The organism is Cupriavidus taiwanensis (assembly GCF_900249755.1).
In the GTDB taxonomy this organism is placed as follows: domain Bacteria; phylum Pseudomonadota; class Gammaproteobacteria; order Burkholderiales; family Burkholderiaceae; genus Cupriavidus; species Cupriavidus taiwanensis_D.
Map to the genome: position 1 here is coordinate 2,019,274 of NZ_LT976853.1, position 224,709 is coordinate 2,243,982.

Consider the following 224,709-nt stretch of genomic DNA (forward strand, 5'->3'; position numbering starts at 1 on the left):
CCAAAAAATAAGGCGCCTCGACGGCGCCTTATTTATTCGATCGCGAATCTCTTCCCAATCATTCCCACTCGATTATCTATAAGCATAAAAACTCGTTTAACAGCAACAACTTACGAATAGACGGCCTATTGATGCCATGAAAAGTGCCATACCCAGATCAAGAGGATGAACTCTGCCTGCGCTGGTGCCGGGCAATGGCCTCTTCCAGAGTCTCCCCGGGCTGCCATCCGTACAGGTCGCGGACGCTCTTCGTTCTGGCATGGCCGGGGGGTTTGAACTCGTAGCCGGCAGCGGCCATCTCGGCGGCCATGTCCTCGGTGATGAAGAACGGTTCGTTTTCTTCGTGCAGTTTCATGCTGACACCATAGCGACGTTCTAAAAACCAGAAGTCTATCCACCCCCCTCCCAGCCGATCAGTCAAGAACTTCCGGCCGGCTCCAGCAAGCTGGGACGCGCCACGATAGCCTTGAACAGATTGCCGGACCGATCATCGATGAGTTCGATCTGCGGCCATGCCCTCAGTGAGCGCAGCAGGCCGCTACCCAATCCGCGATAAGGCAGGAGCTTGGCGGCAAAGGACGCCAGGATGGGGTTGCGCATATTGGAGTTGCCGGCCTTGATGTTCTCGATAGTCAGGTTGTTGGGCAGGTGGCCAGGGCTGATGATCTCGACACGATCCGCGAAGACCAGTACGCGGATCGGCGCGCTGACGAAGTAGTCGCGGTGAATGAGGGCGTTGGCGACCAGTTCTTCCCAGACGATGCGGGGAATCTCAGGCTGCCCCTGGGAGTTGAAGCCCTGCTCGCCCTGCGCGGCGCGGGTGTTAGCGACGATAAAGCCCAGCGTCTGCTGGAACACGTCGGCCAGCTTGCCGACGATGTCGCGGCTGTCGATGTAGCGTTCGTCCTCAATCTGGGTGCCGACAAAGGCGACGGCCTTGACGACGAAGGCGGGTAGCGCGTAGTGCGGTGATTTGGCGAACAGCAGACCGCCCGCCACGTTGAGCTGCCCCTGGTTCATCAGGTTCATGTTGGTCAGCAACTGCGGCAGCGGCTGGTTATGCTGGGCGAGCGGCTCACCGAATTGCTGCTCGAAGAAGGTTTCGAAATAGGGCATGTCCACATCGCCCGCGCTCAAGCCCGCTACGGGCGTTTCGTCGGCGTGCACCAAACCCGCCTGCTGGAACAGGCGCTGCAATTCCTCGCGCGAGGTGGCGCGGCGCTTGTCCGAGCCGTTCTTCACCCAAATCGCGCCGTTCTTGTCCATGTAGGGCTTGTTGACGCCCTCAGCGATAGAGAGCACCAGCACCGTGCCTGCCGGGTGAGGCACGTTTTCCGTGAGCGGGTTCACGGCGGGACGCACGACCTGCGAGGCCACGTTGGCGATGAGCATGTTGAGACGAGCAACGTCGGCGCCGGATAGACCGCGCACCGAACCGTCGTCGTTCACCCCAATGAAGATGCGACCACCAGCGGTGTTGCTGAAGGCAACGATCTCTGCTGCCAAGGCGTCGGCATTGTTGATGTCCGTCTTGAACTGCTGCCGACTGTCCTCGCCCCGGCTGAGCAGGTCGATCAGCTCTGTGGTTTCCATAGGTTGTAGACCTCTTTGCGACGGTTGAAGGCTTCCTGGCCTCCTTCCATGATGTTGATGATGGCGTCCTGCACCGGGCGGGCGTCGATGCTGCCGCTTCGCGTGGCGACCTTCTCGTCCTGGTATTGGCAGGCGTGCACCTGTTCCGCGTCACCCAGCACCGGGAAGTTGGCGTTGTGGGTGGCGAAGATGAATTGGGCGTGAGGCTTCATTTCCCGTAGCAGCTTGATCACATCGTCGTAAATGGTCTGGTTGTCCAGATCGTCTTCCGGTTGGTCGATGATGATCACGTCGTTCTGGCGTTGACTGAGCACGTACAGCAACAGCGCCGAAGCGCGCTGCCCGAGAGAGTGGTGCTTCAACTCTTTGCCGCGATAGCGGATGACGAAGCGGTTGGGCACCTGCCAGGTGACGAAATCGGTCAGGTTCTGCATGAAGGTCTTTTCGAAGACCTCGGGGGTGCTGCCGGCCTTCGCCAAGGCTCCCGGCAGGGCACGCAGGAGGCCGCCGAAATCGGCATAGTCCTCCATCACTGCGCGCAGCGTGGTTTCGCGAATGTTGCTGCCCTTGAAGAGCTGCTGCATGAAGCTGATGGCGGCTTCCTTGTCGCCCTTGAAGTCCGCTTCGATCTGCAGGGCGGTGTGGCCAGCGTTCACGCGGTCCAGCTCTACCTTGATGGTGTTGAACTCGCGCAGCCATAGTTCATTGAGTTTGTCGATCTCGGCAAACAGCGCGTCGCGGATGCTGGTCTGCTGTGATTCCTGCTTGGCCAGCGCCTCCAGCATTTGCTCCGCCTTGGTTTTGCGCTGCTGCTGGGCCAGGAAGTCGTCCGGCTGGATGGCAGTCATGCCGGTTTGCTTGAGCTCCTGAGCCAGTTGGCGCTCGACTTGTGCGAACTCCTCCTGAAGGCTCCTGCTTGCGCCTTCAAATTCGCCCTGTTTGGTCTTGAGGCGAGCTGCAATGACGTTCGCTTCTCGCTCGATCTGCTTGAGCTGATCGACCTTGGCAACGAGGCTGGAGAACTCAGCGTAGTAGGCCGTGAAGAAATCCGGGTTCTGCTTGGAAACGTAGCTCGTTGCGTTCCGCAGCTCGTCCTCATGCTCGGCAATCAGACTTCCTAGAGCGAGGATGAAGCTGTCTGCCCGCTCCATCATGCGCGCGAGCGCTGTGGCGTCCTGCTGGAAGCCAAGTCGCTTTTGGAGCTTATCGGCGACACCGTGCTCCGCGAACTTGGTCAGACGGAAGTTGGCATCATTTAGTTGGGTCTCGAAGTCGCGCTTGAGTTCGGCCGTGTTGCTGAGCTTGAGCCAGCGCTGAGCAGCGTCACGCACGCGCTGGCGTTGAACCTCTATTTCGTCACGCAGCACACGCAGCTTCTCGCCAACCAGCTTTTCCACCAGATCGGTCTCGAAGCCTTCGCCGGTGCTGGAAAGGTCCTTCTGGCCGAAGTAGATCGGACGGCGCAGTACGGTCTCCCGGATCGACACGCCGGGTTGCAACTTGCCGCCCAGATAGACATTCGGGGCTTCGCGGAAGATGCGGGAGATGGTGAATTCCTGTCCGTACACGTCACATGCTGTCAGCGTCACCTTGCCGCCGCTGCCAAGGGTATGGCGGATCAACTCATCCTTGTACTTGGTGTCCTGCGCCTTCTCGCCGCGTGGAATGTCGAGGGCGTAGCGTACTGCCTCCAGGATGGATGATTTGCCGCTGCCCCGGATGCCGATCAACGTGTTGAGTTCGGAAGAGAAATGCAGCACTTGCCCATCGAGGATGCCGCCGTCGAAGCGGATGCTGCGGATGTGCGACGCTTGATGTTTGGGCGGCTCCATGGCTACCCGCCCAGCGGGATCGCTCAAGGCAAACTTGACCGCCTCGAAGGACAGTTCGCCCAGCTTCAGGTAGCTGGCTTTGCCTCGACCGATTTCATCGACACTCTTAGGGTCGCTGCCTTCCAGTTCGGCGGGGTACCAGCTCTGTAGCCAGCTTTGAATCTTGGTGCGGCAGGGTTTGTCTTTGCCTGCGCCGTCGTGCGTGCGTACCTTCTGAAAAGCCAGCGTTCTGCGTCGGAAGAACTCGTTTTGCCCCAACTCAGTAAGCCGGCCGCCATCCAGCTCCGCCCACAGGCCACTCGGGGCTTCGACATGGGCGAAGACAAGGAAGAAGTCCCGGTGATAGCCTTCCAGCTTCTTGATGGTCTCCAGAAGCGACCATGAAGTGCGCCCGTTCTCCTGCTCGTACTGCGCGGGCGTTTTACCTTCGAATGCGCTGGTCAGAAAGGGGTTGATGTAATTGTGTTCATCGATCCATTCGTCGGAGAACACAACAAGCGTGTGGATGCCATTAGCCCCGTCATTGACCGACAACTCAACGCCTGGCAGCAGCGCAATACCCTTCTTCTGGGCCGTCTTGCGCAGTGCTTTGAATTCTTCGAAGTCGAACTTGTTGTGGTTGGTGATGACGCCCAATCGGATGTCCGCTTTCTCCAACGCATCCACATAGTTGCTGTTGTAGAAGTTGTCATCGCCCGTGAACTTGAATTCTCGGTCCGCTCGGGTATGCAGATGAAAGTCAGCACGGACCCACTGCGCCCCTTCTGCAAAGACCATGGATCGAGCCTCTGACTGCTTCGGTCGCAGACTTTCCATCATGGTTCATCCTTATAGTTAGTCCGCGCGTAGCCCACCAGTCGAGCGGTCTGCGGGTCATAGATAAACTCGGTGATCGATCCATCTCGAATGCGCTGAACCGCCTCGTCGATCACATGAAGTGGCACTAGGAACCATTCCTCAGGCTGCACAGGATGACCGAAGCGGTCGTTGATCGTGATGTTCAACCGCGCGGGCGCGAACAGTCTGTGGAACAGGTTCTCCATCCGGGTGCGGTTGACGCCCGCGAGCTTGTAGGTCGCTACCACTTCGACCTTCGCCAGCAGGTAGGTGGAGTCGTGTTCGGCGTTGGCAATGCGCGTCTCCACCCTGCCCCCGGTCACGCCCATCTTGTGGATGATGTCGCGGTGCTGCGCGACATAGGGATGATCGGAGAGGGAGCGCAGGACGTAGATCGTGCCGCTTTCGACATCATCGGCCTCAAGCTCGCCGCCGAAGGAGAGTTGTCCGCTCTCGGGCGAGGCCAGCCGCCGCGCGGCGGGGTCGTTGTAGAAAGCGCGCTGGAGCGAGCGCAACAGCAGATTGCTTTCGGTGCCGTTGGAGAAGATGAGGCGCAGGCGGCGGTCCACTTCCCCGGCGGTGGTTTTCAGCGGTTCGCCGACCTCTGCGACGTAGAGCGTGATTCCATCGAGAACGAAAAAGTCCCCGGCCTCAATCGCGCGGCGGCCCGCCTCTATGGGCTGGGACTGGCGCAAGCCGGTCTTGACTTCCGTCGCTACGCGCTCGAACAGTGGCTTGAACGCCTCGAAGTCTTCGCAAGGCTTGCGATCCGCGATCTCCTCGGCCGCGCGCTTGTCGGCGCTGGTGCGGACATGGCGTAGGACCGTGATGTCGTCTGCGTCGGCTACGCCCGCCAGCTCGGCGGCCAGGTCGTCGATGTCGATGGCTTCATCTGCCGAAGCGGCAACGGTAGGCGCCCCGGCGAGCAAGCTCTGACAGTCCAGCGGCTCCAGCAGGGCGCGGCAGTCCGGGAGCGCACGCAAGCGGTCCAGGCGCACGGCGTAGAGGCGCTCGAATATGTAGCGACCCTCACCATGCTGCGGCGCACGCCCGTGCTTCTCGGTGAAGCGTTGGATTTCCTCGAAGCCCGCGATGACGCGCTCCTCACTGGCCGGCCGTCCGGCCTTCGCCTCGGGCGGTGCGAACTCGGCAAGCTCCGCAGCGAGTTCGTCAAGATCGGAGTTACTCATAGCGCCCCTCCGCCTTGAATCGCATAAAGGCGGCCGCGCCTTCGGCCATGCGTCGCTCCCAGGCATCCTGGGAATCGAGTGCAGGAATGCGTCCGCGCTCCTTCTTGAACTGAACGGCGCGAACAGCCATCTCCTTCGCCTCGTCCGGCGTCAGACTCGTGCGCTTCGCCGAGATGGCCGCCGCAACCTGCTTCAAGCTGTCCTCGCTCATGGTCTTCGCAAGGATGGCGTAGGCTTCGCCAAAAGGGTTGATGCGGTCGATCAGGTCGATGTCCAACTCGCGCACGTCCATCGCAAAGCGGCGCACGCCGTCGATCAGGGCGGTGTTGGGTGTTCCATCGCTCTCACCTTCGGTCACCAGCCGCTTGGCCTGCTGCGTGAGGTTGAGGGCAGCAATGGCGTGCTGACGCACGGCCTCCTGATCTTCGGCGTCAAGCTCGGGATATTTGTCCTTGATGATCTTGCCCATGCGAACCTGCGTCAGTTCCTCGGGCACCAGCTCCTCATCGAACAGGCCGCGCTCGATGGTGGGCTTGTCCTGCACAAAGGCCGCAATGACTTCGTTCAGGTCTTCCTGACAGATTCGCGCCGCCTCCTTGCTCTTGGGCTCGGCGAGGCCCTTGATCTCGATCTGGTAAGCCCCTGTCTGCTCATTGACACCGACATTGCAACGGTCCGCGTCGTAGCCACCCTCGCCGTAGTTAAATCCCGGCGTCGGGCCGCTGTCGGGGTTCTTGGGCTTGAACTCGAAGCGCGGAGCTAGAACCTGCTCCATCAGCAGGCTTGCCGCGATGGCCTTCAACGTATCGTTGACGGCCTCGGTGACAGCTTCCTCCGCCGCATCCGGCTCGGCGATCAGGTTGGTGAACCTCGCGCGGGTCTTGCCGGGGGCGTCGCGGGTAGCTCGGCCGATGATCTGCACGATCTCGGTCAGGCTAGCGCGGTAGCCCACGGTGAGCGCATGTTCGCACCAAATCCAGTCGAAGCCTTCCTTCGCCATGCCCAGCGCGATGATGATGTCCACATGGTCGCGGTTGTTCTTCTGCGCCGGGTCTTTGAGCGCGGCGGACACGCGGTCGCGCTTGGCGGCATCGTCATCGACGAGATCGGCGATGCGCAGCACGCGGCCATCGGGGCGCTTGACACGTTGGAAGCCGGTCGCAGGGTCGATGCCCTGCCATTCACCCAGCGCCTCGATGATGTGCTCCACTTCCCGCATCTTGTCCTTCGTGCTCTCGCGCGAATTGACATTCGGGATGTGAATGATGGTCTTCTCGGCGGGATCGAGGACGTTGAGGATGTCATCGACGTAAGGCCCGCTGTAGAAGAAGTAGCCGATGTCGAGTTGCTTGAGGTACTCGTAGCCGTTGAGCTGCTCGTAGTAGGTGTAGGTGACAGTATCGAACTTCGACTCATCCTGCGGCGCGAGCACGGCCTCGGCGTCGCCACGGAAGTAGGAGCCTGTCATGGCGACGATGTGCGTCTTGCCCCGCGCGAAGAACTGCCCCAGGTGCAAGCCGAGCTTGTTGTCCGGATTGGCCGAAACGTGGTGGAACTCATCGACCGCGATCAGTCGGTCGTCGAAAGCCTCCACGCCGTAGGCATCGACCGCGAAGCGGAAGGTCGCATGGGTGCAGACCAGCACCTTGTCGTCGCCTTCGAGGAATGCGCCCAGCGACTTGACCTTGCCGCCGTTGTCGTTGCCCGGCGCGTTACACAGGTTCCACTTGGGTTCGACGTGCCAGTCGGTCCAGAAGCCGTACTTCGACAGCGACTCGTCGTTGAAGCTGGCACCGATGGACTTCTCCGGCACGACGATGATGGCCTGCTTCAAGCCTTGGTTCTTCAGCTTGTCGAGTGCCACGAACATCAGCGCACGGCTCTTGCCCGATGCGGGCGGCGACTTGATGAGCAGGTATTGCTCGCCCCGCTTCTCGTAGGCCCGCTCCTGCATGGGCCGCATCCCAAGCGCATTGGCCTTGGTCGACGCACCGTTGCGGGCGTAGGTGACGGAAACGGACGGTACGGACTTGATCTTGTCGCTCATGCGTTGGCTCCCGCTTTGCGCTTCTTGCCCTTGGCTGGTGCAGCCGAAGCGGTCATCTTGGTATAGAGGTCAAACAGCTTTTCCAACCGCTCGGTGTCGTTCTTGAAGCGCCGACCGATGTAGACGCGCTCCAGCACTTCGTCGTTGCGATCATGGGCGGCGCGCAGGTCGGCGGGCATGTTTTCGGGGTCGTACAGGTCCGCGATGGTCGCGGGAAAGTGATGCTCCCGCGCCAGCAGGATGTCCTCCGCGCAGCGAGTGAGATCGGCCTTGTTTTTCTCGGTCAGCGTCGGCACCGGAAACGTGTTCCAGCCGAGGGTGTTGGAGTAGCGGTAGCGCGTTTCCAGCTTGCCGCAGACGGTGGCGATCCATACAAGATGCAGGCGCGAGGCAATGAGCGCCATGTTCCATAGAGGCGCGTCGTACAGGCCATACGCAGCATTGGAAATAATGCCACCTGTTGGGAGCAGCCCAACTGGAAGATACGGCCGAGACTCGCTCGAATGGATCGGAACGATGATTGACTGGTTGCCCGGTTTGCCCTGAATCTGCCGGAATCTGTGCGGGTACTGCGCAGCAGGGCGCGTTTCCTTCGCCTTGCTACTTTCCCGAAACTCCCTCACCTGTTCAAAGCGGAGAGCAAGGCTCGGGACGGAACTGGCCTCGCTTTCGTCAGCATCAGTGACCCAAATGCAAACCCGCGGCGAACCCTTGATGAACTCATCCGAACCAAAGTAGGGCCGCAGGAATTTTTTAGCAGTCGGCGACTCACGGGTGATCTGCCGCGCCTCATCGGGCGACAAGATCAGATTTCCGCCGTCTGTGGGCTTGTTGCCCCAGTACATGTCGGGGCGACCCGTTGGCGCTCTACTTGCGGCATCAACGTAAAGATTTGGTCCGGGCACTATGTATGCGTTGATGTTCGGAACGAATTTCTCGATGACCTCTTCACCATCCGAGGCTTCGAAGAGTCGTGCCCCCCTACCTGTATCGGTGGTCAGACCAATGATCAGGACGGTGACGCCAGCATTGTGCGCAGCCAGGTTGCGCCATTTAAACGATGAGTAGGCAAAGAAGATGCGTGACGAAGCGTCCAGGAGCAGCGGCCAGAACATGTGGACGAGCTGCCCTTGGCAGATTGAGTTCGTCGCAACGAAGGCCGCTTTGGCCGTCTGATGTTGCATGAACTCATGCGCTTTCCAAAACCAGCCCATTACGTAGTCGAACGACTTCCAGTATTGACTATGGCCTTCGAAGAGCCACTTGAGGTCGGCTTTCTGCTCCGGAGTTTGGGAACTCAGACCGGCGTAAGGCGGGTTCCCGCAAATATACGTCTCGCCGCCTTCGTTCTCGAAGTCGATCTCAGCCTGATCAAGCGGTGTTTGCAGAAGATCGTCATAAACTAGCTTCACCCCTGAGCCGCCGACATCCATTAAGCTCAACCAGTCAAGCCGCAACGCATTGCCGCAGGTGATCCAATTCTCGCTGCGCAAGGGCAGAAACTCGGCCAAGGCCAGCTTCTGCCCACGATAGAGCACGTCGCACTGGTACTCAGCGATAACCAGCGCAAGGCGTGCAATCTCTGCCGGGAAGTCACGCACCTCGATTCCGCGAAAATTCGTGAGCGGGATAACCGAACACAAGTCAGGTTCGCCTCGTCGCCTGTTGATCTCGGCCTCGATGGCGCGCATCTCCTTATAGGCGATGACAAGGAAGTTGCCCGAACCGCAGGCCGGATCGAAGACCCTGATCCTTGCCATGCGCTTGCGCAGGTTCAGCAACATGCGAGGGTTATCGCCTGCCTCTTCAAGCTTGGCCCGCAGGTCGTCGAGGAACAGCGGATTCAGCACCTTCAGGATGTTGGGGACACTGGTGTAATGCATCCCCAGCTCGCCGCGCTCCTCGTCCTCGGCGACAGCCTGGATCATCGAACCGAAGATGTCCGGGTTGATCTTGGTCCAATCCAACCCGCCGACGTGCAGCAGGTAGGACCGGGCGATCTTGCTGAATCGCGGCACTTCGTCGCCACCAGAGAACAACTGCCCGTTGACGTATGGGAAGTCTTCGGCCCATCGGGGAATCTTGGCGGCGGCCCGGTCCTCGCGCTTGGTGTTCATGGTGCGGAACAGCGTGGCGAGAACTTCGTGCGTGTTCGATGAGTCCCTGGCGCTCATCTGCGCGACGGTTTCAGTGAAGCGGCCCTTGCCGACAAAGATGTCGGTGTCCTCAGCAAAGAAGCAGAAGATCAGCCGCGCCATGAGGTTGTTCATGTCGTGGCGACGCTCCGCCGTGCCCCATTCGGGGTTGTCCTTCAGCAGTTCGACGTAGAGTCGGTTCAGGCGGCTGGTGGCCCGGATATCGAAGGCGTTTTCGCTGATCTGGCGGACAGTGCTGATGCCCGCCAGCGGCAGAAAGAAGCCGAAGTGGTCCGGGAAGTCCTTGAAGGCGCAGGCAACGGTCTCGCCGCTGGTCAGGTCTTCGGCCTCGAAGTCCACCCCGTCCGTGGCGAGGATGAACTTCGCCTTGGCCTTGGCCGTCGCCGGGCTGGCCTTGAGAGCGGCCAGCGTCTGCGTCACCCCCCCGGCGTCGCAGGTCAGAATGTGGATGTTGCTGGTCTGGAGAACACCGCTGAGGTCGGACTTGTTCGACGCCCCGGCGCGCAGGCGCTTGATGGTCGTCGCTTTGTTGCCGAACGCCTCAAGGAAGGCATAGGGGAACTCCGCACGGTCGAACGGCTGCTCCGCGAGGTCGGTGATGGCTTGTTCGATTTCTACGGCATTCATGGGCGTGCAGCCCCCTCTCGGGGCGAGGCCGCCTGGTTGCTATCGTTTTTCGGGGCGCTCATGTCTTGTCCTGCGTTTTCTCGGCTATCTGCGCGGCAATCCAGCGATCCAACTCGCTGCGACGAAACCGCCAGGTGCCGCCCAGCTTGAATCCCGGTATCTCCCCCTGCTGGGCCAGCCGGTAAACGGTCTTCTTCCCTGCCTTGAGGTAGACCGCCACTTCATCCAGCGTGAGAATTTCGCTATCAGGTTGGTTCATGTCAGGCGGCTCGCTTGGTGTCGCGCGGCGAAGTCTTCCAAAGTTTGGCCAAGTTTACCATCTGATCCACCCAAGTGAACCCCGAATCTCATGTGCGCGAAGCCATGGATTCGGCCGGCGCCATGCGTTGCGGCGGGCTCGCGGCACCGGCTGGATGGCAAGGCCATGTGCTTTAGCCACCAGGTCGTAGATGGTTTACGCCAAGAAGGTGGTCGGCGTGTCTTCTTCCGGGGAAAACACGCAACGTAGTACCCTTTGGCCTTCACAGCCGCGCTCTCTGTGGCCTCATCTGGATGAGACGGGCTAGGCAAATCAGCGTGAGGTGTGCGATGGGCAGGAAGGAAACCGAAGAAGCAATTGCAGACAGCCGCGCCGGCCGTATCTCGGGGCGGTTCGCCACAGTCGCCGAGCTGCTGGCCGACCTGAACGCTGACGACACCCCGAACATTCAGCAGGGCAGCGCCAACGTCTATGCCGACCTGGGCTATCCCGACGCCGGCGAAATGCTGGTCAAGACCCGACTCGTCACCAAGATCGGCGAGGCCATCAAGGCGCAACAGTTGTCGACCGAGCAAGCGGCTACGCTTCTCGGATTGACGCCGGCCGCGCTGCACGAGCTGCTGACCGGCCGCTTTCGCTCGCAATCGGTCAATGACCTGGAGCGCCTGGCATCCATGCTTGATGAGGCCAGCCGATGACATGCTCGAAGAACCTGGAAAACTGGCTGCATGAGAAGGTCGGCCCGGCCTATGACGCCTTGAAGGCCGACCCGGCCCGCGCCGTCACGCCTGGCCAGGTGCGCTACACCCTGGCCGAGCTGCTGGCCGAGGCCGAAGCCGCCGGCGTGTATCCACTGCCGCCGGAACAACGCGAATGGGTAGATGCGCCGGCCGTTGGCCGTGAGCTGACGCCTTTCGACCCGGCCGAGACGCTGACCTCGGCCGAGGCGATCAGGACCTTCCTGGCCGAAGCCAAGGCCACAGCCGACCCGGCCTATATCGAACACGCACAGGCCGTCGCAGCGCGGGCGAAGGCCATGCACGGCATCGAGTAGGAGAGCTGGCCAGCATCGCCATTCCTGGCGGTGCTGCAGCTCGACGTGCGCCGTTCTGGTGCGCTGGATCTCATCGCTAGAAACGACGATGCGAGATCCACGCCAAGGAGAAGGCCAGAGCGGCCGTCATCGTCCGATCTGGCGATGCTCGAGCACGCCAGCGCACATCGTCACCCTTGACGATGCAGGCCCGGGAAGGGGTCTCCTCGTTTTCAGTGCAATAAGTGACGGTACGCAAAGCTAGCACTGGCGCGGGGGTGGTCTGGGTAGACCGTTGATTTCATTGACTTTCCTGTTCGCTTTGTAAACGGGTATGGTGGCCTCCCACTTTTGAGGTTCACGATGCAGGGTTGGCACACTGAACTTGACCCCATCCCACGGACAGGTATTCGCTTGGTTCTCAAGCGATCGGTGATGCCGACGCAGGGTTGTCCACGGCGGCGGGCGGCGTTTGCGACGAACTGACCGCCGCGGTGGGCAACCCATGTTTGTCGCCGGCTTGTGCGTGCTCATGGCTGCGTTCGAACTCGTTGGGTGAGCGGTATCCGAGCGAGGAGTGGAGCCGCCGCGGGTTGTACCAGCCCTCGATCCAGGTGAACAGCGCCGTGCGGGCCTGGGCCTTGCTCGGCCAGCTGCGCCGCGCGATCAACTCGCACTCCAGCGTGGCGAAGAAGCTCTCGGCCATGGCGTTGTCGTAGGCGTCGCCCACCGTGCCCATGGACGGGCGTACGCCCATCTCGCGACAGCGCTGCCCGAAGGCCAGGCTGGTGTACTGGCTGCCTTGGTCGGAGTGGTGGATCACCGATTCGGGCTTGCGCGTGTGCAGCGCCATGTTCAGCGCCGAGACCACCAGCGTGGCCGTCATCTGCTCACCCATGGCCCAGCCGACCACCTTGCGGCTGAATGCATCGAGCACGACGGCCAGATACACGAAGCCGGCCCACGTTGGCACGTAGGTCATGTCGGCCACCCACAGCTCGTTGGGGCCGCGCGCGTAGAAGCGCCGGTTGACCAGATCGGGCGCGGGGCGTGCTCGCACGTTGCGCTCGGTGGTGACCGTGAAGCTGCGCCGCCGGCTCACGCCACGCATGGCGTGCGTACGCATCAGCCGCGCCACGCGCTTGCGGCTGACCTGCTCGCCTTGCTGCTGCAGTGCTGCACGCACCCGCGGCATGCCGTACGTTGCGTCTGAATCGGCATGGACCTGCCGGATGCGCTCGATGAGCACCGCGTTGTCCATCGTGCGCCGGCTCGGCAACCTCTTGAGCCAGTCGTAGTAGCCGCTGCTGGAGATGCCCAGCACGCGACACATGGTTTGCACGCCCGCACCTTTGGCGTCGGCCTGGTTCGCGCTCACGAGTTCGTAGACGGCGTGCACGTCTTCTCGCTTCTGGCGGCGAACCAGGCCGTAGCCTTTGCCAGGATTTCTCGCTCCGTCTCCAGCTGGCGTACCCGACGGCGCAGCCGGCTCAGCTCCTCGCGCTCCACACTGCTCAGGCCCTCCTTGCCGGCCAACGGCTTGCCGGCGTCGATCGCCTCCTGTGCGATCCAGTTGCGCACCGCCTGCGCCGAACAACCGAATTCATGGGACAGCTCCTGCGGCGTGCGGCCCACTCGGGCCAATTCGATGATCTGTTGACGAAACTCCGCCGGATATGGCGGTCTACTCTTAGGCACTTCGGACTCCTTCTCTTGCTACGGTAAGGTGTCCGTGAAAAGGGGTCAACTTCACACAACGTTTTTGGGGATGCGTGGGCTCCCCCGCGATATCAGCGACTTCGAGATGAAGGCATTTTTCACCTTCGATGGTGCCGAGCGCGACGCAATCAATGCACGCCGAGGTGATTCCCACAAGCTTGGTCTGGCGCTCCATATTGGTTTCCTGCGCATGAGTGGGCGTTTGCTCGGTGCCTTTCGGGTAATTCCAGTAGCCTTGTGGCGCCACCTTGGCAACGAGCTTGGCATTGCAGCACCAGAAGTCGCCTCGCTGAGAGCCATGTATGAACGCGGGCGCACGCTATTCGATCACCAACAAGTAGCCTGCACGGTCCTTGGATTCCAGTGGATGAGCGAGCACCAGCGCCGCTCACTGGTACGTGAACTGCGCGACGAAGTGGCGCGCTGCGCCGACCGCGATCAGCTACTCGTGCGGGCGCGTCAATGGCTGTACAAGAACAAGCTGGTGATCGTGCACGAGCGGGCAATTCGGACACTGATTGCGGCGGCACTTGCCCAGCTTGAAGTTGAAACAGGCACCGCCATCGCCGCCAGCGTTGATCCAGCAACACTTGATCGCTGGCGAGCCTCAGTTTCAGAGCTGCGCCCAGATGGACAAACCCAGCAGAGTTGGCTATGGGCTGCACCGGCGAAACACTCAACCCGCCAAATCAGCGAGGTACTGGAGCGCATCGACCTGCTTTACACGCTGGACGTTCATAAGCACCTGGCAGACATCCCCGATCTCATCTTGCGCCGCTACGCGCGCCGACTTGTCTCCAGGCCGCCCTCAGCCGGAGCCAAGATCAAAGAGCCAGCGCGCACCGTGGAGGTCGCATGCTTTCTTCGGTATTGCCTGTTCACCACCACAGACCAGTTGATCCTTATGGTGCAGCGCCGGATCGCCGATCTGTGGCGTCAGGCTGCCGCCGATGTCCCCGCTACCGTCAATTGGGCCGCAATGTACAAAACGCTGCTCGGCGAACTTGTTGCCTTGAGCGCGCAAGGTGCGGTGCCAGATGCTGAGTTGCGTGCCCGTCTTGAAGCCTTGATCACCGAAACCCAGAAACGCAAACCACCGAGCAGGGCCTCCCTGGTCCGCGAGGGATTGATTGATGGAATTCGCCCCGTGCGGTCGTTGCTCGTCGCCATTGCAAAGCTGCCCTGGCAGGCCACCGGCGAGCATCCTGCCATCGAGTACCTTGCCAAGCTGCAAGCTTTATATCTCAAAGGATCCAGAAAGCTGCCAGTTGAAGTGGTGGCACCAAGTCTGGGAATGATCTGGCAGGTTTCGATCTCCAGCCCAGACCGGGAACGGGCGTTTCAGGCGTTGGAGGTGGCCACCCTGTTTGCCCTGCGCCGCGCGGTGCGCAATGGCTCGGTCTGGATTGAGCACAGCCTGAGCTTTCGGGGTCGTGCGCGCTTGTTCTTCACGGACGAGCGTTGGCAGGCAGAGTCCAAGAAACACTATGCCCGTCTATCGTTACCCAGCAAGGCTGCCACTTTCTTGAAGCCTTTGCTGGCCAGAGTAACTGCCGGTGTCGATGCGGTGGCCGCTGCAGCCCGCAGTGGCGTACTGCGCGTGGATGATGAACTCCATTTGTCGCCATTGCCCGCAGAGGACGAAGACCCAGAAGTGACCAAGCTGCGCGCGGCTTTGGATCACCGCATCGGTGAGGTTCAATTGCCGGAAGTGATTCTGGCCGTTGACGCCCAGGTGCGCTTTAGCTGGATCATGCTCGGACGTGAGCCGCGCTCTACCGACGAGCTGCTGATGGTCTATGCCGGCATCATGGCCCACGGCACCAGTCTGACTGCGGTCGAATGCGCGCGCATGATTCCGCAATTGTCTGCCACCAGCATTCGCCAGGCCATGCGCTGGGCGCGGGACGAACGGCGTCTGAGCCAGGCCTGCCAGGCTGTGCTGGAATTCATGCAGCGACACCCGATTGCCGCCACCTGGGGGCGGTCCGATTTGGCATCTTCTGACATGATGACCATGGAGACCACCAAACGGGTGTGGCAAGCCCGGCTTGATCCTCGGCGCAACACACCTTCCATTGGAATCTACTCCCATGTAAAAGACCGGTGGGGCATCTTCCATGCGCAGCCCTTTGTGCTCAATGAGCGCCAGGCGGGCGTGGCCATTGAAGGTGTCATCCGCCAAGAAAAGCTGGAGACCAGCCAGCTTGCTGTGGATACCCATGGCTACACCGACTTTGCCATGTCACATGCCCGTTTGCTTGGTTTTGATCTTTGCCCGCGGTTGAAGGAACTCAAACAGCGCCACCTCTTTGTGCCACGCGGCACCAAAGTGCCCGCAGAAATCGCTGCGGTGTGCGAAGCCAATGTCGACGTCGCTTTGATCGAAAAGCATTGGGATAGTCTGGTGCACCTGGCAGCCTCGGTCATGAGCGGACATGCCAGTGCGGTGGCAGCTCTTGCGCGGTTCGGTTCTGCCGCCCAGGGCGATCCAATCTATGAGGCTGGCGTGCAATTGGGGCGGTTGCTGCGTACGGCGTTTTTGGCTGACTACTTTGTCAAGGACGCTTTCAGGAACGAGTTGCGCCGGGTGCTCAATCGGGGCGAGGCTGTTAACGCCCTCAAGCGCGCCATTTATACCGGCCGGATCAGCCCGGCGCAGGCCAAACGTGTCGATGAAATGCAGGCTGTGGCCGATGCGTTGAGCCTGATGGCCAACATCGTGATGGCGTGGAATACCTCACAGATGCAGGCGGTCCTGGATCGCTGGTCGAACCGCCGCCAGGTCATTCCACCGGAACTGATCGGGAAGATTGCGCCCACCAGGCTGGAGAGCATCAACTTGCGGGGTGTGTTTCGCTTCCCGGTTGACCGCTATGCTGACCAAATCCTGCCTTCGCGGCCAAATGCATCGATAACTGGCACCAATGGATGAAACCGACCACGGTTTGACGCCACGAATCGCAGATTTGAAAGTGAACAGGAAAGTCAATGAAATCAACGATCTACCAACACCACCTCCGCGCCAGTGCTAGCTTTTCGTACCGTCACTTATTGCACTGAAAACGAGGAGACCCCGGGAATGACAAGGGCGGCCAATGGCCGCCCTTGCTGCTCCTGGTTCGCGTGCCTACGCGGCGCCGAGTGACTGCCGCACCGCGTCCAGGGCCTCGCGAAAGTCGGCAGGTGTCGCCTGGCCCGTCTCGGCCTGGTAAAACACGACCATGAAAGCGTTCGCCACGGCCTCGGCGAGCGGCCCGAGCTGCCGCGCCGCGTCCTGGTCTAGCCAGTCGAGCGCGGCGAGTTGCACGGCTGCATGATGAACGGCCTGCGTTGCATTGGTAGGATTCAGGGTTGCCATGATTCACCTCTCTAACAGGTGGGTTGTGGAAGTGTCGGCCGGCCCCACGCCGGCCGACGCGCTTATCGGCTGCCGGTGCCGTAGAAGCCGGCGGCCTCGGCCAGCGGCGTGCTTCTCGCGCTGCTGCCGTAGCTGCTGGCATTGCCGCCCGACCTGGCCGCCAGCTTGGTGGCCTCAATGACGGGCGGAGCAGGTCGATCAACAAAGGCCGCAACTTCTGCCGCCGGGTCTGCATCAGTCGATTGATCGTCGACCGGCTCAACCTCACCCGCCTGCGCCTGGCGCTGCTCGGCAGCGGCAACGTCCAGGCAGTCGAAAAATCCTCTCGGCGTCATCGTCATACCTCCTTGTCGCGGTTGGCGAACGCGGCCACTTCATCATCAGGATCAGCAGCAGCCGAATCGGCCCCTGCCAGGCTGTTGCCGCCGAAGCTGGGCACATCCTCCACCGCCTGGTCTGTCTGGCTGCTCGCCCGGATCGCGGCGGCGATCTTCCCGCCTGTGGTGTCGGCGATGCGTTCGGCGGCGGCGTCGCGGATGCTGGCCGCCTTGGCCTTCGCAACGTCGCCAATGCCTTGCACCAGGTTCGCAGCCGTCGCAGCGACAAGGCTTCCCGCACCTCGGCCGGCTTGGCCGCCGGCGTCGCTGCTGCCGCCGGCCTTCGAGCCGCCGCCATCGCCGCTACCCTTCGAGCTGGAGCCGGCTTTGTCGCCGCCCCTCGATTCGCCGCCGCTGCTGCCCGAACTGCTGGAGCTTCCAGATCTGTAAAAGCCGGCCGCCTGGCCGAGCGGCGTACTTGTGCCGGCACTGGAACCGCCGCCACCAAAGCCCGCCGCCTGCGCGAACGATCCAACATCGGAATCACCGCCAGCACCACCACCAAACATGGGCACTCCGCCCGATTCGCCACCGGCGCTAGCCCCTGCTTTCTCGAACGCCGCCTTAATCGCCGACATGCCGCCGGCGGCCGAGGTCGCACCGCCCATCACGGCCGCGCCAGCCACGCTGGCCGCTCCGGCGGCCATGCTCGCCGCGCCCATAGCCGCACCGATGGCGGCACCTGCACCGAAGTTGCCAATGCCGCCAGCGCCACCGATGCCCGAGCCGGTGATGATGCCGGCGACAAGCGGGGGCACACGATTGACCAGCATGAGCAACGCCACGCAGAAAACCAGCATCACGCCCAGCTCTTCAAAGTTCAGGGTGCCGGTGTTCATCCTGGCGTAGAAGCTGGAAAGCAGGTCGTTCCCGATGCCGACCAGGAGCACCATCGTCATGATCTGCGCGGCCACGCCCAGCACGGTCTTGTAGTAGTTGATCGCCATGTCGGAAGTCCAACGGCTTCCACCGAAGCCGAGGAAGAAGATTCCGGCGTACATCAGCAGCCAGCCTGATACGAGCAGCAGCAACATATTCACGGCGACAACAGCCAGCAGGATCAGGATGCCGACGCTCAAGGCCACACCGATGAAGCTATCCACTGGCGACCAGATCGACGAGTTCCTGAATGCCTGCTTCAAGATCATGAAGCCGATATCCACAATGCCCGAGGGTGTCACCGACGCCACCCCGGACGCCTGCTCGCCGATCCGGGCCAGTGACTGGATGATCGAGTTGGCGAAGGCCGGGCCGTTGCGCAACAGCCAGAGGAAGAAGCCGAAGAACAGGATGAACCTGATGAACTCGGCGAAGAACTCGCCAATGTCAGCCTTGCGCAGCGCCATGAAGCCGAAGGTGAAAACCAGCGAGATCGTGCCCAGCGTCCAGAACAGGAACATCGCGGCATTCATCATCACCGTCTGCCAGGACGTGGCTCGCGTGGCGAACTCCGTCACCACCTGGTCAAGCATCCCCTGATTGGTGAGTTGGGCCGATGCGGCGGTGGAGTAAAGCGCGAGGGCGACGCCGATCAGCACCGCCTTTTGCAGTGTTTTCATGGCTTCGCCTCTTTCTGGTCTTTCGGGTCGGCCAGTTCGAGCCAGTTCATGGGCTTCTCGGTCGGCGCGATGCCGCCGGCGGCCGGCGACCGGCGCGAGCACAGCCCGGCGAATTTCTCGCGCGTGGCCCTGTCCTGGATCTTCTTGATCGCCTCGATCTGGCAATTGGTGTCATTGACCTCGGGCATGGGCGGGATGGCCGGCTTGTTGTCGCAACCAGCCACCAGCACCACCACGAGGCCGGTAAGCAGCATCGTTTTCTTCATGGTGCAGGGCCTCCGTCAGCGGGTCAGTTCGAGCCAGTTTCTCGGGTTGGCCGTCCGCTCGATCCTGGACTCCCGGGAAGTCGCGCCGGCGGCCTGCTGTTGCGCCTCTAGGTCGGCCTGCGCCTGCATCCTGGCCGTCGCGGCGTTCTGCTGTGCGATCAGCAGGCCACGGATTTGCAGAAGCTGGTTTGCCTGGTTGGCGGCGAGCTGGTTGGCGTAGCCGATGGCCTGCATCTGCCCGGTCGCGCCCTGCGCGGCGGACTGGAGCCGTTCGAGCTGGCGAGCATCGGCGGAAAGGTTGCGCTGCTGTTGCTCCAGGCCCTTGAAAAGCGCGTCGTTCGCCTTCTTCTGACTCTCGCTCGCCAGGCTGCGGTTTTGCTCCATCGCAGCGCGCTCGGCATCCGAGCACCCAGCGGCCGAGAAGCAAGGCGAACCACGGTAATAGGCCACATCCTGGAACTTGCCCAGGTACGCATCGATGCTGCCGAGCTGATTCCGGTAGTAGTTCAGCGTGTCGGTGGCGGCCATCAGTCCGTTGATGGTGGACTGCGCCTGGTCCCAGATATAGGCGGCCGGAGCCATGGTGTTTTGCAGCATGTTTTCGTACTGCTGCAATTGAGTCTGGTACTGCTCGATCTGCTTGAGCGTCTGCGCCACCGACTCAATGGCGGTCATGACGTTCTGCACCAGGTTGCCGCCGTCGATGACGGGGATGCCGGCCTGCGCCGGGGTGACGATGATGCTGCCGGCCAGAGCGGCGGCGAGCGCGGTTTTAGCCGCTAAAAAACGGACGTGCTTCATGGTCGCAATCTCCATTCGATGAAAGAAAGGCAATGCCTTGACCAAGCTCGCGCTTGCCCACGGCAAGGTTTCATCGAAGAGCTACGCCACTAGCTAATCGGTATCGCCCTTGGCACTGAGGCCAGGGCTTCGGTGGTTCTGCTCTCGGCCCTTACGGGGTGTCCCTGGCCTTATGCGTCCTCCCGAGAGTTGATAACGCTCAGGCCCGCGGCCTGGAAGTGCCTTGAACCGCCCCGGGTTTCGTGGAGGCTGGTTGGTTTAAGTCAGACCTCCACTGTGGAGGCTTGACTGGCGAGTTGCCGGTAGTAGTTTGCCTCAGCTTCTGCCGGCGGGATGTATCCAATGGGTCCGAATAACCTGTGGTGGTTGAACCAGGACACCCATTCCAGTGTTGCCAACTCCACCGACTCCCGGGTTGGCCAGGAGCGGCGATGAATCACTTCAGCCTTGTACAGCCCGTTGATGGTCTCGGCCAGGGCGTTGTCGTAGCTGTCGCCCTTGCTGCCCACCGAGGGCTCAATGCCGGCCTCCGCAAGCCTCTCTGAGTAGCGAATGGACACGTATTGAGAGCCGCGATCGGAATGATGGATCAATGAGCCATCGCGCTCGGGCTGTCTGTCATAGAGCGCCTGTTCCAGGGCATCCAGAACGAAGTCCGTGTGCATGGAACGGCTCACGCGCCAGCCCACGATACGCCTCGCATACACGTCGATCACAAAGGCCACGTACAACCAGCCCTGCCAAGTGGAGACATAGGTGAAATCTGAGACCCAGAGCTGATTGGGGCGGTCCGCTTTGAACTGCCGATTGACCCGATCCAGTGGGCACGGTGCCTTGGCATCACTGATGGTGGTTCGCACCACCTTGCCTCGCACCACACCGCGCAGGCCCAGGCGACGCATGAGCCGCTCGACCGTGCAGCGCGCCACCTTGATGCCCTCCCGGTTCATCTGCAACCAGACCTTGTCGGCACCGTAGACGCATTTGTTGGCCTGCCAGACGCGCTCGACCTGAGGAACCAAGGTCTCGTCACGTTTGGCACGAGCACCGCGCAGTTGGGGATTGCGTTGATGGGCAGCATGGCGCCAATAGCCTGAAGGGGCGATCTGCAGCACTTTGCAGATCGACTCGACCCCGAAGGCCTGTCGATGCTGATCAACGAAGTTGTTCAGGACTTCAGACGGCGGTCGAGCTCCGCCTGGGCGAAAAACGCACTGGCCAGTTTCAGAATCTCGTTGGCTTTGCGCAGCTCCTTGTTCTCGCGCTCGAGCTCCTTCAGGCGCTGCAGCTCGGAGGTGGTGATGCCTTCCTTGACCCCCGTATCGATTTCATCGCGCTTGACCCATTCGTTGAGGGTCTGCGGCACACAGCCAATCTTGGGAGCGATGGATTCAATGGCGGCCCACAGCGAGGGGTACTCGCCTCGGTGCTCCTGCACCATGCGAACAGCCCGCTCGCGGACCTCGGGTGAGAACTTGTTTGACTTCTTGCTCATGGCTCAATCCTCTCAGAGAAAAGAGCCTCCTCAAAATCCGGGGCGGTTCACCTCGTGTCGCGTCCGGCACACGAAAATTTAGCCGCTAAAACTCTCAACGGTCGGCCCTCGGCTGCACCACCGATTTCATAAGCCGACTCATTTCATCCTGAGTAGCTTCGATCCGAGCCAACAGGGCGAGGATCGTTGCATCGCCGAAACGGGCAGTGCGCGGATCGTCGGTCAGCCAGAGCTTGAGCAATCCGCCCAGCCGGCCAAGGTCGCCATTCACCCGCACCAGCTCACGCACGTAGTGGTAGTCCATGACTCCCTTGACCTGGTAGCCCTGGCCTACGTCGCGCAGATAGCGCGCCACGCTGATCCCCGCCATCTTGGCGTTCGCCTCAATCAGTTCGCGTTCTTCTGGAAGGCAGTACACCTTGATCGGCGGGCTGCCCTTCCTGGTGATTCGATTCTCGTCACCCATGTGTCCTCCAACCGGCGGTAGCCGGCAGCCTCGCAGAGCAGGATGCCCGTTGAGCGCCCCGCGCGAATAAGGGACAGTGAAGAAGGACAACCGGCTTGCCGGTGGGCCTACTTCACACATCCTGCCCGCCTTACGGCGTTGTTTTTGCCTCGTATGACTCATCGAACTTCGCGCTGTAACCGCACCGTTGCTTCGCAACAGCGCGCCAACAGCGGGAAAACCAACGGAAATTGCCAATGTCCGCGTGCTTGCAGCGATCCAAGAGGCCGGTAACAGCGTTTCAGCCATGCGCTTGCAGCGATTGAGCATGGAACTTTGCTTACTTCGTACCCTGCCCCATGGAGCTAGGCCGCGCATTGGTGATGTGCTGGCGAACGTACTTCAGGAACGTCTCATACCGGAAAGGGATGCGCCCGACCTCGCGCAGGTGCTCCCAGATGATCTTGAGCGCGTAGCCGGCCTCCATCGCTTCCTTCACGTCCGAGCGCACCGCCATGAAAGCGGCCAGGTAGTCCCTGCGCTTTGTTTGCGAGGTCTTCTGCTGAAGAGCCAGCCGTGCGGCCAGCTCCTCGGGGTAGCTGCTTTCTGTCGTCGCCATGTCCGTAAACCTCCGTTATCAACTGAACTACTGCGAAGGTTACGGAGTGCTGGCCTACACAACATTCCAATAATTGGCCGAAATGGTTGACATGGAGCCGATGACACAGGCACGCCCATCGAAACAGGGATGGCAGCTCATTCAGCACGGAAAATTGAACGCCAAGAGGGGAGTAGGCCGGGAGATCCCCGCCGCTCGGCCCCTCAAGTGTCAAAGAGAGGACCGCATCGTCAGAAGTGGCGATGCGAGCTCCAGCGCCGGCGGCCGTCATCGTCAGAACTGGCGATGGGGCCCTCGGTGCATCGTCGGACGTGGCGATGGTCGACCATGGCCCGGACATGGCCAGCCTCGCCGGAGATGACGATGCTGCAGCTCGACGTAGCGCGCGAAAGAAAGGCCGATCTCATGGCGTGGCCAGGGCATTGAATTGAACTGTTGTATGTTGTAGCGCGCTACAACATACAACACCTGCCTATTGACACTTGAGGGGCGCAGCGTTTTAGCCGCTAAAAAGAACCGGCCGGAGCTGACCGCCCTTCTGGCGTACAACTCGGCCGCAGGCCGACCATCGGCAAGGACTTGGCGTCGCCCTAAAGGGCGGCGGCAAGTGCCGCGCCTAGTGGATGATCTTGGAAGATCATGGATGGAATTTGCGGACTAGCCGCAAGCCCGCGCCGTTGCTCTGTTTTCCGGTTTGAGGCGGGGAGCGTTGCTACGGGTGAAGGGGAACGTTGCTACGGAGCTTGGGGAACGTTACTACGGGCTTCGGCCTGCCAATTTCCCACTTCCCTGCCGCATACTCGCTGACCTTCCATCCCACGGTGGCAAGCTCGGCCAGAGCCTTGCGGGCCTTCTGGCGGCGCTTCTTCATGGCCTCGGCGTTCGCCTGGTCCGGCCAGACATAACCGGAAAGGGTATCCAGTTCCACACGCCCGGCTTTGCCCGGATCGATCCAGCCGCATAGCCGCTGGTGAATCAGACGGGCCGGGTCAGTCTGTAGCGCCCGCACCTCGGCCATCTCGATGCGGGTATACGGGCGACGCCCAAGAATCGCCTCTGCAATCTGAGGATTCAGCGCGACGAATAGCCGTCCGTCCTCCTCGTCGAAGGCGTAGCTCATCAGGTGAAAAGACCTTTGCCTGCTCCCCTTGGTGACGACCACCGTCACGTTTGCCATGCGCAGCAAGCTCGCCTTGATCGCCCTGATATTGTCGCCGCCATCGGTCAAGCCGATTTCGCCTAGCAGGCTGGTCATACTCTCTCTCACGACCAGCGCATCCTGCCCTACCGCGTCGAACTTCGGCTCAAGGAATAGACGGAGTTGCTTCGGCAAGTCCGCTGTTGGCTCTGGCGTCAGGATGATGCCCTTCGGCCCTCCAAGAGCCACAAGACCTTGCAGCAGCCGCATGTCATCTGCGCCAAGAGGCTCGAATCCGACGAACCGCGCTAGTTCATTTTCGGCGTAGTGATACGTCACATCGAGCTTGAGCTTCTTCCGTTCGCCGCGCTTGAGACTGCGGAACAAGCCGGGGACCAAGCAGTGCATTGGATCGTGCCTGGCATGGGTGAGGTCAAAAGCCATCGCCTCGCCTCCGACCGTCACGTCCCTTTTCCTCATTCCGGCTGGCCACATACAGCTCCACCGGCACCAGCACGCCGCCGGCGTTCCGCATGTACCAGCGATCAAGCGGCGTGGCGTCGTAGTTCTGCTTGCTGACGCCGAAACGCACGAAGAAGCCGCGCCGCTCATCGCCGATGGGCTGCCGGTCATGGGCGCGGTCGCTGAGGCGCTTCGCCTCGTCCTCAGTCATGCGGGCGACGTAACCGCACCACCTGGCGTTGTCGATCAGCGCGGACGCGCCACGCGCGGCCTGCTGCTGGTCGGTCTGCCCTTCGCGGGCGCTTCCTTTGCTGACGTGGTGCAGGTAGAGCACGGATGCGCCCGTGGTAGCCGCGACCTGCTCCAGCACGGCCACGAGGTGGGCCATGTTGCCGTTGCTGTTCTCATCGAGGGCGTGGATGCGGCTCAGGGTGTCCAGCACGATCAGCCTCGCCCCGGCGCTGTACTCGATGACGCGGCGCAAGTGAGCCTCGTCCATGACGTTCAGGCGCTTGCCCATGATCGGCTCAAGCACGAGGTTCTCGGCGATGGCTTGGCGGGCTGTATGCCCGAGGTGCTGGCCGATGGCGTGAATGCGCCGGACAAGCGCGGGCGGCGGGTCTTCCCCGGCCAGATAGACCACGCGCCCGGTGTGTGCGGGGGCCAGGCCCACGAGGTCGCCGCCGGCAACGCTGCATGCGATGCTCATGGCCGCTTCCAGCGCCCAGAAGCTCTTGCCCGTGGCCCCTGGGGCGACGAGCGCGCCGACGGTTCCCGCGAGGAAGCCCGGCCATATGAAGTCCAGCACCGGCGGTTCGCACTCGAACGCCGCCAGGACGTCAATCGCCACGACTCAGTTCCCCGTTCCGTACAGGGATTCGTCGCTCAGCACCTCGGCGATCTGCGAGGTTCGAAAGTAGACGCGCCGACCGATCTTCAAGCGAGCCTTGTTGATTCGCCCCGCCCATTCGCTCGTCGTGCGCAAGCTGACCCGCAGGCCATCCGGTGATCGATCCAGGACGGAGGCGAGCTGTGCCATGCTCAGCAGCGGGCCGAAGCGTTGCAGTAGCGTGTCTTCTATCGTCATTGCGTAAACCTCCGCTATCAACTGAATTGCTACGAAGGTTAGGCGTTATTGGGGGTTGCCTACATCTTATTAGTTGTCCAAAATGGTTGACATGAAGAATGATCCAACCATTGTCATCTGGGAAGGCTGCGATCCCACTGTCTCGGAAGCCATCGGGCAGTTTGAGGATCGGTGGCGGCCGTATTCCGCCTCCTCGCGGCGCTACCCCATCGTTGGGCTGTTACAGGAACTCATTGACCCCGCCGTGGCTGCGTACACGGCGACGCTGCCACAACGCTACTTGGGCCATATCCCCGGAGCAGGAACAGGGGTGAGCTTCAGCGGAATCATTCGACTAGTTGGACTTGATGCGATGGTTCGCATGCAGCGGCAGTTGCTGCGCCAGTTCATCAAAACGGAGGATAGGCAGACGCCAAGAGATCGGCGGTTTGTTGCAACACTTGAATCGTTGATCGGGCTTGTATGGGACTGCGCCTGCAAACGGCCGGTGAAGTCGAAGGTGCGCGACACCCGACTGAATGGCGAACGCCTCCAGGGGTTCTGCCGGTTCTGCGGATCACTCGCCGAGCTGACCTCATTCGCCGGCGGGAGCGATGATCCGAAGGCGGACGATCCAGAGGAAAAGCTTCGACTAAGCAGCCTGTATTGCCTGGATCACCGGCCTAAATTGCCGAGCGGCGCATGGAACCCTGTCTACAGACAAGCAAGGCGATCCCTCGCGCAATTCGACCTCGAACTGGCGAGACTCAACCAGCAATGCGCGAAGCCGGCCACTGCCCAAGTGAAATCGGGCGATCAACTGGTTGACAGCTACTTCTTCCACTATGTCGCAGGCCAGACCTTACAGCCGGCGGACAAGGCAGAGCTGCGCAATCAAGCACGGCTGATGGTGGACTCGAAGCTATCGGATCGCAAAAAGCAGATGCTGATGCTCCAGCGGTCTGGACTCAATCAGTCGGAGATTGCGCGAAAGCTCGGCATCGAGCGCCAAGCGGTATCGAAGGCGCTGGCGGCGATCCCCGCGATGTTCCGCTTGAGTACAAAGCCGCGCTCACGGCGTCAACCTAATTGACCAACTAATAGGACGAAACAATCCGCATTGCCAGGCACCATCAGGCACATGTTCGCAAGTGACTGAAAGAGGCCAGGGGATGCAGGCAACGACAAGCAAGACGCTCATCAATCGGAAGAAGCTACTGGCAATGATCCCGCTGTCTGAGCGCACGATCTTCAACATGGAGCAGCGCGGGGAGTTTCCGCGCCGGATCGCACTCACCAGCCGAAACGTTGCCTGGGACTTGGCCGAGGTCGAGGAATGGATCGAGGCGCGGAAGTCGTCGGGCACTCAGGCGATGCGGCCAGGCTTCACTCAGTCGGTCGCAGCCGCCACTTTTTAGCCGCTAAAACGCCGCGCCCCTCAAGTGTCAATGACGCGCGAAGCCACACCTCGATGCTCGGGCGGTGCTGCTGAACCCGCCCTCCTCTGACTTACGCCTTCGGCCGTCTCAGCGTCCATTCGTCGATCATGTCCGCCCAGTCCTGCAACATCGCCGTGCGCTGCTCGCGGTACTCGGCCTTGTTGTAGACGGCCCTGACGCCCCGCTGTTCGTGCGCCAGGCACTTCTCGATCCAGTCCGTGTTGTAGCCGGCCTCATGCAGCAACGTACTGGCCGTGCGCCGCAAGTCATGCGGCCCGAACTTGGCGAGCGACTTCCCTTCCTTCTGCGCCAGCCGATACGTCAGCGTCAGCACCTGGTTGAGCGTGGCGCTGCTCATGGGTAAGTCCGAGTCATACCGCGACGGAAGCACGTAGTCCGATCCCCCCGCGAAGGTTTTCAGGGCGATGAAGATGTCCAGCGCCTGCCGGGACAGGAACACTAGATGTGGATTGCGCCGCTTCATCCGCTCCTTCGGGATCGTCCAAAGCGCGTCGCTGAAATTGATCTCGCTCCAGGTCGCGTTGGTCAGCTCGCTCTTGCGCACCATCGTCAACAGCAGCAGCTTGGCCGCCGCCCGAATGGATGGCGCTGTGCCGATGCGCTCCATGTACTGGTACATCAGGCCGATCTCGTCGGGCGTCAGCGCACGGTCGCGCGGCTCGAACTTGGCAATGGTCGTCGGGCGTACCAGCTCGGCCGGGTTCTCGACCTTCTGGCCGCGCTCGATGGCCCAGCGAAAGACCTGGAGCACCACCTCGCGGACATGCACGGCCGTCGCCGGCGCGCCGCGCTCGACGATGGCATCGGTCAGCGCGCGCAGGTCTTCGTGGGTGATCTCCACCAGCTTCTGATTGCCGAACTTTGGCTTCAGCTCGCGCTCGTAGACCGAGCGGCGCATGTCGCGGGTGGAGTCGGCCATCTGGTAGCCGCGCAGCCACTTTTCCGCCCAGGCCCCGAACGTCTCCGCGTCCTTGACGCGGGCCTTGTCCCGCGCCTTTTCCTTGGCCGGCGACTTCCCGGCCGCGATCATCTTCTTGGCCTCGCCCAACCGCTCGCGGGCTTCCGCCAGGGTGATCCCGCCGACACCGTAGCGGCCGAAGGTGATGGTCTCCTGCCTACCGTGGATCGAGTAGTTGTAGCGGAACGAGATCGCTCCGGCGGCCGTGACGGCTACATAGAGGCCGTCACGGTCATTCACCTTGTAGAGCTTGTCCTTCGGCTTCAGGTTGCGCAGCTTGGTATCGGTCAACATGGTTCTCGCCCTGATTCAGCTCAAATACCATGATCCGAAGACCGGCCCGTCCTAGCGTAAAACATCAATTAAATCATCGTATTACGCAAATTCGATACCATGAACATTCAGCAAGGGGGTCGCATGGTATCGGTGACTTCTCATGGCATAGAAGCATTCAATGCCATCCATCATGCCATGAAAAAACGGTGCTTGGCGATGCCAAATGTTGCCAGGCGGTGCCGAACGAGATCACAAAAAAGCCCGCAATGACGCGGGCGTAGGTGTGTTTTCGTGCTACCAGATGCTAGCCGGTGCCAGACGCCGAATCACTCCCACTCAATCGTCGCCGGCGGCTTCCCCGACACGTCATAAACGACCCGGTTCAAACCCCGCACTTCGTTGATGATCCGGTTCGAGCAGCGGCCCAGCAGCGCATACGGCAGGTGCGCCCAGTGCGCCGTCATGAAGTCGGTGGTCTGCACCGCGCGCAGCGCGACCACGTAGTCATAGGTGCGGCCGTCGCCCATCACGCCCACCGACTTGACCGGCAGGAACACGGCGAAGGCCTGGCTGGTCAGGTCGTACCAGCTCTTGCCGACGTGCCCTGGTTCGCACAGGCCGGCGGCGGCGTCCTGTTCGGTGGCGATGGTCTTGCGCAGTTCTTCGATGAAGATGGCATCGGCGCGGCGCAGCAGGTCGGCGTAGTCGCGCCTGACCTCGCCCAGGATGCGCACGCCCAGGCCCGGGCCGGGGAACGGGTGGCGGTAGACCATTTCGGGCGGCAGGCCCAGGGCCACGCCGAGTTCGCGCACTTCGTCCTTGAACAGGTCGCGCAGCGGCTCGAGCAGCTTCAGGCCCAGCGTTTCGGGCAGGCCGCCGACGTTGTGGTGGCTCTTGATGGTGGTGGCCTTCTTGGTCTTGGTGCCGCCCGACTCGACCACATCGGGGTAGATCGTGCCCTGCGCCAGCCACTTGGCGTTGGTCAGCTTGCGGGCCTCGGCCTGGAACACCTCGACGAACTCGCGGCCGATGATCTTGCGCTTCTGCTCGGGGTCGGTGACGCCGGCCAGGTGGCCCAGGAACTGGTCGGAGGCGTCGACATGGACCACCTTGGCGTGCAGGCGTCCGACGAACATTTCCATCACCAGCTTGCCTTCGTCCTGGCGCAGCAGGCCGTGGTCGACGAACACGCAGGTGAGCTGGTCGCCGATGGCGCGATGGATCAGCGCGGCGGCCACGGATGAATCGACGCCGCCGGACAGGCCCAGGATGACTTCTTCATCGCCGACCTGCTCGCGGATCCTGGCGACCGCTTCCTCGATATGGTCGCGCATGATCCAGTCAGGCTTGCAGCCGGCGATCTGCAGCACGAAGCGCTCCAGCATCTGGCGGCCCTTGACCGTATGCGTGACTTCGGGGTGGAACTGCACGGCGTAGTAGTGGCGCGTTTCGTCGGCCATGCCGGCGATCGGGCAGCTCGGCGTGGACGCCATCAGCTTGAAGCCGGGCGGCAGGCCGGTGACCTTGTCGCCATGGCTCATCCAGACCTTGAGCATGCCGTGGCCTTCCGGGGTGCGGAAGTCCTCGATGTCCTTGAGCAGCTCGGTATGGCCGTGGGCGCGCATCTCGGCGTAGCCGAATTCGCGGTGGTCGCTCCACTCGACCTTGCCGCCCAGCTGCACCGCCATGGTCTGCATGCCGTAGCAGATGCCGAGCACCGGCACGCCCAGGTCCCATACCGCCTGCGGCGCGCGCAGCTGGTGGTCTTCATAGGTGCTGGCGTGGCTGCCGGACAGGATGATCGCCTTGGGGGCGAATTCGCGCACGAACGCGTCGGTGACGTCGTTCGGGTGGATTTCGCAATAGACGTGCGCCTCGCGGACGCGGCGGGCGATCAGCTGCGTGACCTGCGAGCCGAAATCAAGGATGAGGATTTTGTCGTGCATGATGGGCCGATGGCGTGTCTTCCGGGATGGGCTCGGTCACGACTTCCGTGCCGGGGCCATAGCCCGGCGGCGGCGTGATGACCGGCTCGCGCCGGTATTCTGGGGTATTCGTCGGGCGCGCCGCGGGGGCGACGCCGGGTTCCTTCCTGCTTTCCTGTTCCTGCAGCGCGCGTTCCATCTTTCGTTGCTGTTCGCGCACGCGCACGCGCTTGGCCGCCGGGATCTGCACCACGGCGAAGAACAGCAGCACCACCGCCATGGTCGGCAGCCAGAGCTTGCCGGCGCCTTCCAGCGGCAGTTCCAGGAACACCATCCAGGCGATGATCAGCACCGCGCTGGCGAGGTTCACGTAGCCTGCCGTGCGCGCCACCGGCACCGTCAGCTGGCCATTGAAGGCGGCCTGCCACAGCAGCACCGACAGCCCCACCAGGGCCACGCCCAGCAGCTGCCCGAACAGCGCAGGCTGCGGCTGCGGCAACTGCAGCGCCGCGTACAGCGTGGTGAACGGGGACATCAGCAGCAGGACGCCCAGCAGCAGGTCCACCAGGGCATCGAAAAACAGCACGGCTCGCAGCAACACCTTCATTGGCGCTCCTCGTCTTGGCCCCGGCCGGTGTGCGGCGGGCATCAGGACTACGCCTGCATGGCGCGCGGCCAGGTTCGGATGGGATGGCGGGTCGGGCGCGGGCACGCGCTGGCGCGCCCGCGCCCCGATGCCGGCGGCCGCGCACCGCCTGCAGGGACGGTGCGCGGCCACGGGGCATCAGTCGATATGGTAGTTCGGGGCTTCCTTGGTGATCTGCACGTCGTGCACGTGCGATTCACGCATGCCGGCCGCCGTGATCTGGACGAACTGCGCGCTCTCGTGCCAGTCGGCAATCGACTTGCTGCCGCAATAGCCCATCGAGGCGCGCACGCCGCCGGTCAGCTGGTGGATGATCGCCATCACCGAGCCCTTGTACGGCACGCGCCCTTCGATGCCTTCCGGGACCAGCTTGTCGACGTTGGCGGTGTTGTCTTCCTGGAAGTAGCGGTCGGCCGCGCCGTCCTTCATCGCCCCCACCGAGCCCATGCCGCGATAGCTCTTGAACGAGCGGCCCTGGAACAGGAAGGTTTCGCCCGGCGCTTCCTCGGTGCCCGAGAACATGCCGCCCATCATCACGGTGTGCGCGCCGGCCGCGAGGGCCTTGGCCACGTCGCCGGAATAACGCACGCCGCCGTCCGCGATCAGCGGTACGCCGGTGCCCTTGAGCGCTTCGGCCACGTTGGAGACGGCGGTGATCTGCGGCACGCCGACGCCGGCAACGATACGCGTGGTGCAGATCGAGCCCGGGCCGATGCCGACCTTGACGCCGTCGGCGCCATGCTCGACCAGCGCGCGCGCGGCGTCGCCGGTGGCGATGTTGCCGCCCACCACCTGCACCTGCGGGAAGTTCTGCTTGACCCAGCGCACGCGGTCCAGCACGCCCTGGCTGTGGCCATGCGCCGTATCCACCACAATCACATCGACGCCGGCCTTGACCAGCAGCTCGACACGCTCGTCGTTGTCCGGGCCCACGCCCACCGCGGCGCCTACGCGCAGCTGGCCGTGGTCGTCCTTGCTGGCGAGCGGGTTGTCCACCGCCTTCTGGATGTCCTTCACGGTGATCAGGCCGCGCAGCTCGAAGGCCTGGTTCACCACCACCACGCGCTCGAGGCGGTGGCGGTTCATCAGCCGCTTGGCTTCTTCCAGCGGCGCGCCCTCGGCCACCGTCACCAGCTTCTCGCGCGGGGTCATCTTGGCGCGTACCGGAGCGTCGAGCTCTTCCTCGAAGCGCAGGTCGCGGTTGGTGATGATGCCGACCACGGCCTTGCCCTCGACCACCGGGAACCCGGAAATGCCGTGCTGCTGCGACAGCGCGATCACATCGCGGATCTTCATGTCCGGCGAAATGGTGATCGGGTCACGCAGCACGCCCGACTCATAGCGCTTGACGCGCGCCACTTCGCGGGCCTGGTCGGCGGGCTTCAGGTTCTTGTGGATGATGCCGATGCCGCCGGCCTGCGCCATGGAAATCGCCAGGCGCGCTTCCGTCACGGTGTCCATCGCCGCGGAGACCAGCGGGATGTTCAGTTCAATGGAGCGGGTCAGGCTGGTGCGGAGGGAAACATCCCGGGGAAGGACGGCCGAATAGGCCGGGACGAGCAGCACGTCATCGAATGTGAGTGCTTTCTGGACAAGACGCATAGCAATTCCTCTAGGCGCAAAACCGAATTATACAGGAATGCGCGATTTGCAGAGGCCCGGCAACGGCCTTTGCGGGGTGCGGTCTGCTATGCTCGTTGTCTTTTTACTCGGGCACGGCGAAGTATGGGAATCGGCGTATTGTGCGGGCTGCTGGCTGGTGCGTTCTGGGGCATGGTCTTCATTGCTCCCAAGCTGCTGCCCGCGTTTTCGCCGTGGGAGCTGGCCATCGGCCGCTACCTGGCCTACGGGCTGGTGGCCTGCGTGGCGGCGCTGCCGCTGCTGCGGCGCATCGCGCGCAAGCTGACCCGTGCCGACTGCGTCGCGCTGCTGCGCCAGGCCTTTACCGGCAATCTGCTCTACTACGTGCTGCTGGCCTTTGGCGTGCAGCTGGCCGGGGTGGGCCCGACTTCGCTGATCATCGGCATCCTGCCGATCACGGTCACCATCATGGGCCGGCGCGACCACGGCGCGGTGCCGCTGGCGCGCCTGCTGTGGCCGCTGCTGGTGGTGGCCGCCGGCATTGCCTGCATCAATATCGACCTGTTCGGCGGCGGCCAGAGCGCGCATGCGGCGGCGGCCGGCGCGGTGGCGCGGCCGGTATGGCAGAAGCTGGCCGGGGTCTGCTGCGCGGCCGGCGCGCTGGTCTGCTGGACCCTCTACGCGGTCGACAACGCGCGCTACCTGCAGCGCAACCCGCATTACAGCGGCAATGAATGGTCGGCGCTGTACGGGCTGTCGACCGGCGCGGTGTCGGCGGTGCTGGCGGCAATCGGCTGGATGTTCGCCGGCGACACCCTGGGCGCCGCCGACAGCGGCCGCGACTGGCAGTGGTTCTGGATGGTCAATGCCGCGGTGGCGCTGGGCGCTTCGCTGATCGGCAACAACCTGTGGAATATCGCCAGCCGGCGCCTGCCGCTGACGCTGTCGGGCCAGATGATCGTGTTCGAAACGCTGTTTGCGCTGGCCTATGGCTTTGTCTTCGACCACCGCTGGCCGCGTCCGCTGGAGATCGCCGCGATCGTGTTGCTGATGATCGGCGTGGCCTGGTCGGTGCGCTTGCACGCCACCGACAAGTCTGCGTAGACTAGCGAACCATGGCGCGGGGGTCACACGCGCCAGAAAAATACAAAGCATCTTCCAGGGTCAGACCGGCGCTACGCATTGCCTCGCAGGCGGGGCGCCCGGCCATCGCCGCGGCTGTGCTGCCGTGGCCTTGCCATGCATGCAGCCGGCGGCCCGTGCTTCCAGAGCCACTTCGAGACGCCTCGCCATGCTCCGCTCTTCCGTGCCGTGCCTGCTTGCCGCTGCCCTTGCCGTCCCTGTGCCGGCCCTTGCCTACTGGCAGTGGCGCGACGCCAACGGGCACATGGTCTACAGCGACGTGCCCCCGTCCACGGCGGCCGCCAAAGTGCTGCGCGCCCCCGGTCGCCATGCCGGCGAATTCCAGCCAGTCCAGGCCCAGGCGGCGGACGCCGCAGCGCCCGCCCCGGCCAAGGCTTCGAGCAAGCCCGCCGTCGCCGCGCCAACGCCCGAAGAAGCCTTCCAGAAGCGCCGCGAAGCCAGCCTCAAAGCCGCCGCCGAAGACGCCCGCAAGGAAACCGAGGCGGCCGAGCGCGCCGTGCGCTGCGCGCAGCTGCGCAATTACGCCACCGGACTGCAGCAGGGCATGCGCGCCGCGGTCGCCGGGCCGGATGGTTCGCTGCAGCACCTGAACAGCGAGCAGCGCCAGGCGGAAATTCTCAAGACCAGCGCCAATCTGGAGAAGCACTGCAGCTGAAGCAAAGGAAGACGGGGCCGATCCGGCCCCGTTGGCTTTGGCGGCGAGGCGCGGCTCAGCCGTTGCCGCGCAACCATTTCTGGCCTTCGCGCGTGCCGCTGGCGCGCTGCTTCTGTACCCGCTTGCGGCGCGCCTGCTTCGGATCCGCCGTCAGCGGCCGGTACACCTCGACGCGATCGCCCTCGCGCACCACCGTCTCCGGGGTCTTGAGCTTGCCGAAAATGCCCACGCGCATGGTGGCGGGGTCGACCTCCGGACAAGCCTGCTGCAGCCCCGAGCCGACGATGGCCGCGGCAATGGTGGTGCCGGCGGGCACGTCGATCGCCTTCAGGAACACGGCATCCGGGCGCGCGTAGCAGACCTCGACATGCACCGTGCCGGCGCCGCGTTCAGCTGGTGCCATACACCACCTCGGCGCGCTTGACGAAGGCATCGACAAAGGTATTGGCGATCATGCTGAACACCGGGCCGATGAGCTTCTCCAGCAGCAGGCTGGAAAACTCATAGTGCAGGTGGAACTCGATCTTGCAGGCGTCTTCGCGCAATGGCGTAAAGCGCCATGACCCGTTGAACGTCTTGAACGGCCCGTCGGCAAAGGTCATGTCGATACGCGTGGGACGCTCCTGGGTGTTGCGCGTATGGAAGAACTGCTGGATGCCCTTGAAGTGGATATGGATCTTGGCGTCGAGCATGGTCTCGGTCTGCTCGAACACCTCCACGCCGCCGCACCATGGCAGGAACTTGGGATAGTCCTCCACGCGGGTGACCAGGTCGTACATCTGCGCGGCGGAGTAACCGAGCAGGACGGATTTATGGACGTCTGCCATGTATGGGGAAATCTGGCTTGCGGCCCTGCCGCGCGCGCTGCGCGGCAGGCATGCGCCTGTGCCGGGGGCTGGTTTGCTAGAATCCCGATTTTAGCCGACACGCGCGCCCCGCGGCATCCCGCCATGTGGCGGTGCAGCGAACCGGCCAGAATCCACCCTACCGCACCCCTACCCGCACGCATGACCATTGCAGATAACAAGAAGGCCTTCTTCGACTATTTCATCGAGGAACGTTACGAGGCCGGGATCGTGCTGGAAGGCTGGGAGGTCAAGGCGATCCGCGCCGGGCGCGTGCAGATCAAGGAAGGCTACGTGGTCGTGCGCGACGCCGAGATGTTCCTGATCGGCGCCCATATCAGCCCGCTGCAAAGCGCCTCCACCCACATCAAGCCCGACCCGGTACGCACGCGCAAGCTGCTGCTCAAGGCCGACGAGATCAAGAAGCTGATCGGCAAGGTTGAGCAGCGCGGCTACACGCTGGTGCCGCTGAACCTGCATTACACCCGCGGCCGCGTCAAATGCGAAATCGGCCTGGCCAAGGGCAAGAAGCAGTTCGACAAGCGCGAGACCGAGAAGCAGCGCGACTGGCAGCGCGAGAAGGCCCGCATCATGAAGGGCGACGCCAAGGACTGAGCCCCGGCGGCACCCTGTTATTCAGCCGCCCATCAAGCGGCCTTCTGCTGCCCCTTCACGATCTGCAGGGCCGTGGCGATCATGCTGCTCATGTCGCCCAGATTGCCCGGCACGATCAGCGTATTGCCCTGCTTGGCCAGGTTGCCGAACGCGGCGACGTATTCCTCGGCCACCTTCAGGTTGACCGCATCCATGCCGCCTTCGGCGCGGATCGCGTTGCCGATCTTCTGGATCGCCTGCGCATTGGCCTCGGCCACCGCCAGGATCGCGCTCGCCTCGCCCTGGGCGGTGTTGATGGCCGCCTGGCGCTCGCCCTCCGACTTCTGGATCGCCGCTTCGCGCGCGCCGGTGGCCAGGTTGATCTGCTCCTGGCGCTTGCCTTCGGACGCCGCGATCAGCGCGCGCTTTTCGCGCTCGGCGGTGATCTGCGCCTGCATCGCATGCAGGATTTCCTTGGGCGGGGTCAGGTCCTTGATCTCGTAGCGCAGCACCTTCACGCCCCAGTTGGAGGCGGCTTCGTCGAGCGCGTTGACCACGCTGTGGTTGATGAACTCGCGCTCTTCAAAGGTCTTGTCCAGTTCCAGCTTGCCGATCACCGAGCGCAGCGTGGTCTGCGACAGCTGCGTGATCGCGACCACGAAGTTGCTCGAGCCGTACGACGCCTTCATCGGGTCGGTGACCTGGAAGTACAGCACGCCATCGACCTGCAGCTGCGTGTTGTCCTTGGTGATGCAGACCTGGCTGGGCACATCCAGCGGGATTTCCTTGAGCACGTGCTTGTAGGCGACGCGGTCGACGAACGGCACCACGATCGACAGCCCCGGCGTCAGGGTGGCGTGATAGCGGCCCAGGCGCTCGAGCACCCAGGCATGCTGCTGCGGCACGATCTTGATGCCCTTGGCAATCAGCACGATCACGGCGATAAGGATAATCAGCGGCAGCAAACCAAGCTGAAAAGCGAGCATGTCACGACCCTCCAGGCAGAACACATCGGTACGGCGCCGCCGGTCGGCGGCAGGCGGAACCCACCGCGGCGGCGGCCGCGATGGGCAAAAAAGTCAGAAGACAGGGCTTCAGCGCGGCGACACCACCAGCGTGCTGCCGCGCACCGCGACGATGCGGTAGCGGCCCGGCGCCAGGGCGCGGTCAGGCGGGCAATCGGGCGCGAGCTCGACGGTCCAGTCGGCGCCGCGGTACGGCACGCGGGCGCGCCGGTTGGCGTCCCACGCGGGCACGTCGAGTTCCTGGCCGATATCGAGATTGACGTTGGGATCGGCCGCGGCATTGCCGCGCCGCAGCTTGCCGAAGCGGGTGCGGCGCAGCCCGGCGATCAGCACCGCCGCGACCAGCGCGCCGGTCAGTGTCTGCGCCGCGGGCGATGCGCCGAGCAAGGCCGCGATCCCGGCGGCGGCCAGGCCCACCGAAACCATCAGCAGGTAGAACGTGCCGGTGTTCAGTTCGACGATCACCAGCACCACCGCTGCCACGAACCAGATGTAGTACGCCATCCAAGCTCCCGTTCGTCCTGCGACTTCCCGAAAAAGTAAAAAACCCCGCAGCGCCGTTCAGCGTCTGCGGGGCTTTGCAACACCTGACGCAGGGCCGGTGCTTCCGCCGGCTGCCCGAAGGCGCCGGCAATCGTTATTGTGACGTCAAATGCCTCAGGAGGCCAGCTTTTGCCAGGTCTCGACCACCGAGTCCGGGTTCAGCGAGATCGACTTGATGCCTTCCTTGGCCAGCCATGCGGCAAAGTCCGGATGGTCCGAAGGACCCTGGCCGCAGATGCCGACGTACTTGTCCAGGCGGATGCACGCCGAGATCGCGCGCGACAGCATGAAGCACACCGCCGGATCGCGTTCGTCGAAGTCCTTGGCCAGCAGTTCCATGCCGGAATCGCGGTCCAGGCCCAGCGTCAGCTGGGTCAGGTCGTTCGAGCCGATCGAGAAGCCGTCGAAGTACTGCAGGAACTCTTCAGCCAGGATCGCGTTGGACGGCACTTCGCACATCATGATGATGCGCAGGCCGTTCTCGCCGCGCTTCAGGCCGTGCTTGGCGAGCAGCCCGATGACCTTCTCGGCCTGGCCCAGCGTGCGCACGAACGGCACCATGATCTCGACGTTGGTCAGGCCCATTTCGTCGCGCACGCGCTTCATGGCCTTGCATTCCATCTCGAAGGCTTCGGCGAAGTCTTCGGCGATGTAGCGCGACGCGCCGCGGAAGCCCAGCATCGGGTTTTCCTCGTCCGGCTCGTAGCGCGAACCGCCGATCAGCTTCTTGTACTCGTTGGACTTGAAGTCCGACAGGCGCACGATCACGGGCTTCGGGTAGAACGCCGCGCCGATGGTGGCGATGCCCTCGGCCAGCTTGTCGACATAGAACGCGCGCGGGCTGGCATGGCCGCGGGCCACGCTTTCGACGGCCTTCTTCAGGTCGGCGTCGACTTGCGGGTAGTCGAGGATGGCCTTCGGGTGGACGCCGATATTGTTGTTGATGATGAATTCCAGGCGGGCCAGGCCGACGCCGTTGTTCGGGATCTGCGCGAAGTCGAACGCCAGTTGCGGATTGCCGACGTTCATCATCAGCTTGACGTCGATTTCGGGCATCTCGCCACGCTGGACCTCGGTCACTTCGGTTTCCAGCAGGCCGTCGTAGATGCGGCCTTCGTCGCCCTCGGCGCACGACACGGTCACCAGCGTGCCGTCCTTGAGCACGTCGGTGGCATCGCCGCAGCCGACCACGGCCGGCACGCCCAGTTCACGCGCGATGATGGCGGCGTGGCAGGTACGGCCGCCACGGTTGGTGACGATGGCCGAGGCACGCTTCATCACCGGCTCCCAGTTCGGGTCGGTCATGTCGGCCACCAGCACGTCGCCGGGCTGCACGCGTTCCATCTCGGACGGGTCGTTGATCACGCGGACCGGGCCGGTGCCGATCTTCTGGCCGATGGCGCGGCCGCTGGTCAGCACCGGGGCGGTGCCCTTGAGCTTGAAGCGCAGTTCGGCCTTGCCGGCGGACTGGCTCTTCACCGTTTCCGGGCGGGCCTGCAGGATGTAGATCTTGCCGTCCTTGCCGTCCTTGCCCCACTCGATATCCATCGGGCGGCCATAGTGCTTCTCGATGATCATCGCGTAGCGCGCCAGCTCGGTCACGTCCTCATCAGAGATCGAGTAGCGGTTGCGCAGTTCGCCCGGCACGTCGACGGTCTTCACGCGGCCGGCTTCGCCCGGCTTGGTGAATTCCATCTTGATCAGCTTGGAGCCGATCGAGCGGCGGATGATCGGGTACTTGCCCGCTTGCAGCGTCGGCTTGAAGACGTAGAACTCGTCCGGGTTGACCGCGCCCTGCACCACCGTTTCGCCCAGGCCGTAGCTGGAGGTGATGAAGACCACGTCGGGGAAGCCCGATTCGGTGTCGATGGTGAACATCACGCCCGAAGCGGCCAGGTCCGAACGGACCATGCGCTGGACGCCGGCGGACAGCGCCACCACGTCGTGGGCAAAGCCCTTGTGCACGCGGTAGGAAATGGCGCGGTCGTTGTACAGCGAGGCGAACACGTGCTTGATCTTGTCGAGCACGTCGTCGATGCCGCTGACGTTGAGGTAGGACTCCTGCTGGCCGGCGAAGGAGGCGTCGGGCAGGTCTTCGGCGGTGGCCGACGAACGCACCGCGAACGAGGCCTCGGCGCCTTCGCGCTCGGCCGCGCGGGCATAGAATTCGCGGATTTCCTGTTCCAGGCGCGGCTGGAACGGGGCGGTGGCGACCCAGTCGCGGATCTCGGCGCCGGCCTCGGCCAGGGCCTTGACGTCGTCGACGTTCAGGGTCTTCAGGCGCTGCGAGATGCGCTCGGTCAGGTTGTTGTGGGCGAGGAAGTCGCGGAAGGCGAGCGCGGTGGTGGCAAAGCCGCCCGGGACCCGGACGCCGGCTTCGGCCAGCTGGGAGATCATCTCGCCCAGCGACGAATTCTTGCCGCCGACGATTTCCACGTCAGCCATGCGCAACTGCTCGAACGGCAGCACATAGGCGCCGTTATCTGCCTGGTTAGTCATGAGAGCCTCAAAACAAAGTAGAAAACTGGTTGCGCATGCCCGGTATGTTCTTGATGTTCTGTTCCCGGGCGGATCGCTTGGCTAAGCAACCCCGAACTGGCGCTGCGGACCTGGCGCTACGGCTCTCATGGCGTAGCGCGCATTGTCGACAATTCCGGGCGCGGTTTGTGGCATGGGCATGTTGCGGGGCCGGCCACCCTATGGAATTGCTTAGCGAAAAGATCGCCGCTATTCTACCGTGCTGCGCCGCACTTTTCTGCGGAAGATTGAATCTATTTCTTAACGCGCCATGCCAATGTGCGCCATCCCCATGTCCCAGCCAGAAGCGCCCGGAACGGCGACACCCGGGTCCCAGCCTGGAGCGCAGCCCGATACCCCTGCCACCCCCGCGCCCGCCTCACCCGCCGCCCCCCAGGCGGCCGAGCGGCCCGCGGTGCGCACCGTGTTCATCGTCTCGGACGGCACCGGCATCACCGCCGAGACCTTCAGCCACTCGATCCTGGCCCAGTTCGAAATGCGCTTCCGCAAGGTGCGCATGCCCTTCGTCGATACCCCGGAGAAGGCACATATTGCCGTCGGCAAGATCAACGAGGCGTTCCACAACGAAGGCGTGCCGCCGATCGTCTTCACCACGCTGGTCAACCAGGAAGCGAACAAGGCGCTGCGCCGCGCCAAGGCGATGATCCTGGACATGTTCCAGACCTTTATCGAGCCGCTCGAGAAGGAACTGGGGCTCAAGTCGACCCACGCCATCGGCCGCTTCCACCAGAATGCGGACACTGAGGCCTACAAGAACCGGATCGAGGCGATCAACTTCTCGCTGGCGCATGATGACGGCCAGTCACACAAGAACCTGGAAGAAGCCGATGTGATCCTGGTGGGCGTGTCGCGCAGCGGCAAGACCCCGACCAGCCTCTACCTGGCCATGCAGTACGGGCTGAAGGCCGCCAACTATCCGCTGATTCCCGACGACTTCGAGCGCGGCCGGCTGCCGTCGGCGCTGTATGCGTTCAAGCCCAAGATCTTTGGCCTGTCGATCGACCCGCAGCGGCTGACCGAGATCCGCAACGAGCGCCGTCCCGGCAGCAAGTACGCCGCGCTGGAAAACTGCCGCTACGAGGTCAACGAGGCCGAGGCGATGATGCGCCGCGAAGGCATCAAGTGGCTGTCTTCGACGCACAAGTCGATCGAGGAGATCGCGACCACGATCCTGCAGGAGATCAAGGTCGATCGCGACAACTACTGAAGCAAAAAGCGGCCGCACGGGCCGCTTTCTTTTTCTCCGGGCCGGCGGCTTCAGCCGGCGCGCCGCTGGCGCACCGCCTCGAACAGGCAGATCGCCGTCGCCGCGGCCACGTTCAGCGATTCCATGCCGCCCGGTTGCGGAATGCCGACCTTGCGCGTGACATGCGCCATCCAGCCCTCGCTGACCCCTGCCCCTTCGTTGCCCACCACCCACGCCACCGGCCCGCGCAGGTCGGTATCGAACACCGCGGCCTCGGCGTGCGAAGAGGTCGCCAGCAACGGGATCGCCAGGCGCGGCGCCAGCGTCTCGAGCGTGCAATGCTCGACGATATTCAGGTGGAAGTTCGCGCCCATGCCGGCGCGCAGCGTCTTGACCGACCACGCGAAGGCGCAGCCGGTGGCGAGGAAGGCGTCGCGGATGCCGGCCGCGGCCGCGCTGCGCAGGATCGAGCCGACATTGCCGGCGTCCTGCACCCCGTCGAGGATGATGCAGTCCTGTTCGATGCGCGCCGGCAGGTGCCCCACCGGCGTCTCGATCACCAGCATCAGGTCGATGCCGTTGACCACGCCGCTGATCTGCGTGAACAGCGCATCGGCCAGCACCACCACGCGCTCGCTGTCCATCCGGGCCAGCAGCGGCGCGACTTCGGGGTGGTCGTAGTGGCGCTCCGACACCAGGCAGGTCACGGGCTGGCCGCGCGCGGCCACATAGGCCTGCGCCAGGTGCACGCCGTCGAGCAGCGACTGGCCGGCCTTGCGGCGCTGGTGCGTGGAACCGGCAAGCGCCTTCAGGTGCTTGAACAGCGCGTTGTCGCGCGAGGTGACGTGCTTCACGATGCTTCGGGTGGCAGGAACGTGACGTGCTGCGCGGCCTCGGCGGCCGCGGCACCGGCAAAGGCGTCGGCGTCGGCATCAGCCATGTCGTCGATGACCGGCGCGGCGGCGGCCATGCCGGTGAACAGCGGCCGCTGCCCCAGCGCCTCGCGCACGGGCGCGAACGAGCGGCGATGGTGCGGGGTCGCGCCGAATTCGGCCAGCGCGGCCAGGTGCTGCGGCGTGCCGTAGCCCACGTGCGAATCGAAGCCGTACTGCGGGTAGGCCGAGTGCAGCGCCATCAGCGCGCGGTCGCGCGCCACCTTGGCCAGGATCGACGCGGCCGAGATCGCCTTGACCAGCGCATCGCCCTTGACGATGGCTTCGACCGGGAACGCGACCTGCGGGCAGCGGTTGCCGTCGACCTGCACCAGGTCCGGCACCACGCCGCTGGCGGCCAGGCCCTGCACCGCGCGCTGCATCGCCAGCATGCTGGCGTGCAGGATGTTGATGGTATCGATTTCCTCGACCGTGGCGAAGGCGATATGCCAGCCCAGCGCGCGCTCGCAGATCTTCTCGTACAGCGCCTCGCGTTTGGCCGCGGTCAGGATCTTGGAATCGGCCAGGCCGCGGATCGGGCGTTTCGGGTCCAGCACCACCGCGGCGGCATAGACCGGCCCCGCCAGCGGGCCGCGGCCGGCTTCGTCGACGCCGCACAGGTACTGGATGGCGCGGGCATCCGGCGCCAGGTCCAGCCCCAGCTGAGGCGTGGCAGCATTGCGGCGTGCCATCAGACGGTCCCCCGGCTGCGCATCAGGTCGACCACGACATCGGCCGCCAGTTGCGCGGTGTTGCACTTGAGCGTTTCGTGCATCCGCGTGAAATGCTCGTAGAGGAAGGCGGTGTTGCCCTCGTCGTTGAGCTGCAGCAGGGTCTCGCGGGCCAGCGCCTCGGGCGTGGCGTCGTCCTGCAGCAGTTCGGGGACGACAAAGCGCCCTGAAAGGATATTAGGCAATCCCACGTACGGCAGGTAACCCTGCCGCTTCATGATCTGCGCGGTCAGCCAGGGCACCTTGTACGAGATCACCATCGGCTTCTTGTACAGCGCCGCCTCCAGCGTCGCGGTGCCGCTGGCCAGCAGCACCACGTCGGCGGCTTCCATGGCCTGGTGCGACTTGCCGTCGACAATGGTAAGGCGCAGTTCCGGGTATTGCCGGTGCAGGTCTTCGACGATGGCGCGCAGCGGCGCGCTGGCGGCCGGCAGCGCGAACGCCAGGTTCGGGTCCATGCGCTGCATGCGAGCCATCGCCGCGAAGAAGGTGGCGCCGAGGTTGCGCACCTCGGACTGGCGGCTGCCCGGCAGCACGGCGACGATGCGGTGCCCGGCCGGCAGGCCGAGTTCGGCGCGCGCGCCGGCGACATCGGGCACCATCGGGATCACGTCGGCCAGCGGATGGCCGACATAGGTGGCCGGAATGCCGGCCCTGGCGTAGATCTCAGGCTCGAACGGGAACAGGCACAGGATGTGGTCGACCGCGCGCGCAATGGTGCGGATGCGCCCGCCGCGCCAGGCCCAGATCGACGGGCTGACGAAATGCACCACCGGAATGCCGGCACGGCGCAGCGGCACTTCCAGGCCGAAATTGAAGTCCGGGGCATCGACCCCGATAAAGCACAGCGGGGGCTCGGCCAGCAGCCAGTCGCGCACCGCGCGCCGGGTGGCGAGGATCTCGCGCAGCGAGCCCAGCACCTCGACATAACCGTTGACCGACAGCGTTTCCATCGGCCAGCGCGAGGTGAAGCCCCGCGCCATCATGCGCTTGCCGCCGATGCCGGCGTAGTCGACCGACTCTCCCGTTTCAGCCAGGCGGGCCTGCAGCCCGCCCATCATCAGCGAAGCCAGCAGGTCGCCCGATGCCTCGCCGGCCACCATGGCGATGGTGCCGCGCTTGCCCGCGGCGCCGGCGTTGCCCGCTGGCAGGTCCTTCCGAATCGCGGCGTCAGCCATGTGGGTCCGGTCTCAGCGCACGATGCCGCGCTGGGTGGCGGCAAGGAAGTCGACAAAGGCCTGCAGCGGCGCCGCGGTGCCGGCATCCACCTGCGCCAGCAATGCGGAGATCTCGTTGCGCGCCTCGTCGAAGCTGAGGTCGGACTTGTACAGCAGCTTGTAGGCCTGCCGCAGCGCGGCGATCTGGCCGGCGTCGAAGCCGCGGCGGCGCAGCCCTTCGACATTGATGCCATGCGGCGTGGCCTTGTTGCCGCTCTTGTCGCTGGCCGCGATCACGTATGGGGGCACGTCCTGCACCAGCGCCGAGGCGCCGCCCAGCATCGCATGGGCGCCGATGCGCACGAACTGGTGCACGCCGCTCATGCCGCCCAGGATGGCCCAGTCGCCCACCTCGACGTGGCCGGCGATCTGCGCGTTGCTGGAAAACACGGTGTGGTTGCCGACCATGCAGTCATGGGCGATATGGACATAGGCCATGATCCAGTTGTCGTTGCCGATGCTGGTCAGGCCGCGGTCCTGCACCGTGCCGGTGTGGATCGTGGTGAATTCGCGGATGGTGTTGCGGTCGCCGATCTCGAGCCGGGTCGGCTCGTTGCGGTACTTCATGTCCTGCGGCACGCCGCCGACCGACGCATAGGGGCCGATGGTGTTGCCCGCGCCGATCGTGGTATGGCCCTCGACCGTCGTATGCGAGCCGATCCGGGTACCGCTGCCGACCCGCACATTGGGGCCGACGATGGAGAACGGGCCGACGCTTACGTCGGCGGCCAGTTCCGCCTTCGGGTCGACCAGTGCGGTGGGGTGGATTTGCGTCATGCGTACTGTCCTGTGATGGGTCTGGTGAAGGATGGGCCAATGCGCCTGGCAAAGGTTCCCGTCCGGTCCGTCCGCCCCCGCACGGCGGGGACGCGGCAGTCAGCCCGCGGCAGCGCCGCGGGCCGCGGGCGGCCTCACTCGGCCTGCTTCACGGTGCACATCAGCTCCGCCTCGCAGGCCACCTTGTCGTCGACCGTGGCGAACGCCTTGAACTTCCAGATGCCGCGGATATAGCGCTCGACCGTCACGTTCATGTGCAGCTGGTCGCCCGGGTACACCACCTGCTTGAAGCGGGCGCCGTCGATGCCGACGAAGTAGTACAGCGCGCCTTCCTTGCGCTCCATGTCGGCGCCGAAGGTCAGCAGGCCGGCCGACTGCGCCAGCGCTTCCAGGATCATCACGCCCGGCATCACCGGCTGCTCGGGGAAATGGCCCTGGAAGTACGGTTCGTTGATGGTGACGTTCTTCAGGGTCTTGATCCGCTTCTGCGCTTCGAACTCCAGCACGCGGTCGACCAGCAGGAACGGGTACCGGTGCGGCAGCAGCTTGAGGATCTTGCGGATATCGATTTCGGCCGCGCTCATGATGATTTCTCTTTAGTCTTGTGAGGGTTGGGACCCGGCGGCCTGGCCGCGCAGGCGGCGTTCCAGCGCCACCACCCGTTCGCGCAGCTTGCTCAGGCCGCGCACGATGGCTGCGTTGCGTTCCCACTCGCCGTGCGGCAGGAACGGGAACACGCTGGTGAAATGCCCGCCGGGCTTGGTAATGGACTTGGTGATCGAGGTGCCGCCCGACACCGTGGTGCGGTCGGCGATGGTCAGGTGGCCGGCAAAGTTGGCCGCGCCGCCGATCACGCAGAAGCGGCCGATGCGCGTGCTGCCCGACACCGCGGCGCAGCCGGCGATGACCGTGTGCGCGCCGACCCGCACGTTGTGCGCGATCTGGACCTGGTTGTCGATCTTGCAGCCGTCCTCGATCACGGTATCGGCCATGGCGCCGCGGTCGATCGCGGAATTGGCGCCGACTTCCACGTCATCGCCCAGCACCGCGCGCCCGGTTTGCGGGATCTTCACATATTCCACGCCGGTCGCGCTGATGTCCGGCGCAAAGCCGAAGCCGTCGGCACCGATCACCACGCCGCTGTGCAGGATGGCGCGGGCGCCGACCACGCAGTGGTGGTAGACCGAGACATTGGCGTAGAGCAGCGCATCGTCGCCGATCTGCGCGTGCGCGCCGACGTAGCCGTTGGCAAGAATGCGCACGCGCTCGCCCAGGCGCGCGCCGGCTTCGATGACCACGTTGGGGCCGATATAGCACGATGCCGGCACCACCGCGTCGGGCGCCACGGTGGCGCGCGCGTCGATGCCGGTGCGCGCATCGGTATTGGCGGCGCGGTCGAAACGCTGCGCCACGCGGGCAAAGCACACGTAGGGATTGCGCGCCACCAGCCAGTTGCGGCCGTCGGCCTTGCCTTCGGCGCGCACGCGCTCGAGGTCGGCGGCCGAGACGATCACGGCGCCGGCTTTCGCATCCAGCGCCTGCTGCAGGTAGAGCGGATTGGACAGGAACGAGAGTTCGCCCGGTCCGGCCTGGTCCAGGGGGGCCAGGCCGGTGATCGCCAGGTCGGGGTCACCCACAACCTGCGCGCCGTTCTCGGTGGCGAGCTGACCCAGTGTGGGTGTCTGCATGGCGGTACTTCCTGATGGAAAAACGAAAGAAGGAGATGAAGCCGCGGCGGCTTACTTGCTGCCGGCGTTCAGCACCTTCATCACGTCGTCGGTGATATCGATGCGCGGATTCACGTAGACCGCTTCCTGCACGATCAGGTCGTACTTGCGCTGTTCGGCGAGCTGGCGGATCACGCGGTTGGCGCGTTCCAGCACCTGGGCCAGCTCCTCGTTGCGGCGCTGGTTCAGGTCCTCGCGGAATTCGCGCTGCTTGCGCTGGAACTCGCGGTCCAGGTCAGCCACTTCGCGCTGGCGGCGCTGGCGGTCGGAATCGGCCAGCACGGCCGTGTCCTTGTCCAGCTTGTCGGCCATGCCCTTGATCTTCTGGGCCATGTCCTGCAGCTCGCGGTCGCGCTTGGAGAACTCCTGCTCCAGCTTGACCTGCGCCGCCTTGGCCGGCTGCGAATCGCGCAGGATGCGTTCGGAATTGACCGCGGCGATGCGCGCTTCCTGGGCCGAAGCCGGCGTCGCGGCACAGATCGCCGCGGTGGCGAGCGCGGCGGCGCCGAGGGACTTGACCAGTTTGAATGTTGTAGTCATGAAAACAGATCCTTTTTCAGAATCAGAATGCCGTGCCGATCTGGAACTGGAAGCGCTGGACCTTGTCGTTGGTGTCGCGCCGCAGCGGGAAGCCCATGCTGAGCTTCAGCGGCCCGATTGGCGACAGCCACGACATGCCGAAGCCGGTCGAGTACTTCAGTTCGCTGAAGCTGAGCGGCTCGCCTTCCTGGTAGACGTTACCGAAGTCGAAGAAGGTGAACAGGCGCAGCGTGCGATCCACGCCGGAGCCCGGCAGCGGGAAGATGAACTCGATGTTGCCGATCATCTTGGAGGCGCCGCCCACCGGGTTGCCGTTCTGGTCCTTCGGGCCCAGCGTGCTGGTCTGGTAGCCGCGCACCGAGCCGATACCGCCGGCGTAGAAGTACTTGAACACCGGGAACGGCGTGTTGCCGTAGCCATGGCCGTAGGCGACCTCGCCGTTCAGTGCCAGCGTGAAGGCCTTCGAGATCGGGTAGAAGTACTGCTGCTGCACGCTGGCGCGGTAGTACTGCGTATCGCCGCCCGGCAGGCCGACTTCCAGGTTGGCCTGGGTGTACGGGCCCTTGGTCGGGACCAGCGCACTGTCGCGGCGGTCGCGTGCCCAGCCGATCGTGAACGGGAAGTTGTTGATGCCGTCGCCGGAGTTCTTGCCGATCTTGTTGAGCCAGTCGGTGTACTGGGTCGGGGTGTTGACCGAGGTGTACACCTGGGTGCGTTCGTAGCCGATGCCGAAGAACACGGTATCGACTTCGGAGAACGGAACGCCGAACTTGAAGCCGCCGCCGGCCGACACGATCTTGTAGTCCTGGTCGCCGGTGTAGTACAGCGGGCGCGAGGTACGGTAGTAGATATCGGTCGAGCGGCTGATGCCGTCCACCGTGAAGTACGGGTCGTACTGCGTCAGCGCGATGGTGCGGAACGACTTGGCGGTGTTCACGTCCAGACCCAGGCTGGTGCCCGAGCCGAACACGTTGTCCTGGCGCAGGCCGGCCTGCAGCACCAGCTTGTCGGTCGACGAGAAGCCCACGCCCAGGCTGATCTGGCCGGTCGGCTTTTCGGTCACGTTGACGTTCACATCGACCTGGTCGGGCGCGCCGGGCACGTCCTCGGTGGTGATGTTGGTGTCGGTGAAGTAGCCGGTACGGTTGATGCGTGCCTGCGACTGCTGCAGCTTCTCGCTGTCGAACCACGAGCTTTCCATCTGGCGCATCTCGCGCCGCACCACTTCGTCGCGGGTCTTGCTGTTGCCGACCACATTGACGCGGCGCACGTAGACGCGGCGGCCCGGATCGACCATCAGGGTCAGCGCGACTTCACGCTTTTCCTTGTCGATCTGCGGTTGCGGGTTGATGGTGGTGAAGGCGTAGCCATAGGTGCCGAGCAGGTCGGTAATGGCCTTGGTGCTCTGCGTCAGCTTCTCGGACGAGAAAATATCGCCCTTCTTCAGCTGCAGCAGCTTTTCCATTTCCTCCTGCTTGCCCAGCAGTTCGCCCGCCAGGCGCACCTCGGAAACCTTGTACTGCTCGCCTTCCTTGATGTTCAGCGTCAGGAAGATGTCTTTCTTGTCGGGCGTGATCGAGACCTGGGTCGACTCGATGGCGAATTCCAGGTAGCCGCGGTTCAGGTAGTACGAGCGCAGCGCTTCCAGGTCGGCGGTCAGCTTCTGCTTCGAGTACAGGTCGTTCTTGGTGTACCACGACAGCCAGTTGGGCGTGGACAGCTGCATCTCGTCGCGCAGCGTGCTTTCCTTGAACGCCTTGTTGCCGACGATATTGATTTGCCGGATCTTGGCGACCGGGCCTTCGTCGACGTTGAACACCACCGAGACGCGGTTGCGGTCGACCGGCGTGATCGTGGTCTGCACGTCGGCGGCATAGTAGCCGCGCGCGACGTACTGGCGCTTGAGCTCCTGCTCGGCCTTGTCGATCAGGGCCTTGTCGTAGTAGCGGGCCTCGGCCACGCCGACCGCGCGCAGCGAGCGGCGCAGCGTGTCCTTGTCGAATTCCTTGATGCCGACGAACTCGAGCTGCGAAATCGCCGGGCGCTCTTCGACCTGCACCACCAGCACGCCTTCCTCGGCGCGGATCTGCACGTCCTTGAAGAAGCCGGTATTGTAGAGGGCACGGATGGCATCGGCGCCCTTGTCATCGGTGAAGGTTTCCCCGACGCGCACCGGCAGGTAGCCAAACACGGTACCCGGTTCGACACGTTGCAGTCCCTCAACGCGGATGTCCCTGACGACGAACGGATCGGCAGCCCAGCCCGCCGGGCTCCAGGCTGCAATAACGGCACTCGCCAGCAAGCCCAGCGAAATGCGCTTATGTCTGATCAATGTTGATCCCCTCTTTGATTCCATCCAGGATTGCGCTCCGATGCCTCATTGGACTGCGCCTGGCAAATGGCGTCCCCGGCGACGGTGTCCGACGACACCACCACCCCCTTGCCGACACACGTTTCTAGCCGTTCGCCAGAAACATTCGGCTGACGTCATTGAACAAAGCGAGCGAAGTCAGGAGCAAGATGCAGGCGATGCCAACCTTCTGCAGCATTGCCTGCCAGTGGTCTGGGACGGGCCGGCCAGTCAAAAATTCCACGCAATAATACAGCAAATGCCCCCCGTCCAGAACCGGAATAGGTAACAAATTCAGTACTCCGAGACTAACGCTGACCAGCGCCAGGAAGCTGACAAAGGCCTGTATGCCGAGGTTGGCGGCGCGCCCGGCGTAGTCCGCCACGGTCAGCGGCCCGCTCAGGTTTTGCAGCGATGCCTGCCCCACCAGCATCTTGCCCAGCAGCTTGAGCGACAGCACGCTGGTGTCCCAGACCTGGCCCGCCGCGCGCGCCAGCGCCTCGTCCGGCCGGTAGCGCACGGTCTCCATCTGCACCGCCTGGGTCAGCGCCGCGCCGAGCTTGCCCGCGGGCGCCGGCGCGGCACGGCTGGCATCGCCGGCACCGTCGCGCGCCGCGGCAGTGTCGAGCGTGACCGGCACGTCCAGGCGCTGGCCGTCGCGCTCGATGCCGAGCGTCACGGCCTGCCCCGGCTGGCTGCGCACCGCCTTGATCAGCGCGCTGGCCTGCGTGATCGGGCTGCCCTGCCAGGCCACCACGCGGTCGCCCTTGCGCAGTCCGGCGCGTTCGGCGGCCGAATCCGGCAGCACCTCGGTGATCGTCACCGGCCCGCCCTTCAGGTTCAGGCCCAGCGTGGCCAGCGGGTCCTGCTCGGGATTGCCGCCGGTATTGGGCAGGCGCGGCAGCGTGACGTCGCGCTCGGCGCCGTCGGCGCCGCGCACGCGCAGCACCGCGCGCGCATCGCCGAAGCCTTCGGCAAACACCGCCATGCGCAGGTCGTTCCAGGAGCGCACCGGCTCGGTGTCGCCGTTGGCGGTCAGCGACAGCACCCGGTCGCCGTCGCGCACGCCGGCCTGCGCCGCCATGGTGCCGGCCGCGGGCGCCGCCACCACGGGCACGGGCTCGCGCATGCCGCCGGCGAACAGCGCGAAATACAGCACGATCGCCAGCGCGAAATTGGCCAGCGGGCCGGCCGCGACGATGGCGAAGCGCTTGCCCACCGGCTGGCGGTTGAAGGCGCGCGGCAGGTCGGCCGGGTCGATCGGCGCATCGCGCGCGGGATCGAGCTCGCGCTCGTCGAGCATCTTGACGTAGCCGCCCAGCGGGATCGCCGCCACCGTCCATTCGGTGCGGTCGCGGCTTCTGGAAATCCAGCGCAGCAGCGGCCGCCCGAAGCCGATGGAAAAACGCAGCACCTTCACGCCGCAGGCGCGCGCGGCCAGGTAGTGGCCCATTTCGTGCACGTAGATCAGCACGCACAGGGCAACGATGAAAGCGAGTACGGTTTGCATGGATGCGGGACGTCGGTAAGGTCGCTGGGCCGGCCCGCGCGGTCCCGCAAGGGACCCGCCGGCGCAGCCGCTATTGTCGCAGATGCGGCGGACCGCCCCGCCGGATCAGCGCGCCGCGGCGCGCGCGGCCACGCCGGCGCGGGCCGCCTCGCGTGCCAGCGCGTCGGCCGAGAGCACGGCCTCGAGCGTATCGGCCGAGCCGTTCGGTGCTTGCTCCAGCACCTCGCGCACGATGCCGGCGATATCGGTAAAACGCACGCGCCCGGCAAGGAATGCTTCTACCGCCACTTCATTGGCGGCATTGAGCACCGCCGGCGCCACCCCCGCCGCGCGCAGCGCGTCGAAGGCCAGCGCCAGGCACGGGAACCGCGCCAGGTCCGGCTTTTCGAAATGCAGGCCGCCGGCGAGGGTCAGGTCGAGCGGGGTCACGCCCGCGTCGATCCGTTCCGGGTAGGCCAGGCCATAGGCGATCGGCGTGCGCATGTCGGGGTTGCCCAGTTGCGCCAGCACCGAGCCATCGGTGTAGGCCACCATCGAATGCACGATGCTCTGCGGGTGGATCAGCACCTCGATGCGCTCGGCCGGGGCACCGAACAGCCAGTGCGCCTCGATCACCTCGAGGCCCTTGTTCATCATGGTGGCCGAGTCGACCGAGATCTTGCGGCCCATGACCCAGTTGGGATGGGCGCAGGCCTGGTCGGGCGAGATATCGTGCAGCGTGGCGGGGTCGCGCGTGCGGAACGGCCCGCCCGACGCGGTCAGCAGCACCTTGGCCACGCCGCGCCCGTAGCGCGGGTCGTCGGCGGGCAGGCACTGGAAGATGGCGTTGTGCTCGCTGTCGATCGGCAGCAGCGTGGCGCCGTGCTCGCGCACCGCGTCCATGAAGATGCGCCCGGACATCACCAGCGCTTCCTTGTTGGCCAGCAGCACGCGCTTGCCGGCGCGCGCCGCCGCCAGCGTCGGGCGCAGTCCCGCCGCGCCGACGATGGCGGCCATCACCGCGTCGGCCTGCGCATCGGCGGCGATGGATTCCAGCGCGGCCTCGCCGTAGCTGACCTCGGTGGCCACGCCGGCATCGCGCAGCAGCGTTTCCAGCTCACGCGCCGCCTCGGCCGTCCCCACCACGGCGCGCGCCGGGCGGAACTCGATGCACTGCCCGGCCAGCTTGCGCACCTGCCGGTGGGCGCTGAGCGCATGCGCGGCGTAGCGGCCGGGATGGCGCCGGATCACGTCGAGCGTGCTTTCTCCGATGGAGCCGGTGGCGCCCAGGATGGTGATGCGATGCATAGCAGACGGCTTCAGAGAAAAATCAGCATCAGGGCAGCCAGCGGGAACACCGGCAGCAAGGCGTCGATGCGGTCCAGCACGCCGCCATGGCCGGGCAGCAGCCGGCTGCTGTCCTTCTTGCCGACCTGGCGCTTGAGCAGGGATTCGAACAGGTCGCCGACCACGCTCGCCGCGACCAGCAAAGTGGTCAGCACCGCGACGTAGGCCAGCCCGCCGCGGTCGCCCATCGCCGAGAACCAGGTCGGAGCAAACGCATGGGTGGCGGCCAGCGCCAGGCCGATCGCCAGCGCCAGCACCCAGCCGCCGATGGCGCCCTCCCACGACTTGCCCGGGCTGATGCCGGGCGCCAGCTTGCGCCGGCCGATCGCCTTGCCGGTGAAATACGCGCCGATATCGGCGGCCCATACCAGCACCGCGGCGGTCAGCAGCACGCCGATGCCGGCGCCGCGCAGGATCATGGTGGCATGGGCAAACGCGGGCAGCATCACCAGCCCCAGCACCGCGCCCAGCGCGGTGAAGGCCGGGGTGGCGGTGCGCACGCCGCGCGCCAGCAGCACCACCGCCACGCCCCAGCACACCACCGCGGCCTCGAGCAGCCAGGTGGTGGCGTGGCGCAGCGGCAGGTCATGCCAGGTGATGGTGGCGATCAGGCAGGCCAGCGCATAGACATAGGGCCACGGCCCGCGCAGGCCGATCAGGCGGCCGAATTCCCAGCCGGCCAGCAGCACGATCACGCCGAGCAGTCCGGCCAGGCCCGCCGGCGGCGCCAGGAACAGGATCGGCAGGATCAGCAGCAACAGGCACAGGGCGGTGATGACGCGGGTGAGGAGCATGCGCTGCGGTCCCGTGAAAGGTTGGAGTGGCCGGGCTCAGGCCGTACCGGAAAGCCCCGGCGCGACCAGCTGCGCGCTGGTGCGGCCGAAGCGGCGTTCGCGCTGGCGGTACGAGGCAAAGGCCTTGTCCAGTTCCGCGGCGTCGAAATCCGGCCAGTAGACATCGGTGAAGTACAGCTCGGAATAGGCGAGCTGCCACAGCAGGAAGTTGCTGATGCGCTGTTCGCCGCCGGTACGGATGAACAGGTCCGGCTCGGGCGCATAGGCCATGGCCAGGTGCGGCGCCAGCTGCGATTCGTCGATCGTTTCGGGATCGAGCATGGGCGAGCGCGCCAGCATCTTGCGCATGGCCTGCAGCAGGTCCCAGCGCCCGCCGTAGTTGGCGGCGATGGTGACGGTCAGGCCGGTATTGCCGGCGGTGCGCGCCTCGGCGTCCTTGATCAGCCGCTGGATGCGCGGGCTGAAGCGGCTCAGGTCGCCCACCACGCGCAGCCGGATGTTGTTGGCGTGCATCTTCACCACTTCGCGCCGCAACGACATCATGAACAGCCGCATCAGGAACGTGACCTCGTCGGCCGGGCGGCGCCAGTTCTCGGAGCTGAACGCGAACAAGGTCAGGTACTGCACGCCCCGCGCGGCGCAGGCTTCCACCACCGCGCGCACAGCGTCCAGCCCCCGGCTGTGCCCCGCCACGCGCGGCAGGTGCCGCTGGGTCGCCCAGCGGCCATTGCCGTCCATGATGATGGCAACGTGCCTGGGCACGTAGGAAGTATCGGGTACGGCAAGCGTCGAGCTGATGTGCTGCATGGGCGTGAGACGGTCGCTGACAGTCCCGGCAAGGCCGGGACGGGCGTCAGACCGTCATGATCTCCTTCTCTTTGTCCGCGACCATCTTGTCGATCTCGGCCACGTACTTGTCGGTCAGTTTCTGCACCTCGTCCTGGCCGCGGCGCTCGTCGTCTTCCGAAATGGTCTTGTCCTTGACCAGCTTCTTGAACTGCTCGTTGGCGTCGCGGCGCAGGTTGCGCACGGCCACCTTGGCACCCTCGGCCTCGCTCTTCACGACCTTGGTCAGCTCCTTGCGGCGCTCTTCGGTCAGTGCCGGCATCGGCACACGGATGACCTCGCCCATGGTGGCCGGATTCAGGCCCAGGTCGCAGTCGCGGATGGCCTTCTCGACCGCGCCGACCATTTTCTTTTCCCACGGCTGCACCGTGATGGTACGGGCATCGGCCAGGCCGATCGCCGCGACCTGGCTGATGGGCACCATCGAACCGTAGTAATCCACCTGAACGTGGTCGAGCAGGCCGGTATGGGCACGGCCGGTGCGGATCTTAGCCAGATCGGCCTTGAAGGCTTCGATCGACTTCTGCATTTTCTGCTCGGCGCTCTTCTTTGTGTCGGCGACGCTCATTTTTACCTCCGGAAATCAGCCAACCAAGATCCCCTCTGGTGGGGATCGAAAATGAATCATTCTACTCTTTGCCCGGCGGGATACCAGCGCCGCGGCGCGGCATCCGTTGCCGGACTCACACGTGCACCAGGGTACCCTCGTCCTCGCCCAGGATCACGCGCTTGAGCGCGCCGGGCTTCACGATCGAGAACACCTTGATCGGCAGCTTCTGGTCGCGGCACAGCGCGAAGGCGGTGGCGTCCATCACCTGCAGGTTGCGCGAGATGGCCTCGTCGAAGCTGATGGTGGTGTAGCGCGTGGCGCTGGGATCCTTCTTCGGGTCGGCGGTGTACACGCCGTCGACCTTGGTCGCCTTGAGCACGATCTCGGCGCCGATCTCGGAGCCGCGCAGCGCGGCCGCGGTGTCGGTGGTGAAGAACGGATTGCCGGTGCCGGCGGCGAAGATCACCACCTTGCCCTCTTCCAGCTGGCGGATTGCGCGCGGGCGGATATAGGGCTCGACCACCTGGTCCATGCGCAGCGCCGACTGCACGCGGCCTTCGATATTGGCGTGGCGCATCGCGTCCTGCAGCGCCAGCGCGTTCATCATGGTGGCCAGCATGCCCATGTAGTCGGCCGTGGCACGGTCCATGCCGGCGGCGCCGCCGGCGACGCCGCGGAAGATATTGCCGCCGCCGATCACCACCGCCACCTGCACGCCGAGCTTCACGATCTCGGCAATGTCGTTCACCATCGCCTCGATGGTCGAGCGGTTGATGCCGAAGGCATCGTCGCCCATCAGGGCTTCACCGGACAGTTTCAGAAGGACGCGCTTGTAGGCTGGCATGTTCACCCTCGGAAGGAGCAGTTCGCTCGGTTGAGACGACTCGGTCGAGACGGCTCGGCTGAGACACACTGGGACGTATGTTTTGGCACCGGCGGCACGAGCCATCGTGCCGCCGGCAGGAGAAAGCCGGTTTTCGGGGTGCCCCGGCCTGGACCGGACCACCGCGGAAACGGACTGCTGCAGTGCAACGCCGGCTGTGCCGGGCTGCACCACTTATGCAGAGGGGCACCTTGCGGCGCCCCTGCGGCATTATAGGCGCCCGGACCGGCCCCGAAGGCCAGTCCGCGACGCCCCGGACATCAGCCCTTCTGGGCAGCGGCCACCTGGGCGGCCACTTCAGCGGCGAAGTCGTCCTGCTTCTTCTCGATGCCTTCGCCGACGACGTACAGGGTGAAGCCCTTCACGGTCGTGTTGGCGGCCTTCAGCATCTGCTCGACGGTCTGCTTGTCGTTCTTCACGAACGGCTGGTTGAACAGCGAGACTTCCTTCAGGTACTTCTGCACCGAACCCTCGACCATCTTGGCAGCGATCTCGGCGGGCTTGCCCGACTCGGCGGCCTTCTGCTCGGCGATGCTGCGCTCCTTGGCGATCAGGTCGGCGGGGACCTGGTCGGACGACAGCGACACCGGCTTCATCGCGGCCACGTGCATGGCGACGTCCTTGGCGGCGGCTTCGTCGCCGTCGAACTCGACCATCACGCCGATGCGGGTGCCGTGCAGGTACGAGACCAGCTTGCCGCCGTTGGCGTAGCGGACAAAGCGGCGGATCGTCAGGTTCTCGCCGATCTTGCCGATCAGTGCGGTACGGGTGGCTTCGACGCTGACGCCGTCGATTTCCAGCGCCGACAGCGCGGCCACGTCGGCCGGGTTCTGCTTGGCGATCAGTTCGGCGACCTTGGCCGAGAAGGCCAGGAAGTCGTCGTTCTTGGAGACGAAATCGGTCTCGCAGTTCAGTTCGACCAGCACGCCGGTGGTGCCATCGATGAACGAAGCGACCACGCCTTCGGCGGTGACGCGCGAGGCGGCCTTGCTGGCCTTGTTGCCCAGCTTGACGCGCAGCAGCTCTTCAGCCTTGTTCAGGTCGCCGTCGGCCTCGGTCAGGGCCTTCTTGCATTCCATCATCGGCGCGTCGGTCTTCGCGCGCAGTTCTGCAACCATGCTTGCGGTAATTGCCGCCATTTGTCACTCCTTGAATGGTTCGCGCCGGCTGCCGGCAGTCGCCCGCGGCACCCGGTCGGTGGGTCTTCAGCGCACCCGCGGCAGATCTTGCCTGCGGCGGATGACAACAATTCAAATTCGAAAAAAGGGGGCGCCAGATGTGCCCCCTTTTTTGCCCTGCTGCCGACGTTCCCCGGCTTGCGCCCTGCGCGCTGCCCGGCGTGCCGGGCGGCAAGCGATGCCTGCCTGTCGTGTGTTGACGTGCGCGCTATCGGGTTCCTTTCAGCAGCGGGCCGGAGGCTATCAGCCTTCCTGCACTTCGACGAATTCGTCGTCGCCGCGGGCGGCTTCAACGACTTCCTGCACCGCGTTGGCACGGCCTTCCAGGATGGCGTCGGCCACGCCGCGCACGTACAGGGCCACGGCCTTGCTCGAGTCGTCGTTGCCCGGGATCACGTAATCGATGCCTTCCGGCGAGTGGTTGGTATCGACCACGCCGATCACGGGGATGCCCAGCTTGTTGGCTTCGGTCACGGCGATCTTGTGGTAGCCGACGTCGACCACGAAGATCGCGTCAGGCACGCCGCCCATGTCCTTGATGCCGCCGATCGACTTTTCCAGCTTCATCATCTCGCGCTCGAACATCAGCGCTTCCTTCTTGCTCATGGTTTCCAGCGCGCCGGCTTCCTTGGCGGCTTCCATGTCCTTCAGGCGCTTGATCGAGATCTTGACCGTCTTGAAGTTGGTCAGCATGCCGCCGAGCCAGCGGGCGTCGACGTAGGGCATGCCGGCGCGGCCGGCTTCTTCAGCCAGGATTTCGCGCGACTGGCGCTTGGTGCCCACGAAAAGGATGGTGCCGCGATTGGCTGCCAGCTGACGCACGTACTTCATGGCGTCCTGGAACATCGGCAACGTCTTTTCGAGGTTGATGATGTGGATCTTGTTGCGATGGCCGAAGATGAAGGGGGCCATCTTCGGGTTCCAGAAGCGGGTCTGGTGGCCGAAGTGGCAACCGGCTTCCAGCATTTCGCGCATGGTCACGGACATGTAAATCTCCAAAGGGTTAGGTCTGAAGCCCGCCCCGACATTCCTGAAAAGGAACACCCCGGATAGGCGGGCCAGCGATTTCCAGCATTTTCTCGAATGGCAGGGAGGACCCTGCCAACATTACCGAACCGGCCGGCGCAATTGCTGCGGCGCAACCAGATCAGCCCGCTATTGTAGCAACAAAAGTTCGGACCGCTCAAGCCGCCCCGCTCTCTTGCGCCCCGGGCGCGCAGCTCCGGGCGGCCCGGAACAGGCTGCGATCCGGCGTCGATGGTGCGATAATCCCACATTGATCTATTGAATCCGGCGCGGCCAGTGGCCCCGCCATCACTTTTTCTGGCGACGCAGCATGAGCATTTACCTGAACACCGCCGAAGACATCGCCCACATGCGCGTGGCTTGCCGCCTTGCCTCCGAAGTCCTCGACTACATCACGCCCTTCGTGCAACCGGGCGTCACCACCGGCGAACTGGACCGGCTGTGCCACACGTACATGCGCGACGTGCAGGGCACGGTGCCGGCGCCGCTGAATTATGCGCCCCCGGGCTACCCGCCCTTCCCCGGCGCGATCTGCACCTCGGTCAACGACGTGATCTGCCACGGCATCCCCGGCGAGCGCGTGCTCAAGAGCGGCGACGCCATCAACCTCGACATCACCGTCATCACCAAGGACGGCTACTACGGCGACACCAGCCGCATGTTCATCGTCGGCGAGGGCTCGATCCTGGCCCGGCGCCTGGCGCAGGTGACGTACGAATGCATGTGGAAGGGCATCGCACAGGTGCGCCATGGCGCGCGCCTGGGCGATATCGGCCACGCCATCCAGGTGCATGCCGAAGCCGCCGGCTACAGCGTGGTGCGCGAGTACTGCGGCCACGGCATCGGCAAGAACTTCCATGAAGACCCGCAGATCCTGCACTACGGCCGTCCCGGCACCGGTGCCGAGATCAAGGCCGGCATGATTTTCACGGTGGAGCCGATGATCAACGCCGGCAAGCGCGATATCCGCACCATGCCCGACCAGTGGACCGTGAAGACCCGTGACCGCAGCCTGTCGGCGCAGTGGGAGCACACGGTGCTGGTCACCGAGACCGGCTACGAGGTGCTGACGGTGTCCGCCGGCACCCCGGCGCCGCCGGCCTTCATTACCGATTCCGTGGCGGCCTGACGCCGCGCGAAAAGCCAGGGCGCCTGACCGGGCGCCCTTCTTTTTCCAGCCGTGCCCACCAACCCTTCCGCCCTCTCCATGGACACCACGCCGGAACTGCTGCTGGCGGCGCGCGTGCGCGACCAGCTCAAAGCCGACAAGCAGGCGCTGTTTGCCGACTTCAACGCCAGCGCCAATGCCGCCACGCTGACCACGCGGCTGCGCCGCGCCGTCGATGCCGCGCTGGGCGAGGCCTGGCGCGGACTGCGAATGCCGCCGGACGCGGCGCTGGTGGCGGTGGGCGGCTATGGCCGCGGCGAGCTGTTCCCGTACTCTGACGTCGACGTGCTGCTGTTGCTGCCGGCCGAGCCCGACCGCGACACCGCCGGCAAGCTGGAGCGCTTTATCGGCCTGTGCTGGGACCTGGGGCTCGAGATCGGCTCGGCGGTGCGCACGGTGGACGACTGCATCCGCGAGTCGCGCCAGGACGTCACCATCCAGACTTCGCTGCTCGAAGCCCGCCTGCTGACCGGCAACCGCAAGCTGTTCGACGCGCTGCGCAGCCGCTACCAGGCCGACCTGGACCCGGCCGCGTTCTTCCAGGCCAAGCTGCTGGAAATGCGCCAGCGCCACGCCAAGTACCAGGACACGCCCTACGCGCTCGAGCCCAACTGCAAGGAAAGCCCCGGGGGGCTGCGCGACCTGCAGGTGATCCTGTGGATGACCAAGGCCGCGGGCCTGGGCGACAGCTGGAAAGAACTGTTCGAGAAGGGGCTGCTGACGCGCCGCGAAGCGCAGGAGCTGGCGCGCAACGAACGCCTGCTGAAGACCATCCGCGCGCGCCTGCACCTGGTCGCCGGGCGCCGCCAGGACGTGCTGGTGTTCGACCTGCAGACCGCGCTGGCCGAGGCCTTCGGCTACCGCCAGAACGCCAACAAGCGCGCCAGTGAACAACTGATGCGCCGCTACTACTGGGCCGCCAAGGCGGTGACGCAGCTCAACAGCGTGCTGCTGCTCAATATCGAGGCGATGCTGTTCCCGAGCGAGTCGCAGGTGACGCGCGTGCTCAACGAGCGCTTCGTCGAACGCCAGGGCATGCTGGAAATCACCAGCGACGATGTCTACGAGCGCGACCCGCACGCCATCCTCGAAACCTTCCTGCTGTACGAGCGCACGCCCGGCGTGAAAGGCCTGGCGCCGCGCACGCTGCGCGGGCTGTACAACGCGCGCACGGTGATGGACGCGCGCTGGCGCAACGACCCCGAGAACCGCCGCCTGTTCCTGGCGATCGTGCAGGAGCCGCAGGGCATCACCCATGCGCTGCGGCTGATGAACCAGACCAGCGTGCTGGGTCGCTACCTGATCAACTTCCGGCGCATCGTCGGACAGATGCAGCACGACCTGTTCCACGTCTACACCGTGGACCAGCACATCCTGATGGTGGTGCGCAACATGCGCCGCTTCGCCATCGTCGAGCACACCCACGAGTTCCCGTTCTGCAGCCAGCTGATGGCCAGCTTCGACAAGCCCTGGGTGCTGTGGGTGGCGGCGCTGTTCCACGATATCGCCAAGGGCCGCGGCGGCGACCATTCCCGGCTCGGCACCGTCGATGCGCGCCGCTTCTGCAAGCAGCACGACATTGCGCGCGAGGACGCCGACCTGATCTGCTGGCTGGTCGAGCATCACCTGACCATGAGCCATGTCGCGCAGAAGCAGGACCTGACCGATCCGGACGTGGTCCATGCCTTCGCCAAGGTGGTCGGCAACGAACGCTACCTGACCGCGCTTTATCTGCTGACCGTGGCCGATATCCGCGGCACCAGCCCCAAGGTGTGGAATGCCTGGAAGGGCAAGCTGCTGGAAGACCTGTACCACATCACGCTGCGCGTGCTGGGCGGGGCACGGGTCGACTCGCATTCGCTGTGGGCGCAGCGCAAGGAAGACACCATCTCGGAGCTGCGCCTGAAGGCCTTCGACCCGGCGCTGGGCAAGTCGCTGTGGGCGCAGCTGGACGTGGCCTTCTTCCTGCGCCACGATTCGCACGATATCGCCTGGCTGACGCGCCACCTGTACAACAAGGTCGACAGCCCCACCCCGGTGGTCAAGGCGCGCGTGTCGCCGGCCGGCGAGGGGCTGCAGGTCGCGGTCTACATCAAGGACCAGCCCGACCTGTTCGCGCGCATCTGCGGCTATTTCGAGCGCAAGGCGTTCTCGATCCAGGACGCCAAGATCCACACCACGCGCCACGGCTACGCGCTCGATACGTTCCAGGTCACCGACCCCGGCATGGCCGGCGACGGCGGCAACTACCGCGACATCATCGCGCTGGTCGAGCACGAGCTGTGCGAGCGGCTGCGCCTGCAAAGCGCGCTGCCCGAGCCCACGCAGGGGCGGCTGTCGCGCCAGTCGCGCAGCTTCCCGATCAAGCCGCGCGTCGACCTGCGCCCGGACGAGCGCGGGCAGTATTACCTGCTGTCGCTGTCCGCCAACGACCGCACCGGCCTGCTGTACGCCATCGCCCGCGTACTGGCACGGCATCGCGTGTCCGTGCATACGGCACGCATCAACACCCTGGGCGAACGCGTCGAAGACGTGTTCCTGGTAGACGGCAGCCGCCTGGCCGCCGACAACCGATTGCAGATTCAGCTTGAACAGGACTTGCTCGCCGCCCTCGCCATCTGAGGCGGGCGGGCAGCATCAACATATGACCGACAGCAATTCGCCGAAGCGCAAGACGCTAGGCATCAAGGCCGCCAGCGAATCCGGCACGCCCGCGCGCAAGGGCGCCACCCGCCCGGTGCGCGTGTCCGACCTGAACCGCAAGCGCGTGCAGGCCGTTTCCGAAGGCATCAAGCGCGCCCAGCAGCGCGCCGGCGGCAAGACCGGTGGCAAGGCTGGCAGCGGCGAAGCCCAGGGCGAAGCGCAGGCCCAGCCGCGCAAGCCGCGCGCGCCCCGCCCCGCTGACGGCGAACGCCAGGCGCGTCCGCGCCGCTTCGAAGGCAACGAGTCGCGCCCGCCGCGGCGCTTCGGCGATGACGACAATCGTCCGCGCCGCACCGGCGATGACCGCGGCGAAGCGCGCCCGCGCCGCTTCGAAGGCAACGAGTCGCGCCCGCCGCGGCGCTTCGGCGATGACGACAACCGTCCGCGCCGCACCGGCGACGACCGTGGCGAAGCGCGTCCGCGCCGCTTCGAAGGCAACGAGTCGCGCCCGCCGCGGCGCTTCGGCGACGACGACAACCGTCCGCGCCGCACCGGCGACGACCGCGGCGAAGCGCGTCCGCGCCGCTTCGAAGGCAACGAGTCGCGCCCGCCGCGGCGCTTCGGCGACGACGACAACCGTCCGCGCCGCACCGGCGATGACCGCGGCGAAGCTCGCCCGCGCCGTTTTGAAAGCAATGAGTCGCGCCCGCCGCGCCGCTTTGGCGATGACGACAACCGTCCGCGCCGCTTCGAAGGCGCTGACACGCGCCCGCGCCGCTATGGCGACGACGACAAGCGCCCGCGCCCCGCGCCGTCGGGCGAGCGCCGCCGCGAAGGCACGGCGCCGGCACGCCGCTTCAGCGACGCGGCCGACCGTATCCGCACCGCCGGTCCATCACGACCGTCAGGACCGTCAGGACCGGCGCGCCCGGAACGCGCGCCAGCGCCGGCCCCGCGCCGCGAAGCGGCCGCGGCACCGCGCGACGAATCGAGCCATGACGACGGCCTGGTGCGCCTGTCCAAGCGCATGTCGGAACTCGGCCTGTGCTCGCGCCGCGAGGCCGATGAATGGATCCCGCTCGGTTGGGTGCTGGTCGACGGCAAGCCCGTGACCGAACTCGGCAGCCGCATCCGCCCCGACGCCGAGATCGAGATCCTGCAGGAAGCGCGCTCCGAGCAAGGCGAGCGCGTCACCGTGCTGCTGAACAAGCCGGTGGGCTACGTTTCCGGCCAGGCCGAGGACGGCTACGAGCCCGCCGCGGTGCTGTTCGCCCCCGAGAACCAGTGGGAAGGCGACCCCACGCGCAAGCGCTTCGCGCCGTGGCAACGCAAGAACCTGGCGCCCGCCGGGCGCCTCGATATCGACTCCACCGGCCTGCTGGTGCTGACCCAGGACGGCCGCGTCGCGCGCGCGCTGATCGGCGAGGATTCGACGGTCGAGAAGGAATACCTGGTGCGCGTGGTCTGGCACTCGCCGCACGGGCCGGTCGAGCGCAACATCAGCGCGGAATTCCCGGCCGACGACCTGGAGCTGCTGCGCCACGGCCTGTCGCTGGACGGCGTGCCGCTCAAGCCGGCCAAGGTCAGCTGGCAGAACGAAGAGCAGCTGCGCTTCGTGCTGCGCGAGGGCCGCAAGCGCCAGATCCGCCGCATGTGCGAGCAGGTCGGCCTGCAGGTGGTGGGCCTCAAGCGGGTGCGCATGGGGCGCGTGGTGCTGGGGGATCTGCCGCCGGGCAAGTGGCGGTTCCTGGGGCAGTTCGAGAAGTTCTGATGTGAAAAAAGCGGCCGGAATGGCCGCTTTTTCTTGGGGTTTTGGCAAATTGCCACCGCCTCATCCCTGTACCGCTTGCGTGCTCCCTCTCCCGCTTGCGGGAGAGGGGAGCAAACCGGCAGCGTACTGATTGGCGTCGGCATTCAATCGTCGCTATTCGTCGCTATTCGCCGGCAAATCCGGAAACAGCACCTCGGTAAACCCAAAGTTCGAAAAATCCCGGATCCGCATCGGATAAAGAATCCCCTGCAGATGGTCGCATTCATGCTGCACCACGCGCGCATGGAAGCCCTCGGCGACGGGTTCGATGCGGTTGCCCATCAGGTCGTAGCCGCTGTACTTCAGCCGCAAGTGCCGCGGCACCACGCCGCGCAGACCCGGCACCGACAGGCAGCCTTCCCAGCCGTCCTCCATCTCGTCGGACTGCATCTCCAGCACCGGGTTGATCAGCACGGTCTTGGGCACCGTGGGCGCATCCGGGTAGCGCGGGTTGCGGTCGAAGCCGAAGATCACCACCTGCAGGTCCACGCCGATCTGCGGTGCGGCCAGGCCCGCGCCGTTGGCGTGGTCCATGGTGTCGAACATGTCTTCGATCAGCGTGCGCAGCTCCGGCGTGTTGAAGCGCTCCACCGGCCGCGCCACCTGCAGCAGGCGCGGATCGCCCATCTTGAGAATCTCGCGGATCATGGTTGTTTCCCCGGTTATTCCTGGGCCGGCGCGGCGCCGGCTTCGGCCAGCAACGCCAGCATGCCGGCCTCGTCCAGCACCGGCACGCCCAGCGCCTCGGCCTTGTCGAGCTTGCTGCCGGCTTCGGCGCCGGCAACCACGTAGTCGGTCTTCTTCGATACCGACCCCGCCACCTTGGCGCCGGCGGCTTCCAGCAGTTCCTTGGCGTCCTCGCGCGACATGGTGGGCAGCGTGCCGGTCAGCACGAAGGTCTTGCCCGACAGCGGCGCCGGCGCCCTGGCCACCGGCTCGCTTTCGGCCCAGTGTACGCCGGCGGCGCGCAGTTGTTCGATGACCTCGACGTTGTGCGGCTCGGCGAAGAAGTGCGCGATCGACTGCGCCACCACCGGGCCGACATCATTCACTTCCAGCAGCGCGGCTTCGTCGGCTGCCATCAGCCCATCCAGCTTGCCGAAATGCCTGGCCAGGTCCTTGGCGGTGGCTTCGCCGACGTGGCGGATTCCCAGCGCGAAGATAAAGCGATTCATCGTGGTCGCGCGCGACGCGTCGATTGCCGCCACCAGGTTGGCGGCGGACTTGTCCGCCATGCGCTCCAGCGCGGCCAGCTTGGCCACGCCCAGCTTGTACAGGTCGGCCGGCGTGCGCACGATGCCCTGGTCGACCAGCTGCTCGACCAGCTTGTCGCCCAGGCCCTCGATATCCATGGCGCGCCGCTGCGCGAAATGCAGCAGCGACTGCTTGCGCTGCGCCGCGCAGATCAGGCCGCCGGTGCAGCGGGCGATGGCTTCGTCCTCGAGCTTCTCGATATGCGAGCCGCACACCGGACACGCGGTAGGCATCACGAACGCGCGCGCATCGTCGGGGCGGCGTTCGGTCACTACCGCCACGACCTCCGGAATCACGTCGCCGGCACGGCGCACGATCACGGTGTCGCCGATATGCACGTCCTTGCGGCGGATCTCGTCCTCGTTGTGCAGCGTGGCATTGGTCACGGTCACGCCGCCGACGAATACCGGCTTGAGCCGCGCCACCGGCGTGATCGCACCGGTACGGCCGACCTGCACCTCGATGTCCTCGACGACGGTGGTCATCTCCTGCGCCGGGAACTTGTGCGCCAGCGCAAAGCGCGGCGCGCGCGAGACAAAGCCCAGGCGCTCCTGCTCGGCCAGCGCGTTGACCTTGTAGACCACGCCGTCGATATCGTAGGGCAACGCGTCGCGGCGCTTGCCGATATCGCGGTAGAAATCGAGCAGCCCCTGCGCGCCCTTCACCACCGCGCGGTCCTTGCACACCGGCAAACCCAGCGCGGCAAAGCCGTCGAGCATCGCGCTGTGGGTGGGCGGGCGGTCCACGCCCTGCAGCTCGCCCAGCCCGTAGGCAAAGAACGACAGCGGACGCCGCGCGGTGATGCGCGGATCGAGCTGGCGCAGGCTGCCCGCGGCGGCGTTGCGCGGGTTGACGAAGGTCTTCTCGCCGGCCTCGGCCTGGCGCGCGTTGAGCTTGTCGAAGTCGCGGCGGAACATGAAGACCTCGCCGCGCACCTCGAGCACCGCGGGCGCCGGGCCGCGCAGCTTCAGCGGGATCGCCTTGATGGTGCGCACGTTGACGGTGACGTCCTCGCCGGTCTCGCCGTCGCCGCGGGTGGCGGCCTGCACCAGGCGGCCGTCTTCATAGCGCAACGACATCGCCAGGCCGTCAAACTTCAGTTCGCAGGCGTATTCGACCGCATCGGCGGCGCTGAACAGGTCGGCTTCGCCGGCCGCCGCAGCGCTGCGGCCCAGCCCCTGCGCGCAGCGGCGGTCGAAGTTGAGCACGTCTTCGTCGGCGAAGGCGTTGTTGAGCGACAGCATCGGCACGCGGTGCCGCACCGAGTCGAACGCCGACAGCGGCTCGCCGCCCACGCGCTGGGTCGGCGAGTCCGGCGTCTGCAGTTCGGGATGCTCGAGCTCCAGCGCCAGCAGTTCGCTGAACAGCGCGTCGTATTCCGCATCGGGAATGGTGGGCGCGTCCAGCACGTAATACTGGTAGTTGTGGCGGTCCAGCTCGTCGCGCAGCCAGGCCACGCGGCTGGCGGCGGCGTCGGCCGGCAAGGCGCCGGCGGGCGCGGAGGCATCTGCCTGCGCGCCGCGGTGTTTTGCGGTCATGGGCAGGCTCCGGCTAGTTGCTGAACAGGCGCAGCGTCACCGGCGAACCGGCCGGCATGCCGCGCGCTTCCAGCTTCTGGTACAGCGCTTCGAGCTGGTTGAAGATGGCGACGAACGAGGCTTCGGTCAGCGGCCGCATATTGTCGTCGACCAGCTGCGCGCCCATGCGCTGGGCCAGCGTATGGCCGTACTCGCACACCGTCTTGAACGGCTTGGCGGCCTGGTCGGCCACCGGCACGTCGAGCAGCAGCGTGATCTGGCGCCCGGCCTTGACGGTCAGGTCGTCGCGCAGGAAGTTGGTGTCGCCGAACTGCAGCGTGAACAGCGGGCGCTGCACGCCCTCGGCATTGGCCTGATAGCGGATAAAGCGGGTGCCGTCGCGCGACAGCACCAGCCCGTCCTGCGTCGCCACGTTCTGCACATAGGCGGCCGACCACGGCGCGCCGTCGGAGATCACATTGACGCCCAGCTGCACGTCGCAGGCCGCGGCAAAGCTGTCGAGCTCGCGCGCATTGGCCACGGTCTCGCCCATGTCCGGCAGGTCGGCCGAGGCGTCGAGCGACTCGGCCAGCGATTCCACCGCGGTGATGAATTCCGAGAACTCCAGCGCATTGAGCGGGCCGCCGCGGTTGGCCAGCTGCACGCCCACCTGCAGGTCTTCGTACTGATGGCCGGCGGTAACGGGCTCCCAGGCGTTGGCTTCGGCGCGCAGGCCTTCGATATGGACCGTCTTGGTGCCGGCGCGCCGCAGCCGGCCGGTCAGCGGCAGGATGCGGTCGCCCGAAGCCTTGCGCTCCAGGTGCAGCGGCACGATGCAGTCGATCAGCGGATCGACCACGGCCGGCGCGGGCTGGCCGTCCGGCACGGCGGCGACCGGTGCCGGTGCCGGTGCGGGCGCCGGTGCAGGTGAAGGTGCCGGGGTAGGCGTAGGCGCAGGCGCAGGTGCGGGAACAGGCGCCGGGGCCGCCGCTGCGGCGATGGCGGCGTCCGCCTCATCGGACGACTCGCGCGACGCCGCGGCCGCGATCGCGACTTCCTCGGCGACGGCTTCGTCGGCATCGGCGGTGCTGGCCGCCGCGGCCGCTGCGGCGGCCACGTGGTTGTTGTCGGTCACGGCGGCGCCGACGCTCGCCGGCGCCTGCGACAGCGTGGGCTCGCGCCGCGGCGGCTGCTCGGCGGCGGTTTCGTGCAGGCGTGCGGCGGTCTCCGGCGCGGTGCCCGGGGCCACCACCGGCTCGCGCATCGGCGGCAGGTCGTCTTCGGGACGCAGCTCGCGCGGGCGGCGCGCCTTGCGGATCTGCCACTGGTTGTAGCCGAACACCAGCACCACGAAAACCAGGCCCGCGACGATCAGCGCGGTCTGCAGGTCCATGTTGAGTTTCATGCTGCCTCCGCCATCGACACCGCAGCATCCATATCCACAGCCACGATCCGCGAAACGCCCTGCTCCTGCATGGTCACGCCAATGAGTTGATGAGCCATTTCCATGGCAATCTTGTTATGTGAGATGAAAACGAATTGGGTCTTGTCCGACATGCGCGCCACCATGTTGGCATAGCGCTCGGTGTTGGCGTCGTCCAGCGGCGCGTCGACCTCGTCCAGCAGGCAGAACGGCGCCGGGTTCAGCTGGAACATCGCGAACACCAGCGCGATCGCGGTCAGCGCCTTCTCGCCGCCCGACAGCAGGTGGATGGTCGAGTTCTTCTTGCCCGGCGGCTGCGCCATCACCTGCACGCCGGCGTCGAGGATTTCCTCGCCGGTCATGATCAGGCGCGCCTGGCCGCCACCGAACAGCGACGGGAACAGCTCGCCGAAATGATGGTTGACCTGGTCGAAGGTGCCCTGCAGCAGCGCGCGGGTTTCCTGGTCGATCTTGGCGATCGCGTCTTCCAGCGTGCCGATGGCGTCGTTCAGGTCGGCCGACTGCGCGTCGAGGAAGGTCTTGCGCTCGCGCGCCGCCGCCAGTTCGTCGAGCGCGGCCATGTTGACCGGGCCCAGCGCGTTGATGGCGTTGTTGATGCGCGTGACTTCGCCCTGCAGGTACGACGGCTTCAGGTCGCCGGTCAGCTTGTCGGCCAGCGCGGCCTCGTCCACCTCGGCGGTGGCCAGCTGCTCGCTGAACTGCTCCTGGTTCAGGCGCGCGGCCTGTTCCTTGAGCTGCAGCTCGGTGATGCGGTCGCGCAGCGGCTGCAGGCTGCGCTCGGCGGCCAGGCGCTGCTCGTCGTGCTGGCGCAGCTGCGCCGACAGCGCATCGAGCTCGGTGCGCGCAATGGTCAGCTTCTCTTCCTTCTCGGCGCGGCGCTCCAGCGCTTCCTGCAGGCCGGTATGCGCGGTCTGCTCGTTGATGGTCTCGAGTTCGGCGCGGGCGTTTTCCAGCGATTCGGCGATGCGCTCGGCCTGGTCCGCCGCCACCTGGATATTGCGGCGCAGCTCGTCGATGCGGCTGGCCAGGTTGCGCTCGGCAAACAGCGCCTCCTGCGCGGCGCGCTCCAGGTCGCGCAACTGGTGGCGCGCGCCGGAGAGCTTGCTGTCCAGCGCCTCGAAGGCCATCTGCTGGTCTTCATGGGTAGCCTGCATCTCGGCCAGCGCGGCGTCGTGCTGCTCGAAGCTGGCTTCGGATTCGGCGCGGATGGCGCGCTGCTCTTCGATCTGCGCGTGGATCTCTTCCAGTTCCTCGCGGATCTGCCCGCTGCGGGCGGCATAGCGTTCCATCGCCTGCGACAGCTTGAGCACGTCCATCTGCAGCGCATGCACGCGGCGGGTGGCCTGCTCGGCGCGCGCACGCGCTTCGCCAAGGGCCTGGCTGGCCTGCGTATAGGCGGCTTCGGCGCGCACTGCCTCGGTTTTGGCTTCGTCGGACAGCAGCATTTGCGCGCGCGCCTGCTTCTGCAGGTTTTCGATTTCCTGCTCGCGCGCGAGCATGCCGGCCTGCTCGGAATCGGCGGCGTAGATCTGGATCGCGTTGCGGCCCACCAGATGGCCTTCGGCCACCACGAACGAGGCGCCGTCGGGCAGCGTGTGGCGCGCGGCCAGCGCCTGCGCCATGTCGGTGGCGACATAGACGTCGGCCAGCCAGTCCTGCATCACCGCGCGGATGCCCGGCTCGGTGATCTGCACCAGCGCCATCAGCGGGCGCAGGCCGGCAGGCGTTTCCAGCGGACGCGCGGCCGGCGGCGGCGAGTAGAACGCCAGCTTGGCCGGCGGCGCGTCGGACAGGAAGGCCTTGACCCAGTCCAGGTTGGAGACTTCCAGCGCGTTCAGCTTCTCGCGCAGCACGGACTCGAGCGCGTTTTCCCAGCCCGGCTCGATATGGACCTTCTTCCACAGCCGCGGCAGCTCGGCCAGTTCATGTTTGGCGAGCCAGGGCTGCACCTTGCCGTCGGTCTGCACGTTCTCCTGCAGCTGGCGCAGCGCCGACAGGCGCGCCTCGAGCGTGGCGATGGCGGCGGCTTCGCTGTGCACGCGCGCCTGCGCGGCGCGGCGCGCCTCGTCCAGGCGCGGCACGTTCTCTTCGGCGTCGGCCAGCACGGCCTGGGCTTCCTCGACCAGCGCCTCCTGTTCGGCCAGTTCGGCGCGGGCCTGCTCCAGCCGGGTTTCGTCGGGGCGGTCCAGGCCCTTGTCTTCGGCCGACAGCCGTTCGCGGCGCTGTTCCAGCTGCTGCAGCATCTGGTCGGCGCTGCGCTGCTGCGCGGCTTCCAGCTTCAGCGCCTGCTCGGCCTGCATGATGCCGGCGCGCTGCTCGTTGAGCAGCTGCTGGGCGTCGCGCCACTGCGCCTCCAGCGTCGGCAGCTCGTCGTTCTGCTGCGCCACGGCCTCTTGCGCCTCGACCGTGCGGCCTTCGGCCACGGCCAGGTTTTCCTCGGCCTGCGCGAGTTCGTCGGTGGCCTGCCCGGCCTTGCCCTGCCATTGCTCGCGCTGCGCGGTCAGCGCGGCGATCTGGGCCTGCACGCGGTTGCGCGATTCCACCACGTAGCGGATCTCGGCTTCCAGCTTGCTGACCTCGGCATTGGCCTCGTACAGCGCGCCCTGCGCGGCGTGCATGCCGTCGGACGCGGCGTAGTGCGCGGCGCGCAGCGTTTCCAGCTCGGCCTCGACATGGCGCAGCTGCGCGGTCTGCGCTTCCAGGTCGATCTGGGCCTGCTCGATGGCGCGCTGGTGGCGCTCCTGCTCCTGCTGGGCCTCGCGCTTGCGCAGCAGCCACAGCAGGTGCTGCTTCTCTTCGCCGTCGGCCTGCAGCGTCTTGAAGCGCTGCGCCACTTCGGCCTGGCCTTCGAGCTTCTCGAGGTTGCTGCCGAGTTCGCGCAGGATGTCTTCGACGCGGGTCAGGTTCTCGCGCGTGTCCGACAGCCGGTTCTCGGTCTCGCGGCGGCGCTCCTTGTACTTGGACACGCCCGCCGCCTCTTCCAGGAAGATGCGCATGTCGTCGGGCTTGGCCTCGATGATGCGCGAGATCATGCCCTGGCCGATGATGGCGTAGGCGCGCGGGCCCAGGCCCGTGCCGAGGAAGATGTCCTGGATATCGCGCCGGCGCACCGGCTGGTTATTGATGTAGTAGGACGAGGTGCCGTCGCGGGTCAGCACCCGCTTGACCGCGACTTCGGCGTACTGGCTCCACTGGCCGGCGGCGCGGCCTTCGGCGTTGTCGAACACCAGCTCGACGCTGGCGCGGCCGGCCTGCTTGCGCGCGGTGGAGCCGTTGAAGATGACGTCCTGCATGGATTCGCCACGCAGTTCAGATGCGCGTGACTCGCCCAGCACCCAGCGCACCGCATCGATGATGTTGGATTTGCCGCAGCCGTTGGGACCGACGATGCCGACCAGTTGGCCCGGCACCTGGAAATTGGTGGGATCGACGAATGACTTGAAGCCCGCCAGCTTGATCGAGGATAGTCGCACGGTTTCTCGTGTGGTATCGGCCACTCCGGCAGGAAAGCGGGGGCGGCCTGGTATCGGGTTTCGGGGCTATTGCTCGGTTCAGGAAAGCCGGGCTGCGCGGGAACCGGCGCGGCGTGACGCCAGCACCTCAAAACACCCCTCCAGCCCGAGAATTGGGGCTAATCATACCATCGCAGATGCCTTCGCCGGCCCGTTTGGGGGGTACCGAGGGCTGGCGCCGCCAGACGGAATTCCTTTGTGTTTCCGCCCCTTACAAGCGGTTTCGCAAGCACTTTGGCAAACCGGCGTGGGCAGCGCGCCACGTCTGCGGGGTGATGTCCAGGAAACTAACTAGGGTAAATGCTAGTCTCTGCTCTGTCGGCGTGATGCCGGATACGCTCCGGCACCCACGCACCATGAACGCCCCTCGCGCCGCCTTTCGTCACCTTCGGCCAACCAGGAGGACAGAGCATGAGTGAACCGTCAGCGGCCGCCCGGCCGTGGTCTGTCAGCGACATCGACTACCAGGCGATCGACGTGGCACGCGTACGCGGCGACCGCGATCTTTTCTACCTGCTGGTATCGGCCTCGTTCATCGAGAGCGGCTCCGATACCTATGCAGGCAACCTTGCCACCTATTACGCCCGCGTGCCCGAGGCCGCCGGCTGGCTCGCCGAGCACTGGGAAGCCGAGGAACTGCAGCACGGCCTGGCGCTGCGGCGCTATGTCGAGCAGGTCTGGCCGGAATTCGACTGGGAACGCGGCTACGCGCGCTTCTTCGCCGAGTACAGCCAGACCTGCTCGATCGACCAGTTCGAGCCCACCGAGGCGCTGGAGATGGCGGCCCGCTGCGTGGTCGAGACCGGCACCGCGGCGTACTACCGGGCGCTCGAGCAGGCCAGCGACGAACCGGTGCTGCGCGACCTGACGCGGCGCATCTCCAACGACGAGGTGCGGCACTACAAGCACTTCTATCGTTTCTTCAACCGCTTCGCGGAGGCCGAGCGCCTGGGCCGGCTGCGCGTGCTGGGCGCGCTGGCGCGCCGGCTGCTGGAGATAAAAAACGAAGACGCCGCGATCGCGCTGCGCAACGTGCTGCGCATGGAGCGCGGCGTCGAGTCGGTCCCGGAGGCCGAGGTGCGCGCGCTCAATACGCGCGTGTCAGGCGTGATCCGCCGCAACATCCCGATCGAGATGACCGTGAAGATGCTGCTGCGGCCGCTGCACCTGCACCGCGGCGTGGAGCGCGCAGTGCGGGCGCCGCTGGTGGCGATGGTGTCGCGGGTGATGCTGCACTGAGCCCGTGCCGGGCTAGGGGCAGGCCGCGGACTCGGCGCCGGATGCCTGCGCGGGCGCCGCGCGGCTGCGGTGCACCAGCCCGGACAACGCCCCGGCGGCGATGATGCACAGGCCGCCCGCCGCCTCCTTCCAGCTCAGCACCTCGGTCGCCAGCCACCACGACGACAGCGCGGCGATGACGATCTCGAACAGCATCAGCAGCGACACGCGGTTGGCCGGCAGCCGCTGCAGCCCGTACTGCACCACCGAGTTGCTGACCACCAGCACCGCCGCCAGCCCCAGCACCAGCATGGCGGCGCTGACCTGCGCGCCAGGCACGATCGCCACCGACGGGCCGTCGAGCAGCAGCGCGGCTGGCACGCCGACCACGGTGCAGCCCAGGTAGACCACCACCGTGCGCACGCGCGCGTCGGTGTCCGGAAAGCGCTGCCCGGCGCGGCGCGACAGCACGTTGTTGACGGCAAAGCCCATGCCGCCGACCAGGCCCGACCATTCCGCGGCGGAGCCCGGCAGCGGCACGCCGACCTCCGGCGTCCACAGCATCAGCCCGGCGCCGAACAGCGCCAGCCCCACCAGCGACAGCCCGGCCGCCGACAGGCGCTCGCCCAGGAACACGCGCGCGAACAGCGCAGTCCAGACCGGGGTCAGATAGAACAGCAGCAGCACCCGCATCACATGCCCGTTGACGCTGCCCCAGACAAAGCCGGCGTTGGTCACGCCCGCCGCCAGCCCGATCGCCACGAACAGCCAGTGCGGGCGCAGCCCGCCCAGGTGCCGGCGGAACGCCAGCAGCGACAGCACCGCCGCGACCGCGCTGACCAGCGCCGCGGCATGCATGCCGCCCAGGCCCCAGCCGGCCAGCACGCGGTACGGGAACCAGGCGATGCCCCACACCGAGGCGCCGATCAGGATGGAAAGCGATGACTTGACCGCATGGCGGTCGGCCGGCGCCAGCGGCGCCGAAACGGTATTTGTGCTCATAAAGGGAATCCGTGCGAGGCGAGCCGGGCCGCCGGCCGGTGACAGGCAGGCAGCGTCCGGACGGCGCCGGCGGCATCACCAGGACGTGATGCCCGCCATCCGTGCCGGCGGCCGGCCGCGCGGACCGGGCCGGCGCACGGAAACCCGCGCCGTTCCTCTATAATGCGTCGTTTTAACCGGCCCCCGACTGACACCGTGAATCCGCGCCTCGACCTGCTCCAGCCCTACCCGTTCGAGAAACTGCGGGTGCTCTTTGCGCAAGTAAAGGCTGCCGACAAGCCGGCCATCAGCTTCGGCATTGGTGAACCCAAGCATCCGACGCCTGCATTCATCAAGCAAGCGCTGGCAGAGTCGCTTGCGGGGCTGGCGAATTATCCCACAACGGCCGGCTCCGATGCACTACGGCAGTGCATCGCCAGCTGGCTGGAGCGCCGCTACGGTCTGCCCAGCGTCAACGCCGCGACCGAAGTGCTGCCCGTGACCGGCTCGCGCGAGGCGCTGTTCGCCTTTGCCCAGACCGTGGTCGACGGCACCCGCCCGGGCGCGCTGGTGCTGTGCCCCAACCCGTTCTACCAGATCTACGAAGGCGCGGCATTGCTGGCCGGCGCCACCCCGGTCTTCGCCAACAGCGACCCGGCGCGCAATTTCGCCCCGGCGTTCGACCGCATTGCCGACGAGGTCTGGCAGAAGGTGCAGCTGCTCTTTGTCTGCACCCCCGGCAACCCGACCGGCGCGGTGCTGTCGCTGGAAGACTGGAAGCAGCTGTTCGCGCTGTCGGACCGCTACGGCTTTGTGATCGCCTCGGACGAGTGTTACTCGGAAATCTATTTCGACGAGGGCCGCGCCCCGCTGGGTGCGCTGGAAGCCGCGCACAAGCTGGGCCGCGGCCTTGACCGGCTGGTGATGTTCTCGAGCCTCTCCAAGCGCTCCAACGTGCCGGGCCTGCGCTCCGGCTTCGTCGCCGGCGATGCCGCGCTGCTGAAGAAATTCCTGCTCTACCGCACCTACCATGGCGGCGCCATGAACCCGGCGGTGCAGAGCGCCAGCATCGCCGCGTGGAACGACGAAGCGCATGTGCGCGAGAACCGCGCCGCCTACGTGCGCAAGTTCAGCGAAGTCACGCCGATGCTGGCCGAAGTGCTTGACGTGGCGCTGCCCGATGCCGGCTTCTACCTGTGGGCCGATGTCTCGCGCACCGGCCTCTCCGATACGGAATTCGCCGCGCGGCTGCTGGCCGGGCAGAACGTTACCGTGCTGCCCGGCAGCTACCTGGCGCGCGAATCTGACGGAATCAACCCCGGCGCCAACCGCGTGCGCATGGCGCTGGTGGCGACGCCTGAGGAATGCCTGGAAGGGGCGCGGCGGATCGTGGAATTTTGCAAGTCGCTGGCCTGAGGCCTGATTGTCCAATTGTGTTCTCCCTCTCCCTTCAAGGGGAGAGGGTCGGGGTGAAGGGTGGTTTGGCAAGGCACCACGCCCGTAGAACCGCCCACCCTCACCCCCTGCCCCTCTCCCGCAAGCGGGAGAGGGGAGCAAACAAGAGGTCGAGGCTGAGACTCGACGACCGAACATCAACCCTGAGAAACCAAACATGACGCAAGCTCTGCAAGCCCTGATCGACCAGGCCTGGGAAGACCGCACCAGCCTGTCGCCGAAGTCCGCCCCCGCCGACATCCGCGAGGCCGTCGCCAACGTCATCGGCCAGCTCGACGCCGGCACGCTGCGCGTGGCCGAGAAGCAAGGCAAGGACTGGATCGTCAACCAGTGGGTCAAGAAGGCCGTGCTGCTGTCGTTCCGCCTGGAAGACAACGCGCCGATGAGCGCCGGCGGCTTTGCCCAGTTCTACGACAAGGTGCCGACCAAGTTCGCCAACTGGAGCGGCGACGACTTCGCCAAGGCAGGCTTCCGCGTGGTGCCGCCCGCCGTGGCGCGCCGCGGTTCGTTCATCGCGAAGAACGCCGTGCTGATGCCGTCGTACGTCAACATCGGCGCCTATGTCGATGAAGGCACCATGGTCGACACCTGGGCCACGGTCGGGTCGTGCGCGCAGATCGGCAAGAACGTGCACCTGTCGGGCGGCGTCGGCATCGGCGGCGTGCTGGAGCCGCTGCAGGCCAACCCGGTGATCATCGAAGATAACTGCTTTATCGGCGCGCGCTCGGAAGTGGTCGAAGGCGTGATCGTCGAAGAAAACTCGGTGATCTCGATGGGCGTGTACCTGGGCCAGTCGACCAAGATCTACGACCGCGAAACCGGCGAGATCCACTATGGCCGCGTGCCGGCGGGCTCGGTGGTGGTGGCGGGCAACCTGCCGTCCAAGGATGGCAAGTACAGCCTGTACTGCGCCGTGATCGTGAAGAAGGTCGACGCGCAGACCCGCGCCAAGACCAGCCTGAACGACCTGCTGCGCGGCGACTGATCGCGCCATCGCGGCCCGCACGGGCCGCGACGCCCCGGGGCCCGGCTCCGGGGCGGATTTACCGCTGTCACCCGCCTGGCCAGGCTGAACATGCCCTCCCTCCGCAAGCGACTCATGGCCCTGGATCCCACCACTGTCAGTACCGTGCTTTCCCTGCTGCCCACCATTCTCGAGCAGGCCAACAAGACCCTCGAGAAACTGAAGAAGAACAAGCGCAAGGACGGCTCGCCCGAAGGCGCGGTGGCCGACGCGCGCGATCCCGCTACCCGTATCGCCGAACTCGAAGCCGCCGTGGTGCAGCAGGCCGAGTCGGTCAAGCTGCTGGCCGAGCAGCATGCCATCACCATCGACGCGCTGCGCAAGGAAGCGGCCCGGCTGGACCGGCGCCTGCGCCTGATGACCGCGGTGGCAATGGGCGGCGTGGCGCTGGGCCTCGGTGGCCTGGTGATCTCGTTGGACCTGCTGTTCCGCTGAAGCCGCCGGCTTTCCCATCGCATTCCATCAAGACTTGCCATGACCGTCCTGCTCTACGGCATCCCCAACTGCGACACCGTCAAGAAGGCCCGCACCTGGCTCGATGCCAACGGCGTCGCCTACACCTTCCACGACTTCAAGAAGCAGGGCGTGGATGAAGCCATGCTGCGCGGCTGGCTCAGGCACGTGCCGCTGGCCACGCTGCTCAACCGCAAGGGCACCACCTGGCGCGCGCTGTCCGACGCCGACAAGGCCCGCGCCGACGAAGAAGCCGGCGCGATCGCGCTGATGCAGCAAAGCCCGTCGCTGATCAAGCGCCCGGTGCTGGCCCACGATGGCAAGGTGATGGTCGGCTTCTCCGCCGACCAGTACGCCAGCCAGTTCTGATTTCCCATTCCGCCGTCCGATGAACGCCACCCTCGCCCTCACTGAAGACCTGATCCGCCGCCGCTCCGTCACGCCCGCCGACGAGGGCTGCCAGGCCATCCTGGAAACCCGCCTGAAGGCGCTCGGCTTCGACTGCGAAGCGCTGGTCAGCGGGCCCGACGATTTCCGCGTGACCAACCTGTGGGCGCTCAGGCGCGGCACGCAGGGCCAGGACGGCAAGCTGCTGGTGTTCGCCGGCCATACCGACGTGGTGCCGACCGGCCCGCTGGAGCAGTGGCATTCGGACCCGTTCGCACCGACCCACCGCGACGGCAAGCTGTACGGCCGCGGCGCCGCCGACATGAAGACCTCGATCGCCGGCTTCGTGGTGGCGGTGGAAGAGTTCGTCAAGGCCCATCCCGCGCATGCCGGCTCGATCGGCTTCCTGATCACCAGCGACGAGGAAGGCCCCGCGCACGACGGCACCATCAAGGTGGTCGAAGCGCTGACCGCGCGCGGCGAGCGCCTGGACTACTGCGTGATCGGCGAGCCCACCTCGGTCAACGCGCTTGGCGACATGGTCAAGAACGGCCGCCGCGGCTCGCTGTCGGGCAAGCTGACGGTCAAGGGTATCCAGTGCCATATCGCGTACCCGCACCTGGGCCGCAACCCGATCCATGACGCCGCGCCGGCGCTGGCCGAACTGGCCGCCGAAGTCTGGGACGAAGGCAACGAGTACTTCCCGCCCACCAGCTGGCAGATGTCGAATATCCACGGCGGCACCGGCGCCACCAACGTGATCCCGGGCCACGTCACCATCGACTTCAACTTCCGCTTCTCGACCGCGAGCACGCCCGAGGGCCTGAAGGCGCGCGTGCACGCCATCCTGGACCGCCACAGCCTCGAATACACGCTCGACTGGACCCTGGGCGGCGAGCCCTTCCTGACCCCGCGCGGCGAGCTGTCCGAGGCGCTGTCGTCCGCGATCAAGGCCGAGACCGGCTTCGACACCGAGTTGTCGACCACCGGCGGCACCTCCGACGGCCGCTTCATTGCGAAGATCTGCCCGCAGGTGATCGAGTTCGGCCCGCCCAACGCCAGCATCCACAAGATCGACGAGCACGTCGAAGTGCGCTTTATCGAGCCGCTGAAGAACGTGTACCGCGGCGTGCTGGAACGCCTGATCGCCTGATTTCCTTTCGAAAGACCAACCATGGCAACGCCCTCCCCCCTGCGCACCGTGCGCGACCTGCTGCGCCTGGCCGTGTCGCGCTTTACCGCCGCGCGCCTGTCCTTCGGCCACGGCAGCGCCAACGCCTATGACGAGGCGGCCTACCTGGTGCTGCATACGCTGAACCTGCCGCTCGATACGCTCGACCCGTTCCTCGATGCGCGCCTGCTGCCCGAGGAAATCGAGGCCGTGCTGAAGGTGATCGACCGCCGCGTCAACGAGCGCGTGCCGGCGGCCTACATCACGCACGAGGCCTATATGCACGGCCTGCGCTTCTACGTCGATTCGCGCGTGATCGTGCCGCGCAGCTTTATCGGCGAACTGCTGCAGGAAGGGCTGGAGCCGTGGGTCGGCGAAAGCGGCAGCATCGGCCCGGTGCTGGAACTGTGCACCGGCTCCGGCTGCCTGCCGATCGTGGCCGCGCACGTCTGGCCGCACGCGCGCATCGACGCGGTCGACATCTCGCCCGACGCGCTCGCCGTCGCCCACCGCAATGTGGCCGACTACAAGATGGAAGACCGCATCCGGCTGTACCAGGGCGACCTGTACGCGCCGCTGCCGCACGGCGCCACCTATGACGTGATCCTGACCAACCCGCCCTACGTCAACGAAACCTCGATGCAGGCGCTGCCGCCGGAATACCTGGCCGAGCCGCGCATCGCGCTGGCCGGCGGCGACGACGGCATGGACGTGGTGCGGCGGATCATTGCCGGGGCCAAGGCCCGGCTGAATCCGGGCGGCGTGCTGGTGGTGGAGATCGGCAACGAACACGCCAACGTGGAGGCCGCCTTCCCGGAGCTGGAAATCGTGTGGCTGCCGGTCAGCGCCGGGGACGACCAGGTGTTCCTGCTGACGTACGACGCGCTGCCGGGCTGATCACCGCAGCGAACCGCCGGTCTGCTCCCCTCTCCCGCCTGCGGGAGAGGGGCCGGGGGAGAGGGCAGGCACTGGCATTCCGACGCACTGTACTTCGTCGAAGCTCCCCGCCCTCACCCCAACCCTCTCCCGCAAGCGGGAGAGGGAGCCCGCAAGCGCGAATTGGAAAGCCCGAGGCATTGATGCCGCTGGGGGTTTTCTCCCCTCTCCCGCTTGCGGGAGAGGGGCCGGGGGTGAGGGCCGGGCGCTGGCAATAGCGAAGGCCTTCACTTCGTGGAAACTCCCGCCCTCACCCCAACCCTCTCCCAAGCGGGAGAGGGAGCACACCATCGGCAAAGATCGCGGGCGCCCGCGCAATCTGGGCGAACACCGGCCAACCGTTGATCCGGCAACGCGCGCAGGCCCTACACTCGCTGCACAGCTAGCGCCACTGACGCCGTGACCCCCAGCAATCCCCCTCCGCCCGGATCCGCTTCCGGCTCCAGCGCCCTGCCCGCCCGGGATGCGGCGACGTATGCCGTGCGCGGCATCGCCATCCTGACCTTTGCCTTCGCCCTCAGTCAGTTCTTCCGTTCCTGCCTGGCGGTGATGGCGCCCGAGCTGCAGCACGATTTCGGCCTGTCGCCGGCGGGCTTCGGCGCGCTGTCGTCATCGTTCTTCCTGGCCTTCGCGGTGGCGCAGATCCCGGTGGGCATCGCCTTCGACCGCTATGGCGTGGGCCGGCCGACCGCGCTGCTGCTGGCGGTAGGCGCGCTGTCGTCGATCCTGTTCGTGCTCGCGCCCAACGGCACCGCGGCCACGCTGGCGCAGGTGGGGCTGGGGCTGGCGTGCGCGCCGGTGTTCATGGGGCTGCTGCACTTCGCCTCCGAGCAGTTGTCCGAGCGCGACTACACCCGCTTCGTCAGCCGCTCCAATGCCACCGGCATGGTCGGCTCGCTGTGCGCGACCGCGCCGCTGGGCTGGGCCATTTCGCTGGTGGGGTGGCGGCCGTCGATGGCGGTGTCGGCGCTGGGCATGGTGGCGGCGTGCTATGGCGTGTGGCGCTGCGTGCGCGACCAGGGCCATGCCGAGGCGCGCAGCGCGTCGTGGCCCGCAATGCTGTCGGAAAGCCTGCAGTTGCTGAAGCTGGCACCGCTGTGGACGCTGATCCCGCTGTGCGTGGCCATGGCCGCCGGCACCGCCTTCCGCAATGCCTGGAGCGGACCCTACCTGGCCGACGTGTTCGGCCTGGGCTCGGCGCCGCGCGGCGTGGCGCTGACGCTGCTGAGCCTGGCCGGCTTCCTGACCGCCTTCCTGCTGCCGGTGCTGGTGCGGCGCAGCGCGCTCAAGACCACCATCGCCGGCTGGTCGTGCTTCGCCATGACCGGGGCGATCCTGCTGACGCTGTGGCCGGACAACGGCATCGGCTACGGCGTGGCGATGATGGCGCTGCTGTCGACCATCGGCATGCTGCATCCGCTGGTGATGGCGCAGGGCCGCGGGCTGATCCCGCCGTCGCAGCGCGGGCGCGGGCTGGGGCTGCTCAATACCTTCGTGTTCCTGGGCTCGGCGCTGGCCTCGTGGGCGTTCGGGCTGATCGCCAATGCCGGCCATGTGCGCGGCTGGCCGCTGCCATCCACCTATGCGGCCATCTTCCTGTCGGCGGCGGTGCTGATCGCGCTCGCGCTGGTGCCCTACTGCTTCAGTCCGCCGCATCCGACCCGCCATTAGCGCTGCAGCGCGGCGTGCTGCCGTGCCCCCGGTACCGCTTCGCCGGCAAAAAGCCAGACTTATCGATTTAAGAATTCCTCTCGCGGGCATACACCTTTACCGTTGGTGACTCCAACGTCCCAGCCATGCCCGGCTGCCAGGGACCCCGGCCGCGCCCGCTGCCGCACAACGAGGAGACAACCCGATGGCATCCACACCCCGCCCCGCCCGGGGCCGCCGCGCCTGGCTGGCCGCCATGCTGGCTACCGCAGCTGCGGCCGCCCTGCCCGCCAGCGCCGGCGCCGAGACCTGGCCGGCGCGCCCGATCCAGCTGCTGATCCCCTACCCGCCCGGCGGCAGCGCCGACCTGCTGGCGCGCCCGGTCGCGGCGAAGCTGCAGGAGCGGCTGGGCCAGCCGGTGGTGCTGGAATACCGCCCCGGCGCCGGCGGCACCATCGCCAGCCAGGCGCTGGCGCGCGCCAAGCCCGACGGCTACACGCTGATCATGGTGCTGGCCGCCCATGCCATCAACACCAGCCTCTATCCCCGGCTGCCCTACGACACGCGCAAGGATTTCGCGCCGGTATCGCTGGTGGCCAACCTGCCGATGATCCTGGCGGCCAGCCCGTCGCTGCAGGCCGCCAATGTCAAGGAGCTGATCGCCGAGGCCAAGGCCGCGCCCGGCAAGCTGACCTTTGCCTCGGCCGGCAACGGCAATACCGGCCACCTGGCGGGCGAGCTGTTCGATTCCGTCGCGGGAATCAAGATGACCCACGTGCCGTACAAGGGCAGCGCCCAGGTGGTGACGGCGATGCTGTCGGGCGAGGTCCAGCTGACCTTCGACAGCATCTCGACCACGCTGCCGCATGTGAAGAGCGGCAAGCTGCGCGCGCTCGCCGTCACCGGCAGCCAGCGCGCCGCCGTCGCCCCCGAGGTGCCGACGCTGGCCGAGGCCGGCGTGCCCGGCATCAGCATTACCGGCTGGTACGCGATGCTGGCGCCGGCCGGCACGCCGCAGCCCGTGATCGACCGGCTCAGCACCGAGATTGCCACCGTGCTGCGCCAGCCCGAGCTCAAGGCCACGCTGGCGGCCAACGGCTATGAACCGGTGGGCTCGACGCCCGCCGCGCTGCGCACCCATATCGACGCCGAGATCAACCGCTGGAGCAAGGTGGTGAAGGACTCCGGCGCACAGATCCAGTAAGGCTTGCCGCATCCACCAACACTGCCCGACATGACCCAACCGACTCCGCTCCAACGTCCCTTCACCACCATGTCCGTGCTCGTGCGCGAGCACGCCGCGCAACGCCCGGCGCAGCGCGCGCTGATGCACGACGAGCGCGTGCTCGACTACGCCGGGCTCGACGCCGCGATGGACCGCATTGCCGCGGCGCTGGCGCGCGACGGGGTGCGGCCCGGCGAAGCCATCGCCATCTGCGCCGCGTCGTCGATCGAATACGCCGCGGTGTACCTGGGCGCGGTGCGCGCCGGCGTGGTGGTCGCGCCGCTGGCGCCCTCGTCCACGCCGGACAGCCTGGCCGGCATGATTGCCGACGCCGGCGCGCGCATCCTGTTCGCCGACGCCGGCGTGGCCGACGTGCTCGAGCCGGTGCGCGCCAGGCTGGCCGGCACGCCCGTGGTCACGCTGGACGGCAGCGAGTCGGGCCGGCCGTACGCCGACTGGCTGGCGCCCGCCGGCACGCCGGTGACCGAGCCCGAGATCCGCCCGGAGATGCCGCTCAACATCATCTATTCCTCCGGCACCACCGGCACGCCCAAGGGCATCGTGCAGTCGCACGGCATGCGCTGGGCACACGTGTCGCGCGGCGCGATGACCGGGTACGGCACCGACGCCGTCACGCTGCTCTCTACCCCGCTCTACTCGAACACCACGCTCGCCAGCTTCTTTCCCACCATCGGCCTGGGCGGCACCGCCATCCTGATGGCCAAGTTCGATGCGGGCCAGTACCTGGCGCTGGCGCAGCGGCATCGCGCCACGCATACCATGCTGGTGCCGGTGCAGTACCAGCGGCTGCTGGCGCATCCGGCATTCGACCAGCACGACCTGTCCGCCTTCCGGCACAAGTTCTGCACCAGCGCACCGTTCAGCCCGGCGCTGAAGGCCGAGGTGCTGCGGCGCTGGCCGGGCGCGCTGACCGAGCTCTACGGCATGACCGAAGGCGGCGGCGGCTGCCTGCTGTTCGCCGACCAGTTCCCGCACAAGCTGCACACCGTCGGGCGCCCCGCCACCGGCGCCGACGTGCGCATCATCGACGAGGCCGGCCGCGAGCTGCCGCCCGGCAGCACCGGCGAAGTGGTGGGCCGCTCGGCGGCGATGATGAACGGCTACCACAACCAGCCCGAAAAAACCGCCGAGACCGAATGGCACGACGCGCAGGGCCAGCGTTTTATCCGCACCGGCGATATCGGCCGCTTCGACGAAGACGGCTTCCTGGTGCTGCTGGACCGCAAGAAGGACATGATCATCTCGGGCGGCTTCAACATCTACCCGAGCGACCTGGAGGCGGTGGTGCGCGAGCACCCGGCGGTATCCGACGTCTCGGTGGTCGGCGTGCCGTCGGAGCGCTGGGGCGAAACCCCGGTGGCCTTCGTCGCGCTGCGCGCCGACGGCGGCGCCAGCGCACAGGAGGTGCTGGCGTGGGCCAACGAACGGCTGGGCAAGACCCAGCGGCTGACGGCGATCCACCAGGTGGAGAGCCTGCCGCGCAGCGCCATCGGCAAGGTGCTCAAGCGCGAGCTGCGCGACCGCATCGGCGCGGCCTGACGCGCTGCGCCGGGCACCCGCGCAAAAAGTCGCGCGCGGGTGCTTGCGCAATCGCGAACGGCTCTCTATAATTCGCGCCTTCGCTAGGCTCGTAGCTCAGCTGGTTAGAGCACCACCTTGACATGGTGGGGGTCGTTGGTTCGAGTCCAATCGAGCCTACCAACGCACAACGGAACACGGACGGTACGCATCGCGCACCGTCCGTTTTTCTTTTGCGCGGTTGCTTCAGGCGCCGATGCCGAACTCCGCCAGTACCGCACCGGTATGCTCGCCCAGCCCCGGCGCACGCCCCGCCGGCAGCGCAAGTCCCGCCATGCCCGGCAGGTTGGCCCAAGGGACCTCGCCGATGCCCGCCAGCGGCAGCCGGCCAAACACTCCCGCCTGCGCGCACTGCGCGCTCTGCAGCAGGTCGCGCGCATGGCCGACGCGCGCGAACAGCACATCGTGCTCGGTCAGCAGCGCCTCCCAGTGCGCCAGCGGCTGCGCGGCCAGCGCCTGCGCCACGCGCCGTGCAAGTTCCGCCGCGCGCGGCAGCCGGCCGGGGCTGCTGTGCAGCGTGGTATCGGCGAGCCAGTCGTCGAAGCCCAGCAGCGTGGCCAGCCGCAGGAACATCGCGTCGTTGAGCATGCTCAGGTAGAGCGCGCCATCGGCCGCCTCGAACAGCCCGGTCGGCGCGTTGGCCGCAGACAGTTCGGCGTCGGGGAACATGGCGTCGTCGACCATCAGGTAGGACTGCAGCGCGGCGCTGGTCTCCAGCAGCGACAGCCGCACATGCCGGCCGCGGCCGCTGCGCGCGGCCTTGTACAGCGCCGCCGAAGCCTGCTGCGACGCGTACAGCCCGGTGGCCAGGTCGACCATGAAGAAGGCGATGCGGCGCGGCTGGCCGCTGGCGTCGCGGTTCAGGTGCATCAGGCCGCTGTAGGCCTGCATGGTGGTATCGACCGCGGGCCGGTTCGCCAGCGGCCCCGCATGGCCGTAGCCCGAGATCGAGACATAGACCAGCGCCGGGTTGTGCGCGGCCAGCGCCTCGTAGCCTGCGCCCATGCGCTCGGCCACGCCGGGCCGGAAGTTCTGGATCACCACATCGGCCCGCTGCGCCAGCCGCGCGATGGCGGCGCGGCCTTCGGCGCTGCGCGCATCCAGCACCACGCTCTCCTTGCCCACATTGCAGGCCACCGCGATGGCGGTCTGGCCGGCGCGGATGCGCCCCATCTGGCGCGACCAGTCGCCGCCGGGCGGTTCCACCTTGATCACGCGCGCGCCCTGCTGGCGCAGGATCAGCCCGCAGTACGGGCCGGCAATGCCCTGGCTCAGGTCGAGCACGGTCAGGCCGTCGAACATGGCGTCCTCCATGGCATCCATGGCCGCTTGTGGGTGTTGCATGGTTGGCTCCGTTCAGATATCCAGCATGACCTTGCCGATGGCGCGGCGCGACATGGTGGTGTCGACCGCGGCCAGCCAGTCGCCCAGCGCAAAGTGCTGCAGCACCGGCGGCGCCAGCCTGCCGCTGGCCGCGGCCTGCATGATCTCGCCCACCATCGCCTGCACCTGCGGCGCAAAGCGCCGGCGCTCGTCGGTCAGGCCCCAGCCGATGTAGTAGCCATAGTTGAAGCCGACCAGCGTCAGGTTCTTCACCAGCAGCAGGTTGGCCGGCACCGACGGGATGCGGCCGCTGGCATAGCCGATCGACAGCAGCCGCGCGCCCGGCGCCGCGCAGCGCAGCGAGGCGTCGAAGAGATCGCCGCCGACCGGGTCGAACACCACGTCGGCGCCGCCGGCCGGGCATAGTGCCTTGACCGCGGCCGCCAGCGCGGCCGGGTCCGGCTCCAGCGCATGCGCGGCGCCGTTGCGCAGCGCCGCCTCGCGCTTGGCCGCGGTGCTGGCGGTAGCGATCACGCGCGCGCCCATCAGGCTGCCCACCTGTACCGCGGCCGTGCCGAGCGCGCCGCTGGCGCCGTGGACCAGCATGGTCTCGCCCGGCTGCAGCGCGGCGCGCCACGCCAGCGCGGCCCAGACCGTGCCATAGGTGATCGGCAGCGCGGCGGCGTGCGCCAGCGCCAGTCCGTCGGGGACCGGATAGACGGTCTCGGCGGTGGCCACCGCTTCCTCGGCAATGCCGCCCCAGTCCAGCGCCGCCGCCACGCGCTGGCCCGGGCGCAGCCGCGTGACGTCGGGCGCCACTTCGATGATCTCGCCCGCGACCTCGGTGCCCGGCGTGAACGGCAGCGGCGGCTTGCGCTGGTACTTGCCGGACACGAACAGGCTCAGCGCGAAACCCACGCCCGCGTGCCGCACGCGGATGCGCACCTGGCCGGCGGCCAGCGGCTTGCGCGCGATGCGTTGCAGCTCCAGCTCGCTCCAGTGGCACCAGCGCGAGCAGACCAGTCCCAGGTAATCATCGGCTTGCATCGGCGCCTCCGTCATTCGAGCGTGATGCCGACATCGCGGATGATGCGGCTCCATTTGTCGCGGTCGTGCTTCATCACCGTGGCGAACGCCTCCGGCGTGCCGCCCACCGGCATCAGGTTCAGGTCCTGCATTTTCTTCGCGATCTCCGGCAGGCGCACGATCCGCGCCACCTCGCGCGACAGCGCGTCGACCCGCGCCCGCGGCACGCCGGCCGGGAACAGCAGCCCCATCCACGCATCGGGCTCGAAGCCCTGGTAGCCGGCCTCGCGGAAGGTCGGCACCTTGGGCAGCAGCGCCGAGCGCTCCGCGCCGGCGATCGCCACCGGCACCAGCTTGCCGCCCTGCAGCAGCGGCATCGCCGTGCCCACGGCGATAAAGCCGAGCTTCACGTGGCCGGCGGCCAGGTCGGTGGCCAGCGGCGCGCCGCCTTTGTAGGCGACGTGTTCCATCTGCACGCCGGCCTCGCGCTTGAGCAGCTCGCCCAGGATATGCCCGGTGGTGCCGGCGCCGTAGGAGCCATACGGGTACTTGCCGGGATTGGCCTTGAGCAGCGCCACCACGTCGGGCAGCGTGCGCGCCGGGAAGTCCGGCGACACCGCGAGGATGGTGGACGAGATCGCCACCTCGCTGACCGGCGTGAAATCCGCGATCGGGTCATAGCCGATGCCGCGGTACAGCGACGGGTTCTGCACGTGCGCGGTAAAGGTCAGCAGCGCGGTATAGCCGTCTTTCGCGGCCCTGGCGACGTACTTGGTGCCGGTGGTGGTGCCCGCGCCGGGCTTGTTGTCGACGATCACCGGCTGGCCCCAGCTTTTGGTCAGCTCCTGCCCGATCAGCCGCGCCACGGCGTCGTTGACGTTGCCCGCCACCGACGGCACCACGATGGTCAGCGGGCGCGACGGATAGGGCTCGGCAGGGGCGGCGTCGGCTGCGGCTGCGGCAGCCGGCATGACGGTGGGAATGGCGGCCAGCAACATCGTGGCCATGGCTGCGCGCAGCCATGCGGAACGGTATGGCATCGGTTGTCTCCTGTCCTGGGTTCCCTTCTCTGGCGGCCGCCGCAGTTTCCACTGCGGTGCGGTGCGCGAGGGATGCCACGCAGTCTAGGCCAGCGTCCGGGCCGGCGTGATTCCCGCGCGGCGCGAGCCGAGTCCTGGCGGGCATGGCGCTACAATGGCCCGCACCGACCAGCGCCGCCACGCCCCATGCGATTCGAGGATCTAGAAGCCTTCCTGGTCGTGATCGACCAGGGCAACCTGCACCGCGCCGCCGACACCCTGGGCATGACCCAGTCCGGCCTGTCCAAGACGCTGGCGCGGCTGGAGGGCGAAGCCGGCATGCCCTTGTTCGAGCGCACCCCGCGCGGGCTGGTGCCGACCAGCGTGGGCCGCACGCTGGCCGCCCATGCGCGCCGGATCTCGCTGGCCGCGGGCGACATGCGCAACGAGCTGGCCGAGCAGCGCGCCGCGCGCGCGGGCACGGTGCGGCTGGGCGCCATCCCCTACCTGCTGCCGTCGCTGCTGTCTCCGCTGCTGGCGCGCTTCTTCCTGAGCCGGCCGCTGGCGACGTTCTCGATCGAGACCCATCTGAGTGCTCGCCTGGTGGCGATGCTGCAGAACGGCGAGGCCGACCTGATCCTGGCCGCGCGTCCGGCCAGCCTGCCGGCGGACGTGGCCTGGCTGCCGCTCGGCCCGCTCAGCATGCAGATCGTGTGCCGCAGCGCTCATCCGCGCCGCGACGGCTTTCGCACGCTGGCCGACCTGGCGGGCGAGCGCTGGGTGGTGCCGGCCAGTTCGCTGTACCTGCGCCAGTGGCTGGAAGAACGGTTTACCTCGGTCGGGCTGCCGCCGCCGCGCGTGGCGGTGGAAAGCACGGCGTCGCCGGTCGCCTTCGGCGAGTTGCTGCGGCACTCGGACCTGCTCGGCATCATGCCGCCGCGCATGCTGCGCCAGGCCGAGGGCCAGGGGCTGGCCGCGATCGAGGCCCCGGGCATGTCGTGGCAGCATGAGCTGGCGGTGCTGTGGCGCGCCGACGGCTACCTGTCGCCGATCTGCCAGGACTTCCGCGATGCGGTGGTGGCGTGGTGCGAGGAGATGGGGTTGTGAGCGCCGGGCGGGCTCAGGGCACCCACCAGTAGCGCGTGACGTGGAAGAACACCGGCGCGGCGAACACCACCGAATCGAGCCGGTCGAGCATGCCGCCGTGGCCCTGGATCATGTGACCCCAGTCCTTGATCCCGCGGTCGCGCTTGATCGCCGACATCACCAGCCCGCCCAGGAACCCCATCAGCGCGATCACCAGCGCGATCGCGCCGGCCTGCCACGGCGAGAACGGCGTGATCCACCACAGCGCCGCGCCCAGCGCGGTGGCGCTGGCGACCCCGCCGACAAAGCCCTCGACGGTCTTGGACGGCGACAGCAGCGGCGCGATCTTGCGCTTGCCGCACAGCTTGCCCCACACGTACTGCAGCACGTCGCTGCCCTGCACCACGATCACCAGGAAGGCGATCAGCAGCAGGTTGCGGCCGTCGAAGCCCGGGATCGGCAGCGTCAGCAGCGCCGGCACGTGCGAGATGCAGAACACGCACACCATCACCGCCCACTGCACCCCGGCGCAGCGCTCCAGGAAGCGCGTGGTCTCGGACGACAGCGCCGCCAGGATCGGCAGCACCAGGAAGGCATAGACCGGGATCAGGATCGAGAACATGCCGTACCAGCCGATATAGACCAGCACGTACTGCAGCGGCAGGAACACGAAGAACGCGGCGACGATGGCGCGATGGTCGCCGCGCCGCGTGGTGGTGATGGTGACGAACTCGCGCAGCGCGAAGAACGACAGCAGATAGAACAGCACGATCACCGCGGTGCGCCCCAGCGCGAAGGCGACACCCATGATGCCGATCATCCACCACCAGGCCGACACGCGCTGCCCCAGGTTGTCGATCACCGCGTGCCGGTCGCCGCCCGCGACGCGCCAGCGCAGCAGCGCGGTCACGGTGGAGGCCAGCAGCAGCACGCCGAACAGGCCGCCGAACAGCAGCCAGGTTTCGCGGCTCCAATGCAGGGTGGGCATGGCGTTCATTCCAGTTCCGGGGCAAGTGCGAGCAGGCCCTCGCGGCAGCGCGCAAGGAACGCTTCCTTGCTGTCGTCGGCGGCCAGCCGCAGCGGCTGGCCGAAGGTCACGGTGCACAGCAGCGGCACCGGCACCACTTCGCCCTTGGGCATCACACGGTTGAGGTTGTCGATCCACACCGGCACGAACTCCACCTGCGGGCAGGCCCGCGCCAGGTGGTAGATGCCGCTCTTGAACGGCAGCAGGCGCGCGTCGGTGGTGTTGCGCGTGCCTTCGGGAAACAGGATCAGCGAGTCGCCCGCCGCCAGCCCGGCGTGCATCAGCGCGACCGGGGCGCTGCCGGGCTCGCTGCGGGTGCGGTCGATCAGCAGCGCGCGGAACACGTCGCGGCCGATAAAGCGCCGCAGCGGCGATTTCTCCCAGTAATCCGCACCGGCCACCGGCCGCGTGACCGTGCGCAGGTCGGGCGGCAGGCAGCCCCAGATCAGCACGAAATCGCCGTGGCTGCTGTGGTTGGCAAAGTAGACGCGCTGCACCGCGGCGGGGATGCAGCCCTGCCAGTTGGCACGCATGCCCGTCAGCAGCCGGGCGAAGGCGATGATGGCGCGCGCGGTCGCGCGGGCAAGCCACATGGTTGGTTACCTCAGGATCAACGAAAGCAAGGCCAGCAGCAGCTGGCACACGGTCAGCGCGGCACTGGCGCGCACCAGGCGCAGCGCGCCGCGCGCGCGCTCGGGCAAGGGGCGCGCTGCGCGCGCGGCGGACATCCAGCCCAGTTGCAGCAGCGCCGCATCGAGTCCGGCCAGGTCGGCCTGGCCCGGCACGCCGGTGGTGAGCGCACCGAACAGGCGATGGTCGATCGCCACGCGCAGCAGCAGCCAGAGCTGCGGCAGCGCCAGCAACAGCGCCAGCGCCGCCGGCAAGCGCAGGCTTGCGCCGCCCGCGCCCAGCCAGGCCGCCAGCATGGCAAATGCCAGTCCCGCCGCGCCGATCCACATGGCGCCCGACAGCGCGCCGGTGACCGCGTGCGCGATCCAGGTGTCGGTGCGGCGTACGAAATCATCGTCCCGGTCAGCGGCCATCGCCAGGCTCCTGCGTCGCGCCACGGTCCAGGAATCGCTGCAGCGCGTCGGCATGCTCGCGCCCGAGCACCACGGCCGGCCGATGCTGGCGCAGCGCCGCCAGCGCAGTGCCCGCGTCGCGCACGCCCTGCCGGCGCGCCAGCCACGCCGCCGCCACCAGCGCGCTGCGCGAATAGCCCAGCGCGCAGCTGACCAGCACGCGGCGTCCCTGCCGCTGCCACGCAACGAGCTGGGCCACGGCCTGTCCGATCTGCTGCGGCGTCGGCACGGTCAGGTCCAGCACCGGCACGCAGCGATACGCCAGTCCGGGCCCCTTGGCCGAACGCGGCAGCTCGGCGCTCAGGTCGAGCACGGCATCGGCGTCCAGCGCGCGCAGGTCGGCCCGGGTCGGGAAGCGGCCCACCCAGACGCCCGGTGCGATCGCGCTGGCCTGCGGCGCGCGCCGCGTCCACCAGCGAGAATTGACGAAGGCGCCCAGCAGGTAAGGCGCCAGCACCCAGCGCGCCGCCGGCGCCATCGCGCCGTCGCTGTCCTTCTGGAACCACGCCGGCGCCGCCAGCGCGTAGATGCGCGCCACGCAGGCCAGCGCCAGCGCGGCCCACAGCAGCAGGAACGCCAGCGTCACCGATGCGCCCAGCGCCAGCACCGCGCACAGCAGCGCCACCAGCGCGCCCACGCCGTAGCGGTGCGACAGTTGCCGCGTGCGTGCCTCGGCCACGCCGGCCGCGGGTCGCTGCATCGGCAACAGGTAGACGCACAGCCAGCCCACCAGCGCACCAGTGGGCACATCGATCAGGTGATGCTGCCAGGTAGTCAGCACCGAGGCCCCGATCAGCGCAAACCATCCGTGCAGCAGCCAGCGCCAGCCGCCGCGCAGGTGCGCGGCGAAGGCCACCCTCAGGATCACCAGCAGGCTGATATGCAGCGACGGCGCCTGGTTGAACGGCAGGTCGAAGCCGGCCAGCAGCGTGAACAGCTGGCCCGGCAGGCCGTCGGCGGCGGGCCGCGCAAAGCTGAAGCGCAGCGGGAACGCGATAAAGCACGCCACCGACACCAGTTGCGCCAGCACCAGCCGCTTGACGTGCGTGACCAGCGCCGCGCGCGAGCGCCACAGGAAGAACGAGACGCCGTACAGCAGGTCGATCGACCAGTACGGCACGATGGTCCACGGCAGGAACGGAATGCCGCGCTCCCATGCGTAGTGGAACGACGGCACCTCGGCGCGCTGGCTCGCCAGCCAGTTGGCAAAGCCATAGCTGGAGAAGAAGAACGCGCCCGCCAGCGCCAGCAGCAGGCACGCCAGCCCCCACGGCCGCCGCGGCTGCAGCGCCGCGCCCGCCTGCGTCGCCGCCGTGCTCATGCGGCGCGCCTGCGCGCCAGGCTGACGGTAAAGATGCCCCACGGGTCGATGCGCTGCGTGACCTTGTCGAAGCCCGCGGCGCGCACCAGTTCATCCATCTCGGCCTGCGAGCGGCGGCGCATCACCCAGGCGGCGCCGGCGCGATGGCTGGTCAGCGCGCGCGCGATGAACTCCAGCTGCGGATGCCAGGGTTGGCCGGTATAGACCAGGTAGCCGCCCGGCGGCACCGCGCGCGCCAGCCCGTCGAGCGAGCGCCGCACCATGGCGTTGTCGGGAAACAGCTCGTACAGTCCGGACACCACCGCCAGCGTCGGGGCCGGCGCCAGCGCGGCCAGGCTGTCGCCGTCGAAGGCATCGCCCTGCTCGAAGCGGGCCACGCCCTGCAGGCCCTTGGCGGCGATCAGCGCGCGGCCCTGCTCGACATTCAGCGCGCTGTAGTCGCGCAGCAGGATCGATTCGACCGCGGCCGCGCCGCCCTCGAGCGCGCCCAGCGCTTCCAGCACGTAGCGGCCGTGGCCGGCGGCGATATCGACCATGCGCACCGGCATGCCGGCCCCGCGCAGGCGCCGCACCGCCCCGGCGATCAGCGCCTCGGCGTGGACCTTGCGCTGGCGGATGCCGCGCCAGCCGATCGCGTCCAGGTACTGGCGGTCGGCCAGCCGGCCCAGCGCGCCGCGGCCGGACGGCGTGTTGCGGTAAACGTAGTCGAGCGTGGAGCCCGAGTCGAAGCCGGTCTGGTGGCCCAGCCGCACGCCGTCCGACAGCATCCCGCCCAGCTTCAGGTTGGCCCGCGCCGCGCGCCAGTACCAGGCGGCCAGCCCGCCCGGCGCCGATGCCAGCCGGTCGGACTCTTCGCGGAACGGGCCGATCTGGTCGGCATCGAGCAGCGAGCGCGGCGCCGAGGGCGTGTCGAATTCGCGCACGATAAAGCGGCGCGCGGCATCGACCGCCAGCTTGCGGTCGCGCTCGCCCAGGGTATCGTGGTAGAAGCCGTCCAGCACGATGCGTTCCTTGGTGCGCGAGCCCAGCCGTTCATAGAAGCGGTCCTGCGGGCCGCGGTGCACGACCCAGTCGGCGCCGGAGATCAGCAACTGCGTCGGCACCGTGATCGCGGCCGCATCGGCGACGATGCGCTCGGCGGTCTGGTACAGGTCCAGCAGGATATTGACCGCGATCGGGCGCGTGATCAGCGGATCGCTGTCATAGCTGGCGATGCGCTCGGGATCATGCGTCAGGAACTTCGCCTTGACATAGCTGTTGACGAAGAACTTGCCGCGCAGCCGCTGCATCAGCTTCAGGCCCGGCCGCGCGAACGGCACGTACAGCTTGACCTTGAACGCCGGCGACGCCAGCACCAGCGCGCGGATCGGCGGCGCGTAGTCATGCACCCAGGTCGCGGCCAGCACCGCGCCCACGCTCTGCGCGACCACCGCGGTGCGTTCCAGCGGGATGCCGTGGACTTCGGCGATATGCGCGGTGAAGGTCTGGATATCGCGCACCGAATCGGCCAGGCTCGGGCTGTAGCCGCGCTCGCCGGGCGAATTGCCGTGGCCGCGCGCGTCCCAGGCAAAGATGTCGTAGCCGGGCAGGTTGAGCTCGTCGGCCAGGTGCGCGACCCGGCCGGAATGCTCGTGGCCGCGGTGGAACAGCACCACGGCGCCGCGCGCCGGGCCCTCCACCGCGGGCCAGTGGCGATAGAACAGCGCCTGGCCGTCGTGGGTCTGGAATTGCCGCTGCTGCGGCTGGCGGGAAGACGGTCGGTCCATCGCGCTACTCCGCAAGGCGGGACTGGGCCTCGGCAATGCCGCGGCGCACCCGGTTGGCCATCGTGAACAGCGACAACAGCGACAGCAGCAGCCACAGCCAGCTGGCGGCCGCGCCGAAGCCCAGTCCCAGCCCGGCCCACAGCGCGATCGCGCCGACCGCGAAGGCGCGGTCGCTCTTGCCCAGCGGGCCGTCGTAGCGCCGGCTGGCGCCGGCCAGCGGCCCGATCAGGCCGGCGGCCTCGACCAGCAGCGCCAGCAGCGCGAAGGTGCCGACCTGCCCCAGGCTGAAACCGGGCAGCGCGGCCAGCGGCAGGATCAGCGCCAGGTCCGAGACCATGTCGCCCAGCTCGTTCAGGTAGGCGCCCAGCACGCTCTGCTGGCCATGTTCGCGCGCCAGCATGCCGTCGATGGCATTGAGCGCCATGCGCGCGAACAACCACAGCGGAAACAGCAGGAACAGCGCCGGGGTCTCGGCCACCAGCATGCCCAGCGTGGCCAGCACGCCCACCGCCAGCGACCCCGCGGCGGCGGCCAGCGTGACCTGGTTGGCGGTCACGCCGCGTTGCGCCAGGTCTTGCACCATGGGGCGCAGCCAGGCCTGGAACCTGGGCTTCAGTTCGTAGAGCGTCATCGCGCCGGCCTCCCTGTCGAGCTGATGGCGGAAGCGGGCCGCCCGCGGACCGGGCGGCGACGCGCATGGCGTGGCACGCTGGCCCGGCCGCGGCGGCTTCCGTCTTTGTTGCTGGTGTTGGTCTGGTTGTGGTGTGGCTGTGGCCTGCTGTGCCTGGCTCGGCACTCTGCCGCCACGCCCCGGACAATACCAGATGACGCCTGATGCCAGAAACCCGCCCGCTAGGCGGATGCGATCGTATTGCGCACCGCGTCGGTGACCTGCGCCACCACGCCGTCGCGCCAGTCGTCGGCATCGCCATAGAACGCGCGCCACATCGCCTGGCGCACCAGCGCGCGCTGGTTTTCGTCGGCCTCGGGATGCCGGTGCAGCCAGTGGTCGCCGCGCAGGGCATCAAGCACCTCGCCCACGGGCAGCGTGCCGAACTCCAGCGCGATGCCGGCGTAGTCCACGCCCGGCAGCGTCTGCGGCACCGCGTGCCAGGCCAGCCCGGTCAGGTTGGCCGAGGTCGACGAGCCATCGTAGATCGAGGTCACGCGCTCGCCCCAGATCGCGCGCGTGCGCGTGATCGATTCAGGCGTATCCGGCCCCATGTGGATGGGCTCGCCATAGCCCCACGGGCCCAGGCCGGTATGCACGTCGATCCAGCGCAGCGCCGCGCGGCCCGCACCGAAGCGCGCCAGGATGCGGCACAGCGTGTAGTTGCTCCAGGTGGCCTTGTCGCCGCCGTAGAACATGCCGCCCGGGTCCTGGTACTGGCCGCTGCTGACCGCCGCCTGGTACCACGCCATGCCGCGTTCGGCCACCGCCTTCATCAGCCGCGCCTGGTCAGCCTCGGACGGCGGCCATTGCGCCGGCAGCAGCAGCGGCGCGATCTCGGCATAGGCGGCGTTATGCGGCAGCGGCTGCGAGAAATCCATGAAGTTGCGGTTCAGGTCGACGTTGTCCTCGTTGACCCGGCGCAGGTAGGAAAAGCCATAGGGATTGACCGCATGCACCAGCAGCAGGCAGGCGTCGGCGGCGGCGCAATCGGCAAGCAGCGCGGCGTCGTGCAGCATCGCCGCCTGCGCGCCGGAGCCGGCAAAGCCCTCGGCACCGTGCGTGCCCGAGGTCACCATGATGCAGCGCCGGGCCTCGGGCGCGCCGGCCAGCGCCACGTCGATGGCCAGGTCTTCGCCGGCGCTGCCGCGCTTGGTCGGATGCGGAAATTGCGCCAGCGCGGCGCCTGCATTGCGCGCGGCGTCCAGGAAGGTCTTGCGCGCTTCGGCGTAGCTGCGAGAAAAATGGCTCATGGCGTCACCCGCGAATGCGATGCAGGCATTAGACGCCAATTCGGCGGGTCTCGCCAGTCGCGGCTAGAACAGGGAACCGGACTCGAACCTGCCCGGCGCGGAAGGCGCTTCGGCTTCCGGCCCCCAGATGCCGGGCGACGTGAACGCCTGCGGATGCATCGCGATCCCGGCCGCGGCCAGCTGCGCCGCGGTCAGCACCAGGTGCCGCGCCAGCCAGTCATGCAGGCTGCGCAGGAAGCGGATGTTGTCGACGCTGGCCGATGCCGCGATCAGCCGTTCCAGCTTCACATGCGCGGTATAGACGTCGAGCAGGTTGGTCGCGCGCAGGCGCGGCGGCGTCGACGGGCTGCGCTCGATCGCCAGGATGCGGCGCACCTGCGCCGGGGCGATGTCGGCGCTGCGCTGGTATTGCTCGTAGACGTCCTCCAGCGCCGGGAAGCGCACGGTGGGCTGCACGCGCGGCACCGCGGCGACCTTCTCCATGCGCAGCACCAGGTAGCGGATCGCCGCGGCGCGTTCGGCCGCACGGAGCTGCGCGGGATCGCGCCGGCGCGGGCCTGCGGGCAACTCGGGCAAGGCCGTGCGCGGCACCACGTCGCGCTCGGTGTAGTCGGGCACCTGCCGCAGCAGCGCCGGCTGTGCCACCGCGGCGCGCGCGCAGTCCTCGCCGAACGGGTATTCGTGCCCCGCGGCGTCGCGCAGGATATAGGCCTGACCCTCCGGGAAGCCGTGATGGCGGCGGCTGGCGCCGCGCGCGTGGCAGCGCGTGGCGGGATCGACGAAGTCCTTGCGTACGGGGATCCAGCCCCCGTGGTGTGCCTGGGTCATGCGTTGCGGTATTGCCTGCATATTGCTCGACCCGCCATTGTCGCCGATCTGCGGGGGGCGCCCGCTGAGCCACGCTGCGCCGCCCTACTTCAGCATGAACGACATCGCCGACAGGCAGTTCAGCATGCGCACCGCGGCCTGCACCGAATCGGCCTGGAACGACAGCGTCACGCCGTCGCGCCGCTCAAGCGCCGGCCACTGGCAGAACAGGTCGGCGTGTGCCGGCGTCTGCGTCTGCAGGGTGCAGGCCACCGGCGCGGCGATGCGCAGGCATTGCGCCTGCGCGCGCTCGCGCACCGCGGCCGTTGCCGCCGCGGCAATGGCCGCACACGCGGCCGCCGGCGACAGCGAGGCGCCGCTGCCGAAGCCGCCCGCGCTCTTGGTCTCGACATAGCGCACCCACGGCATCAGCGCGTGCGTTTCCTGCACGAACACGTCGTCGCCGCTGGCCATCAGCACCGGGGCGCCGAACTCGCCCGCCAGCGCCGCGTACAGCCCGGCCTCTCCCAGTTCCTTGCCGTTGAGCCAGACCCGCGCAAAGGCGCCGCTGTTGATGGTGTGCGCCAGCACGCCGCGGCTCTGCGCGCGGCCGTGGTAGCCGACCATCAGCACGCCGTCGACGCCGGCCTCGACCCCCGCCATCATGCCCAGGTAGCGCGGCTTGCCCAGCACCACGCGCGCGCGCGCATCGAGCTGGTCCGGCAGCAGGTTGCGGAAGCCGCCGTGCGAATCGTTGACCAGCACCTCGGCCGCGCCGCCGGCAAAGGCGCCTTCGATGGCCGCGTTGGCCTCGGCCGTCATCCAGGCGCGGGCGCGTTCGTATTCGCCGTTGCCGGGACGGGTCTGCTCGGCGTGGAAGACGCCGGCGACGCCTTCGATATCGGTGGAAACAAGGATCTTCATCAGGCGGTCTTGTCCGCTTCGGGCATTACGTCGAGCAGCGCGCGGCGGCAGTGGCCGTCGCGGCCTGTTACGGTTTCGGCATGCCACAGCGCGTGCAGGATGGCTTGCTCGACGCTGTCGGCCGCGGCGCGGAACAGTGGGTCGAGCCGGCTTTCATGCAGCATGGCGAGCGCAGGCATGGGGCGCGCGGCGTCGTGCGGCACGGTATAGGCAGTGGAGAAGGCCAGCGCGAGATCGCCCGAGCCGTGCCCGAACACCGAGCCGGTGCGCGCCAGCCCTGCTCCCGCGCGCAGCGACAGCCGGCGCAGCTGGCGCGCGTCCAGCGGCGCGTCGGTGGCGAGGATCATGATGATCGAGCCTTTTTCAGGCTGCGCGTCGGGGCCGGCCAGACGCTGCGCCAGTTCCGGACCGAGCAGCCGCCCGGCCACGGTCAGCGACTCCGGCGTGCCGAAATTGGCCAGCACCAGCGCGCCGACGCAATGGCCGCCCGCCAGCCGCGATGCCGTACCGATGCCGCCCTTGACGCCGAACGCCGACATGCCGCGCCCGGCGCCAACCGCTCCCTGCGCAACCTCATGGCTGGCACCGGCCAGGGCCGCCTCATAGTGGCGGCTCTCCACCGCCATGCGCTGGATATCGTTCAGGTAGCCGTCGTTGCATTCGAACACCAGCGGATTGACCGTGGGCAGCGCGCGCCCGATTTCCGGGTTGGCCGCCACCGCCGCGCGGATCTGCGCCTGCGCGACGGCACCGACGGCGAAGGTATTGGTCAGCGCGACCGGCGTCTCCAGCACGCCCAGCTCTTCCACCTGCACCAGCCCCACGCTCTTGCCGAAGCCGTTGAGCACGGTGGCCGCGGCCGGCACCTTGTCGCGGTACGGATCGCCGCCATGCGGGCGGATCACGGTCACGCCGGTCTGCACGGCGTCCTGCGCCAGCGTGCAGTGGCCGACGGTGACGCCAGCCACGTCGGCAATGCTGTCGAGCGGCCCCGCGGCCAGCGCGCCGATACGCGGTATCGATGCAGCCATCGCTTCAGCGCCGGTCGATCTTGGGATCGAGCGCGTCGCGCAGCCCGTCGCCAAGCAGGTTGAACGCCAGCACCGTCAGGAAGATCGCCAGGCTGGGGAAGATCGCCACGTGCGGCGCGGTGACCATGTCGGCGCGCGCCTCGTTGAGCATCGCGCCCCATTCCGGCGTGGGCGGCTGCGCGCCCAGGCCCAGGAACGACAGGCTGGCAGCGGTGATGATCGAGGTGCCGATCCGCATCGAGAAATACACCACGATCGACGACACCGTGCCCGGCAGGATATGCCGCATCAGGATGGTCCAGTCCGACGCGCCGATGCTGCGCGCGGCTTCCACATAGGTCAGCCGCTTGAGCATCAGCGTATTGCCGCGCACCAGCCGCGCGAACGCCGGGATGCTGAAGATGGCCACGGCGAAGATCACGTTGGTCATGCCGTTGCCGAGGATGGCGACGATGCCGATCGCCAGCAGGATGCCGGGGAAGGCGAACAGCACGTCGGAGATGCGCATCACGATGCGGTCCCACCAGCCTTCGTAGTAGCCGGCCAGCAGGCCCAGCGCGGTGCCGATCACCGCGCCGATGATCACCGACAGGAAGCCGGCCGCCAGCGAGATGCGCGTGCCCGCCAGGATGCGGCTGAAGATATCGCGGCCGAGCGAATCGACACCCATCCAGTGCGCGGCCGACGGGCCGGCGTTGAGCGCATCGTAGTCGAAGAAATTCTCGGGGTCGTAGGGCACGATATGCGGCGCCACGATGGCGATCGCCACCAGCACCAGCACGAACGCGCCGGCGCCCAGCGCCAGGTGCTGCTTGCGGAATTTGCGCCAGAACTCGGTCCAGGGCGTGCGCACGGCCTGCGGCGCGGCGGCTGTGGCGGATGCCGCTTGCGCTGCGGCGGGCGTGGAAAGCTCAGTCATGCCGGCCTCACTTGTAGCGGATGGTGGGATTGATCACGGTGTAGAGCATGTCCACCACCAGGTTGATCAGGATGAATTCGAGCGAGAACAGCAGCACCTCGGCCTGGATCACCGGGTAGTCGCGCATCTCGACGGCATCGACCAGCAGCCGTCCCAGCCCCGGCCAGTTGAACACTTTCTCGACCACGATCGAGCCGCCCAGCAGGAAGCCGAACTGCAGGCCCATCATGGTCACCACCGGGATCATGGCGTTGCGCAGGCCGTGCTTGGCCACCACCAGCGTCTCGCGCACGCCCTTGGCGCGCGCGGTGCGGATAAAGTCTTCCTGCAGCACCTCGACGAACGAGGCCCGGGTAAAGCGCGCCATCACCGCCGCCACCGCGGCGCCCAGCGTGACCGAGGGCAACACGTAGTGCTGCCAGGTATCGGCGCCGATCGACGGCAGCCAGCCCAGCTGGACCGAGAACACCTCCATCAGCAGCATGCCCAGCGCGAACGCCGGGAAGGAAATCCCGGAAACCGCCAGCGTCATGCCGAAGCGGTCCGGCCAGCGGTTGCGCCACACCGCCGAGCCGATGCCGATCGCCATGCCGAACACCACCGCCCACGCCATCGACGCCACCGTCAGCAACAGCGTCGGCATGAAGCGGTCGCCGATTTCCTCGCTGACCGGGCGCTTGGTGCGCAGCGAATTGCCGAACTCGCCGCGCAGCGCGTTCGAGAAGAAATTGACGAACTGCTCGTGCATGGGCCGGTCCAGCCCCAGGTCCTTGCGCACCAGCTCGACCGTGGCCGAGTCAGCCTCCGGGCCCGCCGCCAGGCGCGCCGGATCGCCCGGCAGCAGGTGGACGAACAGGAACACCAGCACGGCCACGATCAGCAGCGTGGGGATCACGCCCAGCACGCGTTTGAGGAAGTAGTTCAGCATCACACACCATGAAGAAAGGCCGCGGGCCGCCCGCCTGCGAACCCCGCGTCGCGAGGCAGGCGGCCGTCTGTCGGCTTACTGCGTTACTGCTCTGTTGGATGGCTTGCCGGGGCGCGCATGATCTTGGGTATTGCAAGCGCCCGCCCTCACCCCTTACTGCTTGATATCAATCTCATCAAAATTAAACGACCCATCCGGCATCACATACGCACCGCTCAGCCGCTTGCTGCGCGCGAACAGCACCTTCTCCGTCACCAGGAAGGCCCACGGCGCGTCCTTCCAGATGCGTTCCTGCGCGTCCTTGTACAGCTTCGCCTTCTCGGCGCGGTCGGTGGTGCGCAGCGCGCCCGCGATATCGGCATCGACCTGGTCGTTCTTGTAGTAGGCGGTATTCAGCAGCTTGGGCGGCATCGATTCCGAAGCCAGCAGCGGACGCAGCGCCCAGTCGGATTCACCGGTCGACGACGACCAGCCGACGTAGTAGATGCGCACGCCGGCGTCTTCGGGCTTGGGCACGCTTTCCACACGCTCCACGCGCTGGCCGGCCTCGAGCGCCTGCACCTGCGCCTTGATGCCGACCTGCTGCAGCTGCTGCTGCACGAACTGGATCACCTTCTGCGCGGTGGTGTGGTTATAGGCCGACCACAGCGTGGTTTCGAAGCCGTTCGGGTAGCCGGCTTCCTTCAGCAGCGCGCGCGCCTTGGCCGGGTCATACGGCCACGGGCCCAGCTTCTCGGCATAGTCCACGCCATGCGGCACCACGCCCTCAGCCGGCACCGCGTAGCCGGCAAAAGCGACCTTGGCCAGCGCTTCCTTGTTGATCGCGTAGTTGATGGCCTGGCGCACCTTGGGGTCGTTGAACGGCTTCACCATGGTGTTCATGGTCAGGTAGCGCTGGATGATCGACGGCGCGGCGATCAGCTCCACTTTCGGGCTGTTCTTCAGCACCGCGGCCTGCTCGAACGGGATGCTGAAGGCGAAGTCGGCCTCGCCGGTCTGCATGATGGCAGCGCGGGTGTTGTTGTCGACCACCGGCTTCCACGTAATGGTGTCGATCTTCGGATAGCCGGTCTTCCAGTATCCGGCAAACTTCTTGCCCTTCAGGTGGTCGGGCTGCTTCCACTCGACGAACTCGAACGGGCCGGTACCCACCGGATGAAAGGCGATGTCCTTGCCGTACTTCTGCAGCGCGGCCGGCGAGATCATCACTGCCGACGGATGCGCCAGCACGTTGATGAACGGCGAGAACGGCTCCTTGAGCGTGACCTTGACGGTATTGGCATCGACCACGTCGGTCTTTGCCACGCGGTTGAACAGCGTGTAGCGCTTGAGCTTGTTGGCCGGATTGGTGACGCGGTCCAGGTTGGCCTTGACGGCGCCGGCATCGAAGGTGGTGCCGTCGTGGAACTTGATGCCCTTCTTCAGCTTGATGGTGTAGACCAGGCCGTCCTTGCTGACGTCATAGCTGTCGGCCAGCACGTTGACCAGCTTCATGTCCTTGTCCATGCCGAACAGGCCCTGGTAGAAGGTCTTGCCGACCGCCTGCGATAGCGTGTCGTTCGAATCGTACGGGTCGAGCGAGGTGAAGGTCGAATACACCGCCATCACGGCATCCTTGGCCGCGAACGCCGGTGCGGCGGCCAGCATGCCGAGGGCGCCGGCGGCAAAGGCGCCGGCCATCCATCGGGGCGAAACCATACGTGCAGACATCGTCGAATCTCCTTGTTAGCTTCGGTATTTCCGGGACTTCAATAGGCGCCGCCAACGGCGTGCCGCGCAACAAAATGGCCGAGCGCCCCGCTGCCGGCAACCGGCACCAGCGGCTGCACCACCGGCTCGTCGCCGACCGCGCGGATCGGGCTGGGGATCTCGTCGTTGAGCGGCTCGCGCCGCAGGTGGCGCCGCGCCGGGTCGGCGATCGGCACCGCCGACATCAGCTTCTTCGTGTACGGGTGCTGCGGGTTCTCGAAGATCGCGCGGCGCGGGCCGATCTCGACGATCTGGCCCAGGTACATCACCGCGACGCGGTGGCTGACGCGCTCGACCACCGCCATGTCGTGCGAGATAAACAGGAAGGCGATGCCCAGCTCGCGCTGCAGGTCCAGCATCAGGTTGACGATCTGCGCCTGGATCGACACGTCCAATGCCGACACCGATTCATCCGCCACCACCACCTTGGGGTTCAGCGCCAGCGCGCGCGCAATGCAGATGCGCTGGCGCTGGCCGCCGGAAAACTCGTGCGGATAGCGCGCCGCGTGCGACGGGTCCAGCCCGACCTTGTCGAGCAGCCACGCCACGCGCTGCTCGGCTTCCTTGCCGCTGGCCACCTTGTGCACCAGCAGCGGCTCCATGATCGAGTAGCCCACCGGCACGCGCGGATCGAGCGACGCGAACGGGTCCTGGAAAATGAACTGGATATTGCGGCGCAAGGTCTGCAGCGCCGCCCCTTCCAGCTTGCTGATGTTCTGCCCGTTGAATTCGATGGTGCCGCTCTGGCTTTCCACCAGCCGCAGCAGCGAGCGTCCGGTGGTGGACTTGCCGCAACCGGACTCGCCCACCAGCGCCAGCGTCTCGCCGGGATAGAGGTCGAAGCTGACCTGCTCCACCGCATGCACGCGCCGCGTCACGCGGCCGAACAGGCCGCCGGGCACGTCGAAGCGCGTGACCAGGTCCTGCACGCGCAGGATCGGCGCCACGCCGGGACGGACCGTGTCCTGCGGCGCGGCGGGCTCCGGCTCGGCGCGGTCCAGCCGCAGCAGCGGGAACTTGGCCGGCAGGTCGGTGCCCTGCATCGCGCCAAGGCGCGGCACCGCCGACAGCAGCGCGCGCGTATAGGGGTGCGCCGGTGCGCGGAACACGTCGTCGGAGGTGCCCTCTTCCACCTTCTCGCCGCGGTACATCACCAGCACGCGGTCGGCCACCTCGGCGACCACGCCCATATCGTGGGTGATGAAGACCACGCCCATCTGCATCTCGGCCTGCAGGCCGCGGATCAGTTGCAGGATCTCGGCCTGGATGGTCACGTCGAGCGCCGTGGTGGGTTCGTCGGCAATCAGCAGCGCCGGTTTGCACGACAGCGCCATCGCGATCATCACGCGCTGGCGCATGCCGCCGGAGAGCTGGTGCGGATAGCGCTCGAGCACGCGGCGCGCTTCCGGGATGCGCACCAGCTCCAGCATGCGCAGCGCCTCGGCACGCGCCGCGCCGCGGCTCTTGCGCTGGTGCAGGCGGATCGATTCCGCGATCTGCTCGCCCACCGGAAATACCGGGTTGAGCGAGGTCATCGGCTCCTGGAAGATCATCGCCACGTCGGCGCCGCGCACGCTGCGCAGCGTGGCGTTGTCGGTGCGCGCGAGGTCGATCACCTCGCCGCCGCGCCGGCGCAGCGCCATGCTGCCCGCGGCAATCTTGCCGCCGCCATGCTCGACCAGCCGCATCAGCGCCAGCGAGGTCACCGACTTGCCCGAGCCCGACTCGCCCACCACCGCGAGCGTCTCGCCGCGGTCGACATGGAAGGACAGGTTGCGCACCGCCTCGACGGTGCGCTCGGACGTGGCGAAGCGCACGGTCAGTCCGTTCACCGAGACGACGCGCTCGGGCGGCAGTGCGGTGCCGGATGCGGAAGCGTGCGATTGCGCAGGGGTAGTGGCCACTGGAACTCCTTCTGTTGCTGCCTGATGCCTGGGACTTGCCCGGGACTTGCCCGGGACTTGCCGGGAACTTGCCGGGAACTTGCCGGTGCCGCGCGATCAGCCGTAGATCGACACGCTGACGGCCTCGCCCACCCGGGCGACACCGCGGTACATGCCTTCGGTATTGAACGGCAGCGCCACGTTGCCGGCGCGATCCACCGCGATCAGCCCGCCGCGGCCGTGGATCGCGGGCAGCTTCTCCATCACCACGCGCCGCGCCGCCTCGTCGAGCGGCAGGCCGGCATAGCGCATCTGCGCGGCGACATCGTGCGCGGCGACGGTGCGGATAAACATCTCGCCGGTGCCGGTGGCGGACACGGCCGCGACGTCGTCGGCATAGCAGCCCGCGCCGATCAGCGGGGTATCGCCGACACGGCCCACCTGCTTGTTGGTCACGCCGCCGGTGGAAGTGGCCGCCGCGAGGTTGCCGCGGCTGTCGCAGGCGACCGCGCCCACGGTGCCGAACTTGCTGTCGGGATCGAGCGGTTCCGGGTCGCGCGCCTGCTGTGCGGCGAGCGTGGCGGCGTCGTGGTCGAGCAGCGCCATGCCGTCGTTGCCGCGCGCACGCTGCCACTGGTCGTGGCGGGCCTGGGTGAAGTAGTACTCCGGCGCGACCAGCTCCAGCCCGTGCGCCTGCGCGAACGCCTCGGCGCCGGCGCCGGCAAACAGCACGTGTTCGCTGTGCTCCAGCACCGCGCGCGCGGCCAGCACCGGGTTGCGCAGGCGCGTGACGCAGGCCACCGCGCCGGCGTTGCGGGTGGCGCCGTCCATCACCGCCGCATCCAGTTCATAGGTGCCGGCATGGGTCAGCACCGCGCCCTTGCCGGCGTTGAACAGCGGGCATTCTTCGAGCAGGCGCACTGCCTCGGTGACGGCGTCGAGCGCGCTGCCGCCATCGGCCAGGATGCGCTGGCCGGCTTGCAGCACGTGCTGCAGCGCCTCGATGTATTCGCGTTCGCGGGCCGCATCCATCGCCGCGCGGGTGATGGTGCCGGCGCCGCCGTGGATGGCAATGACAGCTGGTTGCATAAGGAGACTCAGGACTTCCGGGTGTTGGTCGAGCGGGCGCGGCGGGCGCCGGCCCTGGGTTCGGTGGGCGGCGCGGGCGGCGGCGCCGGTTTGCGCCCGCGCTCGGCATCGGGGGCGCCGTACAGCCACGGCAGCAGGAATTCGGTCATTTCGGCTGCGGCCTTGACCGGGCGTTCGGCACGGTGCGCCACCGCGCCGCACAGCGCCTCGATCAACGCCAGCACGGTGGCGTCGGAGTTGGCCGAAAGCCGGTTGCCGGCCTGCGCATACAGCGCGATATCGGCCAGCGGCGCCAGCGGCGAGGTCGGGCCGTCGGTCAGCGCCAGCACCTGCCCGCCACGCAACTTTGCGCGCTGGGCCAGTTCGATGGTGTCGCTGACGTAGCGCGGGAAGGCGATCACGATCAGCAGGTCGCTCGGCTGCAGCTTGAACAACTGGCGCGCCGCATGCGAGGCGCCGCCCGCGCCCGCCACCGAGGTCACCATGCGGCAATGCATTTCCAGCCCGTGCTGCAGCAGGCCGGCGAGGAAACCGCTGGCGCCGAAGCCGGCCACGTAGACGCGCTGCGCGGCGAGGATCGCCGAGACCGCGCGCTCGCACGCCTGCGCGTCGATGCCGCGCCGTGTCGCTTCGGCATTGGCGGCCGCATCCTCGAGCGAGGCGGCGAACACTTCGGCCACGGTGGCGGGTCGTTCCAGTTCGCTGCGCAGCCGCTCCACCGGCGCCAGCGTGGCTTCGAAACCGCGCACCAGCTCGGCCCGGAACTGCGGATAGCCGTCGAAGCCCAGCGCCCGCGCAAAGCGGTTTGCGGTGGCCACCGAGACGTCGACCGCCGCGGCGAATTCATCGATGCGCATGGTCGCCGCGCGAAACAGGTTGGCCAGCACGTATTCCGCCATGCGGCGGTGCGCCGGCGTCAGCGCCGGCAGGCTGCGTGCGATGCGGTCCGAGATCGAATGGCCAATGGTCATGGTGAAAGCGGCTGGTAAAGGGCGGCGCATCAGAGCGCGCGCCGTTGTGAAAATGAATTTACACGCAACCGACTTCCAAGAAAATAGAGTTTTGTCAGACCGAGGGTAATCCCTAGATTTGCTGGCGCCACCGGCACTTTTGCGGTGCACGCCCCGATCCGCTTTGGCGCGGTCCCTGCACCGGCACGGCGTGCGCCGCACCGGAAACGCTACAATGCGGCCCAGCGCCACAGCGCCGGCCGCGGCCCGCGTTCACGGCGCTTTTTCTGTTTTTCACTCAGGCATTTCCCCTCTCGTGATCCGAATCGACCAGCTAGTCCTTCAGCGCGGCACCAAGGTGCTGTTCGACCACACCAGCGTGACGCTCAACCCGGGCGAGCGCGTGGGCCTCGTCGGCGCCAACGGCAGCGGCAAGTCGACGCTGTTCGCGCTGTTGCGCGGCGAGCTGCATCCGGACGGGGGCGATGTCAGCGTGCCGGCGCAGTGGCGCGTCGCCCACGTGGCGCAGGAAACGCCGGCGGTCAGCCGCACCGCGGTGGACTACGTGATCGATGGCGATACCCGCCTGCGCGAGATCGAGGCCGCGATTGCCGCGGCCCAGGCCAGCGGCGACGGCAGCGCCGAAGGCGAAGCCCATGCCGCCTATGCCGACGCCGACGGCTACACCGCGCCGGCGCGCGCCGAGGCCCTGCTGCTGGGCCTGGGCTTCACGCTGGCGCAGGTGTCGCAGCCGGTGGCGTCGTTCTCCGGCGGCTGGCGCATGCGCCTGAACCTGGCGCAGGCGCTGATGTGCCCGTCCGACCTGCTGCTGCTCGACGAACCGACCAACCACCTGGACCTGGACGCCATCGTCTGGCTGGAAGACTGGCTGGCGCGCTATCCCGGCACGCTGGTGATGATTTCGCACGACCGCGAGTTCCTCGACGCGATCTGCAATGTGACCGTGCATATCGAGAACCAGCAGCTGCGCCGCTACGGCGGCAACTACACGCTGTTCGAGACCATGCGGCTGCAGCAGATGGCGCAGCAGCAGGCCGCCTACACGCGCCAGCAGAAGGAAATCGCGCACCTGGAATCGTTCATCACGCGCTTCAAGGCCAAGGCGACCAAGGCGCGCCAGGCGCAGAGCCGGGTCAAGGCGCTGGAAAAGATGGAGCGGCTGGCGCCGGTGCACGTCGCCGCCGGCTTTGCCTTCGAGTTCCGCGAGCCGGACGCCGCGCCCAACCCGATGATGGTGCTCGACGGTGTCGACTGTGGTTATGCCGAGGCCGATCCGCCCGTCACCATCCTGCACAACCTGGCGCTGTCGATCCAGAACGGCCAGCGCATCGGCCTGCTGGGCGCCAACGGCCAGGGCAAGTCGACGCTGGTCAAGACCCTGGCCGGCACGCAGGATCCGCTCAGGGGCAACCTTCGCCTGGGCAAGGGGCTGCAGATCGGCTACTTCGCCCAGCACCAGCTGGAAACGCTGCGCGACCACGACTCCGCGCTGCAGCACCTCGCGCGCCTGGCGCCCGACGTGCGCGAGCAGGAACTGCGCGATTTCCTCGGCAGCTTCAACTTCCGCGGCGACATGGCCACCACGCCGATCGAGCCCTTCTCCGGCGGCGAAAAGGCGCGGCTGGCGCTGGCGCTGATCGTCTGGCAGAAGCCCAACCTGCTGCTGCTGGACGAACCGACCAACCACCTGGACCTCGATACGCGCGAGGCGCTGACCATGGCGCTGGCGCAGTTCGAAGGCACGCTGATCCTGGTCTCGCACGACCGTCACCTGCTGCGCGCCACCGCCGACCAGTTCATGCTGGTGGCCGACGGCACCATCAAGCCCTTCGATGGCGACCTCGACGACTACCGCGACTGGCTGCTGCAGCAGGCCGCGGCCAAGCGCAACGCCGCCACCGCCGCGCACCAGGCGGAAAACGCCGGCGATGCCGCGGCGGCGGTCAACCGCAAGGACCAGCGCCGCGCCGAAGCCGACGAGCGCCAGCGGCTGTCGGCGCTGCGCAAGCCGCTGGCGAAGGAACTGGAAAAGGTGGAAAAGCGCATGGCGGTGCTGCAAGGCGCCAAGGAGGAGATCGACCGGTTCATGGCCGATGAAAGCAGCTATGCCGAGGCCAACAAGGTAAAGCTGATGGAGATGCTCAAGCGCCAGGGCGAGGTCAACGGCGAGCTGGACACGCTGGAAGAGAAATGGCTGGAACTGCAGGAGCAGATCGAGCAGATTGCGTGAGCGGCTGGCTTCAATACCGACTGCGTCGGCAAACCCCGACACCCCTCGCGGACGCTCCCCTCTCCCGCGAAGTGGGAGAGGGGTGGGGGTGAGGGCCGGAGCATCCACGTAGTCAAGGACGTCGGTATGCCAGCGCCTGCCCTCACCCCCTGCCCCTCTCCCGCAAGCGGGAGAGGGGAGCAAACCAGCGGGACTATAGCGTTCCGCGCAGCCCCCAAAAAAAACCGGCGCACACAGCGCCGGTTTTTCATTTCAACTCCCGCCATCCGTCAGCGGAAATTCTTCTCCCTCCGGATCAGCCCCACCGCCAGCGTCAGCGTCAGCAGGAACAGCCAGATCAGCGACCATGCCGGCACCGACAGCCCCAGCACCGGCGGCAGCGGCGCGGTGCACAGGCCGTCGGAGTAGAACAGTTGCGGCAGCACCTTGGCGGTGGGCAGCGCGTTGACCCAGTTCTCGAGCGGATCGATGCCGCACGATGCCTTGGGATTGAGCAGCAGCGACACGTGGTAGACCGCCACCGCGATGCCGGCGATGCCGGACAGCATGCCCAGGCCCTGCCACAGCGAACGCGTGTTCTGCGCTACCGCCGCCAGCAGCGAGAACACGCCGATGCCGACAAAGGCGAAGCGCTGCATCACGCAGAGCGGACAAGGCTGGTAGCCCTTTTCGAACTGCAGGTAGAGCGCGACGCCGACCAGCGCGAACGAGACGACGGCAATCAGCAGGAAATAGGCGCGGGAATTGGCTTGCATCATGGGAACTCAGGTGATCCGGTAGTCGTTGCCGTCCGTGTGCTGGCGCGGCTTTGCTGCGCATTATTACCGATTTTGCCGCGCCTGCCGTCGGCGCCACATGCGGCGCAAGGCCACTGCCCTGTGGCGGATTGACGCATGGGCATCAGGCCGCCGCTGCTTGCCACGCAGCGCGTGGCAATCGGTACAGGCAATGCGGCCGCAACGGGTGTCCCGGCGGCAAGGCGGGATGGTCGAAGCCCGCGGCATCCTGGCGCATGCCGAGCCGTTCCATGACCGCGCGCGAGCGGGCATTGGCGAGCGTGGTGAAGGCGACGATCTCGGCCAGCGCCAGGCGGCCGAAGCCATAGGCGAGCGCGGCGCGCGCCGCCTCGGTGGCGTAGCCCTGGCCCCAGACCGGCCGCGCCAGCCGCCAGGCGATCTCCACGCACGGCGCGAACGGCAGCGCGGCGGACGGCTCGTGCAGCCCGACAAAGCCCAGGAAGGCTTCGTCCGCCGTGCGTTCGACGACCCAGACGCCCCACCCCTTCTCTGCGATCAGGCTGCGGCAGCGCCCGGCCATCGCATCGCTTTCGGCGCGCGTCAGCGGTGCCGGGAAATAGCGCATCACCTGCGCATCGGCGTTGAGCGCGGCAAACGGCGCATAGTCCTGATCGCGCCACTGGCGCAGCCGCAGGCGATCCGTCTCGAAGGCGATGCCGTGGTCCATGCCTCAGTCCAGGTGCCGCACGCGGTCGATGGCCTGCTCGATGCGCTCCACCGCGATCACGTCGAGCTCGTCGATCTTCTGCTTGGGCGCGTTGGCCTTCGGGATCACGGCCAGCGTAAAGCCCAGCTTGGCGGCTTCCTTCAGCCGCTCCTGCCCGCGCGGGCTGGGGCGGATCTCGCCGGCCAGGCCCACTTCGCCGAACACCACCAGGCCGCGCGGCAGCGGCTTGTTGCGCATCGACGAGTGGATCGACAGCAGCACCGCCAGGTCGGCGGCCGGTTCGGTGATCTTGACCCCGCCCACCGCATTCAGGAACACGTCCTGGTCGAAGCAGGCGATGCCCGCGTGCCGGTGCAGCACGGCCAGCAGCAGCGCCAGCCGGTTCTGCTCCAGCCCCACCGCCAGCCGGCGCGGGTTGGGCACATGCGCGGTATCGACCAGCGCCTGGATCTCCACCAGCAGCGGCCGCGTGCCTTCCTGCGTCACCAGCACGCACGAGCCCGGCACGGTCTCTTCATGATGCGACAGGAACAGCGCCGACGGATTGCTGATGCCGCGCAGGCCGCGCTCGGTCATCGCGAACACGCCCAGCTCGTTGACCGCGCCGAAGCGGTTCTTGAAGGCGCGGATCAGACGGTGCGATGAATGGGTATCGCCTTCGAAATACAGCACCGTATCGACGATATGCTCCAGCACGCGCGGCCCCGCCAGGCTGCCCTCCTTGGTCACATGGCCGACCAGGATGATGGTGGTGCCGCTGCTCTTGGCGATGCGCGTGAGCTGCGCCGCGCATTCGCGCACCTGCGCCACCGATCCCGGCGCCGAGGTCAGCGCCTCGGAGTACAGCGTCTGGATCGAATCGATCACCGCCACCTCGGGCTTTTCCACTTCCAGCGTGGCCTGGATCTTCTCCAGCTGGATTTCGGCCAAGAGTCCCAGCGACGGGCTTTCCACGCCCAGGCGCTGCGCGCGCAGCGCGATCTGCGCGCCCGATTCCTCGCCGCTGACATAGAGCACGCGGCGCTGGCCGGCCAGATTGGCCAGCGCCTGCAGCAGCAGCGTGGACTTGCCGATGCCGGGGTCGCCGCCGATCAGCACCACGCCGCCCGATACCAGGCCGCCGCCGAGCACCCGGTCGAACTCGTCGATGCCGCTGGAAAAGCGCGGCACGTCGGCCGCCTCGATCTCCGCCAGCTTGCGCACCGTGGCCGATGCCGCCAGCGGCTGGAAGCGCTTGTTCGCGGCGGATTCCGCCACGGTCTCCACCAGCGTGTTCCATTGCTGGCAATGCGGGCACTGGCCGGCCCAGCGCGGCGTGGTGCCGCCGCATTCGGTACAGGTGTAGACAGTCTTGCTCTTGGCCAACGGAGGTCCTTGCAGAAAAAATCGAGCCGGGCCTGAAGCGACCAGGCCCGTTTATCGGTGCAAATCAGGCTACATCAGGCGACCACGGGCGCGGCGCTGTCCGATGCCGTGATGGTCGCCACCGTGGTCGGCACGCGCGGCGCCAGCGCGCACATCAGCTCGTAGCCGACCGTGCCGCTGGCCTGCGCCACTTCGTCGATCGGCAGGCCCTGGCCCCACAGCGTGACGGGGCTGCCGACGCGGGCCTTGGGGCACGGCGTCAGGTCGACGCACAGCATGTCCATCGACACGCGCCCGACCAGCTCGGTGCGCACGCCGTCGACCAGCACCGGCGCGCGCTGCTCGCCCCAGCCCACGGCATGGCGCGGGTAGCCGTCGGCATAGCCGCAGGCGACCACGCCGATGCGCATCGGCCGCTCCGCGGTGAACAGCGAGCCGTAGCCGACGGTATCGCCCGGCTGCAGGTCCTGCACCGAGATCAGCTCGCTGTGCAGCGACATCGCCGGCTGCAGCCCGGTGCCGGCGATATCGGCATCGCGGCCGGTGGGCGAGGCGCCGTACAGGATGATGCCGGGGCGCACCCAGGCGCGGTGCGCGTGCGGGTGCCACAGCACCGCGGCCGAGTTCGACAGGCTGGCCTCGCCCGGCAGGTTGGCGGTGGCGGCGTCGAAGGCCTCGACCTGGTGGGCGATGCCGCGCGGACCGTCGGCATCGGAAAAATGCGTCATATGGACGATGCTGCCCACGCACGGCATGGCGCGCGCACGCTCCCAGGCGGCGCGATATTCCTTCGGATGGAAGCCGAGCCGGTTCATGCCGGTGTTGAGCTTGAGCTGGATCGCCAGCGGCCCCTTGGGGCGCGCGCTTTCCAGCATGCGCAGCTGCTCGTCGCAGTGGATCGCGGTGGTCAGCCGGTATTGCTCGATCAGGGCGATGTCCTGCGGCTGGAAGAAGCCCTCCAGCAACAGGATCGGGCCCTGCCAGCCGAGGTCGCGCAGCAGCACGGCTTCATTCAGGTCCAGCAGGCCGAAGCCATCGGCACCGCGCAGCGCGGCGAAGACGCGGCGGATGCCGTGCCCGTAGGCATTGGCCTTGACCACCGCCCAGATGCGCGAAGCGGGCGCCTTGCGGCGGATCACGTCGAGATTGTTGGCCAGGGCGGGTTGGTGGATGACGGCTTGGATCGGTCGTGGCATGGAGGTCACATCAGGGTAGCGGACAGGCTGTCAGCGGCGCGGGCGGCAGATGCGCCCGGCGCGGGCTGGAGGGACGGCTCTGTCTCAGTGTCGATGGCGCAAACGTCACCTGTCGGTGTGCCGCAGCACGTACCGGCGACGGATGTGGCGACGGCAGTGGCGACGGTTGTGGCAACGGATATGCGGGATGCCCGCAATTGGCACGCCCAGGTATCCCAGTCACCATATCTCGCCGGGCGCACACCAGATCAGGGAAAGACCGGTCCGGCGGGCCGCGGTGGCAGCCGTTATTTGAACACATTCGGATGCTGTTGCCGGGGGTCATCGGGGAATCGGCAAGGCAATTTGCTGTCAAAAAGAGCCGTTGCCGGGGTTCGGGAATGTCATGTTTTCGTGATATAAAGCCGGACGCTCCGGCCATGTTCTAAAAGCGAAGCATTATGTCAATGACTGTCAGGCAGGCCTCACGGCGCCGCAGCGCAGCACCTACGACACAATTCGACACGGCCGCGGCACAAGGTTCCCTGCAAACCATGGCCTCTGCGGCCGGCACCAGCCTGGCCACCCTGAATGGAGCGCGCGATGGAGAGAAAGTCGACAGCATGAAGAAGGGTTTTTACACCATCATGGCCGCGCAGTTTTTTTCCTCGCTGGCCGACAATGCCTTACTGATCGCCGCCATCGCCCTTCTCACCGAATTGCATTCCCCGCAGTGGATGACCCCGCTGCTCAAGCTGTTCTTCGTTCTCTCCTACGTCATTCTTGCCGCCTTCGTCGGCGCCTTTGCCGACTCGATGCCCAAGGGGCGGGTGATGCTCATCACCAACGCGATCAAGGTGGTCGGCTGCGCCATCATGATGTTCGGGCTGCATCCGCTGCTGGCCTACGGCGTGGTCGGCTTCGGCGCGGCGGCGTATTCGCCGGCCAAGTACGGCATCCTGACCGAGCTGCTGCCGCCCGAAAAACTGGTGCTGGCCAACGGCTGGATCGAGGGCCTGACGGTGGGTTCGATCATCCTCGGCACGGTGGTGGGCGGCGCGCTGATCTCGGTGCATGTCTCCAGCATGCTGCTGCGCCTGGATCTGCCCTTCATCAATACCGGCATCGACACCCCGGCCGAGGCCGCGATGGTGGTGATCATGCTGTTCTACGTGATCGCCTCCGTCTTCAACCTGTTCATCCCCGACACCGGCGCCCGCTACCCGGCGCAGGAAAAGAACCCGATCAAGCTGATCGCCGAGTTCGGCGACTGCTTCCTGGCATTGTGGCGCGACAAGCTGGGCCAGATCTCGCTGGCGGTGACCACGCTGTTCTGGGGCGTGGGCGCGACGCTGCAGTTCATCGTGCTGAAGTGGGCCGAGAAATCGCTGGGGCTGAACCTGTCGCAGGGCGCGTTGCTGCAGGCGGTGGTGGCGGTGGGCGTGGCCGTCGGCGCGATCATGGCGGCGGCGCGCATTCCGCTGCGCAAATCGCTGTCGGTGCTGCCCTTCGGCGTGGCGATGGGCGCCACGGTGATGCTGATGGCGTTCTACACCAAGGACGCGATGCCGCAGGTCACGCTCGACGTGCTGGGCCTGCACATGCCGCTGTACATGGCCATCGCCTACGTGTTCCTGATGCTGGTGGGCGCGATGTCGGGCTATTTCGTGGTGCCGATGAACGCGCTGCTGCAGCACCGCGGCCATGTGCTGCTGTCGGCCGGGCACTCGATCGCGGTGCAGAACTTCAATGAGAACGTCTCGGTGCTGCTGATGCTGTGCCTGTACGCGCTGCTGATCAAGCTGAACGTGCCGATCGGCGTGGTCATCATCGCGCTGGGCCTGTTTATCTGCGTGACCATGGCGCTGGTGCTCAAGCTGCACAAGTACAACGTGCGCACCTTCAACTCGCTGGCGATGATCGGCGAGGACAAGCACCACTAACCCCGGCACGGCGCGGCCACGCTGGCCGGCCATGACGGGTCAGCTCTCGTCCTGCCCGCCTTGCGGCGCTGCCCGCGGCGGTTCCGCGGTGCGCGCCAGCGCGCGCTCCTGCCATCCCGGCGGCACCACGAAGCCGCGCGAGCATTCGCGCCACCAGCCCGGCGCCTGCGGCCCGGCAGGTTCCAGTTCGCACAGCATCACCGGCGACTCGCGGCGCCAGCCGTGGTCATGGCGCGTATCGGCAAAGCGCTGCGCCAGCAGCGCATGCAGCGTGCCGGCGTCGGCCGTGCCGGCTTCCGGCACCAGCGCGCCCGACAGCCACCCGGTTCGCGGCAGGCGGCACCAGCGCCGGCCCGGGTGCGCGGCGGCGCGCGCGGCCCAGGCCTCGAGCGTGGACCACCAGCCGTGCAGGTGGTCCGGCGCAATGCCCAGCGTGTCCAGCCCGGCCGGGACCTCGCCGTCGCGGTAGAACAGCCAGCCCAGCAGGTAGACCTCACTGCGGTCCACGCTATGGCCGAGCGCGGCGCGCGCCTCGGCCGTGTGCCCCAGCGGCAGCTGGCGCTGCACGATATGGCCAAGCTTGTCGCCGAGGCGGTCGACCAGGTTGGGACCGACGAAATCCTGCGCGCGCGGCGGCTGGTGGCCGCTGGCCATCAGGTAGAACTTGGCCGCCATTTCCCAGTGGACCACCGCGCCCGAGGCCAGGTCGCGCCAGACGAAATCCAGCTCGCCCAGCGTGCGCACGCCGTGCCGGCCCGCGCGCCGCACCGGCACGTTGGCGGCCAGCAGCGACAGCCCCTGCATATGGCGCAGCGCAAAATGCAGCAGCCGCTCGGCATGGCGGCCCAGGCGCAGGCTGCGGTTGGCAGGGTCGTGGTCGGGATCGGCGGAGAACGCGGCGTGGCCGTCGGCCAGTTCGTCGATGGTGGCGGGCAGCATGGCGGGATCCGCGCCGTCGAGCCAGTGCTGCCAGGCCTCGAGGGTGCCGGCCGGCCAGCGCGCCAGCGCGGCGCCTGGCACCGCGCCCAGCAGCGGCGGCGACAGCGTGGTCCAGGCCAGGTCGCGCGCGCGTGCCGACGCGGCACGGCGCCACAGCGGCGCGTGCGACGGCCCATGGCCGTCGCCGCCGCGGGTCAGCGAGAGGTCAGGCCCCAGCTCCCGCACGGTCATGGACCTCCCGGGCCAGGCACAGGTCTTCCCAGGCGCGCGCCTTGTCGGTCAGCGTGCGCAACAGATAGGCGGGATGGTAGGTCACCACCACGGGGATGCCTTCATACGTATGAACGGTACCGCGCAGCTTGCCGATGGGCGTGGTGGTGCGCAGCAATGACTGCGCCGCGAAGCGGCCCAGCACCACGATCACGCGCGGCCTGACCAGCGCAATCTGCCGGCGCAGGAAGGGCTCGCACTGCGCCACCTCTTCCGGCTCCGGGTTGCGGTTGCCGGGCGGACGGCACTTGAGCACGTTGGCGATGAACACATTGCGCCCGCGCGCCAGGCCGAGCGCGCCGAGCATGTTGTCGAGCAGCTTGCCGGCCTGGCCGACGAACGGCTCGCCCTGCAGGTCTTCGTTCTCGCCCGGGGCCTCGCCCACCAGCATCCATTCCGCCTGGCGCGCGCCCACGCCGAACACCGTGTTGGTACGGGTCTGGCACAGCCCGCAGGCGGTGCAGCCCGCCACCGCGGCGTCCAGCGCCGGCCAGTCCATCGTGGCGATGGCGGCTTCACGGTCGGCTTGCGCCGTGCCGGCCGCGGGGCCGGCGGGCACCAGCGAGGGCGCAGCGCGCTCACCGGTTGCCGGCCGCGCCACTGGTGCGGCCAGCGGCGCTTCGGCGTGCGTGTCCGCTTCGGCCACCGAGGCAGCCTGCAACGCCGCGGGCGGTTCGGCCACCGGCATCGCGACGGGCTGCACCGCTGCGTCGGGCTGCGCCAACCTGGGCGCGCGCGGCATCCATTCGGTCGGAATGCCCAGCACCTCGAGGAACTGCGCACGGCGGTTCATGCCTGGCCCTCCGCGCCTTCATTGGCGGCATCCTGCGCCGGCCAGGCGCGACGCAGCACCAGCGCGTCTTCGCGCTTGCCGCCAGGCGCCGGGTAATAGCCCTTGCGGCGCCCGATCTCGGCAAAACCAGCCGCCTGGTACAGCGCGATCGCCCCGGTGTTGGACGGCCGCACTTCCAGCAGCATGGTGTGGATGCGGTGCGCGTGCGAGGTGGCCAGCGCCACCGCCAGCATCAGCCGCCCCAGCCCCTGGCGCTGGCGCTGCGGCTCCACCGTGATATTGAGCAGGTGCATTTCATCGACCACCGGCATCAGCACGGCGTAGGCCACCAGCGTGCCCGCCGGATCGCGCAGGGTCAGGCCGAGATGCCCGGACTTGATCGAGTTCTCGAAGTTGCCGCGCGTCCACGGATGGCTGTAGGCGCGTGCCTCGATGCCCGCCACCGTCTGCAGGTCGAGCGCGCTCATGCGGCCCAGCGACCAGCCTTCCGGCAACGCCGGCATGGTCGGCACCGCGGGCCAGGCCTGGCGCTCTGCGAGCGGATAGGCGGCGCTCATGATGCATTCCCCGGCTGGGCCGCCGCGCGCGCTGCCGCCACGGCCTCGCGCTCGGCGATGGTCTGGGCGACCTTGTCGCGCAGGTAGACCGGCATGGCCTGGTCGGCGTTGATGGCCTCGCCGCGCGCCAGCGCGCGCAGCGCGATCGCCACCATCGGCTGCGCATGGGGCATTGCCTCCGGCAGCACGCGGGCGGCGCGGGCCAGGCCGGCCAGGCGCTCGCCAAAGACCGTCGAGGCATTGCCGGCCAGCCAGAATTCGCCATCGGGCAGCGCCACCGTTTCGGGCGCGCCGACCTGCATCGGCGTCAGTTCCGCCCACGCCTGCGCGGCGGCGTTCCAGCCGAAGGCCGCCGCATAGGCCTCGTCCATGCGCGCATCCAGCGCCACCAGCACCGCGGTGCCTTCCGGCAGTGCCGGCGTGGCGGCGCGGGCGCGCTCGGCGCAGGCCATCAGGGTATTGACCGGCACCACCGGCAGCCCGGCGCCGAAGGCCAGCCCCTGCGCCACGCCGCAAGCGGTGCGCAGGCCGGTGAACGAGCCCGGGCCGGCGCCAAAGGCGATGGCCGCGCAATCGGCCAGCGCAATGCCGGCCTCGGCCAGCAATTCCCCGGCGGCCGGCAGCACGCGTGCCGACGAGCGTGCGCCGGTGTGCTCATGGCGCACCAGGCACTCGATGCCGGTGCCTGCCGCGCGTCCGAGCGCGACCGAGCACCACTCCGTAGAAGTTTCAACAGCAAGAATCCAGGACATGGCGCGATTGTAGCCGTTGGGCCCGGAATCGAGGGCTTCTTCGGTTTTATACGGACGGCGCGGCGGCGCGGGGCGGCTATCATCGGGCTGCATTTTTCGCAATCCAGACAGTCCACACGGAGGAACCCCATGAGCGACCTGCAGGCACGCTTCGAACAGGCCCAGATCGACGTCAAGCAACTGAGCGAGCGCCCCAGCAATATGTCCCTGCTGCGCCTGTACGCGCTGTTCAAGCAAGGCAGCGAGGGCGATGCCCACGGCGACAAGCCCGGCATGACCGATTTCGTCGGCCGCTACAAGTTCGAGGCGTGGGAAGCGCTGCGCGGCACCGCGCGCGAACAGGCGATGGAGCAATACATCGCGCTGGTGGAAGAACTGCGCAGCGGCGCCGCCAGCTGAACGGCGCCGGCCCGGCGGCTTCAGGCCGCCGGCACCGGGCGCGGCCGGATGCGCCAGGACGCCAGCATCGCGCTGGCGATCACCACGCCGACCGCAAGGAAGGTTTCGTCGAAGGCGCGGATGCGCGCCGCCTGCAGCGCGGTGTCGCCGGCCTGGCCCAGCACCGCGCCATGCTCGGCCAGGCGCCACTGCAGCCCCACCCCGGCCAGGCTCACGCCGATGGCCCCGCCCAGCTGGCGCAGGAAGTTGATGCAGCTCGAGCCCTGCGCGATCAGGCTGAAATCCACGCCCCGCATCGCCCCCAGCGTCAGCGACGGCAGGATGCAGCCCAGTCCGATCCGCCCCAGCACCGCCAGCGCCACCAGCACCAGGTAAGGCGTCGCGCGCGAGCCCAGTGCCATCAGCAGGAACGACAACGACAGCAGCGCCAGCCCGAACGACACCTGCACATGCGGCGGGATCCGGTGCGTGAAGCGCCCCGCCAGCGCAATCGTCAGCGCCAGCACCACGCCCGCCGGGAACAGCACCAGGCCGGCCCGCGACGGCGTGTACTCCAGCGCCATCTGCATATAGACCGGCAACAGGTAGGTCGAGCCGAACAGGCCCGCGCCATAGATGAAGGCCACCACCGCCCCCGCCGCGAACTGACGGTAGCTGTAGAGCCGCATATTCATCAGCGGGTACGCCGCGCGCAGCTGCCACATCACGAACGCCGCCAGCATCAGCACGCCGAAGCCCGACAGCGCCAGGCCCGCCGGCACGCTGTCGCGCATCTCCACCACGCCGTTGAGCAGGCTGACCGTGGCGATGCCGGCCAGGCCCAGGCCGCGCCAGTCCAGCGGCTGGCGCTCGCCCATCATGATCGAATCCACCGCCATGAAGCGGCGCGCCATCAGCACGGCCAGCAGCGTCAGCGGCACCACCACGAAGAAGATCGAGCGCCAGCCGAAGGCCTCGACCAGGAAGCCGCCCAGGCTGGGGCCCAGCGCCGGCGCCAGCACCACGCCGAAGCCGAACAGGCTGATCGCCTTGCCCTGCTCGCGCTCTTCGAACACCCGCAGGATCAGGATATTGGGCAGCGGCTGCATGATGCCCGCGGCAATGCCCTCGGCCACGCGCATGGCGATCATCACGCCGTAGGTGGGCGAGAAGCCGCCCACCAGCCCGCCCGCGCCCAGCAGCAGCGACGCGCCCAGGAAGGTGCGCCGCAGCCCGTAGCGGTTCAGCAGCCACGGCGTCAGCAGCATCGACAGCGTCATCGCGACCATGAAGCTGGCCGCGACCCATTGCGCGCGCTCCTGCCCCAGCACGAAATGCCGGCTCAGGTCGGGAATGGCGACATTGACGATGGTGGACGAGACGATCGACGAGATCGTGCCCAGCATCAGCGTCGCCAGCACCAGCCAGCGCAGCCGTTCGCCGTAGCGCGCGCGCAGCGCCTGCCGGGTCGGCAGACCCGGCCGCTGGCCGGAACCCTCCGGCGTGGCGGGGCCCTCGCTCACCCCAGCCGCCCGGTGTCGGCGATCTCGCGGATCTTGCGGACGGTGTCGATGTCGGCCGCGTGGTAGGCAGACTTGACGATCTCGGCGTAGCGGTCGTCGCCGCTCGCATCGACGGCCGGCATGGTGGTTTCGTAGACAAAGCGCAGCAGCAGCGCGCCTGGCCCCGGGGTCTCGATCGCCATGGTCAGCGTGCCGCCGGCATGCTCGGGCGTGGCCGCGGTTTCATAGCGCACCAGCCGGCGCGGCTCGTAGACCACGTGGTCCTCGATCGACGCTTCGCCGAAATGCAGCACGCGGTCGATCCAGTTGTCGCCGCGGCCCACCACCTCGGCGCTGTCCAGGCCCAGCACGAAGAGCTCGGGAGATTCGGCGCGCAGCACCAGGCCTTGCCACAGCTGTTCGGCCGTCAGCGGTTCCAGCTGCGGGTTGCCCGGATCATTGATCTCAACCAAGTGCTCAAAACGCAACTTCACTCTCCCATTTGCGGTAAGTCGATATTATGAAGTCTCCGCGTATTCGCGAGACCTTTTTGTCTGCGCGGTGCAACATGGGCCGACCCGCCCCCTCTCGGATAACGGCCAGGCTCCGCACCGACTGAATTCCCCGCGCCAACGCCGCCCGGCGGAAACATCACTCCTGACAGCAGGTGTCAGGAGACCCGGCGCACAATGCGGCCCCTTGCCCACGGAACGCCGCAGGAGGCTGTGATGGAGTTGCTGATCAATATCGATGTCGACGACCTGGCGCGCGGCATCGACTTCTACGCGCAAGGGCTGGGGTTGCGGCTCAACCGCACGCTGTTCGACGGCACCGTCGCCGAAATGCTGGGCGGCAATACCCCGATCTACCTGCTCGCCAAGCCCGCGGGCACGCGCCCGACCACGCGCGCCGCGACCCGGCGCGACTATCGCCGCCACTGGACCCCGGTTCACCTCGATTTCGTCGTCGCTGACCTGGAGCAGGCGATCGAGCGCGCGCTCGACGCCGGCGCCGAGATCGAGGACTGGCCGCAGGAGTTTGCCTGGGGCCGGCAGGCGACGCTGTCGGACCCGTTCGGGCATGGGCTATGTTTTGTCGAATGGAAGGGCCAGGGGTACGGGGCCGTGGCGGGCTGAGCCGATCCATCTCGCCCGGGATAGGCGTTTTCGGACCATTCGCCTGTTGCCGGCTGCGCCGCGATGGCACATTTCCACGCAGGGTCGTGCCTGCCTGTTTCATTGATGCCCGCGTTGTAATAACATTGTGCTGACGTCAGTTTTGGCCACACCATGAGCAACGAGAGATGAAGGCAACGATCCGCAAGATGGGCAACTCGCAAGGTGTCCTGATCCCCAAGGCAATCCTGGCACAGCTGGGTCTGGAGAATGAAATGGAAGTGGAAATGGAAGTCGTCAATGACTCCCTGGTGCTGCGCCGGCCGCGGCAGGCGCCGCGGCAAGGCTGGGCGGAAGCCAGCCGGCAGATCGCCGCGGCCGGCGACGACACCCTGGTGCTGGGCGACCTGCCCAACGCCGGCGACGCGGAGCTGAAATGGTAGCGCGCGGCGACGTCTGGCTGGTCGCGCTCGATCCCACCGTCGGCAGCGAGATCGAGAAGACGCGCCCCTGCGTCATCCTGTCTCCACCCGAAATGCATGACTACCTGCGCACCGTCACCGTGGCGCCGATGACCACCGGCAGCCGGCCGGCACCGTTCCGGATCCCGGTGACTTTCCAGCGCAAGACCGGGCTGATCCTGCTGGACCAGCTCCGCACCGTCGACAAGTCCCGGCTGGTAAAACGGGCGGGCGGCCTGAGCGAGCGCACCGTGGCGGACACCTTGCGGACCTTGCGTGAAGTCTTTGCTGACTGAGGTGCCGCGCAATGGCATTTAATGCCGGCAGGCTGGCACTGCGCGACTTCATAAGCTTATGAAAAAGAAATAGACGCCAGAATCGTCCGCGCCGCGCCATCCGCACGCAATTGCGTTAATCTGTGCGCTCGCTGCGGACAGGCGATCCCTGCCCGGCGCTTGCCTCTCACTCGCCACCTCACAACAAGACCTTCACAACTCCTATGCGCACGTCTTTCATCAAGCGTCTGGCGGCAGCAGTGTCCGCCGTGGGTTTTATCGCCGCCGGCAGTGCCTCGGCCCAGGAACAGACCATTCGGGTCGGCACCGTCAGCGGGCCGGACGCCGAGGTCTGGCAGGTGGTCCAGAAGGTGGCCAAGCGCAATGGCCTGAACGTGAAGGTCGTTGAATTCAACGACTACGTGCAGCCCAACGCCGCGCTCGACGCCGGCGACCTGGACGCCAACAGCTTCCAGCACCAACCGTATCTGGACAGCCAGGTGAAGCAGCGCGGCTACAAGATGCAGAGCGTGGGCTACACGTATATCTCGCCGCTGGGCATCTACTCCAAGACCCTGAAGTCGCCCAAGGACCTGCCGCAGGGCGCCAAGGTCGCGGTACCCAACGACCCCTCCAATGAAAACCGCGCACTGCTGTTGCTGCAGGCGCAAGGCGTGATCAAGCTGAAGGCCGGCGCCGGCACCAACGGTTCCAATGCCACGCCGCTGGACGTAGCCGAGAACCCCAGGAAGCTGAAGATCGTCGAACTCGACGCGGCCCAGCTGGCGCGCGCGCTGCCCGATGTCGGCGCCGCCGTGATCAACACCAACTACGCGCTCGCCGCCGGCCTGCAGCCGACCAGGGATGCCATCGCGCTGGAAGACATCCACAGCCCGTACGCCAACATCATCGTGGTGCGCACCCAGGACAAGGACAAGCCGTGGGTCAGGAAGCTGGTGGCCGCGTATCAGTCCGAAGACGTGCGCCAGTTCATGAAGGCGCAGTACAAGGGCGCGATGGTGCCGTCGTTCTGATTGCCAGCGGGCGCGTGAATTTTTTCACGCGGCGCCCGTGCAGGGGCTTGCAAATTCCGCCGCCTTCGGTAGAATTCGCGGCTCACCACCTGCCCAGGTGGCGGAATTGGTAGACGCACTAGGTTCAGGTCCTAGCGGTGGCAACACTGTGGAGGTTCGAGTCCTCTCCTGGGCACCACGTTTCAAGAAAAGGTCTGCGCATGCAGGCCTTTTTTCATATCTGCCCAGGAAGAAAAGCGCTTGAGCGCTTTTCGTGAGGACGAGAAGGGCTGCGCTTGCAAGCGCAGCCGGGGTCGCGCCTGCGTGACCGAGTCCTCTCCTGGGCACCACGATTTAAAAGAAAGGTCTGCGCATGCAGGCCTTTTTTCTTTCCGCGAGAAAGGCCCGCACGAAAGTGCGGGCCTTTTGTTTTTCCGGACCCGCCGGGATTCACGTGCCTATCGCCTACAGTAAATTCCAGGGCGCGCGGGCGCCGCCGTCGGGAGACCTGTCGTGGGCACACTGCAAGAGCGTCGCCGTTTTCTGGGAGCCGCGCTGAGCGGCCTGCTGGTCCCCACCCTGCCCGCCTGCGGTGGCGATGACGATCCGGCGCCGGCGCCGCCGCCCGATCCGGTTCCCGACGCGCAGATCCGCGCCGCCATCGCCCAGGTCGATACGCTGGCGGCCAACCTGATGGCGAGCTCCGGCGTGCCCGGCATGGCCGTCGCCGTGGTGCGCGGCAACCAGGCCGTTTACGCCAGGGGCTTCGGCCGCCGGCTGGTGACCGATCCCGCGCCGGTCGATGCCGATACCGTGTTCCAGCTGGCATCGGTGTCGAAGCCGATCGGCGCCACGGTGGTGGCGCGGCAGGTCGGACGCGGCAGCATCGGCTGGGATACCCCGGTGATCCGCCACCTGCCCGGGTTCGCCTTGTCCGATGCGGAAACCACGCAGGCCGTGACCGTCGGCGACCTCTACGCGCATCGTTCCGGCCTGCCCGACCATGCCGGCGACCGGCTCGAAGACATGGGCTACGATCGCCGCGAAGTGCTGGCACGCCTGCGCTTCCTGCCGCTGCATCCGTTGCGCGCGGTCTACGAGTACACCAACTTCGGCATGACCGCCGCGGCCGAGGCGGTGGCCAACGCCGCCGGCACCGACTGGGCCACGCTGTCCGAGCAGGCCATCTACCAGCCGCTGGGCATGACCCGCACCAGCTCGCGCTACGCCGACTTCGCCGCGCGCGACAACCGCGCGCTGGGCCACGTCAGGGTCAACGGCAACTGGGTGCAGGGCATGGGCACCATGCCCGATGCGCAATCGCCTGCCGGCGGGGTCAGCGCCTCGGTCAACGACCTGGCCAGATGGCTGGTGATGGTGCTGGCCAAAGGCGAGTTCGCCGGGCAGCGCATCGTCGACGCCGCGGCGCTCGCGCCGGCGCTGTCGGAGCAGATGCAAAGCGGCCCGCCCGTGCAGGGCCGCCCCGCCAGCTACTACGGCTACGGCTTCAATGTCGGCACGACCGAGCTGGGGCTGACCAACTACAACCATTCCGGCGCGTTCGCGGTGGGCGCGGCCACCAGCTTTACGGCGGTGCCGTCGCTGAACCTGGCCATCGTCACGCTGACCAACGGCTATCCCATCGGCATCCCGGAAACACTGAACGCGCAGTTCTTCGACCTGGTCCAGTACGGCGCCTTCCGCCGCGACTGGGGCGCAATCTTCACCGAGGCCTTCGCGCCGCTGCTGGTGCCCGAGGGCCGGCTGGTGGGCCAGCCGCGGCCGGCAAACCCGCTGCCCGCGCGCGCGCTGTCCACCTATGCCGGCACCTACCGCAACGACTACTACGGCCCGCTGCTGGTCACCGAACAGGGCGGCGCGCTGGTCATGACGCTGGGCGCGAAGCCGCTGGTGCTGACGCTGGCGCATTGGGATGGGGACGTCTTTACCTTCACGCTCCACAACGAGAACGCCACCCCCGGCACGATCTCGCGCGCGGCCTTTGCCAGCAACCAGGTATGGCTGGAGTATTACGACCACGAAGGGCTGGGCGTCTTTGTCCGCTAGCGCGTGCGCGCGGTGTGGCACGACCGTGGCAGCGACTGTGGCAGCGCCGTGGCCATGTCGCATTGACACTCGCCCCCCTCGCGCCAATACTGCAACACGCTCCCCTGCCACCCTTGCCCGCCGGCGCCGCACCCGCAGCACTGACGCAGCGGCACTGCGGACCCGGGGCCGGAACGGTTCGATCCATGACTCAGCCACGGAAGGAACGACCATGACCAGATTCCGCGCAGTCGTATTCACCGCCGCCATCGCCACGCTCGCCGCCTGCGGCACGCCCCCGCCGACCCCCACCGCGGTCACGCAGGCGCCCCCTGCCACCGCCACCACCACCGCTGCTACCACCGCCGCCACCGCCGGCAAGACCGAAATCCTGTGGCTCGGCCAGGCCGCGGTCCGCATTACCTCGCCGGGCGGCAAGGTCATCGTCATCGATCCCTGGCTCACCACCAACCCGAAGACCCCCGCCGGCTTCCGGCAGCTGCCCGCGCTCGGCAAGGTCGATGTGATCCTGGTGACCCACGCGCACAACGACCACCTCGGCGACGCCCCGGCGCTGGCGCAGCTGAACAACGCGCCGATCTACAACGGCGGCGGCATGGGCCAGGCCCTGATCAACCTCGGCATGGTCCCCGCCGCGCTGGTGCAGCGCTTTGGCAAGAGCGGCACCGTGATGCCGTTCGGCCCGACCGGACCGAAGATCACCGCGGTACACGCCGAGCACTCGTCGGAACTGGTGCGCAAGAACCCGGCCACCGGCAAGGACGATACCCACTATGGCGGCGAACCGGTGGGCTACATCGTCGAGATGGAGAACGGCTTCCGCGTCTGGCACATGGGCGATACCGGCCTGTTCGGCGACATGCGGCTGATCGGCGAGCGGTACCGGCCCGACCTGGTGCTGGTCCCGATCGGCGACCACTTCACCATGGGGCCGCAGGACGCGGCGATCGCGGTGCGCGACCTGATCCGGCCGCGCTTTGCGATCCCGATCCACTACCAGACCTCACCGCAACTGCGCGGCACGCCGCAGGAATTCAACGCCGCGCTGGGCACCGGCGCAGCCACGCGCGTGATCGTGCCGCAGCCGGGAGAGAAGGTCGATTTCTGATCCGGCCGCGCGGGACCATGCCCGCGCGCCGGCTCACGCCACGTGCACGGCGCCGCCGCGCCGCGCGGCGCCGCCCTCGCCATCGCCCTCTCCTTCAATGCGAAGCCGCGGCAGGAACTGCGGATACTCGCGCTGCATGAAGTCGATCAGCCCTTCGCGCACCACGCAGCGCAGGTCCCACGCGAGCCCCGATGACGCCGCGGTGCACAGCACGCGCAGCTGCATGGTGCGCTCGGTGGCATCGGTCACCACCAGGTTGAAGAAGCGCCGGTCCCATTCGGGCGCGGCATGGACAATGCGCTCCAGCTCCTTGCGCAGCGGTGCCAGCGGCATGCCGTAATCGACGTGGAAGAACACCGAGCCCAGCAGCTGCGCGCTGCTGCGGGTCCAGTTCTGGAACGGCTTCTCGATGAAATACTGCAGCGGGATGATCAGGCGGCGCTCATCCCAGATCCGCAGCACCACGTAGGTGCCGGTGATCTCCTCCACGCGGCCCCACTCGCCCTCGACGATCAGCACATCGTCCAGCCGGATCGGCTGGGTCAGCGCCAGCTGCAGGCCGGCGATCATGTTGCTGAACACCGGCTTGGCGGCAAAGCCCGCGATCAGGCCGACCACGCCGGCCGAGGCCAGCAGGCTGGCGCCGACCTGCCGCGCGCCCGGGAAGGTCATCAGCAGCATCGCCGCGCCCATCAGCACCACCAGCGACATGGCGATGCGCGACAGCACCCGCGTCTGCGTATGGATGCGCCGCGCACCGATGTTGTCGGCCACGTCGACCGGATGCCGCGCCATGATGCCCTGCGCCAGGCCCGCGATGATACGGGCAGCCAGCCAGGTCGTGGCGATGATCATCAGCAGCCCGTTGAGATGGCGCACGCTGTCGATCCAGCGCAGGTCGTCCGGCGCCGCCTGCCATACGGTCTGCAACGCCAGCAGCGGCAGCACCGCCTTGGCCGGTGCGCGCGACTTGACCACGATGGCATGCAGCACCGGCGTGGCGCGTGTCATGCGCAACAGCAGCAGGCCGCCCAGCCGATGCACGATCAGCGCAACGATGACGGCAACCAGCGCGGCGGTCCATGTGCCGAACCACGGATGATCGAGAAGGATGTCAAGGTGCATGCGTCGTCCTGTTTGCCGGGGATTGCACGGCCATGGAAGTAACGACACGAGGCAGGCATGGAAGTTCGCCCGCTGTTCCGGGCAACGTGGCGCCAGAACCGGCATCCCGAGGCGGACCGCGCAGCATGGCGCGCGCCGGATGCGCCACGGGGCCGCCCCCGGGCGGCGCCGTCAGCCGACGCGGTAGCGCCGGATCACTTCCGGATCGGGGTCGATGCCCAGGCCCGGGCCGGTGGGCAGCGCGATCATGCCGTCGCGCGGCACCACGGCATCGCCCAGCACTTGCGCTTCCATGTCGAAGTAGCGCCATTCGATCATGGCGGCGGCGTCGCCCAGCGCCGCGGTGGCATGCATGGCGGCCAGCAGCCCGGGGCCGTCGTAGAAGGTATGGACCATCACCTGCACGTTGTGCGCCGCGGCCAGCGCAAAGACCTCGCGCAGCGCGCTGATGCCGCCCATCTTGGCCGGGCTGGGCTGCACCACGTCGACCGCGCCAAGGCTCAGCAGGTGCTCGAACTCCATCAGCGTGGTGGCATTCTCGCCGGCTGCAAGCGGAATCGCGCAGCGCTGGCGCAGCGCCGCCAGCCCGGCGTAGTTCTCGGGCGGCCACAGCGGCTCTTCCAGCCAGCGCAGCGACAAGGGCTGCAGGGCGCGCGCCATGTCGATGGCCTCATGCAGACTCCACGGGCAGTTTGTATCCAGCGTGATCTCGATCCCGGGGCCCGCGGCCGCGCGCGCGGCGCGGATCACGGCCAGGTCGACTTCGTGCAGCTTCAGGCTGCGGTAGCCGTCGGCGATGGCGCGCCTGACGTTGACCGCGATGGTTTCGGCATCGGCATACCGGATCAGGCTGGCATAGGCCGGCAGCTGCTCGCGCCGCGCGCCGCCGAGCAGGCGATGGACCGGTAGCCCGGCCGCCTTGCCGCACAGATCCCACAGCGCGATATCGAGCGCCGACAGCCCATAGAACAAGGCCCCGCTGCGCCCGAACACATGGAACCTGCGTTGCAGGTCCAGGCCGATCGCCTCGATCTGGGTCGCGTCACGGCCGATGCAGGCTGGCGCCAGCATCTGCTCGATCGCCGCCCTGGCCGCCGGAATGCCGACGAAGCCGAAGGTCTCGCCCCAGCCGACCATGCCGCCGTCGGTGCTCACCTTCAGCAGCAGCGAGTCGGCCGCCTGCATGCCGGCCCCGCCCCAGACGCCCGCGGCCGGAACGCCCCCGACCGTGAACGGAATGCGCAGCACGATGGCTTCGATGCTCGCGATCTTCATGGCGTCCTCCCTCCTCCACCGGCCGCCCGCGCAACGCCGGCGCCTGAGCCGCGCAGGACTTCAATATAGGCCAGAAGGCAGTCGTCGAACCACCGTATGCCGCGCGGCGCGCGACTAAGGCTTCCATCCCGGCAGCGCCGCGGCCTGCCGGATCCAGTGCGCCAGCTGCGCCTCGTCGAAGGCTTCGCCCTCGTGGATATGGAAATAGCGCGTGTCCTTGTCCTTGGATTCAACCGGCGGCACCGGGTCCAGCGACATGCCGCGGAAAAACGCCACCTTGATGTATCGTGTCATGCAATGGAAGCTGAGGAACCAGCCCTGCCCCGGCCTGCCATAGAACGGCGAGTTCCAGCGCACCGCCTTGATCACATCGGGCACGTTGCGCTCGACCAGCGCGTCAAGGCGGCGGCCCGCGTCCTGCTTCCAGCCCGGCATTGCCGCGAGATAGGCTTGCACCGGCGCGTCGCCGTCGCCTTTCGGAATCTGCGGATTACCGCCTGCCAGCAGTGCCGGCTTGCCGGTGGCGGGCCGGGTCGCGGCTTTCTGGGCGGGCTTGCGTGCACCCCGTGCCGGGGTACCGGACGTGCTGTTGGCCATGGCTGAACTCCCCTGGTTGACCTGCCGCGGCGAGGCATCATGCAGCGGCTATGATAAGTCCGGTCAGCCAGAACCTTTAGGAACGAGCATCGATGATGAACCCATCTGAACAGATCGACCGACTGATCGCGGGCCTGACCGACTGGCGCGGGCAGACGCTGGCCAGCCTGCGCAAGGCCATCCTCGCCGCCGACAGCGGCATCATCGAGGAATGGAAATGGATGGGCAGCCCGGTATGGTCGCGCGACGGCATGATTGCCGTCGCCAACGCGCACAAGGGCAAGGTCAAGATCACCTTTACCAACGGCGCCAGCCTGCCCGATCCGGACCACCTCTTCAACGCCGGCCTGGGCGGCAACAAATGGCGGGCGATCGACCTGGCCGAGGGCGACAAGATCGACGCACGCGCATTGAAGACGCTGGTCCGCGCCGCCATCGCGTTCAACCAGGAGAAGGCCAGGAAAAAGACGCCGGCGGCCACGCGCGCCAAGGCCAGCCCGCAAGCAGACGCGTGAAGCGACGGGGGTTCAGGCCCCGTCGATCTTGAAGCCGATGTCCTTGATGAACTGTCCCCAGCGCGCGTGGTCGGCGCGGACCTGCGCGGCGAACGCTTCGGGCGTGACGGCCTGCGGCGGCAGCACGCCGACGCCGGCCAGGCGTTTCTGGTAGGCCGGATCGGCCAGCACCTTGCGCACCGCGGCGGAGACCGCGTCCACCGTCTCCCGGGGCATGGCCTTGGGGCCAAACAGCGCGAAATAGCCGCTGAGCTGCTCCATCTCGGGATAGCCCAGCTCGCGGAACGTTGGCGCGCCGGGCGCAAGGTCCGAGCGCTCCGGAATGGTGGTCGCCAGCACCTTGGTCTTGCCGGCCTGGTACAGCGGCACGCCGGTGGTCAGGCCGTCGATCATCAGCGGCACCACGCCGCCCACCAGGTCTTGCGTGGCGGGGGCCGAGCCCTTGTACAGCACCGGCTCGAGATTCGTGCCGGCGAGCCGGTTGAACAGCAGCGGGCCGAAGTGCGACGACGTGCCCGGACCGTACGAGGCCGAGTGGATCGGCTTGCCCGGATTCGCCTTGGCGTAGGCGACCAGTTCCTTCAGCGTGTTGTAAGGGGCATCCTTGTTGGCGGCCAGCAGCACCGGCGCGCGGCCGAGTTCGGCCAGCGCGGTCAAATCGGTCAACGGATCGTACGGCACCCGGTTGATATGCGCGCCCGAGGTGGCCGACGAGCCCAGCGTCACCAGCAGGGTCTGCCCGTCGTTCTTCGCGCGGATCACGTCCTGCGTGGCCGGAATGGTGGCGCCGCCGGGCTTGTTCTCCACCACCACCGACTGCCCGGTCACGCGCGTCAGGTAGTCGGCGAACAGGCGCGCCACCACGTCGGTGCCGCCACCGGGCGGATAGGCCACCACCAGCCGGATGGCGCGCACGGGCCACTGCTGGGCCAGCGCATGCGGCGCCGCGCCGGCCGCCACCGCGAGGGCCGCGGTGCTCAGGAACTGTCGACGATCCATGGATGAAGTCTCCGCGTTATGGTTGTGCGCCGCACGGCGGCGGGTCTTTCATCTTAGTGAGTGTTCAGGCCGGGGACACGCCCGGGTTTCCACCATGCGCACAAGCGGGACACGCGGGCTGCGGGGGACGGTCGGCGTGCCTGACGGAAGCGCCCGATAGCGGCAAAAGCGCCGGGCATCGATATTGCTGGCCTATATTTCAATAGTCATTTTCCGCCGTGCCGCGGCCCGCGAACGCAGCGACCGGGCCGTGCCGCAATGTGACGATAATGAAATCCGCTCAGCACCCCGGAGGTGGACTATGAGCGCCGTGCCAGAGCCGAAGCTGGCCGACAGCACGCCGGCCCCGGGCAAACGCCCCGCCACGTCGACCCGGCACGTCTGGACCCGCTATTGGGTGATCGCCAAACCCTACTGGGTCTCGCAGGAACGATGGAAGGCCGCCGGCCTGCTGGTGGTGCTGATCCTGCTGCTGCTGGGCCAGACCCAGGCCGAGGTGCTGATCAACGAGCAGACCGGCGAATTCACCTCGGCGCTGGCGGCCCGCGACGCCGACCGCTTCTGGGCATCGATCCGTACCTGCCTGTATATCCTGATCGTCGCGATCCCGGTCTACGCGGTCTATTACTACATCCGCAACAAGCTGGGCCTGCACTGGCGGCGCTGGATGACCCACCATTACCTGGACGGATATTTCAAGAACCGCATTTTCTACAAGCTCAATGCGGATGCCGCCATCGACAATCCCGACCAGCGCATCGCCGAGGACATCAACACCTTTACGCGGCAATCGCTGTTCTTCCTGTCGATCGGCATCGGCGCGCTGCTGCAGCTGATCGCGTTCAGCGCGGTGCTGTGGATGATCTCCAGGGAGCTGGTCTATTTCCTGGTGGTCTACGCCATCGCCGGCACCTTTGTCTCGATCGCCTGCTTCGGGCGCGTGCTGATCGGCCTGAACTTCTACCAGCTCAAGCGCGAGGCCGATTTCCGCTTCAGCCTGATCCGCGTGCGCGAGAACGCCGAGTCGATTGCGTTCTATCGCGGCGAGCCGCAAGAGTCTGCCCACGTGCGCGGGCGCTTCGGCAAGGCGTTCCAGAACTTCGAGCGGCTTATCAAGTGGCAGCTGGGGCTGAACCTGTTCCAGTATGGCTATGGCTTCCTGACCATCCTGCTGCCCAGCGCCATCGTCGCCTCGCGCGTGCTGGACGGCGAGCTCGAAGTCGGCAGCGCGATCCGCGCCGCCGGTGCCTTCGCCGCCGTGCTGAATGCGCTGACGGTGATCGTCGACAATTTTGAAGACCTGAGCCGGTTCGTGGCCGGGCTGGACCGCCTCGACACGTTCTCCAGCACGCTGAGCGGGAAAAGGTCGGGCGCGCCGCGCGCGGCAGGCACCATCGAATCGCGCCAGGAGGCGCGGCTCGCGCTGGAACGCGTTACGCTGCAGACGCCCAACCAGGAGCGCACGCTGGTGACCGACCTGAGCGTGTCGATCAACCCTGGCGAGGGGCTGCTGATCGTCGGCGCCAGCGGCGGCGGCAAGAGTTCGCTGATGCGCGCCATTGCGGGGTTGTGGAACAGCGGCGCCGGCCGCATCGTGCGGCCGGCGCCGCACGACATGTTGTTCCTGCCGCAGCATCCGTACATGGTGGTCGGCAGCCTGCGCAGCCAGCTGCTCTATCCCAACCATGTCGGCCGGCAGGTGCCCGACCGCGAGCTGCTGCAATTGCTCGATACCGTCAACCTGTGCGACATCGCCGGCCGCTTCGGCGGGCTGGACACGGAGGTGGACTGGAGCAAGGTCCTGTCGCTGGGCGAGCAGCAGCGGCTGACCATCGCGCGCGTGCTGCTGGCCAGGCCGCGCTATGTGATGCTGGACGAGGCCACCAGCGCCCTCGACATCAGCAACGAAGAGGCCCTGTACCAGTTGCTGGCCGGCCTGCAGGCCACGCTGGTCAGCGTCAGCCACCGGCCCACGCTGCTGAAGTATCACCACCAGGTGCTGGAACTGCCGGGCGACGGCACGTGGCGGCTGCATCGTGCAAGGGACTACCGCTTTGGCTGGTAATGGCCGGGACACGCGCAGCACCGGCACGCGCGCGGATGCGTTGCGCTATGCTGAACGGATTCCCGATTCGCTGCGCTAACCGGAGATCGACCATGCGCCATCGCCTGACCGTCTGGCTCGCCGCCACCGCGGCAACCCTGCTGAGCGCCTGCGCAACCCTGCAGCCGGAGCAGACCGCGCAGAAGATGCTCGGCAGCCCGCAGAGCGCCGTGCGCGATACCTTCGGCGCGCCCACCGAAACCTATCCGCTCGCCAACGGCATCACCCGCTGGATCTACTCCAAGCAGCCGCTCGGCTTCGAGGTCTACGCCGCCGACTTCGACGCCGGCGGCAAGCTGACCCGCTTCCGCCAGATGCTGACCGAAAAGGAAATCTATGCCGCCCGCCCCGGCGTGTGGACCAAGCAGGACGTGGCCGAGCACTTCGGCCTGCCGCGCGAGCCGGTCGAGTACTACCCGATGATGAAACGCGAGGCCTGGTCGTACCGCCTCTACGCCGGCGCGTTCCAGCCGGCGCACTTCAGCGCCTACTTCGACGAGCGCGGGGTGCTGGACCGCACCATGATCATCGTCGATGCGATCGGCGGGGACGCGCGCGACGGCAGCAAGTAGGCGCGGCCTGGCAGGCTCGCGCCGCCGTGATCCTCGCCACGCGAACAGACCGGCACGCGCTGGATGCCGGGTTCATCCATGGTCGGAACGCCGGGCAGGATCGGCCACCGGCGCGCCGGGCTTGCGCAGCATTTTCTCGACCTCGCCGGCGTGCAGCTCCTCGAGCTGGATCAACTGCCGTGCGTACTCTTCCAGCGCGACCGAGCGGCCCTCGACCAGGCTGAGCAGTTCGCGATACAACGCCAGCGCCCGCATCTCCGTTGCCAGCGATTCACGCAGGATCGCGCCGATATCGTGGGTGTGGGCGTCCAGCAGTTCACCGATACCAAGCGAGGGATACGCGCCGAGGGTCGTTATCCATTCTCCGGCCTGATGGGCATGCAGCAGCGACTCATTGGCCTGCTCGCGCAGCCACGACACAATCGGAATGCGCCCGAAGCCGAAGATCAGGAACGAATAGTGCGTGTAGCGCACCACCCCGGCGAGCTCGGCCTCGAGGATCCGGTTGAGTACGCCGACCACCTTTTGCTGTTCGATTTCCGTCATGGCAGTTCCTCCCATGGATGGAGTCCGACGGCAGGCCCACAGCGGGGCCCGGAGCGTTGCGCGCTCGCGCCTTCAGCGGTAGACCAGCACGGGCACCCGACAGTGGGTGAGCACCTTCTGCGTTTCACTGCCGACCAGCAAACCCTCCAGGCCCCTGCGGCCGTGCGACGCCATGAAGATCACATCACACCCGTGCCGCGCCGCCGCATCGATGATGCCCTTGTAGGGAACGGTTGCCGTCGTGTCGGTGGCGCAGGCCACGCCCGCCGCCCTGGCCGCGGCGACTACCTCTTCCAGCCGGGCCCTGGCCCGTTCGGCTTCCTGTTCCTCGAAAGCCTTGCGCCTGGGATGGCCGGCATCGCCCGATGCCAGGTACGGATACTCCTCCATGCAGGTATAGGCAGTCAGCCTGGTGCCGTCAGCCTTGACAAAGCCGATGGCCGCCTCCATCGCCATTCTTGAAAGTTCCGAGCCATCGGTAGCCAGCAAGATGTGCTTGAACACGATTCCCTCCGTATGCGGTGGTCCCCCCGCGGGTAAGGCTGTGCGCCAGTCAAGGTTCAGTATGGACAAGAATCCGGCTTGCGGAGGAACGCAACGAGGCCAGCGGCCGGCACTTGCGCCGCACCGCGCCCGGAAGAGCTTCCGGGAGCAGGCAAAGGCCAGTGCCGAGGCCCCTTACTGCATGTGCTGCCCGCCGTTGATGGCGATATTGGACCCGGTCACATAGGCCGCGTCCTCCGAGCACAGGAACGCCACCAGCGCCGCCACTTCCTCCGGCTTGCCGACGCGGCCCACCGGGATCTGCGGCAGGATCTTGGTGTCCATGATCTCCTTGGGCACGGCGTTGACCATCTTGGTGGCGAGGTAGCCCGGCGAGACCGTATTGACCGTCACGCCCTTGCGCGCCACCTCCAGCGCCAGCGACTTGGTGAAGCCATGCATGCCGGCCTTGGCCGCGGCATAGTTGGTCTGGCCGAACGCGCCCTTGGAGCCGTTGACCGACGAGATATTGATGATGCGGCCCCAGCCCCGCTCGACCATGCCTTCGCACAGCGGCTTGGTGAGGTTGAACACCGAATCGAGGTTGGTCCGCATCACCGCATCCCAGTTCGGCTTGTCCATCTTCTTGAACGCCATGTCGCGCGTAATGCCGGCGTTGTTCACCAGGATGTCGACGCGGCCGACGTCGGCCAGCATACGCGCGGCGCAGGCCTGGCAGGCGTCGTAGTCGGAGACGTCGACCTCATAGGCGCGCATCTCGCGGCCGGTGGCGGCCATCGCGGCGAGCCACTCCTTTGCGTTGGCATTGCCGGGCGAGTGCGTCACCACCACGGCATGGCCGGCGTCGTGCAGCCGGATGCTGATGGCTTCGCCGAGTCCACCCATGCCACCTGTTACCAATGCGATTCTCTTCGTCATGCTGATTGCGTCGTTGTCGTAAGTTGAAAGACCCCTGCCTTGCCGGAAGGGCCGGAAGGGGTATTCCCCCGGTAGTCCCGAAAAACAAATTCCCGCCGCCGTGGCGCAGGCAAAGCGCGGCCATGCCGGGCCGGACCGTGCCGGTCCCGGTTTGCATCGGTGGGCGGGAAGGTTTGGTGTCGCGGTGCCGCAGGCCCGGGAACGCGGGTTCCCAGGCCTGCCTGCGATCTGTGTCAGGCGCGCCGGCCTTGCAGGGCCAACGGCCGGCGCTGCGCCGTTACGCCTTGGCGGCGCGGGAGGTGGCGTTGGCCGCCGTGCCCGACGCCGCTGCGGCGGCGGTCTTGGCGAAGTTGGCCTTGGCCACTTCAGCGGTCTGCTTGGCGGCGTCCTGGAACGACTGGTAGGTGTTACTGGCCGCGGCCACGCCCGATTGCAGCAGCGCGGTCAGCGCTTCCGAACCGGCCGGCGCGTTCTTGACGAAGGTGTCGACGAACGCCTGGACGTTGCGGTTGTGCTCGGTGTACTGCGCCTCGACCGCCTTGCTCAGTTCCGCCTGGGTATTCGAAGCGATCTCATAGACGTGGCGCGCATACGCCGCCGCCTTCTCGGCAGCCGGCTGGGCCAGGTTGCCCTGTGCCGCGAACACTTCGCGCACGTCCTTGCCGGCCAGCACCGCCTCGACGTTTTGCTGGCCTTCGCTGAGCGTGGCCCTGAGGGTCTGCAGGTTCAGCTCGGTCAGCTTCTGGAAACCTTCGAATGCCGTGTTCGTCAGCGCGAACAAATGGTTCATGTTGGACTTCTGCGCCGCAGCAAATTGTTCGGGCGTAAAAGGTGACATGCAGATCTCCTGTGGGTGGATCGGTCGGAATGGCGCACCGGCGCTGGCTTCTGGTCACGCAACGAATTCCGGACCGGGCCGCGCCGCCAATCTTGCAGCGCACCATCGAACCCGCATCCTAGAGTGTTTCTTCTAATTCAGGTTCTAGGGATAAACCCAAAAAGTATTGAAAACAGGACAGGGAAAGTGCTGCTGGGGGCTCTAAAGTTACAACTACTTACGCTGTCATGCTGCACTGCATGACAGGTGTAAGGCCGGCTTAACGCGGCTTTGCGGGCGCAGAAATAAAAAAACCGCAGCCGAAGCTGCGGTTTCTTTAGGCAAGCGCCGGTTCGCGCTCAGACTTCTTCGTACAGCGGCAGCGTCAGGAACTCGGCAAAGTCCTCCGACGTCGACATCTGCTCGAAAATCTGCGCGGCGCGGTCATAGGTGCTGGTGTCGCCGCCAACCAGTTCCTTGACCTTGGCCAGCTCTTCCGGAATCAGCTTGCGCACCAGCTCGGCGGTGACCTTGGTGCCGTCTTCCAGCTTGCCCTTGGGCGAGCGGATCCACTGCCACACCTGCGAGCGCGAGATCTCGGCGGTGGCGGCGTCTTCCATCAGGTTGTGGATCGGCACGCAGCCGTTGCCGGCCAGCCAGGCGCCCAGGTAGTGGATGCCGACGTTGATGTTCATGCGCAGGCCGTGCTCGGTGATCGGCGTTTCCGGCTGGAAGTTCAGCAGGTCGGCGCCCTTCACCTGCACGTCCGGGCGCTGCTTGCCGAACTGGTTCGGCTGGTCGCCCAGCACCGCGACGAATTCCTTCATGGCCGGCTCGACCAGGCCCGGGTGCGCCACCCAGCCGCCGTCGTAACCGTCGGTGGCGTCGCGGCGCTTGTCGCTGATGATGCCTTCCATGGCGATGGCGTTCTTCTCCGGATCGTTCTTGATCGGGATCAGCGCGCTCATGCCGCCGATCGCGGGCGCGCCGCGGTGGTGGCAGGTCTTGAGCAGCAGCAGCGCATACGAGCGCATGAACGGTGCGGTCATGGTGACCTTGGCGCGGTCGGCCAGGCAGAAGTTCTTGTCGTTCTTGAACTTCTTGATGCACGAGAAGATGTAGTCCCAGCGGCCGGCGTTCAGGCCGGCGCTGTGCTCGCGCAGCTCATACAGGATCTCGTCCATCTCGAACGCCGCCAGGATCGTTTCGATCAGCACGGTGGCCTTGATGGTGCCTTGCGGCAGGCCGATCTCGTTCTGCGCCATCACGAAGATGTCGTTCCACAGGCGCGCTTCCAGATGGCTTTCCATCTTCGGCAGGTAGAAGAACGGGCCGGCGCCGCGGGCGATCTGTTCCTTCGCGTTGTGGAACAGGAACAGCGCGAAGTCGAAGATGCCGCCCGAGACGCGCTTGCCGTCGATGGTGACGTGCTTTTCGTCCAGGTGCCAGCCGCGCGGACGCACCTGCAGCGTGGCGATCTTGTCGTTCAGCTTGTATTGCTTGCCCTTGGATTCCAGCGTCAGCGTGCGGCGCACGGCGGCCTTCAGGTTGACCTGGCCCTGCAGCTGGTTGTGCCAGTTGGGGGTGTTGGAATCCTCGAAGTCGGTCATGTAGCTGTCAGCGCCCGAGTTGAAGGCGTTGATCACCATCTTGGCTTCGACCGGGCCGGTGATTTCCACGCGGCGGCATTCCAGCGCCTTGGGCACCGGCGCAACCTTCCAGTCGCCTTCGCGGATGTTTTTGGTTTGCGGCAGGAAGTCGGGCACCTCGCCGGCGTCCAGCCGCCTGGCGCGCTCGACGCGCGCGGCCAGCAGTTCCTGACGGCGCGGCTCGAAGGCGCGGTGCAGCTTGTCTACCAGGGCCAGGGCTTCCGGCGTCAGGATATCTTCGTAGGCCGGCAGGATTTCGCCGGTAATCTTCATGCCCGCGGGCAGCGTGATAGCCATCAGTGTTCTCCTGTTAAACGATAGCGATAGCGTTGGTGGTTGGGCGCCCTGCTATGCCGCCACGCCACGGGCGCGGACGAATTCGAGCAGGTCGTTCATGTCGTGCCCGGTGCCGGCGGGGGCGACATCGAGCCGCTCCGCCGGGTGGCCGGCACGGTTGATCCAGAAAGTGGTGTAGCCATACCACGTGGCACCGCACGCGTCCCAGCCGTTGGACGAGACGAACAGCATTTCCTGCGCCTCCAGGCCGAACGCCAGCGGCCCCAGCGCATAGGCGGCGGGCGCGGTCTTGTACTGGCGCACCGCATCGACCGACAGCACGTGATCGAACAGGCCATGCATGCCGGCGCTCTTGACCGAGATGTCGAGCATCTCGGCATTGCCGTTGGACAGGATGCCCAGCGGCAGCCCCGCCTTGCGCAGCCGCTTGAGCGCGCCCAGGTTTTCCGGGAACGCCGACAGGCACGCGTACTCCTTGAGCAGCTGCGCCTCGGCGGCCTCGTCCAGGGCCAGGTTCAGGCGCTCGGCGGCATAGCGCAGCGCGTCCACGGTGATGGCCCAGAACGGTTTGTAGTGCGCGCCGTCCGGCGCGGCCATGGTGCGGATGCGGGTGTAGTCGATCTGGCGCTCGCGCCACAGCAGCGCCAGCGCCTCGCCGCGGCCCGGGAACAGCTGCTCCGCGCGCGCGGTGACGGAATACACGTCGAACAGCGTGCCATAGGCATCGAAGACGACGGCGCGGATCTTGTTCATGAGGGCCTGGGCAAGCTGCAACGTATGGGGCGACTGGGTGGGTGGATGCCAGACCACAGCTGCGTGGCTCTGTACACCATTGAATGCATCGAATTGTAGGGAGACGCTGCAGTGCGGCAAAGTGGTCGTCGGTCACTTGATCTTTTACTTTTACCCCTCTAATCTTGGGTCACTAAAACAAAACTCCGCACCAAATCCTCTTCACCGGCGATCAAAGGCCCGCCACGGCACCCGGTGCGTGACCAGCGCGGCACCCCGCGGGATCTCCCGCGCATATCAGGCGAAACATTCGTGGACCATTTCAAACAACTGGAGACCTTTGTATCCGTCGCCTCGCGCGGCAGCCTGTCCGCCGCCGCAGCGGCCGAGGGCGTGGCACCAGCGATCATCGGCCGGCGCATCGACGCGCTCGAAGAGCGGCTGGGCGTCAAGCTGCTGGTACGGACCACGCGCAAGATCAGCCTGACCTTCGAGGGCTCGGCCTTCCTGGAAGACTGCCAGCGCATCCTGAACGACCTGCACAACGCCGAGGCCAGCGTCTCGGCCGGCGGCGTCAAGGCCAGCGGCCACCTGCGCGTGACCGCGCCGGCCGGCTACGGGCGCAAGCACGTGGCGCCGCTGGTGCCGCTGTTTATCGAGTCGCACCCGGACGTGTCGATCACGCTCGACCTGTCCGATCGCGTGGTCGACCTGGTCAACGAAGGCTTCGACTGCGCCATCCGCCTGGGCGACCTGCCCGATTCCAGCCTGGTGTCGATCCGGCTGGCCGAAACCCGCCGCGTGGTGGTGGCCGCGCCCGACTACCTGGCGCGCGCCGGAAGGCCGAAGACGCCGGAAGACCTGCAGCGCCACAACTGCCTCGCCTTCGGCGCCAGCGCCAATATGCAGCGCGGCTGGGTGTTCCAGGAGGAAGGCCGCGCCGTGACCGTGAAGGTGGGCGGCACCATGGAATGCAGCGACGGCGCGGTGCTGCACGAGTGGTGCCTGCAAGGCAACGGGCTCGCCTGGCGCTCGTGGTGGGAAGTGGGCAGCGAGATCGCCAGCGGACGGCTGGTCACGGTGCTGGACGAGTTCCAGGCGCCGCCGATCGGCATCCATGCGGTGTTTCCGCAGCGCAAGCACCTGCCGCTGCGGGTACGGCTCTTTATCGACCACCTGAAGAACACCTACGGCAACCCGTCGTACTGGCGGCGCGCCGAGCAGGCCGCTGCCCTGCCGCTGGCCGAGGTGCTGGCGGACTGAACGCCCGGCCGGCGCGGGCGCGCCGGCTTGCTCCCGGGTTGCCATTGACTTTACGCAATGGCCCTCTCGGCACACTGACTACAATGGATTCGAGACAGGCGTTGCCCGTCGCCGCGGCCCCACCGCGAAGCGGCGCGCCGCCCTGCCCATTCCCCTAGTCAGCAAAGGAGCCCCGCATGTTCCAACATATCCTGCTTCCCACCGACGGCTCGGAACTCTCCAAGAAAGCCATCAACGGCGGACTGGAGCTCGCCAAGGCCATCGGCGCGCGCGTCACGGCCTATGTCTGCCTCGAGGAATACCCGTACACCCCCTTCAGCGAAATCGTGGTCGAGGCCCCGCAGGCATTCAAGGACCGCATCGAGAACCAGGCCAAGCTGTATCTGAAAGAGGTTGAAAACCTGGCCACGGCGGCCGGCGTGACCTTCGACGCCGACATGTCGACCTTCGCCGTGCCCTACCTCGGCATCATCGACGCCGCCGAGCGCCACGGCTGCGACGTGATCTTCATGGCCTCGCACGGCCGGCGCGGGCTGTCCGGCCTGCTGCTCGGCAGCGAGACGCAGAAGGTGCTGACGCATACCGACATCCCGGTGATCGTCTATCGCTAGACCACGGCGCCGCGCGCCAATGCAAAACCGCCCGCACCGGCATGGCCGGTACGGGCGGTTTTTTTGCTTGCGCAGGCGGCTTACGAAGCCTTGCTGATGCGCTGCTCGATATGCTTGGCGCGGTCTTCCGAGCCCGGGTGCGACGAGAACATGCTGGACTTGCCGCCATCGAGCTTGGCCAGCTTCTGGAACGCCGTGACCAGGCCCTTGGTGCTGGCCTTGTTCTTGGTCAGCAGGTCGAACGAATAGTCGTCGGCAGCGGTTTCCTGCGACTGCGAGAACTGCGCGTTGATCAGCTTCTCGCCCAGCTCGCCCAGCTGCGATTGCGACAGCGCCGCCACCGCGCCATTGCCGGCCGCCGCCGCCGCACCGCGCGCCGCGGTGGCGGTGTACGCCACCTGCATCGCCTTCTTGGTGTGGCCCAGCGCCACGTGGCCCAGCTCGTGGCCCAGCACGCCGCGCACTTCGTCGTCGGTCATCATGTCCATCAGGCCGCTGTAGACACGCACGCAGCCGTTGGCCATGGCCCAGGCGTTGACGTCCTTGGTCAGGTAGACCTTGGCGTTGACGTTGGGCACGTCGCTGTTCTTCAGCCCGCTCATGATCTTGACCAGGCGCTTGTTGTAGGTGCTGTTGGCAGCGGCGATCTTGTTGGTCTTGTCCGATTCCGCGCAAGCCTGGTCCGACAGGCTCTTGACGTCGGCGTCCGACAGCGTGGCAGCCTTGGCCAGCGAGGTGCCGGCGCTCAGCATGCCGTCGACATTGGTAGGCATGCCGCCGGAACAGCCGGCCAGCAGTGCCGCCGCGACGGCGCAGGAAGCGAGCGAGAGAGTTGCTTTCATGATGTTGTTCTGGGTCAGGTGGCTCGGAGTGTGCCGATAAAGGCCCCGGCACTTTAAGCCATCTGCCAGCGCCAGGGAATCACCCAAATGCTGCAAGCCGCCAAAAATGACAATTTATTGCATTTGGGCAAACTGTCAGATCGGAGGCAAAAAAAAAATCGCGCCGTTCCTGAGAGAGAACGGCGCGTCGCCTAAAAGGAAGAGCGTGATGGTCGCACGCCCTCCCGATCCCGCCGGACCCACGAGCCGGCGGGAGTGACCAGGAGAGTCAGGCCACTTTCTTGTCTTCGAAGAACTGCTCGTCTTCGGTCGAACCCTTCAGCGCGGTCGTCGACGACTGGCCGCCTTCGATGGTCTGGGTCACGGCGTCGAAGTAGCCGGTGCCGACTTCGCGCTGGTGCTTGACCGCGGTGAAGCCCTTTTCGGCGGCCTTGAACTCGGCTTCCTGCAGTTCCACGAACGCGCTCATCTGGTTGCGCGCGTAGCCGTAGGCCAGGTTGAACATCGAGTAGTTCAGCGAGTGGAAGCCGGCCAGCGTGATGAACTGGAACTTGTAGCCCATTGCGCCCAGTTCGCGCTGGAACCTGGCGATAGTGGCGTCGTCCAGGTTCTTCTTCCAGTTGAACGACGGCGAGCAGTTGTAGGCCAGCATCTTGCCCGGGAACCTGGCGTGCACGGCCTCGGCAAACTTCTTGGCGAACTCCAGGTCAGGCTTGCCGGTTTCGCACCACACCAGGTCGGCCACTTCGGCATAGGCCAGCGCGCGCGAGATCGACTGCTCCAGGCCGTTGCGGACGCGGTAGAAGCCTTCGACGGTGCGCTCGCCGGTGCAGAACGGCTTGTCGTTGTCGTCGATGTCCGAGGTCAGCAGGTCGGCGGCCTCGGCGTCGGTGCGGGCGATCACCAGGGTCGGCACGCCCGAGACGTCGGCGGCCAGGCGCGCGGCGGTCAGCTTGGCGACGGCCTCGCGGGTCGGCACCAGCACCTTGCCGCCCATATGGCCGCACTTCTTCACCGAGGCGAGCTGGTCTTCGAAATGCACGCCGGCGGCGCCCGCCTCGATCATGGCCTTCATCAGTTCGAAGGCGTTCAGCACGCCGCCGAAGCCGGCTTCCGCGTCAGCGACGATCGGGGCGAAGAAGTCGGTGTCGCCCGAGCCTTCGCTCCACTGGATCTGGTCGGCGCGCTGGAAGGTGTTGTTGATGCGCTTGACCACTTGCGGCACCGAGTTGGCCGGGTACAGCGACTGGTCGGGATACATCTCGCCGGCCAGGTTGGCGTCGCCGGCGACTTGCCAGCCCGACAGGTAGATGGCTTTCAGGCCCGCCTTCACCTGCTGCATGGCCTGGTTGCCGGTGAGCGCGCCGAGCGAATTGACGAACGGCTCGGTGTGCAGCAGGTTCCACAGTTTTTCCGCACCCCGGCGCGCGAGGGTGTGCTCGACCTGGACCGAACCGCGCAGGCGCACCACGTCTTCGGCGGTGAAATTGCGCTTGATACCTTTCCAGCGCGGATTGGTGTCCCAGTCTTTCTGCAGGGCGTGGATCTGCTCTTGGCGGTTCATGGTCACTCTCCTGAAAGTGGATCGGGGATGGCTAGTATTCTGCTGCTCGCATGACCTTGCGATCATGTGTCTTATATAAGAGTTTAGAGAACCGTCCCGCGTTGCAACACCCTGGACCACGTCCTTACGGCAGATTTATTTATCTTTAAATTCAATAACTTGTCGTAAATATTCCACGATACGGGACATAATCTTTCATCATGAGAAATGGCGTTGTGCCCCGCAAACCGATATTTTTGCGGTTCAAAACATCTTTCCACATCGTGAAAAATTCGCCGGTGTGGCGGAAAGGGCTAGTGAAGACGGCTCGCCCGCAGTGCGGCGGACGGCGCCGCGCCTTCGATGTGGTCGACAAAGTCGCCGACCATGGCCGCAAACCCTGACGGGTCCGCCAGCGGCAGCCAGTGCCGCGCCGGCACGGTGCGGCGCCACAGTTGCGCGGTCCAGCGGTGCATGGCCTCCGTCACCGCTGGCTTCACGTAGCGGTCATGCAGCGGCACGATCAGCTGCACCGGCGCATGCGCGTGGCGAGGATGCGGCGCGCGCAGCGTCGGTAGGATATTGGCGCGGTACAGGCGCACGCCGTGACAGCCGTCGGCGGCCTGGGTCGGGCTGGGCCTGCCGCGCACGCCTTCGGTCACGCGCAGGTAGCGCGGCCAGGCCCGGCCCAGCCAGAGCCGCCAGGCCAGTTCGGGCAGCCACGGCAGGTGGAACACACCGATGTACCACGACGCCATCAGCTGGCGCAGCGCCTCGCCCAGCGCCGCCAGCGAGCGCTGCCCGCGCAGTTCGCGCAGGGCAATCGCCGCATGGTCCAGGCACGGGCCGGAGCAAGACGTGAATGAGGCAATGCGGCCCTGCAAGCGGGGATCGGTGACAAATTCCCAGCCCTGGATCGAACCCCAGTCGTGGCCGACCAGGTGCACCGCGCGCTGCGGCGACACCGCGTCGATCACGGCGATGAAGTCATCGGCCAGTGTTTGCAGCCGGTAGGCCGCGGTCGCGCGCGGCGCGGTCGAGCGCCCGGCGCCGCGCACGTCGTAGGCCACCACGTCGAAGCGCCCGGCCAGCTGTGCCGCCACGGCCTGCCAGACCGCGCTGCTGTCGGGATAGCCATGCACCAGCACGATGGTTGGCCGCGCCGGCCCCGGCTCGCCCCAGCGGGTAGCGGCCAGGCGCACGTCGCCGGCATCGATGAAGCACGTTTGCGGCAGGACTGGCTGCGGGACTTGTGGCGCTTGCATGGGCGGTCGGTTCCATGGAGGGATGTCATGGCCGGCCATGCTACGCAAAAGCAAACGGCGCCGCGAATGCCGCGAATCGGCGCCGCCTGTTTGAAACACGCGGCCGCTCAGGCCGCGGCCGTATCCCGGGCGCGGCGGTACGCTACCCAGTCGCCGCTGTCGATGCGCGGCAGCGCGGCGGCCGCGGCCTCCGCCACCGGGTACAGCAGGCAGGCGACGGGCTGGCCGTTGTGCAGCACCGCCTGTTCCTCGCGCACGAACAGCGTGGCCTGGCCGGGATAGACCTCCTCGATTTCATCCAGCACCGGCAGCAGCGCGTCGGCAATCTCGTAGATATCGCCGGTCACCGGCCCGCCGCCGGCATCCAGCACCAGGCCGGGATAGGTGCCGAAGTCATAGAGCCGGCCGGCCACGGTGCCGGTGCCCAGCAGCGTGGGCGCGGCAATGCCGTGGCGCCGGGCCGCGGCGTTCAGGTCGTTGACCTCGCCGGCGCGCAGCGTGCCGTAGACGAAGACGCGCGGCATGCTCAGCGCTCCAGCTTTGCGTCGGCAACCAGGATCCCGTCGTCATCGACATAGATCCAGTTGCCCGGCCGCACCACGGCACCGGGCATCTGCACCGTGACCTCGCTCTCGCCCACGTTGCGCTTCTGGCTCTTCTGCGGATGCGCGGCCAGCGCGCGGATGCCGATGTCGCATACGTCCAGCTCGGCGGTATCGCGGACGCAGCCGTTGACGACGATGCCGACCCAGCCGTTTTTCTCGGCCAGCAAGCCCAGGTTGCCGCCCACCAGCGCGCAGCGCAGCGAACCGCCGCCGTCGATCACCAGCACCCGTCCCTGCCCCGGCGACTCCAGCGTGGCGCGCACCAGCGAGTTGTCCTCGAACACCTTGAGCGTCGCGGCGGGGCCGGCAAACGCCGGCTGCTTGCCGAAGGCGCGGAACACCGGCGCCATCACGCGCAGCGTGCCGTCGGCAAGGCGGTCTTCATGCGCGTCGCACAGGTCGGTGGTGACGGGCTTCATCTCGGGTCTCCTGGTCGGTAACAAAGAATGCTGTCGGGCCGCGCGGCGTCACGGCTTCTGGCTGGCCAGCGCCTGCGCCCGGATCGCGCTCAGCGTGGTGCGCGGCGTGATCACGTCCGGGTCCACCTGGATTTCGATCAGCGTCGACACCGGCGCGGCCAGCGCCTCGCGCAATGCCGGCGCAAAGGCCTCGGTCGTGGTCACGGTGGCGCCGCGTGCCCCATAGGCGCGCGCCAGCGCGGCAAAATCGGGATTGTGCAGCTCGGTGCCGGACACATGCGTCGGGTATTCGCGTTCCTGGTGCATGCGGATGGTGCCGTACATGCCGTTGTTGACGACGATGATAATCACCGGCGCCTGGTACTGCATCGACGTAGCAAGTTCCTGGCCATTCATCAGGAAGCAGCCATCGCCGGCCAGCGCCACCACGGTGCGCTGCGGGAAGGCGATCTTGGCCCCGACCGCCGCCGGCACGCCATAGCCCATCGCCCCGCTGGTCGGCGCCAGCTGGCCGCGGCCGCCGCTGGTGAACGGGCGATAGTGGAAATAGCGGTGCAGCCAGCCGGCATAGTTGCCGGCGCCGTTGGTCACCACCGCGTCGGCCGGCAGCATCTGGTCGAGCGTGCGGATGACTTCGGCCATGTCGACGCCCTGCCCCGTGAACGGCGGCGGCTGCAGGTAGCGTTCGTAATCGGCATGCGCGGCTTCGGTCCAGCCTTGCCAGCGTGGCGCGGCCGGCGGCTGCAGTGCGGCCAGGCGCGCGGCGATGGCCGGCATCGAAGCCTGGATCATCAGGTCGGCCTGGTACACGCTGCCCAGCTCTTCGGCGCCGGCGTGCACATGGACCAGCGTCTGCGCCGGCCGCGGCGCCGCGATCAGCGCGTAGCCGCCGGTGGTCATCTCGCCCAGCCGCGGGCCGATTGCCAGCACCAGGTCGGCGTTGCGGATGCGCTCGGCCAGCGCGGGGTTGATGCCGATGCCGACATCGCCGGCGTAGTTGGGATGGCGGTTGTCGAACAGGTCCTGGCCGCGGAAGGCGCAGCCCACCGGCAGCGCGAAGCGCTCGGCAAAGGCCTGAAGATCGGCGCAGGCCTGCGGCGTCCAGCCGCTGCCGCCGGCCAGCACGAAGGGGCGCTCGGCGGCGTTCAGCATGCCGGCCAGCCGCGCCAGCTCGGCTTCGCCGGGCCAGGCCATGACGCGCTGGTAGGCCTGCAACTGCGGCACCGCGGCGGTCTGCGCCAGCATGTCTTCGGGCAGCGCCAGCACCACCGGGCCGGGGCGGCCCGAGGTGGCGGTCTGGTAGGCGCGCGCGATGTACTCGGGGATGCGCTCGACCCGGTCGATCTGCGCCACCCACTTGGCCATCTGGCCGAACATGCGGCGGTAGTCGATTTCCTGGAAGGCCTCGCGGTCCATGAAGTCGGTGCCGACCTGGCCGATAAACAGGATCATCGGCGTCGAGTCCTGGAACGCGGTATGCACGCCGATGCTGGCATTGGTGGCGCCGGGCCCGCGCGTGCAGAAAGCCAGCCCCGGGCGGCCGGTGAGCTTGCCGTACGCTTCCGCCATCACCGCGGCCCCGCCTTCCTGGCGGCAGACGATAAAGCGCAATCGGTCGCGGCGGCGGTGGAAGCTGTCGAGCACGGCCAGGTAGCTTTCGCCCGGCACGCCGAAGGCCAGCTCGGCGCCGTGCGCCAGCAGCGCGTCGACCAGGATATGGCCGCCCGGCAGCGGCGCGGCGCGATCGGTGTCTTCAGGCTGGGTGGCGTTGGCCGGCGTCATTGGCATGGGAACGTTCCTCGGGCAATCGGATTGGCAACCGGATCGGGATAGCGGCGGGCTGGCCGGGCTAGGCGGCCTCCGCCCGTGCCGCCGCATGGCTGCGCGAGCGGTTGCCGTTGCCCACCGTCACCGCGGTGAAGATCGACAGCAGCTGGAAGCCGCCGATCATGAAGAAGACCCAGGCCGGCAGCCTGGCATCCATCAGCGCGCCGAAGAACAGCGGACCGCAGGCCAGGCCGATATCCAGGCCCGAGTAGACCACGCCGTAGACGCGCCCGGTGGCGCCGGCGGGGGCGGCCGCGCGCACCAGCAGGTCGCGCGACGGCCCGGCGGTGCCGGCGCCGAAGCCGATCACCCCCATCAGCACCGGCACCAGCAGCGCCGGCACCAGGTTCAGGCCCACCAGCACCGCCATCAGCCCCGACACGGTAAAGCTCACCGCGATCAGCCGGTCATGGTTGCTGGTGCGGCTGGCGGCAAAGCCGCCGACGATCATGCCGCCGGCGCTGCACAGCATGTAGACCGTGTACGACGCCGTGGCCAGCGTGAACGGCATGCCGTAAAGGTAGGTCAGCGCGGTCGGCGCAAAGCTCTGGATGCCGGCGGCGGAGAACGTCGTCAGCAGGAAGAAGCCCCAGCACACCCACACCTGCGGCAGGCGCAGGAAGCCCAGCACGCTGCCGCCCGCGGCCGCGGCCCTGGCGGCGGGCCGGCCCACGGCGCCCTGCACTTCGCGCGGGTCCAGCACATGGCGCAGCGCCACCAGCACCGCCAGCACGATAAAGGCCACCGCCGAAGCCGACGCCAGCGCCACGCGCCAGCTGGCCAGGTTGGCAATCGCCACCAGGAACAGCGGCGCCGCCGCCCAGCCCAGGTTGCCGGAAATGCCGTGCACCGAGAACGCATGGCCCAGGCGCGGCTGCGACACATGCTTGTTCAGCAGCGTGAAGTCGGCCGGATGGAATACGCCGTTGCCCAGCCCCGCCACCGCCGCGCCGAACAGCAGCCCGGCATAGCCGCCGCTGGCCGACAGCAGCAAGGCCGCCGCGCCCAGGCAGGCCAGCCCGCCGAACAGCACCGGCCGGGCGCCGAAGCGGTCGACCACGAAGCCTGACGCGGTCTGCACCACCGCCGAGACCGCGAAGAACACCGTCATCAGCAGCCCCAGCTCGGCATAGCTGAGCCCGAACTCGGCCTTGATCCACGGGAACAGCGGCGCCAGCAACAGGTGGTAGAAGTGCGAGACCCCATGCGCCAGCCCCACCAGCCCGATCACCTGGGCATCGTGGCGAAGGGAATTGGACGTGGGTTCGAGGGCGGCGGTGGACATGGCGCGGGCGGTCGGAGGGGCGATGCGGTGGGCTGGGCGGCGGGCAAAAAAAATACGGGCCGAAGCCCGCATCATAGAGGAAAACCCCTGCCCGCTGCTGGCAGGTGGCGGCCACGCCGCCCCGCTCCGGGGCGATCCCTGCCCTGCCCCGCCCTCACATCTGCTTGAACAGGTGCGCGTACTGGCGCGCCACCGGCAGCAACTCCGGGCGGTCGCGCAACCGCAGCGACAGCCGGCCCAGCGACTGGTTGACCGCGCTGGCCACGCAGCTGATGTTGACCACGGTGCCGCGGTGCACCTGCCAGAAGCGCTCCGGATCGAGCTGCTGCGTCAGTTCGCGCAGGCTCGTGCGGATCAGCGCCTCGCCGGCGCCCGAGACCACGTTGACGTATTTGTCGGTGGCCTCGAGGTAGATCACCTCGTCGACCGGGATGATGCGTACCTCCTGCCCCACCAGCGCCTTGATAAAGCGCAGGTACTGGCGCTGCGGCGCGCCGGGCCCGACGTTCTCCAGCGACTCCAGGCGCGCCAGCAGCTGGCCGAGCCGGTCGGTATCGGTCATCGCGGTCATCGCGGCCACCGCTGCCGCCTCGTCGCCGTCCTCTGCATCGGCGGGATCGGCCAGCCTGGCCTTCAGGCGCTGCACGGTCGCCTCCAGCCGCTCGCGCTGCACCGGCTTGAGCACGTAGTCCACCGCGGCGCGCTCGAAGGCCTCGAGCGCAAACTGGTCGTAGGCGGTGACGAACACCACCAGCGGCGGGGCATCGAATTCGATCAGCTCGCGCGCCACGTCCATGCCGCTCATGCCCGGCATGCGGATATCCAGGAAGGCCACGCGCGGCTGGTGCTCGCGCGCCGCCGCCAGCGCGGCCACGCCGTCGTGGACCACGGACACGACCCGGGCCTCGGGCCACAGGGCCGCCAGTTCGGATTCGAGCACGCGTGCGAGCAGCGCTTCGTCGTCGGCAATCAGCAGGGTCGGATTCATGGGGGCGTGGGGACGTGGGGGGCGTGGGGCGGTAGCAGGTTCGTGGCACGGCAGGCGCACCGGCACGGGCGCGGCCTGCAGCGCTTCTTCTTGTCAGGCGAACGGGCAGCCAGTGCGCGTCAGATCCGCGGCATGGCGGGGGCGGATACCGGCATGCCCTCCGGCACGGCGGGGGCGGTCTGGACCACGGCGGGCGCTTCGGCCGGGCGCTCCAGCGGCAGCGTCAGCCGCACCACCACGCCGCGCGGCGTGTTCTCTTCCATCTGCATCGAGGCCGCCGCACCGAAGATGCGCGCCAGCCGCTCGCGCACATGGGTGATGCCCAGCCCCGAGCCCTTGCCCGAGGCATGGCCGAAACCCACCCCGGTATCGGCAATCACCACCTGCACCGCATTGTCGCCGGCGGCGCGCGCCGACAGCCGGATCTGGCCGCCGATCATGCAGGGCTCGATGCCGTGCGTGACCGCGTTCTCCACCAGCGGCTGGATCAGCATCGGCGGGATTTCCACCTTCGCCAGTTCGCGCGGCAGGTCGATCTGGTACGAGAGCCGCTGGCCGAAGCGCATCGCCTGGATCTCGAGATAGCTGCGCAGCAGCTCGAACTCCTGGCGCAGCGTGCATTGCTCGGCGCGGGTATGCGCCAGCGACATGCGCAGGAAGCCGATCAGCCGCTGCAGCAGCTGCCGCGCGGCCGGCGGGTCCGTGGCGATCAGCCCGTCGAGGTTGGCCAGCGAGTTGAACAGGAAATGCGGCTCGATCTGCGCCTGCAGCGCCATCAGCTGCGCCCGCACCAGCTGCTTTTCGGCTTCCTCGCGCTGCAGCGCGTCCAGCGCCGCCTGCCGCTCCAGCGACGCCAGCTTCTCGCGCGACCAGTAGAAATAGATCATCGACGCGGCCGCCAGCATGCCGACCACCAGGCACATGCGCAGCATGCCGCCGGCCTCGTCGGCCGACTTGGGCGGCAGGTCCAGCACCACGCGCGTGGCCCAGCTGCCGAACACCACGCCGGCCGGCACCGCCGCGGCGGCGAGCAGCAGGAACGGCCAGCGGCGCGGCCGGTCGTTCCACCAGATCACCACGCGCGGGATGTCGATCAGCACCCAGATCGACAGGCCGATCAGCTGGCTGTAGACGAAGTTGTGCCACAGCGAGCCGCCGGTCTGGAAGCCGTAGTTCAGGCTGATGGCGATCACCGAGTTCATGCACAGCACGAACAGCAGGTCGCGCCCGAGGATATTGAGCCGGGACGGGATGGCGGTGCAGGCGTGTGAGAAGCAGCGGTCCATGGGGTTCATGTTAGCGCGGCTTTCGCCATGCGCAATACAGCAGGTGATGGGTCGGCCACGGGTGCGTAGGCGTACGTACGGGTGCGTCAGCCGCCCTGCCCGGTCGCGTCGCCGGAACGACACGCCGGCGCCGCGCCGCGGCAGGCCAGCGCGCGCCACCATTGCCCGGACAGCACATAGCGCGGAAAGGTGATCCACTGCTCGGCCAGGAGACGGCCGGCGATGTCGGCGGGCCCGGCAAACGGTTCCGGCGCATGGGCTTCCAGCCGGTGGCCGCGCCCCTGCAGCGCCATCGACATGCCCATGCAGACCAGCCCCAGCGCGATCGCCGGCAGGTTCAGGCGCAGCAGGCCATAGAGGCCCAGCACGGTGCCGGCCATGAACATCGGCACGGCCACGATATGCAGCAGCAGGTTGCGGGGATGCTGGTGGTTGCGGGCATAGCCGCGCCACTGCCAGCGCAGCAGCGGTTCGTCGTCGCGCATGATCGTCTCTCTCTCCCTTGCCCGGTCCTTGCTGACCGGCGGCCGCGCGCAAACTTTGTTGCGCTGCGGTACACGTGCGGCACCAGCCGGAACGCCGGCTCGGGCACGTGCAGGGAATGTACCCCGGGGAGGAGGCTGAAGAAAGTCTCTTGCGACGAACGGCGGGCACGGGGTGCGAACGGCACCGGGCGGGTGCGGACGGCGTGACCTGCCCGCCCGCCGGGTGCGGCCGCCGCCGCGCGACGGTTCAGGCCGCCAGCGCCTGGCGGTCCTGCTCGGACAGCGCGCTGGTCACGGTGTCGCGCGACAGGTGCGGGGCAAACATATTGATGAAGGCGTGCGCATAGCCGCGCAGGTAAGCGCCGCGGCGCACCGCCACGCTGGTGGTGTTGGGCGCGAACAGGTGGTCGGCCGAGATCCGCACCAGCCCGGAGTCCTTGCGCTCGTCATAGGCCATCGAGGCGATGATGCCGACACCCAGGTCCAGTTCGGCATAGGTCTTGATCACGTCCGCGTCCAGCGCCGTCAGCACGATCTCGGGCTGCAGCCCGGCCGCGGCAAAGGCGCTGTCGATCTTGCGGCGGCCGGTGAAGCCGGCGTCGTAGGTGATCAGCTGGAAGCCGGCCACGTCTTCGAGGGTCGGTTCCGGCAGCCGCGTGAGCGGATGGTCCGGCGACACCACCAGCACGTGCTGCCAGCTGTAGGCCTCGAACGAGGTCAGCCCGGCCTCGGTCGCCAGCGCCTCGGTGGCGATGCCGATATCGGCCTGCCCGGTCAGCAGCAGCTCGACGATATGCGTGGGCGACGCCTCCTGCAGTGCCAGCGTCACATGCGGGTATTCGCGGCGGAAGGCCTGCACCACGCGCGGCAGGGCATAGCGCGCCTGCGTGTGGGTGGTGGCGACGGTGAGCCGGCCGGTGTGGCGGCCGGCGTATTCGTCGCCGGCCTGGCGCAGGTTCTCGGCCTCGAGCAGCAGCCGCTCGACGATGCGCACGATCTCGCGGCCGGGCTCGGTCAGCCCGGTCAGGCGCTTGCCGTAGCGCTCGAAGATCTCCACGCCCAGCTCTTCCTCCAGCTCGCGGATCTGGCGCGATACGCCAGGCTGCGAGGTATAGAGCGCGTTGGCGACCTCGGTCAGGTTGAACTGGCGGCGCACCGCCTCGCGGATCGAACGGAGTTGCTGGAAGTTCATCGTGCGGCCTCTGGTTTCTGGGTGGGGGCGTTGCCGTTGGCCTGCGTAAAGACGCGCAGCTGGCGCGGACGCACGGCAAGCAGCTCGCCTTCGCGGAAGCCCGCATGGCGGAAGCGCTCGAGCGGCAGCGCCACCTCGATCACGTCCTGGTTGTCTTCGCGCTCGAGCTCGAGCTGCGCCACCGGGCCCAGCGTCAGCGCGCGGCGCAGCGTCACGGCGATGCCGTCGGCGCCGGGCGCATAGCGCTCCAGGTCCAGGTCGTGCGGGCGGACATAGGCGACCGCATCGCCGGCGCTCTCGTGGCCGCTGCCGACCACCGGCAGCACCGCGTCGCCGGTGTGCAGCAGGCCGCCGCGCTCGCCCACTTCCAGCCGGCCATGGAACAGGTTCACGTTGCCGAGGAAGCCGAACACGAACGGCGTGGCCGGATGGTTGTAGACCGCCTCGGGCGAGCCGTACTGCTCGACGCGGCCGCGGTTCATCAGCACCACCTGGTCGGCCACTTCCAGCGCCTCTTCCTGGTCGTGCGTGACGAACACGCTGGTCACATGCAGCTCGTCGTGCAGGCGCCGCAGCCAGCGGCGCAGTTCCTTGCGCACCTTGGCGTCGAGCGCGCCGAACGGCTCGTCGAGCAGCAGCACGCGCGGCTCCACCGCCAGCGCGCGCGCCAGCGCGATGCGCTGGCGCTGCCCGCCCGACAGCTGCGCCGGGTAGCGGTCGGCGAGCCAGTCGAGCTGGACCAGGTCCAGCAGCGCATGCACCTTCTCGCGGATCTGCGCTTCGCTCGGGCGCTCGGCGCGCGGCTTCACGCGCAGGCCGAAGGCCACGTTCTCGAACACGCTCATATGCTTGAACAGCGCGTAATGCTGGAACACGAAGCCCACCTGCCGCTGGCGCACATGCTGGTCCGAGGCATCGCGCCCGGCCAGCACGATCTGGCCGGCGTCGGCGCGCTCCAGGCCGGCGATGATGCGCAGCAGCGTGGTCTTGCCGCAGCCGGACGGCCCCAGCAGCGCGGTCAGCTCGCCCTCGTCGAAATCGAGCGAGACATTGTCCAGCGCGACGAAATCGCCAAAGCGCTTCTCTACGTTCTTGACCTGGATGCTCATGATGCTTGTCCTTGCACTGATGTCGGCAGGCTTGCCAGCGGCCGCTCGGGCGCGGCCGCTTCGGTTTCCTTGCGGGCGCGGAATTCCACCAGCGTCTTGATGCCCAGCGTGACCAGCGCCAGCAGCGTCAGCAGCGACGCCACCGCGAACGCGGCCGCGAAGTTGTACTCGTTGTAGAGGATCTCGACGTGCAGCGGCATGGTGTTGGTCAGCCCGCGGATATGGCCCGACACCACCGACACCGCGCCGAACTCTCCCATCGCGCGCGCATTGCACAGGATCACGCCGTACAGCAGGCCCCAGCGGATATTGGGCAGCGTGATATGGCGGAAGGTCTGCCAGCCCGACGCGCCCAGCACGATCGCGGCCTCTTCCTCCTCGCTGCCCTGCGCCTGCATCAGCGGGATCAGCTCGCGCGCGACGAAGGGGAAGGTCACGAAGATGGTGGCCAGCACGATGCCCGGCACCGCGAACATGATCTTGATGTCGTGCGCTTCCAGCCACGGACCCAGCCAGCCCTGCGCGCCGAACAGCAGCACATAGACCAGCCCGGAGATCACCGGCGACACCGAGAACGGCAGGTCGATCAGCGTGATCAGCAGGTTCTTGCCGCGGAAGTCGAACTTGGCGATGGCCCACGCCGCCGCCACGCCGAACACCACGTTCAGCGGCACCGCGATCGCCGCCACCGTCAGCGTGAGCTGGATCGCGGCCAGCGCGTCGGGCTCGACCAGCGCTTCCCAGTAGGTCTGCACGCCCTTGCGCAAGGCTTCATAGAACACCGACGCCAGCGGCACGAATAGGAACAGCGTCAGGAACAGCACTGCCAGCGCGATCAGCGTGTAGCGCACCCATGGCGCCTCGCCGGTGGCGTCGAAGCGGTGATGGCCGCGGGCGTTGCCCTGCCCGCCCAGGCGTGCTGCGATTGCTCCGGCCATCTCAGAACTCCTTGTCCATGGTGGGCGCTTTGGGCGCCAGCGTGGCGGGCGCTTCAGGCGCCAGCGCGGCGCGCGCACCAGACTGGTGGCGGCGCGTCCAGGCCTGCAGCAGGTTGATCAGCAGCAGCAGGCCGAACGAGATCACCAGCATCACCACCGCCACCGCGGTGGCGCCGGCGTAGTCGTACTGCTCCAGCTTGGAATAGATCATCAGCGGCGCGATCTCCGACACCATCGGCATGTTGCCCGAGATAAACACCACCGAGCCGTACTCGCCGGTGGCGCGCGCGAACGACAGCGCAAACCCGGTCAGCAGCGCCGGCAGGATCGCCGGCAGGATCACGCGGCGGAAAGTCTGCAGCCGGTTCGCGCCCAGGCTGGCCGCGGCTTCTTCCAGTTCCTGCTCGACGTCTTCCAGCACCGGCTGCACCGTGCGCACCACGAACGGCAGCCCGATAAAGGTCAGCGCCACCACCACGCCCAGCGGCGTGAACGCGACCTTGATGCCGAGCGGCTCCAGGTAGCGGCCGATCCAGCCGTTGCCGGCGAACAGCGCGGTCAGCGCGATGCCCGCCACCGCGGTCGGCAGCGCGAACGGCAGGTCGACCAGCGCATCGATCAGGCGCTTGCCGACAAAGCGGTAGCGCACCAGCACCCACGCCACGATCAGCCCGAACACCGTATTGACGATGGCCGCGACCAGCGACGCGCCAAAGCTCAGTTGCAGCGAGGCCACCACGCGCGGCGCGGTGATCGCGGTCCAGAACGCGTCCCACGTCATGGTGAACGTCTTCAGGAACGTGGCCGAAAGCGGCACCAGCACGATCAGCGTCAGGTAGAACAGCGTGAACCCGAGCGACAGGCCGAAGCCCGGCAGCACGGTGAAGCGCTGCCGCGACGGGTTGCGCGGCGCGCGCGCGGCGCCGGACTCGGGCGCGCGGGGGGCGGCTGGCGGCGGCGTGTCCGCCAGGGAGATGGATGGAGGCATGTCGTCTCGTCTGTGAACGGTGCGTTGCCAGGGCCGATGGCCCCGCCGGCACGCCGTTCTTTATGACGCCGGTGCCTGTTGCGCCGGCCTACGAGACAGATTCTGCAGAGCCACTCTTATAAAAAGAACGAATCTTTATGAATTTTCTTAGACGATTTAGATATAAGGGACCGCGGAGGCCACCTCGACGCCCGCCTCCCAAGGGGTGTTCGAGCCACTTTCCGCGCCGGCATCGGCTGCCGTGTCGATCCGTTGCACCAGCGTATCCAGTAGCGCGAGGCCTTCGGGCCACTCGCCCAGTCCCGAGTCGGCATTGATATGGCCAAGATGGCCCACGTCGACCAGCTCGCTGCCCCACAGGGTGCCCCAGGAGAAGGCGGTGCGCTGCGGCATCCACGGGTCGTTGCGGCTGGCCACGAGAATCGTCGGAAACGGCAGCCGGTACGCCGGCAGCAAGCCTGCCACGCCGAACTTGTCCGGGTCCGCCGGCGCCACCAGCAACGCCCCGGCGATCCCCACCGGGTCCAGCGCCGCCTGGCGCAGCGCGGCCAGGCAGCCGAAGCTGTGCGCCACCAGCACGGCGCCGCGCGCGGCGACGCGCCGGGCGCGCATCACGCCCTCGGAAACACGCTCCGCCCACAGCGGCAGGCTCGGCCGCGACCAGTCGTGCTGCTCCACCCGCTGCCAGCCCGGGAACTGCTGTTCCCAGCGGCTCTGCCAGTGCCCCGGGCCGCTGCCGTGCAATCCGGGCACGGTCAGCACTTGCAGGTGGCGCGGGATTTCCGGCCGCACGGCGCGGCCCGGCGGGGTTCTGTCCGATTGCGTCATAGTGGCTCCTCGCTCAGTGCACGGGACGTGGTGGCATGGGACGCGCCTGCGGCATCCACTCCGCGCAGCCCTGCCGCGTTCACCAGCCCGCCGGCAAATGCGCCCTGCCCCAGGCCGATGCCGGCCGCCTGCAGGCGCTCGATGCTCTCGGCGTCCTGCAGGCGCCGCCCGATCAGCGTGACGCCGGCGCTGGCCGCGCTGGCACGCAGTCCGGACAGCTGGCGGTCGGTCCAGGTGCGGCGCATGTCCAGCTTGAGCCAGTCCGGCAGCGCATGCGCCATCAGCGCACCCGCCTCGGCCGGGTCCGAGGCCTGCAGGCTCACCGCGAAGCCGTTGCGCCGGTAGTTGCCGACCACATGCAGCAGCAGCCCCAGGTCATCGTTGGCGCTGGCCGGCACCTGGATCACAAAGCGCTCCAGCGGCAGCCCCAGCGACTGCAGCGCGCGCCGGAAGGCCGCGCCGTGGTCGTCGGCGACCGCGGCCAGCAGCCGGTTGTGCACGTTCAGCACCAGCTTGTGCTCGCCGTCCGCGGCAAAGTAGTTGATCGCATGCAGCAGGCGCGAAAGCCGGTCCAGCGACACCAGCGTGTGGTCGTCCGCCGCCATCGCGAACAGCTTCCATGCCGCCAGGCCGACGCCGTCCTCGGCATAGGTGTGGATGGAGCCTTCATGCGCCACCACCTGCCGGTCCGCCAGCGTGACCAGCGGCTCGAACGCGCTGGTCAGCGAGCAGTTGAAGAACTGGCCCTGCACCTGCCCGCGCGCATCGCGCCACAGTTGCCGGTCCGCCAGCGGCTGGCGCGGCAGCGCATCGAGATAACGTTGGAGCGCAGACGCTGCGCCCGCGGGTTCATGCACGCCTGGCATGGTGATCCTTGGGTTGACCGGGCCGTCCGGGCCTACGGTCTGATTGGTGATGGGCAAGCGCGATGGCAGCGGCGGCCTGCCTGCTCATGATAGGAGCCAGGCTGGCGCCGGCGTATGAAGATTTAGGACTGTCGATATGCGCCGTCAGGCCGCCCAGCTCACATTCAGCGGCGCAGCCGCGGCGGGCGCGGCAGCCGGCGCCGGCCGCATCACCCGCTGCAGCACCTCGGCTTCCAGTTGCGCAAAGCCCGCCGCACCGCGTTCGCGCGGCCGCGCCAGCGCCACGCGCGTATCCATGGCGATGCGGCCGTCCTCGATCAGCACGATGCGGTCGGCCAGCGCCACCGCTTCGGATACGTCGTGCGTGACCAGCAAGGCGGTAAAGCCCAGCCGGCGCCACAGCGATTCGATCAGCGCCTGCATCTCGATGCGGGTCAGCGCATCCAGCGCGCCCAGCGGTTCGTCGAGCAGCAACAGCTGCGGGTGATGCACCAGCGCGCGCGCCAGCGCCACGCGCTGGCGCTGGCCGCCGGACAGCCGCGCCGGCCACTCCCTGGCGCGGTCGGCCAGGCCCACCTGTGCCAGCACATTGGCAGCGTCACCGCGACGCGCGCGCGGCAGGCCCAGCGCCACATTGTCCAGCACGCGCTTCCACGGCAGCAGCCGTGCATCCTGGAACATCACGCGCACATCGGCCTGGCTGGGGCGGCCTTTGGCAGCGGCTTCGCCAGCCACGGTGATGCTGCCGCCATCGGCCGCTTCCAGCCCCGCCACCAGCCGCAGCAGCGTGCTCTTGCCGCAGCCGCTGCGCCCGACGATCGCCAGGAACTCGCCCGGCGCCACGTCCAGCGCCACGTCGTGCAGCACTTCGCGGCCGTCATAGCGCTTGACCACCTGGCGCACCTGCAACTCCACGCCGCCCGCCGCGCCCTGCGCCGCCGGCGCCTCGGCCACCGGACGGGCCGCCTCGCGGCGCGCCAGGCCTGCTTCCAGCTCGGCCAACGCCGCTTGTTCCACCGGATACATTTGCATGTCGATCTCCTTGCCTTGATTGGTGCCGCGCCGCTCAGGCCGCGGCGTAGCCCGGGTGCCAGCGCAGCCAGTAGCGCTCCAGCCCGCGCGACAGCCAGTCGGCCAGCTTGCCCAGCAGCGCATAGAGCAGGATGCCGACCAGCACCACGTCGGTCTGCAGGAATTCGCGCGCATTCATCGTCATGTAGCCGATGCCCGACTGCGCGGAGATAGTTTCCGCGACGATCAGCACCACCCACATCAGCCCCAGCGCAAAGCGCACGCCCACCAGGATGCCCGGCAGCGCGCCGGGCAGGATCACCTCGCGATACAGCTGCCAGCCGGACAAGCCGTAGCTGCGCGCCATCTCCACCAGCCCCGCATCGACCGAGCGGATGCCGTGGTAGGTGTTCAGGTACACCGGGAAAAACACGCCCAGCGAGACCAGGAACAGCTTGGCGCTCTCGTCGATGCCGAACCACAGGATCACCAGCGGGATCAGCGCCAGCGCCGGGATGTTGCGCACCATCTGCAGCGTGCTGTCGAGCAGCGTGGCGGCGGTGCGGAAGGTGCCGGTCAGCAGCCCCAGCAGCAGGCCCAGCCCGCCGCCGATGGCAAATCCCATCAGCGCGCGCCAGGTGCTGACGCCGACATGCCGCCACAGTTCGCCCGAGCGCGCCAGTTCCCACGCGGCCTGCACCACGGCCAGCGGGGCCGGCAGCACGCGGCTGGACAGCCAGCCGTGCTGCGACGCCAGTTGCCATACAACGATCAGCAGCACCGGCACGATCCATGGCGCGGCCGCGCGCCACAGGGCCTGCGGCGCGTGGCGCGGCGGCGGTAATTGCGGAGCGGTCATGGTGGTCCCTCCCTTCAGCTTTGCGCGGCGCGCGGCACGATGCCGGTTGCCATCACTTCGCCGAACGGGCCCGACAGCACCTTGCCGGGCAGCTTGTCGCGCACCGCGCGCGGCAGCAGCGGGAAAACCAGTTCGGCAAAGCGGTAGGCCTCCTCCAGGTGCGGGTAGCCGGACAGCACGAAGGTATCGATGCCCAGCTCGGCGTACTCGCGCATGCGTTCGGCCACGGTATGCGGATCGCCCACCAGCGCCGTGCCGGCGCCGCCGCGCACCAGCCCCACGCCGGCCCACAGGTTGGGGCTGATCTCCAGCGCCTCGCGCGTGCGGCGCGCACCGCCCGCATGCAATGCGGCCATGCGGCGTTGCCCTTCCGAATCCATTTTGGCGAACACCGCCTGCGCGCGCGCCACGGTATCGTCGTCAAGCCGGCTGATCAGGTCGTCGGCGGCGGCCCACGCGGCGGCATCGGTCTCGCGCACGATCACGTGCAGGCGGATGCCGAACTTCACCGTGCGGCCGTTGCGCGCGGCGTGGCGGCGCACGTCGCCGAGCTTCTGCGCGACGTCTGCCGGCGGCTCGCCCCAGGTCAGGTAGGTATCGACCTGCTCGCCGGCCAGCGCATGCGCCGGCGCCGACGAACCGCCGAAGTACACCGGCGGATGCGGCTGCTGTAGCGGCGGATACAGGACGCGCGCACCCTTCACGCTCAGGTGCTTGCCGGTGAATTCGACCTGCCCGCTGTCATGGCTGGCCGCCAGCACGTCGCGCCAGATGCGCAGGAATTCGGCGGATGCCTCGTAGCGCGCGGCATGGTCGAGAAACAGGCCGTCGCCTTCCAGCTCGGCGGTATCGCCGCCGGTGACGAGGTTGATCAGCAGGCGGCCGTTGGAGATGCGGTCGAAGGTGGCGGCCATGCGCGCGGCCAGTGTCGGCGCCATCAGGCCAGGGCGGACCGCGACCAGGAACTTCAGGCGCTGCGTGACGGCCGCCAGCGCCGACGCCGCCACCCACGGGTCTTCGCACGAACGGCCGGTGGGGATCAGCACCCCTTCATAGCCCAGCGTATCGGCGGCCACGGCGACCTGCTTCATGTAGTCGAAACTGACTTCGCGCGCGCCTTCGGAAGTGCCGAGGTAGCGGCTGTCGCCGTGGGTGGGAATAAACCAGAATACGTGCATGTCGTTCTCCTTATGTGCTTGCCAGGTACGCGCGCTGGCTAGCGCTGCGCCTGCTGCTGCGGCGCGTCCCAGCGCGCGTCGGCCACCTTGACCGGTTTGGGAATCAGCTTGAGCGAGTGGAAGGCATCGGCGATGCGCTGCTGCTCGGCCAGCACCCCGGCGCTGACCGGGCGCGCGCCGTACGAGAAGCGCGAGACCGCAAGGTCGAGCACATCGGCAGGCAGGCCGGTTTCGCCGCTGAGTACGGCGGTGGCATCCTTCGGGCTCTTTTCCGCCCACTTGCCCAGCGTGGCCAGTTCGTCCAGGATCAGGGCCACGATTTCCGGCTTCGCCGTCGCATAGGGCCGCGAGGCCAGGTAGAACTGGTGGTTGCTGACCACGTTCCTGCCATCCGCGTCGCGGCCATCGGCCAGCACGCGCGCGCCGAGCTGCTTCTCGGCAGCGGCCAGGAACGGATCCCAGATCACCCATGCATCGACCGCACCGCGCTCGAACGCGGCACGCGCGTCGGCGGGCGGCAGGTAGACCGGCTGGATCTCGCCGTACGGCACGCCGGCCTTCTCGAGCTGGCGCACCAGCAGGTAATGCACGTTGGACCCCTTGTTCAGCGCTACGCGCTTGCCGCGCAGCTCGGCCACCGAGCGGATCGCCGAGCCCCTGGGCACGACGATGGCTTCTGCGGTCGGCGCCGGCGGCTCGTTGCCGACATAGACCAGTTGCGCGCCCGCGGCCTGCGCGAAGATCGGCGGCGCTTCACCGACGGTGCCGAAGTCGACCGCGCCGACGTTCAGCCCTTCCAGCAGCTGCGGGCCGGCGGGAAACTCGGTCCATTTGACGGTGATGCCTTGCGGCGCCAGCCGCTTCTCCAGCGTACCGCGCGCCTTCAGCAGCGTCAGCGTGCCGTATTTCTGGTAGCCGATGCGCAGCACCTTGGCGTCGATGTTCTTGGACTGCGCATCGGCGCGGCCCGGCAGCAGGCCGTAGGCGAGGCCGGTGGCCAGCACCAGCGCGGCGGTGATCAGGCGGCGGCGCTGCGTGGCGCCGCCGGACGAGGTGTTCGATGTCATGCGATGTTCCTGAATGGGATGGCGAGAGTGTTGGCGGCAGCACGCCTTCCTGCCGACCCCGCGGTGCGGGTGGCATGGCGTGGCTGCCGTTGCGCCGGTCAGGCCGGCGCGACTTCAGTCAGTCAGTTCAGGCGGAACATCGCTCGGCCACCGCAATCGCCGCTGCGCGTTGCACGAAGGCGCCGGGCAGCACGTCGAGCGGGACCTCGATACGGGCATGCGCCAGCGCATCGCGCACGCGCAGCACGCCTTCCTCCAGGCGGGCCGACAGCGCGGCATCGAAGCGCACCTGGCGCGCGCCAGCGGCTTCGGTGGTGTCGATCTGCTGGTCCACGGCAAAGATGCCGGGCAGGATCTGGCGCGAGCCCAGCGCGGACAGCACCGGCCGCAGCGCATAGTCGATCGCCAGTGCATGGGCGAGGCTGCCGCCGGTGGCGATCGGCAGCACGATCTTGTCGCGCAGGCCGGTCTGCGGCAGCAGGTCGAGAAAAGCCTTCAGCAGGCCGCTGTAGGCTGCCTTGTAAACCGGGGTGGCCAGCACGACCACTTGCGCTTCCGACACCGCGCGCGTGGCGGCGGCGATGGCGGGGTCGTCCACGCGCGCCGCCAGCAGCGGCCCCGCCGGCAGTTCGCGCAGGTCGAGGTGGAGGGTGCGTTCGCCGGCAGCCTCCAGCGCGGCGCGCAGGTGCGCCAGCACATGGCCGGAACGGGACTGGACCGACGGGCTGCCGGAGAGCGTCAGGATGGACATCGGGGCTTCCTTCTTCTTGATGGGCCGGTCGGCGCCGCGGCCGCCCCACGCGGCCCGGCGCGCCGGTCTGATGGGTTATTTCTTGCCGGGCTGGTAGATCTGGTCGAACGAGCCGCCGTCGGCGAAGTGGGTCTTCTGCGCCTTCTGCCAGCCGCCGAACACCTCGTCGATGGTGAACAGCTTCACTTTCGGGAAGTTGGCCGCGTACTTGGCCGCGACCTTCTGCGAGATCGGGCGGTAGTAGTTCTTGGCCGCGATCTCCTGCCCTTCCTCGGTGTACAGGAACTGCAGGTAGGCCTCGGCCGCCTTGCGCGTGCCCTTCTTGTCGACCACCTTGTCGACCACGGCCACCGGCGGCTCGGCCAGGATCGACACCGACGGCGCGACGATATCGAACTTGTCCGGCCCCAGCTCCTTGATCGCCAGGATGGCTTCGTTCTCCCACGCGATCAGCACATCGCCCAGGCCGCGCTCGACAAAGGTCGTGGTGGCGCCGCGCGCACCCGAATCCAGCACCGGCACATGCTTGAGCAATTCGCCGACGAATTCGCGCGCCCTGGCGTCGTTGCCGCCCGGCTGGCGCAGCGCATAGCCCCACGCCGCCAGGTAGTTCCAGCGCGCGCCGCCCGAAGTCTTGGGGTTGGGCGTAATCACCTGCACGCCCGGCTTGACCAGGTCGCCCCAGTCCTTGATGCCCTTGGGATTGCCCTTGCGCACCAGGAACACGATGGTCGAGGTGTACGGCGCGGCGTTGTGCGGCAGGCGCTTCTGCCAGTCCGGCTTGATCAGGCCCTTGTCCGCGATGGCGTCGATGTCGTAGCCCAGCGCCAGCGTGACCACGTCGGCGTCGAGGCCGTCGATGACCGAGCGTGCCTGCTTGCCCGAACCGCCGTGCGACTGGCGCACGCTCACGGCGTCGCCGCCCTGCGCCTTCCATGCCTTGGCAAAGGCGGCGTTGACATCGACATACAGCTCGCGCGTGGGATCGTAGGAAACGTTCAGCAGGTTGGCAGCGCTCGCGGTCTGCGCCGCGCTGATGGCTGCCAGAACGGCCAGGCCGATGGCCAGTTTGCGGATCATCTTGTGTTGCTCCCGTCAGTGTCGTGAATGGCGCTGTGCGCCTGTTTGCGTGGCCCGCCTGGCGGGTGGGCCTGTATCAGGAGCAAGACTACCGACGGGGCTATCCGAACGGAACGAAGGGTTTCGCCGATCCTTTGCTGTTTTCTGCATAAGATCCGGCGGAAATATGGGCATGCCCGTGAAGGGCAGCTACCGGCGCGAAAAACCGTGCGCGGGTGGCGCAAGCGGCACGCACAAAAGAAAACGCCCGCACCGGCAAACCGGTGCGGGCGAAGTTTCCATTCTGGAAACGGGTAGACAAGTCATGAAGAGCGCCCCCGCATCTCCATGACAGGGCGAATGTTAGCGGCAGGCCTGCGAACCCGGCTTGACCAAGGTCAAGCGCGGGCCATGTGGCAGCAAGCGAGCCGGGGCTTAGCCGCCTTCCTGCCCGGACTGCCGGGCCAGCAGGTCGGCCATCTCGTCGGCGTGCTCTTCCTCCACCGACAGGATCTCCTCCATCAGCCGGCGCGAGGTCGGGTCGCGCTCGCCCAGGAACTGGATGATCTCGCGATAGCTGTCGATGGCGATGCGCTCGGCGACCAGGTCTTCCTTGATCATGTCGGTCAGGGACGTGCCCTCCACATATTCCGCGTGGGAGCGGCTGGTCAGGCCGTCGGGCGCGAAGTCGGGCTCGCCGCCGAGCTGCACGATGCGTTCGGCAATCTGGTCGGCATGGCCCTGCTCTTCGTTGGAATGGGCCAGGAATTCATCGGCAACGCTCTTGGAGTTCGGCCCCTTGGCCATGTAGTAGTGGCGGCGATAGCGCAACACGCAGACGATCTCGGTCGCCAGCGCATCGTTGAGCAACTTCAGCACGGTCTCGCGGTCCGCCGTGTAGCCCGCGGTCACGGCACCCTCGTCGATGTGCTGGCGGGCGCGCTCGCGCAGTGTCTTGACGTCTGTGAGGAAAGGCTTGTCGGTCATGGAAGGGCTCCTGGGGAATGGGGGCTGCGTGGGCGCAGCGCCTTGTGCGGAAACTCAACCCTTTTGCAACGCGAGAAGTGTGCCACTAGGCTGGTGGGGCGATGGTCGCGGCTGGCGGCGATACCCGAGGTATCGCGGCGTGAAAAAATTGCACGGTGCAGACCGCCTTACACGCGGCGAAACATCAGCCGAAGAAGGGAAGACCAAGCTTGGCGGCAGTCGAAATGCTGGTGTGCTAGCCACCGCAACGCAAGCCAAATATGACGCCGTCCACACGTTCGCGGGCGAGTTCGACCGCGCCCAGGACTAGCGGCACGCTCGCAAGGAATGCCAGGCAGGCCCACGCTAGGCGAGTCCATTTGCGCGTTTGGATCGTCGTTGGATCAACCATCAAAGGCATCCTCCTAACGCCAGCCAACAACCGGGAAGTGGATAACTATGATGTAAACCATCGTTCCCGGCGAGGGATATGCGGAGCCCTTTTCCATATTATCAATTGATCCAGGCGCGGGGAGGTTCGACGACACATCGCAAAGCTTGCTCGATATCGGCTTGCAGGTCATCGACGCTTTCTAACCCCACCGACAAGCGCACCAGACTCTCACGAATTCCAGCTCGGTTTCTCTCCTCCGCTGTCAGCCTGCCATGGGTCGTCGTCGCCGGATGCGTCACCATCGAACGCGTGTCACCGATATTCGTAGCGATTGATACAAGGCGAAGCGCGTCAATAAAAGCCCAGGCGCTCTCGCGCGAATCGCCAACCTCAAAGCTCAAGACACCGCCAGCGCCGCAATGTTGACGCTCGGCCAAGTCTCGCTTCGGATCTGGCTGGAATCCGCTGTAGTACACAGTACCGACCTCGCGCCGGTCCTTCAGCCAGTTTGCAAGCGTCTGTGTGCTCTGTGAGATTGCCTCGACACGAAGCTCGAGGGTCTCAAGACTCTTCAGCAATAGCCATGCGTTCATGGCGCTCAGTGTTGGCCCCAGCGTGCGAGCGACAGCACGCATTTCTTCCATTAAAACAGTGGGCCCCGCTACGACACCCGCAACACAGCGACCTTGCCCGTCGATGTACTTTCCGGCGGAATGTACAACCATATCTGCGCCGTGGAGCAGAGGCTTCTGCAGAATTGGCGTGAGCATCGTATTATCCACTGCCAGCAAGCCACCATGCGCGTGAACGAGGGATGCAACCGCCCGAATGTCTGCAACCTGCTGCAGCGGATTGGACGGCGTTTCCAGGAATGCAAGACTGGTTTTATCGTCGATCGCGGCAGACCATTGCGCCAGGTCGGTCAAATCAACCAGGCGGACGTCAACGCCAAATTTCTTGAAGTAGTACTGAAAGGCCGTCAGCGTCGTGCCAAACACATCCCGCGAACAAACCACATTAACCCCCGTCCGGAGTCGCGCTTGGGCGATTGCGGCAATCGCCGCCATCCCGGATGAGAACGCCACCGCATCTTCAGCGCCTTCCAGCGCTGCGAGACGCCGCTCGAATGCACGGACGGTCGGATTGGTAAAACGTGAATACACGTTGCAGTAAGATGCACCGCTGAACCTGGCTGCTGCGTCTGCGGCCGACTCGAACACGTATGCGGCCGTCAACGCAATTGGCTCGCAGAAGGAGTCAGACAAATCCTGGAACTGAGCGACTCGTACCGCTTGTGTCATGGAACTGTTCATGATCGTCTGGTTTGCTCAGCCATTGGTATCGAGACTTGGGGCGGCCCGATCTAGCGACGGCTCAGAGCTAATGGGCAACGGGCCACGACCGCGCAGGCCGAACCACGAGCACACGGCGGAGATCAGGGTAAGCAACGCGAGTCCCAGGATGGCATGCACGTAGCTCCGACTGGATTCAAAGGACCAGGCCCCTAATTGTACAGTCAGAAACGCTCCGAGTTGGTGAACAAGAAAGAGCAAGCCGAACACACGACCCTTGATCTGCCTGCCATATCGCTCGAAGCAAAACATGGAGGTCAGGATAACCGTGCCCAGATAGCTGGCGCCGAACAGGACTGCAAATGGCAGGACCCCTAGCCAGGGCGCGAGAAGAAGCAGCATCGACAGCGACCGCATCGCATAAAAAAACGCAAGCAACCGGTGCTTGTCGAAGCGCAGGGCAAGCACACCTGAGGCAATCCCGCTAAGCAGTTCAAGCAGGCCCAGGGTGCTCATCGCAAAGGCCATCTCCAACCGTGGCACGCCCTGATCCTGCCAGTGCGCCAGAAGATGGACATCAATAAACGCCATCGTCGCGCCACAACCGAAGAATCCGACCGCCAGGACGTAAAAGACGGAATCTTGCCGAACCACCGACCAGGCGCTCGCATTTCCCTTGTGAGTTGCTACGCTGGGTGCAGGGCCGGAAGCAGGCTCCCAACGTGAAGCCAGCCACACGGCAGCGCAGACGGGCAATGCCAGCACGACCCCGACCGCACCGAATATGGCCATCCAGCTTGCCTGAGGCTGCAACCATATCCACATGGGAGAAAGTACGATGAATCCAATCGCAGTGCCATTGGTCACCACCGCGTATGCCAAGCCCTTCTTTCTCTCTTCAAACAGCCGATCCACCAGAATGCCCATCGGTACGAAGGTCATTGCCGCGAGGCCAAACGCGCCCATGACACCGAAGGCCAGGCTGAAGAAAACAATCGACTGATGCCAGACCGCCACGCTCACACAAGCCACCCCCGCGGCGAATGCGCCAATGGCGGACGTACGTAACGGTCCGACACGATCGCTCAGCGCCCCCACCAGAGGGGACATAAATCCGGTAGCGAGCATGAACAGTCCACCTGACCAGGCAAATTGCGCGCGTCCTCGGCCGTAGTGTTCCGCCAACTGGACAAAGTAAACCTGGTAAATCCCTTTTATTGCCGTGGAGACAAACATCACGACGAAGCCGATGGCGATCAGCAAATAGATGATGGCGTGGGACTTCCGGTGCCCGTTCATCTCAGCGTCCACCCCCAAGAACTATTGGACCTGGCGCCCTCCGACAATTCTCCACATATATATTTTCATACATGGCGTAGAACAGCTTGCACGTATGGTCAACGGCAAACAGCGCCTCTTCCTGCATCCTGGCTGTCGTGCACAACTCGGAAACGAGATTCAGTCCCTGCTCAACGTGTCCGACGTCTTCGGCTTGATGGACGGAGAAGAACCGCAGATCGCCTTCGGCGAGTCCATATACCCTGCCGAAGAGTTCATGGCGGGCCTCACCCGCTTTCGTTTCCAGATTCTGCCCCTCGCTGGCAATCATGACCGCCGCAGCACCGATGTGATACTTCGCCGGATCGCGTACGGCATCAAATCGGTAGTTGATCAGCGCGCTGGTGGCAGGCAACGGAAGCTCGGCATCACGCTCGAAATCACTGATACCAATCGCGTGCAAGAAGTTCTGCATGAGAACGACATGATTGTCACTTCTGGAGAGGCGCCCTGTTTCCTCCTCGTACATATTGATCAAGAGAGCGCGCTTGAATTTCGGGAGCGGGCAATGGAAGAAGAGATGCTCGACGTAAGACAGGAAGTTCTTCGTCAACTGGTATCCCTGAAGCGCGGTGGCCCTTAGCAGATGCAGGTTTGGCTTCATCGGGTCAAAGAGTTCTTCGAAGATTGGATGGCCCAGGGTCAGGTTGCGATGCAGAACATGGCGCAGCTCTTCCTTGAAATTCTCTCTTTTAATCATGCCGATACGATCCTTTGATGGCTTATCCTGGAATACATGTTTTCGCAAGGCGCAGACCGGTTGCGCAAGAAAATCACCGCGATAAACTTCGTTTCCTACGCGCGCATAGTCGTCAAGCAAACCATATGACTTGAATCCGAAACGCTGCCACAGCAGGTGAGCCCGGCTCCCCGCGCGCACATCCAGAATCAGCTGCTCGATCCCCAGCGATTCCGCCTTGAGCACGATTTTCCGAAAGGCCTGCGGAATGATGTGCTGGCCACGGTATGCGGGATGAACGACTCCCTTGCTCAATTCAGCACGATGGCGACAGTTCGGCATGGCGCTGCGAGTCATCATGCAGAAGAAGACCGGCTTGCCCTTGTCCACGCCAACCAACGCCAGGGAATGACCTTTGGAAATTCGATAGCGCAACTCGGCCATGAAGCCCTCGGCCTCGTCGTCTGACATGCGTCTTGCATAGCCCAGCATGGCCCCGTCTAACGCCGTGCATTCAACAAGCTCGGCGATGAGATGAGCCTCCGCATCGGCCAGATCAGAGAGCCATTTGAAATGAACTGTGTCTTTCACGGGAAGCCTGCACGTCTTTTTTTGGTGATTGAAATCCTAAGCGTGCGAACTGCAGCCAGCCAGCAAACGACTGGCCAGAGTTAGCAAAGATCCGGCCATATCGGATCAGCTATAAAATTTCCATCCTGCGCGGTTGCAGCAGCGAGAAAGCCCATCAGCCCGCCATCCCCCGGAATCGACGCCAAATGAGATCCGCCTACCTCCTCGTACTCCCCGGCGTGCACCTGCTGGATCTGGCAGGCCCGCTCCAGGTCCTGTCGACGGTATCGGAACTAGGCATAGGTCAGCTTTCCGTTCACTGCGTCGGCCCGCATCCGGGCGTGGAGGCCTTTCAGGGTGTGGCGCTGGACCGAATCGAGGCCTTGCCTGCGCGCGTCAATGGCCGGGACCTGGTGGTAGTGATCGGCAGCAAGCTGCAGCCTTCGTTGATGGCATCGCAGCCCTGGCGCGATGCAGCTGCGTGGCTGCGCCGCATGTTCACGGGAAGCAAGGCGCCTGCGACGACGATTGCTGCGGTCTGCACCGGCGCCTTCCTGCTGGGTGATGCGGGACTACTCGATGGCCGGCTGTGCACCACGCATCATGCCTTCATCAGGAAGCTTCGCGCGCGGCAGCCGCGGGCCTCGGTGATTGAAAACCGGGTCTTTGTCTCGGATGGAAATATCTGGACCTCCGCGGGCGTTGCATCGGGCATCGACATGGCGTTGAGGCTAGTGGCGGAGATCTTTGGCGATGAGGCTGCCATTCGTGTAGCCCGCGAGAATGTGGTGCCATTCCGGCGCTTCAGCAATGATCCCCGACTCGACCCGCAGTACCAGTCCCGCTCGCATGGCAACCAGTTGATCCATGCGGTCCAGGATGCCATCTCGCGAAACCTGGAAGCTTCGGTGTCCGATCCCCGCTTCGCCCGGGCCTTTGCGATCAGCGTCAGGCATCTTTCCCGCGTGTTCCTGGAAGAGACGGGGCTGACACCAAAGCAGTACCAGCTTGCCTTGCGCATGGCACGCGCAAGGAAGCTGCTGACCGCTTCAAACCTCTCCGTAGAAGAAATTTCGTTGAAGTCCGGCTTCAGCAGCGTTCAGGCCTTCCGCAGTTGCTGGAACAAGATCGAACCCATGCCCCCGAGCCGGTACCGGGCATCGAACTCGGCGGAAAAGACTTGACCTCACGATGTGAGGAGGCTTGAGTCCCGAAGAAAAAAAAGGTTCTGCGCAAACTGGCAGGGGCCTGACTGTGATCGACCGCTGGTGTGCTCCCTCTCCCGCGCGCGGGAGAGGGTTGGGGTGAGGGCCGGGATTTTCGACGAAGTGAAGGCCGCCGGTGTGCCAGCGCCTGCCCTCACCCCCGGCCCCTCTCCCGCAAGCGGGAGAGGGGAGCCAACCGGCAGCGGATCGAAGCGCCGCTGGGCCTGACTTAATCCAGCTTCCGCCCGAACGTGAACTCGCCATCGACATAATCCACCGGCACCACATCCTTGGCCGCGAACTTGCCTTCCAGGATGGCGCGTGCCACCGGGTTCTCGATCTGCTGCTGGATCGCACGCTTGAGCGGCCGCGCCCCGAACACCGGGTCGTAGCCGGCGCTGGCGATCTTCTCCAGCGCATGGTCGCTGACCTCCAGCGTCATGTCCATGCGGGCCAGGCGGGCCTGCAGGCGCTGCAGCTGGATGCGCGCGATCGATTCGATGTTCTTCTGGTCGAGCGCGTGGAACACCACCACTTCGTCGATCCGGTTGAGGAATTCCGGCCGGAAATGCGTGCGCACTTCCTGCCAGACCGCGCCCTTGATCGCCTCCTGCGGCTCGCCGGCCATCGACTGGATGATCTGCGAACCGAGGTTGGACGTCATCACGATCACCGTGTTCTTGAAGTCCACGGTGCGGCCCTGGCCATCGGTCAGGCGGCCGTCGTCCAGCACCTGCAGCAGCACGTTGAAGACGTCCGGGTGCGCCTTCTCGACTTCGTCGAGCAGCACCACGCTGTACGGCTTGCGCCGCACGGCTTCGGTCAGGTAGCCGCCTTCTTCATAGCCGACGTATCCCGGCGGCGCGCCGATCAGGCGGCTGACGCTGTGCTTCTCCATGAATTCGCTCATGTCGATGCGGATCAGGTGCTCTTCCGAGTCGAACATGAACTCGGCCAGCGCCTTGCACAGCTCGGTCTTGCCGACGCCGGTCGGGCCCAGGAACAGGAACGAGCCGTAGGGCTTGTTCTCGTCCGCCAGCCCGGCACGCGAACGGCGGATGGCGTCGGACACCAGCCGCACGGCCTCGTCCTGGCCCACCACGCGCGCATGCAGGCGGTCTTCCATCTTCAGCAGCTTCTCGCGCTCGCCCTGCATCATCTTCGATACCGGGATGCCGGTGGCGCGGCTGACCACTTCGGCGATTTCCTCTGCGCCCACCTGCGTGCGCAGCAGCTTGTTGGGCTGCTTCTGCTCGCTGGCCTCGGCATCGGTCGCGGCCTTGAGCTTGCCTTCCAGGCCGGGCAGCTTGCCGTACTGCAGCTCGGCGACCTTGTCGAGCTTGCCTTCGCGCTGCAGCCTGGAGATTTCCAGCTTGACCTTCTCGATCTCTTCCTTCAGCGCGGCCGTGCCCTGCGCGGCGCCCTTCTCGGCCTTCCAGATTTCGTCGAGGTCGGCGTACTCCTTCTCCAGGCGCGCGATTTCCTGCTCGATCAGCTCCAGGCGCTTCATCGACGCTTCGTCGGTCTCTTTCTTGACTGCCTCGCGCTCGATCTTCAGCTGGATGGTGCGGCGCTCGAGCTTGTCCATCGACTCCGGCTTGGAATCGATTTCCATCTTGATGCGCGCGGCGGCCTCGTCGATCAGGTCGATCGCCTTGTCGGGCAGGAAGCGGTCGGTGATATAGCGATGCGACAGCTCCGCCGCGGCGACGATGGCCGGGTCGGTGATCTCGACGCCGTGGTGCAGCTCATACTTTTCCTGCAGGCCGCGCAGGATGGCAATGGTGGCCTCGACGCTCGGCTCATCCACCAGCACCTTCTGGAAGCGGCGCTCGAGCGCGGCATCCTTCTCGATGTACTTGCGGTATTCATCCAGCGTGGTCGCGCCGATGCAGTGCAGCTCGCCGCGCGCGAGCGCCGGCTTGAGCATGTTGCCCGCATCGATTGCGCCCTCGGCCTTGCCGGCGCCGACCATGGTGTGGATCTCGTCGATGAAGACGATGGTCTGGCCTTCATCCTTGGCCACGTCGTTCAGCACGGCTTTCAGCCGCTCCTCGAACTCGCCGCGGTACTTGGCACCGGCCAGCAGGCCGGCCATGTCCAGCACCAGCACGCGCTTGTTCTTCAGGCTTTCCGGCACTTCGCCGTTGACGATGCGCTGCGCCAGGCCTTCGACGATGGCGGTCTTGCCCACGCCCGGCTCGCCGATCAGCACCGGGTTGTTCTTGGTGCGGCGCTGCAGGATCTGGATCGCGCGGCGGATCTCGTCGTCGCGGCCGATCACGGGATCGAGCTTGCCGATGCGGGCGCGCTCGGTCAGGTCGATGGTGTATTTCTTCAGGGCCTCGCGCTGGCCTTCGGCCTCGGCGCTGTTGACCGAATCGCCGCCGCGCACGGCCTGGATGGCCGACTCGAGCGACTTGCGGTTCAGGCCGTTTTCACGCGCGATGCGGCCGGCGTCGCCCTTGTCGTCGGCGACGGCCAGCAGGAACAGCTCGCTGGCGATGAACTGGTCGCCGCGCTTGATCGCTTCCTTCTCGGTGGCGTTGAGCAGGTTCACCAGCTCGCGCCCGATCTGGACCTCGCTGGTGCCCTGCACTTGCGGCAGGCGCTTGATGGCGGCGTCCAGCGCCGTCTGCAGGCCCTGCACGTTGGCGCCGGCGCGCGCCAGCAGCGCCTTGGCGGCGCCGTCGTCCTGCGCCAGCAGGGCGCGCAGCACGTGCTGCGGATCGATGTACTGGTTGTCGTTGGCCAGCGCCAGGCTTTGCGCATCAGCCAGCGCTTCCTGGAACCGGGTGGTCAGCTTGTCAAGACGCATAAGGATTCCCTCTCTCGGATAGGTCGTGTCCTGATGCGGGGGCGCTGGCGCCGGCCGTGGTTGCCGGCGCGCCCGTATGCCCTGCCGGACACTGGTCATACCGAAAGATAAGGCTTTGCCGTGACATTTCAAGGCCGCATTCTGTGCGGCGTTGCGATGTCGGGCGCCGGCAGCGCGGAAGCCCGCCGGCGGCAAGTGATGCTCGCGATACGCGCCCAGTCTACGCGGCGTGCTCGGCGCCCTTGTCGGCCAGGTTGCGCACCAGCACCAGCGACTCGCCCTGCACCACCACCTTGCCGTCCGCGCCAGTGACCTCGCTGGCCAGGTTGACCAGATCCTTGTCGGCGCGCAGCCGCACGATCCGCACGCGCGCCGTCAGCGGCTCATCCAGCCGGGCCGGCGCGGCCAGCCGCAGCGACTGCTTCATCCAGCCGGTGCCGCGCCCCGGCAGCCGGGTGCCGAGCAGGTCCGAGAACATGCCGGCGAGCAACGGCAACGGCACCACCGGGCCGGCGAAGCCCCGTGCGCGGGCGAAGCCGGCATCGGCGTGGAACGGGTTGGCATCGCCGGTGAGCGCGATGTACTCGTCGAGGTCCGCCGAGGTGAAAGTCCGCACTGCTGCCGCTTGCTGGCCCGGACGCAGGCCGTACAGGGCCGCGTCGCCGTCCTGCGCAGCCGCGTCCGCTCCGGCTGGCAGGCTGCCCAGTGCGGCCGGACTCGCGACCGCCAGCCAGCGCGATTCGCCGGCGGCGGCCACCCGCGCTGGCTGGCCGGGCGCGGCCGCACTGACCGTCGTGGCAAAGGCAGCCAGCCCTGCGGGCACCGGCTGCGCAGACAGTGCAAACCGCACGGCATCGCCAACGAACGCCGGTGCCGGAAACATCAGCGTCTGCGCGACTGGCAAGGCCGGTTCCCGCAGCTGCCGCGCGGTATGCGCGCACAGCAGCGAGAACAGGAACATGCCGTGCGCCACCGTGGCACCGAAATGCGTGCCACGGGCAAAGGCCGGATCGCAGTGGATCGGGTTATCGTCGCGCGACAGCGCGGCGAAGCGGTCGAAATCGCGCTGCGACAGCACGCGCGGCGGGTCGTCGTGCATCAGTCGGGCACCTGTACGGTATTGGCGTTGACGGTGATGGCGTTGCCCGGCGCCGGCGTGGCGGCGATCGGCGGCACGTTGGACGGCAGCAGCGCCGGCGCAGGGGTGTTGAGGGTGCCTCCCCGCGGCGTGGTGCGCACCACCTGCGACGGCGGCAGCGCCTTGCCGGTGGTCAGGTTGTCGTAGACCGCATCCAGCGCCCGGTTCAGGTAGACGTGCAGCGGCACGTAGCGGTTGCTGTAGCCCGGCACCACACCGATGAAGGCATCGAAATGCTGGGCGTTCTCGACCTCCACGTAGGAGAGCTTGCTGGTCACGCCTTCCTGCTGGCGGTTCAGCCCCAGGTACGGGCGTGAGGTGTGGTTGACCGGCAGCAGCGCGTCGCTGCGCCCATGCACGATCAGCGCCGGCTTGCCGCGCAGGTTGCCGTTGCGCAGCGTCAGCGCCTGGCCCGCCTGCAGCGCAAGTGCCGCGGCATCGGAACCGGTCAGCAGGTTGCGCAGGCAGCTGGCGCCGTCGTAGTTGAGGTCGGCGCGCTGGGTCGAGGCGGAAACCGACGGCAGGTTCAGGTACGGACCATGCTGCGGATCGCGGTCGTTGATCAGCTGGACCGGCGCCTGCGGCGGAATGCCGTTGCCGGTCGCGTACATCGACGCCAGCGCGGCCGGCGCGATCGCGGCGGGCTTCAGGTCGGTCAGCGTGGCGGCGAAGCTGTAGCCGCACAGCTTGTCGGTCACGCTGGCGCGCGCATAGGCGCTGGCGTAGGTGACCGCGATCGCTGCCGCGACGTCGAATGCGGCCAGCGACGGGTGCAGGTCATCCGACTCCGCTTCCCAGCCGGCGGCACGCAGCGCCTGCAGCGCGCTGGCGCTCTGCTGGTCCGTGTTCGCGCCGGTGACCAGGCCCTTCTCGGCCAGCGTCTGGCAGCGCGCGGCGAAGAACGGCGCCATGTTGGGATTGGTGTAGAACGGCGCCTGCGTCAGCGCGGTGGCGCGCCCGGCGCAGTGCTGCAGCAGGTTGGCGGTGGTGGTGTAGTCGTACAGCGTCAGGCCCGAAGCCGCCACCTGTGCCGCGCCGCGGCGCACCACGATGCCGGTGTTGGGCGGCATGTTCAGGTTGGGCTCGGCCACCGCCACGCCGTCGATCAGGCCGCCGGCATCTTGCTCCGCTGCGGCCACGGCGGCGCCGCCGCCGTTGGACACGCTAGAGGCGATCACCAGCACCTTGTCCTGGTCCAGCGTGCGCTGGCGCGTGCCGTTGGCCGACACCGCACCGAAGCGGTCGTTGATGGCCCACAGCGCAAACTCCACCGCCTGCAGCGTGAACTTGCCCCAGTCCTTCTCCGGGTTGCGCTGCGAATGCGCGTGCTTGAACGCCAGCCGGTGCGGATTGGCGGCAGTGAATTCCGCCAGCGACGTCGCACCCGCCGGCGCGGCGAAGTGCGCGTTCTTGCCGGCGGCCGCGCGCGTGGTGCGGGTGCCGTCGATCAGCGGCACCGTGTCCGTGTCGAGGTCATGCGGCGCGGCGCCGGTGCCCTTGTCGGTATAGGCCACCGCGCAGCCGCGCTTCAGGCCCCATTCGCCGGTGCCGATGGCGCCATACACGCCGCGCGAGCCCGACGACGTCGCTGTGATCAGGCACGGCCTGGCGGTGTTGAACGTGGCGGGTATCTGCACCAGCATGGTCACGTTCTGCTGGCCGGAGCCGTCGTCGGAATACGCCACGTACTCCACGCCCGCGACCTTGCCTTCCGACGCGGTGATATTGCCCTGCGCATCGACGTTGGGACCATAGAGCGAACCGTAGCCGCCGCCGGCACTGGTGTCGACAATGGCGCGATAGTTGGTGTAGATCGCATAGCGCCGCAGTTCGGCCGCGGTGGGCGCGACCGGGTTGAGCGGCAGCGGCGCGGTGCTGCTGGCGAGGCCGTCCTTGCCCAGGCCCGCGGTCAGCAGGTCGTCGCTGGCGCCGTCGTAGCTGCTGACGGTGACCGCGCCGATATAGGCCGGCTTGGTATTGGGATTGCCGCCGTTGCCGTTGTTGTTGTCGTCGCCGGACCCGCATGCGGCCAGCACCGATGCGGCCGCCGCCAGCGCCGTGAGCCTGAGGCCGCGCTGCTGCCGCGGCGAATGCTGCGTGGATTGCATGTCAACCTCCTTCTGCCGCCCCGCGCCGGGGCCGTCGAGACCTACGTCGATGGAAGACTGCCGGGACTGCGCAAACTGCGACCGCGAACAGCGGGAACAACGTCAAACCGTGAAGACTGGTGCGCGCCTCAGCCGCTGTTGCCGGCCAGGCCCGCGCGCAGCTTGTGCTTTTCCACCTTGCCGGACGGCGTGCGCGGCAGCGCTTCAATAAAACGCACCTCGCGCGGCACCTTGTAGCCGGCAAGGTGCGCCTTGCAGTGGGCGATCACGGCATCGGCGTCCAGCGCGGCACCGGAGCGCAGCACCACCAGCGCCATGCCGGCCTCGCCCCAGCGCGGGTCCTGCACGCCGATCACCGCGGCCTCGGCCACGCCCGGCAGCTGGAACAGCACGTTCTCGACCTCGGCCGGATAGACGTTCTCGCCGCCCGAGATAAACATGTCCTTGGCGCGGTCGACGATGTAGTAGTCGCCGTCTTCGTCGCAATAGGCGATGTCGCCGGAATGCAGCCAGCCGTCGCGCAGCGCCTGCGCGGTGGCCTTGGGCAGGTTCCAGTAGCCGGGCGTCACGCCCGGCCCCTTGATCAGCAGTTCGCCGCGCTCGCCGGGGCCCACGTCCGCGCCGAGCGGATCGACGATGCGCGTCAGCATCGATCCCACCGGCTTGCCGATGCTACCGATCTTGCGGCGCGCCGTTTCTTCGTCGCAAAGGAACACCGTGGGACCGGTCTCGGTCATGCCGAAACCGAAGCGGATGGTCACGCCCTTGGCCAGGTAGGCTTCCAGCAATGGCCGGGGCACCGGCGAGCCGCCCGCCGTCATATTGCGCACGCCGGACAGGTCGGCCCGGGCAAAGTGCGGGTGCTGGCTCAGGAACAGGTACACCGCCGGCACCGCGAAGAACATGGTGATGCCCGCGCCGCCGCCGCGGTCGAGCCGGTCCAGCACTGCCTGCGGCTCGAACTGCCGCATGATGTGCACCGTGCCGCCGGCGTGCAGCACCGGGTTGGCGTACAGGTTCAGCCCCCCGGTATGGAAGAACGGCAGCACGTTGAGGAACACGTCGTCGCGCGTGATCTGGTTGGCCAGCATCGCGTTGACGGCGTTGAAGAACACCATGCCGTAGGTCTGGATCACGCCCTTGGGCTTGCCGGTGGTGCCGGAGGTGTACAGCAGGTGCCAGATTTCGCTCTCGTCGCGGCACGGCATTTCGATGATGCGCCCGGATGCGGCGTCGAGCACGGCCTCGTATTCGGTCCAGCCGCCGGGCACGTCGGCGGCTTCGTCATCGGCCAGGTGCAGCACCGCGCGCAACGGCATGGCGCGGGCCAGTTCCGCCGCCACGCCGAGGAAGCCGTCGCCCGCCACCAGCACTTCAGGGGTGCAGTCGCGCAGGATCGGCAGCAGTTCGGCCGCGGGCAGGCGCCAGTTCAGGCAAACCATCACCATGCCGGCCTTGGCGCAGCCGTACAGCATCTCGAGATAGTCGGAGCTGTTGTGCGCCAGCACCGCCACGCGCGTGCCCGGCGCCAGGCGCAGGTGGTCGCGCAGGTATTCGGCGAAGCGGCTGGCGCGCTCGTCGACCTGGCGGTAGGTCACGTGGCGGCCGCTCTCGACGTCCACCAGCGCAACCTTGTCGGGGAAGTGCTGCGCGTTCCGGTGCAGCCAGTCGATGACGTACATGGGCTAGCCTCCGCTCAGCTGGCGATGTCCCGGGCCGGGCCGCTGCCGCGCAGCCGGCCCACCACGCCTTGCGGGAAATAATAGACGCTCAGCACGAACAGCAGGCCCAGCCACAGCAGCCAGCGGTCAGGGTGCAGCAGCGCCGACAGCAGCGGCAGCGCGGCGGTGCCGTCGCTGGCCAGCTTCATCACGTCCTGCAGGTAGGTCTGCGCCACCAAAAACAGCACGGTGCCGATCACCGCGCCGTAGAGCGTGCCCATGCCGCCGATCACTACGATCAGCAGGATGTCGACCATGATCTCGAACGACAGCGAGGTGTCGGGCCCGTTGTAGCGCAGCCAGAGCGCCATCAGCACGCCCGCCAGCGTGGCGAACATGGCCGACAGCACCGTCGACACGGTGCGGTAGACCACGGTGCGGTAGCCGATCGCCTCAGCGCGGAAGTCGTTTTCGCGGATCGCCTGCAGCACCCGGCCGAACGGCGAGTTGACGATGCGCAGCATGGCCAGGAACAGCACCAGCGCGCCGGCGAATACCAGGTAGTAGCTCAGCAGCTTGCCGCTCAGCGGCACGCCCAGCCATTCGGCATCGCCCAGCGTGAAGCCGGGGCGCAGCACCTCGGGCACCTTGAAGGTCAGCCCGTCCTCGCCGCCGGTCCATTCAGACAGCTGCGACACCAGCGTGGCGAAGGCGGTGGCCACCGCCAGCGTGATCATGGCGAAGAAGATCGCGCGCACCCGCAGCGAGAACAGCCCGATCAGCAAGGCCAGCAGCGCCGACACCGCCAGCGCGCCCGCCGTGCCGGCCAGCAGTGCGCCCCAGCCCGGCTCCATGCGCGACATGGCGATGGCCACGCCATAGCCGCCGATGCCGAAGAACATGGTGTGGGCGAACGAAACGATGCCGGTATAGCCCAGCAGCAGGTCATAGCTGGCCACCAACACCACGAAGATGCAGATCTTGGCCGCCATGTTGAGCGCACGTGCGCCGGGGAAGGCAAACGGTGCGCACGCCAAGGCCACCAGGATGACCAGCAGGATCACGGTCAGCACGCGGCTGCGCGGCAGGTCGCCGGAGAGAAGTCGGATCATGGTCGTTGCCCTCAGCGCCGCGCCACCGGGAACAGCCCTTGCGGGCGCCACAGCAGGATCAGCATCATCAGCAGGATGTTGGAGAACAGCGCCACCTTGGGCATCAGGAAGCCGGTGTAGTTGGCCATCAGCCCCACCAGCAGCGCGCCGACGAAACAACCGGTGGTCGAACCCAGCCCGCCGATGATGATCACGATAAAGATCAGCACATTGACCTGCGCGCCGATCGCCGCCGTGATGTTCTGCTGGTACAGCCCCCACAGCACGCCGCCCAGCCCGGCCAGCGCCGCGCCCGCGACGAACACGCCGACGAACAGCCGCCGCACGCGGTAGCCCAGCGCCTCGACCATCTCGCGGTTCTCCACGCCGGCGCGGATCAGCAGGCCGATGCGGGTGCGGTTGAGCAGCAACAGCATGGCGATGAAGATCACCAGCCCCAGCGCCATCGCGATCAGCCGGTATTTCTCGATCGCCGCGTCGCCCAGCAGCACCGCGCCGCGGAAGGTGGTGGGCACCTGCAGCGCAATGGTTTCCGGACCCCAGATCGCCTTGATCAGCTGCTCGGCGACGATCATGCCGCCCATCGTGATCAGGATCTGCTTCAGGTGCTGGCCGTAGACCGGACGCACCACCACGCGCTCGAAGAAAAGCCCGACCGCGCCGGCTGCCACCATCGCCGCGGCGATCGCCAGGGCAAAGACCGACAGGTTCAGCGCCAGGCTGTCGGCCTCGACCCAGCCCGCCAGCGGCAGCAGCACCGACGCCGCGACATAGGCGCCCAGCGCGATAAACGCGCCATGGCCGAAGTTGAGCACGTCCATCAGCCCGAACACCAGCGTCAGGCCGGACGAGACCACGAAGATGATCATGCCCATCGCCAGGCCGGCAATGGTCAGTGTGAGCCAGGTGGACGGGCTGCCGACCAGGGGAAAGGCCAGCAGCATCAGCAGCGGTGCGAGGGCGAGCGGGGTCCAGTCGAGGCGGACCTTCGGCAGATCTACCGGCGCAGCGCTTGATAGGGTCGTTGATGTTGTCATGGATCTCATCCTGCCGCGGGCATATCGTCCCGCGCGCTGTGTGCTCCCTCTCCCGCTCGCGGGAGAGGGGAGCAAACAATCGGTCTCGCTGCTCGTCTTCGCTACTGGTGCGCCGCCAGCGACAACCCCAGCAGCTTCTGCTGCAACGCCTCATCCTGCGCCAGCGCCGCCATCGTCCCCGCATGCACCGTGCGGCCATCGTCCATCACCGCCACCGTATCCCCCACCGACTTCGCCATATGGAAGTTCTGCTCCACCAGCAGGATCGACACCTCGGTCTGCTTCAGCTCCCGGAACACGTGGATCATGTTCTGGATGATCGCCGGCGCCAGCCCCTTGGTGGGCTCGTCGACGATCAGCAGCTGGCGCGGCTCGATGATGGCGCGCGCCACCGACAGCATCTGCTTCTGCCCGCCCGACAGCACGCCGGCACGCTGGTGCCAGAAGGTCTTCAGCGCCGGGAACATGCGGAACACCCAGTCCAGCCGGCGTTCGTCGATGGCCCCGGTGCGCGCGGCCAGGCGCATGTTCTCGGCCACGGTCAGGTCGGAGAACACGCTCATGTTCTCGGGCACATAGGCAATGCCGGCCTGCGCGATCGCCGGCGTGCCCTGGCGCGTGATGTCGCTGCCGTTGAAGCGGACCGTGCCGGCGCTGGCCTGCCACAGGCCCATGATGGTGCGCAGCGTGGTGGTCTTGCCGGCGCCGTTGCGCCCCAAGAGCATGGTCACGCCGCCGCGCGGCACCGCGAAGCTGACGCCGTGCAGGATGTGGTACGGGCCGATATGGGTCTGCACGCCCTGCAATTGCAGGATCGGCTCCGCCGCGGTCGTGTCAGCCATGGCTGCCCTCCTCTTCCGGCAGGCCCAGGTAGGCCTGCTGCACCACCGGCGATGCGATCACCGCGGCGGGCTCGCCATCGGCCACCAGCGTGCCGTTGTGCAGCACGATGATGCGGTCGGCCAGCGAGCGCACCACGTCCATCTTGTGTTCGACCAGCAGCACGGTCTTGCTGCGGTCCTGGCGGATCTCGCGGATCAGGTCCAGGATCACCGGCACTTCATCGACGCTCATGCCCGCGGTGGGCTCGTCGAACATGAACACGCGCGGCTGCAGCGCCAGCAGGATGCCGACCTCCAGCTTGCGCTGGTCGCCGTGCGGCAGCGATGCCACCGTCAGGTGGCGCTTGCCCGCCAGCGCCACGCGTTCCAGGATCGCCATGGCCTGCGCCTGCAGCTCGCGGTGGCGCGACCACATCGAGAACAGGTCGATGCCGCGCTGCTGCCGCGCCTGCACCGCCAGCCGCACGTTCTCGAGCACCGACAGCTGCGGGAACAGGCTGGTCAGCTGGAACGCGCGACCGATGCCGCGCCGGGTCTTCTGCGACACCGGCAGGCGCGTCACGTCCTCGCCATCGAGCAGGATCTGCCCGGCGCCGGGCGGCAGCTGCCCCGAGATCAGGTTGAAGTACGTGGTCTTGCCGGCGCCGTTGGGACCGACGATGCAGGTCAGCTCGCCCGGCCGGAACGCGCACGACACCGCATTGACGGCAACGTGCCCGCCAAAGCGGATGGTGAGCCCGCGCGTTTCCAGCAGCGGCTGCGCCGCGCTCGCCGCCGCGCCCGCGGGCTGGCCCGCCGGCTGCGACGGCGCCGGGGTGGCCCTGGCGAAGGTGGCTGGCGCGTCCATCAGCGGTGGTTGCGCACGGGCACGTTCATTTCCTCGGGCTTGATCTCGCGCACCAGCTCCGGCACACCCCAGGCAAAGGCCGGGTCCACCTTGATCTTGAAGTGGTACATCGACTGCATCGCCTGGTGGTCTTCCTTGCGGAAGGTCATCCTGCCCTTGGGCGTGTCGAACGACATGCCTTCCATCGCCGAGATCAGCTTCTCGGTGCCGGTCTCGCCGTTCGTTTTCTTCAGGGCTTCGACCAGCGCGATGCCCGCGCTCATGCCGCCGGCGGTGAAGAAATCGGGCGGCGCCTTGAACTTGCTGTAGTGATTGGACACCAGCCACTCGTTGGCCTTGTTCTTGGGGATGCCGAAGTAGTAGTAGGTGGCCCCTTCCATGCCCGGGAAGTTCTTGTAGCTGGCCATCGCCGGCAGGATGTTGCCGCCGGTGGCGATCTCGATGCCGTAGCGTTTCGGGTCCAGGTCGGCGATCTTGAACGGATTGCCGGCGCCGGCCCAGATGATGAAGATCACCTTGCGGCCGGGCTTGTCCTTGAGCGAATCGAACAGCCGCTGCGCCCCCGCGGTGAAGTCCGTGGTATTGGTCGGCAGGTATTCCTCATGCACGATCTTCGCGTTCTTCAGCGCGCCCTTGAAGGCCTTGACGCCGTCGCGGCCGAAGGCATAGTCCTGCGCCAGCGTGGCGATCTGCACACCCGGCTTGTCCAGCGCCACGGCGTTGGAGATCGCGTCCTGCGACGAGTTGCGCCCGGTGCGGAAGATATAGCGGTTCCACTTGTCGCCGGTGATGGAGTCGGCCACCGCGGGCTCGACCAGCAGCACCTTCTTGTATTCCTCGGCCACCGGCAGCATCGCCAGCGCGGTGCCCGATGAAGTCGGGCCCACCGCAATGTCGGCGCGGTCGTCGCTGTAGGCCGCGGCCAGCTGTGCCTTGGCCACGTCCGGCTTGCCCTGGGTGTCTTTCTCGATCACCACCAGCTTGTTGCCGTTGACGGACATGGTGCCGTTGGTGGCGTATTCCAGGCCCATCATCAGACCGGTCTGGGTCTGCTTGGCATAGGCCTCGAGCGCACCGGTCTTGTCGTAGACGTGGGCGATGCGGATGTCCTTGGCCAGCGCGGCGCCGGCGCCGAGCAGCGCGGCCGCCATGGCCAGGACGCGTAGGGCGTGGGGGTTGCGATGCATTGCGGTCTCCTCGGTTCGGTCTCGTTTGTGTTTGTAGGGATGAAACCTGCTGCAACTGCGTGGCATGCCGGCTTGCGGCGCATGCGGGCCGGTACTGGCGCCTATCGCAACTATCGCGTCTGGCGCGGCTGCAGGCCGTGCGCGATCAGGTCGAAAGCGGTGTCGACCACCTTCTCCATCGATGGCGGACGCTTCCAGCGCGCATAGCGCATGCCGAGAAAATTGCTGATGCCGATCAGGCACCAGGCGCGCACCTCGGCATCGCCGGGCACGATCTCGCCCTGCTCTTCGGCGCGGGTCAGGCGCCGGCTGTAGAGCTCGGCGAACACCTGGAAATAGCTGCTGTAGATGGTTTCGTCCACCGAGTAGGAATCCAGCACGATCCGGTACAGGTTCTTGTGGCGCGAAACGAAGGAAAGAAACGCCTTCAGGCCGAGGCGCTCGGCCTCCATCTGGGTTTCGGCGGCGGCCACGTGCTTGCGCAGGTGCGCGCGCACCAACTCCAGCATGTGCGCGACCAGCGCGCGGAAGATGTCTTCCTTGTCCTTGAAGTACAGGTAGAAGGTGCCCATCGCCACCTTGGCTTCCTGCGTGATCTCGGAGATCGACGCGGCGTAGTAGCCCTTCTCGCCGAACACCTTCTCGGCGGCGCGCAGCAGCGCCTCGCGAGTCTTCTGCCCGCGCGCGGTCTTGGGCGCGCCCATGCCGCCGGCCGGGCCGGTGGCGTCGACGTCGGCGATGCCGGTGTCGCCAGTCTGCGTGGTGGACATCTTGTCTCCGGTGGCGCTGCGCGCCTTGTCATGGAAATGCCGACCGCTGCCTTTGCTGCCGGCAACGGCAGATCCCGGCAGGCGCCTCCTCGCACCTGCCATCGCCCTGCCGTCGCCCCGAACCGACAATCAGGCAAAACCTGATATCTGATTCATGTTTCATCGTATAAATTGCGCAGCGTGGATGTCAATAGAGGGGCACCCTCATCCCGGGGCGCATCCCGGGCACCTTTTCCCCCTCCAGCCAGCCGAGACCCGCCGTTGAACGCTTCCGATCCGGTACCCGCCAGCCCCGCCGCGCCGCCCTTTGCGCTCCATCCGGCGCGCGGCGCCCTGTCCGGCTGGCGCGAGGCCGGCCAGGGACGGCCCTTGCTGTTGCTGCATGGCTGGTCGGTAAACGGCGCGGCGTTTGACGGGCAGCGCGCGCTGGCGCTGGCCGGGTTCCGCGTCATCGCCCCCGACCATGCCGGGCACGGCCTGTCGCGGCAGCGCGCGGGCGCAACCGTGGCGGCGCTCGCGCGTGACGTGGCGGCACTGGTCGCGCACCTGGGGCTGGCTGACGTGGTGGTGGCAGGCTGGTCGATGGGCGCGATGGTGGCCTGGACCCTGCTGCGCGACCAGCCGCAGCTGCCGCTGGCGGCGGTGGGCAGCATCGACATGACGCCCCGGATGGTCACCGACCAGGACTGGCCGCATGGGCTGCACGGCCACTACGACATGGCCCTTGCCCGGCAGATGGCAGACCGCGTCCGTGCCGACTGGCCCCGGCTGGCGCCGTCGGTGGCGTCAGGCCTGTGGGCGGCGGGCCGGCCTGCGCAGGCAGCGGCGGCGCAGCGCATCGCGCACATGGCGCAGCAATGCGATGCCGCGGCGCTGGCCAGCTTGTGGGAAGACATGGCGCGCCAGGATTTCCGCGACACGCTGCGCACGGCGCGGCTGCCGCTGTTCCATTTGTACGGTGAGGCCAGCCGCCTTTATGCGCCGTCGGTGGGCATCGCCACGCGGGCCTTGCACCCGGCGGCGGGATTCAGCGTGGTGGCCGGCGCCGGCCACAGCCCGCATATGGAGCAGGCGCAGGCCTTCAATGCCGCGCTGCTGGCCCTGGTCCGGGAAGCGGATCAGGCCAGCATGCGGTAGGTCCAGAGCCCGAGCACGGTCAGCAGCAATGACCCGCCGAGATGCAGCAGCAGGTGCAGCGCGGCCCAGCCGTAGTCGCCGGCCATCAGGTTGGCCACGACCTCGCTGGAAAATGTCGAGAACGTGGTCAGCCCGCCCAGGAAACCGGTAATGGCCAGCAGCCGCCATTCCGGCGGCAGGCCGGCATGCGCGTCGAAGAAGCCGACCGCCAGCCCGACCAGGTAGCCGCCCAGCAGGTTGGCCGCCAGCGTGCCGTACGGCATCGCCGGATTGATGGCATTCCACAGCACCGAGAATCCCCAGCGCAGCCAGGCCCCCGCCGCGGCGCCGATACCGACGGCGACAAACCCCAACGGCCCCATCAGGGCTGGTCCTCGCCGCTGGCGTTGATCGACCGGATGCCCCAGCGCTTCAGCGCGTCTTCATCGGTCACGCGTGCGTCGACCCAGCGCGCGCCTTCCGGTGTTTCTTCCTTCTTCCAGAACGGCGCTTCGGACTTGAGGTAATCCATGATGAATTCGCAGGCGGCGAAGGCATTGCCGCGATGCTTCGATGCGACCGCGACCAGCACGATCTGGTCCAGCGGCAGCAGCGGGCCGACCCGATGGATGATGGTGACGCCCAGCAGCTCCCAGCGCGCGCATGCCGCGGCTTCGATCTGCGCCAGCGCCTTCTCGGTCATGCCGGGGTAGTGCTCCAGCTCCATCGCGCTGACGGCGCTGCCCTCGCTGACATCGCGCACGGTGCCGATAAAGCTGGCCACGGCGCCCACCTGCGGGTTGCCGGCGCGCAGTGCCGCGACTTCCGCGCCGAGATCGAAGTCCTCACGCTGCACCCTGACGCTCATGTCAGCCTCCGGTCACGGGCGGGAAAAACGCAACTTCGCAGCCGTCGGCAAGCGCGGTATCGGCGCGCGCCACGGCGTGGTCGACGGCCATGCGCAATGCGCGGCCCTCGGCCAGGGTCTCGGCCCACGCGCCGCCGCGCCGGATCAGCCAGTGGCGCAATTCGCCCACGGTGCGCACCTCGGCCGGTACCTCGGCGCGCTCGGCGGAGACGTCGAGTTGTTCGCGCACGCTGGCAAAGAATCGGAGTTCGATGATCATCGCTACCTTCTGTATCCTGGGCATCCTGGTGATGCCGCCCGCTACGCGAGCAGGCCGTCAAACGGAATGAACTGCACGGTGTCGCCGCGCGCGATCGCCTGGTTGGGCGGATTGTCGATCAGGCCGTCGCCCCACACGGTGGAGGTCAGCACGCCCGAGCTCTGGTTGGGGAACAGCTCCAGCCCGCCCTCGGCATTGACGCGCGCGCGCAGGAACTCGTTGCGGCGGTCGCCCTTCTTGAGCTCGAAATCCGCGCGCAGCGGCAGGCGCCGCGGCGCCACCTCGGCCACGCCCTGCAGGCGCAGGATGAACGGGCGCACGAACAGCAGGAAGGTCACGAAGCTGGATACCGGGTTGCCCGGCAGCCCCAGGAAAAACGCCGGCTCGCTGCCGGTGCCGACCTGCCCGAACGCCAGCGGCTTGCCCGGCTTGATCGCGATCTGCCACATATCGAGGCGTCCTTCGGCCTCGACCGCCGGCTTGATATGGTCTTCCTCGCCGACCGAGACGCCGCCCGAGGTAATGATCAGGTCATGCCCCTGCGCCGCGCGACGCAGGGTCTCGCGCGTGGCGGCCAGCGTATCGGGCACGATGCCGAAGTCGCTAACCTCGCAGCCCAGGTTTTCCAGCAGGCCGCGCAGCGTGAAGCGGTTCGAGTTGTAGATCGCGCCCGGCTTGAGCGGCTCGCCGGGCATCGCCAGTTCGTCGCCGGTGAAGAACACCGCGACGCGCACGCGGCGCACCACGTCGAGCTTCGCCTGCCCTACCGACGCGGCCAGCCCCAGCGCCTGCGGCGTCAGCCGCGTGCCGGCCGGCAGGATCACGCTGCCGGCCTCGATGTCTTCGCCGGCGCGCCGCACCCATTCGCCGGACTGCGGCACGTGGTTGACGATCACGTCTTCGCCGTCGGCGGTGCATTGCTCCTGCATCACCACGGCATCGGCGCCCGGCGGAATCAGCCCGCCGGTGAAGATGCGCGCGGCGGTGCCGGGTTCCAGCGCCGTGCCGACATGGCCGGCGGAAATCCGTTGCGACACGCGCAGCCGCGTGCCGGCGGCCGGCACGTCGGCAGCGCGCAGGGCGTAGCCGTCCATCGAGGTATTGTCGGCCGGCGGCACGCGCAGCGTGCTGGTCACCGGCGCCGCCAGCACGCGGCCGTTGGCGGCCAGCGTGTCGATCGACTCGGCCTGCGCCAGCGGACGGGCGGCGCCCAGCAGCGCGTCGAGCGCCTGGGCCAGGGTCAGCATCGGGGGGCGGGAAGGTGCTGCGGCTTGGGTCATGGTGCGATGTGGGAAAGGGTTGGCCCATGAAAAACGGTCCGCGCATTGCCGGCACCCGCGCGCGGGGCTGGCAATCCGGGGACCGTGGTTCGGGCCCGCAGCCTGATTGTAGCGAGTTGGCCCGCACCCGGCACGCGGCGGCGCCGCAGCCACGTCCGCGCCACCGCGCGCTTACAGGCCGGTGTGGCGGGCGATATAGGCCTTGACCTGCGCGGCGTCGGCCGGCATCACCTCGAAGCGCTGCGGCAGGCTCTCGATGCCCTCGAATTTCGCCGGGCGCTCCGGCTCGTGGCCGAGCGCCTCGCGGATGGTGTCGGCGAACTTGGCCGGCAGCGCGGTTTCCAGCACCACCATCGGCACGCCGGCGCTGAGATGCTCGCGCGCCACCTTGATGCCGTCGGCGGTATGGGTATCGATGGTGACGCCATAGCGCGACGACAGGTCGCGGATGGTCGCCAGCCGGTCCTGGTGCGTGCTGCGTCCCGAGACGAAGCCGAACTGGCGGATGCGGTCGAATTCCGGCGTGCCCGAAAGATCGAAGCCGCCCTGCTCTTCCACGTCGCGGAACAGCGCCGCCAGCTTGCCGGCGTCCTGGCCCAGCAGGTCGAACACAAAGCGCTCGAAGTTCGAGGCCTTGGAGATATCCATGCTGGGGCTGGAGGTGTGGTAGGTCTCGGCCGACTTGCGCACACGGTAGGCGCCGGTGCGGAAGAACTCGTCGAGCACGTCGTTCTCGTTGGTGGCGACCACCAGCTTGTCGATCGGCAGGCCCATCATGCGCGCGATATGGCCGGCGCAGACGTTGCCGAAGTTGCCCGACGGCACGCAGAACGAGACCTTCTGGCCGGGGCCGTCGGTCGCCAGCAGCCAGCCCTTGAAGTAGTACACCACCTGGGCCACCACGCGCGCCCAGTTGATCGAGTTGACCGTGCCGATCTTCTGGCGTGCCTTGAAGGCGTGGTCGTTCGAGACCGCCTTGACGATGTCCTGGGCGTCGTCGAACACGCCGTCGATGGCGATGTTGAAGATGTTCGGATCCTGCAGGCTGAACATCTGCGCGGTCTGGAACGCGCTCATCTTGCGGTGCGGGCTCAGCATGAACACGCGGATGCCGCGCTTGCCGCGCATCGCGTACTCCGCCGCGCTGCCGGTATCGCCCGAGGTCGCACCCAGGATGTTCAGCTCCTGCCCGGCGCGCGCCAGCGCGTACTCGAACAGGTTGCCGAGCAGCTGCATCGCCATGTCCTTGAAGGCCAGCGTCGGGCCGTTGGACAGGCCCAGCAGCTGCAGCTTCGTGCCGCCTTCCTCGCCCAGCGTGCGCAGCGGCGTGATGTCGGCGGTGTTGTCGCCGGCGCGCGCGTTGCAGTACACCTCGGGCGTATAGGTCTTGCGCGTCAGCGCACGCAGGTCTTCGGCGGGGATGTCGTCGCAGAACTTGCGCAGAATCTCGTAGGCCAGGTCGGCATACGGCAGCTTGCGCCAGGCTTCGAGCTCGTCGGCCGTGACCTGCGGATACTGCGCGGGCAGGTACAGGCCGCCGTCCGGCGCGAGGCCGCCCAGCAGGATCTCGGAAAACGATTGCGGCATCTCGTGGCCGCGGGTCGACTGGTATTTCATGGCAATCGTGCGGTCCGGCCCTTAGTTCAGTTCTTCCATGCGCAGGCGCGTCACGGCGGACAGCACCGTCGGCAGCGCCTCGATGCGGGCGATGGCGGCGTTGACGTGCTTCTCGCGCGTGATGTGGGTCAGGATGATGATGTCGGTCTGCGGCTCGCCTTCACGCGATTCCTTCTGCAGCATGGCGTCGATCGAGATGCCGCCCTCGGCCAGGATGCGCGTGATCTCGGCCAGCACGCCGGTCTCGTCGGACACGCGCATGCGCAGGTAGTACGAGCTGTTGATCTCCTCGATCGGCAGCACCGGCACGCTCGACAGCTCGTCGGGCTGGAACGCCAGGTGCGGCACGCGGTGCTCGGGGTCGGCGGTGTGCAGGCGGGTCACGTCCACCAGGTCGGCGATCACCGCCGAGGCGGTCGGCTCGGCGCCGGCGCCCTTGCCGTAGTAGAGCGTGGCGCCCACGGCGTCGCCCTGCACCAGCACCGCGTTCATCGCGCCTTCCACGTTGGCGATCAGGCGCGCGGCCGGCACCAGGGTCGGATGCACGCGCAGCTCGACGCCGTCGTCGCGGCGGCGCGTGATGCCCAGCAGCTTGATGCGGTAGCCCAGTTCCTCGGCGTACTTGATGTCGGTGGCGGACAGCCTGGTGATGCCTTCCACGTGGGCGCGCTCGAACTGCACCGGCATGCCGAAGGCGATCGCGCTCATCAGCGTGACCTTGTGCGCGGCATCGACGCCTTCGATGTCGAAAGTGGGGTCGGCTTCGGCGTAGCCCAGTTGCTGCGCTTCCTTCAGCACCACGTCGAAATCCAGGCCCTTGTCGCGCATCTCCGACAGGATGAAGTTGGTGGTGCCGTTGATGATGCCGGCGATCCACTGGATGCGGTTGGCGGTCAGCCCTTCGCGCAGCGCCTTGATGATGGGGATGCCGCCGGCCACCGCGGCCTCGAACGCGACGATCACGCCCTTCCTGCGCGCGGCTTCGAAGATCTCGTTGCCGTGCACGGCCAGCAGCGCCTTGTTGGCGGTGACCACGTGCTTGCCGTTCTCGATCGCCTTGAGCACCAGCTCGCGCGCGATGCCGTAGCCGCCGATCAGCTCGATGACGATGTCGATGTCGGGGCGGTTGACCACCTCGTTGGCATCGCTGACGATCTCCACTTCCCCGTTGGTCAGTTCGCGCGCGCGCTCGGTATTGAGATCGGCCACCACGGCAATCTCGATGCCGCGGCCGGCGCGGCGACGAATTTCTTCCTGATTGCGCTTGAGCACGTTGAACGTGCCGCTACCGACGGTACCGATGCCGAGCAGGCCGACTTTGATTGGGTTCATGGAAAATCTTCTCTGTTGCTATGGATGAGTTGCGCGCCGCCGGCGAAATCAGGCGGCCGCCTTGCCGTGGCGTTTTCGGTACGCCTCGAGGAAGCGCGCGATGCGGCCGATGGCCTCGCGCAGGTCTTCCTCGTGCGGCAGGAACACGATGCGGAAATGGTCGGGCTTGGCCCAGTTGAAGCCCGAGCCCTGCACCAACAGCACCTTGGACTCCTGCAGCAGTTCATAGATGAACTCCTGGTCGTCCTGCACCGGGTACATCGACAGGTCGAGCTTGGGAAACAGGTACAGCGCCGCCTTGGGCTTGACGCAGGTGACTCCCGGGATCGCGGTGATCAGCTCGTAGGCCAGGTCGCGCTGGCGGCGCAGGCGCCCGCCTTCGTTGACCAGGTCATTGATGCTCTGGTAGCCGCCCAGCGCGGTCTGGATCGCCCACTGGCCCGGCACGTTGGCGCACAGGCGCATCGACGAGAGCATGTTCAGGCCTTCGATGTAGTCGATCGCCGGGCGCTTGTCGCCCGACACCACCATCCAGCCGGCGCGATAGCCGCACGAGCGGTAGTTCTTCGACAGGCCGTTGAAGGTCACCGTCAGCACGTCGGTCGACAGCGAGGCGATCGAGGTGTGGGTATTGCCGTCGTACAGGACCTTGTCGTAGATCTCGTCGGCAAAGATGATCAGCCCATGCTCGCGCGCGATCGCGACGATCTCGAGCAGCAGTTCGTCCGAATACAGCGCCCCGGTCGGGTTGTTCGGGTTGATGATGACGATGGCCTTGGTATGCGGCGTGATGCGCGCGCGGATATCGGCCGGGTCGGGCATCCATTCGTTGGACTCGTCGCAGATATAGTGCACCGGCGTGCCGCCCGACAGGCTGACCGCGGCGGTCCACAGCGGGTAGTCCGGCGCCGGCACCAGCACTTCGTCGCCGGTATTGAGCAGCGCGTTGACCGCCATTACGATCAGCTCGGAGGCGCCGTTGCCCACATAGATATCGTCCAGGCCGACGCCTTCGATATTTTTTTGCTGGGTATAGTGCATGATCGCCTTGCGCGCGGCGAAAATGCCCTTGGAATCAGAATAACCTGCCGAATTCGGCAGGTTTCGCATCATGTCCTGCTGAATTTCTTCGGGGGCGTCGAAGCCGAACACGGCCAGGTTGCCGATATTCAGCTTGATGATCTTGTGCCCTTCTTCCTCCATCTGCTTGGCCTTTTCCAGCACCGGCCCGCGGATGTCGTAGCAAACGTTATTGAGTTTGTTGGATTTCTGGATGGGTTTCACGGCGGTGTCGGGCATGGCGTGCCGCGTCGGCGGCACCGGACTGGGAATCGGGGCGAATCTGACGGAATCTGAAAGAATGCGCGGGCGCCGTCCGCTGCGATGCAACGCAAACGTGGCAGACAGGGAGGCAAAAGCTATAATTTATCGGATTATGACAGACTTCGGCAGGGATTCTTGCATTGCAGCGTGCGCTGTCCGCGCGCACCGCGGCCGCCTGCACGCTGTCGTCCATCCGTTGCCCGTCCGTCCATCGCCCGCCCGGCCCGCCGGCCCTCCGCCCCGCGGACCGGCCCGCCAGCCCGCGGCGGCCACCGCCGAGATCCCCAAGTGAAACTCCACGCCGACCAGCCCCAGTCGCTCAATACCGTCACCGCCTACGGGCCCGGGTATATCGAAATCAACCTCGTGCGCCACACCAACTCGGTGCTTGTCATGCCGGAGGGGGAAGTCAAGCCCTGGCCGGTCGACCGCTTCGAAGACCTGGAGGCCGCGCATTTCGAGCAGCTGGCCGAACTGGGGCCCGAGGTCGTGCTGCTCGGCACCGGCGCGCGGCTGCGCTTTCCGCACCCGCGCCTGACCGCATCGCTGTCGCGCCGCCACGTCGGCGTCGACGCGATGGACATGCAGGCCGCTTGCCGCACCTACAACATCCTGATGGCCGAGGGCCGCAAGGTGGCGGCGGTGCTGCTGCTCGAACCCGAGGCCGCCTGACGCACCGCCCAAAAAAGTTGAGCGGGCGCCACGCTTGAACTCCGTGCGAGGCGCCCCAATCTGCTCGCGCTGAGGCGGCAGCCCCCTCTCCCGATTCCAACGATCTCACCGATCCCCTGCCCCTCCCCCAAGGAGCCACAAGCATGACCGTCAGTCTCAACAAGGCCATCCCCGACTTCAGCGCGCCGATGACCGGCGACGCCACCTTCCGCCTGGCCGACTACCGCGGCAAGACGGTGGTGCTGTACTTCTACCCCAAGGACAACACGCCGGGCTGCACCACCGAGGCGATGAACTTCCGCGACCAGTACGAGGATTTCGAGAAGGCCGGCGTGCAGGTGTTCGGCATCTCGCGCGACAGCTTGCGCTCGCATGAAAACTTCAAGGCCAAGCTCGAACTGCCGTTCGAACTGATCTCCGATGCCGACGAGAATGTGTGCACATTGTTCGATGTCATCAAGATGAAAAAGCTGTATGGCAAGGAGCACCGCGGCATCGAGCGCAGCACCTTTGTCATCGACGGCAAGGGCATCCTGCGACACGAGCTGCGCGGCATCAAGGTGCCGAACCACGTCGACGAAGTGCTGGAGATCGTGCGCGGCCTTTGAAGCATCGCCGGCGTTGCCCGTAACGGATTCGATCCGGACGCGCCGTGGCAACGATGGCAAAGAGACGATGTGAAAGCCCGCCGGGAAACCCAATTGCCAAACCCGAAACCTTCGGATACATTGGCCCGTAATGAGTTCAGATTCCGGATGCCACGCTGTTTCGACTCCCCGGCCCAGGCGCTTCCTGCCACGGGCCGGTAGCGGACCTGCCGTGTCGGCAGTCCGCCAAAGAGCCGCCAACCCTGTTCCGCAGGCATGGCGGCTTTTTTGTTTGCAGCCGCGTCTGTGCTCATGCCTGTCCGCGCCGGGTGCCTCGCGCATGCATGCCCCGGCCCGCGGTCGTCACGCCGTCTCGCACACGCCGGACTCGGCCGACGCGGCGCGGCGCGGCGCACCGGACATCCCCGCCCCCTTCTTGTCCCCCTGAAAGGAAAGCCAAGCATGCCGCTGCCTACCATGCCCGCCAAGCCTGCCCAATTGCTGGACCCGAGCGAGTTTGCTCCGGTTTCCGCGGTGCCTAAGGCCAAAGCCGCCACACAGGGCAAGAAACCTGTGCCGGCGCTCGAGCGTGTGGCATTGCTGGAAACCGGCGATACGCAGGTGCCTGAAGTCCAGGACCGCGCCGCCGGCGGCACCCGCGCCCGCAGCACCGAGACGCCGGCAGTATCGACGCCGCCCGTCACCGCCGCGCCGGTGAGCCTGGTCAAGCCGTCGACCGGCACCACGCGCCGCGCGCGCAAGTCCGAAGGCCCGAGCAAGCTGTTCGTGCTCGACACCAACGTGCTGATGCACGACCCGGCCTCGCTGTTCCGCTTCGAGGAGCACGACATCTATCTGCCGATGATGACGCTCGAGGAACTGGACAACCACAAGAAGGGCATGAGCGAAGTCGCGCGCAACGCGCGCATGGTCAGCCGCACGCTCGACTCTCTGGTGGGCGGCACCGACGGCGTGCTCGACGAAGGCCTGCCGCTGGCGCGGCTGGGCAACCGCGACGCGCAGGGCAAGCTGTTCTTCCAGACCCGCCTGAACGACATCAAGCTGCCCGAGGGCCTGCCGCAGGGCAAGGCCGACAACCAGATCCTGGGCGTGGTCAGCGCGCTGCAGCAGCAGTATCCCGAGCGCCAGGTCGTGCTGGTGTCGAAAGACATCAACATGCGCATCAAGGCGCGCGCGCTGGGCCTGCCGGCCGAAGACTACTTCAACGACCAGGTCCTGGAAGACAAGGACCTGCTCTACGCGGGCGTGATGCAGCTGCCCGGCGACTTCTGGGCCAAGCACGGCAAGGGTGTCGAAAGCTGGCAGGACCCCAAGTCCGGCGCCATGTTCTACCGGCTCACCGGCCCGCTGGTGCCGTCGTTCCTGGTCAACCAGTTCGTCTACCTGGAACCGGTCGACGGCAGCCTGCCGCTCTATGCGCAGGTCAAGGAGATCAACGGCAAGACCGCGCTGCTGCAGACGCTGAAGGACTACACGCACCACAAGAACAATGTGTGGAGCGTGACCGCGCGCAACCGCGAGCAGAACTTCGCGCTGAACCTGCTGATGAACCCGGACATCGACTTCGTCACGCTGCTGGGCCAGGCCGGCACCGGCAAGACGCTGCTGGCGCTGGCGGCGGGCCTGGAACAGGTGCTGGACCAGAAGCTCTACAACGAGATCATCGTCACCCGCGCGACCGTGCCGGTGGGCGAGGACATCGGCTTCCTGCCCGGCACCGAGGAAGAGAAGATGCAGCCGTGGATGGGCGCCTTCGACGACAACCTCGAAGTGCTGCAGAAGAGCGACGACAGCGCCGGCGACTGGGGCCGCGCCGCGACGCAGGAGCTGATCCGCTCGCGCATCAAGGTCAAGAGCATGAACTTCATGCGCGGCCGCACCTTCGTCAACAAATTCGTCATCATCGACGAGGGGCAGAACCTGACGCCGAAGCAGATGAAGACGCTGGTGACGCGCGCCGGCCCCGGCACCAAGATCATCTGCCTGGGCAATATCGCGCAGATCGACACGCCCTACCTGACCGAGGGCTCGTCGGGCCTGACCTACGTGGTCGACCGCTTCAAGGGCTGGAGCCACAGCGGCCATATCACTCTGGCGCGCGGCGAGCGCTCGCGCCTGGCCGACCACGCCGGCGACGTGCTCTGACGCGGGCGGCAGCCCGGGCACCCTGCCATGCGGCGGGGGCCCGGGCCCGCTGCCGTGATCGGCAAGCGCAATGCGGCTATGATGTCCGCAACTGCGCTTGTTGTCCCGCATCCCCACTGGAGGCGTCGATGAACCCACAGCATCTCCGCCTGGCCGCGCTGATCAGCGCCGCCATGTTCCTCGCCAGCGCGCTGCAGGCGCGCGCCGCGGCTGACAACCTGGTGATCCGCACCATGGGCCCGGTCAGCTATGTCTGCGGCGGTGTCGCCGACGACGAGCGCCAGGCGCTGGCCGCGAAGGAAAAGGACTTCAACATGGGCATCCTGTTCACGCAGGGCGCGAACGGTGAATTCCTGTCGGACGTGGCGGTCAGGCTGGTGCGCGACGAGCAGGAAGTCGCCAGCTTCCGCGCCGCCGGCCCGCGCTGCCTGATACGTGCGCCCGAAGGCAGCTACAATATCGAGGCCAGTTACAAGGGCCAGCCCAAGTCCATCAAGGTCAGCACCGGTACGCGCAACGCCCAGCTACGCTGGTAGCGGCAAGGCTTCCGGTGCGCCGGCAGGCCGGCGACCGGAATCCCACGATGCCATTGCGCCGTATCCCCAGCACTTCCAGCCCTTCCGCACTGCCCGGCCCGCTTGCCCGGGCCGGCCTGCCGCTGCTCTGCGCCGCCGCACTGCTGCTGGCAGCGTGCGCCAGTTCCCCACCCGCACGCCATGGCAGCTTGCCGCGTACGCCCGGCAAGCCCATGACCGATCCCAGCGCCGGGTTGGAGGAAATCTCGATCCAGGCGATGTCTCTGGTCGGCACGCCCTACCGCTACGGCGGCAACACGCCGGATGCCGGTTTCGACTGCAGCGGGCTGGTGCGCTATGTGGTGGCGCGCGCGGCCAACGTCAATTTGCCGCGCACCACCGAGGCCATGGGCACGCGCGGCAGCTCGCTCGACCGCAGCGAAGTCGCTTCCGGTGACCTGGTGTTCTTCAACACCACCGGGCGCGCCAACTCGCACGTCGGCATCTACGTCGGCCAGAACCGCTTCGTCCATGCGCCCTCGTCCGGCGGCACCGTGCGGCTGGAGGACATGGGCAAGCCGTACTGGGCCTCGCGCTACAACGGCGCGCGGCGGGTGGTTGCCGGCGCGGTCAACCTGCCGCCGGCGCCGGCGACACCGGTGCCCGCGCCCGCACCGTTGGTGCCGGAACCGGCCCCACTGCCCGACGACGACGATCCCATCGCCGCCTTCGCCAACCGCTGAACGCGTGGCGTGCGGGCAAACAAAAAGCCAGGCAAATGCCTGGCTTTTTGCATCAGCAGTTGATCCCGCGTTACAGGATATGGCGCCCGATCCACCATGCGATCGCCGCCATGAAGGCCGACGCCGGAATCGTCAGCACCCAGGCCCACACGATATTGCCGGCCACGCCCCAGCGCACCGCCGACATCTTCTGCGACGAGCCCACGCCGACGATGGCGCCGGTGATCGTGTGCGTGGTCGACACCGGCACGCCCAGCGCCGAGGCGAAGAACAGCGTCATGGCCCCGCCGGTCTCGGCGCAGAAGCCGCCCACGGGCTTGAGCTTGGTGATCTTCTGGCCCATGGTGCGCACGATGCGCCAGCCGCCGAACAGCGTGCCCATGCCGATGGCCACGTAGCAGCTGACGATCACCCAGGTCGGCGGCGGATCGCCGGCCAGCACATGGCCGCTGGCGATCAGCAGCATCCAGATGATGCCGATGGTCTTCTGCGCATCATTGCCGCCATGCCCCAGGCTGTACAGCGAGGCCGAGACCAGCTGCAGCCGCCGGAACCATCGGTCGACCCGGGATGGCGGTGTGCGGAAGAAAGTCCAGCCGACGATGACCATCATCAGCGACCCGAGCAGGAAGCCGAGGAAAGGCGACACCAGGATGAACGCCACCGTCTTCAGCAGCCCGCTGGCGACCAGCGCGCCGGTGCCGGCCTTGGCCACCGCCGCGCCCACCAGCCCGCCGATCAGCGCATGCGACGACGACGACGGAATGCCGTAGTACCAGGTGATGACGTTCCACGCGATCGCCCCGACCAGCGCGCCGAAGATGACATAGTGGTCGACGACACCGCCCTGGATGGTGCCGGTGCCGACCGTGGCCGCCACCTTCAGGTGGAATACGAAAATCGCGACGACGTTGCACATCGCCGCCATCGCCACCGCATGGTGCGGCTTGAGCACGCCCGTGGACACTACCGTGGCGATCGAGTTGGCCGCGTCGTGGAAGCCGTTCATGAAGTCGAACAGCAATGCCAGCGCCACCAGCAAGGCGATCACCCACAGGCTCATTTGTATGGTCTGCATGCCGATTGCCGCCTCAGGCGTTTTCCAGGACGATGCCTTCGATGATGTTGGCGACGTCCTCGCACTTGTCGGTGATCGTCTCGAGCTGCTCGTAGATCGCCTTCAGCTTGATCAGGCGCTTGACGTCGGTCTCGTCGCGGAACAGCTTGGACATTGCCGAGCGCATCACGCGGTCGGCCTCGGATTCCAGCTGGTCGATCTGCTGCGCGGTCTTCAGGATGGTGCTGGCGTTGCCCATGTCCTCCAGCAAGCCCACGGCGATCTTGACCTGGTCGCAGCACTGCACGCAGATCGCGGCCAGGCGCAGCGCCTCGTCGGTCAGGTTGGTCACGTCGTACAGCGAGATGGTCTCGGCCACGTCTTCCATCAGGTCCAGGATGTCGTCCATGGTCGTGATGAGCTTGTGGATCTCGTCGCGGTCCAGCGGCGTGATGAAGGTCTTGTGCAGCAGGTCGATGGTGTCGTGCGTGATGCGGTCGGCCTTCTTTTCAGTGGCCTGGACGCGCCGGGCGTGGGCCTCGGCGTTGGGCAGGTCGTTGACCAGGGCCTGCAGTTCATGGGCGGCGGTCACCGCGCAGTCGGCGTGCTGGTTGAAATATTCGAAGAACTTGCCCTCGGTGGGCATGAATCGGCCGAACATGGAATGTTCCTTGTGGCAGCGTGGTGTCGCTGCGGATGGTGTTGCGAGGTTAAGCGGACGGTGTGCATGACGGCCGCGGATGGCGGCTGTCATCAAAGCGCAATATTTTACAGGGTTACCGGGACATTGCCCGCGTATTTGGCACAAACGAGACGGGCAGGCACGGCGGATCGCCGCCCCGCTTGACTTCGTCAGGTGTCGTTGTCGAAGAAGGCCGGGCCGCCGCTGAAGTTGTCGAACTTCGTGAACTGGCCGAGGAAGGTCAGCCGCACCGTGCCGATCGGGCCGTTACGCTGCTTGCCGATGATGATTTCCGCGGTGCCCTTGTCCTGCGAGTCGGCGTTATAGACTTCGTCGCGGTAGATGAACAGGATCACGTCGGCATCCTGTTCGATGGCGCCGGATTCGCGCAGGTCTGACATCACCGGGCGCTTGTTGGGACGCTGTTCCAGGCTTCGGTTCAGCTGCGACAGCGCGATCACCGGGCAATTCAGTTCCTTCGCCAGGCCCTTGAGGGAACGGGAGATTTCTGAAATTTCCGTGGCGCGGTTCTCGCCGCCGCCGGAGCCCGACATCAGCTGCAGGTAATCGATGATGATCAGGCCAAGCTGCCCGCACTGGCGCGCCAGGCGCCGCGAACGGGCGCGCAGCTCCATCGGGTTCAGCGCCGGCGTTTCGTCGATAAACAGCTGGGTGTCGTTCATGCGCTGAATCGCATGCGTCAGCCGCGGCCAGTCCTCGTCGAGCAGGCGCCCGGTACGCAGCCGGTGCTGGTCGAGGCGGCCAACCGAGCCCAGCATACGCATGGCCAGCTGCGTGCCCGCCATTTCCATCGAGAACACGGCGACCGGCAAGCCCTGCTCCACCGCCACGTGCTCGCCGATATTCAGCGAGAACGCGGTCTTGCCCATCGACGGGCGGCCGGCGACGATGACCAGGTCGCCCGGCTGCATGCCGCTGGTCATCTTGTCCAGGTCGATGAAGCCGGTCGGCACGCCGGTGACATCGGTGGTCGAATCGCGGTGATACAGCTCGTCGATGCGCTCCACCACCTGCGTCAGCAGCGGCTGGATTTCCTGGAAGCCCTTCTGACCGCGCGAGCCCTCTTCGGCAATCGCAAAGACCTTGGATTCGGCTTCATCAAGCAGCTCGCGCACCTCGCGCCCCTTGGGCGCGAAGGCGGCCGAGGCGATATCGTCGGCCACCGTGACCAGCTTGCGCAGCACCGAGCGCTCGCGCACGATTTCCGCGTAGCGGCGGATATTGGCCGCGCTGGGGGTGTTCTGCGCCAGCGAGTTCAGGTACGCCAGCCCGCCCACCTCTTCGGCCTTGCCGGCCACCTGCAGCATCTCGTAGACCGTGATCACGTCGGCCGGCTTGGTCGCCGAGATCAGCCGGGCGATGCTCTGGAAGATCATCCGGTGGTCGAAACGGTAGAAATCCGCCTCGGAAAGAAAATCCGCGATGCGGTCCCAGGCGGCATTGTCCAACAGCAGGCCACCCAGCACCGATTGCTCGGCTTCGATGGAGTGCGGCGGGACCTTGAGGTTATCGAGTTGGGGGTCGGCGACGGGCGCGTTCATGGGGAGGGATTATAACGGCGGGCGGACACACTTCGCCGGACATTTGGCGACTGCGCCGTCAAGGGCAGGCGGGCAACAAAAAAGGCAGGAGCCAAAGCTCCTGCCTTTTCTGCAATGCTTGCGGGGCTCCGGCCGGCGCGCTGCGCCGGCCGGGGCGGCGCGTCGTCAGACGCTCTCGCCCACCACCGACACGGTCACGTCGACCACGACGTCCGTGTGCAGCGCAACGCTGACCGGGTGGTCGCCCACCGTCTTCAGCGGGCCGTTCGGCATGCGAACCTGGGCCTTCTCCAGCTTGTAGCCTTGGCCAGCCAGGGCTTCAGCGATATCGGCGTTGGTCACCGAACCGAACAGGCGGCCGTCGACACCCGACTTCTGGGCGATCTGGACGGTCAGGCCGTTCAGCTTCTCGCCTTCGGCTTGCGCGGCGGCCAGCTTCTCGGCAGCGGCCTTTTCCAGCTCGGCGCGCTTGACTTCGAATTCGGCGATCGCGGATTGCGTGGCGCGGCGGGCCTTCTTGCCCGGGATCAGGAAGTTACGGGCGTAACCGTCCTTCACCTTGACGATGTCACCCAGGTTGCCCAGGTTGACGACTTTTTCCAGCAGAATGATTTGCATCGTGTTCTCTCCTTGACGGACCTAGGGCCTGATCAGTTCTTGTGCAGGTCGGTGTACGGCATCAGCGCCAGAAAACGCGCGCGCTTGATGGCCGTATCGAGCTGACGCTGATAGTGGGCCTTGGTACCGGTCAGGCGGGCCGGCGTGATCTTGCCGTTGTCGCCGATGAAGTCCTTCAGGGTGTCCAGATCCTTGTAGTCGATCTGTTCGACGCCAGCCACGGTGAAGCGGCAGAAGCGCTTGCGCTTGAACAGCGGGTTCTGTTGCTGGAAGCGCTTCTTGTTCTTGTTGTCACGTTTGACGAATGCCATGATTCAATCCTTTTCGAATGCTTTACATCCAGTGATGTGAAAGACGAGAGCCTTGCTGTTGCGGTGCTTGCGGGCCAGGAATCCTTCGCAGTCGAGCAGCGTGCCGAGCGGCAGCCGCTCCAGACGCTGGCCAACCTGGCCGATCCCCATCGCAGCGATTGCAAACTCGACCTGTCGCGGCGTCTGCGCCTCGACGGCCTCGCCGCTGTACTGCAGGATGCAGTTCACGACGGGGACCCCGGCCGGGGTATAGCGCAGGGCATCGCGTTCCGCCAGGGTGGCGGCAAGCCGAAGCTGGTTCAACGCGGGGCCTCTTGCTGGTTGCAATCGTTGCGGTTTCCGCCCGTGCCCTGGCCGACGCTGTCAGCCACGGCGCGCACCGCAGTCCGCACTCAGGCGGCCTGGCCTTCGGTGGTCGTTTGCGCGGCCTTGCGGGCTTCTTCGCGCTGCACTTCCTTCATCATCGGCGAAGGTGCGGTCTCGGCCTTCTTGGTCTGCACGATCAGGTGGCGCAGGACGGCGTCGTTGAACTTGAACGCGTGTTCCAGTTCAGCCAGCGTTTCCTTGCCGCATTCGATGTTGAGGCAAACGTAGTGAGCCTTGGCCAGCTTCTGGATCATGTAAGCCATCTGGCGACGGCCCCAGTCTTCCACGCGGTGAACGTTGCCGTTCTGCGAGGTCACGAGCTGCTTGTAGCGCTCGATCATGGCCGGCACTTGTTCGCTCTGGTCCGGGTGGACGATGAAGACGATTTCGTAATGACGCATTGACGCTCCTTTTGGGATTAGCCACCCGGGCGTCACGAGTCCGGTGTGGCAAGGTTGAATAGCCTTAGATTATAGCCCGCACCACGGCAACAGCGCAAGGCACTGATTTCACGGGCAAATCAGGCGCTGGCAAACACCGCCTGCAGCCGGCCGGGATCGCGCGCCAGCCCGGCATCCGCCGCCAGCGCCACGGCCAGCAGCACGCGCGCCTTATAGGGATTGAGGTCCGCCGCCGACACGAAGACCCCGTCGGCAGGACTGGCTTGCGGCGGGATCGCCACATGCCCGGCGCCGGTGCGCGAACTGCGCACCACCGCGACCCCGGCCGCCGCGGCGTCGGCCAGGGCCGCTGCCAGCACCTCATGGACCGAGCCATTGCCGGAGGCGGCCACGACCAGCCCGGCGACGCCGGCCCGCACCAGCGCGTCCACCGCCACCCGGCCGGGCTGGGCGTAGCTGGCGACGATCTCCACCACCGGCCAGGCCGCCGGCATCGGGCCGATGGTCCACGCGGCGCGGGGGGACCGGGTAAAGCGCACGTAGTCGTCCTGGACGAAACCCAGCGGCCCGCACGGCGAGACAAAGGCATCGACCGCCGACGTATGCGCCTTGGCCACATCCCTTGCTGCATGGATCTGCTGGTTCAATACGACCAGCACGCCCTTGCCGCGCGCATCCGGATGGGCGGCGACGCGCACCGCGTCCAGCAGGTTCAGCGGCCCGTCCGCCGACAGCGACGTCGACGGCCGCATCGCCGCGGTCAGCACCACGGGCACCGGGCACGACTGCGTCAGGTGCAGCGCCATCGCGGTTTCTTCCAGCGTGTCGGTGCCGTGCGTGATCACGATGCCCGCAACGCCGGGCTGCGCAGACCAGTACTCCACCCGCGCCGCCAGCGTCTGCCAGAGCGCGAAGGTCATGTCCTTGCTGTCGACCTGCGCCACCTGTTCGGCCTCGATCCGGGCCACCGTCTGCAGCGGCGGCACGGCGGCCAGCAAGGTCGCCACCGGCACGGTCGCCGCCTGGTAGCGAGCGCTGCTGGCGGCGCTGCCGGCCGCGCCGGCAATGGTGCCGCCGGTGGCCAATACGACGATGCGAGGCAATTGGGTCATGGGAGCGCGCAAGGATGTTGTTCTGAAAATGCAGCCGCGAGGAAACGCGATTGGATTGTAGCGGGCGCACGCGGCTTGCCGCAGCCGGGATCCGCCGCCCTGGCCGGTGTCCATGCGACACGCCTCAAAATTCTGCTTGCACTGACGCCGATACTGTATAAAATCACAGCATACTGTTTAAACATACAGTGCCCGGCCCGCCGGATACTGGATAACGGACGATAGCCTCCGTCATCCATGCCAGCGGCCCTGCACGGAACGGCGATCCCATGGCGACCCTGACACCCCGGCAGCAGCAGATTTTCGATCTGATCCGCAACACGATCCGCCGCACCGGCTTTCCGCCCACTCGCGCCGAGATCGCAGCGGAGTTCGGCTTCTCCTCGCCCAATGCCGCCGAAGAACATCTGCGGGCGCTGGCGCGCAAGGGCGTGATCGAACTGACGCCGGGCGCGTCGCGCGGCATCCGCCTGAAGGTGTCGCGCAGCGATTCGGAACTGCCGGACCAGTTCTCGTTGCCGATGGCCGGCGTAATGCAGCTGACGCTGCCGCTGGTAGGCCGCGTGGCGGCAGGCAGCCCCATCCTGGCCGCCGAGCATATCGACCGCCAGTACCAGGTCGACGCCTCGGTCTTCGATGAACGTCCGGATTACCTGCTGCGCGTGCGCGGGCTGAGCATGCGCGACGCCGGCATCCTCGACGGCGACCTGCTCGCCGTGCGCCGCGCCAGCGAAGCCGCCAACGGCAAGATCGTGGTGGCACGACTGGGCGACGACGTCACCGTCAAGCGCCTGCAGCGGCGCGGCGGCCATATCGAACTGATTGCCGAGAACCCGGACTTCACCAACATCATCGTCGAGCCCGGTGAAGAGTTCTCGCTGGAAGGCATCGCCGTCGGGCTGATCCGTTCTTCCGGCTTCTAGCCGGGCACCATCGCGGGGTTCATCCCGCGCGGGCCCACCCGCTTCCCTTGCTTTGCAGACGCCGCCCGGCTTGCCGGGTGTTGACCCCGCTTTGCCTAAAAAAGAGGTGCCACCATGCCGCAAATCCACCACGTCGCCGCCCGTCGTCCGGTCAAGCCCGTGCCGTTTCGCCAGAGCAAGGGCGTACGCGTCTATCAGGGTACGCAGCGCCGCACCATGGTCGGCAGCATGGCGGCAATCTGCCGCATGCTGGAACTGGAAACCACCGAAAAGCTGGCCGCCTGATATTCGCGGGCACCGTCCCGCGGCCGGGACTTCGCTGCCGCTCAGCTACGCGCGCACGCCTTGGCTTCGGCTTCCAGTTCCGTCGGCGTCAGCTGGGGAAACCAGGTATCGGTCTTGCGCAATTCCAGCGCCGTGCCGTCGGCCTGCGCCGTCAGAGAGATCAGGTAGGCGTACTGGTATTGCCCGTTTGCCGCGATCTGGCCGATGCGGATCTCGGTCTGGTTTTTCGCCGGCAGCTGGACCAGCGTAGCTTCATCGCCGAGATTATTGCGCAGGCATTTCGCAACATCGGCCATCTTGGCCTGCGTCAGCAGGCGCATCGGCGGGCGTGCGCGGATATCCTTCTCGGAAGTACCGGTGGCACACCCTGCCACCAGGGTTGCCATCGCTGCGCCAATCAGTGCCGTTCGAACCAACATACCACCCCCGGGGAATGCAAAACGGCGCCCTTTGACGTGCAGGTATTGTGGGCGCCGGGTGCGGATTTTAACCCGCGCAAGGGCCACGCGCCATCTCGACCTTTGCCATCAGCCAGCAACGGCGTTTGGCATGGCAAGGCGCTTACCAGTTACCAGCGCTTGCACTCGATCTTCTCTTCGAATTCCCCGTCGCGCTTCCACTCGCGCTCGATCAGGCAAGGGCCTTCGCGATATTTCTGCTTCTGCTCATAACCGCGCGGCCCGCCCTTGCACTTGCGCTCCTCTTTGTATTCACCATCGCGCTTTTGCTCGCGCTCGACCTCGCAGCCGCCGCTACGGAACTTCTCCTTGTACTCGCCACGGCGATAATCGCGATCGTCGGCCTGCACCAGCGATGGCGTCATCAGACACAACAAGGAAACAGTAGCGGCGAGCGTCCGGAGCATAGGGAAAATTCGGGAAGCAGAATGCGGCGAGCATAGCAACCGGGGTCGCCGGCCGCTGCATCAAAGCGTTACGCAGTAGCCGGGCGGATTGCGTATGCGCGCATGGTGGCGAAGGTCTATGACCGCCGGAGGGAGCGGTAGTGAAGGCGACCCGCCGTGCCCCAAACCCTGACCGGGTCCGGAAAGCAAAACGGCGCCTGAATCAGGCGCCGTTTTGCGTGGAATCTTGGGGTGGCTGATGGGACTCGAACCCACGACGACAGGAATCACAATCCTGGACTCTACCAACTGAGCTACAGCCACCGTAGAGGTCATCAGCGAAGCGCTGATCGACGAAAAACAAGATTATACAAACAGATTTCCGAGATGGCTAGTATCCCGCACAAAAAATTTTGGTCATCGCTAGGACCGGGGCGGGCTCCACTTGGCCTCGAGCAGCACCGCCTGCTTGATCGCTGCGATGGTTTCGGCTTCGGTATCGAACTGGCCCAGCAGCCGGCGCGACTTGCCGTTCAGCACCGCCTCCTGCAACGCCTTGCCTGCAGCTTCCGAGGTGCCGGGGTGCCAGCAGTAGCGCGCCGTCCATTTGCCATCCTGGAGTTGCTCGGCCACCCAGATCACCCTGAAGTCTTCATAGACCACGCCGAAAGGCGCTTCTTTTTCCACGTTGTCTTTGCCCATGCTGCCTCCCCTGCCGGCACGGTCCGCATACCGCGCCTGATCTCGCCTGGGGAGCGTGTGGAAATCGTATCACGGGTCCTGGATGACTTCCGGCCACGCCCGCCTGCCGAATATGCCTCGCACAGCCCCTACCTCTGCAGGGTTCATGCGGTACGTGCCCGAAGCGATACTCCAGTCAGAGGGACATTGACCCCCCTCGACCTTCCCGTCAGGTGGCCCGCCCCAATGGGCCGCCTGCCTCTTTTTCCCTTCCTCTGGGCATTCGACGTTTCCATGCCGCACCATGCCTGCAATGGAACCTCTGGACCCCGCGCGAGCCCAACCGACGTGATCGAACGTCGGGAACAGACCATGCAGAACAAGTGTAGATGGAGGACGGGGGTTCTTGCGGCAGTGGCACTGGCGGCCTTGCTTGGCGGATGCGCTGCAGGCGGCGGTGCCGACGGCAGGGAATCGAGCATCACGACTTACGGCACGCTGGACATCGGCGTCAGCCATACGCGATAGCCGCCGCACTGCTTGTCCCGCGGAATCCAATTTTCGCGTGACCGATGGAACGCTTGGCCGCAAGGCTGGTCAAACCCGTTCATCCAGGTGGTGCCAGGCGAGCGCGCAAAAAAAGAGTCCGCAGCGCGGACTCTTAAATTTAGCGATCTCAAATGCCCTGAAGGCCGTTGCACTGTAACTGCCGGCCGGGGAATGCACCATTCGGGTAAACGAAGATCGAAGCGCGCAATGCTGGCAGCAGCAGCGTGCCGACGAAAAAAAAGCCCGCCGGAGCGGGCTAATAATCAGTTGAAGAAAGCCCTGTATTCGAGGGCAGGCACAGTGTAAGAAAGTGCCCTGCCTCAGCGAATTAGGGGAATCCCTTTCCGGATGCCGGTTTCCGGGCGATCCGGCATCTCATGTGCGGCGCGCGGAACCCGCGTGCCGACATGCATATTTTCACGATTCGAAGTTAGAGCGCAGCCTCGGCATGGCACGAGGCAATGCATGCTTACGCGGCCAGCGGCTCTTGCGTGTGCGGGCGCAAATGCGTGCGCGCTTCGTCGAACAGCGCCTCCACATCGGTCCGCGTGCGTGCCGCATGCATGCGCTTCGCATCGGACAGCACGCGGCGCCAGCCACGTCCGCCGGCGATGCCGCGATGCAGGCCGAGCATGTGCCGTGTCACGGCACCCATATATCCGCCCTGCTCAACGAAGTCGCCGATATAACGCTGCATCGCCAGTTCAACGTCGAGCCGCGACGGCACCGGCGCACTGGCATCGCCATAGAAGCGCGCGTCCATCTCGGCCAGGAAATACGGTTGGTGATACGCCTCGCGTCCGATCATGACGCCGTCGACATGCTCGAGATGAGCAGCGATTTCGTCATGGCTGACGATGCCGCCGTTGATCAGGATTTCCAGGTCGGGAAATTCCCGCTTCAGCTGGTATGCCACCTCATAGCGCAGCGGCGGAATCTCGCGGTTTTCCTTCGGGCTCAGGCCCTTCAGGATCGCATTGCGCGCATGCACGATAAACGTGCCGCAACCCGCCTGCGCCACCTTGCCGACAAAATCGCGCACGAAATCGTAGTGCTCGATCTTGTCGATGCCGATGCGATGCTTCACGGTCACCGGAATTTCCACCGCGTCGCGCATCGCCTTCACGCAGTCGGCCACCAGTTGCGGCTCCGCCATCAGGCAGGCACCGAAGGCGCCGCGCTGCACGCGCTCGGACGGGCAGCCGCAGTTCAGGTTGATTTCCGCATAGCCCCACTGCTGGCCCAGCTTCGCCGCCATGGCGAGGTCTGCCGGCTCGCTGCCGCCCAGCTGCAGCGCGACCGGGTGCTCGGCCGCATCGAAGTCGAGGTGGCGCGGCACGTCGCCATGCAGCAGCGCGCCGGTGGTCACCATCTCGGTATACAGCCAGGTGTGGCGGCTGAGCTGGCGGTGGAACATGCGGCAATGACGGTCGGTCCAGTCCATCATCGGCGCAACCGAAATGCGGCGGGGATTTACGTTCATGGAAATACAGCAGTTGGAGACGGGCCGGACGCGGCAGCGTCGCAAGTCCAGGCAGGCGGCGCCGTGTCATATGCAGATCACGGCACCCCCAAGGGCCGCAGGGGCCCGCGCGAAGACGTGAGTATAGGCTACCGCGCCAGGCTCTGCTGCCCCCGCTGACTAGGGCTCAGCGCGGCGCGGTGCGCTCGATCCACGCGGCAAACGTGGTCAGTAACTTGCCAAGGAAGCCCTTGGTCGACTCATTGGCAATCCCGCCCTGTTCGTCGAACAACTTGTCGACACCGCTGATATACGCTTCGTGCTGCAGGATCGGGACATTCAGGAACACCAGCGACTGGCGCAGGTGGTGATTGGCACCGAAGCCGCCGATGGCTCCCGGCGATGCGCTGATGATGGCGCCGGGCTTGCCGTCCCAGACGCTGCTGCCATAGGGGCGCGAGCCCACGTCGATGGCGTTCTTCAGCGGCGCCGGCACCGAGCGGTTGTATTCCGGGGTCACGAACAGCACCGCGTCGGCGCGGCGGATGCGGTCGCGGAACGCGGTCCAGGCCTGGGTCGGCTTGTCGTCGAGGTCCTGGTTGTACAGCTCCAGGCTGCCGATCTCGACGATCTCCAGCTTGAGCTGCGCCGGCGCGAGCGCGATCAGCGCCTTGGCCAGCTTGCGGCTGTATGACTCCTTGCGCAGGCTTCCTACCAGAACAACGACATCACGAGGATCACTCATTGCGGCTCCTTTGACGGTGTGGACGGAATGGCACAGGCGGCGCCCGCGCACGGCATGGCCGCGCAACGGGCGCCAGAACCTGTCGTCACTCTACCCGAGTCGGCGCCGGCGTGTTCCGTGCGGCGAGGTCAGGCGCGCTTGCCCAGCGCCGCCAGCGGGTGTTCCTCCGGGCGCCACGGGCTGTCGAAGAACGACAGTGCCTTCTCGCGGCTTACCTCGTCGAGCCGTGCGTACTGCCAGCGCGGCTTGTGGTCCTTGTCGACCGCCAGCGCGCGGATGCCTTCGACGCCGTCGCCCTTGCGGAACACGTAGTACATCATGTCCAGCTCCATGCGCAGCTCGTCTTCCAGCGACATGCCGCGCGCGCGGCGGATCTGCTCGAGCGTGACGCACAGCATCAGCGGCGAGCGGCTGCGCAGCATGGCGGCGGTCTGCGCGGCCCAGTCGCCGGGGGCGTCGCTGACCGCGGCGAGGATGTCCTGCGCGGTATTGCCGGCGAACAGCTGGTCGATCTGCCCGGCAAGCCCGGCCAGCGTGCTTTGCGCCGGCACGCAATCCGCGCGGTGCGCGGCGGTGAAGGTGTCGATATGCGCCAGCACCGCATCGCCGCTGCCAAACTGCTGCGCGCGCAGGGAATCGACCAGCTCCGCTAGGCGGTTGCCCGGCAGGTAAGCGTCGGCCAGGCCTGCGTACAAGGCGTCGGCGGCGTGGATCACGGTCCCGGTCAGGCCCAGGTATTCGCCGATGCGTCCGGAGGTGCGCGCCAGGAACCAGCCGCCACCCACATCCGGGAACAGCCCGATATTGGTTTCGGGCATGGCCATCCTGGTGCGATCGGTAACCAGCCGCAGGCGCGCGCCCTGCGAGATGCCCATGCCGCCGCCCATCACCACGCCGTCCATCAGCGCGATATAGGGCTTGGCGTAGCGATGGATCAGGAAATTGAGCGCGTATTCCTCGACGAAGAACTGGTCGAGCAGCGGATCGCCCGCATGCGCGGCCTGGTGGAAATAGCGGATATCGCCGCCGGCGCAGAATGCCTTGCCGCCGGCACCGGCCACCACCACGGCTGCCACCTCGGGGGCGGCGGACCAGTCCTGCAGCGCCTGCGTGATGGCGCGGATCATGTCGAGCGACAGGGCGTTGAGCGCCTGCGGGCGGTTCAGCGTCAGGTACCCGATGCCACCGCGGACCTCGGTCGTGACGAATTCAGTCATGTCGTACTCCTCCAATGCAACTGGCGATTTTACGCCAGTCACCCTGGCCAGCGCACGCCCATGGGCCGCTTGCGGCGCATGCGGACACGCATGCGCCCTGCCCGCTCAGGCCAGCCGGAACGTCGCCACCAGCGAGGTGAGGCGCTGCGCCTGCTCTTCCAGAGAGGCCGCGGCGGCCGCGGCCTGCTCGACCAGCGCGGCATTCTGCTGCGTCATGCTGTCCATCTGCGACACGGCAACGTTGACCTGCTCGATGCCGTTGGACTGCTCGTCCGACGCCGCGCTGATATCGCCGATGATGGCGCTGACGCGCTGCACCGCATCGACGATGTCCTGCATCGCGCGCCCCGCCTCATCGACCAGCCCCGAGCCTTCGCGCACATTGGCCACCGAGGCGCCGATCAGCGCGCGGATTTCCTTCGAGGCACCGGCGCAGCGCTGCGCCAGGTCGCGCACGTCGCCCGCCACCACGGCAAAGCCGCGGCCATGCTCGCCGGCACGCGCGGCTTCCACCGCGGCGTTCAGCGCGAGGATATTGGTCTGGAATGCGATCTTCTCGATCACGTCGATGATGTCGACGATCTTGCCCGAGCTGGCGTCGATCGACTGCATGGTATTGACCACGCGCAGCACGGCATCGCTGCCGCGCCCGGCCAGCGTGGCGGCATCGGTGGCGAGTGCGCGGGCCTCGCGGGCGCTGTCGGCATTCTGGCGCACGGTGCTGGTCAGTTCTTCCATGCTGGAAGCGGTCTCCTCCAGCGACGCCGCCTGCTGCTCGGTGCGCTGCGACAGGTCGGCATTGCCGCTGGCAATCTGCTTGCTGGCCGCTGCGATCGAGTCGGCACCGCCGCGCACGTCGCCCACCATGGCCACCAGGCTGGCCTGCATCCGGCCCAGCATGCCGAGCATGCGCGCGGTCTCGCTGCGTGCGGCCTCATCGGCCTGCACGTCGGCGCCGGACGCGGCAACGCTGAGGTCACCGCCGGCAATTGTCTCGAAGCGCGCAATCGCGGTATCCAGCGGCTGCACGATCGAACGGCGCAGGCGCCATGCCACCACCGTGCTGAACAGCAGCCCCACGGCCAGCACGCAGACGGACAGCGTGAACAGGTTGCGGTAGCGCTGCTGCGAAGCCTCGTAGACCTGCTTCGCGCTCGCCACCTGCAGCTTGTTCAGTTCGGTATTGACGGCAGTGAAGGCGATATCGAGCTGCGGAATGGTTTCCAGCACGGCCTTCATCACGCCGTCGCGATCGCCGGCATGCAGCGCGGCAATCATGGGCGCGACACCCTGTTTGAACAGCGCATCGCGCTTGGCGGTCACGTCTTCGACGACCCTGGCTTCGTCGGCCGAACGCGGCAGCGCCAGATAGGCCTTCCAGGCCTGCTCCGAATCGCGCGCAAAGCCTTCCGCGGTCGCGGCGCGCGCCTTGGCATCGGCCGGATCGGCGGCGAAGGTAGCCTGGTCCAGCAGCACACGCACCAGCAACTGGTTCGAGCGCGCTTCGGCCAGGTGGACCGCGGCCGACAGCTGCTGCTCATAGATCTGGTGCGTCGCCTCGTTGCTGCGCGACATGCCAAGCCAGCCGACGGCGCCGACAATCAGCAACAACACATTAATGACGATCGTGAAAAACCACAATCGGGCGCCGATGGTCGTGTTCCTGAACATGGATGAGGCTCCGGGGAAAAGAGGAAACTGGAATGAAGGCGGCGCGCCGCGCCGCTGCCCTGTCCATCTACGGCGCCGTCGCCGCATCCTTTACCGGTATTGGTGGCCTTCACACGCGTGACAGAATTGCGCGGTAGTACAGCATCCCCATTAAGTGGCGGATGCGGCGCGCATCGCGCGTTTGGAGGAAGCCCTCGTGGCAATTTCGCGGCGAACGGGCAAACTGCCGGGATGAACCCCGCCTCGCTCGATCCCGGACTCGTGCTGCTGGCCTTCGCGCCGGTCTTCGTGCTGACCATCGGCGCCGAAGCGTGGTACTGGGCGCGCCGCGACCCTGCCGTCTACAGCCTGCGCGACACGCTCTCCAACGCGGCGCTGGCGCTGATGCACCAGGCTTCGGACGCGTTCTTCCTCTGGCTGATGGTCCGCACCGTCTATACGTGGTGCTACCAGCACGGCCTGCAGGCCATGCCGCAGACGCTGTGGTCGTTCGCGCTGCTGCTGTTGCTGCAGGACTTCCTCTACTACTGGTTCCATCGCGCCAGCCACCGCGTGCGCTGGCTGTGGGCCTCGCACGTGACGCATCATTCGTCGGAGGGCATGAACTTCTCGACCGCGTTCCGGCAGAGCCTGACCTACCCGCTATCCGGCATGTGGCTGTTCTGGATTCCGCTGGCGTATCTGGGTTTCTCGCCGGACTGGGTGATCCTGGCGGTGGGCCTGAACCTGGCCTTCCAGTTCTTTGTCCATACGCGGCTCGGGCCACGCTGGCCGCGGGTCGAGCGGCTGCTGAACACGCCTTCGGTCCATCGCGTCCATCATGCGAAGAACCCGCAGTACATCGACCGCAACTATGCCGGCGTGCTGACGATCTGGGACCGCCTGTTCGGCACCTTCGTGCCCGAGCGCGAGGCGCCGGTCTACGGCATCACCCGCCAGGTGCGCAGCCATGACCCGCTGACGCTGACCTTCCACGAATGGCGCGATATGTTCGCGGACGCCTGGCGCGACCGCGACCTGCGCTACCTGTGGAAGCCGCCGGAATGGCGCAGCCCGCGTGCCGCCGTGCCGGCGACGCAGCCGGGCACGCAATAAAAAAAACCGCGCCGGGCAGGCGCGGTTTTTTTTGACCAGTGCTCGAGCGCTTATGCGCCTTCGCGGGCAGCACGCTTGCGCTCGTGCTCCTTAAGGTGGCGCTTGCGCAGGCGGATGCTCTTGGGCGTCAGTTCGACCAGTTCGTCGTCGGCGATGAATTCCACCGCGTATTCGAGCGACATCTGGATCGGCGGCACCAGGCGCACGGCTTCGTCGGTACCCGAGGCGCGCACGTTGGTCAGCTGCTTGCCCTTGATCGGGTTCACGACCAGGTCGTTGTCGCGGCTGTGGATGCCGATGATCATGCCTTCATACAGCGCATCGCCCGGCTTGACGAACATGCGGCCGCGGTCCTGCAGCTTCCACAGCGCGTAGGCCACGGCATCGCCGTCGTCCTGCGAGATCAGCACGCCGTTGTGGCGCTCGCCCAGGCCGCCTTCGCGCACCGGTGCGTAGTCGTCGAAGATATGGCTGATCAGGCCGGTGCCGCGCGTCAGCGTCAGGAATTCGCCCTGGAAGCCGATCAGGCCGCGGGCCGGGATGCGGTATTCCAGGCGGGTGCGGCCCTTGCCGTCCGACGCCATGTCGAGCAGCTCGCCCTTGCGGCGGCCCAGCTCTTCCATCACGCCGCCCTGGTGGCCGTCTTCGACGTCCACGGTCAGCAGCTCATACGGCTCGCACTTGACGCCGTCGATTTCCTTGAACACCACGCGCGGACGCGACACGGCCAGCTCGTAGCCCTCGCGGCGCATGTTTTCCAGCAGGATGGTCAGGTGCAGTTCGCCGCGGCCCGACACCTCGAAGATGGTGTCGTCGCCGGTATCGGCCACGCGCAGCGCCACGTTGGACTTCAGCTCGCGATCCAGGCGCTCGCGCAGCTGGCGGCTGGTGACGAACTTGCCTTCGCGGCCGGCCAGCGGCGAGGTGTTGACGCAGAAGTTCATGGTCAGCGTCGGCTCGTCGACCTTCAGCATCGGCAGCGCGTCCTGGGCTTCCGGCGCGCACACGGTGCAGCCGATCCCCAGTTCTTCGATGCCGTTGATCAGCACGATGTCGCCGGCCTCGGCTTCCTGCACGATCTCGCGCTCCAGGCCCTGGAACTTCAGCACCTGGTTGATGCGGCCCTTGATCGGGTTGCCTTCGGGGCCGAACTTGACCACCACGTCCTGCAGCGGGCGGGCGCGGCCGCGCGAAATGCGGCCCACGCCGATCTTGCCGACGTAGCTGGAGTAGTCCAGCGAGATGATCTGCAGCTGCAGCGGGCCGTCGCGGTCGTCGTCACGCACCGGCACCTTGTCCAGCACGGTCTCGAACAGCGGCTTCATGTCGCCGTCGCGCACGTCTTCGGTCAGGCCGGCAAAGCCGTTCAGGCCCGAGGCGTAGATCACCGGGAAGTCGAGCTGCTCGTCGGTCGCGCCCAGCTTGTCGAACAGGTCGAAGGTCTGGTTGATGACCCAGTCCGGGCGCGCGCCCGGGCGGTCGATCTTGTTGACCACCACGATCGGCTTCAGGCCCAGCGCCAGCGCCTTGCGCGTGACGAAGCGGGTCTGCGGCATCGGGCCTTCGACCGCATCGACCAGCAGCAGCACGCCGTCGACCATCGACAGCACGCGCTCCACTTCACCGCCGAAGTCGGCGTGGCCCGGGGTGTCGACGATATTGATATGGGTGCCGTTGTACTCGACGGCACAGTTCTTCGCGAGAATCGTGATCCCGCGTTCCTTTTCCAGGTCGTTCGAGTCCATCACCCGTTCGGCGACTTGCTGGTTGTCGCGGAAGGTGCCTGCCTGGCGCAGGAGCTGGTCGACCAGGGTGGTCTTGCCATGATCGACGTGGGCGATGATGGCGATGTTTCGGATGGCGCGGGTCATTGCTGCGTCTCGCTTGGAGAATCTGAGGTAACCCGACATTCTAGCATGTTGCGGCGCAAGATGCGTTGACCGGAACCGCCGCAGGCATAGGGAAAATCATTGCAGATTCCGCAATAACAAATTTCCGTTCTTGCGGATCGTTAAACGTGAGCATATATTTGCCTCAGCAAAGATTGCAAAGGCAAAGATGTCACGACCACCCGCTTCCGTTCCGCCCGCTCCTGCGGCCGGTTCGTTCGATCCCGCCGAGTACCAGATGTGCGACAGCGTCGGCTACCTGATGCAGCGCGCCAAGAACATGCTGGCGCACGGCGTCGAGCAGGAGGTCGGCAGCCTGGACATCACGCAGGCCCAGGCCAGCTGCCTGATGATGCTCGCGACCGGGCGCGCGTCGACCGTCACCGATCTCGGCCGCGAACTGAATACCGACATGGGTTCGGTCACCCGGCTGCTCAGCCGCATGGAAAAACGCGGCCTGATCGAGCGCCGGCGCCGCGATGCCGACCGTCGCGTGGTCGACCTGTCGGTGACGCCGCAGGGCCAGGAACTGGTGCAGCAACTGCCCGCCATCTTCTGCAAGGTCCTCGCGCACCACTTCCGTGGCTTTTCCGAGGACGAGATCCAGCTGCTGCGCAGCATGCTGCGGCGGGTCATCGACAACAACAGCGGGTAGCGGGCAGCGCGCCGGCCTTCCGGCACGCCAGATCGTCAGGCCTGGCCAGGCCAGCCCGACACCGTACCAGCCCGTAGAAACCGTATGGCTCCGGCCACGGAGCAACACCATGAAACCAGTTCTGTCTTTCCGATTTTCCCAGCCTGCCAGCTCCCGCGAACTGGCGCGCCGTGCCGGCACGCTGGCGCTGACCGCGATCGCTGCCGCGGTGCTGGCCGGCTGCGCCGCGCTCGGCAATTCGCACAGCACGCAGACCATGGCGGATCCGGCCGCGATGGCCACCGCGCAAACCCTGCCCGACGAACACGGCCAGTGGCCGTCGCAGGACTGGGTCAGCCAGTTCCGGGACCCGCAGCTGAACGCGCTGGTCGACGAGGCAATCCAGGACAGCCCAAACCTGCAGGCGGCGTTTGCCCGCGTGGAGGCCTCGCGCGCCATGGCCGAGGCCACGCGCAGCGCGCTGTATCCGCACCTGGAGTTCGAAGGCAGCCTGCTGCGCCAGCGCTTCTCCAACAACGACCTGTTCGAGGGCACGCCGCTGGCGGGCTCGTGGCAGAACCAGTCGCGCCTGCAGGTGGGCCTGTCCTACGACTTCGACTTCTGGGGCAAGAACCGCGACGCGCTCGAGGCCGCGCTGTCCGACGACCGCGCCGCCGAGGCCGAAAGCCAGGCCGCGCGCCTGATCCTGGCGACGTCGATCTCGCGCAACTACGCGCGGCTGGCCGCGCTGTATGCGCAGCGCGACGTGGCCGAGCGCGCCATCGCCCAGCGCCGCGACCTGACCGAGCTGTCGCGCCAGCGCCTGGCCGCCGGCCTGGACACCCAGGTGGAAACCACCCAGGCGCGCGGCACGGTGGCGGCTTCGCAGACCGACCTGCAGCGCGTCGATGAAGAGATCGCGCTGGCCCGCAACCAGCTGGCGGCGCTGCTCGGCAAGGGCCCGGACCGCGGCCTGCAGATCCAGCGCCCGGTGCTGCTGGCGCAGGCCACGCCGACGCTGCCCGACAACCTGACCATCGGCCTGCTGGGCCGCCGGCCCGACCTGGTCGCGGCGCGCTGGCGCGTCGAGGCCGCGTCGAAGGACATCAACGTCGCCAAGAAGGAATTCCTGCCCGACGTCAGCCTGAGCGCGTTTGCGGGCCTGGCCGCGCTGGACCCGTCCAAGCTGCTGATGGGCATCAGCCGCACCTTCGGCATCGGCCCGACCATCCGGCTGCCGATCTTCGAAGGCGGCAAGCTGCGCGCCAACCTGAAGGGCAAGTACGCCGGCTACGACATCGCCGTGGCCAACTACAACCAGGCGCTGGTCGATGCGCTGCGCGAGACCGCCGACACCATGACCAGCATCCGCAGCGTCGACAAGCAGATCCAGACCCAGCGCGAAGCCCTGGACCTGGCCGAACACGCCTACGCGCTGGCCACCACGCGCTACAAGGCCGGGCTGGGCACGCAGCTGACCGTGCTCAACGCGGAAAGCAACGTGCTGCAGCAGCGCCGCCTGGCGACCGACCTGCAGGCGCGCCGGCTGGACCTGCAGATGGGCCTGATGAAGGCGCTCGGCGGCGGCTACCAGGAGCCCGCCGAGGGCCACGACAGCGTCGCCCACGGCCAGGCGCAGCAACCGGCCAACCCCCAGGCGGGCGCCCGCGGCTGAGCCGCGCACCCAGTGATCGCAGACCAGATTATCCAGAAGACATCATGAGCAACAACCAGCAAGCCGCCGGCACCAACACCCCCCAGCAAGCCACGGCCACCCCTGCCAACGGCAAGCGCAAGCGCATGCTGCTGTCGCTGACCGCGGCGATCGTCGTCGCCGGCATCGGCTACGGCGTGTACTGGGGGCTGTATGCCCGCCATTTCGAAAGCACCGACGATGCCTATGTCGCCGGCAACGTGGTCCAGGTCACGCCGCTGGTGGCCGGCACGGTGATCTCGATCGCCGCCGACGACACGCAACTGGTCACCGCCGGCCAGCCGCTGATCCAGCTCGACCGCGCCGATACGCAGGTGGCGCTGGAACAGGCCGAGGCCCAGCTGGCCCAGGCCGTGCGCGAAGTGCGCACGCTGTACGTCAACAACGGCTCGCTCGCCGCCAACGTGGCGCTGCGCGAAGCCGACGTCGCCAAGGCCCGCGACGACCTGCGCCGGCGCCAGGCCATCGCCGGCTCGGGCGCGGTGTCGAATGAAGAGATCTCGCACGCGCAGGCCGCGCTCAAGGGCGCCGAGTCGGCGCTGCTGGCCGCGCGCGAGCAGCTCGCGTCGAACAAGGTGCTGACCGACCAGACCACGGTCGAGAAGCATCCCAACGTGCAGCGCGCCGCCGCCAACCTGCGTTCGGCCTACCTGTCGTTCGCGCGCTCGACCCTGCCCGCGCCGGTGACCGGCTACGTCGCCAAGCGCTCGGTGCAGGTCGGCCAGCGCGTCGCCGCCGGCGCGCCGCTGATGGCGGTGGTGCCGCTGGACCAGGTCTGGGTCGACGCCAACTTCAAGGAAGTGCAGATCACGCATATGCGCATCGGCCAGCCCGTGACGCTGGAAGCCGACGTCTATGGCTCCAAGGTCGAATACCACGGCAAGGTCGCGGGCTTCTCGGCCGGCACCGGTTCGGCGTTTTCGCTGCTGCCGGCGCAGAACGCCACCGGCAACTGGATCAAGGTGGTGCAGCGCCTGCCGGTGCGCATCGCGCTGGACCCGCAGCAATTGAAGGACCATCCGCTGCGCGTGGGCCTGTCGATGACAGTCAAGGTCGACGTGCGCCGCGAGGAAGGCGCGGCCATGGCCGCCGCCGCGCCGGCCCGGCCGATGCAGACCGACGTCTATGACAAGGTGGCGCAGGATGCCGACCAGCTGATCGCGCGCATCATCGCCGCCAACAACGGCGGCCGCGGTGCCGGCGTGTCCTCGGCCAGCGCCGCCGCCCACGCCAAACCTGCCAAGCCCGCCAACACCTGATCATGGCAACTTCCCCTTCCGCCGCGCCGGCCGCGCCCGGCGCCACCCCGGCGCCGGCGCGGGCCCTGCCCCAGCAGCCGCAGCCGCTGACCGGCGGCAAGCTGGTGCTGGGCACCATCGCGCTGTCGCTGGCCACGTTCATGAACGTGCTGGACTCGTCGATCGCCAACGTGTCGATCCCGGCGATCTCGGGCGACCTGGGCGTGGCGCCCAACCAGGGCACCTGGGTCATCACCTCGTTCGCGGTGGCCAATGCGATCTCGGTGCCGCTGACCGGCTGGCTGACCACGCGCTTCGGCGCGGTGCGGCTGTTCATCACCTCGATCCTGCTGTTCGTGCTGGCGTCGTGGCTGTGCGGCGTCGCGCCCAACCTGGAGACGCTGCTGGCCGCGCGCGTGCTGCAGGGGGCGGTGGCCGGGCCGATGATCCCGCTGTCGCAGTCCTTGCTGCTGTCGAGCTATCCGCCCGCGAAAAGCACCATGGCGCTGGCGCTGTGGGGCATGACCACGCTGGTGGCGCCCATCATGGGCCCGCTGCTGGGCGGCTGGATCTCGGACAACATGACCTGGCCGTGGATCTTCTACATCAACGTGCCGGTGGGCATCGTCACCGCCTACGCCACCTGGGCCATCTACAAGGACCGCGAGACCCCGACCAAGATCCTGCCGATCGACCGCATCGGCCTGGCCCTGCTGGTGATCTGGGTGGGCTCGATGCAGCTGATGCTGGACAAGGGCAAGGAGCTGGACTGGTTCCACTCGACCGAGATCGTGGTGCTGACGCTGGTGGCGATCGTCGGTTTCCTGTTCTTCCTGGCATGGGAGACCTTTGAGAAGCATCCCATTGTCGATATCAGCCTGTTCAAGGGCCGCAACTTCAGCTCCGGCGTGGTGGCGATCTCGGTGGCGTACGGGTTGTTCTTCGGCAACCTGGTGATACTGCCGCTGTGGCTGCAGACCATCGTCGGCTATACCGCGACCGACGCCGGCATCGTGATGGCGCCGGTCGGCATTTTCGCGATCCTGCTGTCGCCGGTGATCGGGCGCAACCTGCCGAAGATGGATGCGCGCTGGGTGGCCACCGCGGCCTTTATCACCTTCGGCATCGTCAGCCTGATGCGCGCGGGCTTCACCACGCAGGTCGACACCTGGACGCTGATGGTGCCCACGCTGATCCAGGGCGCGGCGATGGCGCTGTTCTTCATCCCGCTGACCTCGATCATCCTGTCGGGCCAGCCCGCGGAAAAGATCCCGGCCGCGTCGGGCTTGTCGAACTTCGTGCGGATCACCTTCGGCGGCATCGGCGCGTCGATCTCGACCACGGTGTGGGAGAACCGTTCGGCCCTGCACCACGCGCAACTGGTGGAGCAGGTCAACCCGTACAACCCGGTCTACCACGAACAGCTCAACCACCTGATGCAGATGGGCATGAGCCAGGCGCAGGCGGTCGGCGTGATCGAGCGCAATATCACCCAGCAGGCGGCCATGCTCGGCGCCAACGACATCTTCTGGATTTCGGGCATGCTGTTCTTCGTGCTGATCGGCTTTGTCTGGCTGACGCGGCCGGCCAGGGGCGGCGGCGGCTCGGCGGACGCGATGGCGGCGCACTGAGGCTACACGGCCACTTGAGCACCAAGGGACGCCTGCGGGCGTCCCTTTTTTTGTCTTGTTGCCGCGCCCCCTTGAATTCCGGCCCGGTCCGGCCTATGATCTCCAAACCGATTTACGGAACCGAGGTTCCAAAAAACGGAACTTACAGAGAAATCAGACGGAGCGACGGTGTGAGCATTCTCGAAGGCGTGGAAAGCGTGCTGGCCATGTTCGAGCACGGCCGGCACGAGGTTACGTTCAACGACGTCATCGACGAACTCGGCCTGGCCAAGAGCTCGGCTTCGCGGCTGCTGGCGCAGATGGTGCGCTACCGGCTGCTGGAACTGCAGCCGTCGACGCGCCGCTACCGCCCCGGCACGCTCTTGATCCGCGCCGCCCAGGCGGCGACGCAGGCGCATCCGTTCGACGAGCAATGCCGCGCCATCCTGGCCGCGCTGTCGGACTCCACCGGCTTCACCGCCTACCTGTCGATGCTCGACGGCACCGACACCGTGGTGCTGCAGCGCCTGAACGGCAGCAACCCGGTGCAGGTGCTGTCGCCGCCGGGCGCGCGCCGGCCCGCTTTCACCACGGCGATGGGCCGGGTGCTGCTGTCGCGCCTGCCGGCAGCCGAATTCAGCGCACGCTATGGCACTTCCGGCGCGCGCAAGCTGCCAGAGGCGCCGGCCGGCTGCCCCGCCACCGTGGCCGAACTGGCCGAGCGCGTGGCCAGCGCCAGCCGCGAGCGCAGCGCCATCGCGGTGAACGAAGGCATGCCAGGCATCGGCGCGGTGGCCACCACGCTGGCCGACCCGCTGTCCGGCGATGTGCGCGGCCTGTGCCTGTCCTTCACCGCGATGCAGGTCAGCCAGGCGCAGGCCCAGGCGCTGCGCGAGACGCTGGTGCAGGCGGTGGCGCCGGTCGGGCAGCGCCTCGGCGATCCGCTCTGGCTCCAGCCCGGCGACAGCGCCGCCAAATAGTCATCCCGGCAGCTTGAATCCCATGGAACTCCTGTTACTCAGCAACTCCTCCAGCGACGCGGGCTACCTCGTCCATGCCCACGACGCGATCCGCGAACTGGCCGGCGGGCGCACCCGCGCCTGCTTCCTGCCGTTCGCCGGCGTCACGCGCGACTGGGACAGCTATGAGGCGCTGGTGCGCGAGGCCCTGGCCCCGGCCGGCATCGCAGCGCACTCGCCGCACCGGCTCTCCGATGCCGACTGCGTGCGCGCGGTGGCTGCGGCCGAACTGATCGTCATCGGCGGCGGCAACACCTTCCGCCTGCTGCAATGCCTGCGCGAGCGCGGCCTGCTGCCGGTGATTGCGCGCCAGGTGGCCGCCGGCGCCGCGCGCTATATCGGCTGGAGCGCCGGCACCAACGTGGCCTGCCCGACCATCCGCACCACCAACGACATGCCGGTGGCCGACCCCGGCGGGCTCGATGCGCTGGCGCTGGTGCCGTTCCAGATCAACCCGCACTACTTCAACCTGGTGGTGCCGGGTTTCCGCGGCGAAACGCGCGACCAGCGGCTGGCCGAGTTCACCGCGCTGCAGCCGCAGATGCCGGTGCTGGGACTGCCCGAAGGCAACTGGGTGCGGGTATCAGGCGATCGCATGGAGATGGGCGGCGCGCATGGCGCGCGCTGGTTCCTTGGCCCGGAGATCGTGAACGTCGCGCCTGGCGCGTTGTCCGTGCCGGCTCCCAGCACGGCCAGCTGAGCCCTCGCCTTACCGTCAAGCAAGCAAGGAACCAAGCAAGATGTCCCTCAAGCAGGTGATTGAATCGATCGAGCTGCTGTCCGCAGCCAACGTCGACGGCGAAGCCGTTGCCGCTGTGCTGCGCGCGCGCGGCATCCGCGACGTCACGGTGACGCGCGTCGAAGAAAACGGCCTCTACACCGACTTCCTCGCCTGCACCCTGCCCGGCCGCAACCCCGACGCGCCCGCGCTGGGCGTGGTCGGCCGCCTCGGCGGCGTGGGCGCGCGCCCGGCCGTGACCGGGCTGGTGTCCGATGCCGACGGCGCCATCGTCGCCGTCGCCACCGCGCTGAAGCTCGCCGACATGGCCGCCGGCGGCGACGTGCTGGCCGGCCCGGTGCGCATCCACACGCATATCTGCCCGCACGCCGCCACCCGCCCGCACCAGCCGGTGCCGATGATGAAGTCGCCCTTCGCCATGCGCACGATGATGTCGCACGAAGTCCATCCCCAGATGGCGGCGATCCTGTCGGTCGACACCACGCGCGGCAACCGCTTCGTCAACCGGCGCGGCGTCGCGCTGACGCCGGTGGCCAAGCAGGGCTGGCTGCTGCGGCTGCCCGAACGCATGCTCGACCTGATCGGCTGGGTCAGCGGCGAGCTGCCCGTGGTGCTGCCGCTGACCACGCAGGACATCACGCCTTACGAGAACGGGCTGTGGCATGTCAATTCGATCATGCAGCCGGCCATCGTCACCGACGCGCCGGTGGTCGGCGTCGCACTGACCGCGCAGACCACGGTGCCGGGCTGCGCCACCGGCGTGACCAACGCCCATGACCTGGACGTGGCCACGCGCTTCTGTATCGAGGCCGCCAAGCTGTTCGGCCAGGGCCAGTGCCCGTTCTACGATGTGGACGAGTTTGCCGAGCTGCAACGGCGCTACGGCTCGCTGGCGCACCTGCAGACGGTCGGGGTGGCGCCATGACCGCCAGCGCCGCACGCCTGCCGCGCGTGGCCTTCGTCACCATCGGCCAGTCGCCGCGGACCGACGTGGTGCCGCAGATGCTGGATGACCTGGGCGTGCCGGTGGCGGCCGAAGAATTCGGCATCCTCGACGGCCTCGGCGCCGATGCCATCGCCGCGCTCGCCCCCGCCGCCGGCGAATACCGCTTTGCCAGCCGCCTGCGCGACGGCTCGCAGGCGGTGATGGGCAAGCCGGTCGCCGAAGCCATGCTGGCGCGGCTGATGGCCTCGCTCGACGATGGCCGCTTCGACGCGCTGGTGCCGCTGTGCACGGGCACCGCGCTGCCGCCGCTGCGCACGCTGGTGATCGAGCCGCAGCAGGTGGTGGATCGCCTGACCGCCGCGCTGGCCCACGGCTGCAGGCGGCTCGGCATCGTGCTGCCGCTCGAAGGCCAGGTCGGCAGCTTTCACCTGATCGAGCCGGTGTCGTGCGAACTGCGCGTGACGCACGCCTCGCCTTATACCGACATGGGCACCGGGCGCTTCGCCGAGGCCGGCGAAGCGCTGCGCGGCTGTGACCTGATCGTGATGCATTGCATGGGCTACACCGAGGCGATGCGTGCCGAAGTCGCGCGCCATGCCGGCGCGCCGGTGCTGCTGTCGAACCGGATGGTGGCCACGCTGCTGGGCCAGGTACTGGATGGCCGCGGCGGACGCGGCCTGTGATATGGCTTACGGGTAAAGGCAAGCCCGCTGACAGATTGCCTGTGACACTGCTGGAGTGGGAGTAACGATGGAAAAGGTGGCGAAGTGGATGGGGCCGCTGCTGCGCGGCATGGTGTGCATGAGCCTGGGCGCGGTAGCGGCCACCGGCGCGCATGCGCAGGAATGGAAGCCGTCGAAGCCGGTGCGGCTGCTGGTCGGCTTTGCGCCGGGCGGCTCCGCCGACCTGCTGGCACGGCTGGTGCAAGCGCCGTTGTCGGAAAGCCTGGGCGTGCCGGTGGTGGTCGAAAACGTGCCGGGCGCGGGCGGCAATATCGCCGCCGACAAGCTGGCCAAGGCGGCGCCGGACGGCTATACCATCGGCATGGGCGCGGCCGGCGCGATGGCGGTGACCCACGTGCTCAACCCCAAGGGCACGCCGTACAAGGCCGATGACTTTACCCCGATCGCCATGCTGGCAACGCAGCCCAACGTGGTGATCATCAACCCGGCGCTGCCGGTCAAGACCATGGCGGACTTCACCGCGTACGTGAAAAAGACGCCGCAGGTCACCTATGGCACCGCGGGCGTCGGCACCTCCAACCACCTGATCGCCGAGACCATGCTGCATCGCCTGGGCATCGACATGGTCCACGCGCCGTACAAGGGCGCCACGCCGGTGATCACCGACCTGATGGGCGGCCATATCGCCATGACCGTCGACAACATCACCACGGCCGCAGCGCTGGCCAAGTCCGGCAAGGTGCGCGCCATCGCCGTCACCGGCAGCAAGCGCGCGGCGCTGTTGCCCGACGTGCCGACGCTGGCCGAAAGCGGCCTGAAGGACTTCAACATGCCGACCTGGCAAGGGATCTTCGGCCCCAAGGACTTGCCCAAGCCGATCGTGGCGCGCTACAACCAGGCACTGGTGAAGGCGCTGGCGAATCCGGAAGTAAAGAAGAAGATGGCAGAGTTCGGCTCGGAGCCGGTCGGCGACACGCCCGAGCACTTCGCCGGCTTCCTGGCGCAGGACCGCAAGATGTGGGCCGACGTGATCAAGACGGCGAAGATCACGCTCGAGTAATTGCTGCATGAGATAACGGGCCCGGCGGGCCCGTTTCCCTGACGGTCCGGCGCTGCCTGCGCTAGCAGCCCTTGCCGAACAGCCGATACGCCGGGCAATAGCCCATCACGCCGGTCAGCAAAGGCACCAGCCCGATCCAGCCCCATAGCGTCCCGGGCCTGACGAAGACCAGTGCGATCAGCGCGGCACCGACCACGATCCGCAGGACACGGTCCACAACACCAACGTTTTTGCAGAACAACATCGCTTGCTCCTGTTTGCCAAGTAAACAGGGCGAGCTTGCGCCGGGTCTCTGCGGAAGTCTTTGACCAGACCACAACTGGCTCCGCATTCGATACAGGCCCCTGCGCGTCCCGGGTCGCGAAAAAACAAAAAGGCCACGTGCCCCGATCGATCCGGGCCCACGTGGCCTTTTTGCTGCCGGCAGGGCGCTGCCTACAGTTTCACCAGTCGCTCGGGCCGCAGCGCGCCCTCGCGCATGCGCGCGACGCCAAGCAGCCGCGCCGGCTCGCCGGCATAGACGCGCGCCAGCGCTTCCTCGGCCAGTTCGGTAGCCGCCGGCAGGTCGCGCCGGGCGATGCGCTGGCCTTGCAGGAAACGCCCCGCCGCGGCTTGGTCCAGATGTACCGGCACACACTTCTGCAGCAAGGCATCCACCGGCGCCAGCATCGCCGGGCGCTGCGCATCATCCTGGAGCCCAATCTGCTCCAGCGTGACGGCGCCATCCAGCGTCAGGTCGCCCACCGCGATGCGGCGCAATCCGGTCAGGTGCGCGCCGCAGCCCAGCGCCTCGCCGATGTCCTCGGCCAGCGTGCGGATATAGGTGCCCTTGCTGCAGGTCACGCGCATCGTGAACGACGGGGCCTCGGGCAAGGCGCAGGCCAGCAGCGCGATCGAGCGGATGGTGACGCGGCGCGCGGCGCGCTCCACGGTTTGCCCGGCGCGCGCGTATTCGTACAGCGGACGGCCGTCCTTCTTCAGCGCCGAATGCATCGGCGGCACCTGTTCGATGTCGCCGACAAAACTTGCCAGCACGCGCTCGACCGCGGCGCGGTCGCAGGTGACCGGGCGCACGTCAAGCAGTTCACCCTCGGCGTCGCCGGTGCTGGAGCGCGCGCCCAGGCGCACCTCGGCATCATAGGTCTTGTCCGCTTCCAGCAGGTCCTGCGAAAACTTGGTGGCTTCGCCGAAGCACAGCGGCAGCAGCCCCGTGGCCAGCGGATCGAGCGTGCCGGTATGGCCGGCCTTGGCCGCGCGCAGCAGGCGCTTGGCGCGCACCAGGGCGTCGTTGGACGACAGCCCCAGCGGCTTGTCGAGCAGCAGCACACCATGGACCTCGCGGCGCGGCAGGCGCGGCGGACGGTTGGCGTTGGAATCGGTCATCGGGGAAAAAGCAGGGCGGCGATGCGGAACGCGCGGCGACCGTGCCAGCAAGCCCCACGCCTTCCGGCATGGGCGCCGGCATCAGTCTTCGTCTTTCGAACGCGTGGCGTTGGCTTCGTTGATCAGCCGGGACATCTCGATCGCGTGTTCGACCGAGGTGTCGTGGTGGAAATGCAGCGTCGGCACGGTATGGATATGCAGGCGCTTGAACAGCAGCGAGTGCAGGTAGCCGGCCTTCTCGTTCAGGATGGCTTCGGCTGCGGCGGCCTCGGCGCCCAGCACGGTGAAGTACACCTTGGCGTGCGCGTAGTCGGGCGTCAGCGTGACCGACTGCAGCGTGACCAGGCCAAGGCGCGGGTCGCGCAGTTCGCGCTGGATCATCTCGGCCAGGTCCTTCTGGATCTGGTCGGAGATGCGGAGATTGCGGGAGGAGATATTGCCTTTTTTGGCCATTCAATACAGTCTGGTCGAGATGACAACGGCAGGCCGAAGCCTGCCGTTGCTTGCGACGCCTTACAGCGTGCGCGCCACCTCTGTGATTTCGTACACCTCGAGCTGGTCGCCTTCCTGAACATCGTTGAAGTTCTTGATCGACAGACCGCACTCGAAGCCTTGCTTGACTTCCTTGACGTCATCCTTGAAGCGCTTGAGCGAATCCAGCTCGCCGTCGTGGATGACCAGGTTGTTGCGCAGCACGCGCACCAGCGAGTTGCGCTTGACCAGGCCGTCGGTAACCATACAGCCGGCCACCGCACCGATCTTCGGCACGCGGAACACCTGGCGTACCTCGACCTGGCCGATGGTGGTTTCGCGCTTCTCCGGCGCCAGCATGCCCGACATCGCCGCCTTGATCTCGTCCACCGCATCGTAAATGATGCTGTAGTAGCGGATATCGATGCCGTTGTGCTCGGCCAGCTTGCGCGCACCGGCATCGGCACGCACGTTGAAGCCGATGATGACCGCCTTCGAAGCCGTCGCCAGGTTGACGTCGGACTCGGAGATGCCGCCCACGCCGCCGTGCACGATCTGCACGCGCACTTCGGCGGTCGACAGCTTCTGCAGCGACTGCACCAGCGCTTCCTGCGAACCCTGCACGTCGGCCTTGACGATCAGCGGCAGCGTCTGCACTTCGCCTTCGGCCATCTGCTCGAGCATGTTCTCCAGCTTGGCGGCCTGTTGCTTGGCCAGCTTCACGTCGCGGAACTTGCCCTGGCGGAACAGCGCGATTTCACGGGCCTTGCGCTCGTCCGGCAGCACCAGCACTTCTTCACCGGCGGCAGGCACTTCCGACAGACCCTGGATTTCCACCGGGATCGACGGGCCGGCTTCCTTGGTGGTCTTGCCGTTCTCGTCCAGCATGGCGCGCACGCGGCCGTAGGCGCTGCCGGCCAGCACCACATCGCCACGCTTGAGCGTGCCGCTGCTGACCAGGATGGTTGCGATCGGGCCCTTGCCCTTGTCGAGCTGGGCTTCCACCACCAGGCCCTTGGCCGGGGCATCCACCGGTGCCTTCAGTTCCAGCACTTCGGCTTGCAGCAGCACTTGCTCGAGCAGGTCTTCCACGCCGGTACCCATCTTGGCGGAAACCGGCACGAACGGCGAATCGCCGCCGTATTCTTCCGGCACCACCTGCTCCGCCACCAGTTCCTGCTTGACGCGGTCGGGGTTGGCATCGGGCTTGTCGATCTTGTTGATCGCCACCACGATGGGGACGCCGGCAGCCTTGGCATGCGCGATCGCTTCCTTGGTCTGCGGCATCACGCCGTCGTCGGCCGCGACCACCAGGATCACGATGTCGGTGGCCTTGGCACCGCGGGCACGCATGGCCGTGAAGGCCTCGTGGCCCGGGGTATCCAGGAAGGTGATCACGCCGCGGTCGGTTTCCACATGGTAGGCACCGATATGCTGCGTAATGCCGCCGGCTTCGCCCGCGGCCACCTTGGTGCGGCGGATGTAGTCCAGCAGCGAGGTCTTGCCGTGGTCGACGTGACCCATCACGGTCACCACCGGCGGGCGCGGCAGCAGCTCGGCGTCTTCGTGCTCTTCGCCGTCGACCACCAGCAGCGCTTCCGGATCGTCCAGCTTGGCGGCATACGCCTTGTGGCCCATTTCTTCCACCACGATCATGGCGGTTTCCTGGTCCAGCACCTGGTTGATCGTCACCATCTGGCCGAGCTTCATCATCTGCTTGATGACTTCGGAAGCCTTCACCGCCATCTTGTGGGCGAGATCCGCCACCGAGATGGTTTCCGGCACGTGCACTTCGCGCACCACCGGTTCGGTCGGCGCCTGGAAGTTGCTGCGGCTGTCGTCATGCTGCTGCTGACGGCCGCCACGGCCGCGTGGGCCACCGCGCCAGCCGCCCACGCCGCCCGACGAATCGCCGCGCGTCTTCAGGCCGCTGCCCTTCTTGCGGCTGCCTTCGTCCTGCCACGTCGACGAAGTGCCGGTCTTGACGACCTTGCCCTTCTTGTCGGCAGTGGTGGTCGCGGTGGCGGTCACCGGCTTTTTCTCGCCCGGCTTGGCTTCGGCGCCGGCCGGCTTGACCGGCTTGTGCAGCGTGCCGGTTTGTTCGGCCTTCTTTTCCTCGGCCTTGCGCTCGGACGGCGCCTTCAGCACGCGTGCCGGCGCGTTCAGCATCTGCTGGATCGCGCGGGCTTCGGCTTCGGCAGCCTCGCGGCGCTTGCGCGCGGCGACTTCCTGCTCGGCACGGGCCTTGTCGGCGGCGGCCTTGGCCTCGTCGGCGGCCTTCTGCGCCTCGGCGCGTTCGGCGGCGACGCGGGCCTTCTCGTCCTCGGCCTTCTTGCGCGAGGAGTCCTCGTTGGCTTCGGTCACGGCGCGCGATGCGGCAGCCTCCTCCTCGGCCTTGCGGGCGGCGAGTTCGGCCTGGCGGCGCTGTTCGGCCTCGAGTGCTTCCTGGCGGGCGCGGCGCTCGGCTTCCTCGCGTTCGGCGGCCTCGCGGGCGGCCTTGGCTTCGGCTTCCTGGCGCGCCAGCTGTTCGGCCTGGCGGCGCTCTTCCTCTTCGCGGCGCGCCTCCTCGGCAGCGTCGACGACCGGGGCATGCGCCTCGGCGCCGTCGGCCTGTGCGTCAGGCGCAGCGTCGTCGCGCTTGATCAGCACGCGCTTCTTGCGTACTTCCACCTGGACCGTACGGGTCTTGCCGGTGGCGTCCGACTGGCGGATCTCGGAGGTTTCGCGCTTGGTCAGTGTGATCTTCTTGCGGGCGCTGTCGTCGGACTGGCCGTGCGAGCGCTTCAGATAATCCAGCAGCCTGGTCTTATCCGATTCCGTGATGATGTCTTCTGGCGTCGCTTTGCCCACCCCAGCCGCCTGCAATTGTTCCAGCAGGGCAGCTGCGCTGCGACTCAGTTCTGCGGCCAGTTGGGCAACTGTTGTGCTTGCCATTCAAACCCTTTCAATGCTTGGTTTCTACGTCGGGACAGATTGATGCGGAAAGCGCGCCCGGGCTGGCCTTGGCCGGCCC

At 66.9% G+C, this 224,709-nt stretch carries 207 protein-coding genes, 3 tRNA genes and 1 other annotated feature; of the genes, 58 read left to right on the forward strand and 152 right to left on the reverse strand.

What is annotated here, in order from left to right; all coding sequences use genetic code 11:
- Positions 1 to 157 precede the first annotated feature (157 nt).
- The 7 genes from CBM2594_RS09200 to mads1 all read right to left on the reverse strand — a co-directional run bounded on the left by CBM2594_RS09200 (position 158) and on the right by mads1 (position 10,541).
- Positions 158 to 355 (reverse strand): transcriptional regulator, encoded by a 198-nt coding sequence (locus CBM2594_RS09200; protein ID WP_116357751.1) that lies wholly within the window; start codon positions 353 to 355, stop codon positions 158 to 160.
- A 62-nt stretch (positions 356 to 417) separates the two neighbouring features.
- Positions 418 to 1,593 carry an RNA-binding domain-containing protein gene (locus tag CBM2594_RS09205; protein WP_116356569.1) on the reverse strand — a complete coding sequence of 392 codons (1,176 nt, stop codon included), beginning with the start codon at positions 1,591 to 1,593 and terminating at the stop codon, positions 418 to 420.
- Complete coding sequence (locus CBM2594_RS09210) at positions 1,575 to 4,244, reverse strand: TrlF family AAA-like ATPase (RefSeq protein WP_116356570.1); 2,670 nt, start codon at positions 4,242 to 4,244, stop codon at positions 1,575 to 1,577. The genes CBM2594_RS09205 and CBM2594_RS09210 overlap by 19 nt, the downstream gene beginning before the upstream one ends.
- On the reverse strand, positions 4,241 to 5,452 hold the full coding sequence (locus CBM2594_RS09215) for a GIY-YIG nuclease family protein (RefSeq protein WP_116356571.1): 1,212 nt from the start codon (positions 5,450 to 5,452) through the stop codon (positions 4,241 to 4,243). Before CBM2594_RS09215 ends, CBM2594_RS09210 begins: the two co-directional genes overlap by 4 nt.
- On the reverse strand, positions 5,445 to 7,499 hold the full coding sequence (locus CBM2594_RS09220) for a DEAD/DEAH box helicase (protein ID WP_116356572.1): 2,055 nt from the start codon (positions 7,497 to 7,499) through the stop codon (positions 5,445 to 5,447). The genes CBM2594_RS09215 and CBM2594_RS09220 overlap by 8 nt, the downstream gene beginning before the upstream one ends.
- Positions 7,496 to 10,282, reverse strand: coding sequence for a class I SAM-dependent DNA methyltransferase (locus CBM2594_RS09225; protein WP_116356573.1), 2,787 nt, complete (start codon positions 10,280 to 10,282; stop codon positions 7,496 to 7,498). Before CBM2594_RS09225 ends, CBM2594_RS09220 begins: the two co-directional genes overlap by 4 nt.
- A 58-nt stretch (positions 10,283 to 10,340) precedes the next feature.
- Entirely contained in the window at positions 10,341 to 10,541 is a 201-nt protein-coding gene (gene mads1, locus CBM2594_RS09230) for a methylation-associated defense system helix-turn-helix domain-containing protein MAD1 (RefSeq protein ID WP_010378957.1), read from the reverse strand.
- 329 nt (positions 10,542 to 10,870) lie between these two features.
- On the opposite strand from mads1, the gene CBM2594_RS09235 reads away from it, so the two are divergent.
- Both CBM2594_RS09235 and CBM2594_RS09240 read left to right on the forward strand, forming a co-directional pair.
- Positions 10,871 to 11,239 (forward strand): helix-turn-helix domain-containing protein, encoded by a 369-nt coding sequence (locus CBM2594_RS09235; RefSeq protein WP_041836023.1) that lies wholly within the window; start codon positions 10,871 to 10,873, stop codon positions 11,237 to 11,239.
- Positions 11,236 to 11,595: a transcriptional regulator gene (locus CBM2594_RS09240; RefSeq protein ID WP_116356574.1), complete on the forward strand. Its 360-nt coding sequence runs from the start codon at positions 11,236 to 11,238 to the stop codon at positions 11,593 to 11,595. Before CBM2594_RS09235 ends, CBM2594_RS09240 begins: the two co-directional genes overlap by 4 nt.
- Before the next feature lie 400 nt (positions 11,596 to 11,995).
- On the opposite strand, the gene CBM2594_RS09245 is transcribed toward CBM2594_RS09240, so the two are convergent.
- Positions 11,996 to 13,272 (reverse strand): IS3 family transposase gene (locus CBM2594_RS09245; protein ID WP_232346591.1). Its coding sequence is split into 2 segments (ribosomal slippage): positions 11,996 to 13,005 and positions 13,005 to 13,272, totalling 1,278 coding nucleotides; the frame shifts between segments, so codons are not numbered across the junction.
- Between the two features lie 70 nt (positions 13,273 to 13,342).
- On the opposite strand from CBM2594_RS09245, the gene CBM2594_RS09250 reads away from it, so the two are divergent.
- Positions 13,343 to 16,228, forward strand: coding sequence for a Tn3-like element IS1071 family transposase (locus CBM2594_RS09250; protein WP_116356575.1), 2,886 nt, complete (start codon positions 13,343 to 13,345; stop codon positions 16,226 to 16,228).
- A gap of 195 nt (positions 16,229 to 16,423) precedes the next feature.
- Here CBM2594_RS09250 and CBM2594_RS09255 read toward each other — a convergent pair whose 3' ends face one another.
- From CBM2594_RS09255 to CBM2594_RS09305, 11 genes are all read right to left on the reverse strand, one after another.
- Entirely contained in the window at positions 16,424 to 16,654 is a 231-nt protein-coding gene (locus tag CBM2594_RS09255; RefSeq protein ID WP_010378963.1) for a type I toxin-antitoxin system ptaRNA1 family toxin, read from the reverse strand.
- A gap of 62 nt (positions 16,655 to 16,716) precedes the next feature.
- On the reverse strand, positions 16,717 to 16,995 hold the full coding sequence (locus tag CBM2594_RS09260) for a hypothetical protein (protein WP_116356576.1): 279 nt from the start codon (positions 16,993 to 16,995) through the stop codon (positions 16,717 to 16,719).
- Positions 16,992 to 18,590: a P-type conjugative transfer protein TrbL gene (trbL, locus tag CBM2594_RS09265; protein ID WP_116356577.1), complete on the reverse strand. Its 1,599-nt coding sequence runs from the start codon at positions 18,588 to 18,590 to the stop codon at positions 16,992 to 16,994. The genes CBM2594_RS09260 and trbL overlap by 4 nt, the downstream gene beginning before the upstream one ends.
- The gene (gene trbK, locus CBM2594_RS09270; RefSeq protein ID WP_232346592.1) at positions 18,587 to 18,844 is read right to left on the reverse strand and encodes an entry exclusion lipoprotein TrbK; all 258 of its coding nucleotides are present in this window, start codon (positions 18,842 to 18,844) and stop codon (positions 18,587 to 18,589) included. The genes trbL and trbK overlap by 4 nt, the downstream gene beginning before the upstream one ends.
- Positions 18,845 to 18,871: 27 nt before the next feature.
- Positions 18,872 to 19,657, reverse strand: a complete 786-nt coding sequence (gene trbJ, locus CBM2594_RS09275; protein ID WP_033996778.1) for a P-type conjugative transfer protein TrbJ — start codon at positions 19,655 to 19,657, stop codon at positions 18,872 to 18,874.
- A 263-nt stretch (positions 19,658 to 19,920) separates the two neighbouring features.
- Positions 19,921 to 21,152 (reverse strand): IS3 family transposase gene (locus CBM2594_RS09280; protein ID WP_116356579.1). Its coding sequence is split into 2 segments (ribosomal slippage): positions 19,921 to 20,861 and positions 20,861 to 21,152, totalling 1,233 coding nucleotides; the frame shifts between segments, so codons are not numbered across the junction.
- Positions 20,755 to 20,871, reverse strand: a sequence feature (AL1L pseudoknot). (Overlaps the previous gene by 117 nt.)
- A gap of 94 nt (positions 21,153 to 21,246) precedes the next feature.
- Positions 21,247 to 21,618 (reverse strand): conjugal transfer transcriptional regulator TraJ, encoded by a 372-nt coding sequence (gene traJ / locus CBM2594_RS09285; protein ID WP_090336134.1) that lies wholly within the window; start codon positions 21,616 to 21,618, stop codon positions 21,247 to 21,249.
- Positions 21,619 to 21,937: 319 nt separating this feature from the next.
- The gene (locus CBM2594_RS09290) at positions 21,938 to 22,216 is read right to left on the reverse strand and encodes a TraK family protein (protein WP_047350570.1); all 279 of its coding nucleotides are present in this window, start codon (positions 22,214 to 22,216) and stop codon (positions 21,938 to 21,940) included.
- Between the two features lie 712 nt (positions 22,217 to 22,928).
- Positions 22,929 to 23,798, reverse strand: a complete 870-nt coding sequence (gene repC / locus CBM2594_RS09295; protein ID WP_011805736.1) for a replication protein C, IncQ-type — start codon at positions 23,796 to 23,798, stop codon at positions 22,929 to 22,931.
- The gene (locus CBM2594_RS09300) at positions 23,788 to 24,666 is read right to left on the reverse strand and encodes a helicase RepA family protein (RefSeq protein ID WP_116356581.1); all 879 of its coding nucleotides are present in this window, start codon (positions 24,664 to 24,666) and stop codon (positions 23,788 to 23,790) included. Before CBM2594_RS09300 ends, repC begins: the two co-directional genes overlap by 11 nt.
- A 3-nt stretch (positions 24,667 to 24,669) precedes the next feature.
- A complete protein-coding gene (locus tag CBM2594_RS09305) occupies positions 24,670 to 24,903 on the reverse strand; it encodes a plasmid-related protein (protein WP_033996783.1) in 234 nt (77 codons plus the stop codon).
- Positions 24,904 to 24,994: 91 nt separating this feature from the next.
- Between CBM2594_RS09305 and CBM2594_RS09310 the strand changes: the two genes are divergently transcribed.
- Together CBM2594_RS09310 and CBM2594_RS09315 are read left to right on the forward strand one after the other, a co-directional pair.
- Positions 24,995 to 25,975 (forward strand): LuxR family transcriptional regulator, encoded by a 981-nt coding sequence (locus CBM2594_RS09310; RefSeq protein ID WP_232346593.1) that lies wholly within the window; start codon positions 24,995 to 24,997, stop codon positions 25,973 to 25,975.
- A 79-nt stretch (positions 25,976 to 26,054) separates the two neighbouring features.
- On the forward strand, positions 26,055 to 26,300 hold the full coding sequence (locus tag CBM2594_RS09315) for a helix-turn-helix transcriptional regulator (protein ID WP_011805740.1): 246 nt from the start codon (positions 26,055 to 26,057) through the stop codon (positions 26,298 to 26,300).
- A gap of 91 nt (positions 26,301 to 26,391) precedes the next feature.
- On the opposite strand, the gene CBM2594_RS09320 is transcribed toward CBM2594_RS09315, so the two are convergent.
- From CBM2594_RS09320 to guaB, 4 genes are all read right to left on the reverse strand, one after another.
- On the reverse strand, positions 26,392 to 27,594 hold the full coding sequence (locus CBM2594_RS09320; RefSeq protein ID WP_011805741.1) for a tyrosine-type recombinase/integrase: 1,203 nt from the start codon (positions 27,592 to 27,594) through the stop codon (positions 26,392 to 26,394).
- A 308-nt stretch (positions 27,595 to 27,902) separates the two neighbouring features.
- Positions 27,903 to 29,522, reverse strand: a complete 1,620-nt coding sequence (guaA, locus tag CBM2594_RS09325; RefSeq protein ID WP_116356582.1) for a glutamine-hydrolyzing GMP synthase — start codon at positions 29,520 to 29,522, stop codon at positions 27,903 to 27,905.
- On the reverse strand, positions 29,497 to 30,108 hold the full coding sequence (locus CBM2594_RS09330; RefSeq protein WP_116356583.1) for a hypothetical protein: 612 nt from the start codon (positions 30,106 to 30,108) through the stop codon (positions 29,497 to 29,499). Before CBM2594_RS09330 ends, guaA begins: the two co-directional genes overlap by 26 nt.
- 177 nt (positions 30,109 to 30,285) lie before the next feature.
- Entirely contained in the window at positions 30,286 to 31,749 is a 1,464-nt protein-coding gene (guaB, locus tag CBM2594_RS09335) for an IMP dehydrogenase (RefSeq protein WP_116356584.1), read from the reverse strand.
- A 123-nt stretch (positions 31,750 to 31,872) separates the two neighbouring features.
- Here guaB and CBM2594_RS09340 point away from each other — a divergent pair, with 123 nt between their 5' ends.
- Both CBM2594_RS09340 and CBM2594_RS09345 read left to right on the forward strand, forming a co-directional pair.
- A complete protein-coding gene (locus CBM2594_RS09340) occupies positions 31,873 to 32,832 on the forward strand; it encodes a DMT family transporter (protein ID WP_116356585.1) in 960 nt (319 codons plus the stop codon).
- A 187-nt stretch (positions 32,833 to 33,019) separates the two neighbouring features.
- The gene (locus tag CBM2594_RS09345) at positions 33,020 to 33,526 is read left to right on the forward strand and encodes a DUF4124 domain-containing protein (protein ID WP_116356586.1); all 507 of its coding nucleotides are present in this window, start codon (positions 33,020 to 33,022) and stop codon (positions 33,524 to 33,526) included.
- 55 nt (positions 33,527 to 33,581) lie between these two features.
- Here CBM2594_RS09345 and CBM2594_RS09350 read toward each other — a convergent pair whose 3' ends face one another.
- Together CBM2594_RS09350 and CBM2594_RS09355 are read right to left on the reverse strand one after the other, a co-directional pair.
- The gene (locus CBM2594_RS09350) at positions 33,582 to 33,929 is read right to left on the reverse strand and encodes an RnfH family protein (RefSeq protein ID WP_116356587.1); all 348 of its coding nucleotides are present in this window, start codon (positions 33,927 to 33,929) and stop codon (positions 33,582 to 33,584) included.
- Entirely contained in the window at positions 33,916 to 34,353 is a 438-nt protein-coding gene (locus CBM2594_RS09355; RefSeq protein WP_116356588.1) for a type II toxin-antitoxin system RatA family toxin, read from the reverse strand. The genes CBM2594_RS09350 and CBM2594_RS09355 overlap by 14 nt, the downstream gene beginning before the upstream one ends.
- A gap of 180 nt (positions 34,354 to 34,533) precedes the next feature.
- On the opposite strand from CBM2594_RS09355, the gene smpB reads away from it, so the two are divergent.
- Positions 34,534 to 34,986 carry an SsrA-binding protein SmpB gene (gene smpB / locus CBM2594_RS09360; protein ID WP_116356589.1) on the forward strand — a complete coding sequence of 151 codons (453 nt, stop codon included), beginning with the start codon at positions 34,534 to 34,536 and terminating at the stop codon, positions 34,984 to 34,986.
- A gap of 32 nt (positions 34,987 to 35,018) precedes the next feature.
- On the opposite strand, the gene CBM2594_RS09365 is transcribed toward smpB, so the two are convergent.
- The 3 genes from CBM2594_RS09365 to ppsA all read right to left on the reverse strand — a co-directional run bounded on the left by CBM2594_RS09365 (position 35,019) and on the right by ppsA (position 39,032).
- Positions 35,019 to 35,951, reverse strand: coding sequence for an SPFH domain-containing protein (locus CBM2594_RS09365; protein WP_116356590.1), 933 nt, complete (start codon positions 35,949 to 35,951; stop codon positions 35,019 to 35,021).
- Positions 35,952 to 36,059: 108 nt separating this feature from the next.
- Positions 36,060 to 36,494 carry an NfeD family protein gene (locus tag CBM2594_RS09370; protein WP_116356591.1) on the reverse strand — a complete coding sequence of 145 codons (435 nt, stop codon included), beginning with the start codon at positions 36,492 to 36,494 and terminating at the stop codon, positions 36,060 to 36,062.
- Between the two features lie 153 nt (positions 36,495 to 36,647).
- Complete coding sequence (gene ppsA, locus CBM2594_RS09375; protein WP_116356592.1) at positions 36,648 to 39,032, reverse strand: phosphoenolpyruvate synthase; 2,385 nt, start codon at positions 39,030 to 39,032, stop codon at positions 36,648 to 36,650.
- A 442-nt stretch (positions 39,033 to 39,474) separates the two neighbouring features.
- Here ppsA and ppsR point away from each other — a divergent pair, with 442 nt between their 5' ends.
- The gene (gene ppsR, locus CBM2594_RS09380; RefSeq protein ID WP_010809585.1) at positions 39,475 to 40,278 is read left to right on the forward strand and encodes a posphoenolpyruvate synthetase regulatory kinase/phosphorylase PpsR; all 804 of its coding nucleotides are present in this window, start codon (positions 39,475 to 39,477) and stop codon (positions 40,276 to 40,278) included.
- Positions 40,279 to 40,328: 50 nt separating this feature from the next.
- Here ppsR and CBM2594_RS09385 read toward each other — a convergent pair whose 3' ends face one another.
- From CBM2594_RS09385 to rpsB, 16 genes are all read right to left on the reverse strand, one after another.
- Positions 40,329 to 41,111 carry a TrmH family RNA methyltransferase gene (locus CBM2594_RS09385; RefSeq protein WP_116356593.1) on the reverse strand — a complete coding sequence of 261 codons (783 nt, stop codon included), beginning with the start codon at positions 41,109 to 41,111 and terminating at the stop codon, positions 40,329 to 40,331.
- Positions 41,108 to 41,881 carry a ribonuclease HII gene (gene rnhB / locus CBM2594_RS09390; RefSeq protein WP_116356594.1) on the reverse strand — a complete coding sequence of 258 codons (774 nt, stop codon included), beginning with the start codon at positions 41,879 to 41,881 and terminating at the stop codon, positions 41,108 to 41,110. The genes CBM2594_RS09385 and rnhB overlap by 4 nt, the downstream gene beginning before the upstream one ends.
- Positions 41,881 to 43,023, reverse strand: coding sequence for a lipid-A-disaccharide synthase (lpxB, locus tag CBM2594_RS09395; RefSeq protein WP_345775025.1), 1,143 nt, complete (start codon positions 43,021 to 43,023; stop codon positions 41,881 to 41,883). Before lpxB ends, rnhB begins: the two co-directional genes overlap by 1 nt.
- Before the next feature lie 87 nt (positions 43,024 to 43,110).
- Complete coding sequence (gene lpxA, locus CBM2594_RS09400) at positions 43,111 to 43,914, reverse strand: acyl-ACP--UDP-N-acetylglucosamine O-acyltransferase (RefSeq protein ID WP_116356596.1); 804 nt, start codon at positions 43,912 to 43,914, stop codon at positions 43,111 to 43,113.
- Positions 43,915 to 44,048: 134 nt separating this feature from the next.
- On the reverse strand, positions 44,049 to 44,498 hold the full coding sequence (gene fabZ, locus CBM2594_RS09405) for a 3-hydroxyacyl-ACP dehydratase FabZ (RefSeq protein WP_010809590.1): 450 nt from the start codon (positions 44,496 to 44,498) through the stop codon (positions 44,049 to 44,051).
- Between the two features lie 12 nt (positions 44,499 to 44,510).
- On the reverse strand, positions 44,511 to 45,602 hold the full coding sequence (gene lpxD, locus CBM2594_RS09410) for a UDP-3-O-(3-hydroxymyristoyl)glucosamine N-acyltransferase (protein WP_116356597.1): 1,092 nt from the start codon (positions 45,600 to 45,602) through the stop codon (positions 44,511 to 44,513).
- 51 nt (positions 45,603 to 45,653) lie between these two features.
- The gene (locus CBM2594_RS09415; RefSeq protein ID WP_116356598.1) at positions 45,654 to 46,181 is read right to left on the reverse strand and encodes an OmpH family outer membrane protein; all 528 of its coding nucleotides are present in this window, start codon (positions 46,179 to 46,181) and stop codon (positions 45,654 to 45,656) included.
- A gap of 22 nt (positions 46,182 to 46,203) precedes the next feature.
- Positions 46,204 to 48,537 (reverse strand): outer membrane protein assembly factor BamA, encoded by a 2,334-nt coding sequence (gene bamA / locus CBM2594_RS09420; RefSeq protein ID WP_174077709.1) that lies wholly within the window; start codon positions 48,535 to 48,537, stop codon positions 46,204 to 46,206.
- Between the two features lie 100 nt (positions 48,538 to 48,637).
- Positions 48,638 to 50,041: an RIP metalloprotease RseP gene (rseP, locus tag CBM2594_RS09425; RefSeq protein WP_116356600.1), complete on the reverse strand. Its 1,404-nt coding sequence runs from the start codon at positions 50,039 to 50,041 to the stop codon at positions 48,638 to 48,640.
- A 105-nt stretch (positions 50,042 to 50,146) separates the two neighbouring features.
- A complete protein-coding gene (gene ispC, locus CBM2594_RS09430) occupies positions 50,147 to 51,328 on the reverse strand; it encodes a 1-deoxy-D-xylulose-5-phosphate reductoisomerase (protein WP_116356601.1) in 1,182 nt (393 codons plus the stop codon).
- 11 nt (positions 51,329 to 51,339) lie between these two features.
- A complete protein-coding gene (locus CBM2594_RS09435; protein ID WP_116356602.1) occupies positions 51,340 to 52,161 on the reverse strand; it encodes a phosphatidate cytidylyltransferase in 822 nt (273 codons plus the stop codon).
- A gap of 36 nt (positions 52,162 to 52,197) precedes the next feature.
- Positions 52,198 to 52,968 carry an isoprenyl transferase gene (locus CBM2594_RS09440; RefSeq protein ID WP_116356603.1) on the reverse strand — a complete coding sequence of 257 codons (771 nt, stop codon included), beginning with the start codon at positions 52,966 to 52,968 and terminating at the stop codon, positions 52,198 to 52,200.
- A 46-nt stretch (positions 52,969 to 53,014) separates the two neighbouring features.
- Positions 53,015 to 53,575 (reverse strand): ribosome recycling factor, encoded by a 561-nt coding sequence (frr, locus tag CBM2594_RS09445; protein WP_116356604.1) that lies wholly within the window; start codon positions 53,573 to 53,575, stop codon positions 53,015 to 53,017.
- 115 nt (positions 53,576 to 53,690) lie between these two features.
- Positions 53,691 to 54,401, reverse strand: coding sequence for a UMP kinase (gene pyrH / locus CBM2594_RS09450; RefSeq protein WP_012352952.1), 711 nt, complete (start codon positions 54,399 to 54,401; stop codon positions 53,691 to 53,693).
- Positions 54,402 to 54,700: 299 nt separating this feature from the next.
- Positions 54,701 to 55,579 carry a translation elongation factor Ts gene (gene tsf / locus CBM2594_RS09455; RefSeq protein WP_116356605.1) on the reverse strand — a complete coding sequence of 293 codons (879 nt, stop codon included), beginning with the start codon at positions 55,577 to 55,579 and terminating at the stop codon, positions 54,701 to 54,703.
- A gap of 282 nt (positions 55,580 to 55,861) precedes the next feature.
- A complete protein-coding gene (rpsB, locus tag CBM2594_RS09460; RefSeq protein ID WP_116356606.1) occupies positions 55,862 to 56,605 on the reverse strand; it encodes a 30S ribosomal protein S2 in 744 nt (247 codons plus the stop codon).
- A gap of 349 nt (positions 56,606 to 56,954) precedes the next feature.
- On the opposite strand from rpsB, the gene map reads away from it, so the two are divergent.
- The 3 genes from map to CBM2594_RS09475 all read left to right on the forward strand — a co-directional run bounded on the left by map (position 56,955) and on the right by CBM2594_RS09475 (position 62,226).
- Entirely contained in the window at positions 56,955 to 57,773 is an 819-nt protein-coding gene (map, locus tag CBM2594_RS09465) for a type I methionyl aminopeptidase (RefSeq protein ID WP_116356607.1), read from the forward strand.
- A 78-nt stretch (positions 57,774 to 57,851) separates the two neighbouring features.
- Positions 57,852 to 60,434 carry a [protein-PII] uridylyltransferase gene (locus CBM2594_RS09470; protein ID WP_116356608.1) on the forward strand — a complete coding sequence of 861 codons (2,583 nt, stop codon included), beginning with the start codon at positions 57,852 to 57,854 and terminating at the stop codon, positions 60,432 to 60,434.
- A 22-nt stretch (positions 60,435 to 60,456) separates the two neighbouring features.
- Positions 60,457 to 62,226 (forward strand): pseudouridine synthase, encoded by a 1,770-nt coding sequence (locus CBM2594_RS09475; protein WP_116356609.1) that lies wholly within the window; start codon positions 60,457 to 60,459, stop codon positions 62,224 to 62,226.
- 153 nt (positions 62,227 to 62,379) lie between these two features.
- Here CBM2594_RS09475 and def read toward each other — a convergent pair whose 3' ends face one another.
- From def to smc, 4 genes are read right to left on the reverse strand one after another with little or no spacing between them, the layout of a single operon-like run.
- Entirely contained in the window at positions 62,380 to 62,913 is a 534-nt protein-coding gene (gene def / locus CBM2594_RS09480; protein ID WP_116356610.1) for a peptide deformylase, read from the reverse strand.
- 14 nt (positions 62,914 to 62,927) lie between these two features.
- Positions 62,928 to 65,057 (reverse strand): NAD-dependent DNA ligase LigA, encoded by a 2,130-nt coding sequence (gene ligA / locus CBM2594_RS09485; RefSeq protein ID WP_116356611.1) that lies wholly within the window; start codon positions 65,055 to 65,057, stop codon positions 62,928 to 62,930.
- 13 nt (positions 65,058 to 65,070) lie between these two features.
- Positions 65,071 to 66,441, reverse strand: coding sequence for a cell division protein ZipA C-terminal FtsZ-binding domain-containing protein (locus tag CBM2594_RS09490; protein ID WP_116356612.1), 1,371 nt, complete (start codon positions 66,439 to 66,441; stop codon positions 65,071 to 65,073).
- Positions 66,438 to 69,953: a chromosome segregation protein SMC gene (gene smc, locus CBM2594_RS09495; protein ID WP_116356613.1), complete on the reverse strand. Its 3,516-nt coding sequence runs from the start codon at positions 69,951 to 69,953 to the stop codon at positions 66,438 to 66,440. Before smc ends, CBM2594_RS09490 begins: the two co-directional genes overlap by 4 nt.
- 450 nt (positions 69,954 to 70,403) lie before the next feature.
- Here smc and CBM2594_RS09500 point away from each other — a divergent pair, with 450 nt between their 5' ends.
- Entirely contained in the window at positions 70,404 to 71,231 is an 828-nt protein-coding gene (locus tag CBM2594_RS09500) for a ferritin-like domain-containing protein (RefSeq protein ID WP_116356614.1), read from the forward strand.
- A gap of 12 nt (positions 71,232 to 71,243) precedes the next feature.
- On the opposite strand, the gene CBM2594_RS09505 is transcribed toward CBM2594_RS09500, so the two are convergent.
- Entirely contained in the window at positions 71,244 to 72,212 is a 969-nt protein-coding gene (locus tag CBM2594_RS09505; protein ID WP_116356615.1) for a DMT family transporter, read from the reverse strand.
- 195 nt (positions 72,213 to 72,407) lie between these two features.
- On the opposite strand from CBM2594_RS09505, the gene dapC reads away from it, so the two are divergent.
- The 10 genes from dapC (at position 72,408) to CBM2594_RS09555 (ending at position 82,214) form a co-directional block, all read left to right on the forward strand.
- Positions 72,408 to 73,607: a succinyldiaminopimelate transaminase gene (gene dapC / locus CBM2594_RS09510; RefSeq protein WP_116356616.1), complete on the forward strand. Its 1,200-nt coding sequence runs from the start codon at positions 72,408 to 72,410 to the stop codon at positions 73,605 to 73,607.
- 196 nt (positions 73,608 to 73,803) lie between these two features.
- A complete protein-coding gene (gene dapD / locus CBM2594_RS09515; RefSeq protein WP_011298055.1) occupies positions 73,804 to 74,631 on the forward strand; it encodes a 2,3,4,5-tetrahydropyridine-2,6-dicarboxylate N-succinyltransferase in 828 nt (275 codons plus the stop codon).
- Positions 74,632 to 74,721: 90 nt separating this feature from the next.
- Complete coding sequence (locus CBM2594_RS09520) at positions 74,722 to 75,105, forward strand: hypothetical protein (protein WP_116356617.1); 384 nt, start codon at positions 74,722 to 74,724, stop codon at positions 75,103 to 75,105.
- Between the two features lie 39 nt (positions 75,106 to 75,144).
- Positions 75,145 to 75,492: an ArsC family reductase gene (locus CBM2594_RS09525; protein WP_025584560.1), complete on the forward strand. Its 348-nt coding sequence runs from the start codon at positions 75,145 to 75,147 to the stop codon at positions 75,490 to 75,492.
- 19 nt (positions 75,493 to 75,511) lie between these two features.
- Complete coding sequence (gene dapE, locus CBM2594_RS09530; protein ID WP_116356618.1) at positions 75,512 to 76,663, forward strand: succinyl-diaminopimelate desuccinylase; 1,152 nt, start codon at positions 75,512 to 75,514, stop codon at positions 76,661 to 76,663.
- A gap of 21 nt (positions 76,664 to 76,684) precedes the next feature.
- Positions 76,685 to 77,578: a 50S ribosomal protein L3 N(5)-glutamine methyltransferase gene (prmB, locus tag CBM2594_RS09535; protein WP_116356619.1), complete on the forward strand. Its 894-nt coding sequence runs from the start codon at positions 76,685 to 76,687 to the stop codon at positions 77,576 to 77,578.
- A 438-nt stretch (positions 77,579 to 78,016) separates the two neighbouring features.
- Positions 78,017 to 79,288 (forward strand): MFS transporter, encoded by a 1,272-nt coding sequence (locus CBM2594_RS09540; RefSeq protein WP_116356620.1) that lies wholly within the window; start codon positions 78,017 to 78,019, stop codon positions 79,286 to 79,288.
- Positions 79,289 to 79,472: 184 nt separating this feature from the next.
- Positions 79,473 to 80,471: a tripartite tricarboxylate transporter substrate binding protein gene (locus CBM2594_RS09545; protein WP_116356621.1), complete on the forward strand. Its 999-nt coding sequence runs from the start codon at positions 79,473 to 79,475 to the stop codon at positions 80,469 to 80,471.
- A gap of 30 nt (positions 80,472 to 80,501) precedes the next feature.
- Positions 80,502 to 82,052, forward strand: a complete 1,551-nt coding sequence (locus tag CBM2594_RS09550) for a class I adenylate-forming enzyme family protein (protein ID WP_116356622.1) — start codon at positions 80,502 to 80,504, stop codon at positions 82,050 to 82,052.
- 85 nt (positions 82,053 to 82,137) lie between these two features.
- Positions 82,138 to 82,214, forward strand: a tRNA-Val gene (locus tag CBM2594_RS09555).
- 63 nt (positions 82,215 to 82,277) lie between these two features.
- Here CBM2594_RS09555 and CBM2594_RS09560 read toward each other — a convergent pair.
- The 3 genes from CBM2594_RS09560 to CBM2594_RS09570 are packed head-to-tail and all read right to left on the reverse strand — an operon-like array spanning position 82,278 to position 85,480.
- A complete protein-coding gene (locus CBM2594_RS09560) occupies positions 82,278 to 83,435 on the reverse strand; it encodes a CaiB/BaiF CoA transferase family protein (RefSeq protein ID WP_116356623.1) in 1,158 nt (385 codons plus the stop codon).
- Positions 83,436 to 83,447: 12 nt separating this feature from the next.
- A complete protein-coding gene (locus CBM2594_RS09565; RefSeq protein ID WP_116357752.1) occupies positions 83,448 to 84,461 on the reverse strand; it encodes an NADPH:quinone oxidoreductase family protein in 1,014 nt (337 codons plus the stop codon).
- An 11-nt stretch (positions 84,462 to 84,472) separates the two neighbouring features.
- Complete coding sequence (locus tag CBM2594_RS09570) at positions 84,473 to 85,480, reverse strand: tripartite tricarboxylate transporter substrate binding protein (protein WP_116356624.1); 1,008 nt, start codon at positions 85,478 to 85,480, stop codon at positions 84,473 to 84,475.
- A gap of 186 nt (positions 85,481 to 85,666) precedes the next feature.
- Here CBM2594_RS09570 and CBM2594_RS09575 point away from each other — a divergent pair, with 186 nt between their 5' ends.
- Entirely contained in the window at positions 85,667 to 86,566 is a 900-nt protein-coding gene (locus CBM2594_RS09575) for a LysR family transcriptional regulator (RefSeq protein WP_116356625.1), read from the forward strand.
- Between the two features lie 13 nt (positions 86,567 to 86,579).
- Here the strand turns inward: CBM2594_RS09575 and CBM2594_RS09580 are convergent, their stop codons facing one another.
- From CBM2594_RS09580 to CBM2594_RS09655, 16 genes are all read right to left on the reverse strand, one after another.
- The gene (locus CBM2594_RS09580; RefSeq protein ID WP_116356626.1) at positions 86,580 to 87,542 is read right to left on the reverse strand and encodes a phosphatidate cytidylyltransferase; all 963 of its coding nucleotides are present in this window, start codon (positions 87,540 to 87,542) and stop codon (positions 86,580 to 86,582) included.
- On the reverse strand, positions 87,539 to 88,165 hold the full coding sequence (locus tag CBM2594_RS09585; protein ID WP_116356627.1) for a lysophospholipid acyltransferase family protein: 627 nt from the start codon (positions 88,163 to 88,165) through the stop codon (positions 87,539 to 87,541). The genes CBM2594_RS09580 and CBM2594_RS09585 overlap by 4 nt, the downstream gene beginning before the upstream one ends.
- A 6-nt stretch (positions 88,166 to 88,171) precedes the next feature.
- On the reverse strand, positions 88,172 to 88,615 hold the full coding sequence (locus CBM2594_RS09590) for a hypothetical protein (protein ID WP_116356628.1): 444 nt from the start codon (positions 88,613 to 88,615) through the stop codon (positions 88,172 to 88,174).
- Positions 88,605 to 89,975 carry a phosphatase PAP2/dual specificity phosphatase family protein gene (locus CBM2594_RS09595; RefSeq protein WP_116356629.1) on the reverse strand — a complete coding sequence of 457 codons (1,371 nt, stop codon included), beginning with the start codon at positions 89,973 to 89,975 and terminating at the stop codon, positions 88,605 to 88,607. Before CBM2594_RS09595 ends, CBM2594_RS09590 begins: the two co-directional genes overlap by 11 nt.
- Entirely contained in the window at positions 89,972 to 91,741 is a 1,770-nt protein-coding gene (locus CBM2594_RS09600) for a bifunctional alpha/beta hydrolase/class I SAM-dependent methyltransferase (protein ID WP_116356630.1), read from the reverse strand. The genes CBM2594_RS09595 and CBM2594_RS09600 overlap by 4 nt, the downstream gene beginning before the upstream one ends.
- A 4-nt stretch (positions 91,742 to 91,745) precedes the next feature.
- Positions 91,746 to 92,372 carry a CDP-alcohol phosphatidyltransferase family protein gene (locus CBM2594_RS09605; protein WP_116356631.1) on the reverse strand — a complete coding sequence of 209 codons (627 nt, stop codon included), beginning with the start codon at positions 92,370 to 92,372 and terminating at the stop codon, positions 91,746 to 91,748.
- A gap of 221 nt (positions 92,373 to 92,593) precedes the next feature.
- Positions 92,594 to 93,664 carry a M14 family metallopeptidase gene (locus CBM2594_RS09610; protein ID WP_116356632.1) on the reverse strand — a complete coding sequence of 357 codons (1,071 nt, stop codon included), beginning with the start codon at positions 93,662 to 93,664 and terminating at the stop codon, positions 92,594 to 92,596.
- A 63-nt stretch (positions 93,665 to 93,727) separates the two neighbouring features.
- Positions 93,728 to 94,492: a hypothetical protein gene (locus CBM2594_RS09615; protein ID WP_116356633.1), complete on the reverse strand. Its 765-nt coding sequence runs from the start codon at positions 94,490 to 94,492 to the stop codon at positions 93,728 to 93,730.
- Positions 94,493 to 94,576: 84 nt separating this feature from the next.
- Positions 94,577 to 95,395, reverse strand: a complete 819-nt coding sequence (locus CBM2594_RS09620) for a M55 family metallopeptidase (protein ID WP_116356634.1) — start codon at positions 95,393 to 95,395, stop codon at positions 94,577 to 94,579.
- Positions 95,395 to 96,426 carry a DmpA family aminopeptidase gene (locus tag CBM2594_RS09625; protein ID WP_116356635.1) on the reverse strand — a complete coding sequence of 344 codons (1,032 nt, stop codon included), beginning with the start codon at positions 96,424 to 96,426 and terminating at the stop codon, positions 95,395 to 95,397. The genes CBM2594_RS09620 and CBM2594_RS09625 overlap by 1 nt, the downstream gene beginning before the upstream one ends.
- A gap of 4 nt (positions 96,427 to 96,430) precedes the next feature.
- Positions 96,431 to 97,345 carry a glutathione ABC transporter permease GsiD gene (gene gsiD / locus CBM2594_RS09630; RefSeq protein ID WP_116356636.1) on the reverse strand — a complete coding sequence of 305 codons (915 nt, stop codon included), beginning with the start codon at positions 97,343 to 97,345 and terminating at the stop codon, positions 96,431 to 96,433.
- Between the two features lie 7 nt (positions 97,346 to 97,352).
- A complete protein-coding gene (gene gsiC / locus CBM2594_RS09635) occupies positions 97,353 to 98,273 on the reverse strand; it encodes a glutathione ABC transporter permease GsiC (RefSeq protein ID WP_116356637.1) in 921 nt (306 codons plus the stop codon).
- Positions 98,274 to 98,426: 153 nt separating this feature from the next.
- Entirely contained in the window at positions 98,427 to 99,971 is a 1,545-nt protein-coding gene (gene gsiB, locus CBM2594_RS09640) for a glutathione ABC transporter substrate-binding protein GsiB (RefSeq protein WP_373457587.1), read from the reverse strand.
- Positions 99,972 to 100,021: 50 nt separating this feature from the next.
- The gene (locus CBM2594_RS09645) at positions 100,022 to 101,926 is read right to left on the reverse strand and encodes a dipeptide ABC transporter ATP-binding protein (RefSeq protein WP_232346594.1); all 1,905 of its coding nucleotides are present in this window, start codon (positions 101,924 to 101,926) and stop codon (positions 100,022 to 100,024) included.
- Between the two features lie 96 nt (positions 101,927 to 102,022).
- Positions 102,023 to 102,994, reverse strand: a complete 972-nt coding sequence (locus CBM2594_RS09650) for an isoaspartyl peptidase/L-asparaginase family protein (protein ID WP_116356639.1) — start codon at positions 102,992 to 102,994, stop codon at positions 102,023 to 102,025.
- Between the two features lie 8 nt (positions 102,995 to 103,002).
- Positions 103,003 to 103,965, reverse strand: a complete 963-nt coding sequence (locus tag CBM2594_RS09655; protein WP_116356640.1) for a MurR/RpiR family transcriptional regulator — start codon at positions 103,963 to 103,965, stop codon at positions 103,003 to 103,005.
- 295 nt (positions 103,966 to 104,260) lie between these two features.
- On the opposite strand from CBM2594_RS09655, the gene CBM2594_RS09660 reads away from it, so the two are divergent.
- Positions 104,261 to 106,195: an ATP-binding cassette domain-containing protein gene (locus CBM2594_RS09660; RefSeq protein ID WP_116356641.1), complete on the forward strand. Its 1,935-nt coding sequence runs from the start codon at positions 104,261 to 104,263 to the stop codon at positions 106,193 to 106,195.
- Positions 106,196 to 106,464: 269 nt separating this feature from the next.
- Here the strand turns inward: CBM2594_RS09660 and CBM2594_RS09665 are convergent, their stop codons facing one another.
- The 4 genes from CBM2594_RS09665 to alr all read right to left on the reverse strand — a co-directional run bounded on the left by CBM2594_RS09665 (position 106,465) and on the right by alr (position 110,220).
- Positions 106,465 to 106,950: a disulfide bond formation protein B gene (locus tag CBM2594_RS09665; RefSeq protein ID WP_116357754.1), complete on the reverse strand. Its 486-nt coding sequence runs from the start codon at positions 106,948 to 106,950 to the stop codon at positions 106,465 to 106,467.
- 145 nt (positions 106,951 to 107,095) lie between these two features.
- Positions 107,096 to 107,659, reverse strand: a complete 564-nt coding sequence (locus CBM2594_RS09670; protein WP_116356642.1) for a GNAT family N-acetyltransferase — start codon at positions 107,657 to 107,659, stop codon at positions 107,096 to 107,098.
- Positions 107,660 to 107,662: 3 nt separating this feature from the next.
- Positions 107,663 to 109,024, reverse strand: a complete 1,362-nt coding sequence (radA, locus tag CBM2594_RS09675) for a DNA repair protein RadA (RefSeq protein ID WP_116356643.1) — start codon at positions 109,022 to 109,024, stop codon at positions 107,663 to 107,665.
- A 74-nt stretch (positions 109,025 to 109,098) separates the two neighbouring features.
- Positions 109,099 to 110,220 (reverse strand): alanine racemase, encoded by a 1,122-nt coding sequence (gene alr, locus CBM2594_RS09680; protein ID WP_116356644.1) that lies wholly within the window; start codon positions 110,218 to 110,220, stop codon positions 109,099 to 109,101.
- Between the two features lie 602 nt (positions 110,221 to 110,822).
- On the opposite strand from alr, the gene lplT reads away from it, so the two are divergent.
- A complete protein-coding gene (lplT, locus tag CBM2594_RS09685; RefSeq protein WP_116357755.1) occupies positions 110,823 to 112,142 on the forward strand; it encodes a lysophospholipid transporter LplT in 1,320 nt (439 codons plus the stop codon).
- A gap of 39 nt (positions 112,143 to 112,181) precedes the next feature.
- Here the strand turns inward: lplT and CBM2594_RS09690 are convergent, their stop codons facing one another.
- From CBM2594_RS09690 to tsaB, 4 genes are read right to left on the reverse strand one after another with little or no spacing between them, the layout of a single operon-like run.
- Entirely contained in the window at positions 112,182 to 113,312 is a 1,131-nt protein-coding gene (locus tag CBM2594_RS09690; protein ID WP_116356645.1) for a DUF1853 family protein, read from the reverse strand.
- Entirely contained in the window at positions 113,287 to 114,144 is an 858-nt protein-coding gene (locus tag CBM2594_RS09695; RefSeq protein ID WP_116356646.1) for a uracil-DNA glycosylase, read from the reverse strand. Before CBM2594_RS09695 ends, CBM2594_RS09690 begins: the two co-directional genes overlap by 26 nt.
- Positions 114,141 to 114,701 carry a ribosomal protein S18-alanine N-acetyltransferase gene (gene rimI / locus CBM2594_RS09700; RefSeq protein ID WP_116356647.1) on the reverse strand — a complete coding sequence of 187 codons (561 nt, stop codon included), beginning with the start codon at positions 114,699 to 114,701 and terminating at the stop codon, positions 114,141 to 114,143. The genes CBM2594_RS09695 and rimI overlap by 4 nt, the downstream gene beginning before the upstream one ends.
- Entirely contained in the window at positions 114,698 to 115,453 is a 756-nt protein-coding gene (tsaB, locus tag CBM2594_RS09705; protein ID WP_116357756.1) for a tRNA (adenosine(37)-N6)-threonylcarbamoyltransferase complex dimerization subunit type 1 TsaB, read from the reverse strand. The genes rimI and tsaB overlap by 4 nt, the downstream gene beginning before the upstream one ends.
- A 129-nt stretch (positions 115,454 to 115,582) precedes the next feature.
- Here tsaB and CBM2594_RS09710 point away from each other — a divergent pair, with 129 nt between their 5' ends.
- A complete protein-coding gene (locus tag CBM2594_RS09710; protein WP_012353003.1) occupies positions 115,583 to 115,852 on the forward strand; it encodes an acyl-CoA-binding protein in 270 nt (89 codons plus the stop codon).
- A gap of 20 nt (positions 115,853 to 115,872) precedes the next feature.
- Here CBM2594_RS09710 and CBM2594_RS09715 read toward each other — a convergent pair whose 3' ends face one another.
- Together CBM2594_RS09715 and CBM2594_RS09720 are read right to left on the reverse strand one after the other, a co-directional pair.
- The gene (locus tag CBM2594_RS09715) at positions 115,873 to 117,354 is read right to left on the reverse strand and encodes a DHA2 family efflux MFS transporter permease subunit (RefSeq protein WP_116356648.1); all 1,482 of its coding nucleotides are present in this window, start codon (positions 117,352 to 117,354) and stop codon (positions 115,873 to 115,875) included.
- A complete protein-coding gene (locus tag CBM2594_RS09720; protein ID WP_198048149.1) occupies positions 117,351 to 117,821 on the reverse strand; it encodes an SRPBCC family protein in 471 nt (156 codons plus the stop codon). Before CBM2594_RS09720 ends, CBM2594_RS09715 begins: the two co-directional genes overlap by 4 nt.
- 240 nt (positions 117,822 to 118,061) lie before the next feature.
- Here CBM2594_RS09720 and CBM2594_RS09725 point away from each other — a divergent pair, with 240 nt between their 5' ends.
- From CBM2594_RS09725 to CBM2594_RS09755, 7 genes are all read left to right on the forward strand, one after another.
- Positions 118,062 to 118,469: a VOC family protein gene (locus CBM2594_RS09725; protein WP_116356650.1), complete on the forward strand. Its 408-nt coding sequence runs from the start codon at positions 118,062 to 118,064 to the stop codon at positions 118,467 to 118,469.
- Positions 118,470 to 118,636: 167 nt separating this feature from the next.
- On the forward strand, positions 118,637 to 118,891 hold the full coding sequence (locus tag CBM2594_RS09730) for an AbrB/MazE/SpoVT family DNA-binding domain-containing protein (protein WP_116356651.1): 255 nt from the start codon (positions 118,637 to 118,639) through the stop codon (positions 118,889 to 118,891).
- Positions 118,885 to 119,205 (forward strand): type II toxin-antitoxin system PemK/MazF family toxin, encoded by a 321-nt coding sequence (locus CBM2594_RS09735; protein ID WP_116356652.1) that lies wholly within the window; start codon positions 118,885 to 118,887, stop codon positions 119,203 to 119,205. The genes CBM2594_RS09730 and CBM2594_RS09735 overlap by 7 nt, the downstream gene beginning before the upstream one ends.
- Positions 119,206 to 119,408: 203 nt before the next feature.
- On the forward strand, positions 119,409 to 120,218 hold the full coding sequence (locus CBM2594_RS09740) for a MetQ/NlpA family ABC transporter substrate-binding protein (protein WP_116356653.1): 810 nt from the start codon (positions 119,409 to 119,411) through the stop codon (positions 120,216 to 120,218).
- 91 nt (positions 120,219 to 120,309) lie between these two features.
- Positions 120,310 to 120,396 (forward strand) — tRNA-Leu (locus CBM2594_RS09745).
- Between the two features lie 314 nt (positions 120,397 to 120,710).
- Positions 120,711 to 122,264, forward strand: a complete 1,554-nt coding sequence (locus CBM2594_RS09750) for a serine hydrolase (protein ID WP_116356654.1) — start codon at positions 120,711 to 120,713, stop codon at positions 122,262 to 122,264.
- Between the two features lie 211 nt (positions 122,265 to 122,475).
- Positions 122,476 to 123,372 (forward strand): metal-dependent hydrolase, encoded by an 897-nt coding sequence (locus tag CBM2594_RS09755; protein WP_116356655.1) that lies wholly within the window; start codon positions 122,476 to 122,478, stop codon positions 123,370 to 123,372.
- Positions 123,373 to 123,405: 33 nt separating this feature from the next.
- Here the strand turns inward: CBM2594_RS09755 and CBM2594_RS09760 are convergent, their stop codons facing one another.
- The 3 genes from CBM2594_RS09760 to CBM2594_RS09770 all read right to left on the reverse strand — a co-directional run bounded on the left by CBM2594_RS09760 (position 123,406) and on the right by CBM2594_RS09770 (position 126,369).
- On the reverse strand, positions 123,406 to 124,497 hold the full coding sequence (locus tag CBM2594_RS09760; protein ID WP_116356656.1) for a mechanosensitive ion channel family protein: 1,092 nt from the start codon (positions 124,495 to 124,497) through the stop codon (positions 123,406 to 123,408).
- A gap of 171 nt (positions 124,498 to 124,668) precedes the next feature.
- Positions 124,669 to 125,772, reverse strand: a complete 1,104-nt coding sequence (locus tag CBM2594_RS09765) for a mandelate racemase/muconate lactonizing enzyme family protein (RefSeq protein WP_116356657.1) — start codon at positions 125,770 to 125,772, stop codon at positions 124,669 to 124,671.
- 114 nt (positions 125,773 to 125,886) lie between these two features.
- Positions 125,887 to 126,369, reverse strand: coding sequence for a DUF1801 domain-containing protein (locus CBM2594_RS09770; protein WP_116356658.1), 483 nt, complete (start codon positions 126,367 to 126,369; stop codon positions 125,887 to 125,889).
- 95 nt (positions 126,370 to 126,464) lie between these two features.
- Here CBM2594_RS09770 and CBM2594_RS09775 point away from each other — a divergent pair, with 95 nt between their 5' ends.
- The gene (locus tag CBM2594_RS09775) at positions 126,465 to 126,884 is read left to right on the forward strand and encodes a DUF1801 domain-containing protein (RefSeq protein WP_116357757.1); all 420 of its coding nucleotides are present in this window, start codon (positions 126,465 to 126,467) and stop codon (positions 126,882 to 126,884) included.
- A 12-nt stretch (positions 126,885 to 126,896) separates the two neighbouring features.
- Here the strand turns inward: CBM2594_RS09775 and CBM2594_RS09780 are convergent, their stop codons facing one another.
- The gene (locus CBM2594_RS09780) at positions 126,897 to 127,883 is read right to left on the reverse strand and encodes a Bug family tripartite tricarboxylate transporter substrate binding protein (protein ID WP_116356659.1); all 987 of its coding nucleotides are present in this window, start codon (positions 127,881 to 127,883) and stop codon (positions 126,897 to 126,899) included.
- A 301-nt stretch (positions 127,884 to 128,184) separates the two neighbouring features.
- Between CBM2594_RS09780 and CBM2594_RS09785 the strand changes: the two genes are divergently transcribed.
- Positions 128,185 to 129,948, forward strand: a complete 1,764-nt coding sequence (locus CBM2594_RS09785; protein WP_116356660.1) for an ABC transporter ATP-binding protein/permease — start codon at positions 128,185 to 128,187, stop codon at positions 129,946 to 129,948.
- Positions 129,949 to 130,040: 92 nt separating this feature from the next.
- Complete coding sequence (locus CBM2594_RS09790) at positions 130,041 to 130,559, forward strand: hypothetical protein (RefSeq protein WP_116356661.1); 519 nt, start codon at positions 130,041 to 130,043, stop codon at positions 130,557 to 130,559.
- Between the two features lie 72 nt (positions 130,560 to 130,631).
- Here CBM2594_RS09790 and CBM2594_RS09795 read toward each other — a convergent pair whose 3' ends face one another.
- The 6 genes from CBM2594_RS09795 to CBM2594_RS09820 all read right to left on the reverse strand — a co-directional run bounded on the left by CBM2594_RS09795 (position 130,632) and on the right by CBM2594_RS09820 (position 136,043).
- Entirely contained in the window at positions 130,632 to 131,105 is a 474-nt protein-coding gene (locus CBM2594_RS09795; protein ID WP_116356662.1) for a ferritin-like domain-containing protein, read from the reverse strand.
- A 72-nt stretch (positions 131,106 to 131,177) separates the two neighbouring features.
- Positions 131,178 to 131,609 (reverse strand): universal stress protein, encoded by a 432-nt coding sequence (locus tag CBM2594_RS09800; protein ID WP_116356663.1) that lies wholly within the window; start codon positions 131,607 to 131,609, stop codon positions 131,178 to 131,180.
- A gap of 174 nt (positions 131,610 to 131,783) precedes the next feature.
- The gene (gene phbB / locus CBM2594_RS09805) at positions 131,784 to 132,527 is read right to left on the reverse strand and encodes an acetoacetyl-CoA reductase (RefSeq protein WP_116356664.1); all 744 of its coding nucleotides are present in this window, start codon (positions 132,525 to 132,527) and stop codon (positions 131,784 to 131,786) included.
- Between the two features lie 277 nt (positions 132,528 to 132,804).
- On the reverse strand, positions 132,805 to 133,365 hold the full coding sequence (gene phaP3 / locus CBM2594_RS09810; protein WP_116356665.1) for a TIGR01841 family phasin PhaP3: 561 nt from the start codon (positions 133,363 to 133,365) through the stop codon (positions 132,805 to 132,807).
- 338 nt (positions 133,366 to 133,703) lie between these two features.
- Entirely contained in the window at positions 133,704 to 135,290 is a 1,587-nt protein-coding gene (gene aceB, locus CBM2594_RS09815; RefSeq protein WP_116356666.1) for a malate synthase A, read from the reverse strand.
- 51 nt (positions 135,291 to 135,341) lie between these two features.
- Entirely contained in the window at positions 135,342 to 136,043 is a 702-nt protein-coding gene (locus CBM2594_RS09820) for a haloacid dehalogenase type II (protein WP_116356667.1), read from the reverse strand.
- Positions 136,044 to 136,334: 291 nt separating this feature from the next.
- Here CBM2594_RS09820 and CBM2594_RS09825 point away from each other — a divergent pair, with 291 nt between their 5' ends.
- Both CBM2594_RS09825 and CBM2594_RS09830 read left to right on the forward strand, forming a co-directional pair.
- Positions 136,335 to 137,285 carry a LysR family transcriptional regulator gene (locus CBM2594_RS09825; RefSeq protein ID WP_116356668.1) on the forward strand — a complete coding sequence of 317 codons (951 nt, stop codon included), beginning with the start codon at positions 136,335 to 136,337 and terminating at the stop codon, positions 137,283 to 137,285.
- A 176-nt stretch (positions 137,286 to 137,461) separates the two neighbouring features.
- Entirely contained in the window at positions 137,462 to 137,896 is a 435-nt protein-coding gene (locus tag CBM2594_RS09830) for a universal stress protein (RefSeq protein ID WP_012353026.1), read from the forward strand.
- Between the two features lie 80 nt (positions 137,897 to 137,976).
- On the opposite strand, the gene CBM2594_RS09835 is transcribed toward CBM2594_RS09830, so the two are convergent.
- From CBM2594_RS09835 to CBM2594_RS09960, 26 genes are all read right to left on the reverse strand, one after another.
- Positions 137,977 to 138,738 (reverse strand): M48 family metalloprotease, encoded by a 762-nt coding sequence (locus tag CBM2594_RS09835; protein WP_116356669.1) that lies wholly within the window; start codon positions 138,736 to 138,738, stop codon positions 137,977 to 137,979.
- A gap of 268 nt (positions 138,739 to 139,006) precedes the next feature.
- Complete coding sequence (gene aceA, locus CBM2594_RS09840; protein ID WP_116356670.1) at positions 139,007 to 140,302, reverse strand: isocitrate lyase; 1,296 nt, start codon at positions 140,300 to 140,302, stop codon at positions 139,007 to 139,009.
- A 293-nt stretch (positions 140,303 to 140,595) separates the two neighbouring features.
- Complete coding sequence (locus tag CBM2594_RS09845) at positions 140,596 to 141,546, reverse strand: alpha/beta fold hydrolase (protein WP_116356671.1); 951 nt, start codon at positions 141,544 to 141,546, stop codon at positions 140,596 to 140,598.
- Positions 141,547 to 141,653: 107 nt separating this feature from the next.
- Entirely contained in the window at positions 141,654 to 142,070 is a 417-nt protein-coding gene (locus CBM2594_RS09850) for a gamma-glutamylcyclotransferase family protein (RefSeq protein ID WP_116356672.1), read from the reverse strand.
- 2 nt (positions 142,071 to 142,072) lie between these two features.
- Positions 142,073 to 142,570, reverse strand: a complete 498-nt coding sequence (rraA, locus tag CBM2594_RS09855) for a ribonuclease E activity regulator RraA (protein WP_116356673.1) — start codon at positions 142,568 to 142,570, stop codon at positions 142,073 to 142,075.
- Between the two features lie 48 nt (positions 142,571 to 142,618).
- Positions 142,619 to 144,358, reverse strand: a complete 1,740-nt coding sequence (locus CBM2594_RS09860; protein ID WP_373457573.1) for a thiamine pyrophosphate-binding protein — start codon at positions 144,356 to 144,358, stop codon at positions 142,619 to 142,621.
- Positions 144,359 to 144,419: 61 nt separating this feature from the next.
- Positions 144,420 to 145,682 (reverse strand): MFS transporter, encoded by a 1,263-nt coding sequence (locus CBM2594_RS09865; RefSeq protein ID WP_116356675.1) that lies wholly within the window; start codon positions 145,680 to 145,682, stop codon positions 144,420 to 144,422.
- A gap of 154 nt (positions 145,683 to 145,836) precedes the next feature.
- Positions 145,837 to 146,670 (reverse strand): LytR/AlgR family response regulator transcription factor, encoded by an 834-nt coding sequence (locus CBM2594_RS09870; protein WP_116356676.1) that lies wholly within the window; start codon positions 146,668 to 146,670, stop codon positions 145,837 to 145,839.
- 119 nt (positions 146,671 to 146,789) lie between these two features.
- On the reverse strand, positions 146,790 to 147,965 hold the full coding sequence (locus CBM2594_RS09875; RefSeq protein ID WP_116356677.1) for a sensor histidine kinase: 1,176 nt from the start codon (positions 147,963 to 147,965) through the stop codon (positions 146,790 to 146,792).
- Between the two features lie 77 nt (positions 147,966 to 148,042).
- Positions 148,043 to 148,441, reverse strand: a complete 399-nt coding sequence (locus CBM2594_RS09880; protein WP_116356678.1) for a terminase — start codon at positions 148,439 to 148,441, stop codon at positions 148,043 to 148,045.
- A 247-nt stretch (positions 148,442 to 148,688) separates the two neighbouring features.
- Positions 148,689 to 149,633 (reverse strand): CysB family HTH-type transcriptional regulator, encoded by a 945-nt coding sequence (locus CBM2594_RS09885; RefSeq protein WP_116356679.1) that lies wholly within the window; start codon positions 149,631 to 149,633, stop codon positions 148,689 to 148,691.
- The gene (locus tag CBM2594_RS09890) at positions 149,630 to 150,742 is read right to left on the reverse strand and encodes a sulfate/molybdate ABC transporter ATP-binding protein (protein WP_116356680.1); all 1,113 of its coding nucleotides are present in this window, start codon (positions 150,740 to 150,742) and stop codon (positions 149,630 to 149,632) included. Before CBM2594_RS09890 ends, CBM2594_RS09885 begins: the two co-directional genes overlap by 4 nt.
- Positions 150,739 to 151,680 (reverse strand): sulfate ABC transporter permease subunit CysW, encoded by a 942-nt coding sequence (gene cysW, locus CBM2594_RS09895; protein ID WP_116356681.1) that lies wholly within the window; start codon positions 151,678 to 151,680, stop codon positions 150,739 to 150,741. The genes CBM2594_RS09890 and cysW overlap by 4 nt, the downstream gene beginning before the upstream one ends.
- 1 nt (position 151,681) lies before the next feature.
- On the reverse strand, positions 151,682 to 152,668 hold the full coding sequence (gene cysT / locus CBM2594_RS09900; RefSeq protein ID WP_116356682.1) for a sulfate ABC transporter permease subunit CysT: 987 nt from the start codon (positions 152,666 to 152,668) through the stop codon (positions 151,682 to 151,684).
- A 156-nt stretch (positions 152,669 to 152,824) separates the two neighbouring features.
- Positions 152,825 to 153,496, reverse strand: a complete 672-nt coding sequence (locus tag CBM2594_RS09905) for an RBBP9/YdeN family alpha/beta hydrolase (protein ID WP_116356683.1) — start codon at positions 153,494 to 153,496, stop codon at positions 152,825 to 152,827.
- A complete protein-coding gene (locus tag CBM2594_RS09910; RefSeq protein WP_116356684.1) occupies positions 153,493 to 154,362 on the reverse strand; it encodes an EAL domain-containing protein in 870 nt (289 codons plus the stop codon). Before CBM2594_RS09910 ends, CBM2594_RS09905 begins: the two co-directional genes overlap by 4 nt.
- Before the next feature lie 144 nt (positions 154,363 to 154,506).
- Positions 154,507 to 155,394 (reverse strand): ATP-binding cassette domain-containing protein, encoded by an 888-nt coding sequence (locus CBM2594_RS09915; RefSeq protein ID WP_116356685.1) that lies wholly within the window; start codon positions 155,392 to 155,394, stop codon positions 154,507 to 154,509.
- Positions 155,395 to 155,428: 34 nt separating this feature from the next.
- Positions 155,429 to 156,232, reverse strand: a complete 804-nt coding sequence (gene ssuC, locus CBM2594_RS09920; RefSeq protein WP_116356686.1) for an aliphatic sulfonate ABC transporter permease SsuC — start codon at positions 156,230 to 156,232, stop codon at positions 155,429 to 155,431.
- A 14-nt stretch (positions 156,233 to 156,246) separates the two neighbouring features.
- On the reverse strand, positions 156,247 to 157,410 hold the full coding sequence (ssuD, locus tag CBM2594_RS09925) for an FMNH2-dependent alkanesulfonate monooxygenase (RefSeq protein ID WP_116356687.1): 1,164 nt from the start codon (positions 157,408 to 157,410) through the stop codon (positions 156,247 to 156,249).
- Positions 157,411 to 157,448: 38 nt separating this feature from the next.
- The gene (locus CBM2594_RS09930; protein WP_116356688.1) at positions 157,449 to 158,477 is read right to left on the reverse strand and encodes a sulfonate ABC transporter substrate-binding protein; all 1,029 of its coding nucleotides are present in this window, start codon (positions 158,475 to 158,477) and stop codon (positions 157,449 to 157,451) included.
- Positions 158,478 to 158,604: 127 nt separating this feature from the next.
- Positions 158,605 to 159,228 (reverse strand): NADPH-dependent FMN reductase, encoded by a 624-nt coding sequence (gene ssuE / locus CBM2594_RS09935; protein WP_116356689.1) that lies wholly within the window; start codon positions 159,226 to 159,228, stop codon positions 158,605 to 158,607.
- Positions 159,229 to 159,303: 75 nt separating this feature from the next.
- Entirely contained in the window at positions 159,304 to 160,308 is a 1,005-nt protein-coding gene (locus CBM2594_RS09940) for a sulfate ABC transporter substrate-binding protein (RefSeq protein ID WP_116356690.1), read from the reverse strand.
- 414 nt (positions 160,309 to 160,722) lie between these two features.
- Positions 160,723 to 161,274: a ferritin-like domain-containing protein gene (locus tag CBM2594_RS09945; protein WP_116356691.1), complete on the reverse strand. Its 552-nt coding sequence runs from the start codon at positions 161,272 to 161,274 to the stop codon at positions 160,723 to 160,725.
- A 492-nt stretch (positions 161,275 to 161,766) separates the two neighbouring features.
- The gene (locus tag CBM2594_RS09950; protein ID WP_116356692.1) at positions 161,767 to 162,960 is read right to left on the reverse strand and encodes an aminotransferase class I/II-fold pyridoxal phosphate-dependent enzyme; all 1,194 of its coding nucleotides are present in this window, start codon (positions 162,958 to 162,960) and stop codon (positions 161,767 to 161,769) included.
- Positions 162,961 to 162,975: 15 nt separating this feature from the next.
- Positions 162,976 to 164,238: an MFS transporter gene (locus CBM2594_RS09955; protein WP_116357758.1), complete on the reverse strand. Its 1,263-nt coding sequence runs from the start codon at positions 164,236 to 164,238 to the stop codon at positions 162,976 to 162,978.
- Between the two features lies 1 nt (position 164,239).
- Positions 164,240 to 165,547, reverse strand: coding sequence for a GNAT family N-acetyltransferase (locus CBM2594_RS09960; RefSeq protein ID WP_116356693.1), 1,308 nt, complete (start codon positions 165,545 to 165,547; stop codon positions 164,240 to 164,242).
- Between the two features lie 185 nt (positions 165,548 to 165,732).
- Between CBM2594_RS09960 and CBM2594_RS09965 the strand changes: the two genes are divergently transcribed.
- Positions 165,733 to 166,710, forward strand: coding sequence for a GlxA family transcriptional regulator (locus CBM2594_RS09965; protein ID WP_116356694.1), 978 nt, complete (start codon positions 165,733 to 165,735; stop codon positions 166,708 to 166,710).
- 250 nt (positions 166,711 to 166,960) lie between these two features.
- Here the strand turns inward: CBM2594_RS09965 and clpB are convergent, their stop codons facing one another.
- The 10 genes from clpB to CBM2594_RS10015 form a co-directional block, all read right to left on the reverse strand.
- Positions 166,961 to 169,549: an ATP-dependent chaperone ClpB gene (gene clpB, locus CBM2594_RS09970; RefSeq protein ID WP_116356695.1), complete on the reverse strand. Its 2,589-nt coding sequence runs from the start codon at positions 169,547 to 169,549 to the stop codon at positions 166,961 to 166,963.
- Between the two features lie 220 nt (positions 169,550 to 169,769).
- Complete coding sequence (locus tag CBM2594_RS09975) at positions 169,770 to 170,648, reverse strand: MaoC/PaaZ C-terminal domain-containing protein (RefSeq protein WP_116356696.1); 879 nt, start codon at positions 170,646 to 170,648, stop codon at positions 169,770 to 169,772.
- Positions 170,648 to 172,795: a D-(-)-3-hydroxybutyrate oligomer hydrolase gene (locus CBM2594_RS09980; protein ID WP_116356697.1), complete on the reverse strand. Its 2,148-nt coding sequence runs from the start codon at positions 172,793 to 172,795 to the stop codon at positions 170,648 to 170,650. The genes CBM2594_RS09975 and CBM2594_RS09980 overlap by 1 nt, the downstream gene beginning before the upstream one ends.
- A gap of 128 nt (positions 172,796 to 172,923) precedes the next feature.
- Positions 172,924 to 174,477 (reverse strand): acyl-CoA synthetase, encoded by a 1,554-nt coding sequence (locus CBM2594_RS09985; RefSeq protein ID WP_116356698.1) that lies wholly within the window; start codon positions 174,475 to 174,477, stop codon positions 172,924 to 172,926.
- Between the two features lie 14 nt (positions 174,478 to 174,491).
- A complete protein-coding gene (locus CBM2594_RS09990) occupies positions 174,492 to 175,568 on the reverse strand; it encodes a branched-chain amino acid ABC transporter permease (RefSeq protein WP_116356699.1) in 1,077 nt (358 codons plus the stop codon).
- Positions 175,569 to 175,579: 11 nt separating this feature from the next.
- Positions 175,580 to 176,605 (reverse strand): branched-chain amino acid ABC transporter permease, encoded by a 1,026-nt coding sequence (locus CBM2594_RS09995; protein WP_116356700.1) that lies wholly within the window; start codon positions 176,603 to 176,605, stop codon positions 175,580 to 175,582.
- A 101-nt stretch (positions 176,606 to 176,706) separates the two neighbouring features.
- The gene (locus CBM2594_RS10000; RefSeq protein ID WP_116356701.1) at positions 176,707 to 177,447 is read right to left on the reverse strand and encodes an ABC transporter ATP-binding protein; all 741 of its coding nucleotides are present in this window, start codon (positions 177,445 to 177,447) and stop codon (positions 176,707 to 176,709) included.
- A complete protein-coding gene (locus CBM2594_RS10005; protein ID WP_116357759.1) occupies positions 177,440 to 178,201 on the reverse strand; it encodes an ATP-binding cassette domain-containing protein in 762 nt (253 codons plus the stop codon). Before CBM2594_RS10005 ends, CBM2594_RS10000 begins: the two co-directional genes overlap by 8 nt.
- 92 nt (positions 178,202 to 178,293) lie before the next feature.
- The gene (locus CBM2594_RS10010; RefSeq protein WP_116356702.1) at positions 178,294 to 179,481 is read right to left on the reverse strand and encodes a substrate-binding domain-containing protein; all 1,188 of its coding nucleotides are present in this window, start codon (positions 179,479 to 179,481) and stop codon (positions 178,294 to 178,296) included.
- A 110-nt stretch (positions 179,482 to 179,591) separates the two neighbouring features.
- Positions 179,592 to 180,251 carry a TetR/AcrR family transcriptional regulator gene (locus tag CBM2594_RS10015; RefSeq protein ID WP_116356703.1) on the reverse strand — a complete coding sequence of 220 codons (660 nt, stop codon included), beginning with the start codon at positions 180,249 to 180,251 and terminating at the stop codon, positions 179,592 to 179,594.
- 261 nt (positions 180,252 to 180,512) lie between these two features.
- On the opposite strand from CBM2594_RS10015, the gene CBM2594_RS10020 reads away from it, so the two are divergent.
- Complete coding sequence (locus tag CBM2594_RS10020) at positions 180,513 to 181,388, forward strand: alpha/beta fold hydrolase (protein WP_116356704.1); 876 nt, start codon at positions 180,513 to 180,515, stop codon at positions 181,386 to 181,388.
- Here the strand turns inward: CBM2594_RS10020 and crcB are convergent.
- The 7 genes from crcB to CBM2594_RS10055 form a co-directional block, all read right to left on the reverse strand.
- Positions 181,370 to 181,750 carry a fluoride efflux transporter CrcB gene (gene crcB / locus CBM2594_RS10025; RefSeq protein ID WP_116356705.1) on the reverse strand — a complete coding sequence of 127 codons (381 nt, stop codon included), beginning with the start codon at positions 181,748 to 181,750 and terminating at the stop codon, positions 181,370 to 181,372. The genes CBM2594_RS10020 and crcB overlap by 19 nt on opposite strands.
- Positions 181,750 to 182,235 carry a molybdopterin synthase catalytic subunit MoaE gene (gene moaE / locus CBM2594_RS10030; protein WP_116356706.1) on the reverse strand — a complete coding sequence of 162 codons (486 nt, stop codon included), beginning with the start codon at positions 182,233 to 182,235 and terminating at the stop codon, positions 181,750 to 181,752. Before moaE ends, crcB begins: the two co-directional genes overlap by 1 nt.
- A gap of 1 nt (position 182,236) precedes the next feature.
- Entirely contained in the window at positions 182,237 to 182,494 is a 258-nt protein-coding gene (gene moaD, locus CBM2594_RS10035; protein WP_116356707.1) for a molybdopterin converting factor subunit 1, read from the reverse strand.
- 41 nt (positions 182,495 to 182,535) lie between these two features.
- Complete coding sequence (locus tag CBM2594_RS10040; RefSeq protein ID WP_116356708.1) at positions 182,536 to 183,774, reverse strand: molybdopterin-binding protein; 1,239 nt, start codon at positions 183,772 to 183,774, stop codon at positions 182,536 to 182,538.
- Positions 183,775 to 183,945: 171 nt separating this feature from the next.
- Positions 183,946 to 185,391, reverse strand: coding sequence for a threonine synthase (gene thrC / locus CBM2594_RS10045; protein WP_116356709.1), 1,446 nt, complete (start codon positions 185,389 to 185,391; stop codon positions 183,946 to 183,948).
- Between the two features lie 21 nt (positions 185,392 to 185,412).
- A complete protein-coding gene (locus CBM2594_RS10050; protein ID WP_116356710.1) occupies positions 185,413 to 186,723 on the reverse strand; it encodes a homoserine dehydrogenase in 1,311 nt (436 codons plus the stop codon).
- Between the two features lie 48 nt (positions 186,724 to 186,771).
- Positions 186,772 to 188,007, reverse strand: coding sequence for a pyridoxal phosphate-dependent aminotransferase (locus CBM2594_RS10055; RefSeq protein ID WP_174077541.1), 1,236 nt, complete (start codon positions 188,005 to 188,007; stop codon positions 186,772 to 186,774).
- 327 nt (positions 188,008 to 188,334) lie between these two features.
- On the opposite strand from CBM2594_RS10055, the gene CBM2594_RS10060 reads away from it, so the two are divergent.
- From CBM2594_RS10060 to CBM2594_RS10080, 5 genes are all read left to right on the forward strand, one after another.
- Positions 188,335 to 188,718, forward strand: coding sequence for an Mth938-like domain-containing protein (locus tag CBM2594_RS10060; protein WP_116356712.1), 384 nt, complete (start codon positions 188,335 to 188,337; stop codon positions 188,716 to 188,718).
- 143 nt (positions 188,719 to 188,861) lie between these two features.
- Positions 188,862 to 189,326, forward strand: a complete 465-nt coding sequence (locus CBM2594_RS10065; protein ID WP_012353075.1) for a peroxiredoxin — start codon at positions 188,862 to 188,864, stop codon at positions 189,324 to 189,326.
- 441 nt (positions 189,327 to 189,767) lie between these two features.
- Entirely contained in the window at positions 189,768 to 191,471 is a 1,704-nt protein-coding gene (locus CBM2594_RS10070; RefSeq protein ID WP_116356713.1) for a PhoH family protein, read from the forward strand.
- A 128-nt stretch (positions 191,472 to 191,599) separates the two neighbouring features.
- Positions 191,600 to 192,007, forward strand: coding sequence for a hypothetical protein (locus CBM2594_RS10075; RefSeq protein ID WP_116356714.1), 408 nt, complete (start codon positions 191,600 to 191,602; stop codon positions 192,005 to 192,007).
- Between the two features lie 47 nt (positions 192,008 to 192,054).
- Positions 192,055 to 192,729: a C40 family peptidase gene (locus tag CBM2594_RS10080; RefSeq protein ID WP_116356715.1), complete on the forward strand. Its 675-nt coding sequence runs from the start codon at positions 192,055 to 192,057 to the stop codon at positions 192,727 to 192,729.
- A gap of 70 nt (positions 192,730 to 192,799) precedes the next feature.
- On the opposite strand, the gene CBM2594_RS10085 is transcribed toward CBM2594_RS10080, so the two are convergent.
- The 8 genes from CBM2594_RS10085 to CBM2594_RS10120 form a co-directional block, all read right to left on the reverse strand.
- On the reverse strand, positions 192,800 to 193,807 hold the full coding sequence (locus CBM2594_RS10085; RefSeq protein WP_116356716.1) for an inorganic phosphate transporter: 1,008 nt from the start codon (positions 193,805 to 193,807) through the stop codon (positions 192,800 to 192,802).
- Positions 193,808 to 193,820: 13 nt separating this feature from the next.
- Positions 193,821 to 194,447 (reverse strand): DUF47 domain-containing protein, encoded by a 627-nt coding sequence (locus tag CBM2594_RS10090; RefSeq protein WP_010809517.1) that lies wholly within the window; start codon positions 194,445 to 194,447, stop codon positions 193,821 to 193,823.
- A 191-nt stretch (positions 194,448 to 194,638) separates the two neighbouring features.
- Positions 194,639 to 196,030 carry a replicative DNA helicase gene (locus CBM2594_RS10095; RefSeq protein ID WP_115661877.1) on the reverse strand — a complete coding sequence of 464 codons (1,392 nt, stop codon included), beginning with the start codon at positions 196,028 to 196,030 and terminating at the stop codon, positions 194,639 to 194,641.
- A 165-nt stretch (positions 196,031 to 196,195) separates the two neighbouring features.
- Positions 196,196 to 196,648 (reverse strand): 50S ribosomal protein L9, encoded by a 453-nt coding sequence (gene rplI / locus CBM2594_RS10100; protein ID WP_116356717.1) that lies wholly within the window; start codon positions 196,646 to 196,648, stop codon positions 196,196 to 196,198.
- 32 nt (positions 196,649 to 196,680) lie between these two features.
- On the reverse strand, positions 196,681 to 196,959 hold the full coding sequence (rpsR, locus tag CBM2594_RS10105) for a 30S ribosomal protein S18 (protein WP_006163606.1): 279 nt from the start codon (positions 196,957 to 196,959) through the stop codon (positions 196,681 to 196,683).
- A 3-nt stretch (positions 196,960 to 196,962) separates the two neighbouring features.
- Entirely contained in the window at positions 196,963 to 197,262 is a 300-nt protein-coding gene (priB, locus tag CBM2594_RS10110) for a primosomal replication protein N (RefSeq protein WP_012353082.1), read from the reverse strand.
- A gap of 89 nt (positions 197,263 to 197,351) precedes the next feature.
- On the reverse strand, positions 197,352 to 197,726 hold the full coding sequence (rpsF, locus tag CBM2594_RS10115) for a 30S ribosomal protein S6 (RefSeq protein WP_010809513.1): 375 nt from the start codon (positions 197,724 to 197,726) through the stop codon (positions 197,352 to 197,354).
- 119 nt (positions 197,727 to 197,845) lie between these two features.
- Complete coding sequence (locus tag CBM2594_RS10120; protein WP_116356718.1) at positions 197,846 to 198,838, reverse strand: asparaginase domain-containing protein; 993 nt, start codon at positions 198,836 to 198,838, stop codon at positions 197,846 to 197,848.
- Positions 198,839 to 199,107: 269 nt separating this feature from the next.
- Between CBM2594_RS10120 and lexA the strand changes: the two genes are divergently transcribed.
- Together lexA and CBM2594_RS10130 are read left to right on the forward strand one after the other, a co-directional pair.
- Complete coding sequence (gene lexA, locus CBM2594_RS10125) at positions 199,108 to 199,761, forward strand: transcriptional repressor LexA (RefSeq protein ID WP_115703541.1); 654 nt, start codon at positions 199,108 to 199,110, stop codon at positions 199,759 to 199,761.
- Positions 199,762 to 199,875: 114 nt separating this feature from the next.
- Complete coding sequence (locus CBM2594_RS10130) at positions 199,876 to 200,046, forward strand: hypothetical protein (protein ID WP_012353085.1); 171 nt, start codon at positions 199,876 to 199,878, stop codon at positions 200,044 to 200,046.
- Positions 200,047 to 200,087: 41 nt separating this feature from the next.
- On the opposite strand, the gene CBM2594_RS10135 is transcribed toward CBM2594_RS10130, so the two are convergent.
- The 8 genes from CBM2594_RS10135 to CBM2594_RS10170 all read right to left on the reverse strand — a co-directional run bounded on the left by CBM2594_RS10135 (position 200,088) and on the right by CBM2594_RS10170 (position 207,215).
- A complete protein-coding gene (locus CBM2594_RS10135) occupies positions 200,088 to 200,552 on the reverse strand; it encodes a hypothetical protein (RefSeq protein WP_232346595.1) in 465 nt (154 codons plus the stop codon).
- Between the two features lie 62 nt (positions 200,553 to 200,614).
- Positions 200,615 to 200,911 carry a hypothetical protein gene (locus CBM2594_RS10140; protein ID WP_116356720.1) on the reverse strand — a complete coding sequence of 99 codons (297 nt, stop codon included), beginning with the start codon at positions 200,909 to 200,911 and terminating at the stop codon, positions 200,615 to 200,617.
- Between the two features lie 227 nt (positions 200,912 to 201,138).
- Positions 201,139 to 201,214, reverse strand: a tRNA-His gene (locus tag CBM2594_RS10145).
- 99 nt (positions 201,215 to 201,313) lie between these two features.
- A complete protein-coding gene (locus CBM2594_RS10150; protein ID WP_174077521.1) occupies positions 201,314 to 201,592 on the reverse strand; it encodes a hypothetical protein in 279 nt (92 codons plus the stop codon).
- 997 nt (positions 201,593 to 202,589) lie between these two features.
- Positions 202,590 to 203,603, reverse strand: coding sequence for a tRNA dihydrouridine(20/20a) synthase DusA (gene dusA, locus CBM2594_RS10155; RefSeq protein ID WP_116356721.1), 1,014 nt, complete (start codon positions 203,601 to 203,603; stop codon positions 202,590 to 202,592).
- Positions 203,604 to 203,769: 166 nt separating this feature from the next.
- Positions 203,770 to 204,327 carry an NADPH-dependent FMN reductase gene (locus tag CBM2594_RS10160; RefSeq protein WP_116356722.1) on the reverse strand — a complete coding sequence of 186 codons (558 nt, stop codon included), beginning with the start codon at positions 204,325 to 204,327 and terminating at the stop codon, positions 203,770 to 203,772.
- 128 nt (positions 204,328 to 204,455) lie between these two features.
- Positions 204,456 to 205,544, reverse strand: coding sequence for an enoyl-CoA hydratase/isomerase family protein (locus CBM2594_RS10165; protein ID WP_116356723.1), 1,089 nt, complete (start codon positions 205,542 to 205,544; stop codon positions 204,456 to 204,458).
- Between the two features lie 105 nt (positions 205,545 to 205,649).
- On the reverse strand, positions 205,650 to 207,215 hold the full coding sequence (locus CBM2594_RS10170) for a methyl-accepting chemotaxis protein (RefSeq protein WP_116356724.1): 1,566 nt from the start codon (positions 207,213 to 207,215) through the stop codon (positions 205,650 to 205,652).
- 231 nt (positions 207,216 to 207,446) lie between these two features.
- Here CBM2594_RS10170 and CBM2594_RS10175 point away from each other — a divergent pair, with 231 nt between their 5' ends.
- Positions 207,447 to 208,310 carry a sterol desaturase family protein gene (locus CBM2594_RS10175; protein WP_116356725.1) on the forward strand — a complete coding sequence of 288 codons (864 nt, stop codon included), beginning with the start codon at positions 207,447 to 207,449 and terminating at the stop codon, positions 208,308 to 208,310.
- A 50-nt stretch (positions 208,311 to 208,360) separates the two neighbouring features.
- On the opposite strand, the gene typA is transcribed toward CBM2594_RS10175, so the two are convergent.
- Positions 208,361 to 210,181 (reverse strand): translational GTPase TypA, encoded by a 1,821-nt coding sequence (typA, locus tag CBM2594_RS10180; protein ID WP_116356726.1) that lies wholly within the window; start codon positions 210,179 to 210,181, stop codon positions 208,361 to 208,363.
- A 187-nt stretch (positions 210,182 to 210,368) separates the two neighbouring features.
- Here typA and CBM2594_RS10185 point away from each other — a divergent pair, with 187 nt between their 5' ends.
- The 9 genes from CBM2594_RS10185 to CBM2594_RS10225 all read left to right on the forward strand — a co-directional run bounded on the left by CBM2594_RS10185 (position 210,369) and on the right by CBM2594_RS10225 (position 219,842).
- Entirely contained in the window at positions 210,369 to 210,854 is a 486-nt protein-coding gene (locus CBM2594_RS10185) for a MarR family winged helix-turn-helix transcriptional regulator (protein ID WP_116356727.1), read from the forward strand.
- A 109-nt stretch (positions 210,855 to 210,963) separates the two neighbouring features.
- Positions 210,964 to 212,508, forward strand: coding sequence for an AdeC/AdeK/OprM family multidrug efflux complex outer membrane factor (locus CBM2594_RS10190; RefSeq protein ID WP_116356728.1), 1,545 nt, complete (start codon positions 210,964 to 210,966; stop codon positions 212,506 to 212,508).
- 44 nt (positions 212,509 to 212,552) lie between these two features.
- Positions 212,553 to 213,806 (forward strand): HlyD family secretion protein, encoded by a 1,254-nt coding sequence (locus tag CBM2594_RS10195; protein WP_116356729.1) that lies wholly within the window; start codon positions 212,553 to 212,555, stop codon positions 213,804 to 213,806.
- 2 nt (positions 213,807 to 213,808) lie between these two features.
- The gene (locus CBM2594_RS10200; RefSeq protein WP_232346596.1) at positions 213,809 to 215,416 is read left to right on the forward strand and encodes a DHA2 family efflux MFS transporter permease subunit; all 1,608 of its coding nucleotides are present in this window, start codon (positions 213,809 to 213,811) and stop codon (positions 215,414 to 215,416) included.
- A 170-nt stretch (positions 215,417 to 215,586) separates the two neighbouring features.
- Positions 215,587 to 216,375, forward strand: a complete 789-nt coding sequence (locus tag CBM2594_RS10205; RefSeq protein WP_116356730.1) for an IclR family transcriptional regulator — start codon at positions 215,587 to 215,589, stop codon at positions 216,373 to 216,375.
- Positions 216,376 to 216,397: 22 nt separating this feature from the next.
- The gene (gene pepE, locus CBM2594_RS10210) at positions 216,398 to 217,114 is read left to right on the forward strand and encodes a dipeptidase PepE (RefSeq protein WP_116356731.1); all 717 of its coding nucleotides are present in this window, start codon (positions 216,398 to 216,400) and stop codon (positions 217,112 to 217,114) included.
- Between the two features lie 40 nt (positions 217,115 to 217,154).
- Positions 217,155 to 218,078, forward strand: coding sequence for a DUF1177 domain-containing protein (locus CBM2594_RS10215; protein ID WP_116356732.1), 924 nt, complete (start codon positions 217,155 to 217,157; stop codon positions 218,076 to 218,078).
- Positions 218,075 to 218,782 carry an AroM family protein gene (locus CBM2594_RS10220; RefSeq protein WP_116356733.1) on the forward strand — a complete coding sequence of 236 codons (708 nt, stop codon included), beginning with the start codon at positions 218,075 to 218,077 and terminating at the stop codon, positions 218,780 to 218,782. The genes CBM2594_RS10215 and CBM2594_RS10220 overlap by 4 nt, the downstream gene beginning before the upstream one ends.
- 67 nt (positions 218,783 to 218,849) lie before the next feature.
- A complete protein-coding gene (locus CBM2594_RS10225; RefSeq protein ID WP_116356734.1) occupies positions 218,850 to 219,842 on the forward strand; it encodes a Bug family tripartite tricarboxylate transporter substrate binding protein in 993 nt (330 codons plus the stop codon).
- Positions 219,843 to 219,903: 61 nt separating this feature from the next.
- On the opposite strand, the gene CBM2594_RS10230 is transcribed toward CBM2594_RS10225, so the two are convergent.
- The 4 genes from CBM2594_RS10230 to infB all read right to left on the reverse strand — a co-directional run bounded on the left by CBM2594_RS10230 (position 219,904) and on the right by infB (position 224,630).
- Positions 219,904 to 220,086 carry a YgaP family membrane protein gene (locus tag CBM2594_RS10230; protein ID WP_116356735.1) on the reverse strand — a complete coding sequence of 61 codons (183 nt, stop codon included), beginning with the start codon at positions 220,084 to 220,086 and terminating at the stop codon, positions 219,904 to 219,906.
- Positions 220,087 to 220,277: 191 nt separating this feature from the next.
- Entirely contained in the window at positions 220,278 to 221,225 is a 948-nt protein-coding gene (gene truB / locus CBM2594_RS10235) for a tRNA pseudouridine(55) synthase TruB (RefSeq protein ID WP_116356736.1), read from the reverse strand.
- 81 nt (positions 221,226 to 221,306) lie between these two features.
- Entirely contained in the window at positions 221,307 to 221,678 is a 372-nt protein-coding gene (gene rbfA, locus CBM2594_RS10240) for a 30S ribosome-binding factor RbfA (RefSeq protein WP_116356737.1), read from the reverse strand.
- A 60-nt stretch (positions 221,679 to 221,738) separates the two neighbouring features.
- The gene (gene infB, locus CBM2594_RS10245) at positions 221,739 to 224,630 is read right to left on the reverse strand and encodes a translation initiation factor IF-2 (protein WP_116356738.1); all 2,892 of its coding nucleotides are present in this window, start codon (positions 224,628 to 224,630) and stop codon (positions 221,739 to 221,741) included.
- Positions 224,631 to 224,709 lie beyond the last annotated feature (79 nt).

Bases quoted from the DNA above. Each gene is read 5' to 3' on its own strand.
- CBM2594_RS09200 (WP_116357751.1), bottom strand. From the start codon at position 355: ATGAAACTGCACGAAGAAAACGAACCGTTCTTCATCACCGAGGACATG.
- CBM2594_RS09205 (WP_116356569.1), bottom strand. From the start codon at position 1,593: ATGGAAACCACAGAGCTGATCGACCTGCTCAGCCGGGGCGAGGACAGT.
- CBM2594_RS09210 (WP_116356570.1), bottom strand. From the start codon at position 4,244: ATGATGGAAAGTCTGCGACCGAAGCAGTCAGAGGCTCGATCCATGGTC.
- CBM2594_RS09215 (WP_116356571.1), bottom strand. From the start codon at position 5,452: ATGAGTAACTCCGATCTTGACGAACTCGCTGCGGAGCTTGCCGAGTTC.
- CBM2594_RS09220 (WP_116356572.1), bottom strand. From the start codon at position 7,499: ATGAGCGACAAGATCAAGTCCGTACCGTCCGTTTCCGTCACCTACGCC.
- CBM2594_RS09225 (WP_116356573.1), bottom strand. From the start codon at position 10,282: ATGAATGCCGTAGAAATCGAACAAGCCATCACCGACCTCGCGGAGCAG.
- mads1 (WP_010378957.1), bottom strand. From the start codon at position 10,541: ATGAACCAACCTGATAGCGAAATTCTCACGCTGGATGAAGTGGCGGTC.
- CBM2594_RS09235 (WP_041836023.1), top strand. From the start codon at position 10,871: ATGGGCAGGAAGGAAACCGAAGAAGCAATTGCAGACAGCCGCGCCGGC.
- CBM2594_RS09240 (WP_116356574.1), top strand. From the start codon at position 11,236: ATGACATGCTCGAAGAACCTGGAAAACTGGCTGCATGAGAAGGTCGGC.
- CBM2594_RS09250 (WP_116356575.1), top strand. From the start codon at position 13,343: ATGCGTGGGCTCCCCCGCGATATCAGCGACTTCGAGATGAAGGCATTT.
- CBM2594_RS09255 (WP_010378963.1), bottom strand. From the start codon at position 16,654: ATGGCAACCCTGAATCCTACCAATGCAACGCAGGCCGTTCATCATGCA.
- CBM2594_RS09260 (WP_116356576.1), bottom strand. From the start codon at position 16,995: ATGACGATGACGCCGAGAGGATTTTTCGACTGCCTGGACGTTGCCGCT.
- trbL (WP_116356577.1), bottom strand. From the start codon at position 18,590: ATGAAAACACTGCAAAAGGCGGTGCTGATCGGCGTCGCCCTCGCGCTT.
- trbK (WP_232346592.1), bottom strand. From the start codon at position 18,844: ATGCTGCTTACCGGCCTCGTGGTGGTGCTGGTGGCTGGTTGCGACAAC.
- trbJ (WP_033996778.1), bottom strand. From the start codon at position 19,657: ATGAAGCACGTCCGTTTTTTAGCGGCTAAAACCGCGCTCGCCGCCGCT.
- traJ (WP_090336134.1), bottom strand. From the start codon at position 21,618: ATGGGTGACGAGAATCGAATCACCAGGAAGGGCAGCCCGCCGATCAAG.
- CBM2594_RS09290 (WP_047350570.1), bottom strand. From the start codon at position 22,216: ATGGCGACGACAGAAAGCAGCTACCCCGAGGAGCTGGCCGCACGGCTG.
- repC (WP_011805736.1), bottom strand. From the start codon at position 23,798: ATGGCTTTTGACCTCACCCATGCCAGGCACGATCCAATGCACTGCTTG.
- CBM2594_RS09305 (WP_033996783.1), bottom strand. From the start codon at position 24,903: ATGACGATAGAAGACACGCTACTGCAACGCTTCGGCCCGCTGCTGAGC.
- CBM2594_RS09310 (WP_232346593.1), top strand. From the start codon at position 24,995: ATGAAGAATGATCCAACCATTGTCATCTGGGAAGGCTGCGATCCCACT.
- CBM2594_RS09315 (WP_011805740.1), top strand. From the start codon at position 26,055: ATGCAGGCAACGACAAGCAAGACGCTCATCAATCGGAAGAAGCTACTG.
- CBM2594_RS09320 (WP_011805741.1), bottom strand. From the start codon at position 27,594: ATGTTGACCGATACCAAGCTGCGCAACCTGAAGCCGAAGGACAAGCTC.
- guaA (WP_116356582.1), bottom strand. From the start codon at position 29,522: ATGCACGACAAAATCCTCATCCTTGATTTCGGCTCGCAGGTCACGCAG.
- CBM2594_RS09330 (WP_116356583.1), bottom strand. From the start codon at position 30,108: ATGAAGGTGTTGCTGCGAGCCGTGCTGTTTTTCGATGCCCTGGTGGAC.
- guaB (WP_116356584.1), bottom strand. From the start codon at position 31,749: ATGCGTCTTGTCCAGAAAGCACTCACATTCGATGACGTGCTGCTCGTC.
- CBM2594_RS09340 (WP_116356585.1), top strand. From the start codon at position 31,873: ATGGGAATCGGCGTATTGTGCGGGCTGCTGGCTGGTGCGTTCTGGGGC.
- CBM2594_RS09345 (WP_116356586.1), top strand. From the start codon at position 33,020: ATGCTCCGCTCTTCCGTGCCGTGCCTGCTTGCCGCTGCCCTTGCCGTC.
- CBM2594_RS09350 (WP_116356587.1), bottom strand. From the start codon at position 33,929: ATGGCACCAGCTGAACGCGGCGCCGGCACGGTGCATGTCGAGGTCTGC.
- CBM2594_RS09355 (WP_116356588.1), bottom strand. From the start codon at position 34,353: ATGGCAGACGTCCATAAATCCGTCCTGCTCGGTTACTCCGCCGCGCAG.
- smpB (WP_116356589.1), top strand. From the start codon at position 34,534: ATGACCATTGCAGATAACAAGAAGGCCTTCTTCGACTATTTCATCGAG.
- CBM2594_RS09365 (WP_116356590.1), bottom strand. From the start codon at position 35,951: ATGCTCGCTTTTCAGCTTGGTTTGCTGCCGCTGATTATCCTTATCGCC.
- CBM2594_RS09370 (WP_116356591.1), bottom strand. From the start codon at position 36,494: ATGGCGTACTACATCTGGTTCGTGGCAGCGGTGGTGCTGGTGATCGTC.
- ppsA (WP_116356592.1), bottom strand. From the start codon at position 39,032: ATGACTAACCAGGCAGATAACGGCGCCTATGTGCTGCCGTTCGAGCAG.
- rnhB (WP_116356594.1), bottom strand. From the start codon at position 41,881: ATGGCACGCCGCAATGCTGCCACGCCTCAGCTGGGGCTGGACCTGGCG.
- lpxB (WP_345775025.1), bottom strand. From the start codon at position 43,023: ATGGTGGCCGGCGAGGCATCGGGCGACCTGCTGGCTTCGCTGATGATG.
- lpxA (WP_116356596.1), bottom strand. From the start codon at position 43,914: ATGACGCAAATCCACCCCACCGCACTGGTCGACCCGAAGGCGGAACTG.
- fabZ (WP_010809590.1), bottom strand. From the start codon at position 44,498: ATGAGCGCGGCCGAAATCGATATCCGCAAGATCCTCAAGCTGCTGCCG.
- lpxD (WP_116356597.1), bottom strand. From the start codon at position 45,602: ATGCAGACACCCACACTGGGTCAGCTCGCCACCGAGAACGGCGCGCAG.
- CBM2594_RS09415 (WP_116356598.1), bottom strand. From the start codon at position 46,181: ATGACTACAACATTCAAACTGGTCAAGTCCCTCGGCGCCGCCGCGCTC.
- bamA (WP_174077709.1), bottom strand. From the start codon at position 48,537: ATGGAATCAAAGAGGGGATCAACATTGATCAGACATAAGCGCATTTCG.
- rseP (WP_116356600.1), bottom strand. From the start codon at position 50,041: ATGCAAACCGTACTCGCTTTCATCGTTGCCCTGTGCGTGCTGATCTAC.
- ispC (WP_116356601.1), bottom strand. From the start codon at position 51,328: ATGCATCGCATCACCATCCTGGGCGCCACCGGCTCCATCGGAGAAAGC.
- CBM2594_RS09435 (WP_116356602.1), bottom strand. From the start codon at position 52,161: ATGCTCCTCACCCGCGTCATCACCGCCCTGTGCCTGTTGCTGCTGATC.
- CBM2594_RS09440 (WP_116356603.1), bottom strand. From the start codon at position 52,968: ATGCAGCACATCAGCTCGACGCTTGCCGTACCCGATACTTCCTACGTG.
- frr (WP_116356604.1), bottom strand. From the start codon at position 53,575: ATGAGCGTCGCCGACACAAAGAAGAGCGCCGAGCAGAAAATGCAGAAG.
- pyrH (WP_012352952.1), bottom strand. From the start codon at position 54,401: ATGCCAGCCTACAAGCGCGTCCTTCTGAAACTGTCCGGTGAAGCCCTG.
- tsf (WP_116356605.1), bottom strand. From the start codon at position 55,579: ATGGCGGCAATTACCGCAAGCATGGTTGCAGAACTGCGCGCGAAGACC.
- rpsB (WP_116356606.1), bottom strand. From the start codon at position 56,605: ATGTCCGTGACCATGCGCGAAATGCTGGAAGCCGGTTGCCACTTCGGC.
- map (WP_116356607.1), top strand. From the start codon at position 56,955: ATGAGCATTTACCTGAACACCGCCGAAGACATCGCCCACATGCGCGTG.
- CBM2594_RS09470 (WP_116356608.1), top strand. From the start codon at position 57,852: ATGGACACCACGCCGGAACTGCTGCTGGCGGCGCGCGTGCGCGACCAG.
- CBM2594_RS09475 (WP_116356609.1), top strand. From the start codon at position 60,457: ATGACCGACAGCAATTCGCCGAAGCGCAAGACGCTAGGCATCAAGGCC.
- def (WP_116356610.1), bottom strand. From the start codon at position 62,913: ATGATCCGCGAGATTCTCAAGATGGGCGATCCGCGCCTGCTGCAGGTG.
- ligA (WP_116356611.1), bottom strand. From the start codon at position 65,057: ATGACCGCAAAACACCGCGGCGCGCAGGCAGATGCCTCCGCGCCCGCC.
- CBM2594_RS09490 (WP_116356612.1), bottom strand. From the start codon at position 66,441: ATGAAACTCAACATGGACCTGCAGACCGCGCTGATCGTCGCGGGCCTG.
- CBM2594_RS09500 (WP_116356614.1), top strand. From the start codon at position 70,404: ATGAGTGAACCGTCAGCGGCCGCCCGGCCGTGGTCTGTCAGCGACATC.
- CBM2594_RS09505 (WP_116356615.1), bottom strand. From the start codon at position 72,212: ATGAGCACAAATACCGTTTCGGCGCCGCTGGCGCCGGCCGACCGCCAT.
- dapD (WP_011298055.1), top strand. From the start codon at position 73,804: ATGACGCAAGCTCTGCAAGCCCTGATCGACCAGGCCTGGGAAGACCGC.
- CBM2594_RS09520 (WP_116356617.1), top strand. From the start codon at position 74,722: ATGCCCTCCCTCCGCAAGCGACTCATGGCCCTGGATCCCACCACTGTC.
- CBM2594_RS09525 (WP_025584560.1), top strand. From the start codon at position 75,145: ATGACCGTCCTGCTCTACGGCATCCCCAACTGCGACACCGTCAAGAAG.
- dapE (WP_116356618.1), top strand. From the start codon at position 75,512: ATGAACGCCACCCTCGCCCTCACTGAAGACCTGATCCGCCGCCGCTCC.
- prmB (WP_116356619.1), top strand. From the start codon at position 76,685: ATGGCAACGCCCTCCCCCCTGCGCACCGTGCGCGACCTGCTGCGCCTG.
- CBM2594_RS09545 (WP_116356621.1), top strand. From the start codon at position 79,473: ATGGCATCCACACCCCGCCCCGCCCGGGGCCGCCGCGCCTGGCTGGCC.
- CBM2594_RS09550 (WP_116356622.1), top strand. From the start codon at position 80,502: ATGACCCAACCGACTCCGCTCCAACGTCCCTTCACCACCATGTCCGTG.
- CBM2594_RS09560 (WP_116356623.1), bottom strand. From the start codon at position 83,435: ATGCAACACCCACAAGCGGCCATGGATGCCATGGAGGACGCCATGTTC.
- CBM2594_RS09565 (WP_116357752.1), bottom strand. From the start codon at position 84,461: ATGCAAGCCGATGATTACCTGGGACTGGTCTGCTCGCGCTGGTGCCAC.
- CBM2594_RS09570 (WP_116356624.1), bottom strand. From the start codon at position 85,480: ATGCCATACCGTTCCGCATGGCTGCGCGCAGCCATGGCCACGATGTTG.
- CBM2594_RS09575 (WP_116356625.1), top strand. From the start codon at position 85,667: ATGCGATTCGAGGATCTAGAAGCCTTCCTGGTCGTGATCGACCAGGGC.
- CBM2594_RS09580 (WP_116356626.1), bottom strand. From the start codon at position 87,542: ATGAACGCCATGCCCACCCTGCATTGGAGCCGCGAAACCTGGCTGCTG.
- CBM2594_RS09585 (WP_116356627.1), bottom strand. From the start codon at position 88,165: ATGTGGCTTGCCCGCGCGACCGCGCGCGCCATCATCGCCTTCGCCCGG.
- CBM2594_RS09590 (WP_116356628.1), bottom strand. From the start codon at position 88,615: ATGGCCGCTGACCGGGACGATGATTTCGTACGCCGCACCGACACCTGG.
- CBM2594_RS09595 (WP_116356629.1), bottom strand. From the start codon at position 89,975: ATGAGCACGGCGGCGACGCAGGCGGGCGCGGCGCTGCAGCCGCGGCGG.
- CBM2594_RS09600 (WP_116356630.1), bottom strand. From the start codon at position 91,741: ATGGACCGACCGTCTTCCCGCCAGCCGCAGCAGCGGCAATTCCAGACC.
- CBM2594_RS09605 (WP_116356631.1), bottom strand. From the start codon at position 92,372: ATGACGCTCTACGAACTGAAGCCCAGGTTCCAGGCCTGGCTGCGCCCC.
- CBM2594_RS09610 (WP_116356632.1), bottom strand. From the start codon at position 93,664: ATGAGCCATTTTTCTCGCAGCTACGCCGAAGCGCGCAAGACCTTCCTG.
- CBM2594_RS09615 (WP_116356633.1), bottom strand. From the start codon at position 94,492: ATGACCCAGGCACACCACGGGGGCTGGATCCCCGTACGCAAGGACTTC.
- CBM2594_RS09620 (WP_116356634.1), bottom strand. From the start codon at position 95,395: ATGAAGATCCTTGTTTCCACCGATATCGAAGGCGTCGCCGGCGTCTTC.
- CBM2594_RS09625 (WP_116356635.1), bottom strand. From the start codon at position 96,426: ATGGCTGCATCGATACCGCGTATCGGCGCGCTGGCCGCGGGGCCGCTC.
- gsiD (WP_116356636.1), bottom strand. From the start codon at position 97,345: ATGACTGAGCTTTCCACGCCCGCCGCAGCGCAAGCGGCATCCGCCACA.
- gsiC (WP_116356637.1), bottom strand. From the start codon at position 98,273: ATGCTGAACTACTTCCTCAAACGCGTGCTGGGCGTGATCCCCACGCTG.
- gsiB (WP_373457587.1), bottom strand. From the start codon at position 99,971: ATGGTTTCGCCCCGATGGATGGCCGGCGCCTTTGCCGCCGGCGCCCTC.
- CBM2594_RS09650 (WP_116356639.1), bottom strand. From the start codon at position 102,994: ATGCAACCAGCTGTCATTGCCATCCACGGCGGCGCCGGCACCATCACC.
- CBM2594_RS09655 (WP_116356640.1), bottom strand. From the start codon at position 103,965: ATGACCATTGGCCATTCGATCTCGGACCGCATCGCACGCAGCCTGCCG.
- CBM2594_RS09665 (WP_116357754.1), bottom strand. From the start codon at position 106,950: ATGCAAGCCAATTCCCGCGCCTATTTCCTGCTGATTGCCGTCGTCTCG.
- CBM2594_RS09670 (WP_116356642.1), bottom strand. From the start codon at position 107,659: ATGGACCACGGCATCGCCTTCGAGACGGATCGCCTGCGGCTGCGCCAG.
- alr (WP_116356644.1), bottom strand. From the start codon at position 110,220: ATGCCACGACCGATCCAAGCCGTCATCCACCAACCCGCCCTGGCCAAC.
- lplT (WP_116357755.1), top strand. From the start codon at position 110,823: ATGAAGAAGGGTTTTTACACCATCATGGCCGCGCAGTTTTTTTCCTCG.
- CBM2594_RS09690 (WP_116356645.1), bottom strand. From the start codon at position 113,312: ATGACCGTGCGGGAGCTGGGGCCTGACCTCTCGCTGACCCGCGGCGGC.
- CBM2594_RS09695 (WP_116356646.1), bottom strand. From the start codon at position 114,144: ATGAACCGCCGTGCGCAGTTCCTCGAGGTGCTGGGCATTCCGACCGAA.
- rimI (WP_116356647.1), bottom strand. From the start codon at position 114,701: ATGAGCGCCGCCTATCCGCTCGCAGAGCGCCAGGCCTGGCCCGCGGTG.
- tsaB (WP_116357756.1), bottom strand. From the start codon at position 115,453: ATGTCCTGGATTCTTGCTGTTGAAACTTCTACGGAGTGGTGCTCGGTC.
- CBM2594_RS09710 (WP_012353003.1), top strand. From the start codon at position 115,583: ATGAGCGACCTGCAGGCACGCTTCGAACAGGCCCAGATCGACGTCAAG.
- CBM2594_RS09725 (WP_116356650.1), top strand. From the start codon at position 118,062: ATGGAGTTGCTGATCAATATCGATGTCGACGACCTGGCGCGCGGCATC.
- CBM2594_RS09730 (WP_116356651.1), top strand. From the start codon at position 118,637: ATGAAGGCAACGATCCGCAAGATGGGCAACTCGCAAGGTGTCCTGATC.
- CBM2594_RS09735 (WP_116356652.1), top strand. From the start codon at position 118,885: ATGGTAGCGCGCGGCGACGTCTGGCTGGTCGCGCTCGATCCCACCGTC.
- CBM2594_RS09740 (WP_116356653.1), top strand. From the start codon at position 119,409: ATGCGCACGTCTTTCATCAAGCGTCTGGCGGCAGCAGTGTCCGCCGTG.
- CBM2594_RS09755 (WP_116356655.1), top strand. From the start codon at position 122,476: ATGACCAGATTCCGCGCAGTCGTATTCACCGCCGCCATCGCCACGCTC.
- CBM2594_RS09760 (WP_116356656.1), bottom strand. From the start codon at position 124,497: ATGCACCTTGACATCCTTCTCGATCATCCGTGGTTCGGCACATGGACC.
- CBM2594_RS09765 (WP_116356657.1), bottom strand. From the start codon at position 125,772: ATGAAGATCGCGAGCATCGAAGCCATCGTGCTGCGCATTCCGTTCACG.
- CBM2594_RS09770 (WP_116356658.1), bottom strand. From the start codon at position 126,369: ATGGCCAACAGCACGTCCGGTACCCCGGCACGGGGTGCACGCAAGCCC.
- CBM2594_RS09775 (WP_116357757.1), top strand. From the start codon at position 126,465: ATGAACCCATCTGAACAGATCGACCGACTGATCGCGGGCCTGACCGAC.
- CBM2594_RS09780 (WP_116356659.1), bottom strand. From the start codon at position 127,883: ATGGATCGTCGACAGTTCCTGAGCACCGCGGCCCTCGCGGTGGCGGCC.
- CBM2594_RS09785 (WP_116356660.1), top strand. From the start codon at position 128,185: ATGAGCGCCGTGCCAGAGCCGAAGCTGGCCGACAGCACGCCGGCCCCG.
- CBM2594_RS09790 (WP_116356661.1), top strand. From the start codon at position 130,041: ATGCGCCATCGCCTGACCGTCTGGCTCGCCGCCACCGCGGCAACCCTG.
- CBM2594_RS09795 (WP_116356662.1), bottom strand. From the start codon at position 131,105: ATGACGGAAATCGAACAGCAAAAGGTGGTCGGCGTACTCAACCGGATC.
- phbB (WP_116356664.1), bottom strand. From the start codon at position 132,527: ATGACGAAGAGAATCGCATTGGTAACAGGTGGCATGGGTGGACTCGGC.
- phaP3 (WP_116356665.1), bottom strand. From the start codon at position 133,365: ATGTCACCTTTTACGCCCGAACAATTTGCTGCGGCGCAGAAGTCCAAC.
- aceB (WP_116356666.1), bottom strand. From the start codon at position 135,290: ATGGCTATCACGCTGCCCGCGGGCATGAAGATTACCGGCGAAATCCTG.
- CBM2594_RS09820 (WP_116356667.1), bottom strand. From the start codon at position 136,043: ATGAACAAGATCCGCGCCGTCGTCTTCGATGCCTATGGCACGCTGTTC.
- CBM2594_RS09830 (WP_012353026.1), top strand. From the start codon at position 137,462: ATGTTCCAACATATCCTGCTTCCCACCGACGGCTCGGAACTCTCCAAG.
- CBM2594_RS09835 (WP_116356669.1), bottom strand. From the start codon at position 138,738: ATGAAAGCAACTCTCTCGCTCGCTTCCTGCGCCGTCGCGGCGGCACTG.
- aceA (WP_116356670.1), bottom strand. From the start codon at position 140,302: ATGAACCGCCAAGAGCAGATCCACGCCCTGCAGAAAGACTGGGACACC.
- CBM2594_RS09845 (WP_116356671.1), bottom strand. From the start codon at position 141,546: ATGCAAGCGCCACAAGTCCCGCAGCCAGTCCTGCCGCAAACGTGCTTC.
- CBM2594_RS09850 (WP_116356672.1), bottom strand. From the start codon at position 142,070: ATGCCGCGCGTCTTCGTCTACGGCACGCTGCGCGCCGGCGAGGTCAAC.
- rraA (WP_116356673.1), bottom strand. From the start codon at position 142,570: ATGAAGCCCGTCACCACCGACCTGTGCGACGCGCATGAAGACCGCCTT.
- CBM2594_RS09860 (WP_373457573.1), bottom strand. From the start codon at position 144,358: ATGCCAATGACGCCGGCCAACGCCACCCAGCCTGAAGACACCGATCGC.
- CBM2594_RS09865 (WP_116356675.1), bottom strand. From the start codon at position 145,682: ATGTCCACCGCCGCCCTCGAACCCACGTCCAATTCCCTTCGCCACGAT.
- CBM2594_RS09870 (WP_116356676.1), bottom strand. From the start codon at position 146,670: ATGAATCCGACCCTGCTGATTGCCGACGACGAAGCGCTGCTCGCACGC.
- CBM2594_RS09875 (WP_116356677.1), bottom strand. From the start codon at position 147,965: ATGAACCCCATGGACCGCTGCTTCTCACACGCCTGCACCGCCATCCCG.
- CBM2594_RS09880 (WP_116356678.1), bottom strand. From the start codon at position 148,441: ATGCGCGACGACGAACCGCTGCTGCGCTGGCAGTGGCGCGGCTATGCC.
- CBM2594_RS09885 (WP_116356679.1), bottom strand. From the start codon at position 149,633: ATGAACTTCCAGCAACTCCGTTCGATCCGCGAGGCGGTGCGCCGCCAG.
- CBM2594_RS09890 (WP_116356680.1), bottom strand. From the start codon at position 150,742: ATGAGCATCCAGGTCAAGAACGTAGAGAAGCGCTTTGGCGATTTCGTC.
- cysW (WP_116356681.1), bottom strand. From the start codon at position 151,680: ATGGCCGGAGCAATCGCAGCACGCCTGGGCGGGCAGGGCAACGCCCGC.
- cysT (WP_116356682.1), bottom strand. From the start codon at position 152,668: ATGCCTCCATCCATCTCCCTGGCGGACACGCCGCCGCCAGCCGCCCCC.
- CBM2594_RS09905 (WP_116356683.1), bottom strand. From the start codon at position 153,496: ATGACGCAATCGGACAGAACCCCGCCGGGCCGCGCCGTGCGGCCGGAA.
- CBM2594_RS09910 (WP_116356684.1), bottom strand. From the start codon at position 154,362: ATGCCAGGCGTGCATGAACCCGCGGGCGCAGCGTCTGCGCTCCAACGT.
- CBM2594_RS09915 (WP_116356685.1), bottom strand. From the start codon at position 155,394: ATGCAAATGTATCCGGTGGAACAAGCGGCGTTGGCCGAGCTGGAAGCA.
- ssuC (WP_116356686.1), bottom strand. From the start codon at position 156,232: ATGACCGCTCCGCAATTACCGCCGCCGCGCCACGCGCCGCAGGCCCTG.
- ssuD (WP_116356687.1), bottom strand. From the start codon at position 157,410: ATGCACGTATTCTGGTTTATTCCCACCCACGGCGACAGCCGCTACCTC.
- CBM2594_RS09930 (WP_116356688.1), bottom strand. From the start codon at position 158,477: ATGACATCGAACACCTCGTCCGGCGGCGCCACGCAGCGCCGCCGCCTG.
- ssuE (WP_116356689.1), bottom strand. From the start codon at position 159,228: ATGTCCATCCTGACGCTCTCCGGCAGCCCGTCGGTCCAGTCCCGTTCC.
- CBM2594_RS09940 (WP_116356690.1), bottom strand. From the start codon at position 160,308: ATGATCCGCAAACTGGCCATCGGCCTGGCCGTTCTGGCAGCCATCAGC.
- CBM2594_RS09945 (WP_116356691.1), bottom strand. From the start codon at position 161,274: ATGACCGACAAGCCTTTCCTCACAGACGTCAAGACACTGCGCGAGCGC.
- CBM2594_RS09950 (WP_116356692.1), bottom strand. From the start codon at position 162,960: ATGAACAGTTCCATGACACAAGCGGTACGAGTCGCTCAGTTCCAGGAT.
- CBM2594_RS09955 (WP_116357758.1), bottom strand. From the start codon at position 164,238: ATGAACGGGCACCGGAAGTCCCACGCCATCATCTATTTGCTGATCGCC.
- CBM2594_RS09965 (WP_116356694.1), top strand. From the start codon at position 165,733: ATGAGATCCGCCTACCTCCTCGTACTCCCCGGCGTGCACCTGCTGGAT.
- clpB (WP_116356695.1), bottom strand. From the start codon at position 169,549: ATGCGTCTTGACAAGCTGACCACCCGGTTCCAGGAAGCGCTGGCTGAT.
- CBM2594_RS09975 (WP_116356696.1), bottom strand. From the start codon at position 170,648: ATGCACGACGACCCGCCGCGCGTGCTGTCGCAGCGCGATTTCGACCGC.
- CBM2594_RS09980 (WP_116356697.1), bottom strand. From the start codon at position 172,795: ATGCAATCCACGCAGCATTCGCCGCGGCAGCAGCGCGGCCTCAGGCTC.
- CBM2594_RS09985 (WP_116356698.1), bottom strand. From the start codon at position 174,477: ATGTACGTCATCGACTGGCTGCACCGGAACGCGCAGCACTTCCCCGAC.
- CBM2594_RS09990 (WP_116356699.1), bottom strand. From the start codon at position 175,568: ATGATCCGACTTCTCTCCGGCGACCTGCCGCGCAGCCGCGTGCTGACC.
- CBM2594_RS09995 (WP_116356700.1), bottom strand. From the start codon at position 176,605: ATGACAACATCAACGACCCTATCAAGCGCTGCGCCGGTAGATCTGCCG.
- CBM2594_RS10000 (WP_116356701.1), bottom strand. From the start codon at position 177,447: ATGGCTGACACGACCGCGGCGGAGCCGATCCTGCAATTGCAGGGCGTG.
- CBM2594_RS10010 (WP_116356702.1), bottom strand. From the start codon at position 179,481: ATGCATCGCAACCCCCACGCCCTACGCGTCCTGGCCATGGCGGCCGCG.
- CBM2594_RS10015 (WP_116356703.1), bottom strand. From the start codon at position 180,251: ATGTCCACCACGCAGACTGGCGACACCGGCATCGCCGACGTCGACGCC.
- crcB (WP_116356705.1), bottom strand. From the start codon at position 181,750: ATGGGGCCGTTGGGGTTTGTCGCCGTCGGTATCGGCGCCGCGGCGGGG.
- moaE (WP_116356706.1), bottom strand. From the start codon at position 182,235: ATGAGCGTCAGGGTGCAGCGTGAGGACTTCGATCTCGGCGCGGAAGTC.
- moaD (WP_116356707.1), bottom strand. From the start codon at position 182,494: ATGATCATCGAACTCCGATTCTTTGCCAGCGTGCGCGAACAACTCGAC.
- CBM2594_RS10040 (WP_116356708.1), bottom strand. From the start codon at position 183,774: ATGACCCAAGCCGCAGCACCTTCCCGCCCCCCGATGCTGACCCTGGCC.
- thrC (WP_116356709.1), bottom strand. From the start codon at position 185,391: ATGAAATACCAGTCGACCCGCGGCCACGAGATGCCGCAATCGTTTTCC.
- CBM2594_RS10050 (WP_116356710.1), bottom strand. From the start codon at position 186,723: ATGAACCCAATCAAAGTCGGCCTGCTCGGCATCGGTACCGTCGGTAGC.
- CBM2594_RS10065 (WP_012353075.1), top strand. From the start codon at position 188,862: ATGACCGTCAGTCTCAACAAGGCCATCCCCGACTTCAGCGCGCCGATG.
- CBM2594_RS10070 (WP_116356713.1), top strand. From the start codon at position 189,768: ATGCCGCTGCCTACCATGCCCGCCAAGCCTGCCCAATTGCTGGACCCG.
- CBM2594_RS10075 (WP_116356714.1), top strand. From the start codon at position 191,600: ATGAACCCACAGCATCTCCGCCTGGCCGCGCTGATCAGCGCCGCCATG.
- CBM2594_RS10080 (WP_116356715.1), top strand. From the start codon at position 192,055: ATGCCATTGCGCCGTATCCCCAGCACTTCCAGCCCTTCCGCACTGCCC.
- CBM2594_RS10085 (WP_116356716.1), bottom strand. From the start codon at position 193,807: ATGCAGACCATACAAATGAGCCTGTGGGTGATCGCCTTGCTGGTGGCG.
- CBM2594_RS10090 (WP_010809517.1), bottom strand. From the start codon at position 194,447: ATGTTCGGCCGATTCATGCCCACCGAGGGCAAGTTCTTCGAATATTTC.
- CBM2594_RS10095 (WP_115661877.1), bottom strand. From the start codon at position 196,030: ATGAACGCGCCCGTCGCCGACCCCCAACTCGATAACCTCAAGGTCCCG.
- rplI (WP_116356717.1), bottom strand. From the start codon at position 196,648: ATGCAAATCATTCTGCTGGAAAAAGTCGTCAACCTGGGCAACCTGGGT.
- rpsR (WP_006163606.1), bottom strand. From the start codon at position 196,959: ATGGCATTCGTCAAACGTGACAACAAGAACAAGAAGCGCTTCCAGCAA.
- rpsF (WP_010809513.1), bottom strand. From the start codon at position 197,726: ATGCGTCATTACGAAATCGTCTTCATCGTCCACCCGGACCAGAGCGAA.
- CBM2594_RS10120 (WP_116356718.1), bottom strand. From the start codon at position 198,838: ATGACCCAATTGCCTCGCATCGTCGTATTGGCCACCGGCGGCACCATT.
- lexA (WP_115703541.1), top strand. From the start codon at position 199,108: ATGGCGACCCTGACACCCCGGCAGCAGCAGATTTTCGATCTGATCCGC.
- CBM2594_RS10130 (WP_012353085.1), top strand. From the start codon at position 199,876: ATGCCGCAAATCCACCACGTCGCCGCCCGTCGTCCGGTCAAGCCCGTG.
- CBM2594_RS10140 (WP_116356720.1), bottom strand. From the start codon at position 200,911: ATGCTCCGGACGCTCGCCGCTACTGTTTCCTTGTTGTGTCTGATGACG.
- CBM2594_RS10150 (WP_174077521.1), bottom strand. From the start codon at position 201,592: ATGGGCAAAGACAACGTGGAAAAAGAAGCGCCTTTCGGCGTGGTCTAT.
- dusA (WP_116356721.1), bottom strand. From the start codon at position 203,603: ATGAACGTAAATCCCCGCCGCATTTCGGTTGCGCCGATGATGGACTGG.
- CBM2594_RS10160 (WP_116356722.1), bottom strand. From the start codon at position 204,327: ATGAGTGATCCTCGTGATGTCGTTGTTCTGGTAGGAAGCCTGCGCAAG.
- CBM2594_RS10165 (WP_116356723.1), bottom strand. From the start codon at position 205,544: ATGACTGAATTCGTCACGACCGAGGTCCGCGGTGGCATCGGGTACCTG.
- CBM2594_RS10170 (WP_116356724.1), bottom strand. From the start codon at position 207,215: ATGTTCAGGAACACGACCATCGGCGCCCGATTGTGGTTTTTCACGATC.
- CBM2594_RS10175 (WP_116356725.1), top strand. From the start codon at position 207,447: ATGAACCCCGCCTCGCTCGATCCCGGACTCGTGCTGCTGGCCTTCGCG.
- typA (WP_116356726.1), bottom strand. From the start codon at position 210,181: ATGACCCGCGCCATCCGAAACATCGCCATCATCGCCCACGTCGATCAT.
- CBM2594_RS10185 (WP_116356727.1), top strand. From the start codon at position 210,369: ATGTCACGACCACCCGCTTCCGTTCCGCCCGCTCCTGCGGCCGGTTCG.
- CBM2594_RS10190 (WP_116356728.1), top strand. From the start codon at position 210,964: ATGAAACCAGTTCTGTCTTTCCGATTTTCCCAGCCTGCCAGCTCCCGC.
- CBM2594_RS10195 (WP_116356729.1), top strand. From the start codon at position 212,553: ATGAGCAACAACCAGCAAGCCGCCGGCACCAACACCCCCCAGCAAGCC.
- CBM2594_RS10200 (WP_232346596.1), top strand. From the start codon at position 213,809: ATGGCAACTTCCCCTTCCGCCGCGCCGGCCGCGCCCGGCGCCACCCCG.
- pepE (WP_116356731.1), top strand. From the start codon at position 216,398: ATGGAACTCCTGTTACTCAGCAACTCCTCCAGCGACGCGGGCTACCTC.
- CBM2594_RS10215 (WP_116356732.1), top strand. From the start codon at position 217,155: ATGTCCCTCAAGCAGGTGATTGAATCGATCGAGCTGCTGTCCGCAGCC.
- CBM2594_RS10220 (WP_116356733.1), top strand. From the start codon at position 218,075: ATGACCGCCAGCGCCGCACGCCTGCCGCGCGTGGCCTTCGTCACCATC.
- CBM2594_RS10225 (WP_116356734.1), top strand. From the start codon at position 218,850: ATGGAAAAGGTGGCGAAGTGGATGGGGCCGCTGCTGCGCGGCATGGTG.
- CBM2594_RS10230 (WP_116356735.1), bottom strand. From the start codon at position 220,086: ATGTTGTTCTGCAAAAACGTTGGTGTTGTGGACCGTGTCCTGCGGATC.
- truB (WP_116356736.1), bottom strand. From the start codon at position 221,225: ATGACCGATTCCAACGCCAACCGTCCGCCGCGCCTGCCGCGCCGCGAG.
- rbfA (WP_116356737.1), bottom strand. From the start codon at position 221,678: ATGGCCAAAAAAGGCAATATCTCCTCCCGCAATCTCCGCATCTCCGAC.
- infB (WP_116356738.1), bottom strand. From the start codon at position 224,630: ATGGCAAGCACAACAGTTGCCCAACTGGCCGCAGAACTGAGTCGCAGC.